253 protein-coding genes, 11 tRNA genes and 1 other annotated feature (2 of these 265 running past the window's edge) are annotated in these 226,691 nt (G+C 50.3%); of the genes, 190 read left to right on the top strand and 74 right to left on the bottom strand.

Annotated features, from left to right (window positions below; translation table 11 throughout):
• On the top strand, positions 1-360 hold the 3' end of the coding sequence (locus IPM09_01580; GenBank protein QQS22217.1) for a hypothetical protein. Its footprint begins 561 nt before the window's first position; the window shows 360 of its 921 coding nt (coding positions 562-921); the start codon falls outside the window, past its left edge; its stop codon occupies positions 358-360.
• Here IPM09_01580 and IPM09_01585 read toward each other — a convergent pair.
• Positions 344-859, bottom strand: a complete 516-nt coding sequence (locus tag IPM09_01585) for a TrmH family RNA methyltransferase (protein ID QQS22218.1) — start codon at positions 857-859, stop codon at positions 344-346. The two genes, IPM09_01580 and IPM09_01585, sit on opposite strands and share 17 nt — an antisense overlap.
• Positions 860-912: 53 nt before the next feature.
• Between IPM09_01585 and IPM09_01590 the strand changes: the two genes are divergently transcribed.
• Both IPM09_01590 and IPM09_01595 read left to right on the top strand, forming a co-directional pair.
• On the top strand, positions 913-2,535 hold the full coding sequence (locus IPM09_01590; protein QQS22219.1) for a type II/IV secretion system protein: 1,623 nt from the start codon (positions 913-915) through the stop codon (positions 2,533-2,535).
• 73 nt (positions 2,536-2,608) lie between these two features.
• Positions 2,609-2,998, top strand: a complete 390-nt coding sequence (locus IPM09_01595) for a hypothetical protein (GenBank protein ID QQS22220.1) — start codon at positions 2,609-2,611, stop codon at positions 2,996-2,998.
• 65 nt (positions 2,999-3,063) lie between these two features.
• Here IPM09_01595 and IPM09_01600 read toward each other — a convergent pair whose 3' ends face one another.
• Positions 3,064-4,197 (bottom strand): NADP-dependent malic enzyme, encoded by a 1,134-nt coding sequence (locus IPM09_01600; GenBank protein QQS22221.1) that lies wholly within the window; start codon positions 4,195-4,197, stop codon positions 3,064-3,066.
• Positions 4,198-4,235: 38 nt separating this feature from the next.
• Between IPM09_01600 and IPM09_01605 the strand changes: the two genes are divergently transcribed.
• Both IPM09_01605 and rplS read left to right on the top strand, forming a co-directional pair.
• Positions 4,236-4,490 carry a hypothetical protein gene (locus IPM09_01605; GenBank protein ID QQS22222.1) on the top strand — a complete coding sequence of 85 codons (255 nt, stop codon included), beginning with the start codon at positions 4,236-4,238 and terminating at the stop codon, positions 4,488-4,490.
• Positions 4,491-4,563: 73 nt separating this feature from the next.
• Entirely contained in the window at positions 4,564-5,088 is a 525-nt protein-coding gene (gene rplS / locus IPM09_01610; GenBank protein ID QQS22223.1) for a 50S ribosomal protein L19, read from the top strand.
• A gap of 110 nt (positions 5,089-5,198) precedes the next feature.
• Here rplS and IPM09_01615 read toward each other — a convergent pair whose 3' ends face one another.
• Both IPM09_01615 and IPM09_01620 read right to left on the bottom strand, forming a co-directional pair.
• Positions 5,199-6,035: a hypothetical protein gene (locus IPM09_01615; GenBank protein QQS22224.1), complete on the bottom strand. Its 837-nt coding sequence runs from the start codon at positions 6,033-6,035 to the stop codon at positions 5,199-5,201.
• A gap of 152 nt (positions 6,036-6,187) precedes the next feature.
• On the bottom strand, positions 6,188-6,460 hold the full coding sequence (locus tag IPM09_01620) for a hypothetical protein (protein QQS22225.1): 273 nt from the start codon (positions 6,458-6,460) through the stop codon (positions 6,188-6,190).
• 68 nt (positions 6,461-6,528) lie between these two features.
• On the opposite strand from IPM09_01620, the gene IPM09_01625 reads away from it, so the two are divergent.
• Together IPM09_01625 and IPM09_01630 are read left to right on the top strand one after the other, a co-directional pair.
• Complete coding sequence (locus tag IPM09_01625) at positions 6,529-7,518, top strand: IS30 family transposase (GenBank protein ID QQS22226.1); 990 nt, start codon at positions 6,529-6,531, stop codon at positions 7,516-7,518.
• A gap of 81 nt (positions 7,519-7,599) precedes the next feature.
• Positions 7,600-8,544, top strand: coding sequence for a ribonuclease HII (locus tag IPM09_01630; protein QQS22227.1), 945 nt, complete (start codon positions 7,600-7,602; stop codon positions 8,542-8,544).
• Here IPM09_01630 and IPM09_01635 read toward each other — a convergent pair.
• On the bottom strand, positions 8,518-11,049 hold the full coding sequence (locus tag IPM09_01635) for a M1 family metallopeptidase (GenBank protein ID QQS22228.1): 2,532 nt from the start codon (positions 11,047-11,049) through the stop codon (positions 8,518-8,520). The two genes, IPM09_01630 and IPM09_01635, sit on opposite strands and share 27 nt — an antisense overlap.
• A 19-nt stretch (positions 11,050-11,068) precedes the next feature.
• Between IPM09_01635 and IPM09_01640 the strand changes: the two genes are divergently transcribed.
• Positions 11,069-11,821: an HNH endonuclease gene (locus IPM09_01640; protein ID QQS22229.1), complete on the top strand. Its 753-nt coding sequence runs from the start codon at positions 11,069-11,071 to the stop codon at positions 11,819-11,821.
• A gap of 72 nt (positions 11,822-11,893) precedes the next feature.
• On the opposite strand, the gene IPM09_01645 is transcribed toward IPM09_01640, so the two are convergent.
• Positions 11,894-12,127 (bottom strand): hypothetical protein, encoded by a 234-nt coding sequence (locus tag IPM09_01645; GenBank protein QQS22230.1) that lies wholly within the window; start codon positions 12,125-12,127, stop codon positions 11,894-11,896.
• A gap of 123 nt (positions 12,128-12,250) precedes the next feature.
• Between IPM09_01645 and IPM09_01650 the strand changes: the two genes are divergently transcribed.
• Entirely contained in the window at positions 12,251-12,922 is a 672-nt protein-coding gene (locus tag IPM09_01650; protein QQS22231.1) for a queuosine precursor transporter, read from the top strand.
• Positions 12,923-12,993: 71 nt separating this feature from the next.
• Here IPM09_01650 and IPM09_01655 read toward each other — a convergent pair whose 3' ends face one another.
• Positions 12,994-13,596, bottom strand: a complete 603-nt coding sequence (locus IPM09_01655) for a hypothetical protein (GenBank protein QQS22232.1) — start codon at positions 13,594-13,596, stop codon at positions 12,994-12,996.
• Between the two features lie 189 nt (positions 13,597-13,785).
• On the opposite strand from IPM09_01655, the gene IPM09_01660 reads away from it, so the two are divergent.
• A complete protein-coding gene (locus IPM09_01660) occupies positions 13,786-14,031 on the top strand; it encodes a hypothetical protein (protein QQS22233.1) in 246 nt (81 codons plus the stop codon).
• 47 nt (positions 14,032-14,078) lie between these two features.
• On the opposite strand, the gene tgt is transcribed toward IPM09_01660, so the two are convergent.
• The gene (gene tgt, locus IPM09_01665; GenBank protein ID QQS22234.1) at positions 14,079-15,323 is read right to left on the bottom strand and encodes a tRNA guanosine(34) transglycosylase Tgt; all 1,245 of its coding nucleotides are present in this window, start codon (positions 15,321-15,323) and stop codon (positions 14,079-14,081) included.
• 85 nt (positions 15,324-15,408) lie between these two features.
• Between tgt and IPM09_01670 the strand changes: the two genes are divergently transcribed.
• The 3 genes from IPM09_01670 to IPM09_01680 all read left to right on the top strand — a co-directional run bounded on the left by IPM09_01670 (position 15,409) and on the right by IPM09_01680 (position 17,207).
• Positions 15,409-15,741: a hypothetical protein gene (locus IPM09_01670; protein QQS22235.1), complete on the top strand. Its 333-nt coding sequence runs from the start codon at positions 15,409-15,411 to the stop codon at positions 15,739-15,741.
• Positions 15,742-15,844: 103 nt separating this feature from the next.
• Positions 15,845-16,735 carry a hypothetical protein gene (locus IPM09_01675; protein ID QQS22236.1) on the top strand — a complete coding sequence of 297 codons (891 nt, stop codon included), beginning with the start codon at positions 15,845-15,847 and terminating at the stop codon, positions 16,733-16,735.
• Complete coding sequence (locus tag IPM09_01680) at positions 16,728-17,207, top strand: GNAT family N-acetyltransferase (protein QQS22237.1); 480 nt, start codon at positions 16,728-16,730, stop codon at positions 17,205-17,207. The genes IPM09_01675 and IPM09_01680 overlap by 8 nt, the downstream gene beginning before the upstream one ends.
• Here the strand turns inward: IPM09_01680 and queA are convergent.
• Complete coding sequence (gene queA, locus IPM09_01685; GenBank protein QQS22457.1) at positions 17,186-18,244, bottom strand: tRNA preQ1(34) S-adenosylmethionine ribosyltransferase-isomerase QueA; 1,059 nt, start codon at positions 18,242-18,244, stop codon at positions 17,186-17,188. The two genes, IPM09_01680 and queA, sit on opposite strands and share 22 nt — an antisense overlap.
• Positions 18,245-18,364: 120 nt before the next feature.
• Here queA and nusA point away from each other — a divergent pair, with 120 nt between their 5' ends.
• Positions 18,365-19,486 carry a transcription termination/antitermination protein NusA gene (gene nusA, locus IPM09_01690; GenBank protein ID QQS22238.1) on the top strand — a complete coding sequence of 374 codons (1,122 nt, stop codon included), beginning with the start codon at positions 18,365-18,367 and terminating at the stop codon, positions 19,484-19,486.
• Between the two features lie 77 nt (positions 19,487-19,563).
• Here the strand turns inward: nusA and IPM09_01695 are convergent, their stop codons facing one another.
• Positions 19,564-19,833 (bottom strand): hypothetical protein, encoded by a 270-nt coding sequence (locus tag IPM09_01695; protein QQS22239.1) that lies wholly within the window; start codon positions 19,831-19,833, stop codon positions 19,564-19,566.
• A 198-nt stretch (positions 19,834-20,031) separates the two neighbouring features.
• On the opposite strand from IPM09_01695, the gene IPM09_01700 reads away from it, so the two are divergent.
• A complete protein-coding gene (locus IPM09_01700; GenBank protein QQS22240.1) occupies positions 20,032-20,916 on the top strand; it encodes a transposase in 885 nt (294 codons plus the stop codon).
• 82 nt (positions 20,917-20,998) lie between these two features.
• Here IPM09_01700 and IPM09_01705 read toward each other — a convergent pair whose 3' ends face one another.
• Positions 20,999-21,745: a hypothetical protein gene (locus tag IPM09_01705; GenBank protein QQS22241.1), complete on the bottom strand. Its 747-nt coding sequence runs from the start codon at positions 21,743-21,745 to the stop codon at positions 20,999-21,001.
• A 135-nt stretch (positions 21,746-21,880) separates the two neighbouring features.
• On the opposite strand from IPM09_01705, the gene IPM09_01710 reads away from it, so the two are divergent.
• From IPM09_01710 to IPM09_01725, 4 genes are read left to right on the top strand one after another with little or no spacing between them, the layout of a single operon-like run.
• On the top strand, positions 21,881-24,346 hold the full coding sequence (locus tag IPM09_01710) for an ATP-dependent Clp protease ATP-binding subunit (protein QQS22242.1): 2,466 nt from the start codon (positions 21,881-21,883) through the stop codon (positions 24,344-24,346).
• Positions 24,318-25,325, top strand: coding sequence for a hypothetical protein (locus tag IPM09_01715; protein QQS22243.1), 1,008 nt, complete (start codon positions 24,318-24,320; stop codon positions 25,323-25,325). Before IPM09_01710 ends, IPM09_01715 begins: the two co-directional genes overlap by 29 nt.
• Positions 25,322-26,677: a DNA repair protein RadA gene (radA, locus tag IPM09_01720; protein QQS22458.1), complete on the top strand. Its 1,356-nt coding sequence runs from the start codon at positions 25,322-25,324 to the stop codon at positions 26,675-26,677. Before IPM09_01715 ends, radA begins: the two co-directional genes overlap by 4 nt.
• Positions 26,678-26,694: 17 nt before the next feature.
• Complete coding sequence (locus tag IPM09_01725; protein ID QQS22244.1) at positions 26,695-27,648, top strand: hypothetical protein; 954 nt, start codon at positions 26,695-26,697, stop codon at positions 27,646-27,648.
• Positions 27,649-27,656: 8 nt separating this feature from the next.
• Here the strand turns inward: IPM09_01725 and IPM09_01730 are convergent, their stop codons facing one another.
• On the bottom strand, positions 27,657-30,278 hold the full coding sequence (locus IPM09_01730) for a penicillin-binding protein (GenBank protein ID QQS22245.1): 2,622 nt from the start codon (positions 30,276-30,278) through the stop codon (positions 27,657-27,659).
• A gap of 116 nt (positions 30,279-30,394) precedes the next feature.
• On the opposite strand from IPM09_01730, the gene IPM09_01735 reads away from it, so the two are divergent.
• The 4 genes from IPM09_01735 to recG all read left to right on the top strand — a co-directional run bounded on the left by IPM09_01735 (position 30,395) and on the right by recG (position 35,192).
• Positions 30,395-31,603, top strand: coding sequence for a tyrosine--tRNA ligase (locus IPM09_01735; GenBank protein QQS22246.1), 1,209 nt, complete (start codon positions 30,395-30,397; stop codon positions 31,601-31,603).
• A gap of 106 nt (positions 31,604-31,709) precedes the next feature.
• Positions 31,710-32,471, top strand: a complete 762-nt coding sequence (locus IPM09_01740) for an HAD-IIB family hydrolase (protein ID QQS22247.1) — start codon at positions 31,710-31,712, stop codon at positions 32,469-32,471.
• Positions 32,472-32,505: 34 nt separating this feature from the next.
• Positions 32,506-33,153 carry a hypothetical protein gene (locus IPM09_01745; protein QQS22248.1) on the top strand — a complete coding sequence of 216 codons (648 nt, stop codon included), beginning with the start codon at positions 32,506-32,508 and terminating at the stop codon, positions 33,151-33,153.
• A gap of 5 nt (positions 33,154-33,158) precedes the next feature.
• The gene (gene recG / locus IPM09_01750) at positions 33,159-35,192 is read left to right on the top strand and encodes an ATP-dependent DNA helicase RecG (protein QQS22249.1); all 2,034 of its coding nucleotides are present in this window, start codon (positions 33,159-33,161) and stop codon (positions 35,190-35,192) included.
• Positions 35,193-35,253: 61 nt separating this feature from the next.
• Here the strand turns inward: recG and IPM09_01755 are convergent, their stop codons facing one another.
• On the bottom strand, positions 35,254-35,514 hold the full coding sequence (locus IPM09_01755) for a hypothetical protein (GenBank protein ID QQS22250.1): 261 nt from the start codon (positions 35,512-35,514) through the stop codon (positions 35,254-35,256).
• A 112-nt stretch (positions 35,515-35,626) separates the two neighbouring features.
• Between IPM09_01755 and IPM09_01760 the strand changes: the two genes are divergently transcribed.
• The 3 genes from IPM09_01760 to IPM09_01770 all read left to right on the top strand — a co-directional run bounded on the left by IPM09_01760 (position 35,627) and on the right by IPM09_01770 (position 37,677).
• Positions 35,627-36,445 (top strand): hypothetical protein, encoded by an 819-nt coding sequence (locus tag IPM09_01760; protein QQS22251.1) that lies wholly within the window; start codon positions 35,627-35,629, stop codon positions 36,443-36,445.
• Positions 36,446-36,991, top strand: a complete 546-nt coding sequence (rsmD, locus tag IPM09_01765) for a 16S rRNA (guanine(966)-N(2))-methyltransferase RsmD (GenBank protein QQS22252.1) — start codon at positions 36,446-36,448, stop codon at positions 36,989-36,991. It abuts the gene before it with no gap.
• Between the two features lie 80 nt (positions 36,992-37,071).
• Positions 37,072-37,677, top strand: coding sequence for a CDP-alcohol phosphatidyltransferase family protein (locus IPM09_01770; protein ID QQS22253.1), 606 nt, complete (start codon positions 37,072-37,074; stop codon positions 37,675-37,677).
• Positions 37,678-37,717: 40 nt separating this feature from the next.
• On the opposite strand, the gene IPM09_01775 is transcribed toward IPM09_01770, so the two are convergent.
• Positions 37,718-37,802 (bottom strand) — tRNA-Leu (locus IPM09_01775).
• A 93-nt stretch (positions 37,803-37,895) separates the two neighbouring features.
• Here IPM09_01775 and IPM09_01780 point away from each other — a divergent pair.
• Complete coding sequence (locus IPM09_01780) at positions 37,896-39,524, top strand: FAD-binding oxidoreductase (protein ID QQS22254.1); 1,629 nt, start codon at positions 37,896-37,898, stop codon at positions 39,522-39,524.
• Positions 39,525-39,731: 207 nt separating this feature from the next.
• The gene (locus IPM09_01785; protein ID QQS22255.1) at positions 39,732-40,193 is read left to right on the top strand and encodes a hypothetical protein; all 462 of its coding nucleotides are present in this window, start codon (positions 39,732-39,734) and stop codon (positions 40,191-40,193) included.
• Positions 40,194-40,388: 195 nt separating this feature from the next.
• Here IPM09_01785 and IPM09_01790 read toward each other — a convergent pair.
• Positions 40,389-40,475: transfer RNA gene (locus IPM09_01790), tRNA-Leu, on the bottom strand.
• 472 nt (positions 40,476-40,947) lie between these two features.
• Between IPM09_01790 and IPM09_01795 the strand changes: the two genes are divergently transcribed.
• The 10 genes from IPM09_01795 to rpoC all read left to right on the top strand — a co-directional run bounded on the left by IPM09_01795 (position 40,948) and on the right by rpoC (position 55,600).
• The gene (locus IPM09_01795) at positions 40,948-41,613 is read left to right on the top strand and encodes a hypothetical protein (GenBank protein QQS22256.1); all 666 of its coding nucleotides are present in this window, start codon (positions 40,948-40,950) and stop codon (positions 41,611-41,613) included.
• A gap of 189 nt (positions 41,614-41,802) precedes the next feature.
• Positions 41,803-42,420, top strand: coding sequence for a histidine phosphatase family protein (locus IPM09_01800; GenBank protein QQS22257.1), 618 nt, complete (start codon positions 41,803-41,805; stop codon positions 42,418-42,420).
• Entirely contained in the window at positions 42,413-42,946 is a 534-nt protein-coding gene (locus tag IPM09_01805) for a TrmH family RNA methyltransferase (GenBank protein QQS22459.1), read from the top strand. Before IPM09_01800 ends, IPM09_01805 begins: the two co-directional genes overlap by 8 nt.
• A gap of 56 nt (positions 42,947-43,002) precedes the next feature.
• Positions 43,003-44,343, top strand: coding sequence for a histidine--tRNA ligase (locus IPM09_01810; GenBank protein QQS22258.1), 1,341 nt, complete (start codon positions 43,003-43,005; stop codon positions 44,341-44,343).
• A gap of 51 nt (positions 44,344-44,394) precedes the next feature.
• Complete coding sequence (locus IPM09_01815; protein ID QQS22259.1) at positions 44,395-45,000, top strand: prepilin-type N-terminal cleavage/methylation domain-containing protein; 606 nt, start codon at positions 44,395-44,397, stop codon at positions 44,998-45,000.
• A 28-nt stretch (positions 45,001-45,028) separates the two neighbouring features.
• Positions 45,029-46,315: a trigger factor gene (tig, locus tag IPM09_01820; GenBank protein ID QQS22260.1), complete on the top strand. Its 1,287-nt coding sequence runs from the start codon at positions 45,029-45,031 to the stop codon at positions 46,313-46,315.
• A gap of 147 nt (positions 46,316-46,462) precedes the next feature.
• Positions 46,463-47,452, top strand: coding sequence for a hypothetical protein (locus IPM09_01825; protein QQS22261.1), 990 nt, complete (start codon positions 46,463-46,465; stop codon positions 47,450-47,452).
• 84 nt (positions 47,453-47,536) lie between these two features.
• Entirely contained in the window at positions 47,537-48,127 is a 591-nt protein-coding gene (locus IPM09_01830) for an ATP-dependent Clp protease proteolytic subunit (protein QQS22262.1), read from the top strand.
• 245 nt (positions 48,128-48,372) lie between these two features.
• The gene (locus IPM09_01835) at positions 48,373-51,735 is read left to right on the top strand and encodes a DNA-directed RNA polymerase subunit beta (GenBank protein QQS22263.1); all 3,363 of its coding nucleotides are present in this window, start codon (positions 48,373-48,375) and stop codon (positions 51,733-51,735) included.
• A gap of 1 nt (position 51,736) precedes the next feature.
• Entirely contained in the window at positions 51,737-55,600 is a 3,864-nt protein-coding gene (rpoC, locus tag IPM09_01840) for a DNA-directed RNA polymerase subunit beta' (protein ID QQS22264.1), read from the top strand.
• 69 nt (positions 55,601-55,669) lie between these two features.
• Here the strand turns inward: rpoC and IPM09_01845 are convergent, their stop codons facing one another.
• Entirely contained in the window at positions 55,670-56,668 is a 999-nt protein-coding gene (locus tag IPM09_01845) for a hypothetical protein (protein QQS22265.1), read from the bottom strand.
• Between the two features lie 270 nt (positions 56,669-56,938).
• On the opposite strand from IPM09_01845, the gene rpsL reads away from it, so the two are divergent.
• The 15 genes from rpsL to IPM09_01920 all read left to right on the top strand — a co-directional run bounded on the left by rpsL (position 56,939) and on the right by IPM09_01920 (position 77,284).
• Complete coding sequence (rpsL, locus tag IPM09_01850; GenBank protein ID QQS22266.1) at positions 56,939-57,352, top strand: 30S ribosomal protein S12; 414 nt, start codon at positions 56,939-56,941, stop codon at positions 57,350-57,352.
• Positions 57,353-57,355: 3 nt separating this feature from the next.
• Complete coding sequence (rpsG, locus tag IPM09_01855; protein QQS22267.1) at positions 57,356-57,835, top strand: 30S ribosomal protein S7; 480 nt, start codon at positions 57,356-57,358, stop codon at positions 57,833-57,835.
• A gap of 84 nt (positions 57,836-57,919) precedes the next feature.
• Positions 57,920-58,642, top strand: coding sequence for a hypothetical protein (locus IPM09_01860; GenBank protein QQS22268.1), 723 nt, complete (start codon positions 57,920-57,922; stop codon positions 58,640-58,642).
• Positions 58,643-58,689: 47 nt separating this feature from the next.
• The gene (locus tag IPM09_01865; protein QQS22269.1) at positions 58,690-59,688 is read left to right on the top strand and encodes a hypothetical protein; all 999 of its coding nucleotides are present in this window, start codon (positions 58,690-58,692) and stop codon (positions 59,686-59,688) included.
• Positions 59,689-59,690: 2 nt separating this feature from the next.
• Entirely contained in the window at positions 59,691-61,769 is a 2,079-nt protein-coding gene (locus IPM09_01870) for a hypothetical protein (protein QQS22270.1), read from the top strand.
• Positions 61,770-61,817: 48 nt separating this feature from the next.
• Entirely contained in the window at positions 61,818-63,533 is a 1,716-nt protein-coding gene (locus tag IPM09_01875) for a hypothetical protein (protein QQS22271.1), read from the top strand.
• A 115-nt stretch (positions 63,534-63,648) separates the two neighbouring features.
• Positions 63,649-65,736: an elongation factor G gene (fusA, locus tag IPM09_01880; GenBank protein QQS22272.1), complete on the top strand. Its 2,088-nt coding sequence runs from the start codon at positions 63,649-63,651 to the stop codon at positions 65,734-65,736.
• Positions 65,737-65,858: 122 nt separating this feature from the next.
• Positions 65,859-72,887, top strand: coding sequence for a hypothetical protein (locus IPM09_01885; protein ID QQS22273.1), 7,029 nt, complete (start codon positions 65,859-65,861; stop codon positions 72,885-72,887).
• Positions 72,888-72,900: 13 nt separating this feature from the next.
• The gene (locus IPM09_01890; GenBank protein ID QQS22274.1) at positions 72,901-73,212 is read left to right on the top strand and encodes a hypothetical protein; all 312 of its coding nucleotides are present in this window, start codon (positions 72,901-72,903) and stop codon (positions 73,210-73,212) included.
• A 141-nt stretch (positions 73,213-73,353) separates the two neighbouring features.
• A complete protein-coding gene (locus IPM09_01895) occupies positions 73,354-74,226 on the top strand; it encodes a hypothetical protein (protein QQS22275.1) in 873 nt (290 codons plus the stop codon).
• A 25-nt stretch (positions 74,227-74,251) separates the two neighbouring features.
• Positions 74,252-74,782, top strand: coding sequence for a hypothetical protein (locus IPM09_01900; protein QQS22276.1), 531 nt, complete (start codon positions 74,252-74,254; stop codon positions 74,780-74,782).
• 150 nt (positions 74,783-74,932) lie between these two features.
• A complete protein-coding gene (locus IPM09_01905) occupies positions 74,933-75,295 on the top strand; it encodes a transposase (protein ID QQS22277.1) in 363 nt (120 codons plus the stop codon).
• Between the two features lie 416 nt (positions 75,296-75,711).
• A complete protein-coding gene (locus tag IPM09_01910) occupies positions 75,712-75,891 on the top strand; it encodes a hypothetical protein (GenBank protein QQS22278.1) in 180 nt (59 codons plus the stop codon).
• 203 nt (positions 75,892-76,094) lie between these two features.
• Complete coding sequence (locus IPM09_01915) at positions 76,095-76,628, top strand: hypothetical protein (GenBank protein ID QQS22279.1); 534 nt, start codon at positions 76,095-76,097, stop codon at positions 76,626-76,628.
• A gap of 137 nt (positions 76,629-76,765) precedes the next feature.
• Entirely contained in the window at positions 76,766-77,284 is a 519-nt protein-coding gene (locus IPM09_01920) for a hypothetical protein (protein QQS22280.1), read from the top strand.
• A gap of 143 nt (positions 77,285-77,427) precedes the next feature.
• Here the strand turns inward: IPM09_01920 and IPM09_01925 are convergent, their stop codons facing one another.
• A complete protein-coding gene (locus IPM09_01925; GenBank protein ID QQS22281.1) occupies positions 77,428-77,649 on the bottom strand; it encodes a hypothetical protein in 222 nt (73 codons plus the stop codon).
• A 178-nt stretch (positions 77,650-77,827) separates the two neighbouring features.
• Here IPM09_01925 and IPM09_01930 point away from each other — a divergent pair, with 178 nt between their 5' ends.
• Positions 77,828-77,956: a hypothetical protein gene (locus IPM09_01930; GenBank protein ID QQS22282.1), complete on the top strand. Its 129-nt coding sequence runs from the start codon at positions 77,828-77,830 to the stop codon at positions 77,954-77,956.
• Positions 77,957-78,023: 67 nt separating this feature from the next.
• On the opposite strand, the gene IPM09_01935 is transcribed toward IPM09_01930, so the two are convergent.
• The gene (locus IPM09_01935) at positions 78,024-78,380 is read right to left on the bottom strand and encodes a hypothetical protein (protein QQS22283.1); all 357 of its coding nucleotides are present in this window, start codon (positions 78,378-78,380) and stop codon (positions 78,024-78,026) included.
• 155 nt (positions 78,381-78,535) lie between these two features.
• Between IPM09_01935 and IPM09_01940 the strand changes: the two genes are divergently transcribed.
• Positions 78,536-78,700, top strand: a complete 165-nt coding sequence (locus IPM09_01940) for a hypothetical protein (protein ID QQS22460.1) — start codon at positions 78,536-78,538, stop codon at positions 78,698-78,700.
• Between the two features lie 4 nt (positions 78,701-78,704).
• Here IPM09_01940 and IPM09_01945 read toward each other — a convergent pair whose 3' ends face one another.
• Both IPM09_01945 and IPM09_01950 read right to left on the bottom strand, forming a co-directional pair.
• On the bottom strand, positions 78,705-78,860 hold the full coding sequence (locus tag IPM09_01945) for a hypothetical protein (GenBank protein ID QQS22284.1): 156 nt from the start codon (positions 78,858-78,860) through the stop codon (positions 78,705-78,707).
• Between the two features lie 96 nt (positions 78,861-78,956).
• Positions 78,957-79,154: an NUDIX domain-containing protein gene (locus IPM09_01950; GenBank protein ID QQS22285.1), complete on the bottom strand. Its 198-nt coding sequence runs from the start codon at positions 79,152-79,154 to the stop codon at positions 78,957-78,959.
• Between the two features lie 252 nt (positions 79,155-79,406).
• Between IPM09_01950 and IPM09_01955 the strand changes: the two genes are divergently transcribed.
• Positions 79,407-80,273, top strand: a complete 867-nt coding sequence (locus IPM09_01955) for an IS1595 family transposase (protein QQS22286.1) — start codon at positions 79,407-79,409, stop codon at positions 80,271-80,273.
• Between the two features lie 48 nt (positions 80,274-80,321).
• On the opposite strand, the gene IPM09_01960 is transcribed toward IPM09_01955, so the two are convergent.
• Entirely contained in the window at positions 80,322-80,858 is a 537-nt protein-coding gene (locus IPM09_01960; GenBank protein QQS22287.1) for a hypothetical protein, read from the bottom strand.
• A gap of 288 nt (positions 80,859-81,146) precedes the next feature.
• Between IPM09_01960 and IPM09_01965 the strand changes: the two genes are divergently transcribed.
• Both IPM09_01965 and IPM09_01970 read left to right on the top strand, forming a co-directional pair.
• Positions 81,147-81,593: a DUF4065 domain-containing protein gene (locus tag IPM09_01965; protein QQS22288.1), complete on the top strand. Its 447-nt coding sequence runs from the start codon at positions 81,147-81,149 to the stop codon at positions 81,591-81,593.
• On the top strand, positions 81,583-82,056 hold the full coding sequence (locus IPM09_01970; protein QQS22289.1) for a hypothetical protein: 474 nt from the start codon (positions 81,583-81,585) through the stop codon (positions 82,054-82,056). Before IPM09_01965 ends, IPM09_01970 begins: the two co-directional genes overlap by 11 nt.
• Before the next feature lie 267 nt (positions 82,057-82,323).
• Here IPM09_01970 and IPM09_01975 read toward each other — a convergent pair whose 3' ends face one another.
• Complete coding sequence (locus IPM09_01975) at positions 82,324-82,872, bottom strand: hypothetical protein (protein ID QQS22290.1); 549 nt, start codon at positions 82,870-82,872, stop codon at positions 82,324-82,326.
• A 24-nt stretch (positions 82,873-82,896) separates the two neighbouring features.
• The gene (locus IPM09_01980; protein QQS22291.1) at positions 82,897-83,526 is read right to left on the bottom strand and encodes a hypothetical protein; all 630 of its coding nucleotides are present in this window, start codon (positions 83,524-83,526) and stop codon (positions 82,897-82,899) included.
• 112 nt (positions 83,527-83,638) lie between these two features.
• Here IPM09_01980 and IPM09_01985 point away from each other — a divergent pair, with 112 nt between their 5' ends.
• From IPM09_01985 to tuf, 10 genes are all read left to right on the top strand, one after another.
• Positions 83,639-84,634, top strand: a complete 996-nt coding sequence (locus IPM09_01985; GenBank protein QQS22292.1) for a DUF1864 family protein — start codon at positions 83,639-83,641, stop codon at positions 84,632-84,634.
• On the top strand, positions 84,627-85,715 hold the full coding sequence (locus tag IPM09_01990; protein ID QQS22293.1) for a hypothetical protein: 1,089 nt from the start codon (positions 84,627-84,629) through the stop codon (positions 85,713-85,715). The genes IPM09_01985 and IPM09_01990 overlap by 8 nt, the downstream gene beginning before the upstream one ends.
• Positions 85,708-86,376, top strand: a complete 669-nt coding sequence (locus IPM09_01995; GenBank protein QQS22294.1) for a class I SAM-dependent methyltransferase — start codon at positions 85,708-85,710, stop codon at positions 86,374-86,376. The genes IPM09_01990 and IPM09_01995 overlap by 8 nt, the downstream gene beginning before the upstream one ends.
• Positions 86,377-86,427: 51 nt before the next feature.
• Positions 86,428-86,943 (top strand): GrpB family protein, encoded by a 516-nt coding sequence (locus tag IPM09_02000; protein QQS22295.1) that lies wholly within the window; start codon positions 86,428-86,430, stop codon positions 86,941-86,943.
• Between the two features lie 40 nt (positions 86,944-86,983).
• Positions 86,984-87,520: a hypothetical protein gene (locus IPM09_02005; protein QQS22296.1), complete on the top strand. Its 537-nt coding sequence runs from the start codon at positions 86,984-86,986 to the stop codon at positions 87,518-87,520.
• A gap of 27 nt (positions 87,521-87,547) precedes the next feature.
• Positions 87,548-88,162 (top strand): hypothetical protein, encoded by a 615-nt coding sequence (locus IPM09_02010; GenBank protein ID QQS22297.1) that lies wholly within the window; start codon positions 87,548-87,550, stop codon positions 88,160-88,162.
• Positions 88,163-88,318: 156 nt separating this feature from the next.
• The gene (locus IPM09_02015; GenBank protein QQS22298.1) at positions 88,319-89,560 is read left to right on the top strand and encodes a DEAD/DEAH box helicase; all 1,242 of its coding nucleotides are present in this window, start codon (positions 88,319-88,321) and stop codon (positions 89,558-89,560) included.
• 76 nt (positions 89,561-89,636) lie between these two features.
• Entirely contained in the window at positions 89,637-89,990 is a 354-nt protein-coding gene (locus IPM09_02020; GenBank protein QQS22299.1) for a hypothetical protein, read from the top strand.
• A 193-nt stretch (positions 89,991-90,183) separates the two neighbouring features.
• Entirely contained in the window at positions 90,184-91,131 is a 948-nt protein-coding gene (locus IPM09_02025; GenBank protein ID QQS22300.1) for a hypothetical protein, read from the top strand.
• A 206-nt stretch (positions 91,132-91,337) separates the two neighbouring features.
• Positions 91,338-92,522, top strand: coding sequence for an elongation factor Tu (gene tuf / locus IPM09_02030; GenBank protein QQS22301.1), 1,185 nt, complete (start codon positions 91,338-91,340; stop codon positions 92,520-92,522).
• A 106-nt stretch (positions 92,523-92,628) separates the two neighbouring features.
• Here the strand turns inward: tuf and IPM09_02035 are convergent, their stop codons facing one another.
• Positions 92,629-93,018 (bottom strand): hypothetical protein, encoded by a 390-nt coding sequence (locus IPM09_02035; protein QQS22302.1) that lies wholly within the window; start codon positions 93,016-93,018, stop codon positions 92,629-92,631.
• 452 nt (positions 93,019-93,470) lie between these two features.
• On the opposite strand from IPM09_02035, the gene rpsJ reads away from it, so the two are divergent.
• The gene (gene rpsJ / locus IPM09_02040; GenBank protein QQS22303.1) at positions 93,471-93,800 is read left to right on the top strand and encodes a 30S ribosomal protein S10; all 330 of its coding nucleotides are present in this window, start codon (positions 93,471-93,473) and stop codon (positions 93,798-93,800) included.
• Between the two features lie 65 nt (positions 93,801-93,865).
• Here the strand turns inward: rpsJ and IPM09_02045 are convergent, their stop codons facing one another.
• Entirely contained in the window at positions 93,866-94,165 is a 300-nt protein-coding gene (locus IPM09_02045) for a hypothetical protein (protein QQS22304.1), read from the bottom strand.
• A 76-nt stretch (positions 94,166-94,241) separates the two neighbouring features.
• On the opposite strand from IPM09_02045, the gene IPM09_02050 reads away from it, so the two are divergent.
• Positions 94,242-94,565, top strand: coding sequence for a hypothetical protein (locus IPM09_02050; protein QQS22305.1), 324 nt, complete (start codon positions 94,242-94,244; stop codon positions 94,563-94,565).
• 53 nt (positions 94,566-94,618) lie between these two features.
• Here IPM09_02050 and IPM09_02055 read toward each other — a convergent pair whose 3' ends face one another.
• Together IPM09_02055 and IPM09_02060 are read right to left on the bottom strand one after the other, a co-directional pair.
• Entirely contained in the window at positions 94,619-95,014 is a 396-nt protein-coding gene (locus IPM09_02055; GenBank protein QQS22306.1) for a hypothetical protein, read from the bottom strand.
• Positions 94,987-95,334: a hypothetical protein gene (locus IPM09_02060; GenBank protein QQS22307.1), complete on the bottom strand. Its 348-nt coding sequence runs from the start codon at positions 95,332-95,334 to the stop codon at positions 94,987-94,989. Before IPM09_02060 ends, IPM09_02055 begins: the two co-directional genes overlap by 28 nt.
• 360 nt (positions 95,335-95,694) lie before the next feature.
• Between IPM09_02060 and rplC the strand changes: the two genes are divergently transcribed.
• The 38 genes from rplC (at position 95,695) to IPM09_02250 (ending at position 116,108) form a co-directional block, all read left to right on the top strand.
• Complete coding sequence (gene rplC / locus IPM09_02065) at positions 95,695-96,309, top strand: 50S ribosomal protein L3 (protein ID QQS22308.1); 615 nt, start codon at positions 95,695-95,697, stop codon at positions 96,307-96,309.
• Entirely contained in the window at positions 96,309-96,929 is a 621-nt protein-coding gene (gene rplD / locus IPM09_02070) for a 50S ribosomal protein L4 (protein ID QQS22309.1), read from the top strand. Before rplC ends, rplD begins: the two co-directional genes overlap by 1 nt.
• Entirely contained in the window at positions 96,929-97,105 is a 177-nt protein-coding gene (locus IPM09_02075) for a hypothetical protein (protein ID QQS22310.1), read from the top strand. The genes rplD and IPM09_02075 overlap by 1 nt, the downstream gene beginning before the upstream one ends.
• Positions 97,105-97,422, top strand: coding sequence for a 50S ribosomal protein L23 (locus IPM09_02080; GenBank protein QQS22311.1), 318 nt, complete (start codon positions 97,105-97,107; stop codon positions 97,420-97,422). The genes IPM09_02075 and IPM09_02080 overlap by 1 nt, the downstream gene beginning before the upstream one ends.
• Positions 97,422-97,688, top strand: coding sequence for a hypothetical protein (locus tag IPM09_02085; GenBank protein ID QQS22312.1), 267 nt, complete (start codon positions 97,422-97,424; stop codon positions 97,686-97,688). The genes IPM09_02080 and IPM09_02085 overlap by 1 nt, the downstream gene beginning before the upstream one ends.
• Complete coding sequence (gene rplB, locus IPM09_02090) at positions 97,688-98,527, top strand: 50S ribosomal protein L2 (GenBank protein ID QQS22313.1); 840 nt, start codon at positions 97,688-97,690, stop codon at positions 98,525-98,527. Before IPM09_02085 ends, rplB begins: the two co-directional genes overlap by 1 nt.
• A 6-nt stretch (positions 98,528-98,533) precedes the next feature.
• Positions 98,534-98,785, top strand: coding sequence for a hypothetical protein (locus IPM09_02095; protein QQS22314.1), 252 nt, complete (start codon positions 98,534-98,536; stop codon positions 98,783-98,785).
• Positions 98,785-99,048, top strand: coding sequence for a 30S ribosomal protein S19 (gene rpsS / locus IPM09_02100; GenBank protein ID QQS22315.1), 264 nt, complete (start codon positions 98,785-98,787; stop codon positions 99,046-99,048). The genes IPM09_02095 and rpsS overlap by 1 nt, the downstream gene beginning before the upstream one ends.
• 1 nt (position 99,049) lies before the next feature.
• On the top strand, positions 99,050-99,475 hold the full coding sequence (gene rplV / locus IPM09_02105; GenBank protein QQS22316.1) for a 50S ribosomal protein L22: 426 nt from the start codon (positions 99,050-99,052) through the stop codon (positions 99,473-99,475).
• A complete protein-coding gene (rpsC, locus tag IPM09_02110; GenBank protein ID QQS22317.1) occupies positions 99,475-100,113 on the top strand; it encodes a 30S ribosomal protein S3 in 639 nt (212 codons plus the stop codon). Before rplV ends, rpsC begins: the two co-directional genes overlap by 1 nt.
• Entirely contained in the window at positions 100,113-100,526 is a 414-nt protein-coding gene (gene rplP, locus IPM09_02115) for a 50S ribosomal protein L16 (GenBank protein ID QQS22318.1), read from the top strand. Before rpsC ends, rplP begins: the two co-directional genes overlap by 1 nt.
• 1 nt (position 100,527) lies before the next feature.
• Positions 100,528-100,767 (top strand): 50S ribosomal protein L29, encoded by a 240-nt coding sequence (rpmC, locus tag IPM09_02120; protein QQS22319.1) that lies wholly within the window; start codon positions 100,528-100,530, stop codon positions 100,765-100,767.
• A gap of 1 nt (position 100,768) precedes the next feature.
• On the top strand, positions 100,769-101,074 hold the full coding sequence (gene rpsQ / locus IPM09_02125) for a 30S ribosomal protein S17 (GenBank protein ID QQS22320.1): 306 nt from the start codon (positions 100,769-100,771) through the stop codon (positions 101,072-101,074).
• Positions 101,074-101,442: a 50S ribosomal protein L14 gene (gene rplN / locus IPM09_02130; protein QQS22321.1), complete on the top strand. Its 369-nt coding sequence runs from the start codon at positions 101,074-101,076 to the stop codon at positions 101,440-101,442. The genes rpsQ and rplN overlap by 1 nt, the downstream gene beginning before the upstream one ends.
• Position 101,443: 1 nt before the next feature.
• Positions 101,444-101,764 (top strand): 50S ribosomal protein L24, encoded by a 321-nt coding sequence (rplX, locus tag IPM09_02135; GenBank protein ID QQS22322.1) that lies wholly within the window; start codon positions 101,444-101,446, stop codon positions 101,762-101,764.
• 106 nt (positions 101,765-101,870) lie between these two features.
• On the top strand, positions 101,871-102,455 hold the full coding sequence (gene rplE / locus IPM09_02140) for a 50S ribosomal protein L5 (protein QQS22323.1): 585 nt from the start codon (positions 101,871-101,873) through the stop codon (positions 102,453-102,455).
• A gap of 115 nt (positions 102,456-102,570) precedes the next feature.
• Positions 102,571-102,840, top strand: coding sequence for a 30S ribosomal protein S14 (gene rpsN / locus IPM09_02145; GenBank protein ID QQS22324.1), 270 nt, complete (start codon positions 102,571-102,573; stop codon positions 102,838-102,840).
• 17 nt (positions 102,841-102,857) lie between these two features.
• Positions 102,858-103,259, top strand: coding sequence for a 30S ribosomal protein S8 (gene rpsH / locus IPM09_02150; protein QQS22325.1), 402 nt, complete (start codon positions 102,858-102,860; stop codon positions 103,257-103,259).
• A gap of 1 nt (position 103,260) precedes the next feature.
• The gene (locus IPM09_02155; protein ID QQS22326.1) at positions 103,261-103,563 is read left to right on the top strand and encodes a hypothetical protein; all 303 of its coding nucleotides are present in this window, start codon (positions 103,261-103,263) and stop codon (positions 103,561-103,563) included.
• 31 nt (positions 103,564-103,594) lie between these two features.
• Positions 103,595-104,131: a 50S ribosomal protein L6 gene (rplF, locus tag IPM09_02160; protein ID QQS22461.1), complete on the top strand. Its 537-nt coding sequence runs from the start codon at positions 103,595-103,597 to the stop codon at positions 104,129-104,131.
• A complete protein-coding gene (locus IPM09_02165; protein ID QQS22327.1) occupies positions 104,131-104,487 on the top strand; it encodes a 50S ribosomal protein L18 in 357 nt (118 codons plus the stop codon). The genes rplF and IPM09_02165 overlap by 1 nt, the downstream gene beginning before the upstream one ends.
• A 1-nt stretch (position 104,488) precedes the next feature.
• Positions 104,489-105,181 (top strand): 30S ribosomal protein S5, encoded by a 693-nt coding sequence (gene rpsE / locus IPM09_02170; protein QQS22328.1) that lies wholly within the window; start codon positions 104,489-104,491, stop codon positions 105,179-105,181.
• Positions 105,181-105,657, top strand: a complete 477-nt coding sequence (gene rplO / locus IPM09_02175) for a 50S ribosomal protein L15 (protein ID QQS22329.1) — start codon at positions 105,181-105,183, stop codon at positions 105,655-105,657. The genes rpsE and rplO overlap by 1 nt, the downstream gene beginning before the upstream one ends.
• A gap of 91 nt (positions 105,658-105,748) precedes the next feature.
• Entirely contained in the window at positions 105,749-106,036 is a 288-nt protein-coding gene (locus tag IPM09_02180) for a hypothetical protein (GenBank protein QQS22330.1), read from the top strand.
• A gap of 130 nt (positions 106,037-106,166) precedes the next feature.
• The gene (gene secY, locus IPM09_02185) at positions 106,167-107,576 is read left to right on the top strand and encodes a preprotein translocase subunit SecY (GenBank protein QQS22331.1); all 1,410 of its coding nucleotides are present in this window, start codon (positions 106,167-106,169) and stop codon (positions 107,574-107,576) included.
• A 162-nt stretch (positions 107,577-107,738) separates the two neighbouring features.
• On the top strand, positions 107,739-107,963 hold the full coding sequence (gene infA, locus IPM09_02190; protein ID QQS22332.1) for a translation initiation factor IF-1: 225 nt from the start codon (positions 107,739-107,741) through the stop codon (positions 107,961-107,963).
• Between the two features lie 73 nt (positions 107,964-108,036).
• Entirely contained in the window at positions 108,037-108,153 is a 117-nt protein-coding gene (gene rpmJ / locus IPM09_02195) for a 50S ribosomal protein L36 (protein ID QQS22462.1), read from the top strand.
• A gap of 2 nt (positions 108,154-108,155) precedes the next feature.
• Complete coding sequence (gene rpsM / locus IPM09_02200) at positions 108,156-108,542, top strand: 30S ribosomal protein S13 (protein ID QQS22333.1); 387 nt, start codon at positions 108,156-108,158, stop codon at positions 108,540-108,542.
• A gap of 15 nt (positions 108,543-108,557) precedes the next feature.
• The gene (gene rpsK / locus IPM09_02205) at positions 108,558-108,962 is read left to right on the top strand and encodes a 30S ribosomal protein S11 (protein ID QQS22334.1); all 405 of its coding nucleotides are present in this window, start codon (positions 108,558-108,560) and stop codon (positions 108,960-108,962) included.
• 1 nt (position 108,963) lies between these two features.
• Positions 108,964-109,581 (top strand): 30S ribosomal protein S4, encoded by a 618-nt coding sequence (rpsD, locus tag IPM09_02210; protein ID QQS22335.1) that lies wholly within the window; start codon positions 108,964-108,966, stop codon positions 109,579-109,581.
• 21 nt (positions 109,582-109,602) lie between these two features.
• Positions 109,603-110,526: a DNA-directed RNA polymerase subunit alpha gene (locus IPM09_02215; protein ID QQS22336.1), complete on the top strand. Its 924-nt coding sequence runs from the start codon at positions 109,603-109,605 to the stop codon at positions 110,524-110,526.
• A 3-nt stretch (positions 110,527-110,529) separates the two neighbouring features.
• The gene (gene rplQ / locus IPM09_02220; protein QQS22337.1) at positions 110,530-110,955 is read left to right on the top strand and encodes a 50S ribosomal protein L17; all 426 of its coding nucleotides are present in this window, start codon (positions 110,530-110,532) and stop codon (positions 110,953-110,955) included.
• Entirely contained in the window at positions 110,955-111,395 is a 441-nt protein-coding gene (gene rplM, locus IPM09_02225) for a 50S ribosomal protein L13 (protein ID QQS22338.1), read from the top strand. The genes rplQ and rplM overlap by 1 nt, the downstream gene beginning before the upstream one ends.
• Position 111,396: 1 nt before the next feature.
• Entirely contained in the window at positions 111,397-111,798 is a 402-nt protein-coding gene (gene rpsI, locus IPM09_02230) for a 30S ribosomal protein S9 (GenBank protein QQS22339.1), read from the top strand.
• A gap of 80 nt (positions 111,799-111,878) precedes the next feature.
• A complete protein-coding gene (locus tag IPM09_02235; protein ID QQS22340.1) occupies positions 111,879-112,952 on the top strand; it encodes a RelA/SpoT domain-containing protein in 1,074 nt (357 codons plus the stop codon).
• Between the two features lie 240 nt (positions 112,953-113,192).
• The gene (locus tag IPM09_02240) at positions 113,193-114,575 is read left to right on the top strand and encodes a hypothetical protein (GenBank protein QQS22341.1); all 1,383 of its coding nucleotides are present in this window, start codon (positions 113,193-113,195) and stop codon (positions 114,573-114,575) included.
• Positions 114,568-115,350: a hypothetical protein gene (locus IPM09_02245; protein QQS22342.1), complete on the top strand. Its 783-nt coding sequence runs from the start codon at positions 114,568-114,570 to the stop codon at positions 115,348-115,350. Before IPM09_02240 ends, IPM09_02245 begins: the two co-directional genes overlap by 8 nt.
• Before the next feature lie 53 nt (positions 115,351-115,403).
• Complete coding sequence (locus IPM09_02250; GenBank protein QQS22343.1) at positions 115,404-116,108, top strand: succinylglutamate desuccinylase/aspartoacylase family protein; 705 nt, start codon at positions 115,404-115,406, stop codon at positions 116,106-116,108.
• Here the strand turns inward: IPM09_02250 and IPM09_02255 are convergent.
• The 5 genes from IPM09_02255 to IPM09_02275 form a co-directional block, all read right to left on the bottom strand.
• Positions 116,105-117,052: a nucleoside hydrolase gene (locus IPM09_02255; protein ID QQS22344.1), complete on the bottom strand. Its 948-nt coding sequence runs from the start codon at positions 117,050-117,052 to the stop codon at positions 116,105-116,107. The two genes, IPM09_02250 and IPM09_02255, sit on opposite strands and share 4 nt — an antisense overlap.
• A 1-nt stretch (position 117,053) precedes the next feature.
• Positions 117,054-117,779, bottom strand: a complete 726-nt coding sequence (locus IPM09_02260) for a hypothetical protein (GenBank protein ID QQS22345.1) — start codon at positions 117,777-117,779, stop codon at positions 117,054-117,056.
• Positions 117,780-117,781: 2 nt separating this feature from the next.
• On the bottom strand, positions 117,782-119,299 hold the full coding sequence (locus tag IPM09_02265) for a hypothetical protein (protein ID QQS22346.1): 1,518 nt from the start codon (positions 119,297-119,299) through the stop codon (positions 117,782-117,784).
• Entirely contained in the window at positions 119,286-120,473 is a 1,188-nt protein-coding gene (locus tag IPM09_02270; GenBank protein ID QQS22347.1) for a histidine decarboxylase, read from the bottom strand. Before IPM09_02270 ends, IPM09_02265 begins: the two co-directional genes overlap by 14 nt.
• A 63-nt stretch (positions 120,474-120,536) precedes the next feature.
• Complete coding sequence (locus IPM09_02275; protein QQS22348.1) at positions 120,537-120,908, bottom strand: chorismate mutase; 372 nt, start codon at positions 120,906-120,908, stop codon at positions 120,537-120,539.
• A 162-nt stretch (positions 120,909-121,070) separates the two neighbouring features.
• Here IPM09_02275 and trpS point away from each other — a divergent pair, with 162 nt between their 5' ends.
• The 8 genes from trpS to IPM09_02315 all read left to right on the top strand — a co-directional run bounded on the left by trpS (position 121,071) and on the right by IPM09_02315 (position 125,899).
• On the top strand, positions 121,071-122,102 hold the full coding sequence (trpS, locus tag IPM09_02280; protein QQS22349.1) for a tryptophan--tRNA ligase: 1,032 nt from the start codon (positions 121,071-121,073) through the stop codon (positions 122,100-122,102).
• A complete protein-coding gene (locus tag IPM09_02285) occupies positions 122,102-123,280 on the top strand; it encodes an RluA family pseudouridine synthase (protein ID QQS22350.1) in 1,179 nt (392 codons plus the stop codon). Before trpS ends, IPM09_02285 begins: the two co-directional genes overlap by 1 nt.
• Positions 123,264-124,088 carry a hypothetical protein gene (locus tag IPM09_02290; GenBank protein ID QQS22351.1) on the top strand — a complete coding sequence of 275 codons (825 nt, stop codon included), beginning with the start codon at positions 123,264-123,266 and terminating at the stop codon, positions 124,086-124,088. The genes IPM09_02285 and IPM09_02290 overlap by 17 nt, the downstream gene beginning before the upstream one ends.
• A gap of 10 nt (positions 124,089-124,098) precedes the next feature.
• On the top strand, positions 124,099-124,755 hold the full coding sequence (locus tag IPM09_02295) for a tetratricopeptide repeat protein (GenBank protein ID QQS22352.1): 657 nt from the start codon (positions 124,099-124,101) through the stop codon (positions 124,753-124,755).
• A 1-nt stretch (position 124,756) separates the two neighbouring features.
• A complete protein-coding gene (locus tag IPM09_02300) occupies positions 124,757-125,203 on the top strand; it encodes an NUDIX hydrolase (GenBank protein ID QQS22353.1) in 447 nt (148 codons plus the stop codon).
• A gap of 134 nt (positions 125,204-125,337) precedes the next feature.
• Entirely contained in the window at positions 125,338-125,616 is a 279-nt protein-coding gene (locus IPM09_02305) for an HNH endonuclease (GenBank protein QQS22354.1), read from the top strand.
• A 7-nt stretch (positions 125,617-125,623) separates the two neighbouring features.
• Positions 125,624-125,700 (top strand) — tRNA-Thr (locus IPM09_02310).
• 114 nt (positions 125,701-125,814) lie between these two features.
• Positions 125,815-125,899 (top strand) — tRNA-Tyr (locus IPM09_02315).
• A 103-nt stretch (positions 125,900-126,002) separates the two neighbouring features.
• On the opposite strand, the gene IPM09_02320 is transcribed toward IPM09_02315, so the two are convergent.
• Both IPM09_02320 and purF read right to left on the bottom strand, forming a co-directional pair.
• Positions 126,003-126,911 (bottom strand): hypothetical protein, encoded by a 909-nt coding sequence (locus IPM09_02320; GenBank protein ID QQS22355.1) that lies wholly within the window; start codon positions 126,909-126,911, stop codon positions 126,003-126,005.
• 54 nt (positions 126,912-126,965) lie between these two features.
• Complete coding sequence (gene purF / locus IPM09_02325) at positions 126,966-128,414, bottom strand: amidophosphoribosyltransferase (protein QQS22356.1); 1,449 nt, start codon at positions 128,412-128,414, stop codon at positions 126,966-126,968.
• A gap of 43 nt (positions 128,415-128,457) precedes the next feature.
• On the opposite strand from purF, the gene IPM09_02330 reads away from it, so the two are divergent.
• Positions 128,458-128,997, top strand: a complete 540-nt coding sequence (locus tag IPM09_02330) for a hypothetical protein (protein ID QQS22357.1) — start codon at positions 128,458-128,460, stop codon at positions 128,995-128,997.
• A gap of 76 nt (positions 128,998-129,073) precedes the next feature.
• Here IPM09_02330 and IPM09_02335 read toward each other — a convergent pair.
• Together IPM09_02335 and IPM09_02340 are read right to left on the bottom strand one after the other, a co-directional pair.
• Positions 129,074-129,149: transfer RNA gene (locus tag IPM09_02335), tRNA-Thr, on the bottom strand.
• Between the two features lie 188 nt (positions 129,150-129,337).
• Positions 129,338-129,535: a hypothetical protein gene (locus IPM09_02340; GenBank protein QQS22358.1), complete on the bottom strand. Its 198-nt coding sequence runs from the start codon at positions 129,533-129,535 to the stop codon at positions 129,338-129,340.
• Between the two features lie 100 nt (positions 129,536-129,635).
• On the opposite strand from IPM09_02340, the gene IPM09_02345 reads away from it, so the two are divergent.
• Both IPM09_02345 and rpmG read left to right on the top strand, forming a co-directional pair.
• Entirely contained in the window at positions 129,636-130,130 is a 495-nt protein-coding gene (locus IPM09_02345) for a YajQ family cyclic di-GMP-binding protein (protein QQS22359.1), read from the top strand.
• Positions 130,131-130,292: 162 nt separating this feature from the next.
• Positions 130,293-130,502 (top strand): 50S ribosomal protein L33, encoded by a 210-nt coding sequence (gene rpmG, locus IPM09_02350; protein ID QQS22360.1) that lies wholly within the window; start codon positions 130,293-130,295, stop codon positions 130,500-130,502.
• A gap of 2 nt (positions 130,503-130,504) precedes the next feature.
• On the opposite strand, the gene IPM09_02355 is transcribed toward rpmG, so the two are convergent.
• Genes IPM09_02355 through IPM09_02370 form a run of 4 tightly spaced genes read right to left on the bottom strand, consistent with a single transcriptional unit; the run spans position 130,505 to position 135,522 of the window.
• Entirely contained in the window at positions 130,505-131,143 is a 639-nt protein-coding gene (locus tag IPM09_02355; protein QQS22361.1) for a hypothetical protein, read from the bottom strand.
• Between the two features lie 53 nt (positions 131,144-131,196).
• On the bottom strand, positions 131,197-133,146 hold the full coding sequence (locus IPM09_02360; GenBank protein QQS22362.1) for a glycoside hydrolase family 15 protein: 1,950 nt from the start codon (positions 133,144-133,146) through the stop codon (positions 131,197-131,199).
• Positions 133,139-134,368: an alpha-amylase gene (locus tag IPM09_02365; protein QQS22363.1), complete on the bottom strand. Its 1,230-nt coding sequence runs from the start codon at positions 134,366-134,368 to the stop codon at positions 133,139-133,141. The genes IPM09_02360 and IPM09_02365 overlap by 8 nt, the downstream gene beginning before the upstream one ends.
• Positions 134,365-135,522 carry a glycosyltransferase gene (locus IPM09_02370; GenBank protein QQS22364.1) on the bottom strand — a complete coding sequence of 386 codons (1,158 nt, stop codon included), beginning with the start codon at positions 135,520-135,522 and terminating at the stop codon, positions 134,365-134,367. Before IPM09_02370 ends, IPM09_02365 begins: the two co-directional genes overlap by 4 nt.
• 269 nt (positions 135,523-135,791) lie before the next feature.
• On the opposite strand from IPM09_02370, the gene IPM09_02375 reads away from it, so the two are divergent.
• A tRNA-Trp gene (locus IPM09_02375) sits at positions 135,792-135,867 on the top strand.
• A 236-nt stretch (positions 135,868-136,103) separates the two neighbouring features.
• Here the strand turns inward: IPM09_02375 and IPM09_02380 are convergent.
• Positions 136,104-137,693, bottom strand: a complete 1,590-nt coding sequence (locus IPM09_02380; protein QQS22365.1) for an isopeptide-forming domain-containing fimbrial protein — start codon at positions 137,691-137,693, stop codon at positions 136,104-136,106.
• Between the two features lie 178 nt (positions 137,694-137,871).
• Between IPM09_02380 and IPM09_02385 the strand changes: the two genes are divergently transcribed.
• The 3 genes from IPM09_02385 to IPM09_02395 are packed head-to-tail and all read left to right on the top strand — an operon-like array spanning position 137,872 to position 140,802.
• Complete coding sequence (locus IPM09_02385) at positions 137,872-138,444, top strand: hypothetical protein (protein QQS22366.1); 573 nt, start codon at positions 137,872-137,874, stop codon at positions 138,442-138,444.
• A 3-nt stretch (positions 138,445-138,447) separates the two neighbouring features.
• Complete coding sequence (locus IPM09_02390) at positions 138,448-139,146, top strand: M48 family metallopeptidase (protein ID QQS22367.1); 699 nt, start codon at positions 138,448-138,450, stop codon at positions 139,144-139,146.
• A gap of 39 nt (positions 139,147-139,185) precedes the next feature.
• The gene (locus tag IPM09_02395; GenBank protein QQS22368.1) at positions 139,186-140,802 is read left to right on the top strand and encodes a PAS domain S-box protein; all 1,617 of its coding nucleotides are present in this window, start codon (positions 139,186-139,188) and stop codon (positions 140,800-140,802) included.
• A 12-nt stretch (positions 140,803-140,814) separates the two neighbouring features.
• Here IPM09_02395 and IPM09_02400 read toward each other — a convergent pair whose 3' ends face one another.
• The gene (locus IPM09_02400; protein ID QQS22369.1) at positions 140,815-141,600 is read right to left on the bottom strand and encodes a hypothetical protein; all 786 of its coding nucleotides are present in this window, start codon (positions 141,598-141,600) and stop codon (positions 140,815-140,817) included.
• A gap of 138 nt (positions 141,601-141,738) precedes the next feature.
• On the opposite strand from IPM09_02400, the gene secE reads away from it, so the two are divergent.
• The 3 genes from secE to IPM09_02415 all read left to right on the top strand — a co-directional run bounded on the left by secE (position 141,739) and on the right by IPM09_02415 (position 143,376).
• Positions 141,739-142,104: a preprotein translocase subunit SecE gene (secE, locus tag IPM09_02405; GenBank protein QQS22370.1), complete on the top strand. Its 366-nt coding sequence runs from the start codon at positions 141,739-141,741 to the stop codon at positions 142,102-142,104.
• 6 nt (positions 142,105-142,110) lie between these two features.
• Positions 142,111-142,659, top strand: coding sequence for a transcription termination/antitermination factor NusG (gene nusG / locus IPM09_02410; protein QQS22371.1), 549 nt, complete (start codon positions 142,111-142,113; stop codon positions 142,657-142,659).
• A 117-nt stretch (positions 142,660-142,776) separates the two neighbouring features.
• On the top strand, positions 142,777-143,376 hold the full coding sequence (locus IPM09_02415) for a hypothetical protein (protein ID QQS22372.1): 600 nt from the start codon (positions 142,777-142,779) through the stop codon (positions 143,374-143,376).
• A 113-nt stretch (positions 143,377-143,489) separates the two neighbouring features.
• Here the strand turns inward: IPM09_02415 and IPM09_02420 are convergent, their stop codons facing one another.
• Positions 143,490-145,280: an ABC transporter ATP-binding protein gene (locus IPM09_02420; protein ID QQS22373.1), complete on the bottom strand. Its 1,791-nt coding sequence runs from the start codon at positions 145,278-145,280 to the stop codon at positions 143,490-143,492.
• A gap of 516 nt (positions 145,281-145,796) precedes the next feature.
• Here IPM09_02420 and IPM09_02425 point away from each other — a divergent pair.
• The 8 genes from IPM09_02425 (at position 145,797) to IPM09_02460 (ending at position 151,483) form a co-directional block, all read left to right on the top strand.
• Complete coding sequence (locus IPM09_02425) at positions 145,797-146,864, top strand: hypothetical protein (GenBank protein ID QQS22374.1); 1,068 nt, start codon at positions 145,797-145,799, stop codon at positions 146,862-146,864.
• Between the two features lie 110 nt (positions 146,865-146,974).
• Entirely contained in the window at positions 146,975-148,330 is a 1,356-nt protein-coding gene (locus IPM09_02430; protein ID QQS22375.1) for a hypothetical protein, read from the top strand.
• A 165-nt stretch (positions 148,331-148,495) separates the two neighbouring features.
• The gene (gene rplK, locus IPM09_02435) at positions 148,496-148,921 is read left to right on the top strand and encodes a 50S ribosomal protein L11 (GenBank protein QQS22376.1); all 426 of its coding nucleotides are present in this window, start codon (positions 148,496-148,498) and stop codon (positions 148,919-148,921) included.
• Positions 148,921-149,139 carry a hypothetical protein gene (locus IPM09_02440; GenBank protein QQS22377.1) on the top strand — a complete coding sequence of 73 codons (219 nt, stop codon included), beginning with the start codon at positions 148,921-148,923 and terminating at the stop codon, positions 149,137-149,139. Before rplK ends, IPM09_02440 begins: the two co-directional genes overlap by 1 nt.
• 154 nt (positions 149,140-149,293) lie before the next feature.
• Positions 149,294-149,584, top strand: coding sequence for a hypothetical protein (locus IPM09_02445; protein ID QQS22378.1), 291 nt, complete (start codon positions 149,294-149,296; stop codon positions 149,582-149,584).
• 118 nt (positions 149,585-149,702) lie between these two features.
• Positions 149,703-149,780, top strand: a tRNA-Pro gene (locus tag IPM09_02450).
• A 321-nt stretch (positions 149,781-150,101) separates the two neighbouring features.
• Positions 150,102-150,521 carry a hypothetical protein gene (locus IPM09_02455; protein ID QQS22379.1) on the top strand — a complete coding sequence of 140 codons (420 nt, stop codon included), beginning with the start codon at positions 150,102-150,104 and terminating at the stop codon, positions 150,519-150,521.
• Between the two features lie 62 nt (positions 150,522-150,583).
• Positions 150,584-151,483, top strand: coding sequence for a M15 family metallopeptidase (locus IPM09_02460; protein ID QQS22380.1), 900 nt, complete (start codon positions 150,584-150,586; stop codon positions 151,481-151,483).
• On the opposite strand, the gene IPM09_02465 is transcribed toward IPM09_02460, so the two are convergent.
• Positions 151,480-151,950: a hypothetical protein gene (locus IPM09_02465; GenBank protein ID QQS22381.1), complete on the bottom strand. Its 471-nt coding sequence runs from the start codon at positions 151,948-151,950 to the stop codon at positions 151,480-151,482. The two genes, IPM09_02460 and IPM09_02465, sit on opposite strands and share 4 nt — an antisense overlap.
• A 277-nt stretch (positions 151,951-152,227) precedes the next feature.
• Here IPM09_02465 and IPM09_02470 point away from each other — a divergent pair, with 277 nt between their 5' ends.
• The 4 genes from IPM09_02470 to rplA all read left to right on the top strand — a co-directional run bounded on the left by IPM09_02470 (position 152,228) and on the right by rplA (position 155,024).
• A complete protein-coding gene (locus IPM09_02470; GenBank protein QQS22382.1) occupies positions 152,228-152,467 on the top strand; it encodes a hypothetical protein in 240 nt (79 codons plus the stop codon).
• Between the two features lie 121 nt (positions 152,468-152,588).
• On the top strand, positions 152,589-152,879 hold the full coding sequence (locus tag IPM09_02475) for a hypothetical protein (protein ID QQS22383.1): 291 nt from the start codon (positions 152,589-152,591) through the stop codon (positions 152,877-152,879).
• A 154-nt stretch (positions 152,880-153,033) separates the two neighbouring features.
• Positions 153,034-153,873 carry a hypothetical protein gene (locus IPM09_02480; protein ID QQS22384.1) on the top strand — a complete coding sequence of 280 codons (840 nt, stop codon included), beginning with the start codon at positions 153,034-153,036 and terminating at the stop codon, positions 153,871-153,873.
• 146 nt (positions 153,874-154,019) lie between these two features.
• Positions 154,020-155,024 (top strand): 50S ribosomal protein L1, encoded by a 1,005-nt coding sequence (gene rplA / locus IPM09_02485; GenBank protein QQS22385.1) that lies wholly within the window; start codon positions 154,020-154,022, stop codon positions 155,022-155,024.
• Between the two features lie 107 nt (positions 155,025-155,131).
• Here rplA and IPM09_02490 read toward each other — a convergent pair whose 3' ends face one another.
• A complete protein-coding gene (locus IPM09_02490) occupies positions 155,132-155,608 on the bottom strand; it encodes a hypothetical protein (GenBank protein QQS22386.1) in 477 nt (158 codons plus the stop codon).
• 64 nt (positions 155,609-155,672) lie between these two features.
• On the opposite strand from IPM09_02490, the gene IPM09_02495 reads away from it, so the two are divergent.
• Positions 155,673-156,662, top strand: a complete 990-nt coding sequence (locus IPM09_02495) for an IS30 family transposase (GenBank protein ID QQS22387.1) — start codon at positions 155,673-155,675, stop codon at positions 156,660-156,662.
• Between the two features lie 83 nt (positions 156,663-156,745).
• On the opposite strand, the gene IPM09_02500 is transcribed toward IPM09_02495, so the two are convergent.
• Positions 156,746-157,627, bottom strand: a complete 882-nt coding sequence (locus tag IPM09_02500; protein ID QQS22388.1) for a hypothetical protein — start codon at positions 157,625-157,627, stop codon at positions 156,746-156,748.
• Positions 157,628-157,716: 89 nt separating this feature from the next.
• Between IPM09_02500 and IPM09_02505 the strand changes: the two genes are divergently transcribed.
• Together IPM09_02505 and IPM09_02510 are read left to right on the top strand one after the other, a co-directional pair.
• Entirely contained in the window at positions 157,717-158,172 is a 456-nt protein-coding gene (locus tag IPM09_02505) for a hypothetical protein (protein QQS22389.1), read from the top strand.
• A gap of 66 nt (positions 158,173-158,238) precedes the next feature.
• A complete protein-coding gene (locus tag IPM09_02510) occupies positions 158,239-159,204 on the top strand; it encodes a thymidylate synthase (GenBank protein QQS22390.1) in 966 nt (321 codons plus the stop codon).
• Here the strand turns inward: IPM09_02510 and IPM09_02515 are convergent.
• Positions 159,098-159,721 carry a dihydrofolate reductase gene (locus tag IPM09_02515; protein QQS22391.1) on the bottom strand — a complete coding sequence of 208 codons (624 nt, stop codon included), beginning with the start codon at positions 159,719-159,721 and terminating at the stop codon, positions 159,098-159,100. The two genes, IPM09_02510 and IPM09_02515, sit on opposite strands and share 107 nt — an antisense overlap.
• Before the next feature lie 144 nt (positions 159,722-159,865).
• Here IPM09_02515 and IPM09_02520 point away from each other — a divergent pair, with 144 nt between their 5' ends.
• Entirely contained in the window at positions 159,866-160,636 is a 771-nt protein-coding gene (locus IPM09_02520; protein ID QQS22392.1) for a deoxycytidine triphosphate deaminase, read from the top strand.
• Positions 160,623-161,309, top strand: a complete 687-nt coding sequence (gene tmk / locus IPM09_02525; protein QQS22393.1) for a dTMP kinase — start codon at positions 160,623-160,625, stop codon at positions 161,307-161,309. The genes IPM09_02520 and tmk overlap by 14 nt, the downstream gene beginning before the upstream one ends.
• Before the next feature lie 2 nt (positions 161,310-161,311).
• Here tmk and IPM09_02530 read toward each other — a convergent pair whose 3' ends face one another.
• Positions 161,312-162,364, bottom strand: a complete 1,053-nt coding sequence (locus IPM09_02530) for a hypothetical protein (protein ID QQS22394.1) — start codon at positions 162,362-162,364, stop codon at positions 161,312-161,314.
• An 81-nt stretch (positions 162,365-162,445) separates the two neighbouring features.
• Positions 162,446-162,564: a sequence feature (ribosomal protein L10 leader region), on the top strand.
• Positions 162,565-162,623: 59 nt separating this feature from the next.
• On the opposite strand from IPM09_02530, the gene IPM09_02535 reads away from it, so the two are divergent.
• From IPM09_02535 to IPM09_02565, 7 genes are all read left to right on the top strand, one after another.
• Positions 162,624-163,148: a 50S ribosomal protein L10 gene (locus tag IPM09_02535; GenBank protein QQS22395.1), complete on the top strand. Its 525-nt coding sequence runs from the start codon at positions 162,624-162,626 to the stop codon at positions 163,146-163,148.
• A gap of 103 nt (positions 163,149-163,251) precedes the next feature.
• Positions 163,252-163,632: a 50S ribosomal protein L7/L12 gene (gene rplL, locus IPM09_02540; GenBank protein ID QQS22396.1), complete on the top strand. Its 381-nt coding sequence runs from the start codon at positions 163,252-163,254 to the stop codon at positions 163,630-163,632.
• Between the two features lie 207 nt (positions 163,633-163,839).
• A complete protein-coding gene (locus IPM09_02545) occupies positions 163,840-164,487 on the top strand; it encodes a hypothetical protein (GenBank protein QQS22397.1) in 648 nt (215 codons plus the stop codon).
• Positions 164,488-164,722: 235 nt separating this feature from the next.
• Entirely contained in the window at positions 164,723-165,238 is a 516-nt protein-coding gene (locus IPM09_02550) for a hypothetical protein (GenBank protein QQS22398.1), read from the top strand.
• Between the two features lie 105 nt (positions 165,239-165,343).
• On the top strand, positions 165,344-165,508 hold the full coding sequence (locus IPM09_02555; protein ID QQS22399.1) for a hypothetical protein: 165 nt from the start codon (positions 165,344-165,346) through the stop codon (positions 165,506-165,508).
• A complete protein-coding gene (locus tag IPM09_02560; GenBank protein QQS22400.1) occupies positions 165,508-165,795 on the top strand; it encodes a hypothetical protein in 288 nt (95 codons plus the stop codon). Before IPM09_02555 ends, IPM09_02560 begins: the two co-directional genes overlap by 1 nt.
• 736 nt (positions 165,796-166,531) lie before the next feature.
• Complete coding sequence (locus IPM09_02565) at positions 166,532-167,182, top strand: AAA family ATPase (protein QQS22401.1); 651 nt, start codon at positions 166,532-166,534, stop codon at positions 167,180-167,182.
• Positions 167,183-167,200: 18 nt separating this feature from the next.
• Here IPM09_02565 and IPM09_02570 read toward each other — a convergent pair whose 3' ends face one another.
• Complete coding sequence (locus IPM09_02570; protein ID QQS22402.1) at positions 167,201-167,683, bottom strand: hypothetical protein; 483 nt, start codon at positions 167,681-167,683, stop codon at positions 167,201-167,203.
• A 115-nt stretch (positions 167,684-167,798) separates the two neighbouring features.
• Between IPM09_02570 and dnaX the strand changes: the two genes are divergently transcribed.
• From dnaX to recR, 5 genes are read left to right on the top strand one after another with little or no spacing between them, the layout of a single operon-like run.
• Positions 167,799-169,208, top strand: coding sequence for a DNA polymerase III subunit gamma/tau (dnaX, locus tag IPM09_02575; protein ID QQS22403.1), 1,410 nt, complete (start codon positions 167,799-167,801; stop codon positions 169,206-169,208).
• Entirely contained in the window at positions 169,208-170,560 is a 1,353-nt protein-coding gene (dnaB, locus tag IPM09_02580; protein QQS22404.1) for a replicative DNA helicase, read from the top strand. The genes dnaX and dnaB overlap by 1 nt, the downstream gene beginning before the upstream one ends.
• 30 nt (positions 170,561-170,590) lie before the next feature.
• Positions 170,591-172,054: a glycosyltransferase family 39 protein gene (locus IPM09_02585; GenBank protein QQS22405.1), complete on the top strand. Its 1,464-nt coding sequence runs from the start codon at positions 170,591-170,593 to the stop codon at positions 172,052-172,054.
• Between the two features lie 37 nt (positions 172,055-172,091).
• Entirely contained in the window at positions 172,092-172,382 is a 291-nt protein-coding gene (locus tag IPM09_02590) for a YbaB/EbfC family nucleoid-associated protein (GenBank protein QQS22406.1), read from the top strand.
• A gap of 20 nt (positions 172,383-172,402) precedes the next feature.
• Positions 172,403-173,017, top strand: coding sequence for a recombination protein RecR (gene recR, locus IPM09_02595; protein QQS22407.1), 615 nt, complete (start codon positions 172,403-172,405; stop codon positions 173,015-173,017).
• A gap of 49 nt (positions 173,018-173,066) precedes the next feature.
• On the opposite strand, the gene IPM09_02600 is transcribed toward recR, so the two are convergent.
• Positions 173,067-173,384 carry a hypothetical protein gene (locus IPM09_02600; protein ID QQS22408.1) on the bottom strand — a complete coding sequence of 106 codons (318 nt, stop codon included), beginning with the start codon at positions 173,382-173,384 and terminating at the stop codon, positions 173,067-173,069.
• Between the two features lie 83 nt (positions 173,385-173,467).
• On the opposite strand from IPM09_02600, the gene IPM09_02605 reads away from it, so the two are divergent.
• The 3 genes from IPM09_02605 to IPM09_02615 all read left to right on the top strand — a co-directional run bounded on the left by IPM09_02605 (position 173,468) and on the right by IPM09_02615 (position 177,208).
• The gene (locus IPM09_02605; protein QQS22409.1) at positions 173,468-174,457 is read left to right on the top strand and encodes an IS30 family transposase; all 990 of its coding nucleotides are present in this window, start codon (positions 173,468-173,470) and stop codon (positions 174,455-174,457) included.
• Between the two features lie 92 nt (positions 174,458-174,549).
• Positions 174,550-175,566 (top strand): DHH family phosphoesterase, encoded by a 1,017-nt coding sequence (locus IPM09_02610; protein QQS22410.1) that lies wholly within the window; start codon positions 174,550-174,552, stop codon positions 175,564-175,566.
• A 592-nt stretch (positions 175,567-176,158) separates the two neighbouring features.
• Entirely contained in the window at positions 176,159-177,208 is a 1,050-nt protein-coding gene (locus IPM09_02615; protein ID QQS22463.1) for a class I tRNA ligase family protein, read from the top strand.
• On the opposite strand, the gene IPM09_02620 is transcribed toward IPM09_02615, so the two are convergent.
• Entirely contained in the window at positions 177,205-178,341 is a 1,137-nt protein-coding gene (locus IPM09_02620) for an AI-2E family transporter (GenBank protein QQS22411.1), read from the bottom strand. The two genes, IPM09_02615 and IPM09_02620, sit on opposite strands and share 4 nt — an antisense overlap.
• A 48-nt stretch (positions 178,342-178,389) precedes the next feature.
• Entirely contained in the window at positions 178,390-178,575 is a 186-nt protein-coding gene (locus IPM09_02625) for a hypothetical protein (GenBank protein ID QQS22412.1), read from the bottom strand.
• A 55-nt stretch (positions 178,576-178,630) separates the two neighbouring features.
• Between IPM09_02625 and IPM09_02630 the strand changes: the two genes are divergently transcribed.
• Entirely contained in the window at positions 178,631-181,180 is a 2,550-nt protein-coding gene (locus IPM09_02630) for a cation-transporting P-type ATPase (protein ID QQS22413.1), read from the top strand.
• On the opposite strand, the gene IPM09_02635 is transcribed toward IPM09_02630, so the two are convergent.
• Genes IPM09_02635 through IPM09_02650 form a run of 4 tightly spaced genes read right to left on the bottom strand, consistent with a single transcriptional unit; the run spans position 181,168 to position 185,824 of the window.
• Entirely contained in the window at positions 181,168-183,222 is a 2,055-nt protein-coding gene (locus IPM09_02635) for a SulP family inorganic anion transporter (protein QQS22414.1), read from the bottom strand. The genes IPM09_02630 and IPM09_02635 overlap by 13 nt on opposite strands.
• Positions 183,223-183,253: 31 nt before the next feature.
• A complete protein-coding gene (locus IPM09_02640; protein QQS22415.1) occupies positions 183,254-184,747 on the bottom strand; it encodes a hypothetical protein in 1,494 nt (497 codons plus the stop codon).
• A gap of 59 nt (positions 184,748-184,806) precedes the next feature.
• Entirely contained in the window at positions 184,807-185,622 is an 816-nt protein-coding gene (locus IPM09_02645; protein ID QQS22416.1) for a DUF817 domain-containing protein, read from the bottom strand.
• The gene (locus tag IPM09_02650; protein QQS22417.1) at positions 185,609-185,824 is read right to left on the bottom strand and encodes a hypothetical protein; all 216 of its coding nucleotides are present in this window, start codon (positions 185,822-185,824) and stop codon (positions 185,609-185,611) included. Before IPM09_02650 ends, IPM09_02645 begins: the two co-directional genes overlap by 14 nt.
• Positions 185,825-185,943: 119 nt before the next feature.
• Between IPM09_02650 and IPM09_02655 the strand changes: the two genes are divergently transcribed.
• Positions 185,944-186,017, top strand: a tRNA-Gln gene (locus tag IPM09_02655).
• 162 nt (positions 186,018-186,179) lie between these two features.
• On the top strand, positions 186,180-186,758 hold the full coding sequence (locus IPM09_02660) for a prepilin-type N-terminal cleavage/methylation domain-containing protein (protein ID QQS22418.1): 579 nt from the start codon (positions 186,180-186,182) through the stop codon (positions 186,756-186,758).
• Here IPM09_02660 and IPM09_02665 read toward each other — a convergent pair.
• Together IPM09_02665 and IPM09_02670 are read right to left on the bottom strand one after the other, a co-directional pair.
• Positions 186,755-187,192 carry a DUF937 domain-containing protein gene (locus tag IPM09_02665; GenBank protein ID QQS22464.1) on the bottom strand — a complete coding sequence of 146 codons (438 nt, stop codon included), beginning with the start codon at positions 187,190-187,192 and terminating at the stop codon, positions 186,755-186,757. The two genes, IPM09_02660 and IPM09_02665, sit on opposite strands and share 4 nt — an antisense overlap.
• A 140-nt stretch (positions 187,193-187,332) precedes the next feature.
• Positions 187,333-187,722 carry a DUF4332 domain-containing protein gene (locus tag IPM09_02670; GenBank protein ID QQS22419.1) on the bottom strand — a complete coding sequence of 130 codons (390 nt, stop codon included), beginning with the start codon at positions 187,720-187,722 and terminating at the stop codon, positions 187,333-187,335.
• Between the two features lie 101 nt (positions 187,723-187,823).
• On the opposite strand from IPM09_02670, the gene IPM09_02675 reads away from it, so the two are divergent.
• From IPM09_02675 to IPM09_02710, 8 genes are all read left to right on the top strand, one after another.
• Entirely contained in the window at positions 187,824-190,256 is a 2,433-nt protein-coding gene (locus IPM09_02675; protein QQS22465.1) for a phosphoketolase family protein, read from the top strand.
• Between the two features lies 1 nt (position 190,257).
• Positions 190,258-191,439 carry an acetate/propionate family kinase gene (locus IPM09_02680; protein QQS22420.1) on the top strand — a complete coding sequence of 394 codons (1,182 nt, stop codon included), beginning with the start codon at positions 190,258-190,260 and terminating at the stop codon, positions 191,437-191,439.
• Positions 191,440-191,544: 105 nt separating this feature from the next.
• On the top strand, positions 191,545-191,880 hold the full coding sequence (locus tag IPM09_02685; GenBank protein ID QQS22421.1) for a hypothetical protein: 336 nt from the start codon (positions 191,545-191,547) through the stop codon (positions 191,878-191,880).
• 122 nt (positions 191,881-192,002) lie between these two features.
• Positions 192,003-193,394 carry a divalent metal cation transporter gene (locus tag IPM09_02690; GenBank protein QQS22422.1) on the top strand — a complete coding sequence of 464 codons (1,392 nt, stop codon included), beginning with the start codon at positions 192,003-192,005 and terminating at the stop codon, positions 193,392-193,394.
• 234 nt (positions 193,395-193,628) lie between these two features.
• Complete coding sequence (locus tag IPM09_02695; GenBank protein ID QQS22423.1) at positions 193,629-194,930, top strand: class I SAM-dependent RNA methyltransferase; 1,302 nt, start codon at positions 193,629-193,631, stop codon at positions 194,928-194,930.
• Between the two features lie 32 nt (positions 194,931-194,962).
• A complete protein-coding gene (locus IPM09_02700; GenBank protein QQS22424.1) occupies positions 194,963-196,585 on the top strand; it encodes a prepilin-type N-terminal cleavage/methylation domain-containing protein in 1,623 nt (540 codons plus the stop codon).
• A 19-nt stretch (positions 196,586-196,604) separates the two neighbouring features.
• Positions 196,605-197,447, top strand: a complete 843-nt coding sequence (locus tag IPM09_02705; protein ID QQS22425.1) for a hypothetical protein — start codon at positions 196,605-196,607, stop codon at positions 197,445-197,447.
• Between the two features lie 128 nt (positions 197,448-197,575).
• Positions 197,576-198,178, top strand: a complete 603-nt coding sequence (locus tag IPM09_02710) for a hypothetical protein (protein QQS22426.1) — start codon at positions 197,576-197,578, stop codon at positions 198,176-198,178.
• Here IPM09_02710 and IPM09_02715 read toward each other — a convergent pair whose 3' ends face one another.
• Positions 198,179-198,670 carry a hypothetical protein gene (locus tag IPM09_02715; protein ID QQS22427.1) on the bottom strand — a complete coding sequence of 164 codons (492 nt, stop codon included), beginning with the start codon at positions 198,668-198,670 and terminating at the stop codon, positions 198,179-198,181.
• Between the two features lie 319 nt (positions 198,671-198,989).
• Here IPM09_02715 and IPM09_02720 point away from each other — a divergent pair, with 319 nt between their 5' ends.
• From IPM09_02720 to IPM09_02745, 6 genes are all read left to right on the top strand, one after another.
• The gene (locus tag IPM09_02720) at positions 198,990-202,478 is read left to right on the top strand and encodes an ATP-dependent helicase (GenBank protein QQS22428.1); all 3,489 of its coding nucleotides are present in this window, start codon (positions 198,990-198,992) and stop codon (positions 202,476-202,478) included.
• Between the two features lie 511 nt (positions 202,479-202,989).
• Positions 202,990-203,056: transfer RNA gene (locus tag IPM09_02725), tRNA-OTHER, on the top strand.
• A gap of 3 nt (positions 203,057-203,059) precedes the next feature.
• Positions 203,060-203,132: transfer RNA gene (locus IPM09_02730), tRNA-OTHER, on the top strand.
• Between the two features lie 51 nt (positions 203,133-203,183).
• A tRNA-Arg gene (locus tag IPM09_02735) sits at positions 203,184-203,255 on the top strand.
• Between the two features lie 66 nt (positions 203,256-203,321).
• The gene (locus tag IPM09_02740; protein QQS22429.1) at positions 203,322-204,296 is read left to right on the top strand and encodes a tRNA-dihydrouridine synthase; all 975 of its coding nucleotides are present in this window, start codon (positions 203,322-203,324) and stop codon (positions 204,294-204,296) included.
• A 119-nt stretch (positions 204,297-204,415) separates the two neighbouring features.
• Positions 204,416-205,486, top strand: coding sequence for a glycosyltransferase family 2 protein (locus tag IPM09_02745; GenBank protein ID QQS22430.1), 1,071 nt, complete (start codon positions 204,416-204,418; stop codon positions 205,484-205,486).
• 23 nt (positions 205,487-205,509) lie between these two features.
• Here IPM09_02745 and atpC read toward each other — a convergent pair whose 3' ends face one another.
• Genes atpC through IPM09_02795 form a run of 10 tightly spaced genes read right to left on the bottom strand, consistent with a single transcriptional unit; the run spans position 205,510 to position 212,232 of the window.
• Positions 205,510-205,935, bottom strand: coding sequence for an ATP synthase F1 subunit epsilon (gene atpC, locus IPM09_02750; GenBank protein QQS22431.1), 426 nt, complete (start codon positions 205,933-205,935; stop codon positions 205,510-205,512).
• Positions 205,936-205,941: 6 nt separating this feature from the next.
• Positions 205,942-207,318, bottom strand: coding sequence for a F0F1 ATP synthase subunit beta (gene atpD / locus IPM09_02755; protein QQS22432.1), 1,377 nt, complete (start codon positions 207,316-207,318; stop codon positions 205,942-205,944).
• Entirely contained in the window at positions 207,311-207,589 is a 279-nt protein-coding gene (locus IPM09_02760; protein QQS22433.1) for a hypothetical protein, read from the bottom strand. Before IPM09_02760 ends, atpD begins: the two co-directional genes overlap by 8 nt.
• Complete coding sequence (gene atpG, locus IPM09_02765) at positions 207,589-208,455, bottom strand: ATP synthase F1 subunit gamma (GenBank protein ID QQS22434.1); 867 nt, start codon at positions 208,453-208,455, stop codon at positions 207,589-207,591. The genes IPM09_02760 and atpG overlap by 1 nt, the downstream gene beginning before the upstream one ends.
• Positions 208,455-209,990, bottom strand: coding sequence for a F0F1 ATP synthase subunit alpha (locus IPM09_02770; GenBank protein ID QQS22435.1), 1,536 nt, complete (start codon positions 209,988-209,990; stop codon positions 208,455-208,457). Before IPM09_02770 ends, atpG begins: the two co-directional genes overlap by 1 nt.
• 13 nt (positions 209,991-210,003) lie before the next feature.
• Positions 210,004-210,387, bottom strand: coding sequence for a F0F1 ATP synthase subunit delta (locus IPM09_02775; GenBank protein QQS22436.1), 384 nt, complete (start codon positions 210,385-210,387; stop codon positions 210,004-210,006).
• On the bottom strand, positions 210,388-210,927 hold the full coding sequence (atpF, locus tag IPM09_02780; protein QQS22437.1) for a F0F1 ATP synthase subunit B: 540 nt from the start codon (positions 210,925-210,927) through the stop codon (positions 210,388-210,390). It lies immediately after the preceding gene.
• A gap of 7 nt (positions 210,928-210,934) precedes the next feature.
• Positions 210,935-211,150 (bottom strand): ATP synthase F0 subunit C, encoded by a 216-nt coding sequence (locus IPM09_02785; protein QQS22438.1) that lies wholly within the window; start codon positions 211,148-211,150, stop codon positions 210,935-210,937.
• 47 nt (positions 211,151-211,197) lie between these two features.
• Positions 211,198-211,992: a F0F1 ATP synthase subunit A gene (locus IPM09_02790; protein QQS22439.1), complete on the bottom strand. Its 795-nt coding sequence runs from the start codon at positions 211,990-211,992 to the stop codon at positions 211,198-211,200.
• A gap of 6 nt (positions 211,993-211,998) precedes the next feature.
• Positions 211,999-212,232, bottom strand: coding sequence for a hypothetical protein (locus IPM09_02795; GenBank protein ID QQS22440.1), 234 nt, complete (start codon positions 212,230-212,232; stop codon positions 211,999-212,001).
• Between the two features lie 40 nt (positions 212,233-212,272).
• Here IPM09_02795 and IPM09_02800 point away from each other — a divergent pair, with 40 nt between their 5' ends.
• The gene (locus IPM09_02800) at positions 212,273-212,485 is read left to right on the top strand and encodes a hypothetical protein (GenBank protein ID QQS22441.1); all 213 of its coding nucleotides are present in this window, start codon (positions 212,273-212,275) and stop codon (positions 212,483-212,485) included.
• Positions 212,486-212,490: 5 nt separating this feature from the next.
• On the opposite strand, the gene IPM09_02805 is transcribed toward IPM09_02800, so the two are convergent.
• Positions 212,491-214,698, bottom strand: coding sequence for a ricin-type beta-trefoil lectin domain protein (locus IPM09_02805; GenBank protein ID QQS22442.1), 2,208 nt, complete (start codon positions 214,696-214,698; stop codon positions 212,491-212,493).
• Positions 214,699-214,783: 85 nt separating this feature from the next.
• On the opposite strand from IPM09_02805, the gene IPM09_02810 reads away from it, so the two are divergent.
• A complete protein-coding gene (locus IPM09_02810) occupies positions 214,784-215,059 on the top strand; it encodes an NrdH-redoxin (GenBank protein ID QQS22443.1) in 276 nt (91 codons plus the stop codon).
• 240 nt (positions 215,060-215,299) lie between these two features.
• Here the strand turns inward: IPM09_02810 and IPM09_02815 are convergent, their stop codons facing one another.
• Positions 215,300-216,931: an ABC-F family ATP-binding cassette domain-containing protein gene (locus IPM09_02815; protein ID QQS22444.1), complete on the bottom strand. Its 1,632-nt coding sequence runs from the start codon at positions 216,929-216,931 to the stop codon at positions 215,300-215,302.
• A 94-nt stretch (positions 216,932-217,025) separates the two neighbouring features.
• On the opposite strand from IPM09_02815, the gene IPM09_02820 reads away from it, so the two are divergent.
• From IPM09_02820 to IPM09_02850, 7 genes are all read left to right on the top strand, one after another.
• On the top strand, positions 217,026-217,391 hold the full coding sequence (locus IPM09_02820; GenBank protein QQS22445.1) for a hypothetical protein: 366 nt from the start codon (positions 217,026-217,028) through the stop codon (positions 217,389-217,391).
• A gap of 103 nt (positions 217,392-217,494) precedes the next feature.
• Positions 217,495-217,728, top strand: a complete 234-nt coding sequence (locus IPM09_02825; GenBank protein QQS22446.1) for a hypothetical protein — start codon at positions 217,495-217,497, stop codon at positions 217,726-217,728.
• Positions 217,729-217,867: 139 nt separating this feature from the next.
• The gene (locus IPM09_02830) at positions 217,868-218,158 is read left to right on the top strand and encodes a hypothetical protein (GenBank protein ID QQS22447.1); all 291 of its coding nucleotides are present in this window, start codon (positions 217,868-217,870) and stop codon (positions 218,156-218,158) included.
• A 201-nt stretch (positions 218,159-218,359) separates the two neighbouring features.
• Complete coding sequence (gene smpB, locus IPM09_02835) at positions 218,360-218,836, top strand: SsrA-binding protein (protein ID QQS22448.1); 477 nt, start codon at positions 218,360-218,362, stop codon at positions 218,834-218,836.
• 167 nt (positions 218,837-219,003) lie between these two features.
• The gene (locus tag IPM09_02840) at positions 219,004-219,213 is read left to right on the top strand and encodes a hypothetical protein (GenBank protein QQS21439.1); all 210 of its coding nucleotides are present in this window, start codon (positions 219,004-219,006) and stop codon (positions 219,211-219,213) included.
• 10 nt (positions 219,214-219,223) lie between these two features.
• Positions 219,224-219,481 (top strand): hypothetical protein, encoded by a 258-nt coding sequence (locus tag IPM09_02845; protein ID QQS21440.1) that lies wholly within the window; start codon positions 219,224-219,226, stop codon positions 219,479-219,481.
• Positions 219,482-219,553: 72 nt separating this feature from the next.
• On the top strand, positions 219,554-220,396 hold the full coding sequence (locus IPM09_02850) for an alpha/beta hydrolase (GenBank protein ID QQS21441.1): 843 nt from the start codon (positions 219,554-219,556) through the stop codon (positions 220,394-220,396).
• Here the strand turns inward: IPM09_02850 and IPM09_02855 are convergent, their stop codons facing one another.
• Positions 220,397-221,683: a glycosyltransferase gene (locus tag IPM09_02855; protein ID QQS21442.1), complete on the bottom strand. Its 1,287-nt coding sequence runs from the start codon at positions 221,681-221,683 to the stop codon at positions 220,397-220,399.
• A 40-nt stretch (positions 221,684-221,723) separates the two neighbouring features.
• Between IPM09_02855 and IPM09_02860 the strand changes: the two genes are divergently transcribed.
• Positions 221,724-222,824 (top strand): glycosyltransferase family 4 protein, encoded by a 1,101-nt coding sequence (locus IPM09_02860; protein ID QQS21443.1) that lies wholly within the window; start codon positions 221,724-221,726, stop codon positions 222,822-222,824.
• A gap of 39 nt (positions 222,825-222,863) precedes the next feature.
• Here IPM09_02860 and IPM09_02865 read toward each other — a convergent pair whose 3' ends face one another.
• Entirely contained in the window at positions 222,864-223,445 is a 582-nt protein-coding gene (locus tag IPM09_02865) for a CDP-alcohol phosphatidyltransferase family protein (protein QQS21444.1), read from the bottom strand.
• 170 nt (positions 223,446-223,615) lie between these two features.
• Between IPM09_02865 and IPM09_02870 the strand changes: the two genes are divergently transcribed.
• From IPM09_02870 to IPM09_02880, 3 genes are all read left to right on the top strand, one after another.
• A complete protein-coding gene (locus tag IPM09_02870; protein ID QQS21445.1) occupies positions 223,616-224,125 on the top strand; it encodes a hypothetical protein in 510 nt (169 codons plus the stop codon).
• Positions 224,122-224,316 (top strand): hypothetical protein, encoded by a 195-nt coding sequence (locus IPM09_02875; GenBank protein QQS21446.1) that lies wholly within the window; start codon positions 224,122-224,124, stop codon positions 224,314-224,316. The genes IPM09_02870 and IPM09_02875 overlap by 4 nt, the downstream gene beginning before the upstream one ends.
• A gap of 63 nt (positions 224,317-224,379) precedes the next feature.
• Positions 224,380-224,787 (top strand): two pore domain potassium channel family protein, encoded by a 408-nt coding sequence (locus IPM09_02880; GenBank protein QQS21447.1) that lies wholly within the window; start codon positions 224,380-224,382, stop codon positions 224,785-224,787.
• A gap of 2 nt (positions 224,788-224,789) precedes the next feature.
• Here the strand turns inward: IPM09_02880 and pyrH are convergent, their stop codons facing one another.
• Positions 224,790-225,497 carry a UMP kinase gene (gene pyrH / locus IPM09_02885; protein QQS21448.1) on the bottom strand — a complete coding sequence of 236 codons (708 nt, stop codon included), beginning with the start codon at positions 225,495-225,497 and terminating at the stop codon, positions 224,790-224,792.
• Positions 225,498-225,612: 115 nt separating this feature from the next.
• Between pyrH and IPM09_02890 the strand changes: the two genes are divergently transcribed.
• Together IPM09_02890 and IPM09_02895 are read left to right on the top strand one after the other, a co-directional pair.
• Positions 225,613-226,125 (top strand): hypothetical protein, encoded by a 513-nt coding sequence (locus tag IPM09_02890; protein ID QQS21449.1) that lies wholly within the window; start codon positions 225,613-225,615, stop codon positions 226,123-226,125.
• Positions 226,126-226,310: 185 nt separating this feature from the next.
• A protein-coding gene (locus IPM09_02895; protein QQS21450.1) for a hypothetical protein crosses the window boundary here: on the top strand, positions 226,311-226,691 show its 5' portion. The gene runs 156 nt beyond the window's last position; 381 of the gene's 537 nt are visible here — the first part of the coding sequence; the start codon lies at positions 226,311-226,313; its stop codon lies off the right edge, out of view.

Consider the following 226,691-nt stretch of genomic DNA (forward strand, 5'->3'; position numbering starts at 1 on the left):
GGTAGTGAAGCCATAGACGAGCCGAGTGATGCTGATTTATATGAATTTTTGGAGCTCGTAGCGAGTATCGTAGGTGATATACCGGAATCTTTCGGGGAGATGAAAGCAAGACAGCTCGCCGAGCTTCGTCAGGAATTTGAAGGGACGGAATATTACGATACAATCCTACGGGCCATCACAGTGATACGGCCTACTCAAGCCCTGTATGAAATTACCAAGCGAGAGCGTGATGGCATAGGCACAATCGCGCGAGCGCTCAAATCAGGCGATAAGCAGTTGCAACAGCTGGCATACGAACGGCTGGTTGAGATTATCGAATGGTTCGAGGAATCTCGAGCTCGGGCTACACTTGGTGGGTAAGCTGATAGAGGGCAATTCCTGCGGCGACACTCACATTGAATGACTCTTTTTGGCCCTGCATCGGAATTTCGATGACATCGTGGCACTGTGCTAGTAAGCTGGGAGTGATGCCATGTACTTCTTCGCCAATCAGCAGCGCAATCTTTTCGGGTGGTTGATAGTCACGAAGCATAATGGAGTTTTCGGATTGCTCGAGTGCCACGATCGTATATCCCGCCAGTTCTGGGCACGCTAGGTCTAGTGTGTCGTAGTGAACAAAGGGTACCAGCGTCTCAGCACCCAGTGCGGTTTTGTGAATCTGACGTGTTAGTTTCTCTACAATATGCGGCAGCCGTCCATCTAAAGGGTACGACCCTTGAGATTGAATGGGTAGCATGGGGTAGGGGGTATAGCCGCTAAGGATTATTTTTTTTACCCCAAACCCCTCGCATGTACGAAAAATCGATCCGACATTGTGGGTGCTACGAATATTATGAACAATGACGACAATCTCTGGCATGCACTCATTTTACCACTATAAAAACCACAAGCAGTTTGTTACACTAGTAAGTAATGAACGAAGAAGAAGTCCAACAGCGTCGTCGCGAGCAAGACGAAAATGCCACTAGGCAGCGTGCGGCCATACTTGGGCTGCAATACATTGATACGCGTGAGTTGGAGCAAAAACTAGCACTCGCAAGCGACGTATTGCCGATTGAAGTGATGCACCGCGATCGGATCGTGCCGCTGGTAAAGGGCGATGAGCAGACTTTGTGGCAGTTCGGTGTCACTGCGCAGACACCGCAGTCGACAATGCAAAGAATGACGAGTGAGTATAACCAGGCTGGTAAGGGCATTCAGTTTATGCTGATAAGTTTGAGTGGTTATAAAGCCCTCATGAATCGCTACGATCCACCCAAACAAGTAGTGTATCAAGACATCGCCATCGCCAAAGATGGTGACAGCGACACAATAAGCCAGGTGAGTCAGACGCTGAATTCGGTGAGCAGTGAAGAGATATTTGATTTTATTATTGACCAGGCAGACAAGCTTGGAGCTAGCGACATTCACATCGAAAACGAGCGCGACAACATCCGCGTGCGTATGCGTGTCGATGGTGCCCTGCACCCAGTAGCTCACCTTGATCGTGATCGCTACCGAGTCATTATGGGCGAACTTGCTAGCCGTGCTGGTATTAGCAGTGCGGCGGTAGAAAGCCAGTCGGGCCATATGCAGCGCGAGATTACGCGTGACGGCAGCACCCACCTATTGAATCTACGTGTCGAAACAGTCCCTACTATGTACGGGCAAGATGCAGTACTGCGCCTGTTTAATTTCGACGAAAGCCTGCTCAATCTTGATTTACTAGGTATTCCCGATAAACAACGCAAAGAGATCAATGAAATCATTAGCCATCCGCGCGGATTGGTGCTAATGGTTGGTCCAACCGGCAGCGGTAAATCCACAACACTCTATAGTATGCTCAATGCGCTCAATACACCTGACCGCAAGCTGATTACACTCGAAGACCCCATCGAATACGGCCTGACGGGCATTTCACAGATACCTATCAACACCACTGGCGGGCAGAGCTTTGCTGATGGGTTGCGTAGTGTACTACGCCTTGACCCCGACGTGGTGATGGTTGGCGAGATCCGTGATACCGACACCGCACGAACGGCGATCCAGGCATCGATTACTGGTCACCTGGTACTAAGCAGCTTCCACGCCAACAGCACTAGCGCGGCCTTTAGTCGTATGATCGATATGATTGGTGTGAACCCGATATTTAGTAGTGCTGTGCGCATGGTAATTGCACAGCGTTTAGTGCGACGGCTTGTCGATGAAACCAAGCAGGAGTACGAACCCGACCAGGCAACACGCGACTACGTGAAGCGTATACTCGACGGTATACCTGACGATATCGATCATCCTAATCTTGACAGCTTCAAGCTATGGAAACCTGTTGCCAGTGACGACGCGCCATTTGGCTACAAGGGTCGCGTGGTGATTATGGAACAAATGATTGTGACTGAAGAAATTCAGAAGTTTATTCGCGGTGACATAGACGATGTGCACCCGGAGGCGATCGAAAAAGTCGCTAAGAGTGAAGGTATGCTCACGCTCGAACAAGTAGGGGTGCTAGCGGCACTTCGTGGCGAAACGACACTCGACGAAGTCGCGAGAGTTATTTAATTCCGCTTGACAAATATAGTAAAATTTGATACAAATATACAAGATAGCAATCTCCCGACATTAAGGAGTAAAGATGATTGCGTTGTTCATTGTGCTGGCATCAGTTGTCGGCCTCGTTGCGTACACCGCCATCGGCGCCTACGCCATGGGCTGGGTCAAGCCCTACGCCAGGCTGATGTGCGATGACATCGGATGTCGTGGTGGTTATGGTTGCATGCACCATTACATCCCGCCCTGGACCGTTGTCGTCTGGTGGGTCATGGTGCCCGCCGTTATCGCCCAGCTCGTGGCAACCGATCGATGGCAGCGCTTCCGTCGCCTCGCTCGCGAGGAGCGCGCCGAGGCTCGATTGGAAGATGCGCGCCAGGCGCGGGACCGCACCGAGCGGCTCATCGCCCAGCTCGACGCCAGTCGCGCCGAGGCTCAGGCGTCCCTGCGGCGCATCCAGGACGTCGCCGCCTAGCACCACAAGGCCCCCGACTCGATACGAACAGTATCGGGCCAGGGGGCCTGCTTTATTTTACTTAACTAGCAGATAACATTAGCAATTGCCGGTACCAGTCGCTCATCAAATACACTTGGGATTACTTCATCTGCAGTAGGGTGCTCGACAAGGCTGGCGATTGCCTCGGCGGCGGCTAGCTTGTGCTGATCGGTGATTTGCTTCACGCCATTGTCGAGTGCACCGCGGAAGATACCGGGAAAAGCGATGGCATTATTTACTTGGTTAGGAAAGTCGCTCCGACCAGTAGCTACCACTGCCGCGCCGGCGGCCTTGGCGACACTTGGCATGATTTCAGGGGTGGGGTTTGCGAGTGCAAAGATAATTGGTTGGTCGGCCATCTTTTGCACCATTTCTTCGGTCAGCAGGCCTGGCTTACTTACCCCGATGAAGATATCCGCCCCAGTGATTGCATCGTCGAGTGAGCCGCTGTGGCTGCGGTCGATAAAATCGAGCAGCGCTTTCTTCTCGTCATTAAGATCAGTACGACTATCACCAACAATGCCTCTGCTGTCGACGGCGATGATGTTTTTAGCTCCATAGAGATTGAGAAGCTTCATGATTGCCGTACCTGCAGCACCTGCACCGATTGTGACAATCTTGCAATCTGCGAGAGTTTTGCCGGTAACTTCCATGGCGTTGATGAGCCCTGCGAGTACTACGACCGCCGTGCCGTGCTGATCGTCGTGAAATACTGGCACACCACACACGGCCTTTAGCCGCTCTTCCACCTCAAAGCATTTTGGTGCGGCGATATCTTCGAGGTTGATGGCGCCAAAGCTTGGGGCAATTGCCTTTATCGTCGCCACGATTTCGTCGGGCGTGTGCACGTCGAGGATGATCGGTACACTGTCAATGTCGGCAAATGTCTTGAATAGCATAGCTTTGCCCTCCATCACGGGCATACTGGCTCTCGGGCCCACGTCCCCAAGGCCTAGCACTGCCGAGCCGTCACTAATAACCGCAACCAGATTGTTGGTCCAGGTGTAGGTAGCTAGCTGCGATGGATCGGCCGCGATTGCACGGCTCACTTCGGCCACGCCTGGCGTATAGTAGCTACTGAGTTTCGCTCGGTCAAGCGGGCTTTCGTCGCGGAGTCTGGTGGTGATTTTGCCTTTATATTTGGCATGTAGTTCGAGGGCGAGTTGATTATAGTCCATATCGCCATTATACGCGAACAGGTGCTATAATAGATGGTATGAACGATGACCAGTTTACGAAATTGTTTAATTATATCGTGTCTGTCGACAAGAAACTCGACGGCGTTATAGAAAACATGGCGACTAAAGACGATATTCGCCGGCTCGAATCTGTCATCGATGGTTATGCTGCGAAACTCGATACGTATGCTCAGGAAATGGCAGCAATGGATCACAAAATCCACAGGCTTGAGCGCTATATTCAGGTACTTGCCGACAAAGCCGGGGTCGATCTCGACGCAATTCACGTCTAACCCTTTTCATACGCGCCAAACTATGCTATAGTTGATAGTCGAATTGTAATAATAAGTAATAAGTGAGTAACAGATGAGTTTTGCATTGATCCAAAAAGTGAACGACGAGCAGAAGAAAAAGCAAGTCGTCGATGTACGCAGCGGTGACACCGTGCGCGTACACCAGAAAATCAAAGAAGGCAACAAAATGCGCATTCAGATTTTTGAAGGCGTGGTCATTCGTACCGATAACAAAAGCCAACAGACGAGCCGCATCACGGTGCGCAAGGTTGCTAGTGGTGTAGGCGTAGAAAAGAGCTTCTTGCTCCATAGTCCGCTTGTCGAAAAAGTAGAGATTGTTCGCCGCAGCAAAGTTCGCCGCAACTTCCTAAGCTACCTGCGCCAGCGCAGTGGTAAGGGCGCACGCCTGACGGCCGTGCAGTTTGACCGTGAAGCCGTAAATGCTATCAAAGATGACCACGCTGAAGAAGACGAAAAGCTCATGAAAGAGCAAAAAGCTGCTGAAGCTGCTGCCAAGCAAGCTGAAAAAGAAGCCGAAGAAGCCGATCTGGCCGCTAAGCAGGCTGAAGTCGAAGCCCGTCACGCCGAAAACACTTAGTATCCAACTTAGATGCAAAAATAGCTCTCTAGCCAGGGAGCTATTTTGCTGCAAATTGAAACGCGGGCGCTCCAAGGATACGGTGTATCCGAGGAGCGCCCGCATGGGCACTACTTCTTTCCGGCCGGCTTCGGCGCCGCCGGCTTGGGTGCCGCTGGCTTGGGTGCGGCCGGCTTACCGACGGTGCCCGGGTTCGCGGCAGAGCCCGACCCGCCAAACGGCGTGGCCGGCTTGACGCCGTTTGCCTTGGCGTAGGTCGACGCCGACTTGGCGGAATCGACCTTGATGACGCCGCCCTTGCCAATGGTGGCAGTGGCATCATTCGTGGCCTTCGGCATCGGCATCGTGCGGTAGCCTGCCTTGGGGCTCTTCTGTGCCGTGGCGAAGTCGACGGGCGCCGTGGACGTCCCGTAGTACACCTTCGTCACGGTGTAGCTTTTGTACGCCGGCTGGCGCAGCCACTGGCCGCCGCCCACCTGCGTATACGGAACGTAGGCCCGTCCGTAGGAATCGATGCCGACCAGGCTACTGAGAGCCATGTACTGTAGTGGCGACAGGTCACCGCTCAGCATACCATACGTGAGCATGGCGTTGCCGCTCCGATAGCCCATGACACGGGCCATCATCCAGTAATATAGGAAGTTGGCGTCTTCGTCCTTCTTGACGAAGTGCTGTCCACCACCGACGTCGATGACGCAGACCGTGTCGTCGCCGGTGGCGTCGCTATACGTCTTGACCTCGTCGCCGTTCTTGGCGGCGTACTCGGCCAGCTGGGTAACCTCAGCCGGTTTCAACTCAGTGTAGCATTCGGTCGCATCCTGCTGGTCCAGCGACCAGCCGGGCTGCGACGACGTGCTGTTGTTGCCGCTACACGCGGCGGTGCCGGCCATCAGGCCGAGCGCGGCGAGCACAGTGATGAAAACGCGGGGGAATCGGAACCTGGACAATGTGACCACCCTCTCTGGGGAGTAGTGCGAGGAGCGGGGGAAGGTGCGGCTGCACTATCCCTTCCTCTACATTATAGCATAAATACCATAAAAATGCAATATACTCAATAAAATAAATTGGGGTAGCGGGTGCTCCGCTACCCCGTATGCGACTACGCGTCCTGAATGCCAGCCGGCACAAATGCACTGTCCTGGACACCTGGCAATTGGTTCTCCTCAACAATCAAGTTGAGGGTAGTCAGGAGAAGCTTATCGGAGTCGGCCAGACCGTACCCTGTGTAAATTGCTTCACCGAGCCGCTGTTTCATGTTGTCCACGAATGAGTCGAGCGTACCAGACATCCAGATACCCTGGACGCTGAGACGAGCGGGCGCTTCCCAAGCGTCGCTCATGGCTTCGACGACCAAAATCACTAGCTTGCTCATGATGCTCCTCGCGGGTAGGCCTCCATTCCGTTTTGAATCAGGACACCCGATGCTAGACAATACACACCATGAAGAAAGCATCAAAGGTAACGGATGCCGAGCGAAGCGAGATAGACATCCTCCATACCAAAGGCTATTCTGCACGGGCCATCGCCCGTGCATTGGGGCGCAGTCCCAATACCATTGCGACCGAGCTGCAACGCAATAGCCTCAAGGATGGGAGATACGTCGCTACCCACGCCAAACACAAAGCCTATGTACGGCGTAAGTATGCTCGCTACCAAGGCAAGAAGATTCAAGACAATGACGAGCTTCGCTCGTTCATCGTCCTGAAACTCTCTGAGCACTGGAATCCAGACGAGATAGCCGGCTATCTCAGAGCCAACTCAGCGCTTGGTATCTATGCCAGCAAGACGGCCATCTATGAATGGTTGCGCAGTGCCTGGGGACAACAGTACTGCCCGTTGCTGTACTCGAAGCGTTACCGCAAGAAACCACGCAGACAACTCAGGGCGGGTCACGTCATGATTCCCGACCGCACTTCCGTCACAGAGCGACCGCTGGTCGCTCTAGACCGAGCCGAGACCGGTCACTGTGAATACGACAGCGTCGTGAGCAGCAAGCACCCAGGGAGCGCCTCTGCACTCGCTGTCCTTACCGAACGGTCTTCACGACTGGTACGAGCGAAGCTCGTACCTAACCTGAAGCCAGAGCCGTACGCACACACCATCTCGCGACTCGCGAGTGGGCTGGGGGTTCGCAGTATGACGACCGATAACGGCATCGAGAACAGGCGCCACGCACTCGTCACTAATAAGACGGGCGCGCCCGTCTTCTTTACTGACCCCTATTCCTCTTGGCAAAAAGGCAGTGTCGAGAATGCCAACAAGATGCTGCGTCGCTACTTCCCGAAGGGCACCGACTTTGCTACAGTGACACAAACGGATGTTGACAATGCGCTAGCACGCATTAACAACAAGCCGAGGAAGATCCTCGGCTACAAAAGTTCATTACAAGTTGCAAAAGAGAAAGGATTAATTCTAGAGGGAGTGTCCTGATTGGGGGGTGAATTTAGGTAGGTACAAGTCAACTATATTATACCACGATACGAAAAATATACAATGGTATACACTGGTGATATGATACTTGGCATAGACGAAGTTGGGCGTGGGCCGTGGGCGGGACCTTTGGTGGTTGGGGCGGTGGTATTGGGTGGCGCTGAGATAGACGGGCTGGCCGACAGCAAGAAGCTCACGAAAAAGCGGCGCTATGAGTTGAATATACTCATACGTGAACAGGCTGCTGTAGTGGCGCTGGGGTGGGTGAGTGCCATAGAGCTCGATGAAATTGGTATGAGTGAAGCGCTTCGGCTTGCTACCAGGCGGGCGGTTGAGCAAATTAAAACACCGTATCACGAAATCATTATCGACGGTACAGTAAACCTACTGGAAGGCACGGGGAAGGCAGCCTATGTGACAACCCTGCCAAAGGCAGATGCCCTCGTGCCGAGTGTGTCTGCGGCAAGCATTGTGGCCAAGGTGGCACGTGACACCTATATGGCCGAGCAGGATGCGATTTATCCGGGCTATGGCTTTGCGAAGAATGCTGGCTATGGCGTGGCGGCGCACCGACAGGCTATCGAAAAACTTGGCGTGACACCGCTTCACCGACTCAGCTTTGCACCGCTTATGCACTATCGCCAAACTACGGCCGATACGCAGGGTATCGTACCTGCTCGTATAACTAAAACAACCAAAAGTATTGGCAACGCCAGCGAAACGGTCGTCTGCAACTACCTAGAAAGTCATAACTACGAGATTGTTGCGCGTAACTGGCGCACCAAATGGTGTGAAATCGATATTGTCGCCCATAAACACGGCACATTATATTTCGTAGAGGTGAAACATCGCAAAAATGACAAAGCAGGGGACGGACTGGCAGCGATTACGCCCAAAAAACTAAAGCAAATGACATTTGCTGCCAAACTGTATGCCGTGGCACATAGTGGCTCCAATCTGCAGCTGGCCGTCGCCAGTACGGCCGGTGAGCCACCGCAACTAGTTGAGTTTTTGAAACTTACATAGTGCGTCAATGACCACTGGTCGATCGCGGTCGATCAGTTCGACACGCGCCGTAAGATCGCGGATTCCCATAGTGATTGCGCGCTGCAGTGCGACATCTTTCATTGGGCTGAAAAACGCAATGTACTCGCTAAGCTGCTGGCGGGTGACGAGCGCGCCGGCGCTATACTGCGGGAACCTGTCGTAGCTTTTTTCGTCGGCGAAGTTTTTTATAATCCATGGCCATTGGCTACGCATCCACTGCCACGCGGTCTCGCGACTATGTCGGTTGCGTAGGAGGGAAATATACCAGCTTAGGGTATCTTGCAAGCGGATGGTTTTAGTATGAGTGAGCAGACCGATAAGCCGTGTGAGTGTAGCACTATCTTTCGATGAAGTGAGCGCACTGCAAATATCTTGCTGTAGCTCGGGGTTTATCGTCGTTGTATAAAGTTTGACGAGTGAGTCGATATCGGCAGGGCTGTGGTCGTGCCGTACCACAGTACCAATAACAAGCGAACGAAGTTCAGGGTCGATAGCATCGATAGGCGTAGAACGGTAGAGTGTGATGGCATGTTTTATAGCCTCGGCGTCTTCGCTGTAGAGCATACAACCGATAATTGTCGACCGGAGTTTGGTTGTGTTACTGGGTTCATCGGCAGTCATGTCCCAGCCTAATTGCTCGTAAAGCGGACGGGCAAGCATGCCGACAAAGTGCCGTAAGGCTTGCTCGGCTTGTTCGTCGGTCTCAACGAACTTCTTGAGCTCACCAATTGCCATTGACATAATATCCCACAAGTAGGCATCAGTTTCGTGGCGGTAAACATCAAGCAGTGGAATGAGTGTTGCGCTGCCAACAATGCCAGCTCGCGCAAGAAGTGTTTGCTCGTGGAGTAGCTGGATTTTACCGACTGGCGACAAGGTGCCGGCTCGTACTGCCGCGAGCAACTGGTCAAGGAGTGGCTGAGAATACTGGGTGATATAGTGCGTACTGTCCTCGGTGTTAAGCCGCAGTAGACCATCGGGCTTGTAAGGAATACTTACTGCTGCATCGGCAAAGATGGCGGGTAGCGCCGACGTGCTGGCGCCGAGCGGAATTGGCCACAGTCGTGATGAGGGTTCGTGTTCACCAATGAAAAACTGCGACTGCTGCAAAGTAAGGCTGCCGTGACTAGTCGACACCTTGACAACAGGGTAGCCTGGCTGCGACAGCCAGGTGTGCATGAGGTCGACGACTGGTTTGCTGCTCGTCCTCTCAAATGTCACCCATAGATCATCTGCCGACGTGTTGTTATAGCGATGGTCGGTAAAATACGCAGTTAGCCCGGAACGAAATGCATCGTCACCAATATAATCATGTACCATACGGATGAGCCGACTTCCCTTAGCATAGACAATCGCACCGTCAAATATCGTGCCAATTTCGTCTGGGTGGTTGATGTGGATCTGGACTGACTGTACGCCATCAATCGCATCGCGTCTGAGGGCAATCACACTTTCGTAGGTAGAAAAATCAAGCCAAGGCTGCCAGTCGGGGTGGGCTGCCTCGAGTGCAATATATTCCATGATATTCGCAAAACTTTCGTTGAGCCATAAGTCATTCCACCACTGCATGGTAACTAAATTACCAAACCATTGGTGACTGATTTCGTGGGCAATCGTTTTAGCAATATGTTGCTTTGTTTCGATACTCGTCTGTGCGGGAGGAGCCAGCAAATAATCTTGACGATAGGTAACAAGCCCCCAGTTTTCCATCGCAGCCGCACCACCGCCAAAGTCGGGAATTGCCAAGTGATCACATTTGGGTAGCGGATAGTTAACCCCAAAGTACGATTCATAAAAGTCGAGATGGGTGATTGCTTCCTGAAGTGCAAATTCTAAAGCTGTAAGTGGCTGTGCGCTCGTTGCCCATACCGATACGTCGATACCACGCGCTGAAGTGCCGTGGAGTGCATGAAGTTCGCCGATTGCAAACGCCAGTAGATAGGTGCTCATACGTGGCGACGTGGCGAAGCGGGTTGTTGTTTGGTCACCAGTTGTTTGCTCGCTGATTTTTGGCATATTGCCCAGCACCACCAGGCCTGTGTCGGTAGTGATGGCCACATCGAACGTGGCTTTTGCCGCTGGTTCATCGACACAAGGCAATACTTCGCGCGCCGCGTGGCTTTCAAGCTGTGTGGCGTACATGTGTTTGTCGATACCATCGTGTATGTAGGGTGAATAATACATGCCATGGGCGTGTTCGGTGGCGCTAAAATGGTAATCAATCTCAATGGTGTGATTACCCTTACCGTACGTGCCGTCAAGCCTCAGGCTATCGTCGTCACCGAAGATAAAGGTAACTGGTATACCGTCAACAGTTACCGTGTCAATACTCAGCGCTTTGCTATGAAGTTCTATGGCGCCACTGACCGATTTGCCCTGAATTTTGACACGAGCTGTAACCTGGTGTGTGCGAGGGTCGACGCTAAGTGACAGATTGTAATGAGCGGGAATAAATTCAGTGAGAAGGCGTTTGACAGATTGCATATGGTATATTGTATCAGAGATGAACTACGAATCTAAAGTCACGTCCGTGGTGGGGCATGACAGGTTGCGCCGTCGGCGCGTGCTTGGCTCGTGCTTGGTAGTCCTTGCGGTTGGGATGTTTTTCTATCAAAATCAACAGCCTGCTATAGCGCCAGACATATCAAAACCACCATCGGTGACTACAGGTCAGTCACAGTCTACAGCGGGCTTGCCGCTGGCTGCAACTGTGCTCGAAACACTGGCCGTCAAAGGACGGGCCCCAAAAACCGGTTATGTACGCGAAAAATTCGGTGATGGCTGGTTGCTCAATGGCAATTGCGACACGCGCAACATTATATTAAACCGCGACCTTGGCAATGTGGTGTTAGGCCAGGGCTGCAAGGTCATGAGTGGCGTGCTGGCCGACCCCTACACTGGATCTGTCGTTATATTCAGTCGCGGTGCCGACACCAGTGACGATGTGCAGATCGACCACGTGGTAGCTCTCAGTAATGCCTGGCAGACGGGTGCGCAGCTGCTCGAACCAAACAGGCTGGTAGAGTTTGCGAATGACCCGCTCGAGCTGTTGGCAGTAGACGGTAAAGCCAACCAAGCCAAGGGTGATGGCGATGCTGCCACCTGGCTACCAAGCAACAAAGCCTTCCGTTGTCAGTACGTCGCGCGGCAAATCGCCGTCAAGGCCAAGTATAATTTGTGGGTGACGCCACCTGAAAAGTCAGCGATGCAACAGGTGCTTAGCAACTGCCCATTACAAACTGTGCCTGCATCGTAGTCTGAAACTTTGCAGGGATACTATGGGCGTATAGTGAAAACCTCCTCTCGAGAGGAGGTGTGTGGAGTTGCGCTAACCAAGCTCAGGCTCTATCGCCCGAATAGTGAAGCCGATAGCGCGGCGGACTGCCAATTCGGCGCTGTCTCTGCCCTCTGAGCTCGGGAGGGATACCATCAGAATGGTCACTCCTTCGAACTCGCGCAAGCCCACCTTGACTTCGGGTAGCGCGAGTTCCACGACTCGATCGAATGCCAGGTTGGCTTCCGGCATCTTGGGGAAGATGTAGATGAGGTCAACGTTCGCCATGGCTATACTCCAAACGTTCGTGCGGGGATAAACCGCAAGGGTTGAATTATCATTACTATTATAACAAATTTCAATAAAAGAGTCAATAGACACATCTGTTAAAAGAGGTGTATAATACGATTCATGTGGTTTCGCAAAAAGCAAATTCATGTCTACGAGCTGTTGGTCGGGCTGTTTGTGATGACATTGATCGTCAGCAATATTGCGAGCGTCAAGATGATACAGGTCGGTCCACTAGTGTTCGACGCCGGTACAGTGTTATTTCCGCTCGCCTATATCATCGGCGACATTGTGACTGAAGTTTATGGCTACCGCAAAATGCGCTCGCTGTTGTATGTCGGTGTGGGCACGTTGCTGCTGACTAGCCTGACATTCTGGCTAGTGGGCGCGCTGCCAGCGCAGGCCGAGTGGCCCAACCAATCGTCGTACGACGCAATTCTAGGCGTGGTCTGGCGAATTGTCGGTGCAAGTATCGTTGCCATTCTTATTGGTGAACTGATGAATTCCTATGTGCTGGCGACGCTGAAGATCAGGACAAAGGGCAAAAAGCTGTGGCATAGGCTCGTTGGTAGTTCGGCTGTTGGCAGTCTTGTTGACACGACAGTATTTAGCTTACTAGCCTTTGCGGGCACAGTGTCTGGTAGTGCAATGTTGCAGCTCATCGCGACGGTATTTCTGATCAAAATCAGCACCGAAATTATCGTTTCGCCACTGACAATGCGTATCATCCACCACATCAAGCGGCATGAGAAACTGGATGCGTATGAGGTACCTGCGACGCACCTACTAAACTAAAAAAATGGTAATTTAAGAGCTCCTCTTCCATGGTTGAATTTCGCCATGGAAGAGGAGCTGTTGTGTAGGTACTAACCCTTGAGGTCGAATCCCAGCGCTTCAAGCACCTTGCGCTTCTCGGAGAGCGCACCGCCCAGGAGGTAGGCGCGCTGCTCTGGCGGCAGGCCATTGATGAATGCCTGAACCATTTCCCGTACCTCGTCGCCAATGTCGACCAGCAGGGTGTTGAGCCGCTCGCCGAGTGCGGCTTGTTCAGCATTCTTGCGCTTATGCTCCTGCTGTGCGGCACGACTTGTGCTGATCTGCTCAGCCGAGGCTTCCTCTGCTGGGAAAGCGAGGTTGTTGCTATACGTGCCGATACAGAGCAACCGGCGGCCAGGGCCAAGCTCGGTGATCAATTCGGATGGCGTACAGACAGTAGTGTCTATCACGGCCAGGTATGAAGCTGCGCCCATCGGGCGATGCTTGAATAAGTCGTAGGACGCGGGGCGCACCACATACCGACCATCAGATTGCAAAGCAACCTGTTCCGTAAGGGCAGCCAAAAAAGGCTCCCATGCGCGACGGCGAGAGATAAAGGCAGACAAATCCCTGGGGACCTCCCAGCCGGCGACGATAGCCGCGGCGTACCCAATAGCAAACGTATTGGCAAATGCAAACGAGCTTCCGTTCATTTCGAATCCCTTTCTCGGGTTCCAACAGATTATGTACATATTTTAATACTTTTTATTTATACTGTCAATAATTTAAACAAGGAAAGCACTTATTGGCAACGTACTAGCCCCTACGGCAGTGGCCATTGTTGACAGTGCATGATATGTAGCGTACAGTATGGTTATTCAATCGACAGGAAGGTGATTGGAATGGCCGAGTTCTTTCAACTTGTGCGAACCGTGCCCGACTTCAGCACTGGAAGCGCTAAGGTGGTAAGTAGCGGTCCAGTTGTGCTCGCGGTTGGAACCCGGGAATACTGTGAGCGGGAGCGGAGGATCTACGAGGCAGCAGATCGGGCGACTGCTGAGACGTTCTCTGGTACTATCACTGGAATCAGTGGTACGCTTGCACAGTATGAGATCTGCCCGATTCCGGTTCAGACCGAGCCGAAATAGTAAGTAAGCGACGAACACAGCCCGCTCAGCAATGAGCGGGCATTTTATTACAATGTCACGTCAGTCGGCAGTTTGTCGCCGTAATAGCGTGCAAGGAATTGCTTTTTGAAATCAAAGAAGCTGCCGTCGATCAGCGATGCACGGATTTGATCGACGGTACGCACCGCAAAGCGCTCGTTGTGGATACTGGCAAGGGTGGCGCCGAGGATTTCGTCGGATTTAAAGAGGTGATTGATATAGGCTTTTGTATAGTGCTGGCAGGCGTAGCAGTCGCAGTCGCTGTCGATCGGCGTAAAATCAGTCTTGTACTTGGAATTGGTGATGTTGATTCGGCCATCGTAGGTGTAGAGTGCGCCATTTCGTGCTTGGCGGGTTGGCGCTACACAATCAAAGGTATCGATACCATACTCTATGCCAAGAAACAGGTCGGCGGGCTGACTTCCCATACCGAGAAGATGGCGTGGTTTGCCCTCCGGCAGCGTTTCACAGACCCATGTGATGACGCTCGGAATTTCCCCTGGTTCAAATACGCCGCCGATGCCATAGCCGTCAAAATCGCGGCTGCCGAGGAATTCAGCAGATTTTCGTCGCAACACTTCATCGCGCGCACCCTGCACGACACCATAGAGTGCCTGGGGTAGTTCGTCGGCTTTGGCATGCTCAGCATTGAGCTCTTGGTGACGTGCAAGGCAGCGATCTGCCCATGCGTGAGTGCGCTCGACCGCTTCCACGAGGTAATCATGCGGCGCGAGCGGCGCGGGACATTCATCAAACGCCATATGAATATCGGCGCCGATGGCGTGCTGCAGCTCCATGCTACTTTCGGGTGTCATAAGTAATTTCTGGCCGTCGAGATGGCTGCGGAAGTGTGCACCCTTTTCGGTGATCTTGACTAGCTGTTCGGCAGATTTGACGGCATTTTTGGCATCGCCTTTTTGAGTATGCGCGACGGCATCGATACCTTTTTTGTAGGCCACGCCAAGGCTAAACACCTGGAACCCGCCACTATCGGTAAAGGTAGGGCCACTCCAGTTCATAAATTTGCCCAGGCCACCAGCGCGTTTTACGATATCGGTGCCCGGCCGTAGCATGAGGTGGTAGGTGTTAGCGAGCACGGCCTGGCCCCCAAGGTCAACGACTTGTTCAGGAGTGAGTGCCTTAACAGTGGCCTTAGTTCCGCCCACAATAAAGGCTGGCGTTTGAATATCGCCATGCGGGGTATGGATCACGCCAGCTCGAGCGAGTGTACCTTCGAGCCGATGGCTAATTTCAAATGTAAGTGCTTGACTCATCTTGCATTAGTATACCAGAGTTGCCTATATGCAGAATACATGGTATTATTTGTTCGACTTGTACCTTCGACAGTGAGGAGTGAGCATGCTCAACAACATAAAGGTGTGGTCTCGAGCGCACGCTGAAAAGCTGGCCCTGGCACTAGTAGTAGGTTTTGCGCTCTACGGCGCAATCAATACCTACACCGACGTGCAGGTGTGGCATCAGGACCCCCAGTGGCAGTCATTTTCGGACACCGCTGGTAGAGCGGTGTGGGGATTCTATCTGATGGTGTGGGTTGGTTATGTCGCCCCGCCGCTCCTGATAATGATGTTTCTGCTCGCAATTACCATGGTCGTCGTGGCCGTCGGTATCTTGCTTGAACCGCGAGGGCCGAAAGGCCGCGTGACGTCGACTTCGCCGATAGCGAAAGACTAAGCTGTTGGCATATCACCAGCTCGCCCCTGTATTCAGTGATACAGGGGCATTTTATACGCTTCTCATTATTGACAAATAATGTAAAGTATGATACAATAAAAGAATGAAAGCAATTGACTCATGCACACATGATTTCTATTACGATAATCGTGCGGTTAATGAGGCTCAAGCCCTTAGCAAAGAGATGGCCGATTACTATGAATACCTTCGGTATACGGCGCAGCCTGACGAAATTCACCTTACACTCACCGGTATCGACGGGCTTACGGTGGTTGATGAACAGACAAACACGCTTGTTAACGCAACAATACGTCAACTGCGCGCAGAGTATGCTGCCGACGGTACGCTTAGCTGTGTTGTGGTGATGCAAATGAACGAGAGTCTGTATGTTTATCGTCATAGCCCCGAAAAGGGCTGGACGCTGAATGGTGATGCCGGTGAGGACGAGGAAGCGCGGTTGACTCATGCTGATGTTGTGGGAGAACTCGCACGCTGGATCGATACGGATCGATGGCCAAAAGAAGCGCGCCACTACCTCGACAGAACAGAGCTCGATGCAAAGGAGCTAGTCTGCTTTATCGAAGACGTCCTATTACCACAGGCAACACGGTTCAGGAAAGAATTGATCTACACCGCATCGGACTATGGAGCTTTGTCGTCGACGCTTTGTGGCGACACGCGGGTGTGTCTGCGTTCCGTGACCGAAGGCCGGGTTCGCACTGGTGAGCCACAGGCAGACGAAGACTATGTGTATCTTGCCGTCGAGCAGCCCGCGCTGGAAAATGGTACGCCCGCTCAGGTGACGCAGGCGATTGTAAAAAGTGCGTTTGGCACTACATCAACTGAGTCGATTGTAGATGACGGCAGTGGTCGGCGCGTACAGCATATCGACCAACCAGACGCCTATTTTCTTACCATGAAGACAGGGTTGGGCGTGCTTCAGACACAAAAAACCATCGACACAATCCTCACAGGAGGCTCACTAAATGAGTAAGAGTCCTGAAGTAACAGATCTGACGATCAGCCGTGTGGCGGTCGAAAGTGATAATGTTTATGATGACCCACGGTTTACCGAACTAGCTCGGCTGTATGCACAGCTCCTTGATGCCTCATGGGACAAGACTAGTCTACCGCCTGAAGGTGAAGTCACATCGGTACTGCAAATGATGCGAGAATGCACCGATACCTTTGCTATAGAAGACCAGGGGATTGTACAGGGTGTCGCGGTAGTAGGCATAAATGAGACAACCTGGCTTGAGGTGCTAGTGGTCGACGCCGCAAGGCGTGACCAAGGAATTGGGCAGCGCGCACTGGTACTAATAGAGGAAGTCGTACGCGCGCAAGGCGCAAAAAGGATATTGCTGAGCCCTACACTTCGTGCGATACCTTTCTACGAACGAGCAGGGTACGGACCTATCGATGATTTAGATTGCTCGCTCATTTATCACAAAATACTTGACGAGTGATCGGTGTCGTCGATAATCAACATACTGTCGCCATAACTAAAGAAGCGATATTTTTCGGCTACGGCGTGTTCGTAGGCAGGTTTAAGCTTGTCCCAGCCAGCAAACGCTGCGGTAAGCATAAGTACGGTACTATCGGGCATATGAAAATTAGTCAGCAACCCGTCGATGACTTTAAATTTGTAGCCAGGGTACATGAAGATATCGGCTTCGCCAGATATGGCGACCGCGGGGCCGTGCAACATAGCCTCGTGCGCGTACTCAAGCGTACGTGTGACGGTAGTACCAAGCGCAATGACACGGTTGCTGGACTGTTTGGCGTGCTGAATGGCGGCAATTGTGGCGGCAGGTACTTCGAAGTATTCTTTGTGCATGGTGTGATCGGTAAGGTTGTCAACACGAATTGGCAAAAAAGTGCCGAGCCCGACGTGGAGCGTGGCGTATACTACCTCAACTCCCTTGTCGCGGAGTTTTTGTAGTGTCGTTTCGGTCATGTTGAGACTGGCGGTAGGGGCAGCCACACTACCTTGTTCGCGGGCGAATACTGTTTGGTAACGCTCGATGTCAGCTGTGGTGGCATCACGACGCATATAGGGTGGCAGAGGTACTGAACCATGAGCTTCGGCAATTTCCAAGAGGTCACGCTCGCTTTCGATGATCGCCATACCGTCACCTAGTAATTCCTTGACAAGAAGTTTATTGTCGCCGACTAGTAGCGTGTCACCTGGCTTGAGCTTGCGGCGATAGATCACTTTGTGGGTGTGCCAGTCGTCGATACGACCGTGTTTCTCTACGAGCACCAGCTCGCGCTCGCCGCCGCTTGGCTTGTGAGCAATGAGCCGCGCTTTGATGACCTTTGTGTCATTGATCACTAGTACGTCGCCAGCATTAAGGTAATCTACTATATCACCATAGAGTCTATCACTGACTGCGCCAGTCGTGCGATCAAGCACAAGTAACCGTGCTTCGCCGCGAACTTTTGGGGGTGCGGTAGCAATAAGTTTTTCGGGGATGTGGTAATGAAAATCACTGACTCGCATAACTGCACCAGTATAGCGTATTTCTTGACACCGGCCCATAGGTTTGCTACTATACGTAGGTACACATCCGGCCGGCAGGTCGGATATTTTCGTAGAAATTCTAAAGAAAGGATACTCGCTATGGAAGATCTCAACATTAAACAACTCACTCTTGCAGTGCGCACCATTGCCGAAGAAAAAAACTTGCCCGAAGAAACTGTGCTCAGCGTTATTGAGCAGGCGATTGCCGCTGCATGGCGTCGCGACAATGGCGAACGCGACCAAGAAGTTCGCGCTGAGCTCAATATCAACGACGGTACAGCGAAAGTATTTGTTGCTCGAGAAGTTGTAGAAGCTGTCGGTATCGACGCCCTCGAAATCAGCCTTGACGATGCAAAAAAGCTGAAGAAGGATGCTGCACTTGGCGATACCGTCGAAGAAATGCATGAAGTGACGCAGTTTGGTCGTGTAGCCGCACAAACTGCTAAACAGGTGGTACTCCAGCGTCTGCGCGAAGCAGAGCGTGAAGTGGTGCTGGCCGAGTTTGAAGACAAGATCGGCACTGTGGTCAATGGTGTTGTGCAGCGTGTTGAACCGCGCGTAGTCCGAGTAGAACTGGGCAAGGCAATTGGTATTTTGCCGCAAAGTGAGCAGATCCAGGGTGAATTCTACAGTGTGGGTAGCCGCATGAAAGTGTTTATCAAGGACATCGAGCGCGATAACCGTGGGCCACAGCTTATACTGAGCCGCGGCAATGAAGCGTTTGTTGAGTACTTATTCCGCCAAGAAGTACCCGAAATGGATACTGGTGCGGTCGAAATCAAGGGCATTGCCCGTGAGGCTGGTCGCCGTACTAAATTGGCTGTAGCCAGCACCGTACCCGGTGTCGACCCGGTCGGTACCTTTGTTGGTGGTCATGGGACGCGTGTCAACGCTGTCATGCACGAAATCGGTGAGCAGGAAAAAATTGACATCATTACCTACGACGAAAACATCGATAGTTACATTCGTAACGCTTTGAGCCCTGCCGAAGTGGTGAAGGTCGAGATCGACAAAGAAGCGAAGCGCGCTAAGGTATTTGTGAGCGAAGACCAGCAAAGTATTGCCATTGGCCGTGGCGGCCAAAATGTACGCCTAGCGGCGCGCCTTACTGGCTACGAACTTGACATCGAAACAGCTGTCGCCGCTAAGCCTGCCGACAAAAAGCCGAAGAAGAATATTGAAGACGGGTTGTTTGCCGCTATTGAAGAACAGGGAGAATAAGTACTAACGAAGAGCGCCCCGCACCACCTGGCTCCCGTAGGAGCTGGTAAGTGCGGGGCGATCCCCAGAGCGAGAGGTCAGGCGGCGGTGTTGAGTCGCACGTAGACCTCTGCGCCGATTCCGACGTCGTGGAAGGCGTCGGCCTCCCGGGCGGCCGCGGCGAGTCGCTTCTCCGCCTGCTCGAGCTTGTCGAGCAGGGCGTCGACGACCTTGTCGCCGCGCCCGGCGTGGGTGGCCCGGGCGACGGCGCTGGCGGCCGCGTCGACGGCGCGCTGGGCGGTCGCGACGTCGGCCTGGAGCTGGTTCCACCGGGTCAGGTTGTTCTTGGCCTTGTCGATGGTCGGCATCGAAACGGGGTACGACATTGGGTGCCTCTTTCTCTGGGGTGCATACTGCTCGGCAAGTCGCCTCGCAGCTTCAGTATTCATTATAGCACAACCACAATAAAATGTCAATAGCTACGTAATGGTTCACACCCTTGGCAACAAAAAGCAGGCCTCTCTACACTAGATAGCGTCAACTAATCTATGTAAGGAGAGCCTGCTATGAGCTATTCTAGCAGCCCCTATGCACCCCGTGCCAGACGAGACGCCGTCAACCGGGTGCTCCGCGGGGAGACACGAGTGGCAGTAGCGCGTAGTGTGGGTGTCCACCCTTCCACCATTGGTAAGTGGATGTGCAAACGAACAGCACTGCACTTAGATGGTCGTGAGTGTATCCCTACACTTCCATCCATTGCCCATACCCACCCTAACCAACTACAACCAGAGGTTGTGGCTGCCATTATTCACGAACGCGAACGGAGCGGAAGATGCGCTGAGCTCGTCTGGTATGAACTGCGCGACCAAGGTATTGCAGTGAGCCTCTCTAGCGTCAAACGGACCTTACGTCGTCATGGTCTCACACGCATTCAAAGCAAATGGAAACGGTACCGCCCACCTGTCCCGCGCCCCGAACCAGACACACCAGGCGCGCTTGTGCAGATGGATACCATCCATTTTATGCGACCAGATATGACGCGCTTCTACGTATTTACCCTCATCGATCTCTATTCCCGAGCGGTATATGCCGAGTATGCTCCTCGCTGCACGCAGCAAGCGAGTCTTGAGGTTGTTGCAAGGGCACAAGACTATCTCGGAATACCTTTTGCCATAGTACAGACCGACAACGGCGGTGAGTTTGCGGAAGCATTCCGTGCGCAACTCAGCATGTGGGGTATTGTGGTGCGACACACTCGGTTGCAGCGCCCTAACGACAATGCGCACATTGAGCGGTTTAACCGCACAATCCAGGACGAATGCCTTTCGCCATTCGTCGATGAACAAACCGTACCAGGCAAAGTAGCTTGGTATCTTATCTACTACAACTGGCACCGAAGACATCTTGGCATACATGGCAAGTTACCCGGGCAGATGTTGCCATGGCGCTGAACCTAGTACGTAGCTATTGAAATAATCTACTAAGTTCTACCTTAGAGGCTACGAAAGGAACAACAGGGTACACGTTGAGAGTTTACTTAGCGAAGTATTCTTCCCAAAAATCAAGATCAACGTAGTACTGATGCGGATCGGTTTTATTGATATATACCCTTGCCGGAGTGCCTACCTGAAGCCATTTATAATATGACCAAACTTTATCAGATGAGTACCGATCGAGCATGCCATCTTTTGACACGGTTGGCGCTACATGTATCGTTGTGAATACCGTGCCTTTGCCCACGTGACCGATTGTCGTGCCAACAACTGTTGCTTCGATCGCAGTACCGTTAGCGATGAGCTGTGAAATAGCGCGCGTACGTAACATGTTTTTGCGCCACGCAATGAAGCCGCCAATGATAACGCTAACACCAAAGATGAACGAAAAAACTAGTAGCAAAATATATAGCGGAAGAGCGATTTCGGGTGAGTAGCCTAGCTGTGGATTTGAGGGGTCGTAAAGCACAGTGTGGGATTTACCAATCTCTGCCTCATCGTTTCTCCGGTGTGAAGTGCTGTGCGTGAGTATGGAGTAGACTATGTCATTAACCTTGTACTCGCAAATGTAGCCACCGACAACCTGGGGGTTATATGCGTATTCAGTGACATGGCAAGTAGCTTGTGGCCACGTAAGGTGTTGTGGGCGAGGTTCCTGAGAAAAGGTAATCCATAGCAATAGACCTGCACTGACAAGAAACGTCGCTAGCCAAACCGCGCCGAATTGTTTGCGGGGCATGACGTAAGGATTGCGTGATAGGTATTTTAGTAAGGTATGCATAACCATAGTAAATCCTAACACATACCTCCAGTCAGATACAATAAAGACCGATCAGATGACTAGCACTCTCACTTGACGAGTGCCAACATGCCCTGTATAATCGAGCGTGTAAAGGGTGAAAAACCCTGACAGGAGGGCAGTATGCCAGACGATTTTGCAGATTTTATTTCACATCTTACCGAGAACGCTAAGCTGAGCGTGCAGCACGCTGATGCGATTGCTCGTGGTAATGGCAGTGCGTATATAGGTACAGAACACCTATTGCTTGGATTATTGGCGCAGGGGAGTAGCATGGGCGCAAAAGTATTGGCTGATGCAGGAGTTACGCTGCCGCGCGCTGAGCAGGCTCTAGGGCTTGAGCCGCAGCAGGTCGTCGTTAGTACGGGTGCGGTAGGGCTAAGTGAGACAGCTCTACTGACACTACGTATGGGGTGGGAAGTCGCGAAAGAGTACAACCAAGACTTCTTGGGCACTGAGCATATTCTATATAGTCTGCTTCGACAAAGTAATGCACGCGCCACTACTTTGTTAAGAGAATTAGGAGTGGACGTGGATGACGCTATGAGCGAAATTGAGAGCTATCTCGATCGTACGCGCGGCGAACATGGGGATGTTGCAACCGAGCCCAAGCAGCGCACTGTGCGTGGCGGCGCGCTAACTACATTTGGCATTGACCTAACATCAAAGGCCAGTGCGGGAGAGCTCGACCCGATGATAGGTCGCGCTAAAGAGTTAGAGCGCATGATTACTATTTTGAGTCGACGTACTAAAAATAACCCAGTATTGATTGGTGAACCTGGCGTCGGAAAAACAGCAATTGTAGAGGGCCTGGCGCAGCGAATCGTGCAAGAGCAGGTGCCCGATCATTTACTTGACCGTCGTGTGATTATGCTCGATATGGCAGCGATGATCGCCGGAACGAAATATCGTGGTGAGTTTGAAGACAGGCTAAAAAAAGTTATTAGCGAGATTAAGAAACAAGGTAACATTATCGTATTTATCGATGAGCTCCATTTGCTTGTGGGAGCCGGGGCAGCCGAGGGTAGTATGGACGCCGCCAATATCCTAAAGCCGGCGCTTGCACGAGGCGAACTGCATATGATCGGCGCTACGACACTTGACGAATATCGTAGGCACATAGAGAAAGATACGGCATTAGAGCGTCGTTTCCAAACGATTATCGTTAAGGAACCGACCACGAAAGACACAATTGCTATATTGAAAGGTTTGAAGGTTTACTACGAGAAGCACCATGGTGTCAGTATGAGTGACGATGTACTCGAAAGTGCTGTCTATATGAGTGATCGCTACATCGCCGATCGGTTTATGCCAGATAAAGCGATTGATGTGATTGATGAAGCAGCGGCGAGAGTGCGAGTTCGAGTAGGGCACCGCCCGAGTCGCCAACGTGAGCTCCTGAAAGAACTCAAAGGCCTCAATGAGAGAATGGATGATGCCGTGGCAAGCGAGGACTACGAGCGAGCAGCGCTCTATAAGCAGCGTGTCAGTCAGATTAATGCCAAGCTAGAGGCTGAGCGAGAAGCGATGGAAAGTAAGGTGCCAATTGCGCTGACCGAAGATGATATCGCCCATGCAATCGCAATCATGACACACGTGCCGGTCGAGAAGGTGCAAACCAGTGAAGCGCGTTTACTTAAATCGCTCGAGAAACACCTTGGCAAGTATATTATTGGTCAACAGGAAGCAGTAGAAAGGGTAGCGAAGGCAATTCGTCGTACCAGGAGCGGTATTGCCAGCCAGAAGCGTCCGATAGGTAGCTTTGTGTTTATGGGACCAACCGGAGTTGGCAAGACTGAGCTCGCGAGAGTGCTTGCACGAGAAGTGTTTGGCAGCGACGAGGCACTCATTAAAATCGATATGAGTGAATTTAGCGAACGCCACACCACCAGCCGTTTGGTCGGTGCTCCAGCGGGCTATGTTGGCTACGAAGATGGTGGTAAGCTTACTGACAAAGTACGTCGTCAGCCTTACAGTGTGGTGTTGTTCGACGAAATTGAAAAAGCTCACCCCGATGTGTTCCAACTACTACTGCAACTACTCGAAGACGGTCAACTCACAGACGCAAAAGGCCGGGTGGTGAGTTTTCGCAATACGATCATTATCCTTACCAGTAACCTAGGTGCTGATAAAATGATGAGAGAAAGTGCCCTTGGGTTCCAAGCAGATACGTCGAAGAAGCAAGTGAACGACCTACACCAGAGAAACGCTAGCTACGCGCGTGAAGCACTCGACAAATTCATGCGACCCGAGCTTATCAATCGCTTTGACGGTATTGTAACCTTCCGTGCTCTGACGCGACAAGAGGTGGGCAAAATATTCGATCTCCTTGTTGGTGAAATCCGTATGCGCTTAGTGCGCCAAGGGTTGGGGCTCGTAGTAAGGCCACATGCAAAATCCTACCTTATCAACAGGGGCTACAGTGCGAAGTTTGGTGCTCGCGCGCTGCGTCGTGTTATAGAGGATGAACTAGAGCATCTTATTGCCGAAGGAATCTTAGGCGGAAACTATGAAAAAGGCGCTATACTGGAAGTAAGTACGCGGGAAGGGGCACTCTATATTGAACAACGAATCGAAGCAACCACCTAAGTCGACCCACCAAGTGCGCCGTGCACTCATACTGTTGGTGGTAACATTGGCGATTAGTGCCTTTCTTATTCTTTACGGCCAGCGCGGCGTCGATATCGTACTTTCGCGCCTGTATCAGCCATCACCACAGATCGCGGATATTAACGCACGGCTTGCTATGACGCACCTCGGCACTGATTTGTTTTACGCTAGTGCACCGAAAATTGAAGATAAAACTCAGTTTAACGCTAGCTGCGAAACCGAGGAAAGGACAATAGCAATTCTTGGCTGCTATTTCCGACGGCATATTTATTTGTTTGACGTAAAGAATAAAGAATTAGATGGCACGCTCGAAGTGACGGCTGCACATGAAATGCTGCACGCGGCGTATGAACGGCTTAATTTCTTCGAACGGACACGAGTTAATAGTTTAATAGAGGCGGAATACGCTACACTGCAAGACAGCCCATCGCTGAAGCAAGTGATGGCGTACTATGCAAAATCAGAGCCGGGTGAGGAAATTAACGAACTTCACTCTTTGCTTGGTACGACAGTCGTGCACCTTTCGCCGGAGCTTGAAGCCTACTATTCACAATACTTTAAAGATCGTGCGAGTGTTGTCGCTCTCAATGCTAAATACAACGCTGTTTTTGACAGCTTGAGGAAAAAGTCCGATGAGCTGCAAAAACAATTGGTCGCACTGCGTGCTCCGCTCGAATCCGATCTTGACCAGTACGAGTCAGATCGTGAGCAAATAGAACTAGACATAGCGTCATTCAATGAACGTGCAAAGACAAATGGCTTTCCTTCGCAGTCTAGTTTCACAGTAGCTCGAAACTCGCTCATTATGCGAGTTGAAACTATGAATACTCGGCAGGCTGATATTAATCAGAGGGTAAAAGATTTCAATACCATTGTCGAGCAAATAAATGCGCTCGCAGTGCGTGCGAATGAGCTTAGTAGTAGCATTAATGGTGCCACGACCACGAAGGGGCTATAGTGGCGAAAACACGATCCTCATTTGTCTGCCAAAATTGCGGTGCAAGTTACCCAAAATGGGTAGGTAAATGTGAAAACTGTGGAGAATGGAATTCGCTTGTAGAGCAGGCTGTTCAGTCAACTGGTAACTCTGCGGTGGCCCGCGGTGCTTATAGTGGTAAGGTACTCGCGGCTCAGTCTATGAAATCAATTCGCGCTGAAGATGAAATTCGACGCATGAGTACAGGCATGGTCGACCTTGATATTGTACTCGGCGGCGGCGTATTACCCGGCGGAGTAATTCTACTGGCAGGCCAGCCCGGTATCGGTAAAAGCACTCTCCTTATGCAGGTTGCGGGGACGGTTGCGGCCAACTATCCTGTGCTCTATGCTAGTGGCGAGGAATCAGCGAGTCAGGTAAAATTACGCGCTACTCGACTTGGTGCCGATGTAGATGATGATCTCGCGTTTGTGGCGAGCACTAGTGCTGATGACATTGCTGCGACGATACGAAGCGGCAAATACAAGCTGGTTATTATCGATAGTATCCAGACGCTTAGCCTTGACGAAATTACAAGTGCTCCGGGCACTGTCAGCCAGATTACCAACTCTGCAAACGTTATCATACGCGCGGCCAAGGAAAGTAATGCCGCTGTCGTACTAGTGGGCCATGTTACAAAGGAGGGTAGTATCGCCGGGCCAAAGGTACTCGAGCACTTGGTCGATGTGGTACTGCAGTTTGAGGGTGATCGCTATGGTGGCTTTAAAGTAGTGCGTGCTATTAAGAATCGCTACGGCAGTACTAGTGAGGCCGCAATTTTCGAAATGGTAGATGACGGATTAAGAATTGTCGAGAACCCTTCAGCAGCGTTGCTCGCTGAACGTCATGACAGTGACGGCTCGGTAGTGCTAGCGACGCTCGAAGGAAACCGACCTATTCTAGTAGAAATTCAAGCACTTGTCAATTCGACGAATTTCGGGTATCCTAAGAGGACGGCGAGTGGGTTTGATATAAACCGCCTCAATCTACTCATCGCGGTGCTCGAGAAGCGCACCAAACTGAATTTATCTGACAAAGACATCTATATCAATGTCGTTGGTGGGTTACGGCTTCAGGACCCGGCGGCTGACCTTGCCATTGCAATGGCTATTGCCAGCGCGGCTGCTGGGCGAAAGCTCGATACTGGGCTGGTGGTTTTTGGCGAAGTAGGGCTTGGGGGAGAAATTCGTAGCGTCAGCCATGTCGATCGCCGCGTGGCCGAGGCGAAAAAATTGGGCTTTACTAAAGCCCTCGCACCCGAACAGGGTAAAAATACATTTATCAAACCAGTGAGTGACCTCCGTCATGCACTTATCGACTATCTGAAAAGCTAGTCAAAAAGGAAATTATTATGGAAACAAAAGATTTGGCTTTACTTGCAGTCACATTACTCATCTTGGGCGAAGTGTCTTACTTGCTGGCAAAGCTTCCAAAGACAAGTAACAAATTTAAAGGCCGCTCTGTGCTTGTCGATACGTCGGTATTAATGGACGGACGAATAGTATCAATTGCGGCGACCGGATTTATTGGGGGTACGCTTATCATACCTAGGAGTGTCGTTGGTGAGCTTCAGTTTCTTGCCGATAACGCTGATGCCGACAAACGTGCTCGGGCGCGTGCCGGGCTCGATGTTGTGACTGAACTTCAGAAAATGCCAGGTGTCGACGTGGAGTTACTGCAAGACGGCAGCAAGGCACAAGAAGGCGTCGACGAACGACTGTTAAAGCTTGCCAAACAATATACCGCAGCGATTTGTACCATTGACTACAACCTCAACAAGGTTGCGGCTGTTGAGAATATACAGGTACTCAATATCAATGAACTGGCGCAGAGTATGCGCATGAGCTACCTACCTGGCGAGCAAATGATGGTTGAACTTGCGCAAAAGGGCCAGGATTCACACCAGGGCGTGGGCTATTTGGCTGACGGCACTATGGTAGTTGTCGAGCAGGCTAGTGGTCAGATTGGCCAGCAGGTTCATGTCGAAGTGGTACGAAGCTTGCAAACCGCTGCTGGCCGTATGATGTTTGCGCGAAAAGTGTCTGCCAAGCCACCTGAAACGCGAGGTTCCAGCCCATTGTCGACGGCCAGACAGTCACCGCGTAAATCTCATGCCATCTCACGTCCTCAGAGCAACCGTGCTAGCCAACTATCGACCACGCATCAGCAAGATGAATCGCGACTCCGTACTCAGAATGTACGCAAAAGCACAACAGCTCCCGCAAAATCATATGCTCGCAGGCAGCGTCCGGTGCAAAGCGGGGCTCAACGAGAAGCGGCATTTGTTGAACTAGCGAATAAATAAACCGCTAGTTACTTGGGCGTATAGGACAGTTGGTTGCTCGGCGCACTGTAATAACCGGCGTCGGTTATTGTAGCACCGAGTGTACAACTTGTGGAAACGCTCGATAAATCAATGACGTTATCGCCGCTCACAGGTGTGATTGTAGATACAACTTGACTACCACAAGTGACAGTTAATGTTTGAAGATTGAATTTGCCGCCACTTGTTGTCGTGACGATTGCCGTGTGCTTTTTCTGATCAACAGAACTAATTGATGCCGTCGGCAGCGGATCGCCACAGGCGTGACTGTCATCATCCTTTGTCGGATCGTAGCCGTCGGGCGCCGATACAACAACCTGTTTAGTGAAGGGATCGTTGCTTTTTGTCACGCCTACTTCTATCTTGGCGCCGTCGGGAGTACAACTAGTAGCTTTCTTCTTTGATACTTTATCGAAAACCATCTTATCATTGGTTATGCCTGTCGATTTATTATAGTAGGACGGATAAACTTCACCACCAATACGCTGGATGCCGGCAGGTGCGCTAAACCACGACATATCGATTCCAGCCTCCTTATACTTTTGTAGAGTATAGGCCATTACTGGGTCTAGAACACGCGCAGGGATCGATGAATTGCCGTTGGCAAGCGGCGAGGTGTCGGGGTTGCCCAGCCATACACTCATAGAGATTTGCGGTGTATAGCCGACGGTCCAAATGTCCTTAGGTTTACGGTCTTTATCTGACGTACCGGTTTTGATTGCAATTTTATACCCAGCTGCTTCACTAATGGGGATAATTGTTCGACCGAAGAGCAAGTTGCGTGAGTTGCCGTCGCCGAGGATGTCACTTACCACGTAAGCTGCTTGAGGGTCAATCACTTGTTTCGTCTCACTTTTGTATTTTTTTAGTACTTCACCAGTACTACTGCGCACTTCTAAGATTGTGCTGGTAGGCATGTAGACGCCCATACGGCCGAGTGACGCAAGTGCATTGGTGTGATCAATCATGCGTGTACCACAACCACCAATTGCGCTTGACAGCCCAGCTTGGGCATCTGCACCTTGCGTGCAGTAATAGGTATTGCCGAGATCACGAATAGTTTTCCAAGCCGCATCTTTACCTACCACCGCCATCGCCTTAATGGCAGGGATGTTACGCGACATGTCGAGCGCTTTTCGGATATTGATATTGCCTTTGAAACCACCATCAGCATTATTGGGCTTCCAGTTATACTCAAAGGTAGTAGGGGTGTCTGCAAGAACCGAACCGCTGCCGAAGTTTAATTTACCCTCACCTTGATTCTGGAACAGCTGTGCGTAGACAAATGGCTTTATTGATGAGCCTGGCTGAATAAAGGCAACTGCTGCATTGTCTTGGCCGAAGCCCTCGTAGTTGTAGTCACGACTCCCTAAGAGCCCAATGATTTGGCCAGTTTTTACGTCTTCCACAACAGCCGCACCATTAGTGAAACCTGCATAGCCTGGCCAGTAAGAGCTAAACATAGCATTCATTTGCTCCTCAAGCTTGGCCTGTACATCGAGGTCGAGCGTGGTTTTGACGATAAGTCCGCCATTGCCGACGACTGTCTTGCCTAGAGATTTTTCGAGCTGTGAGCGAACCATCAGTACAAAGTGGGGCGCTTTGATGCCGGCTAACTGATCGGTCCGCGGTTGGACGGTATCAAGGATAGCTACCTTTTTCGCCTCGTCAGCCTGCACTTGCTTGATATAGCCCATCTCAACCATATTATCGAGTGTTTTGTGCTGGCGTGCCAACAATGCCTCATGTCCGTCGATATTGTATGGATCGTAAAGGCCTGGCTGATTGGGGATTGCGGCGAGCAAGGCCGCTTCTGCTAGTGTGAGGTCTTTAGCGGTTTTGCCAAAATAAGCTTGCGCCGCCGATTCAACACCATTACGCCGCCCTCCATAAGGCGATTCATTTAGATAGAGATTTATGATTTGTTCTTTGCTGTACATACGCTCTACTTCAATAGCCAAAATCATTTCTTTTATTTTGCGGGGGATACCTGCAAGACCACGTTGCTGAGCCTCTTCCTTGGGGAAAAAGACTTGCTTTACTAACTGCTGAGTAAGAGTGGAGCCACCTTGTGTACTATTGCCCTGCGCATTGCTAAGCACGGCTCGCACAAGTCCGGTAGGGCTGACGCCGCCGTGCTTATAAAAATCTTTGTCCTCGATAGCGACAGTTGCCTGTTTCATGTAGGGACTGATTTTGTCGCCATCAACAACGAGCGTGTAGTCGCCATCGCCCTTATCTTCCCATAAGAGCTTATCATTGCGGTCATAGTATCGTGTGACTGTAGTTTTTACACGCTGTGCAAGTGTGCCGGGGCGAATAGCATCGAGGTCTTTGCGATAGTAGGCGAATAGCGCAAGGCTAAGAAGCAGCAAAATGAGCAGGAATGCCGCAATACCTTTGAGGAGTGCGAACAAACCCTTCTTACTAAACCAGAACTGAGCGACACGTCGTGGATGCATACGATATACCAGCCGTTTGAGCGGATGTTTTGGGAGACTAGCAAGATACTCCGCTTTTTTGCGAGCCTTTACATCTTTCTTGCTGCGACGTTTAGATGCCAAGTTCGCATACACACTGACAGCTCGTGCCGGTTTTTTTGCTTTAACCACGTAACTCTCTTCCCATAAGCAATATTAGTTTTTATTATAGCACTCGCACGCCAGTGCGATAAAGTATATTTTGTGCTACTATTTGACCAGAAGAAACAAGAAAGGAGAGTTTCACTATGACGCTATCTGAAGAACTAGCGTGGCGTGGCTTTGTCAATCAAACGACATTTACCGATATCACTGAACTAGATAAAGAGACTCGGACTTTCTATTACGGTGTTGATCCAAGCGCATCGAGTATGCATATTGGTAACTTGGCGGGTGTGATGCTCGTCAAGCACCTTGTTAATTATGGATACAAGGCTATTGTACTAGTGGGTGGCGCAACTGGTATGATTGGCGACCCAAAACAAGACGTGGAACGTGACTTGAAAACACTGGAAGAAATTGACTTCAATAAAAAAGGCATTGCTGCTGACTTTCGGCGAGTTTTAGCCGACGGCTCATTTGATCTTGTCGATAACTATGACTGGTTTAAAGAGATTCATTACTTGGACTTTCTTAGAGACATTGGCAAACATTTCAGTATGACACAGCTTCTTAGTCGCGAATTTGTAAAAGCTCGTATAGGCGAAGATAGTAGTGGTATTAGCTATGCGGAATTTAGTTACGGGTTAATCCAGGGCTACGATTTTCTTCATTTGTATCGTACGAACAATGCTACTCTGCAAATAGGCGGTAGCGATCAATGGGGCAATATGGTTAGTGGCACCCAAATGATTAAAAGACTAGACGGTGCAGATACTCATGTTATGACCGTTCCGCTTATTATCGATAAATCGACCGGCAAGAAATTTGGCAAAAGTGAAGGTAACGCAGTTTGGCTCGACCCTGCCAAGACAAGTCCATACAAGTTTTACCAATTTTGGCTCAATTGCGACGACGCGACCAGTGAAACTCTCGTAAAAATTTACACCATGCTTGAGCGTGATTCTGTCGAGCGACTCATAGCTGCACATAGAAAGAGCCCGGGTTCTCGTGAGCTTCAACGCACCCTGGCACGTGAAGTGACCGATCTTGTGCATGGAAGAGACCGACGCGAGTCAGTCGAGAATGTGACTGAAAGTTTATTTGGTGCTCGCCCCGTAACAGAGCTAAGCAGCGAAGATTTGGATACACTTGCCGCTGAAATACCAACTGTTGCAGCTACTACGGTTGTTGGTGCACTTGTTGACGCAGGAGTTTGTGCAAGTAACGGTGAAGCCAAGCGACTTATTGCGGGCGGGGCTGTTGCAATAAATGGTCAAAAAATTACTGAAGACCAGGAAATAAAAGATTTGAGTTTAGTCAAAAAAGGTAAAAATAGTTTCGTCCTAGTGCGATAAAGGAGTATACAATGGCAGAGTCACTTATTGCGTACGACCCATGTGCATTCGATGCCGTAGAAGCGGCAAGGCAAACCGAAGACGTAAAAGAGCCATAAGGAGAAATATGAAAAAAGTTATTGCCTTTGATGTTGATGACACACTTGTCAAATCCAAAAACCCCATGACAACAGAGATGCGCGATTTAGTCGCAAAACTTCTGGCGCATTACGAAGTTGCCATTATTTCCGGTAGTCGGTTTGAAGTATTTGAAGTCAATATTATCGATCCGTTACGTGAGACATCGGCACACTTGCTTGACCACTTGCATATACTACCGACCTGCGGTACTCGCTACTATACACATGACTTAGAAGTAAACACGTGGGATATAGTGTATGCTGAAGACTTTACCGAAGAGGAGAAGAGACACATTATTGAAGTGTCAGAGCGGCTTGCAAAGGAATCTGGCCTATGGCCCGAGAAGCCATGGGGAGAGGTCATTGAAGATCGCCTAAGTCAAATTGCCATCTCGATGCTTGGGCAAAAAGCACCCGCAGAAGCAAAATACGAGTGGTATCAGGCGCACAACGAAGACGCAATTCGTTTGCGTAATGCGATAGCCGAAGCGCTACCGGGATATGAAGTACGTAACGGTGGCACAACAACCATTGACATTACTCCAATCGGCGTCGACAAGGCCTATGGTATGCAAAAGCTAATTGAACAACTAGGCGTTATGAAAGAAGAGGTGTTGTTTATTGGCGACCGACTCGAAAAGGGCGGTAATGACTATCCTGTCAAAGCTATGGGTGTGGAGTGTATCGATGTCGATGGCTATCAAAGCACGCCATATGTAGTGCGGGGCATCCTGGGTGTAACTGACTAGACAAATACACAAATATCTGATATAATAAATAGATATGAGTCGTGAACTGCAGCAGATTGCCGACAAGGCAACACCACTTGTTGAAGGTGCTATCCATAGCTACCTACAGCATAGTGGTGTAAATGCTAATCGTACCCTTCGCTCACAGGTGTGTGGGCTGGCCTCTGCGGTATTGGGTACACATCTGGCAGATGAATACGGGATTGAAACCGACCAATATATTGCGGTACTTCAAGCGTATCCGCGTACCGATGGCTACACGATGACCCATGTTTTGCTGCGCGAGCGACAGACGGGCGCCACTATTGACCCAAGCTACACACAGTTTTTAGGTCTTGTCGGCCTATCTCAGTATGTACTCGATGCCATGCCAGCGCTTGAGCGGTTTTGTCCTGCGAGCAAGATAGCAGTGATTGATAAGGGTGAGGAACTGACTTTTGGCATCCGCTACGCCGAATACGCGATTCGAGTGGCACCAAGCGTGCGTACAGAACTAGGTCGCACAGGTGTGACACTCATGCCGCCTATGGGTAGCTTGTTGCAGGCCACGGACCGCTATGTTCACCAGGTGTATGACAGTATTTGGACACCAGGGCTCTACCAGCCATATGCCAGGCTTGTAGACGAGGACGCAGAGCGGACTGTCACAACATGCCTTGCCCGTGCAAAGGCGCTATACTAGAGAGTGTGAATCTCCAGACAAATCTCGAGCAAATCAAAGGAGTCGGGCCAAAAACCGCTGAGCGATTGCACGTGGCGGGGTTAGTAAGCGTGGATGATTTGTTGACTTTTTTGCCGCGTCGACATGAAGATTACACTGGTGTCATCGCTATTGCCGACATTAAGCCTGGTAAAGCGACAATTAAAGCACGCTGCGAGAAAATAGAAACTCGTATGGTTCGGCGCGGACTCAAACTCACAAAAGCCGTGCTGTCTGATGCGAGCGGCAAGCTTAACGCAGTCTGGTTTAACCAACCATATCGAGTGCAGCAGTTATCGGCAACTGATGAAGAATTTTATTTCAGCGGCGAGTTCGAATACAACTATGGTCGTTATCAACTCACCAATCCTAGCGCCGAAATTGCCAAAGAACTGCCAGTGCAGGCTGAACGACTAGTGCCCGTGTATCGGTCGGTGCATGGACTCAAAAGCCAGCTTGTACGGAGTATCCTTGCCGAGCTACGTCCACTCATGACTGTGTTACCCGAGACATTGCCGCAAAGTGTCATGCAGTCCGAAACACTTATAAGTCGATCCGAGGCGATTAGTACGATGCATTTCCCCAAGCGTATTGAAGATGTCGCAGCGGCCCGTGAGCGGCTCGCATTTGAAGAGTTGTTCGAGCTGCTGCTAGCAAGTCAGCTCAATAAACTCGAGAATCAAAAACTCACAGGCTATCACATTCCGTTTGAAGTTGCCACGGTCAAAGCGTTTGTTGCATGCTTGCCATTTCAGCTGACCATAGCTCAAAAACGCGCGGCGTGGGATATTTTGCAAGACTTTGAAAAATCGACACCGATGAATCGCTTATTACAGGGAGATGTTGGTAGTGGCAAAACGGTGGTAGCGGGATTAGCGGCTCGCCAGGCGGCGAGTCATGGCTACCAGACGGCGTTTATGGCCCCAACAGAGATACTGGCGACTCAGCATGCCGAGACGCTCGATACATTGCTGAGCCCGTTCGGGGTGCGCGTAGGCCTACTAGTTGGAAGTGTGAAAGGCAAGGTGCGTAAGATTCTTTATCAGCAGATTGCCGACGGTGAAGTTGATGTTGTGGTGGGTACGCACGCACTTATTCAAGATACTGTCAGCTTCAAGCGGCTTGGCTTTGTAGTAATCGATGAGCAGCATCGGTTCGGCGTCGCCCAGCGCCAGAAGCTGCTTAGTAAATCTGGCGTGCTTCCACATCTTCTGGCGATGACTGCTACGCCTATCCCGCGGAGCCTTGCGCTGACTGTCTATGGCGAGCTTGATGTGAGTGTGCTGAATGAGCGACCAGCTAACAGGTTGCCGATCGTGACGAAGATCGTGTCTCCGGTATCTGCAAAAACAATCTATGGCCATATTGATCAAGAAATTACTAAGGGCAGACAGGTCTATGTAGTGTGCAGTCTGATCGACGACAACCCAGACAATGACACGAAAAGTGTGCAGGCTGAGTACAAGCGGCTCAAAAATAGCGTGTTTGGGCATCGGCAAATCGGTCTATTGCACGGCAAGATGAAGCCAAGCGAAAAGGATCAGACGATGCAGGACTTTAAAGCAAAAAAATACGATATTCTCGTCAGTACTACTGTGGTAGAAGTAGGGGTGGATGTTCCTAATGCTACTGTGATGATTATCGAAAACGCCGATCAGTTCGGTCTCAGCCAGTTGCATCAGCTACGCGGGCGAGTGGGACGAAGCGAACACCAGAGCTATTGCTACCTGATGATGAGCTCGACCAACAAGCCATCGCAGCGTCTGCGCGAGATCGAAAAAAGCAACGACGGGTTTCACCTTGCCGAAGTCGACATGGAACTGCGCGGCCCGGGTGAAATATATGGCAAAGCCCAGCATGGGGCGCTTAATTTGCAGATTGCGACACTCGCCGACACGCAGTTGATTGCTCGTGCCCAAAAAGCCGTGCGGCGGTTTATAGAAGACGGCGCTGCTATCGAACAATACTCGGCACTGGCGAGCCAGGTGCGCTACTACCAGCGACTAACTACCCTGAACTAACTACAGGTAAGCAAACAGCCCCCGGTGACCCGGAGGCTGAATGCCTGCGACGGGACGGGGGCTAGTAGGTGCCGACCTTTACGGTCGTTCCGACGTACATGTAGAAGTCGGAAAAACGGAACGCGATTGTCGTCCCACCCCTGGTCTTGATTTCGAAGACCACGTGGTTGGCGGGGTTCGCGTTTGTGAGCTTGTAGAGTTCATTTTCGAACTCGCGGACGACATCTCGCGGGACGGCGAGCGCATGGTCGGTCAGCTGCGCTTCGCGGTACCCGTGAAACTTTACGGTTGCGCCGTTCAGGAGATGGGTGAACTCGGGCATGGGTGCTCCTTTAGTGGTCAAGGTGCGTAGTGGTGAAACTATTCTGAATTATATTATATCAAAATACAGCGTATTTGTCAATACATCGGTGAAATCTGGTTGTGTTTCTGGTATGATAGACAAAATGTATAGTGGTACAACTTTTCGTAAACAATCCGGCGGGTTTATTGGGGTGCACCAAAAAATCGATAGGGTGGCGCGCCGCACATTGCAATCTATACCAGGTGTTGGCCCGGGGTTTCCGGCAATTAAAGACATATTGCATTTCGAAGGCAATAACGGCCCTGATGGCATAAAGCGTAAAAGCCCCAGCCAAGACGAGCCGTGGCACTACATTGACCCTACGAAGCCTGACGATCGGCAGCTTGTCGACATGATTGCAGACCACCACCATAACCTTGTGGAGGCACTGCGGACAGGCAATGAACAGCGGGCGGCGTTTGAAGCGGCGTGGATTGCTCATGCTATCGTCGACGGGCTGACGCCAGCGCACCACTATCCACTTGGCGACAAGATCGAAGAATTGTGGGGTAAGCCCAAAGAAGAGCGCCTAACGATCAAAGAAAAAAACTACATCAAAGGCGAGAGCGCTCGCGACACGCTCGGCAAAAACTGGCAATACTGGGGTGCAAAGGGAGTGTTTGTGACCCATGTGCTGTTTGAGTTTGGGGTGGCGACAAGTATTAAAACTACACGATTTACAAAACTCGGCATGTCGCCAGACTGGGTACGCCAGGCCGAAACGATGGGCCTGGAGCGACTGTTTTTGCGTTCGGTGCAGCGGATTTACGCGCTTGATATGTATCACAACTTCTGGCAGGAAGGCTGGACAGCGAAGCTAGCTAGGCAAGCGCGCACGCAGTTGGTGCCGGAAATTATACGCATTGTCACGTATGCTTGGTACAGCGCGTATAAAGAAGCGGGGTTATAAGTGTATATTCGGATAATTGCCGGCAAATATGGTGGCCGCAAAATCGATGCACCCGACAACAGCCGTACTCACCCTATGGGTGAACGCGTGCGCAATGCCATGTTTAATAGCCTGGGTAGCCGCATAGAAGGTGCAGAGGTACTCGATGCATTTGCTGGTACGGGAGCAGTAGGGCTTGAGGCAGTTAGCCGAGGTGCGAAGCACTGTACATTTATAGAACGCGATAAAATTGCGCAAAAAGTATTGGCAAAAAATGTGGTATTGCTAGGTACCGAAAATGACACGACAATTGTAAATAGATCTGTTGCTTCATGGATCAATGAAAATTTGGATGCTCGCTACGACATAATTTTCGCCGACCCGCCATACCACGACTTGCAGTTATCCACAGTCTCGTTACTTTTTGGGCTTCTCAAACCAAACGGGCTTATGGTATTATCCCATACAGGAAGAGGTGAGGGACCAAATCTGCTAAACGGAATTGTTGTGGTGGACAATCGTAGTTATGGATCTGCATACCTCACCTTCTTCCGCCGAGAATCATAGGACCAAACGGTCCTTTTTTGATTATGCTTTGACCTCTGTTTTGTCTGCGCTATACTAGCCAGGTATGACGAGTCGCCTTTTTGCGTGAATCCCCACTGGTTGTTGCCGCCCAACAGTCGCATGACACGTGGCGGGGGTTTGATGAGCGGCAAAAACGAGCTGCAGTCGCTGCCTCTGCAGTCACCTTTGGTCGTCTTGGTCTTCGGTTGGTTGTAGAGGCCGCGACTCGTACTGGTAGGTTGTCGCGCAAGCAGCGTTTTGTTGCTAATTTAGCGCTTGATATGGCAGATAGTATCGACGGCAAAATAGCGAGACATTTTGACGCTGTGACACCGTTCGGCAAAGTTGCCGACCCGCTGGCTGATAAGATTGATTTTGCTATTCAGGAATACGGTAGAGTTATGCGTGGTGAGCTGGATGCCCCGACCGCTGCCGTGCGTAGCGCCCGCGACCTTGCATCCACTCATGTGCGCCACGAACAAAGCTTACGAGCCGCCCGCGGCGAGATTGCCGATGCCGATACCGGTGCACGGCCATTGAACAAGTGGACGTCTGCTTTTCGTGCCGCTTCTTTGCGCGTAGATGATTTATTTCCTGGTAGTAGACTGGCGCAGGGAATGCAACATACGGCGACTGCCGCGCTCATTGCGTCGGGTTTATCAAATGTCAAAGAATATCGTCGATAAGTCAATACAAAAAGGCGAGCAAACGCTCGTCTTCTTGGGTTGGTGCGGATGACTGGACTTGAACCAGCACGCCCGAAGGCATATGCTCCTAAGGCATACGTGTATACCAATTTCACCACATCCGCACGGGGTGTGAATGTATTTTAACAGATATACTAAAAAAGTGAAACGTATCAACGCTTATGGTATACTAATGGTAATGAAAAAACGAGGGAATAATGAGTAAAATCGCTTCTTACCTTAGCGGTCACTTGGCGGGTGAAGTGTCAACGCGCAGCGATGTACGCGAAGCAATAAGTACAGACCTTGGTATTTTGAAACTAAAACCAGACATGGTTATTTACCCACGAAATACTAATGATATCCGAAAAGTTTGTCGATTTGCCTGGCAGTTAGCCGAAAAAGGCCACACTCTGCCTGTGACGGTGCGCGGTGCTGGCACCGATAGTACTGGGGCGGCACTGGGTAAGGGAGCTGCGGTCGTCATGACGGCTCACATGAACCGTATTTTTGAGTACGAGCCCAAGCAAAAACTCGTCCGTCTGCAACCAGGCGTGGCAGTTGGCGCTTTGCAACAGTCACTTGCACTACACGGAACTTCAATCATGCCGCTTGTAGGCTCACATGCGTTTGGTACGGTCGGCGGAGCAGTAGCCAATGCGGTCGCTGGGTTAATGGCCGGCAAATATGGCACGGTAGACAAAGCTGTCGATCAACTTGAAGTTGTGTTAGCAAGCGGTGATGTTATACAAACCGGCCGCATAAACAAACGCGAACTAAGCCGACGCAAAGGCATGCAAGGGTTTGTAGGTGATATTTACCGTGGAATCGACGCTATTATTGAAGAAAACACCGACCTGCTTGATACACTTCGCGCCAACGATGCGACCGGTTACAACACTATTGCTGATGTCAAGCAAAAAGATGGGAGCTTCGATCTGACACCATTGTTTATCGGTAGCCAAGGCACGCTCGGCATTATTACCGAAATGATTATGCGCGGCGAGTTCCGCAGCCTTCATATGGGCGTGGCAGCGATGGTGTTTGCAAGTAGCAATACTGCCCGCGATGCGCTAGACGAACTTTGTAGTATGACACCGGCGTTTGTAGAATACTTCGACGCCGAGCTGTTTGAAACGGCCGCTAAGTGTGGTCGCCAGTACGAATTTTACAAGCGTGCGCTTGATGAAATTAAGGCCCCTGCATCGGTAGTGATTGTCGGGTTTGACGAATTTAGCGACCGCGTTCGTGCAAAGCGGCTGAAAAAAGTTGTTAAAACATTTGCCAAGTATGAAGATGTCGTATTTTCAACCGCCGACGGTGATGAGGCGCAGGATATGCTCGCTGCACTCGACGTTACCTACTATACAGCCCTGCCTGGGGAGCAGAGTGAGGGGGCTCCAGGAATCTTTACTGGGTTCCACGTTCCTACAGAGCGACTCGAAGATTTTGCAAAGTCAGTTGATTTACTTGCTCAAAAGCATCATATAGCTCTGCCTCTGGCTGGGCATGTGTATACTAATACCTATGGGGTGTATCCGACGTTCGATCTTCACAAAGTGGGCGACAAGCAAACAGTGCTCAAGCTCCTCGACGCACTTACACAAACAGTATACTCACACGGTGGTACTATGGTGGCCGAAGGTGGCGAGGGCCGACTCAAGTCAAGGTTTATTTATAATCAACTCGACGCACGCATTGTAAAGCTGTATCAAGAAGTACGTAAAGTGTGTGACCCGCATGGCTATATGAATTCGGGGGTGAAAGAATCAATAGAGCTGCGGCATCTGGCCGAAATGATTCGTGACAGCCACGATGCCGGACAGTTCGCTCGTTTCGGGCTATAAATTGTTGCAAACTAAAAAGACGAGCTAAGGCTCATCTTAATAGTTTTGGTGCTCATAAGGTTATTGTTGTTGAATCAGATATGCTGAAAAAAGATTATATCAGCTGCTAAGTAATTACGACTCTTGCGTAGAACAGCTGAAACATCTCGTTACGAATGACCTAAAGGGGTTGCATAAGTTTAATAACTATGTTATAATCGATCCATTATGTCAAGAAGTGTTGCGGAAGTTACAGGTAAAATGCCATTCGCTGGAAAGTATATAGTTAAATATTTGTATCAAAAGGGTCGTGAAGCCTCTAGAAACGGTGAGTATACAGGTAAAATTACGAGTGCAACTGCTTTAGGTGCGCTTGCCGTCTTACACGCCGTGCAGCTTAAAATGGGAATAAGAGAGCTTGTATATGACGGCGGACAAAACCCCGCACTCGTTGGGGTTGATGCACTTTACACAGCTGCGAATGCCATGGTTACATACACGCAAGCCTATTTAGCCGCTAAAGTCGTTGCGACAGCGAAAGAGCCTGCGATGGTCACCCCTGAGGGTGTGACATCTCACGATGTCGACCAAGATAATAACCGACCAAATATCAAGTTAGGCGTTCCAAGCCCAATGGACTTTATCGTAACTGCGGGTGGTCAAGCTATCTTTCTTGCGACGCTGCACTAGCCCCCACTTGCCACACTTAAATTATATAAAAAGCCCGTAAACTCGCTACCTACCTAAAAATATGTCAGTGGTGTTAAAGACCTGATCCTTAACAGATGAGAAAAGTCCGATTTTTTGAATTTTACTACTTAAAGACAGGGAATAAATAAAAAAAACGAGCGCAAATGCGCTCAAATTTCCCGAAAAGTTCGTTTTTGGTGCGGATAAGAGGACTTGAACCTCCACGTACTTGCGTACACTAGCACCTGAAGCTAGCGCGTCTACCAATTCCGCCATATCCGCATATGTATAACACCTAAAGAGCGCGTGAATTTTTAGGGCTTGCGGCGCTAGCTTCTGAAGCTAGGTCACGTTCCGCGACCCCGCGAGCCAGCCTATCGAGCATAGCTCTCTGGTGACATCGCCTTGCGAACTGCCGACTGACAGTTCTCACGTCTACCAATTCCGCCATATCCGCATAGATAAAGGACACTACTTAACGCGATATTCCTACGCATTATACAACGCGCAGCGCGTCTACGACTATTTACGTTTCGCGCAGCCGTCATAGCTGCATACCAAACTATCATAGCAAATACCAGAGGTGGTGGCAAGAATAGCAAAAAACTTACACAAACATATTGACAAAAAACACAGCTTGTGCTATAATGAAATTATGCAGTCAGGAGTGGGGCACCCGCCCCGCCGAAGACCGCACCTGAATAATCCATCGCTACACAACCCGCCCCCCCGGTGGGGCAGAGAGAGGTTCATCATGAACCGTACCGCCAACTTCGTCGGGCTCAACAAGGCCGCCAAGGACGCCGCCATCAAGGAGGCCGTCGCCAAGGCCGAGGCCGGCTTCGCCGGCCGTCTGGCCTTCGAGGCCAGCACCAGGGCCAACCGCGCCCTCGTCGCCGACCAGGCCAAGCGGTCGTCCGCGCTGCGGACGATCCACGCCGGCCCGGCCCGGGCGCTGGTCGAGAAGGCCCTGGCGTTCTACGCCGAGGCGCCGCTGGCCGAACGTGGTGAGGTCTCGACGACCATCGTCGTGACCGACCCGGTGACGCGCAAGCGTCACGCCGTCCCGGTGCAGCTCCCCCAGCTCATCACCGTCGACCCACGCGAGTGGGCCCGCATGGAGGCGCTCGCTGCCCTCCAGGGGACGCCCGGCCTGGACGCCAAGGCGGTCGATTTCGCGCGCGGGCGGTTCGCCCGGGCGCTCGACCGCGGTGTCGAGCGGCTTGCGCTGCTCAACGGCGGCGTCGAGGTCCCCGACAAGGACCCGCTGCCCGAGCGCAAGCCGAAGGCCCAGGATGCCGCGCCGGTCGACAAGCCGGCCGAGCCCGCGAGCGACAAGGACTTCGACGCCAAGGTGGCGAAGTTCCTGAAGGAATCTCCGCAGCCGCGGAGCAAGCGGGCAGCCGCCCGCGCCTCCTGATCCCTCCTCTCACCTGAGCCCTTCGGGGCAAAGGTGAGATACAAGTAGCGGTGGAATCCCGGGGCGGCGACGAGTTAGTATGAGGTACCCAGTCCTCAGCAAACACCGTCGTCGCCCTGGGTAACACCCATCTTCCCGACAGTTCACCCCAGCAAGGGGTGTTTTTATTTGCTATAATAGCCTATACCAATGGCACACTTTTACCTAGTACGGCACGCTGAATCGGTTGCCAACACGCACCCCGAACGTGTGGGAGGTCGCTCGAATCACTCGCCACTAACCGAGCGCGGCAAAGCGCAGGCCAGGCAGCTCGGTAAATTTGTGCGCGAATACGACATTCAGTACGACAGAGTACTTAGTTCACCAGCAAAACGGACGCTTGCAACCGCAAAGTATGCCTTCAACCGCACGGGACGCGACATTATTGTGCTTAACAAACTACAAGAAATATCACAAGGTATCGCCGAAGGCATGCCGCGAGTTGAAGTCTACACCCCTGAGGTACTAGCAATGATCGAGAAAAAGGGGCGCGACTTTGCTATGCCAGGCGGCGAATCGACCCGACAAGTGGGAGCGCGTATGCTGAAGTGTTTGTCGCGGGTTGCCGACTGGGCGAGTGACGAAGTGCCGCATATGGTAGTGACCCACGGTACGGCAATCAAAAGCTTGGTGGCCGAGCTCGAGGACCGCTCGCAGCAGTGGATATATGCGGCTCCCATGCCAAATGCTTCGCTGACACACGTGGAAATACGCGGACTAGAGGGCGTAGTACATGACTACGCACGGGACACGCAGCGCGATGACTGAGCTTGCCGATACGCGTAATGTCGTCGACAACTACAAGGGAATGCCCCTAGACGATATTGTGACTGATCTTGACCGGCAGGATAGTGGACTCGAAATTGCCGTAGAAAATCTGGAGCGCGATTTCAACATGGGAACGATTGTCCGTACGGCGAACGCTTTTGGGGTGCGGCATGTGCATGTGATAGGCCGTCGCCAATGGAATAAGCGCGGCGCCATGATGACCGACAAATACCTGCATGTGCACCACTACGCCTCGGCCGAGGCGTTTATGGCAGCAATTGCAGCTAAACCACTAATCGCAGTGGACAACATTGAAGGATCGATACCGCTTAGCCAGGTAGCGCTGCCAATGTCATGCGTACTACTGTTTGGCGCCGAGGGGCCGGGGATTAGCGCTAAACTTGCTAGCCAAGCAAGCCAGATTGTGGCGATCGAACAATATGGTAGCACCCGTAGTATTAACGTGGGCGTGGCCGCGGGCATTGCTATGTACGCCTGGCTGCAACAGCATAGATTGCGAACATAGCTTTATATATGCCTATGCTTGCAACAAAAGCAAAATAGTGAGACAATATGTCTACTATGAGTTCACTCAGTAGTGATCCCTATAAAGGTGCCCGCGACTGGTACCCAGAAGACATGCGGCTTCGCAGTTACATATTTGCTGTATGGCATAAAATTGCTCGTAGCTATGGCTACGAAGTGTACGACACACCACTGCTTGAGCCTGTCGATGTGTATGCCGCCAAAAGTGGGCAGGAGCTTGTGAACGAACAGACCTATCAATTTGTCGACAGGGGTGAGCGACGGGTGGCAATTCGACCGGAAATGACACCAAGTGTTAGTCGCATGATAGCTGCGCGTCGCCAGGAAGTGGCGCTGCCGGCCCGGTGGTATAACATCGGTCGGTTCTTACGTTACGAACGACCACAAAGGGGCAGGGAGCGCGAGTTTTGGCAGCTTAACTGCGATATATTCGGCTGCGATGGCGTGGCGGCAGAAGCCGAAATCATCACAATGGGCAGCGAAATCATGAAAGCGTTTGGCGCCAAAGACGACATGTTCACTATTCGTATTAATAACCGAAGTATCATCGACTATATGATGGCGCATTACCTGGGGCTGGACACCGTGCAGGCGCAGCTGATGATGAAACTGTTTGATCGGAAAAACAAGATTGCACCCGAATCGTTTCGCGATCAAGCGATTGATATTTTTGGTCCCGAACAAGCTGCAGGTGGGCTGCAAAAAATAGCTCAGTTACTTGCCGCTCGAACGATGGCAGATCTACCCGAAAGTATCCGTGATAGCGAGCCGGTGCGCGATATTCAGGTGCTCTTTACCTACCTTGAGCGTGCCGGCATAAAAAACGCTGTCTTTGATATCACACTGATGCGCGGCCTGGACTACTACACTGGAACAGTGTTTGAGTTTTATGACACCCATCCCGAGAACAGTCGCTCATTGTTTGGCGGTGGTCGCTACGACGGTCTTGTGGGGCTATTTGGTGCCGAGCCGCTTAGTGCTGTAGGATTTGCTCCAGGGCTCACGATGATGCAGCTATTCCTTGATGCGCATGATTTGCTGCCAACATTTCACTCGACGACCGATATTTATATGGTTGTGATCGGCGAAACAATGCGTGGCGCTATGCGACTTGCCGATGAGCTACGTGCCGAAGGTGTCAATGTAGAACTCGACATCACTGATCGAAAACTTGATAAACAGCTAAAAACCGCAGCCAAGAAGGCTATTCCCTACATGCTATTTGTTGGTGAAAAGGAACTAGACAGCGAAGTATACCCGCTGAAAAATACCATCAGTGGCGAAGAAAAGCAGCTCAGCGTTGCTAGGATTGTCAGTACAATTCGAGACCATCGCCAGCGTGGTGAAGAAGAGTTCGACATCGCGTCGGAAGAGTAAGCTGCTTACGGCTATTGACCCTAGCAAGGGGATTTGCCATAGTAGAGCTATATGCGCATAGCTCAAAAAGGTTTCACACTTATCGAACTACTGGTGGTAATTGTAGTGATTGCGGTACTCGTGGCGGTGACCGCAACAATGTATCAGAATGCACAGGTGCAAGCACGCGACACGCAGATCAAAGATGCTGCCGATAAGTTTGCTGATGCGATAATGCTATGGAGCGCAAATCATAACGGAGCAATACCTAGCGGCGGCTCGGCAACCGCAGGCACTAATGGTCTAAATGCGCAGAGTGATAACTGTATTACTGGTACGATAGGGTGGCAAGGTTACCGCGTCATTGATATCGCTGCCACGTATCAGTGTACGATCGGAGATGTGATGGTCGCCTCAGGGTACCTACCAGCAGAAATGTTTGATAAGTTACCGATCAATACAATCGCACTATCACTATCAAACCGTCGCGTCTTTATGATTTATGGATGCCCGAGTAATACGTCATACAGAATCCTGATGTATACGCTCGAAGATCCAACAGCTGGGGACACCAGCAACTACAATCAGATACACACAAATTGCTCAACAAGCGCAGGTGACCTGACTAACTATCAAAACTATGGTATGCGTGCTGCAATTCTACTCAAGTTCGCCTAGTGGCGTATTAGTGGTACAATAAGTCTTTATGAAGACATCTGTAAAACACTTATCTGATACACGCGTTGTGGTGACTATCACTATTGGACAAGAAGAGTTAACTGCAGCCGAGCAGGTCGCGCTCAAAAAACTTGCTAAATCAACCAAAGTAGCTGGCTTTCGTAAAGGCCATGTGCCACTCGAGGTTGTGGCGAAGCATGTCGATCCCAATACTCTTGCACAGGAAACACTCGACAATGCGCTTAGTCGGTCGGTCGCCGAAGCGTTTCTTGGCCAAAACATTCAGGTACTCGAACGCCCAGCGGTAGAAGTGAAAAAATTTGTACCGGGTAGCGAGCTTGAATTTACAGCTGAAGCTGACGTATTGCCCCATGTGGTACTGGGAGACTACAAGAAACTAAAGCCTCTCAAGACTTCAATTGAAGTCGCGGATACACACATTGAAGAGGTAGTAGAGCGTATCCGTAAGGGACTCGCGACGAAAAAAACTACCAAACAAGCTGCTGTGCTTGGCGATGAAACCGTGATTGATTTTGTGGGCAAAAAAGACGACGTGGCATTCGATGGTGGTGCCGGCAATGATTATCCGCTGGTTCTTGGGAGCGGATCATTCATCCCGGGATTTGAAGATGCGCTTGTGGGGGCAAAGGCTGGAGAAAAGTTGGATATTCCACTAACATTCCCTAAAGACTACCAGGCAGAAGATTTGGCCGGTAAAAAGGTAGTCTTTAGTGTTACGGTAAAAAAAGTGAATAACATCGTGCTTCCCGAAGAAAATGACGAGTTTGCCGCTAAGGCCGGACCATTTACCAGTATGAAGGAGCTACGTACCGACATTCAATCGGAAATCACAGCCCAAAAAGAGCGTGAAGCTGCCGATGCAATGAAGGACGATTTGGTGAAGCAGTTGATTGCTAAAAGTAAGGTTGCAGTGCCTGTGGTGCTCAAAGACGATCAAATTCGATCGATTGAACAGGATCTGACACAGAATTTGATGTATCGCGGCATGACAATCGAGCAATACTTTGCACAGCAGGGCTATGCTGACCGCGATGCATGGGTCAAGGCCGAGGCGGATGAGCTGGCCGAAAACCGTATCAAAGCCGGACTTGTTCTTGCTGAGCTGAGTAAAGAACTCAAGATTGAAGCGACTGCAGATGAACTAGTCGCCCACCTTAATACCTACCGCCAGCAGTATGCCAACAACCCTGATATGGCTAAGCGGTTTGATGAGCCAGAAATACAGCGTGAAGTTGCAAACAGGCTCATTACCGAGAAAACTGTCGAGCAGCTAGTAGCGCTCAACAGTAAATAATCTCCCAGGACTTGTGTTAACTGAAACACTTCGCCAGTTTGCCTGGCGAAGTGTTTGCTATACACATTGCGAGATATTAAAAAACATGATAGAGTATCTTCCTAGAACTTGTACGCCAAGTGTACCTTCACGAGACAGGAGTTAAAAGTGCCAGAACAACTTCCCGTTGATGGGCAGTTACTGCGTCTACAAGGCATGGTTCAATACCTGGCGCAGCATGCCGTCAAGCCGAAAGCTGAGATGGGCGCGCGTACATGGGAGCTTGTACCCGTCGTTCCCTACAGGAGGGTCGATGGTGTAGTGGTCAGGCTAGGCCTCCGCTACACAGAGGCCGGGAACGATGTCGCAGCTGAACTACTAGTGGACAATCTGCTGGTTGAGTCTGCGATCATGATCAAGAATGGCCAGCTTGCAAACAGCTTCGGTAAGCCGCTCGGCTTTGGGTCCAGTGAAACCTACGACTTGATAAGCGCAGTTGAGCCAATGCTTGTCGCGATCCGTAAGTACCAGGTGAGCGAGAAGCAGCGGCGTGAAGATGCGCGACAACAGCGACTTGAGCGACTGATGATGCGCCTACGTACACCACGAAGGTGGTTGAACCGACATCGCCGGGACGTCGTACCTACCATGATGCTTGGTGCGCTTGTCATTGCGGCAGTAATCGGCTTTGTTGCGTTGGCAAACCATAATCCAACAGCTTCATTTGATGCGGCACACTACACCATCGACGGAGGTACGGTTAGTACTGACGGCGAAACAGTGCACCCAGTGTACTCTCAGCAACTTGCCGAAAGCAAGGTGCTTGAGAATGTTCCAAGGGGATCTGTGAGGGTGGTTGGCGGGCTACGTGAGGTGTCGCTGGCGTTTCGTCGCGATTCAAGTCGGTGCAGCACGGTCGGAATTGAAGGTGATGTACCGGCTGATACCAAGCTAGTGAGTTGGATGGACGTGCAAGCAGTCGGAGTGGCAGATCCGTCACGGGATTTCACCATTCGACTGCAACGATCGACGCGCGAAGTGGTTGCGTGCTTCACTGGCGACATCGCCACGTATGACAAGCTCATTACCACGAAGCGCTATGACCCACGAATCGTTTTCGATCTCGTGAGCGCGAGCGCTACAAGCAAGACTCCTTGATACCACACCCCGGCAATCAGCCGGGGCACTCTTTTATTAGCACTCTGCATTGACGAGTGCCAATAAGCGGCGTACAATAGTGCTATGACGAAAAACTACCTTGTACCCAATGTGATTGTAAAAACTCGCGATGGTGAGCGCGGCTACGATATCTATTCACGGCTGCTCGAAGATCGCATCATTTTCCTCGGTGAAGACGTGAACGAGCATACCGCAAATGTTGTGGTCGCACAGCTACTGCACCTTGCGAATGAAGATCCCACAAAAGATATCCACTTATACATCAATAGCCCAGGGGGTAGTGTGTATGATGGGCTGGCCATTTACGACACAATGAACCATATCGCGCCAGACGTTGCCACTTACGGCATTGGCCTGCAAGCAAGTATGGGGGCGCTTCTTCTGAGTAGTGGCGCTAAAGGCAAGCGTCATTTGCTGCCTAACGCGCGCGTCATGATTCACCAGCCGAGTAGCGGAACGCAAGGTAAGGTGACTGACCAAGAAATCAGTTTACGTGAAGCAATCGAACTGAAGGAGCGACTTGCGTCGATTATGGCAAAAAACACTGGTCAGAAGCTTGTTAAAGTCAAGGCTGATATGGAGCGCGATTTCTGGATGGGTGCTGAAGAAGCAAAAAAATACGGTGTTGTCGACACGGTACTTGCCGGTAAGTAAGTACCAATTTTCTTCACAATAAGAGCTTGACACAATGACCTTCGCCAACTACAATGAGACCTAATGAAGATTGTGTAACGTGGGTCATTAAACATACCGCGCCTCTGGCGTGGCGTTTTGGTATGTGTGAGACCCTGCGTTCAGTAAAGCTTCGGCGCCAAAGCACCTGCAAGGACAGTGGTTGACCCACCCCTGTCACTTGATAACACACTATACTAATCTAACTCCATGCGAGAGGGAGTATTATGCCAAAAGCGAAAGTTGCTAATAGCACCGCACCGCTGCAGCGCGTCTTTTTTACAAATGACGACACTGCGCTCGAAGTTCCAAATCTCATCGCTCACCAGAAAGAGTCGTGGAAAGACTTTGTTGAAACTGGTCTGAGCGAGATTTTTGCCGAACTCAACCCCATAGAAGACTATACAGGCCAAAAGCTTGAGCTGCGCTTTAAGGATTACGCATTTCAAGAGCCAAAGAACCCAGAGCAGTTTGCGAAAGAAAACAACCTCACTTTCGATGCGCCACTGCTTGTCAATGTGGAACTAACAAACAAAGTCACTGGTGAAGTAAAAGAGCAGGAAATCTACCTCGGTGATTACCCATGGATGACCGATCGCGCCACCTTTGTTATTAACGGTACAGAGCGTGTGGTTGTAAGTCAGCTGATTCGCAGCGCCGGTGTCTTTTTCACTGCCGAGCGCGGTCTTGGCAAGAATCTTTACAGTGCAAAACTTATTCCTGGTCGTGGTGCGTGGCTGGAATTTGAAACCGCCAGCAACGGCGCAATCTATGTCAAAATAGATCGCCGCCGCAAAATCGCCGTCACTACGCTGTTACGCGCTCTCGGCTACAGCAAAGTGAGCGAGATTAAGGAACTCTTTAAAGATATCGACACCGGTGAAACCAAATATATTGATGCAACGCTTGAAAAAGATCCTAGTCATGGCGTCAACGAGGCTTTGATTGAAGTCTACCGCCGCCTGCGCCCAGGTGATCTGGCGACAGTCGATAACGCGCGCCAAATGATCGAGCGCATGTTCTATGACTTTAAGCGCTTTGACTATAGTCGGGTTGGTCGTTACAAAATGAACCAGCGCCTTGGGCTGAATTTGCCAAATACAACTGAGAACAGGGTATTCCAGTTGTCCGACCTTGTGGCAATCATCCGCGAGATCATTCGTCTTAATAACACTCAAGAGCCAGGCGACGATATCGACGCCCTCAGCAACCGCCGCGTCAAACTAGTCGGCGAACTGGTGGCTCGTCAGTTCCGTGTCGGCATGCTTCGTATGCAGCGCAACGCTATGGACCGTATGAGCATGAGCGACATTACCACAGTAACGCCAAGCCAACTTATCAATGCGCGCCCCGTGGTTGCCGCTGTTCGTGAATTCTTTGCCAGCAGCCAGCTCTCGCAGCTGCTCGACGAAGTGAACCCACTTTCAGAACTCAGCCACAAACGACGCCTTAGCAGTATGGGCCCCGGTGGACTAAGCCGTGAACGAGCCGGCTTTGATGTGCGCGATGCTCACCCAACACACTATGGACGAATCTGTAGCGTGGAAACGCCTGAAGGTGCCAACATTGGGCTTGTACTCAACCTCGCTAGCTATGCGCGTGTCAACGAATACGGTTTCGTAGAAACTCCTTATTTGAAAGTGAGTAACGGCAAGGTGACAGACGAAGTTGTGTACCTCGACGCCAGCCACGAAGTCACTGAAGTGATTGCTGATGCCGGTGCCGAGCTCGACAAAAACGGCAAATTTGTTGCCGAACGCGTGAGCGCTCGTAAGTTCCTAAAGCCAGGGCAAGTCGATGTGACTGAAGTCACATACATGGACGCCGCACACAAACAAATTTTGGGAAGCACGGCTGCACTCGTGCCATTTATCGAGAAAAACCGTATTGACCGCTCGCTGACCGGTTCGAACATGCAGCGCCAGGCCGTACCGCTACTCACGCCAGAAGCGCCGATAGTTGGTACTGGTATTGAAGCCCAGGTCGCTCGCGACAGCAGTCAGTTGGTGGTTGCCGAAGCTGCCGGTGAAGTACTGCGTGCTGATGGCGACGCTGTTGAAGTGGAATACAAAGCAGGTAAAAAAGTTTATAGTCTGATCCACTTTGCGAAAAGCAACGACGATCGCTCGATCAACCAGAAAGTCCGCGTATCGCGCGGCGACAAAGTAAAGAAGGGCGACATACTCATCGAAGGCGCCAGCATTGCTCGCGGTGAAATCGCGCTCGGTAAAGATCTACTAGTTGCCTTCATGCCATGGGCCGGGTACAACATGGACGACGCGGTTGTTATTAGCCGCCGGCTTGTTGAAGACGATAGCCTGACGAGCATTAATATTAAGGACTACAATGTTGAAGTCCGCGAAACCAAGCTAGGTCCAGAAATCGTCACCCGTGACATTCCAAATGTCAGCGAGGAGAGCCTGCGTCATCTCGATGAAGACGGTATCGTGCAAGTAGGAAGTGAAGTATCGGCTGGCGATGTGCTTGTTGGTAAGATTACCCCTAAGGGTGAGCAAGAACTCAGTTCCGAAGAGCGCCTTTTGCGAGCCATCTTTGGAGAAAAGGCCAAAGACGTACGCGACACCAGCCAGCGTATGAACAACGCTGGTGGCGGTAAGGTTGTCGGTGTCAAGATCTTCAGCCGCGAGAACGGTCACGAGCTAAAGGCTGGCGTGCTAATGCAAATTCAGATATTTGTTGCTCAGCTACGCAAGATTAGTGTTGGTGACAAGCTCGCTGGTCGCCACGGTAACAAGGGTGTTGTGGCACGTATTTTGCCACAAGAGGACATGCCATACATGGCCGACGGAACGCCAGTCGACATCGTGCTCAATCCGCTTGGTGTGCCAAGCCGTATGAACCTTGGCCAGCTATTTGAAACTCACCTTGGCATGGCAGCACGAGCTCTCGGCTATCATGTGGCAACACCACCTTTTAACGGTGTGCCAAACACTGTTATCGAAAGTGAGCTAGTCAAAGCCGGCTTTACATCTGATGGTAAAAGTCAACTGTTCGATGGTCGCAGCGGTGAAGCGTTTGAAGAGCGAACCACAGTTGGTGTGATGCACATGATTAAACTCCACCACATGGTGAGCGACAAGATCCACGCCCGCAGCACTGGCCCTTACACCATGGTTACGCAACAGCCACTTGGCGGTAAAGCCCAAAATGGTGGTCAGCGCTTTGGTGAAATGGAAGTGTGGGCCCTCGAAGCATACGGTGCGGCCGCAACGCTGCAGGAAATGCTGACGATCAAGTCTGACGATGTTTATGGTCGCGCTAAAGCCTACGAGAGCATCATTAAAGACGATGTGATCACCGGGCCGAAACTTCCAGAAAGCTTCAACGTGCTTGTGAAAGAACTTCAAGGTCTTGGCCTACGGGTTGACCTGATGGATGATAGCGAAACAATCGATGCAGAAAGTGTTATCGAGCAAAGCGGGCCAGAAGATAAATCTGTGCCAGTACTTGATGACGAGCCAACTGAGTTTGTGCTCGATGAGGCCGATGACTTTGGTGATATCGATGAAGATGATGGCATGAGCATCCAGGACATTGACGAAATTGAAGAAATAAAGGAGGAGGCGTAATATGACACGTGTTGTAGCCACTACGGGCATCGCTGACTTCGATGCAGTGCGACTGGCGGTCGCAAGCCCAGAAGACATCTTGAAATGGAGTTATGGGGAAGTCACGAAGCCTGAGACAATTAACTATCGTACGCAAAAACCAGAGCGCGATGGCTTGTTCTGTGAACGAATTTTCGGTCCAGTCAAAGACATCAACCCGCATGACAACAAACTAAAGGGCGTGCGGTCGCGTGAAGCCGCTATCGACAAAAACGGTGAACTGGTCACCAAGGCGATTGTCCGCCGTGAGCGCATGGCTCATATTAACCTGGCTGCTCCTGTAGCGCACATTTGGTTTATGCGTGGTACACCGAGCGCTATGAGCCTGCTGCTTGGCATTACTGTTCGCAATCTCGAGCGTATCGCATACTTTGCAACCTACGTGATCTTGGCGGCCGACAATGAGAAGCGTGAACAAATGCTTGCTGATCTCGAGGCCGAAACTGAAGCAGCCCGCGTGGCGATAAAGATTCGGTACGAAAGGGAAGCTGGTGTCGAGGATGCCGATGTCAAGAAGCTTGCTGAAGCCCAAAGTCGTGAACTAGAGGAGTTGGAAGCTACTGCGGGTGTCAAGAAGGTACAGCTGGAAAGCCTTGTAAAGGGAGCCATGCTGAACGAAACCGACTATCGTAATCTTCCTGAAGAATATGAGGAGCTTGTAACTGTTGGGATGGGCGGAACAGCCCTTAAAGCTATGCTCGACGAAGTTGATCTCCCGATTCTTATTGCCGAGCTTCAGGCAGAAGTTGAAGGTGCTAAAGGTCAACGAGAGAAGAAGCTACTCAAGCGCTTGAAGGTTCTTGAAGGCATGCAAGCTGCTGGTATCAAACCAAGTAGTCTTTGCTTGACTGTTCTGCCAGTTATTCCTCCGGACTTGCGCCCGATGGTTCAGCTAACAGGTGGTCGTTTCGCGACTAGTGACCTTAATGACCTCTATCGTCGTGTCATCAACCGTAACAACCGCCTGAAGAAACTCATTGATCTCAACGCGCCAGAAGTGATCCGCCGTAACGAAATGCGCATGCTTCAAGAAGCTGTTGATAGCCTGATTGATAACTCTGCGGCTCGTGGTGGTCGTGCCGTCAATGCGACTGGTGGTCGCAGGAGGCTCAAGAGCATTAGCGATATGCTTAAAGGGAAGCAGGGGCGTTTCCGCCAGAACCTGCTTGGTAAGCGAGTTGACTATTCGGGTCGTAGTGTGATTGTGGTTGGTCCAAAGCTCAAAATCCATCAGTGTGGTCTGCCAAAGCAAATGGCACTTGAGTTGTTTAAGCCGTTTGTTATTAGCTGGTTGATTCGTGGTGAGTATGCGCACAACATTCGCAGCGCAACACGGCTTATCGAAGCTGGAGAAGCAGTTGTATGGGACGCGCTTGATGCGTGTATCGAAGGAAAGTATGTCCTACTCAACCGCGCACCGTCACTACACCGCCTGAGTATTCAGGCCTTCCAGCCAGTGCTTGTCGAGGGTAAGGCAATCCAGTTACATCCGCTTGTCGCTAGTGGTTTTAATGCCGACTACGACGGTGACCAGATGGCTGTTCACTTGCCTCTGAGTAAAGAAGCACAGGCCGAAGCGAAGGAGCTCATGAGCGCGGTTAATAACCTGCTCAAACCTGCCGACGGGAGCCCAGTGCTCAACATCAACCAGGATATCGTGCTTGGTAACTATTACCTAACATACAACAAGCCAAGTGCGCAAACGGCAACCGTGGCAGTCTTTGCCAACAGCCGCGACGCAGAGCTTGCCTATGATATGGGCAAACTGCAACTGCAAAGTCCAATTCGCGTCCGTGCGAAAGATGAAATTCGTACCACGACGCTTGGTCGCGTGTTCTTCAACGAGATTCTGCCTGCTGATTTTCCGTACAACGACAATGTACAGAACAAGAAAGAGCTCAAAAAAGTTCTGGCGCAAATCTTTGACAAGTATGGTGCTGAAGAAACTGCGCATACTGCCGACCGCATGAAAGGTCTTGCCTTCCGTTTTGCAACGACAAGTGCCGTATCGACCGGTATGCAAGACTACCTGAGCTTTGATGAGATTAGCGAGTTTATCGCCGAAGGTGACGCTAAGACTGCGCTTGTATCTGATCAGTACGATCAAGGACTGATCACCGATGATGAGCGCTATAGTCTAACGGTCGCGAATTGGCGCGGTGTTGACCGTAGGATTGAAGATTTCCTGCGCGTCGAGCTTGGTAAAATGGACACTAGTATCTCGACAATGGTTAACTCGGGCGCGCGCGGTAACATTACTAACGTCAAACTGGCAAGCGCCATGATTGGTATTCAGGTGGACGCTACCAACCGTGAGATTGAGCTACCAGTACGTAGCAACTTCAAACGTGGCCTTTCGAGCCTGGAGGCATTTGTGGCAACACGTGGTGCACGCAAGGGTCTGATTGACACTGCACTTAAGACGGCTGACTCGGGGTACCTCACTCGTCGTCTTGTTGATGTTAGCCAAGATGTCTTTACGGTTGAGGATCAAACCGGTGACGACGAAGGCTTTACGATTTATCGATCTGAATCAGAAATGACTATGATTGATTTTGGTAACCGCCTCTATGGTCGCTATACCGCTAAGGAAGTTCCTGGTCATGTAGGGAAAGACGAGCTGATTACTCGTGCCATTGCCAATGCGATCGAAGCTGACAGTGATGTGACTGAGGTAACTATCCAAAACGTGCTTTCAACCAACAACTTAAACGGCATTCCCCGCAAGAGCTATGGTCTTGACATGGCAACAAACGAGCTTGTAGACAACGCTCAGCCAGTCGGTGTTATCGCTGCACAATCAGTCGGTGAACCTGGCACACAGCTAACGCTCAATACCTTCCACAGTTCTGGCGTCGGTGGTTCGGACATCACTCAGGGTCTACCGCGTGTCGAAGAATTGTTTGAAGCGCGCACTCCAAAGGGTCAGGCCTATATGAGTGAAGTTACCGGACTTGTCGATGTATGGGAAGATGGCAAAAGGTATGTTGTTCAGGTGACCCCAGAAGCGGGACATGTCGAACGCATGCCGCTTGAGGGCCGTACGGTAGCAGTAAAGGCTGGGAGCAATGTCAAAGTTGGTGATGTGCTGGCCACAACTGAAGGTGAAGCGCATCCGCTCGTCGCGCCATTTGACGGTGTTGTTGAATTAGCTGAAGATACTCTAGTGATTGCCGCTAACGCTAGTGCTCCAGTACGCTACGAAATTCCCGGTAGCGCGCAGCTTGTTATTAAGGCTGGCGACCATGTGGAAGCTGGAGATCGCCTAACTGGTGGCTCACTGAACCTGCATGATCTTATGCGCCTTAAGGGTACTGAAGCTACCCAGCGCTATATCATCAATGAAGTACTACGTATATACGCCGCCCAGGGACAAGATGTGGCTGACAAGCACCTCGAGATCATCGTTCGCCAGATGTTCAGTCGTGTGCAAGTTGAGGATCCGGGCGATAGCACCTTTGTGATGGGTGATATCGTCAGCAAAGCAAGCGTAGTTGATGCCAACAAATCACTTGCAGCAGCCGGCAAGACGCTGGCGCAGTACACACAGCTTCTGCTCGGTATTACCAAGGTGTCGATTTGGAGTGATAGCTGGCTCTCCGCTGCTAGCTTCCAGGATACGACTCGTGTTCTGATCAATGCTGCTACTAGTGGACGCGCCGACAGGCTAAACGGCCTCAAAGAAAATGTGATCATCGGACGTAAGATTCCTGTTGGAACTGGTGCTCGAGGCTACGTGCCAGAAGCAGTCGATCTCGGTGATTTCGCGACCGATGAGACAGATGTTGTCGAAGAGATTTCGGCAGCAGTCGATCTGGAGTCGTAGCGTCAATCACACCAAACAATTACCCCGCCTGGTAGCGGGGTAATTTGTTGCAAGAAGAGTACGTAGCTGCTAAAGGCTTACTTTCTGAGTGGTTTTTCCATCAGCGCTGCTGCAATCGGTGCCGAAGTACGCCTTCTTAATGTCGCTCCCTGCGTAATCACTACATGGTATAAGGCCTTGTGTGCCTGTAAAATAGTGCCATACTTTGTCGGGCGTCTGGTAGAATAGACCTGCAAATCCGCCCATACCGATTTGACCGTCCATGACGCCGCTGACACCAATCTGAGCCGTCTGGTAGCCTTGAGTGCTACTCGCTTTGACAACGGGTATGCCATTAAACAATACCGTTGCATCGACGTCAGATTTGTTTGGGTAGATACCATAAAATGGTGACTGAGCTTTGGCCGTACTCACGTAGTCGCTCATATTTCCACAGCCAATTACGAATTGATGAGGACCAGCCGGGTTGTTATATGTTTTTGTATCTAAGAGTGAGCAAACGACGTCAGCCTCGGCATAGCGAATTGTAGAAGTTTCCATATCATCAACGGAGTTCAAAGTAGAGTCACTAAACCCCTTTTCTTTTAGTAGCTTGGTTATTTTTGCACGCATGACAGGGGCATCGTTTGCCGGTACTGATTGTGCGATTGATACAATCTTATTGCGATCAATGCCTGTGTAGAAATCATAGCCAGCAACTTTCAGGGGCTGGAGCATTGCGGTCGACTCATTTTCTACGGTACCCCGAAGTATTTCATTTACGGCATTTATTGTGTCAGCTGCAGTTAGTTTTTTTGAAGAAACAGGAGAGGTAGAGCTCGAGGTTGTTTGCGTCGGTATTGGCTGTTTCTCAAAATATTGCTTGTATAGTAGGAGCGTGGCGACACCACCTAGCGCTACTAGCAATAGCGCTAATACGACGACAAGTAGGGGTTTTGACCGTCGCTTCTTTTTCTCTATCACAAGCTCATTCTGGGTTTGAGCGATCAAATTCTCATTGTTCAAGTCTTGTATCGCATGATCATTATCGACCAACTGGGCTGATTGTGATGCCGGACGGTTGTTCATATTCCTCTCCTTATATTTGACAACTATACTTCTCATGTTTATTGTAGGTCTCTCTGAACTGTGAAGCAAGTGGCTCTAGACAGATTCTGCAAAATTTGTTACAATAACAAGCGAGTTTCCTCTTATTGTTTCCGGCTCAGTGTGTGAGGCGGTGGCAATTAAGACGCGCAACCCTGTGTTTGCTGCACGGGTGTCGTAAATGGCCTTATCAGCCACAATCTATAAACGAGAAAGCGTTAGACATAACGCGCTATAGCATAAGGAATACAAATGCCTACAATTAATCAGCTCGTGCGAAAACCTCGCCAGATTGCCGGGAAGAAGAGCAAATCACCGGCACTCGGGCGAATCCATAACGCACTGAAGGTTCGCTACTACGACCAAGACGCGCCGCTAAAACGCGGTGTTTGTGTCAAAGTCACGACCAAAACCCCGAAAAAACCAAACTCGGCGCTTCGTAAAGTTGCCCGCGTGCGCCTTACTAATGGTCACGAAGTTTGGGCTTACATTGGTGGCGAGGGGCATAACCTACAAGAGCATGCTGTTGTGCTTGTTCGCGGTGGTCGTGTGCCCGATCTACCAGGTGTCCGTTACCACATAGTTCGCGGTGCGCTCGACCTGCAGGGTGTCGCAAAGCGCAAACAAGGCCGTAGTAAGTACGGTGCCAAGAAGGCGGAGAAATAGTTTATGCCAAGAAAAGTCACTAAGAAACTACAACGCACCATTAAACCTGATCGCAAATACCAGAGCGTACTGGTGCAACGTCTCATTAACAAGAGTATGCTTGATGGCAAGAAGTTGGCCGCTGAGCGAATGGTGTATGCCGCGCTTGAGCAGGCTGCTAAGACGCTAAAGAGCGAAGAACCACTTGAAGTGTTTGAAAAAGCTCTGAGAAACATTAGCCCGAATTTTGAAGTTAAAAGCCGTCGTGTTGGTGGTGCTAACTATCAAATTCCTTTCCCCGTGCAAGGGCACCGTCAGCTCCACTATGCATTTAGCTGGTTAGTGCAGAGTGCTCGTGGCCGCAGCGGCATTCCCTATGAGAAGCGTCTCGCGCTCGAAATTGTCGATGCCTACAATGAAACCGGCGCTGCCTTCAAGAAAAAAGAAGATACTCACAAAATGGCCGAAGCCAACCGAGCATTTGCTCATTTTGCGCGCAGCTAGTTGCTCGCAGCAATCACTAAACCGCTCCACGCCTGGGGCGGTTTTAGGTTGCACTAAAGTGCACGGTCTGGCATAGTTGAATCAATGGGGGAAAAAGCACCGAAAAGTACAGATGGGTATGTATGCTCGGCGAAGAGCGCACGCCTACTTAGTCGTCTGGCGGACCATAGTGATTATGTTTATGTTGTAGGCAACCGTGTTGTCGTCGAGAAAATGATCGATACTCCCTACAACGAGCATGGAATTGTTGATACGCGCGAGCTGTTCCGCAGAGTGCTTGGGACGGTATCTACAGAATATTACTGGCAGGGGTCGTATGAGGGCCCACACCATATTATGTGGCCACGAGGGTGGTATAGACAAAAAACCGATGGTAAACAAATTGCAATGCAGTTTCGCAATAGCCCAACACTTCGTTTGTATTTACCCAGAGATCTGCATGACTTTACACATAAAATTACCGACCCACCTGTGCCACCGAGCAGAGATGTTATGGAACAATACATCCTCGAACAGTGCCAAGTGCAGAACCTTTACGATATTGTTCGTTTTCACGGGCTCCACGATCTTCATGGTATGGCGCATGACGACAAAGAAGCATATCGCCTAGAACGATTTCGTGAACGGCTGAGTGAAATGGAGGATGGTTACGTAGGAGTCATGCCAAGTCGCGAGTTTCTGGCGGCTCTTCCGCTACACACGGCACGACAAGTGGTTCGATCCCTCGCGCGAGTACAGGGGCTGTCAAACGATAAAGCATCGAGAAAAGCCTTTTTCAGCCCATCCCGCAGCCAACTTGTCGCGTAAATAAGGGGTTGCATATTTGTCAAATATGTATTTATATAAATAACAATATGATTGATAGACAGCCGTCTGATAAATTTAATACCACTCCTGATGAAGCTGAGTTGTTTGCTTCGCTCAATGAGCAGCTGAGCGACCCACTTGTCGAGAATATATACACACAGGCACGCAAGTTTTTGCAGGACGCGAACACAACCGCAACTACTAATGAAGAACTGGTCGCTATGATACGAAAACTTGACGGACAATGGCCATATATGAATACGCCCATGTGGGTATCTGGCACGCTACATACGGCAGATGTTATATCTGGCCAGTTCCGCGCTCGACAGGTAGTTGACTTGCCGGTAATCTCAAATGGTTTTATGTTTGCACCGGCTACGACTGTTGTTGACGGTGAAGTTGTGCAAGCGGGTCATCGAATTGGTCATTCTGTGCACGTAAGAGATGATACCGGCGCAATGTCATTTCCGGGCTTCGTGAGTCTGGATGAACTTGATCATTTAGAACTTCCATTCCCATCGGTCGAGCGTAGGCTGCAGCGATTCGCCTATGATTTTCCAGAGTATGCGGCCGACATTGATACAATTGCATTCCAGGCGCGTCGCGATGACCAAATTGTCAAAGATATCGAAGCTTTTTATTTTGATGCTGACGTCGACGATCCGCTCGATCTTGAGGCTGTTCGTGATGCGATGGTGTACTTAACCTACAAGGCCGAACTTGAGCCCAATTTGCCGTACTATGTGTCATTTGTCGGTCCCTTCATTGGGGTTGGAAGTAACGGCGAGCCATATCCGAACTCTCTGCAATATCCCCAGCAAGGTGTGATCTCAATCCACCAAATATTGCTTCGTCCTGGCGATGTAACGATAAAACAGACCAACGGTCGTCAGCGGCTCGTACCGTTTATCGAAGCGACGCTCCATAGCGCAACGCGAGATGGGACAGACAAACACCTTCTCATTCCCTGCGGGGGTATTCAATGGATTGAGTCTGCGCGCTATACTTCGCCGCATGTTGCGCTATTCCGAGGCAAGGAGCCGTAGCGATGGCTGAGACACACGACGGTTCAGCTGATTTTGAGCCAGTACATTATAGCGCGGTTGCCGAACATGACGAAGTACTCGAAACGCTGAGGCAGCGTATCCGCGATGTTGAGCGTATGCTCCGCGAGGATGAGTTACATGTCAGCGATGACCAGTTTACTCAGCTTACATTGGCTATCGAAAATGATTGGCCCTATAGCGCTTCGCCGGTGAAGTTGTTTGCAAAACTCCGGGCCCTCAGTGAGGGTGCTCCACTGCCGAATGCTATGCGCGACGCCTATGGCGAGTACTATATTCCTGACGGTTCAGCGCTCATGACAGCATGGGGCATGGAGTTTGTGCCACTCGACGATGCATCGGCCATGAGGGCGGTGTACATGTTTAGTCAGGTAGGTTCAAGTGCCGATAGTCCCCGTTACTATTGCTTTGACGAGGATATCTTTTCGCTACAATTTGCAGAAATTGCTCCCGCGTCTCTTACCTGGCAACTCGAACGGCTAATGCCCGAAGCTATCACTGCTATTAACGCAGCGATCGAGGAGGGGGCGAGCCTGACCGACAAGATACGTGGTATGGAACACCTTTCGTTGAAATTACAGCCTTCAGAGTTCGGTGACTATAATATTCTTGATAAACTCGCGATGTACATGAACGATCGTTTGGGGATCGACCACCGTATTATGCATAATCTTGAGCTTGAGGGGTCGTTTATAATCACTGGTCATGATGATGAGGGCGATGAAATACAGTTTCCCGCAACCCTGAAAGAACCGTTCCATACCCCTGGGTATATTGGCTCCGTGCAGTTGGCTCTCGCAAAACAGCTAGATGGCAATGAAGCATATGTACCCCTGTTAACATTGTATACCCACACCGAGACAGATGGTGATGATGACGATGATGTGCTGCTTGTGCCGGTGGCGACCCTGCGCTCGGCAGTTTGTGTTCGGCCTCGCCTGTCGCTTGCCCGCAGTCTAGCGGCTCGGGTTGGTCCTGAATCGCTCGCTATTGAAGTGGCTGAGTACGATGACGCTCAAATTACCGACATAGCACCAGCAAGGGGCACGACTCACTACGAAACGATCCGCTACCATCAGACTTTGCTCTACGGTGCCCGAGAATTTGCTAAACAAGCGGCAAGTGTATGCTACGAAACAGCCGAAGATGCCATAGAAGCTGCCGAGACAGTTCAGCAGGCAATCGTCGATATGTTCGGTGACGACTGGGAGGCTATGGAACAACATACCTATGTGGCGGATGGTATAGGTATATCGATACCAAACTATCTTCACGATGGCTACGAGAACACTGAACCGGGGATGCCGGGTGGTGCAATAATTTTCCGTCCCAACCCCGAACAAAATATTCGCGAAAACAGCCTTATGGAGCGGTACCATGTATCTTTGGAAGAGGTTGTTGCCTATGTGGACCAAGTCGAAGAGGGGGAAGGCGATGTATCGTATAGGGTGGGGATTGAAATGGCAGTAAAAGTGCTTGACCGTCCGATTATGTATCGGCAGGCTATCCCGGGTTCTCGCCGCATTGCTCGTGATGTCAGTGTGACGGAGTATATATATGTACCGCTTGACGATACGGCGAGTTTACTCAATATTGACCTACACGATATGGAGCAGTTTAGTGTTGCTATGAAACGGTTTAAGCGTAGGCTTGAGGATATGCCTGATCTTAAAAAATCATACAGGGCTCTTTTAAAGCTTCAGCAAGCACTATTCTATGAGCGAGACGATGGTGAGCTGACATCGCTTCACCGCGTGGAATTATTGCAGGTACTAGGAGAGCAGGGTGGCGGTGATGAGCATGCCGCAGGACTAATCGTTGATTCACTCAGCGATTTACTGGGCGCAAAACGCCGGGTTAGCGTTGTGGGCGAAGTCCGGTACGAGGGCAAAGAGACTCATGCTGGAGCATTTGATGCAATAACAGGCGTAATCACTGATATCGTTTCTTCTTATGCGGGTTCGCCAGTTGAAGAGCCAATGCTTGTGTTTACGCGGCTCGACCCCACTGGCCCGACTCGGCTCTATGTGCCAATCGCTAGTCTAAAAGAATTCCATTTCTAACCTGTCTATGCTTGCAAATAGCGCGATATATTTGACACAATATAAAGTATGAGTGAGTATACATCTGCCAATCCCGACGACGCAAATCACGCGGCCGAAGAGCTGCTTGGTAAACTCGAATTATTTCGATTTGACCCTCTACTTCAGAAATTATTTGACGAAATTGAGATTGCTCAGGAGTCGCTCCCTGGCTACGACAAGCGCGAAGCCAAAGACCAGGTAAAACGACTTAATGAGATGCTACGCAGTACGGGCTGGATTGGTACACCGGTGGAGGTGACCGGTAAGCTGCGCATTGCGCCGTGGTGCGATATCGACGAAGCCTATAGCGATCATGTAGGGTCGCAGGCACGGAAAGGGCGAGACGAGCTAGGTGAATATTTTGAAGTAGTCGGCCTCAACATGGTGTGTGCGCTTATCGAAATTGATACCGAAACCTATGACGACGCCGCAACCGGGCGTTTTGTCATGACACTGACCACGCCCGACGCCATGGTCGATGCCGAAGATGAAGTCGACGATGTTGACCTGGAAGAGCTGCTAAACTCTGCCGGCGAGTATTATTTCTACCGATCAGACATTGTCGAGCTATCGTTTCGCGAGCCGTCGACCGAGCAGACTGGTGTTATGCTGGCCAACCATTACCCAAAGATTTTGCAGCGCATCCACCACGACATACCAGAGGGTCAGCCAGCAGGCCACCACATGCTCGGCGCACTAAAGCGATTTGAACTGGAATACGATGTGCGCTACACCAATGAGTTTTTGCAGCATATTGTCGATTATATTTATGCCCGTATTTGCCCCGACAGTGGACAGTATCGTTTCACGCTCGATGGTCTCATTGGCACCGCTGCTGTCGAGACTGGTTTAGAGTGGGAGCATATGCCGGAGCGAACAAAGCTTTCGGGAGTGATCGTAGGCTTTGATATGGTATGGGCTAACGACGCCTACCGCATGGCATTTGTTGTCGCCGAAGAGGCGGTTGCCTATGACGGCGGTTTCGAGCTTCGGCTCATCCCCGTAGATAGTGTGATGAAGCTTGAATGCTTAAGGCCTAGTCGCAAACGGTTTGGTGAGCTTGCGGTGCACGCCTTTACATCGCCAGAAGAGGTGATGGACTATTGGCGTGAAGCAGAGAGTAACCCCAGGCCCCTACCTGAAATCGTCGCACAACCAGAAGTACCTGGGTCTAATGATGAAATATTTGCGGCCCTCACCGACGGTTTAGTCAGTGAAATGCATGCAATTGCATATCACGATAGTGTTCTTGGCGCAGACCTTGTGTCTATCCAGCCCGACATTGATATGATTGTGACTGATTTTGCCGACCATGTGCGCATGTCTGAGGAATGGGACATCGATACGCCACTAAGTGCTAGTGATTTAGCTGCTATTAGTAAACTTATGGATAAAACACTTTCGCGCTTAGAGGCTTTGCGTGTAGGCGATAGGGTCGTAGCGGGTGGGCGGGTGCTTATTCTCGACGAGAGCGAGCCTGGTGTTAGTGATGTAGTGGTGGTTGACGAAGGCACTTGCATTGTCGGTACGAGCGTCAATACGGTCATTTGCGACGTGCCAGAACTAGCATTTTATGATGAAGAATCCGGCACAACTCCGCGGAGTACGATTGGTGTCGGGATACTGCTTGAAAATTGCCAAATTATAGATGGCGACGAAATACATGACGCGCCGTTTCATTCAAAGCAGGTGATTGTAGTGCTTTCACCGTCGCAAGGCACCGATTTCTACCAGGTTGTATAACGGAATTAGCCGGTTTCGCTACTAGTCACCCCAGGGAGAATGTGCTATACTACACCCCAAGTGCTATTTTCTAATGGCAAAAATTGGTAGCTAACTAAATAATAAGGAACAACGAATGGCAACTCCAACCAATGTCCCACTCAAGGACTTTAGAAACGTCGGTATTATCGCGCATATTGATGCTGGCAAAACAACCACAACCGAAGGTATTTTGTACCGTACTGGCCTGAGCCACAAAATCGGTGCCGTGCACGAAGGTGAAACGACGACCGACTGGATGGAGCAAGAGCGTGAGCGCGGTATCACTATCACCAGTGCGGCCGTGACGTGTTTTTGGAAAGACCACAAAATCAACATCATTGACACTCCTGGTCACATTGACTTTACAGCTGAAGTAGAGCGTAGTTTGCGCGTGCTTGACGGTGCCGTGACAGTATTTGACGGCAAAATGGGCGTGGAAGCACAGAGTGAAACGGTGTGGCGCCAGGCCAACAAGTACGGTGTGCCGCGTATCTGTTTCATCAACAAAATCAACCAGACTGGTGGCGACTTTTACAAATCGCTCCAGAGTATTCACAATCGTCTCAGCAAAAATGCGCTACCTATCCATTTGCCAATTGGGTTTGAAAAAGACATCAATGGTGTTGTTGACCTTGTTGACATGAAAGCCTATACGTATGGTGACTTTACTGATCATGAGCTTGTGCAAGGTGAAGTTCCTGCCGATATGCTCGAAAAAGCTAAGAACGCGCGTAGTCTACTGGTTGAGGCCGCTGTCGAGGCCGACGACGCGCTGATGGAGAAGTTCTTCGAGCACGGTGAAGAAGCGATTAGCGTAGAGGAGTTAAAGGTTGCTTTGCGTAAGCGTGTGCTGGCAGGCGACTTTTATCTTGTTACGGGTGGCGATGGCCGCGGTGTCATTGTCGAAAAGGTGCTCGACCTCATGGTTGACTATTTGCCAAGTCCGCTTGATGTAGCTGAAATATGGGGCAAAAACCCTAAAACTGGCGACGAAGTGAGCCGCAAACCTGACGACAAAGAACCAATGGCTGCGCTGGCCTTTAAGCTCGCAACCGACCCATTTGTCGGTAAGCTGATTTTTGTGCGCGTGTATAGTGGTGTGTTGACGGCCGGTAGCTACGTGCTCAATACCACTACTGGCGAAAAAGAACGCATCGGGCGTATTGTCCGTATGCACGCCGACAAGCGTGAAGATGTCGACAAGGTTGGTGCTGGCGACATTGCCGCAGTCGTGGGGCTCAAAGGCACCTTCACTGGCCATACACTTTGCGACGTCGCTCACCCGATTGCGCTTGAAGCGATTACATTCCCTGAACCCCCAGTCAGTATTGCTGTCGAGCCAAAAACCAAAGCCGACCAAGAAAAAATGGGCATTGCCTTGCAACGCCTGGCCGAAGAAGACCCAACCTTCCGTGTGCATACCGACGACGAAACTGCTCAAACGATTATGAGCGGTATGGGCGAGCTTCACCTCGAAATTCTGATCGACCGCATGAAGCGCGAATTTAATGTTGAGGCCAATGTTGGTGAGCCGCAAGTCGCCTTCCGTGAAACCATCAAAGGTACCGCCGAAGTGCAGGGCAAGCACGCCAAGCAGTCTGGTGGACGTGGTCAGTATGGTGACGTATGGGTACGCTTTGAGCCAAATGAACCTGGCAAAGGCTTCGAATTTATCGACGCTATTAAGGGTGGTGTGGTGCCACAAGAATACCGCCCAGCCGTACAAAAGGGTATTCGTGAAACACTCGATGGCGGTGTGATTGCCGGCTATCCAGTGGTTGATGTCAAAGCAACGCTCTACGATGGTAGCTATCACGATGTTGACTCAAGCGAACTCGCCTTTAGCCTAGCTGGTAGCCTTGCTGCCCGCGCTGGTGTGAAGCAGGCCACTCCGATCATCCTTGAACCCGTCATGCATGTCGAAGTGACTACACCCGAAGAATTCATGGGTGATATCATCGGCGACCTCAATAGCCGTCGTGGCCGTATAGAAAGCATGGAAGACCTGATGGGCGGCGCCAAGCTGATTAAGGCGATTGTGCCACTTGCCAACATGTTTGGCTATACTGGAGACATCCGCAGTATGAGCCAAGGCCGCGCTGCCAGCACCATGGAGCTCGCGCACTACGAAGAAGTCCCGCCAAACGTGGCGCAGGAAATCATCGAAAAGCGCAGCAAGTAACGACCACTTGTCGACAGCTATGCAAGAACCCCTTTATCCACAAAGGGGTTCTTAGTTTGTGCTTAAATCTACTTGTTTTTCCTACCTGTCGCTCGTATGATAAAAGCAACAAGGGAGGTTATATGCGGGGATATGTTGGTGTATTTGGTCGGGGCAAAAAGGTTATTCAGCGCAGTGCGCTGTTTTTTCTTACCTTTATGCTTGTGTTTGGGCTTATTGAACCGGGTATTTACCGCGCCTATGCCGAAAGTAACTCCCAGAAAGTGTTTCGCACCGACTACAAGCTAGACCCACTTTTGTCACAAAACCCAGCCACAAGCACGGTGCTCACCGAAAGCGGAGGTACTGAGCTACAACGCCCACTTGCCGAAAACGCCAGGCAATACCGCTATGAAGATACCACCAAGCGAACAAGTAACACATCGACGTCCGTCAACAATGATGGTACAAAAACACTCCTGTATAGCCAAAAGCAGCTTAACTACAAACAGGGCAACAAATGGGAGAAAATAGATAACCAGCTTTCCGCAACCGAGAACATAGCGCCAGCGGCTAATTTGTGGCAAATCCTCACCAACACCGCACCTAAAGCAGATGCTCCGAGCGAGTACACAGGCAAGGCCGGACAGGCAGCTGTGGCCATGAAACGCTCCAATGAAGGCATTAGTATAGCCATCGCCAACAAGACCATCACCATGACTCCAGTGGGAGCGGCTGGGGCAAAACCAGAAAAAATTGATGACACATCGGTTTTATACCGCGACGTTTGGCCCGGGATCGATCTGCAGTATGAGCTTCGCGGCGAAGCCATCAAAGAAGCAATCATCATTAAATCAAAATCCGCAAAGACAAACTTCGAGTTTATGTTTGGCGGTGGGAGTTTGAAGCAACATCCAAAATATGAGGGCAAGTTAACTGTTGAGGGTCTGCCCGACAGTTATGTTCTTGGTGACCTGTCGGTTCAGCTTAATGACCGTGGAGTCATCAGCGAGCAGCCTATGACGCAAAAAATAGTGGATGGCAAGCTTGTTGTTTCGCTCGACGCAAAGTGGTATGCGGCGTTGCCAGAGTCATCATTTCCAATACGTATAGACCCTACGCTCGGACCAGTCAATGACCAGACTGACTGGATGTTTAAGTCAGATGGATACTCGTGCAACGGCTGGACATGCTGGATCAATACCGGCTCTATCTACGACAACGGTTGGAAAAGCTGGCGCACACTGTTCCAGTTTCCATACCCAGAGCTTGCAGGCAAGCGCATTGTTAATGCAAACATGCACGGTACGTTTCAGCCTAACGCCAATGGTGATACCAATGGTAGAAACATCTATATGGGCCATGCGACATGCATTGGATTTAACTGTACGGGTATTTACATTGGTAATGCATGGGCGGGGACTGATTTTGACATCAACTTCACCAATGAACTGAATAACACGGTTGCATCGGGCGACATGGGCGCGGTATGGAGTGTGTGGGGTGAAGAGGGCGCGTACAAGAGTTTCAAGCCATATCACTACATGACAGCAACCGTGGTGTATGACACGCCGACCCCAGTTGCTCCGGCTGTTTCACCTGCAAATGCACAAGTTGTTGTTGACACACAGCCAACACTTCGTGTTAACGCGGTTACAGATGCCGATGGCGATACAGTTCAATATTATTTCAGGGTAAGCACTAACCCCGACGCCGAAAGTGGAGCAGTCATCAATTCGGGATGGATTTCGTCCCCGCAATGGACAATACCCGATGGCGTACTACAAGACGGTACCACATACTACTGGCATGTGTACACTCTTGGTGCGACTCAGACAAATCCAAACTGGACGCGCAACTTTAAAGTAGATCTACGTACGGGCAAAGACAGCACTCAGAGCTATGACACAGTCGGTCCGGTGGGTATCGACCTTGCGACTGGAAATGCCACCATGGGCGTGGGCACTCACGGTATGAAGGCACTGGGTGGTACAATCGGCCTAAACCTTAGCTACAACACGCCAAACCGGGCAAAAAGGGGCTTAAGTGCCGAGTACTGGAATTTACCTGCAAACTATAGTTTTGCGAGTGGTGCGCCCAGCTCGGCTGCCACCGTGACAAGGCGTGACCAAAACATCGACAACAACTGGAGTAGTGGATCACCCACGCCGGCGATAACCAACGATTGGTTCTACGCGCGCTGGACGGGGCAGTTTGTGGCGCCGGTCACGGGTACGTACAATTTTGGCGGGTCCAATGATGACACAATGAGGGTGTGGGTAAATGGTGCCGAGCAATACAACCAGAATTGCTATAGTGGCATATGCTATGACACGACGAAAAGTATAAGCCTGAGCGCAGGGCAGGCGGTGCCGATCAAAGTTGAATACCTAGATGCCGTTGGTGCGGCCAATGCTAAATTGTATGTCAAAGGCGCGGTGCCGGAGCAGGTAGTGTCGTCAGACTGGCTCTATAGCGACGTGGTCAATTCTCCGCTCGGCTATGGTCTGACCGGTCGGTACTATACGGACAATGCCAATGCTCACGACTTCGATGCCGCAGCAGCTGATCCATTTCGTCTTATGATGCAGCGAGTTGATAGCAGTATGACTCTCAACTTTGGATTGAATGGGCCAGCACAAGGACTCCAGGCCGACAACTTTATGGCGCGCTGGACTGGCTACATAACCGTTCCCACTGCTGGTAGCTATACGCTCGGTGCTACTTCGGACGACGGTATCCGTATAAAAGTAAATACTGGCACCTGGCAAACGCCACTCGATAGTTTGGTTGACCATGCCGGTACCTACTGGGGTAGTGCGGTGTCACTGCCCGCCAACACGCCTATTCCGATCCAGGTCGACTGGTATGACCACGGTGGCGGTGCTCAGCTAAACCTACAGGTGCAGGGCAATGGCTATGCCGCACAGTCTGTGCCAGCTACCTGGCTCACGCCAGACGCCAATGTGCTCCCCGCACAGTGGAAGCTTGGTATTGATGCCGACGGCAATGTTGCCTACGAGCGGCTACGAGTAACTACGAACTCAGTGATTCTCGAAGATTCAACCGGCAGTACACATGAGTACGGCTACAAAAACGGCGGCTACACGCCCCCGGTCAACGAAGACGGCACGCTGAGCAAAAACGCCGACAACACCTATACCTTGGCCGACACCGACGGCCGAACGTATGTATTCAACGCCGACGGTACGCTGCAATCGGTATCGTCACCAACTGACGATCGTCAGCCTGCTGCGCTCAAATACACTTACGGCGGATCGCCATCACGACTGCTCAAAATCGAAGACGGTACCACCAGCGCCCGCTATGGGACGGTCATATACAAAGGTGTCAACGAAACCAACAATATATGCGACAAAAACGGCACCAACAATCCTTCGGCGCTGTTTGGTCTCATCAGTAGCTTTGCCGATGCACCAAGTGGTAAACTGTGTGCCTTCACTACCAGCGATGGCGACACGACAAACTTCTACTACGACAGTAGCGGTAACTTGGCACGCATTGTACAGCCAGGCGGGCAGGTGACCGACTATGCCTACGACCAGTATGGGCGTATTACCGACGTGCGCGATAGTGTCGCGGCCGATGCAATCGCGGCTGGTATCCGTGCTGTCGATAATAGTGTATTGACCACACTAACCTACGACACTCTTGGCCGTATTAGTTCGGTCAAAGCACCAGCTGCTACGGCAGCTGCTCAGCGGCTCGAGCATGCACTTGGCTATAAATTATCAAGCCAGCTACCTGTGAGTCGTTTCTACAACCTCACTACTGGCGATCACCGCGCCAGTATAGCGTCCAACCTGCCTGGCTACATACTCGAATTTACCCATGGCTACATATTCAAAGATAGCGGTACCAACCTCACCCCACTATATAGTTGCGTTGTTGGCACAAGCAATGAAATGGTGTCGCTCGACAGCAACTGTGAAGGAACGGGGATTTTGGGCAGGCTCGGCTACGCCTACGATCGTACCAAGCCGCAACCAGCAGGGACTGTGCCGCTGTATCGGTGCCGTGTCGGTGGTGAACACTTTACCTCTACTCAGAGCAACTGCGATGGCTATATATTCGAGTTCTTGCTAGGCTACCTGAGTATAGGATTTGACTACCAAGGTATTGCCGAACTACACATTGCCGGTGCCAGCGAACCGAGCGGCTATAGCAAGCGTATTCAGTATGACACCCTGCTACGCACCACTGCCGAAACCGACCTAACCGGCAAGTCTGTCAAAACCGAGTGGGATAGTGTGAAAGACCTTCAGCTCAGCAAGACCGACGCTACTGGAATGAAGAGCACAACAATCTACGACGTGCTCGACCGCGCAACTGATAGCTATGGCCCTGCGCCCAGCGCGTGGTTTGGAGCCGACAGGAAGCCTGTTGCCGCGCAGGTGAACAATGTGCCCCATACCAGCACGGGCTATGACGAGTCGGATGGTATGAAGGGCCCGGCGGTGTCGTGGTACGACGTAAAAGGCAAAACCCTGACCGGTGCGCCGCGTTACAATACGACGGGCTTCAGTAGCGACCTTTCACGGCTTTGGTACGACAACAACAACTTTGCATTACCAATTACTCCAGGAGTAGGGATGGATGGTGTAGGGCTACGGGCCACGGCTAAACTCATGACCCCACCCGCTACCGGTCAATACAAGCTATTAGTTTGCTACACAGATGCCATACGCGTGTTTGTCGATAACCAACTTCAGTTTAACCAGTGGGACAATCGCAATTCCACGGTTGTCTGTGGCTACTCGGGCTTATTCACCCTCACTGCCGGGACTGCGCCAAACCTCGTCATCGAAGCGGCCAAATATGGCTCTCGACTGGCATTTTCGATCAATCTGTATCGTGCAGATAACACCCTTGTCAGCACAGCGAGTGGCGTGAACGATCGCTGGTCGCCCCTCGGCATTACCGCCGGCTACAACCTTACCACTAGCACCACTGCCTACGACAGCCAGCTCGGCAATGTCACTAGTACCACCCAATATGCCAACCCTGCCTATGGAACAGTCGGCAGCACTACGCTCGACCCAACTGGGCTAAACTATGTGTCTCAGGCTACGTACGAAGCCCCAGGGGCGGGCTATCTGCGCCAGACGAGCAAAACACTGCCCGGTGGTGCCACGACCACCTATCAGCACTATGGTGGCACCGAAACAGCCGACAACCCCTGCACACCCGAAACCGACCCGGCACCACAAGCGGGTATGCCAAAAGGAAAGGTAGACCCCACCGGCCGCACTACCACCACTGTGTACAACCATTCGGGCGACGTAGTAGCTACACGCTACAATAGCGACCCGTGGACGTGTACCAGCTACGACACCCGCGGTCGCGTAACCCAAACAGTAGTGCCGTACATGAACAGCAAAAACGGCCGTACTATAGCTAACAACTATGCCGTCGGTGGCAATCCGCTTGTCACTAGCACTACCGACGACAGTGGTACTATATCGGTCGAAAACGACTTGCTCGGCCGCACCGTCAAATACACCGATGCAAAAAACAACGTCACCACGAACACGTACGACGATTTCGGCAAACTCACAAGCCGTACTAGCCCCATTGGCACCGAAAGCTACGAATACGACCAGTACGACCGGCTCGTGAAACAAAAACTCGACACCGTGACCATGGCGACCGTCACGTACGACGAATTTAGCCGCATTCAGTCCGTGCAGTACCCAGCAGGCATGAGCCTAAGTAGTATAACGCGCGACACGCTCGGTAGAGAAAACAGCAATACTTATACGCTGGCAAACGGCCAAACACTCACCGACCAAATAACTAGGTATACGAGTGGCGACATTCAAAACGGCACCGAACTGGGGGTTGGCAAATCCTACATCTACGACAAAGCCGGTCGCTTAACAAGTGCCACTATCGGCAGCAATACCTATAGCTACGGTTTTGGCGCCCAGCACGCTAGCTGTAGCCTGCCAGCTGGGTATGATGCAGGTAAAGACGGCAACCGCACCAGCATGACAGTCAACGGCCAAACCACTACGTATTGCTACAACAACGCCGATCAGCTGGTAAGCGGCAGCGACCCATCGCTCACAAATGTCCAGTACGACACCCACGGCAATACTACTAGCCTTGGTGACGCTACTCATAAAACAACCTTTGGCTACGACTCCACTGATCGTAACACAAGTATCGGAGGCAATGGCACCACTAGCTTCATCCGTGACGTCCAGAGCCGTATCGTCACACGCGAGCATAAAGACGGAGCGGGCACCACCACTAGCCTCGTCAACTATGGCTTCACTGGCAGTGGCGACACTCCCGACTTCCTCACCGACAATACTGGTACAGTGGTGCAAAAGTATCTGACACTCCCGGGTGACGTGTTAGTGACCATCAAACCCCAATCCACCAGTGCTGGTGCCACTACCTATAGCGTGCCTAATATCCATGGCGATGTGATGGCGACAGTCAACGCCGACGGAGCCCTTACCAGCACCTTCCTGACTGGCCCTTTCGGCGAAGTACTCCCCACCCAACCACAGACTACTACCACACGTGGCGGTGCGCTCACCACCCCAGAACCACTGCAACAACTCGCCCCATCGTCTACTCCAACCAACACTGCATCCGGCACCACCTACAGCTACGTCGGTCAACACGAGAAGATGACGGATATAGAAACCAGTGCTATAGTGGGTGGTATCACCCAAATGGGTGCGCGTGTTTACATACCAGTGCTAGGACGGTTTCTGAGTATTGACCCGGTAGATGGTGGTGTAGATAACAATTACAACTATCCAAATGATCCGGTGAATAACTTCGATTTGAGCGGAGAGGCGCAGCACGGTAAGCAGCAGGCGAAACCTAAAGTCTTATCGTATAGGGAACAGGAACTTTTAAATGGTCCAAAAACTAAAATTAACTCAAAAGAGTATCAAAAAGCTCTCGACAAAGTTAAATACAATGAAAAGATATCGGGCGTAAGGAAATCACGATGGTCAAACTCGAAACCATCAACTCCGACACTCAAACCAAGTGGAAAAACATCGACGCCTAAAGTCAATATATCTGCCAAGCCAACTACACGCCTTCCGATAATTTGGATGATCATAATGCCTAAGACGATCTATAATGGGTTGCTGTACGGGCCGGGTGGCGGAGCTCCCGTATAGAAAGGAATCAAATATGAAATTAAAGCAATGGTATGGAGTTCGATCGCTGGTATTCGATCCAGATAATGAGTTTTACGAGGAGCGCACGGTTATTGTTTTAGCAAATTCAAAAGATGGGGCATTAACGAAAGTAGCCAAGCATACGAACGAATACTGTAAATCGGTTGGACTTGAAGACTGTTTATACAGCGAGGTATTCAAATTAGTTGACAAAGATATTGGAGATTTAACAGAGGTGTATTCATGTATGCGGTATAGCGATTTTACTCCTAAGCAATATGTGAACAAGTTTTTAGCTACCGGGGATGAGGTTAATTTAGAGTAAAATGATGGTGTTAATGCCTCATTCTGAGGACAAGGTATTTACATAAATATTCGAATTTGGAGAGATAAGTTCAGGATATAATATTTCCATTACACCTTGACAATTAATTCACCCGATTTCTTCGCTGATCCATGAGGCACAGTGACGCAGAAATACCTCAGCCTTGCCGGTGGTATACGCGTCACCATCAAACCACAAAGCACTAGTGCTGGTGCTACCACCTACAGCCTCAGTAACCTGCATGGTGATACCATGGCAACAGTGAATGCCGATGGTACCCCAACCATCATCACCCCCACCGGCCCCTTCGGTGAACAACTAGCAAATCATACCGCACCCACCAACGCCACACCTGGCACCAGCAACGACTACCTCGGTACTCATGCTAAAGCCACCGAAACAGACTACCTGACTCGTCCTATCCAAATGGGAGCCAGAGTCTATATACCAGAACTAGGCAGGTTTATGCAGATGGACCCGGTGGAGGGAGGAACGCTGAATGATTATGTGTATGCACAGGATCCGGTGAATCAAACCGATACAACTGGTGAGTTCTTGGCAAATCTAATTCGGATTGCAGTCGTCGCACTGTTTAAGCTTGTACCAAAGCAAGCAGTAAAGCAAACAGCGAAGAAAGCAACGAAGGCTGTCGTAAAACAAGAAGTAAAAACGATTGCGAAGCAGGTTACAAGGCAAGAAATAAAGAATATTGCCAGCACAACACCAAAGCAAATGTCGTACAACGCGCAGAAAACAGTCGACTTCCTAAAGAATAATGACTTTAAGTTTTCAGCGCAATTCACTAAAGGAGGCGGCCAGTGGTTAAACGATGGTCGAGCAGGCTCGCAGCTACTACCAAAAGAGTATCTTGGTAAGCCAATAAATTATACAGAGTGGGATGTCCAGCCAATGTTGCAAAATGGCTTGCGCGGCTCGGAGCGTATAATTAGAGGCAGCGATGGGTCAATATGGCACACCGCCGACCACTATAAGACGATAATAAGAATTGAGTGAGAGTATAAAAATGAATATTGAGAATATGAAAATGCTTATTACTAAATCAGGAGCGGAACTTCAAACCGGCCTCACAGACGATGAAATAAATGAGATAGAGCGCGTTTTCGGTGCTCCCATGCCCGCCGACTTTAAAGAAATGCTTCACCACTTCCTACCGATTGGTAATATGTTCTACGACTGGCAAAAGCCACAGAACGTGCACGATGATTTTTATCGAGATTTAGAAAATGTGATACGTTTCGATATTTCTAATAATAACTTTTGGTGCCCACTATTTGGCGACAAACCGCAAAGTATAGATGAATCGGTTGCTAAGGCTATGGCAGCGATACACAATGCGCCACCGCTTTTTCCAATATACTCACACCGATGCGCTGCACGTAGCGCATCTCGAGATAAGTCAGTTGTAATATCACTATACCAATTCACTGACTCGGCAGTATACGGAGTAGGTATAGAGGATTATTTGATGCGCGAATTCGGCAATCAAGACAACGTATCAATGATTGAAAACGTACATGTACCGTTTTGGTCGGAGTGCTTAGAGCTTTAAGATTGGGGCAGGTTACAGTAAAGGAGTTGAGGCCTGGTCTTGACATTCTGACACACGAAATTTCTGATTTCTTTCCAGGGTCAGGCCCCGACATAATGGAGGAGCCAGGGTTTATCCCCGGAGATTCGGAAATAGTATATAGTATAGTTTATGCCCAATAAAAATACAGTTAAGATTTTTGTCGCAAATACCTATTATCACGTATATAGCCGTGGTTGGAATCTGAATAAAATATTTCGAGATGAGAGTGATTACAAATACTTCGAATTACTATTGATGCGCGCGTTCGCCCCCGAGGCTGTCGCAGATGAACGAGGGCGGCTATATCGCAACTTTTATAACGACGCGCGCCTTAATGCCTACTGTCTCATGGGAAACCATTTCCACCTCCTTGTACATATCTACGACGAGTCAGGACTGAGCAGGGCAATGAAAAGCATCCTCACTTCGTATTCCATGTATTTCAACAAAAAGTACAAACAACGCGGCAAGCCTGTTCGAGTCTACGTATAAAGCCGTACCCATCATCGAAGATGGCCAATTGATGCACATCACACGATATATCCACCTAAACCACCATCGTTTTCACGAATGGTCACACTCAAGCTACGCGGATTATGTAAATAATAGGTGTCGCAGCTGGATAGATATCCGACCACTCCTAGAACTATTTATTTCACCAGATCACTACAGGGATTTTGTCGATAATTATGAATCACTCCAGCGAGAACGCGATACGATAAAGCGAGAACTAGCAGATAGTTAATTGTATAATTTATAACATATAATCGTATCTTCCAGGGATAAACCCTTGAAGAAACGCTTGAAGCATTTCTGTCGCGGCCATGCTACAGCCAGTGACAAAAGACTCTGGTACCGCACTAAAGGTCGGTGAGGCTGTTGTGCGAACTATGCAGATAATGGCCCCCATGGGCGCGACATCGAGAGGGAACACAAAGTCGACTAGCACAACAAAGGCGACGCAAACAACAAAGGTCTCAACACCGCAGACACAAATTGCGATTAACAAAGCAGTTGGAGCTGCAGCAGAGACGCAAGTGGCAAAACAATTACAGACGGCCTATGGCAGTTCAAGCGTTTTATCATAACCGTCTTACTATACTTCGTTGGGCTATAGATATCCAGATTTCCAGGTGTATCCACAAAACGCACTACCGTTTAATGTTGAAGTAAAGAGTGGCAATGCTATGTATGGTGGGTTGCAATACCAGAAGGATCGAGAGATATTCGACATGTATGGTATTGAGACTCAGGTCATATATGTTAATAATATAACCTGGAGATAATATAAGTGAAAAAGAAATACATAAGCGTTACCAAACTGAAGCTTGAGAAGCTATTTGGCAAGGGAAACATACAAACTGTGGGCCTAGACACGACTACAGAAAAGAGGAACGCTGTAAAAAAAAGACCTCAACCTTCATATAGTTACAAGCTTGATGATGTATCATGGCACCAGATGTCAGATCACTTGACGGGTCTTGAGGGAGTGCATATTGCTTTGATGCTCTGTGCTCTGGTCGAAAAAGATGCATACAAAAGAGAAGAAATAGTGCGGACGGTGTCTGAATGCAGTATGACTCCACTCGAGCAGCTGTCTATACTATCGGACAACAAGCTTTTTTCAAACGACTTTAAACAACCCTATCGACAGTGGTTGGAGAAGCACTATGACAGCCTATACCTACCATCACTTGAAGACGGCACTCTACATCTTTCAAGGAGTCCCCGAGCTAGTGCACCTTACAATATATCTGACTCGTGGGAAAATGTTAATGTGGTAAAAAAATTTATAACTAGACATCTGAATACTGACGCTTCCTGATGCGCATGAGCCCACCGATGATGAGAGCATAGCGCAGCGAGGTGGGTATCCGTGGAGAAATAAGCAGAACCTAATGATGCCGGGCCCATTGAATAAATATGCATAGGATGCAATATTAACAAGGAGAATATTGAACCATGGTGACTGAAAACGATTTGCAAAAGATAAGAAGTAGCGGCCTCGGAGTGTATTGTACTAGTAGTGGATCTGAGTCGTATATCTACTATGAAGAGCGTAATCTAGGAAAGTTAGCCGATATGGGACGAGCGGAGTTGCTGGATGCGCAGGCGAAGGTGTTTCACCATTATCTCTGGGGCCCTGATGGTCATAGCGGCCTCTCTGCTCGCTTTAAAAACCATCTTTCTGGCGACTATGGTAAAGATATTTCTCTTGTGCTCTTGCGGTTCAATGTCAACCCTCTGCCAAATTGGCCGGCTATGAAAGATGTCGATAATTACCGACCAAGCGAAAAATCTATCGGTGCGTGGATTACTATCGATGACGAATACTTTTCGCTACCTGACGATGCTGCAAAAGAGCGATTTGTCCGCGATAGAATACTCGATAGGCTAGAGACAATAAGCAAGCGCTTTAAAGCACGTAAGCTAGATGCAGACATCGACCGTCTGATCGATGATGTCAAGAAGATATTCTAGGCTGTAAGAGCCAGAGCCTGAGACTTATGAAGTGACCCTGGGCATAAAGGCCTGGGTATAAAGGCCTGGCCCTGGAAAAGAATATTGGTATAAAGGCCTGGCCCTGGAAAAGAATATTTAGTACATAATATTGCTGTCGTACCTTAACGACCCACTCCCCCGACTTCCTCACCAACCCCACGGGTACCATCACCCAAAAATACCTCAGCCTTGCCGGTGGTATACGCGTCACCATCAAACCACAAAGCACTAGTGCTGGTGCTACCACCTACAGCCTCAGTAACCTGCATGGTGATACCATGGCAACAGTGAATGCCGATGGTACCCCAACCATCATCACCCCCACCGGCCCCTTCGGTGAACAACTAGCAAATCATACCGCACCCACCAACGCCACACCTGGCACCAGCAACGACTACCTCGGTACTCATGCTAAAGCCACCGAAACAGACTACCTGACTCGTCCTATCCAAATGGGAGCCAGAGTCTATATACCAGAACTAGGCAGATTCATGCAGATGGATCCGGTGGAGGGAGGAACACATGTTTGGCTATACTGGCGACATCCGCAGTATGAGCCAAGGCCGCGCTGCCAGCACCATGGAGCTCGCGCACTACGAAGAAGTCCCGCCAAACGTGGCGCAGGAAATCATCGAAAAGCGTTCGAAATAGCTTGAGCCATGCGTACAAACTAATACACCCCGATCTCTCGGGGTGTATTACTCCTGAGAAATCGGGGCTAGAACGAGCCGGCGAAGCCGGCTTTGTCGAACATCATCTCTTCGATGATGCCAACTTCCTGCCAGTCAAACGCGCCATCGCGGGCGCAGAGCCGCAGCGCTTCACCCACCCGCCACACGGCTTCCAGGACGGCGAAATAGTAAAAGTTGTTGCGCTCGTGATCCTTGACTGTTCTGACGACCGCCATGTAGTCGATGGCGTCCCAGCGCATTTCATAGGTAACGCGCGTGCCATCGCTCGCGAGGACGGTGAGAAACAACGAGTTTCCTGTTCCGGGGTGTGCACACATCTCCACCTGGCCGGTGCCAACACTCTGTATGAGGCTACGCGGTGTGACAGTGGTACGAGCAGACATGTTGTCTCCTATCTCTCTGCTTTATAATAAAATATCATTATATTATAATTTTGTCAACTAATACTATCACTTACAGCTCACTTAACTTGCATGTTGGCACAATACTAGCCGTCAATCCCGATAGAACACTAACCGTTATCGTTCACCCTATCCAAATGGGAGCCAGAGTCTATATACCAGTACTGGGCAGATTCATGCAGATGGATCCAGTGGAGGGAGGAATAGCAAATAACTATGTGTATGTGACTGATCCTATAAACCAATTAGACCTGAATGGGAAGTGGAGTATAGGCGGACTGTTTAAGAGTGCTGTCTCGTAATTTACTATTCGTCGATGAATACCTGTTTGTCGAGTGGTGGGTTTGTAAGCATCTGCTTTACGAACTTCGGTAGCACTTTGACATCAGATAGTTCGTCTAGTAAAAACCACCGACATTCTTCGACGGCACCGTTCTTGTCGTGGTCGATATGCGCTGCCATACCCTCTGGGGTTTGCCGGTTGTCGTCGGCGATAGAGGTGCGCCAGAATGTCTCGAGAGAAACCTTGTCTTTTTCGGGCTCGCGGAACTCCCGTACCTATAGTAGAGAATCAACATGAACGCTGTAGCCAGTTTCTTCGGTAACCTCACGTTTTACACTGTCTTTTACCGATTCGTCCTCAAACTCCCAGCCTCCCCCGGGTGGGTACCAAAAGTTTGCATCTTTGTTGCGGGCGAGCAGTATCTTATTGCTGTCTATAATGAGCGCGCGGATGATTACTCTTAGCTTAGTCATGCAGGCTATTGTAGCAAAATTGTGTATCACTATGAATATCGTTGATTCTGGTAGCGAAAGGTGGATATACCCTCTGAGCAAGTAGACAGTATTCGGTTTGATGAAAATCACGCCTGATGATATGATATACAAGATTGACGAGTCAGCTTTCTACACCAAGTTATGATGACTCCAAGGGTGGACTACAAATAGCCTAAAGGCGAGGTACGTAATGGTGTGCGACTTTGCAGAAGGTCTATTTAGTGTATCTCGATGCAAGATAAGCACCAATCCTTATCAAAATACACAGTCCAACAATTTAACAAAGAATATCCAGACGACACAGCGTGTTTGCGTGCAGTGCTGAAAAATCGCTACGCCGAAACATGCCCTCGTTGCGGCACTATCGGGGTAAAATGGCATCCGATTACTGGACGCAAGGGATTCGTCTGTTCTGAATGCGACAGCCATGTTTATCCGCTCGCAGGAACGATATTCGAAAACTCAACCACAAGTCTGTGGAGCTGGTTTTATGTGATCTATCTATTCTCAGTCGCTCGAAATGGCATATCGGCAAGAGAAGTAGAACGCCAACTTGGCGTCACTTATAAAACAGCATGGCGCATGTGCAGACAAATACGTTTACTCATGCAAGATAAAACCCCAATGCTCGAAGGAACTGTTGAAGTAGATGAAACCTACATCGGTGGTAGACATCGCAGGAAGTATGGTTTTTCAAAAAAAGCACCCGTATTCGGAGCTATTGAGAGAGGTGGATATGTTAAAACAGTCCATGTTAAAAGTACTGGAGCAAGAGTTCTCTTGCCGCAAATCTATTCAAAGGTGAAAACAAAAACAAGTGTTTATAGTGACGACTATCGTGCATATAAAAAGCTTGCGTGGTTTGGCTATGAGCACGCTTCCGTAAATCACTCTAGATGGCAATGGGCCGATGGTGATGTTTGCACTAACACAATTGAAGGATACTGGAGCCACCTTAAACGCTCCATTCGCGGAACTCACTGTTGGGTATCGAAAAAACACCTACAATTATATCTAGACGAACATTCGTTTCGATACAATCACCGAAGCGAGGTTATTTTCCCGTACTTGATTCAACGGGTTTGGACGCTTTCTTGATAAGTTTTTTGAATAATTCTTTGCTCATACGACCACTGTACATTGTCCTTATTTGGATGCAATATCGTTATATATAGCCTCTGCATCAAAATAATTTTTATTTTTATCTACACCACCTTTTGCTGACTTGATACGAATTAGCATGTCACCAAACCTACTACAAATATATGAGTAGCGGTTTAAGTCTTCTTCAGCGCATAAATCTTTGCTCATATCTTGAATGGTTCCTGTATCAAATGCTTCGGGTGCTATGTATTCTTTGTACTTCTCTTGCATACAGGTCTTCTTAGTGTAGAAGTCTTTGTCGCCATCACCGTCTACGTCTTTATAGATCCCGCAAACAGATTCAATTGACGCCGATCTAGTGAAGCTCATATCCTTGGTGTCTACCGTTGTGACCCACTTATAGAAGTCCAAGTACTTGTGCTTTGGCTTTTTAGGCTTTTCTTTTACTTGAGATACTTTGGATTTATCTTCGATGGACGCATCCGATTTCGGTAATAAAACACTCGCCACTACCAACATCGCTATAAGGTAAATGCATATTGCAAGACCTATAAAAAACCACTTCAGTATTTTCTTCATAATATACCCCCCATGTTTGAAAATTTCTAATAAAAAAGGACAACCGTTGCAGGTTGTCTAGACTTTTCAAAGCAGGGTATACCCAACTTCTATCAACGGTTGCCCATTTCCGAAGTCGGGGTAATAAATAACCCTGCTGCATTGAAAAATCTAGACAGGGTTATTATAACATACCCCTAGATATGATAGAATTGATTGAAGTTAGTATAGGCTCACGGTAAAGGTCTACCGACCTTGTTATTAAGTAATCGCTATAGTGCTTATGCTATAGTATTGATAGGTATACATATGAGTAAACATTCTATATATAATGTAGCCAGGTATATAGTAAGTAGCTATATGGGTGATGATTTGACCTCCCTAAAGCTTCAAAAGCTTACTTATTATTGTCAGGCATGGTCATTGGCATGGGACGGGTCTCCTCTTTTTGATGAAGATTTTCAAGCATGGTCAAATGGCCCTGTTTGTGTAGATCTGTATAAAAAACATGCGAAAACATTCGAAATAGCAAAAGACTTTCTTTCTGAAAGCGAGGTTGATAACTTTACTGATTCCCAGAAAGAGACAATGAACTCAGTCATCAACTACTACGGCCAGAAGAAGGCCTATGAGCTGAGTTCACTTACGCATAATGAGCTACCTTGGATAAAAGCTCGCGGAGACACACCCCAGGGCTACCCATCAAATACTATTATCGAAAAAGAGATTATGCAGGAATACTACGGTGGGCTATAGGGGTAATGATAGATCACGTAAAACACCGAAATCACAAAACAACATAGCCTCAAAAATACCAAAGATAGCAAGCTTAAGCTATCTCGACAATACTGGATATGATAAGAAAAACCCTTCGTGGAGATTCAGCATTTGTAACAATGATAATCACGAGTGGTCTCCTCATGGCACTAGCATAAAGGGTATGATATATACATATCTTATCGCCAAGGAGAACCAGACTTGGGGAGAGATTAAAAAAGAAACGCACGATGACGGTAAAACGAAGAACCATTTCATAGATATTCAACGGATTGACCCAAATGCACAAAAAATTCTTCAGGATAGGAATTTGATTGAAGATAGAATCTTCTCGCTGAGAATTGACAACAAAAAAAGATTGTTTGGTTACCTTAGAGATGATGGAGTTTTCGACATCATTTGGTTTGATCCAAATCATTCGATTTGTAAAATGAAGAAATAAAAAATCTACTTGCTCAGAGGGTATATCCACCTAGCGAAATGATTGACTAATTCAGAGTAGTATTATATAACAGAATAATAATCTGGGAGTACATATGCGAATTGCAGTGTTTAGTGACAGTATCAATATCCCCCCAAAGGAAAGTATCAATGTGCACACATATGATCTACTTTTGGCATTGTCACAGCACACAGACTGCACTCCAACTCTTGTTGTCTGCGATCGGGGTTGGCTAGATCGCAGCTTGCTTGCTCATTGTACTGACTGCTAAGACGATAGCCAGGTACCGAATTCATCCCACAGCACGGCCTCTTCCTCGCTGAAACCAACTGTTGAGTCCTCTGAGATACTTTTGCCGTCCTTGCGAAGAGAAAATATCTGAGTAATGAATGGGCCGCGCGGTTCACCAGCGGGCTCTGCTAAAATTGATCCGACCGTATCATGAGTAAATACATGCTCGCCTTGATCATCGATATAGACGATTGTGTCACGGAGAATAACGGTCCGATCAGTTTTATGAGCCATCAAAGTCAAGATGTCATCCATTGTGAACCACTCGACCATATTTCGCATGTATGGTCCGGGAAACCCATTGAGGCTTGGGATAATCCATGATGCGTCATTGACAAATAGTGGCCTGCCGAGTTGCGCGTATGCGTCTCTTGCTTTTCGCACAGTGATAGCGACAGCGTCGTCTCCCTGTATTTCATCAAGCGACAGTTTTTGTTGCCGAACCTCAATATCATACTTACCTAGAAATACTTTCGCATTCTCATATTTACCCATATTACCGGTGATGTACGTGATAGATTTCATTGTGCTCCTCAGATTATGCTCTCATTATACATGACGGAATCGCTCATCCTCGTGTGGTTCGCGTGGAGTGTAGCGAGCATCGCGTGCAAACGTATAGATACTATCTCGCAGTGCTCTCGTACCACCAGAATTATTGATGCGATGGGTCGCATGCTCAATAATAGCCTCGATCCCGCGGTCACGTTCAGCGTCCATGACAGTGATGAACTCCTCGAACGACATGGACTTGTCGCCCTCTTCTCGATCCCGCTGACGAAATCGATCATAGAGCGCCTCGATAGGTGTTTCAATGAGAAGAATCGATTGCTCGTGACGAATCGGTGCCCCATACTCCCGTAGACGCTCGGTGATATAACTAATGCCATCATAACTGCGGTTTCCTGATATGACGATGTCGTCATAATACCACCCTCGATCAGCATCTATCGTCAGCTGCGTCATGGTCGTATCAGCGATAAGGTCGTCAAACACAGTGCTGCCGTAGTCATGCTCCATCCGCTTCGCCCATGCGCCAAGTGGCATGTGCGGCGCGTCTAGATGGTGCGCTTGTCTCACGAGGGCGCTCGTCTCGATATGTAGTAGATTGAAATCATTTACTAATATCTTCGATATTTCGGACTTGCCAGATGCATGATAACCGGTAACAAACAGCATAATCTCTCCTTGATGTTGTTTGGTGTAGAGTACCACAAAAAAATATATTTGACAATAATCATACTTCAAGTTATAATGCACCACAATACCAATCAATGGAGTCCTATATAAGATGACTTTTCAGAGAGTACGTGAGCTTGATCCGCTCGGAATTGACCGGGAGCTTCGAGACCTTCCGGCTCTTAATGGATCAGCTGACATTGGCGCCATCGGCACAATTGTCGACGGTGTTGTCGCCCGTCTCGATACGACAACTTACGACAAGGATTCAGCGACGGCAGCAATGCGGGACCTCGACTTTCTTCTCAGTTCCAGTCTCCGGCACGGAGCTGATTTAGTAGTTGAAGGCGGCAGGATCGAGTCAGTCCTGCTCGGTTTAGGGAAAATTGCTTGCATGATCCCCCGAGGTACCGTATCGACATACGCGCTTGCCAATCCTCGAGGCGAGCGAGAACGGTCATTTACAGGTTCACCCGAAGAGCGCTTGTTTATCGAGTCTGTACGAAGCGGAGCAGAAAGTGTCGAGTCTAGCCTCGAGACATACGTCAACGAAGGAAAAATTGCTGGTCTTGCCGCGATGGAGAGTAGTATCGCTGACATGATTACCTCTATCATCGACGTGAAGCGCGGCGTGTCACCTGCGTACTTCAGTGGTCAGCTCAGGCCGTATTTCGAGCCACTGACGATAGGTGGTAAGTTGTATGCAGGTTCGGGTGGTGCGCAACTTCAATTTATCGCAGTCGACTACCTGCTATGGGGCGTGGATTGTGACAATCCATTCTATCAGAATTACTTCGCCGACAATGTCCGCTATCTCAGTCCCGAACAACGTGCGTATCTCAAACTAGGTATCCACAAAAACGACGGCAAAAGCATTTTACGGTCAGCTATCGAAGATAACGACGGTCAGCTGTCTAAGCAGGCGATACGTGTTCTGCAATGTCTCAAAAAGTTTCGCTACCCGCATCGCAAGCTTGCACGTGATAACTTCAAGATCCGCCCTGACGGTAGCGTGGGTAGTGGCGTCTATACGACTGACATCCTTGATGTATTGCTCAATGAGACAATTGGAGCGATAGAGAAACTCGAAGGAATCGCGCATGAGTAAGGACGTTGCAACATTTGCAGCAGGCACGATCCATAATCCATGTACTGTTTCGAAAACACCTCAAATGGTGCCGTCACGTCGGATGATGATCAAGTATCCGGCTCGACTAGAAGCGATGGCGCTGGATCCAGCAAAAATCGCAACCAATGATTCGCTTGTCTACACTGCGGGACAAATCGACGTTTGCGTCGGCCTCTACAAAACTGTCACAGTTACGATAGACGAGACGAAACCGTCAGAGCTCATCATAACACCTACGACAGGCCGCCGGACACTTGTCCTTCACGCTGCTCGCATGATGCAAAAGGCACTCGATATCCGCGGTCAGCTCACTGTTGACGTCAAAGACGAGGCAGGGCTGAGGCACTGTGGGCTTGGCTCGAGTAGTGGTACGATTGCTAGTGTGGCAAGCGCGATCAATGAACTGTACGGTCATCCAATCGCCGCACACGATTTGAGTCTCTATTGCGCGCAAAATCATGGTGAAGAGATCGATGGAAGTGATGATACGCTCACGGCTGTCCAATGTATCGGTGGATCGGTCGTATGTGGCAATTATGAGGGCGGTATTATCGTCCTTGCGGGCGAAGCAACACCGATAGCGCAGGTAAAAATTCCGACTGACTATAGTATCGTCATTGGTGTGCCAAATGATTTTGATCATCCTGACTCGCTCGACTTGATGCAGCGTGAGGAGGACAACATGAAGGCGTTTATCACCACTGGCGAAGCGTACGGTCCACAAATTGCGTACCGCCTGGTTCATGATGTGCTTCCCGCGCTTGCGCTTGGAAATTTTGCTCCGTGCAAGTCGCTCGTATTCGACTATCGTTGGGATATGGGAAGCATACGAAATTGCTCATTTGTCCTACCGCGCATCAATGATATTGCCGAAGCCCTGAGGCCTTTGCAGGAAGACTCAGCGGTCATAATGCTGTCACTTTCATCCGTCGGACCTGGATTCTTTGCGATCACAACCGATCCAGTGCGAATCCGGACTCTATTTGAAGCGCAACATATGACAACAATTGAAACGGTCGTTCACAACGGCACCTATAAGATAGGAGATATCGATGGTTAAGCAGACACAGGGTGAGAAGAGTTTTTGGAATGATGCGGACATGGCGGCGTATTTCGCCGCAAAACCTGCGGATCCACGAATCCGGGATTTCGTCGCGACGCATTATGCGCATCCAAGCGGCCAATCCGCACTCGACTTGGGATGTGGCGGCGGTCGTCATAGTGAATTTCTTGCTGAGGCGGGGTTCGACGTCGTCAGCGTCGATCCAAACGAAGGGATGCGTCGTGCCACACGGATACGCCTCGCTTCAAAGGGACTTACTGCGACGATACGCGAAGGCGAGATTCTCGCTATTCCTTCGCCTGATGAACAGTTCGATCTCGTCGTGACAACAGGTGTACTCCATCAGGCAAATACGTCAGCCGAGTATGAGCACGCGCTCAGTGAACTGCACCGAGTGATGAAACGAGGAGCGTTTGTGTGCCTAAATATCTTTACGAATGCCGCTTGGGATCCGACGTACCAAACAGTAAGCAGGGACGGGTATTCGGTGATGACTGCAGAGGATTTACCCATGACGCTATGGCCGCGTAATCATTTTCTTGAGCGTATGGAATGGCGTGGTTTTGCACTAGTTTCGGATTATCCCGAAGAAGTGCGCGAAGAAAACACCGGGAATAGGGCTGTTTACCGTGCAAACTTTCAGAAACGACAAATATAAAGTATTTGTGCGCGAGCACGGTGTTATACTAAGGAAAAAGGGGAGTAAGCTATGGCACTAGCACGCGGAACCATGCGCTTAGAAAGTTATAAAGAGGCCTGGGTGGAACGGTTTGAAGATGAAGCCGATCGGCTGCGAGCAATATTCGGCGACAGGGCGCCAATTGAACATATCGGCAGCACAGCAATCCCGGGTATGATGGCTAAGCCGATCATTGACATGATGGTGGGAGTTGAAAGCCTCGACGTTGTGAGCCAAGCTATGGTAGCAAAGCTCGAGAATATGGGCTACCGCTCCATGCCCGATCGGGTTACTCAGGACGAAATATTCATGCCGAAAGGTCCTGATAGTCGCAGGACGCACTATTTGCACATTGTACCGCGGAGTAATAGACGCTGGCACAATACCGTACTGTTTCGAAATTATCTACGCGCGCATCCGGCGGCTAGGGAAGAATATGCTGACCTGAAGCGAAAGCTTGCAATCCAGTATCCTGATGATCGCGCTAGCTATACCGACGCAAAGACCGGTTTTGTTGCCGATATCTTGCGCCGAGCTACACAGTAGTTGTTTAGGATAGGTGAGATGCAGTATAGTAGTATTCCTTATGTCAACTAATAAAGAACCGGCTTTGCCTCCCGATATATGCGGTTTTATTGACACTTTTGCGCGGTATGAGCCCGACGATAAAAATGAATTATCGCCTGTAATAGCAGTGGAGATTGATTTTATCACCCAGTTCGCAGCCGTATTTAATCACTACGCGCGCCCACAAAGATCAGATGGTACCAATGATGGTTTTCGTGAGCTGTTTTCAACCGACGAAGTTCGTAACTTACTCGATAATCGGCCAGTCGAGCTGGCGCGCCAGTTAGCGCGGCTATCGTTTGAAATGATAGCGCAGTACGAGCAATCAAGGGGTGAAAGTATCTCGCGAGACGAATTACACCTCTACCTTGAGGTGGCGGAGCGTTGGAATGTGCGCATAGCCGATATGTGCGACGATGAAGACATATATTTTCGCGAACTAAACCAAAGGCTGGCAGTGCTCAGAGCGCATTACGGAGAAATAGGCAATAAAAAGGCAGTGAATGCAATAGGCCGCTATATCTGGCCATACGTATTCTCTCGTTTTTCTGAATAGTAGTAGCATAGTGCTATACTTTTCAGTATGAAGTGGTCTGCAGTATTGTCGGTGTTTGAGAAAATGCCAAGCTATATGGCAACATGGCTCCTCATTGTCATGTCACAGGCCGGTCTTGTGCTCAGTATAGTGCTCACCAAAGATACCCGCTGGTTTACCTGGCACTTGAGCCGACTGGGTGAGGGCGGTCAGGTGGCATCGGCTATTTTTAACTTCACCATGGGTATGTCGGCAGTCATTCTAGTAATTATTGCCACTCGTCTTGTGAGCGATATGCGGCAGACACGATGGCATCATGGTGGTATTACGCTGCGAAACGTATTGATTGGGATCGCGTTTTGCTGGATAGGTGTCGCGTGCTTCCCATTTGACAGATACGCGGTAATCCATAACGTGTTTGGTTACGGACAATTCCTTCTCGTTAGTGTGGTAATGCTGAGATTGCGGCATATCTGCCCGCGATTTTCCAGCCGTACTTACATAATAGGCGTGGCAAGTGTTGTAGGGGTATCGCTATTGCTTGCCAGTTTTCACTTACTACATATTGGTTCAGTGCTGATGGCTGAACTGCTAGGACAATTCACACTGTTTTCGTGGTTGCTTTCTCTGACGCACGATGTCAATCCAAGAAAACATGCGTAAGGCTATTGCATTTCTATTTTGGTTGTGCTATAATATAAACGTTACATTCGATAGAATGCCGAGCCGGCTCTACCGCTACACTCCAAAGTGGGCACCAGAATCAATCTCGTTATTCGCCTGACTGTAGATTGATACTATCTCACTAAAGGAGGCTCTATGCCCTATATCAACAGAGGGAAACAACATGCTCGACCGAGCTATAATGGCACACCGCGACCAGGTGGTACGCGTGGACGCAATCGACCGAGGCCGCAGACTGGTGGCCGTGGTCAAAAACGTGGTAAAAGCAGCGTGATTCACCCCAGCAAATACATTAACAAAGCGGTTCAGCCAGCCGACGAGGTGGCGTATGACGCGCAGCATAGTTTTGCAGATTTTGCCTTTGGCCCAGAGCTCGCGGCCAACATCGCCAGTAAAGGTTACGTGACGCCAAGCCCAATTCAAGACCAAGCGATCAAGCCAATTCTAAACGGGCAAGATGTGATTGGGCTTGCCAACACCGGGACCGGCAAAACCGCCGCCTTTTTGCTGCCAATTATTGAACATCTGCGCGGGGTAGCCCTGCGCCCCAGTGTACTGGTAGTGACGCCAACTCGGGAGCTTGCCCAGCAGATTGACGCTGAATTTCGAATTTTTGCAAGAGGCATGAACCTGTACTCTACACTAGTAGTCGGTGGAATGAATATTGATCGTCAAATTCGTGACCTACGCCGTCGCCCGCACATCGTCATTGGTACGCCAGGCCGAATGATCGACTTACTTGATAGGCGTGAGCTGCACTGTCAGAATATGGGCGTGCTGGTACTGGATGAAGCTGACCGCATGCTTGATATGGGCTTTTTGCCCAACATCCGCCGGATTGTCGCGGAAATGCCTCGCCAGCGCCAAACGCTATTTTTTAGCGCTACTATTACGCCTGAAATTCAGGCACTGACATCTCAGTTTTTGGATAACCCCGTGACAATTAGTGTGCGTACGTCTGAAACGAGCGACCACGTCGAGCAAGATGTGGTTGAATATCGCGGTGCTGATGATAAGTATGACCAGCTCGTGGCGCTGCTACGCAAAGACCACTACGACAAAGTACTGGTGTTTTGTGGCAAAAAGTTTGGCGCCCAGCGCCTAGCCGACAAACTAAACAAAACAGAACTATCGGCAGCAGCAATTCATGGTAACAAATCGCAGAGTCAGCGTCAGCGAGCGCTTGATGCCTTTAAATCAGGCAAAGTTGCGGTACTGGTAGCGACCGATGTCGCGGCCCGTGGCCTTGACATTCCCAATGTTAGCCACGTCATTAACTACGACACACCCCAGGTGTACGAAGACTACATTCACCGCATTGGCCGGACTGGTCGTGGTGGGGCCAAGGGCCACGCCCACACCTTTGTTGAAGTCTAGACCATAGACTCGCTACATTACATATATTGTGCTATAATGATAGAAATGCACCACCCACCAATCGATAGGATAAGTGATGGACGCTCGCTCTTTCATGATGTGGTACAACATTGCGCTGGCTACTTTCTGGCTGGTGATCGCCTTTGGCGCGATGGGCACGCGTCGCGACGCGGCCGAAGCGTTTCACGTCGCCCGGCATACGGCCGATGACGCCCAGCTCGTAGGCACGCCGGTCTATACGCGGTTGAAGTTGGCTCGGCTCACCAAGGCCACTAGCTTTGGTATCGCCGCACTCAGCGCGGCAGCTGCGGTGGCTTGGTACGTGCAGCCGCACCAGTGGTCGACGCTCGTCGTCGGTCTATTGCAGGGGACTCTTGCCACCTACTACCTGGTGCAGCTGGCGCGCTTCAGGCGCCTCAGCAAGCAGTAAAAGCCCTTTTTTGCCCCCAGTAATCGCTGGGGGCGCTTCAATAGCTAAAGTTCCAAGTCTATAGTATGAAGTGAGCGCTATAGTTGCAGCCAAAAAACTTGCTATGAATAAAGATTAATAGAGACCTTTGCCTGTGTATGAGTAATCATAGTACTTGCCGATACCCGTTGGGCGTGTGTATAATCATAAGATAATGGATATCGGTGTTTTACACCTCCCTCGTGCGAGTGGTCATGTACTGCCGGCGACTCGTCGCATAGCTGAAGAGATACATAATCTAGGGCACCGACCAGTGTTGATTAACTATCGACGTGTTGGAATCGATATGACCGGTGACATGCTGCGCCTGCACGAGATTGACAAAGATGGCGTGATTGGCGAAGTGCTACAACCCGATGTGGTGATATGCCGTATTGGTCGCTACCACGAGGCAGGAGCCCAAGTCGTGCGTGCGTTTGAATTTTCGGGTACACCTGTTACCGCTCCGGCTAGTGCCATCCTAACAAGTAAAGATAAAATCGCGACCAAACTAGCACTCCATCACCATAGTCTTGCTTCTCCGCGAAGTTACGCTCTACCTGGGCGACTACCGGGTCAGATAAAACCACTGCTCACTCGGGTTGAACCGTTGGCGAAACAGCCGCTAATTGTAAAAAAATCTCTTGGCTCGCACGGGAGGGGAGTGATGTTGGCAGATACCCGCAAATCAGCTGCATCTGTAGTCGAGGGCATGGGTGAGGAACCGCTGCTGATCGAGGAGTTTATCGAGCCGACGCCAGGAGAATTCCATAGCGATAAGCGACTCTTTGTCGTGGGTAAACATGTGGTTGCTGCAATGAGACGTACTGCACGTAGCAGCGAGGAGGATGATGAGTTTAGGGCCAATCTTTCGCTTGGCGGAATGGGCGAGAAATACCTGCCATCAGAAGATGAGGTTGGGGGCGCCCTCCGAGCTGCCGCCTGTATCGGCCTGGCAATTGCAGGAGTCGATACGATGACATCTTCCAGGGGTGAGTTATACATCGAAGTGAATGATAACCCAGAGCTTGGTATCGAGCAGATTAGCGGTATCAATATCGCGCGCCTGATGGTGGCTCACGCGGTTTGGCTTGCAGAAAATACACACCACCCATTGTCTTAGGGTGTACATATTGAGCAGACCAGAGTACGCCATTCCTGACTGTACTGGGGCAATGTTGAAGGATGGGTGTTTACAAGGTGGTCGCTTTACCCTATAATTAAACCCATACGCACGGGCGCGGATTATTGTGTGATGAACAGTGTTCACTACATCCATGAGCTCGCGTACCAAGCAATAACCAATCAATAATAGGAGATTTATCATCCATGGCAGACTTCGACCGAAGCAAGCCCCACGTGAACGTCGGCACAATGGGCCACGTTGACCACGGTAAAACAACTCTTACGGCAGCTATTACGAGCGTGCTGGCAAAGCGCCTTCCAAGCGCTACCAACAAACCAGTTGCCTATGACCAAATTGACAATGCACCTGAAGAGAAGGCTCGTGGTATCACCATCGCTAGCTCTCACCAGGAATACGAGTCAGAGAAGCGTCACTACGCGCATGTTGACATGCCAGGTCACGCCGACTATGTGAAGAACATGATCACTGGTGCCGCACAAATCGACGGCGCGATCCTTGTGGTTGCTGCCAATGACGGCCCATTACCACAGACCCGCGAGCACGTATTGCTAGCTCACCAGGTCAATGTGCCAAAGATTGTTGTATTCCTCAACAAAATGGACCTAGCTGATCCAGAGCTTGTCGAGCTTGTTGAAATGGACGTTCGCGAACTACTCACCAAGAACGGCTACGACGGCGACAACGCTCCGATTATCAAGGGTTCTGCTACCAAGGCCCTCGAAGGCGATTCTGCTTCCGAGGATGCAATCATGGAACTTGTCAAAGCTCTTGACGACTACATCGACGAGCCAAAGCGTGAACTCGACAAACCATTCCTCATGCCTATCGAGGACGTATTCTCGATCAAGGGCCGTGGTACAGTTGCGACTGGTCGTATTGAACAGGGTGTCATTAAGCTTAACGATGCAGTTGAAATTGTTGGTATTAAGCCAACCCAGAACTCAGTTGTCACTGGTATCGAAGCTTTCAAAAAGAACCTCGACCAAGGCCAAGCTGGCGACAACGCTGGGTTGTTGCTCCGCGGTATTGAGCGCGAACAAATCGAGCGCGGTCAGGTAGTGGTCAAGCCAGGTAGCCTGACACCACACACTGAATTTGACGCCGAAGTCTACATTTTGAAGAAGGAAGAAGGTGGCCGCCACACACCATTCAGCAAGGGTTACAAGCCGCAGTTCTACTTCCGCACCACAGACGTGACGGGTGAAGTTGAACTGCCTGCTGACAAAGAAATGGTTATGCCAGGCGACACTGTTACCTTTAAGGTAAAACTGCTTGCTCCAATTGCTATGGAGCAGGGTCTCAACTTTGCTATCCGCGAAGGTGGTCGCACAGTTGGTGCTGGTGTCGTGACAAAGATCAATAAGTAGTTCTTGTTGCTACCCATAAAACACCTCGGATACCCGAGGTGTTTTGCATTTGACAACTACTATAAAGAGCAGTAGCCCCTGAGCCAATGGAGGCGAGGAAATAGACTTATGGTAGGCTGACGCGCTCAGCAACCACGACAATACGCTGATGGGGATCACGGTAAGCGGGGTTGCGGTCATTATAGGGCAAGTCTTGGCTTGTATCATATTCACCCACCCAAGCCACTGCACAGGTCCAGCCTTCCTGGTAGTTCACGTAGTCGCGCAGCACTGCTTCAAGCATGCGCTGCATCTCGGTTGTCGACCAATCGCGCGAAAGTTCTTCGTACGTATAGGTTCTGCCACCGTTAGCAATGGCTTCCATCATGCCCATACCAATGGTGTTGAGGTGATGCGCTGCGACAGCTCGCTCGAAAGTTATTTCATCTTCAGCTTCTGCAGTCGCTTGAGTCGCACCTGCGTCTAATAAGCGTGGGAAAACATCAATTTGCTTCATACTACCCCTAAGATTATGTTGTTTATGTGTATAGGTGGTCTCGCACCCCAATAACGTATACATAACCGTAATACCACGGCCACACTACGGCTGTCAATAGCAGCGGTTCTTAAACGTAGCTAGTTATGCTATACTAGCGACGAACTCATGAACGAAAGGTGGTGAAGATAATGAACGCAGCGGAAAGCTATATCACGCTTGACTGCCGCGACGGGCAGCATAGTGCCTGTCAAGGCGGCGGATGCGCCTGCAAGTGTCACCAGAAGTGAGTCGCACCCCTCGGCCTTTCATAGGCCGGGGGATAGTTATGGCTAGTAACTTTACAGATAGACAAGAAGCGCGTATAATAGCGCCATATCATTAATCGCCCAGGAGAACTCGCCGAGACGCTGAGCCACTATGGCCACGAATCCAGGAGAGGTTACTGGGCACCCAACAAAGGAGCTGCTACTATGGCAGAGAGTAAAGCACAGCCAGAAGGCTTACGTATTCGTATTCGCCTAAAGGCCTACGATCACAAAGTAATCGATCAGTCAGCAAAACAAATTATAGAAACAGCCTTGCGCACCGGTGCTAGCATCGCCGGCCCCGTGCCATTGCCAACACGCCGTAGCACCTACACGGTTGTGAAAAGCCCGCACGTGTACAAAATGGGTGGTGAAGCGTTTGAAATGCGCGTTCACAAGCGTCTTATTGACATTACCAATGCGACGCCAAAAACGATCGACAGCTTACAGAATCTCAGCCTGCCTAGTGGCGTAGACGCTGAAATCCGCATGTAACTACGCACCGTTGCAATAAAATACACCCGACCAGGGTGTATTTTATTTTAGCTAACTGTTAGGTACTATCGCTTAGCGCTCAGCGTCATTTCACTGACAGCGGCGTTTGATGCGTCGATTTGGTCGTAAATTCGCTGCACTTTATCGTTGATGGAAACTACCCATAAGCCAAGTGCAAGCACAAGCACTGCCAGGATCGTCCAGTACAGTGTTTGGTGGGTAATGCGAAACGTGAAAAAAGGCTCCGTAGCGCGCGCGGGAGCAAATGATCGCATTGGAGCTGCTTTTGACTTTGACGAAGTAGATGCAGGCTTGTGAGCTACCTTTGCTGCCGATTTCTTAACCGTTTTCTTTTTTGTAACCATATAATTCCTCTTTTACTAGTGCTTATTATGCCCGTGCTAAGCTAAAAATACAACACGCTTATGCTATAATTCTACCATGACTTCTCCGCGTAGCAAACAACGTACCTATGCCCGTAATCGCTTAGTAAGCCGTCGTGGCTACCTGAAATCTACCGAAAGCGACGGCCAATACCTTTTGAAGCTAGTGCTGGTGGTGCTACTGGGCACGTTTTGGCTAAAATTCGGGCAGCCCATGACATTTGGTACTATCCCACTCGCCGGCATACCTGTCGGAATGCTATTTGGACTATTGGTGGTGCGAAAATTTGAAAAGTATCAGGCCGACCGCAAAATTTGGTACCTCGTGCTCATCATAGTCACGATCATATGCTACTTCATGCCGGCGGGAGTGGTAATTTAAAACCCGCCACCCTAAGGCCCGATAAATCGGGAGGGTGACGGGAAAGCGAGCGATTAGTCGCCGTTGTGTTTGGTGATGTCTACAATTGGACGGGTTGTCGGCTGCCAGCGCTTTGGTTCCGTCTTGTCAGGGGCCAGACTGATCCAGGCACCCTTGGCGGCGTCGAACACGCCTACCACTCGCGTGACCAGCTGACCGCCACGCACCTTCATATCGAGGGCAATATGACGAGCTTGCTCGCCAACCATCTGCGTCGCCTCCTCGAAGTGAAACCGTAGTTCACGGTCACCCATGGTGACGACAAGCGATTTCACACCGTTTTGGTCTTCGTCGATCCGAGTGTGTGCTTCGATAGTCGGCAGCACGCGCTGCGACACCCAGTCCATCACCCCACCGACCCAGTTGGAAAGCATGTGCGCCATTAGTTCAGCACCAGCCAGTGTCCGCATATGTTGAGCGATTGGATTTGCAGTGTACCCGACTTATATCCAGCTTGGGGCCGGAGTGCACGCACACTAACTGTAGCGTTACGCCAACGTCGTGGCCGTGCTAGGTCCTTCAGCGTCGATGCAGCACCGACAGAGTAACTCGTCGCATTAGCACGTATGATGCGATCAGGCCTGGTTGGGTCTTTGATCTCAACATAGATACAGCCACTCCTGGCATCCGGTGCAAGGTGTGGCTGGTGCTCAAACGGCGGCACATAGCGCATAAATCGCGCCTTGGTACTGACTGTGACGAAACCATGCTCAAGCAGATTGTTCAACATAACTGCTCCTTATTCTGGAAATGAACGAGTCGGAAGACTTGCTGCAAGTACTCTACTAGTGATTTACTACCCACGTCAACCATAGGTAGTATAAGCGTATAACTTGGCAATTGAAATTAGCCTGCTACACGCTCTACGGTCAGTACTCAAGAACATGTAGTGAGCGGCAAAGTGATCTTCTGTAGTATACTCGCCGCTGCAAATTACTGGTAACCTTGACTAACAGTGGCAGTGTGTGCTACGATAACTTGGTAACTTATTACGTAATAACAACTCGTTCTCGGTGAATTGGCAAGTCTTATACGAGGGATACTGCCAGCCACTGGGGATTTTAAATGGGAAAATGGGAGCAAAAGGGCTATGAAAGCACTTCTCGGTACCAAAATTGGTATGACCCAGATCATCGGCGAAGATGGTGTTACTATTCCTGTAACACTTATTCAAGCCGGCCCTTGTACTGTGACTCAGGTGAAGTCTGTCGAAACCGACGGCTACAACGCAGTGCAAGTGGCATATGGTCAGGGTAAGAACCTGAGCAAGGCCGTGGCTGGTCATGTAAAACCAGCCGGTGTAACACCCGAAGAAATTCGGGAATTTCGTGTTGACGACCTAGGTGAAATCAAGGTCGGAGACGCATGGGATATTAGCGAGTTCGCACTCGGCGATAGCGTCGATGCAACCGGTATCAGCAAAGGTAAAGGCTGGGCCGGCACCATCAAGCGTCACAACTTCAAACGACACCGCAAAACACACGGTGGTAAAGGTAACACGCGCAAGGTTGGTAGCATCGGTAGCATGTACCCACAAAAAATCTTTAAAGCTAAACGAATGGCAGGCCAAATGGGCGGCGACCAAGTAACGGTGAAAAACCTACAGGTTGCCTACATCTCTGTCGCCGACAACCTAGTCGGTGTCAAAGGTGCTGTGCCAGGCCCCAAAAAGGGCTTAATCGTACTAAACGGAGGTACTAAGTAATGGCTACTGCAGAACAAAAGCCAGCAAAAGTCACCTTGCCAAAAAGCGTCTTTGCAGTTGACGTGCCCAGTCACGAGCTGTTAAAGCTCGCGTACGACGCATTCCTCGCAAACAGTCGCAAGGCAAGTGCTACTACCAAGACTCGCGGTGAAGTGAGTGGTGGTGGTAAAAAACCATGGAAGCAAAAGGGCACTGGCCGCGCACGCTTCGGCAGCAGCCGCAACCCAATTTGGCGCCATGGTGGTGTCGTGTTTGGGCCAAGCGGCAACGAAAACTACAAACTCAAGCTATCGAAAACAAGCAAGCTCGTGGCGGTGCGTCAAGCACTAACTCTTGCCAATCAGGCCAAGAAGATCACTGTCACCGATGTGAAGACTACCGGCAAAACTGCCGAAGTAGCCGCCTTTATCGCTGCACAGAAGTTCGACGCAGATGCCAAGGTGCTTCTTGTTGTCGACGAAAAGACTCCAGCCCTGATGCGCGCGACGAACAACCTGCAAAATGTGCTGTTAGTCCGCGCAACCTACCTGAGTGTTTATTACGTACTCAATGCCGATCAAATTGTCATGACCCCAGCTGCCGTAAAAGCCGTCGAAGCATGGTTGGGAGGTAACAAATAATGTTTGACCGATTAAAAACCACAGATTTTCAGCGCATACTTAAGGGTAGGCGCGATAATCAACTAGAACAGGCCGCTCAGGCTGCAGAAGCTGATGCAACACTCCTTCCCGAAGTAGCAGCCATGCTTGCTGCTGCATTGCGTAATGACAAAACTCCATCTGGAGGTAACAACTAATGAAAACTATTCTCGTAACCCCTAGGGCTACCGAAAAAGCCTATCGCCTTGTTACCGCACAGAACACCTATGTGTTCAATGTGCCGACAAGCGCCAATAAACAACAAATCGTCGACGCTGTGCAGGCACAGTACGACGGCGTGAAAGTCGCTAGCGTCAAAACTGTGCTGCAGAGCGGCAAATCCGTCCGCTTCAGCCGCGGCAAACGCCGCTACCCAGGTACCATCACTCGCCAAGACACAAAGAAGGCCTATGTCACACTGAGTGAAGGCAAGATCAAGGTGTTCGAGCAAGATGCAGAGAAGGAGAAGAAATAATGCGTAGTCCAGAAATTGGCACATTTAACTCTAAACCTGAAATCGAACAAGAGCCAGTATCAAAGATATCGATGTCTCGAGAAGATATTGCTGCATATGTAAGGACAGCATATGCTAAAGATTTGGATAACGTTGATATTATCGAGACAATTTACCTAGAGTTAGAAGAAAGGCTAGACGTAGCATCCTTTGCTGTAGCACAAGATGTGATATTCAATCTAATGGTTTACTGTGCAGGCAATAAACGTTTCGAGGAGATTGTCTAATGGCCATCCAAAGCTACAACCCAACTACTCCTGCCCGTCGCGGCATGACAAGCCAAGACACGAGCGACATCACCACGCGTAAGCCGCTGAAGAGCCTTGTCAAAAGCAAGAAAATGGTTGCCGGTCGCAACAACACCGGTCGCATCACTGTCCGCCATCGTGGCGGTGGGGTGCGCAGGCATTACCGATTGCTCAATCATCGTTTGTCGAGTGGGCTCACGCTAACTGTCGAGCAAATCGAGTACGACCCTAACCGTAGTGCTCGCATCGCTCGCGCTAAAGATCAGCATGGCCTGTACCACTACATCTTGGCTGATACCAACATGCAGCAGGGTACCGTGATTAAGACCGGTGCTGAAGCGCCAGTTGAAACCAGTAACCGCATGCCACTCAGTAATATACCGGTTGGCGCGCAGATTTATGCGATCGAAATCAACCCAGGCAAGGGTGCTCAAATGGTACGTGCAGCTGGTGCAAAAGCACAGCTCATGGCCAAAGAAGGCGACTACGCCATGGTACGTATGCCAAGTGGCGAGGTCCGCAAATTCCGCCTAGAATGCGAAGCAACACTTGGTGTTGTTGGCAACGTGCAGCACCAGAACATCAAAGTTGGTAGCGCCGGGCGCAAACGCCGCAAGGGTATCCGCCCAACCGTTCGTGGTGTCGTACAAAACGCCGCAGATCACCCACACGGTGGTGGTGACGGTGGTCGCCACGGTACCGGTAAAGCACCTCGTACTCCATGGGGTCAGCTCACACTTGGTTATCGTACCCGTACCCGCAAATCAACCGACAAGATGATTGTCCGCAGTCGTCACGAAGCTAAGAGGAAGAAGTAGGGTATTATGTCAGCTGATATATTACGTTTTACAGATCCAGCTTTGCTTCCAGGAAAAGTTCCATTCACCGACAATATGAAAGCCGCATATGATGACCTCAAGGGTGATAAAGCTTACCGATCACATCCCGATCTTGTAGCTAGGTCTCTTCAGCGACTTGGTGCAGCTACCTATGGCGCAATCGAAGCAGGAAGAGATGCAATGGCTGCCGAACGACGCGCATTCGGTTTAGAAAATGATAATAAGGAGAGTAACTAATGAGTCGATCACTCAAAAAAGGCCCATTCGTCGACGCGAAGCTTGCCCGTAAAGTGGCGGCTCTGAAAGTTGGCGACCGCACGGTTACCAAGACCTGGGCCCGCAGCAGTACAATCACACCAGACATGGTAGGGTTTACGTTTGCGGTACACAACGGTCGCGTGCATGTACCAGTACTAGTGAGCGAGAACATGGTAGGCCACAAGCTCGGTGAGTTTAGCCCTACCCGCAAGTTCCGCAAGCATGGCGGTAAGGAGAAGTAGTATGGCAGAAGTAACTCTACAAAAAGTACGCGCCCATATAAAAGGCGTCGACCAGACTCCCCGCAAGGTGAGCTTGATCGCGAGCCTGGTGCGTGGCCGTAGTGTCGCAGACGCTATGGTTATCCTTGAGCACACGCCAAAGCGTGCTGCACTGGTTGTCAAAAAGGCGATTGCGAGCGCTGCTGCCAATGCCACCAACAACCACAATCTTGACAGTAAAACACTGCAGATCGCTACGCTGAGCGTGACTGCTGGCCCACGCATGAAGCGTTTCAAGCCTGCAAGCCGCGGCCGTGCGCTGCCATTCCAGAAGCGCAGTAGCCATATACTAGTAGAAGTAAGCGGTACCGAAAAGGTGCGCAAGAAGTCTGCTGAAAAGACGGCAGAAGCTGCTGAATTGCCAGCTAAGAAAGAGGAGAAGAACTAATGGGACAAAAAGTTAACCCAATTAGCTTCCGTCTACAAGTCCACAAGAACTGGACATCGCGCTGGTTCGCAAGCAAAAAAGATTTTGCCAGGTGGCTTGCAGAGGATATTCGCGTTCGCGAGCTAATTGAAAAGAAGTTTGAAAGTCGTCCGACTATCAACAAAATCGAGATTGAGCGCAGCGCCAACCTCATTACTGTTACCATCCACACTGCTAAAGCCGGTGTAGTGATTGGTCGTGGCGGTGCCGGTGTTGCAGAGCTGAAGAAAGATATCGAAAAGCTAGCGAGTCTACCTGTGCGTATTAATATTGAAGAAGTAAAACGACCAGAACTCGCCGCCAAGCTTGTAGCTGAAAATATCGCTCGTCAGCTGGAGCGCCGCGCTAACTTCCGCCGTGCTATTAAAATGGCCGCACAAAGCACAATGAACGCCGGTGCTAAGGGTATTCGTATCCAGGTAGCTGGGCGACTCAACAATGCCGAAATGGCTCGCCGCGAAAAAGTGATCGAAGGTTCAGTGCCGTTGCATACGCTGCGCGCTGATATTGACTTCCATACTGCTCGCGCAAACTGCCCAGGTGTTGGAATTGTCGGTGTGAAGGTATGGATTTATAAGGGCGAAAGGAGCACACGCTAATGCTGCTACCAAAAAAAGTTGCCCATCGTAAAGTCCGTATCGGCAAAAACGAAGGCGTCGCTACTCGCGGTCACTACGTTGCCTTTGGCGACTATGGCCTACAAAGCCTCGAAAACGAACGCATTACTAGCCGCCAGATCGAATCAAGCCGTCAGGCGATGACCCGCTACATTAAGCGCGGTGGTAAAATCTGGATCCGCATTTTCCCACATACTCCTGTGACCAAAAAACCACTTGGGCTCAAAATGGGCGGCGGCAAGGGCCAGCCAGAATACTATGTTGCCAAGGTAAAGGCCGGCACCGTGCTATTTGAAATGAAAGGTGTCACCGAAGATATCGCTCGCGAAGCGATGCGTCTCGCCGGACACAAACTTCCAGTGAGAACCCGATTTGTAAAGAGGGAGGAGGCATAAGATGGCTGAAGTAAAGAAAACAGCGAAAAAGCCTGCTGCAAAGAAGGCAGTCGAAGTAAAATCAGCTGCCGACATGCAGAAACTCCTCACCGAAAAGCAGAAAGATTTGATGGAAAGCCGTCGCTCACACGCAAGTGGCGAGCTGGTAAACCCACGAGTGCTCAGCACTCTACGTAAAGAAATTGCGCGCCTTCACACAGCTATCCGAGCCGATGAACGACGCGAAAAGGAGAGTAAATAATATGGCCAAGACATTGACCGGTATTGTGACCTCAGACGTCGCAGACAAAACCATCACCGTCACCGTTACTAGCCGTGAGACTCATCCTATCTATGGCAAGCAGTACACTGTTAGTCGTAAATATGTTGCTCACGACGAGAAAAATACTGCTGGCAAGGGCGACAAAGTGACGATTGTTGAGACACGTCCGATTAGTAAACGCAAAGCATTTGAACTCCAGGAAATCCTAGAGAGGTCTAAGGGATCAATCCAAGTGAAAAATGACACCGAAGAAGTTCTTCCTGAAGCCGAGGAGGACAAAGCATAATGATCCAGCAAGAAACCAGGTTAAAAGTCTGCGACAACAGTGGTGCCAAGGAAGTTCTGTGCATCAAAGTTCTCGGTGGCTCTAGGCGGCGCTATGCTCGGGTTGGTGATATCATCACCGTGAGCGTCAAAGACGCTAGTCCTACAGGGAACGTAAAGAAAAAAGCCGTGGTAAAAGCCGTGGTAGTACGAACTCGTGACCAGATTCGCCGTAAAGACGGCAGCACAATCTGTTTTGACGACAATGCCGTTGTGATTATAAATGACGACAAAACGCCAAAAGCTACTCGTGTGTTTGGCCCTGTGCCACGCGAACTGCGCGATATGGGCTATGCCAAAATCATCAGCCTTGCGCCGGAGGTACTCTAATATGGCTCAGCGTATTCGCAAAGATGATTTCGTAAAAATTACCAGTGGTACCGACAAAGGCACAACTGGCAAAGTGCTCGCTGTATTCCCAAGCAAAAACACCGCGCTTGTCGACGGTGTCGGCAAGGGTACACGGCACGTTAAGCCAAATCAGCTCAACCCACGCGGTGGCAAGAAAGACATTCATGTCGGCATTGCTCTGCACAAACTGGCACTTGTCACCGATGAAAAATCGGGCAAAACCAGCCGAATTGGCTACAAAGTAACCGATGGCGTAAAGGCTCGTGTAGCCCGCCAGCAGAAAAATAAGGAGATTAAATAATGCGATTTTTCGAAAAGAGCAGCCAGTCCCGAGCGATTTACTCGCTCGCACTGCGCGATGAGAAAAACGCTTGCGTTTGTCTCATGATAGTTAAGGAGATTAAATAATGGCAGAATCCAAAAAAGCCGCCGTTTACACTCCTCGCTTGAAAGCCTTGTACAAGAATCAGTACGTCAAGGAACTACAGGCCGAATTGAAGCTCGACAATGTACATGAAGTACCGAGTCTTGAGAAGATTGTGGTAAGCGTAGGAACCGGTAAAAGCAAAGACGACAAGCGCATGCTTGAAGCAGTCAAGAATACCCTGACAAAAGTAACTGGCCAGGCGCCTGTTGAGCGACTTGCCAAAAAATCAATTGCAAGTTTCAAAATCCGCGCCGGCATGGGTGCCCCTGTGGGAATCAATGTAACACTGCGCGGCGCTCGGATGTACGAGTTCCTTGATCGTTTTGTTAACATTGCGCTGCCACGCGTACGCGACTTCCATGGTGTCGGCGTAAAGTTCGACCGCGGCGGCAACTACAACCTTGGCATTACCGACCAGAGCATTTTCCCAGAGCTGACATTTGAAGAAACACAGATTGTTCACGGAATGCAGGTGACATTTACCATCAACAATGGTGACAAAGTAAAGAGCCGTGCATTGCTAGAAAAATTCGGTCTACCTTTTGAAAAAGAAGGGGGCAGGTAATATGAAGACTGTATTTGAAAAGAGCAGCCAGCCCCGAGCGATTTACTCGCTCGCACTGCGCGATGAGAAAAACGCTTGCGTTTGTCTCATAACTGATAAAGAAGGAGGACGCTAAATGGCCAAGAAATCTATGATTGCTCGCGACAAAAAGCGTCAGAAGCTAATTGCCAAGTTTGCCGCGAAACGCGCTGAACTAAAAGAGCTTGGCGACCTTGACGGTTTGCAAAAGCTGCCAAAGAACAGCAGCCCAACCCGCTGGAAAAATCGCGATGTACTAAGCGGCCGCCCACGTGGCTACATGCGCAGGTTTGGCCTGAGCCGCATCAACTTCCGCGAAAAAGCAGTCAAGGGTGAAATCCCCGGTATAACCAAGAGTAGCTGGTAAGGAAAGGAGTAAAAGAAATGAGTTTACAATCTACTGACCCAATCGCTGACCTCCTGACCCGCATTCGCAATGCAGCTATGGTTGGCAAAACTGAAGTACGCGTCCCAACAAGCAAGCTCAAGCAAGTTGTTGCTGAGCAGCTAGTAAAGAACAATTACCTGGCAGATGCCAAGGTAGAAGATGGCAAGCCACGCGGTACATTGGTTGTCACCATCAACAAACCTGGCGAAAACTGTAACATTACCGAAATTGCACGTGTCAGCAAGCCTGGCCGCCGTGTATACGCTAGCGCAGCCGAAATCCCCAAAGTGAAATCTGGCCGCGGTATCGTACTGGTGAGCACCAGCAAAGGTGTTATGACTGGTGGCGAAGCCGTCCGCAACAAGCTGGGCGGAGAAGTGCTATTAAAGGTTTACTAGTATGGCAAATAAGGAAGCTACGGCCCAACTAACGGGTGATCAGCACATAGATGACACCCACCTCGAGTATCAGGACGATACCGCAAGAGCGAATGAGCTAGCTATAGAACTTGGTAGAATAGCAAACGAACTTGGTGAGATTTTTGGTATGCTTAGTAATCCTGCGCGTGTAACCCGCGATGCTGCCCATGCAGTGGATAGACAACTTGCGACTAATCGTCAGGCTGTGCTCAATAGGCAGCATAGCGCAACAATAGCCCCCGAGCCTCGTCTCGATGTGAGAAAACGACCAACAATCCGTTAGTAAAAATGATTAAGAAAGGAAAGATATGAGTCTGAGTCGAATCGGAAAACTACCAATCGCGATTCCGTCCGGTGTGACAATCACGGTTGATTCGGGCGATGTAACTGTCGAAGGCCCCAAGGGCAAACTAATACAGTTTATCACTCCCGCTGCCGCCGTAGCAGTAGAAGACGGCCAAGTAAAAGTAAGTCCCAAGGACGAAAGCCAAGAAGCACGTGCTCAGCACGGGCTTATGCGCGCGCTGATCAACAACATGGTGATTGGTGTTACCAAAGGCTACGAGAAGCGCCTAGAAGTAAAGGGCGTGGGCTTTAGGGTATCGAGCAGCAACAACGAGCTAACTATGAGCCTCGGGTTTAGCCACGAAGTGAAATTTAAGGCACCCGAAGGTGTAAATGTCAGCAATGACAAAATGGTGATTGTTGTTAGTGGTATCGACAAGCAAAAAGTCGGCCAAGTGGCGGCTGAAATCCGCGCACTGAAAAAGCCAGAGCCATACAAGGGCAAAGGTATCATGTACGTCGACGAACAAGTGCTCCGCAAAGCAGGAAAGGCTGGTAAGAAGTAATGAGTAATTCACTTGCAAAGAAACTCCTTGGGCGCAGCCTGCGTAAAGCACGTGTGCGCAGCAAGGTTAGCGGCAGCGCTGAGCGACCACGCCTGAGTGTTACCCTCAGTAACACACATGTTTCAGCACAGATTATCGATGACGTGAAACAACACACGCTCGCAAGTGCAACGACCGTCGGTACGAAAGCTACTGGCACTATGACCGAAAAGTCTGCACTTGTAGGCGCAGAAATCGCCAAAAAGGCTAAGAAAGTTAAAGTAACCGCAGTGGTATTTGATCGCAATGGCCGCCAGTACGCTGGCCGACTAAAAGCGCTTGCAGACGCCGCTCGCAAGGAAGGATTGGAGTTCTAGTATGGCCGAAAACGCCCCAGAACAAACCACACCTCGCGCCGACGCGCCTAGGGGACGTCAGCAAGGTCGAGGTGGTCGTCGCGATGACCGACGCAATGCTGCCCCAGAGGCACCAAAAGAATTTGAAGAAGTAGTGATAAACATCGACCGCGTGGCCCGTGTAGTAAGTGGTGGACGCCGCTTTCGCTTTAAAGCCCTCGTCGTGGTGGGTAATCGCAAAAACAAAGTCGGTGTTGGTGTTTCAAAAGGCGCCGATGTACAGGCAGCAATAGCAAAAGCAACCGATGTTGCAAAAAAGCACTTGGTTACAGTGCCCGTGGCAAATGAGACCATCCCCCACGAAACTGAAGTAAAGCTCAGTGGTGCACGCGTATTGCTAAAGCCTGCTGCCCCCGGTACTGGTATTATTGCCGGTGGCGTGGTACGCGCAGTTGTTGGTACTACTGGCATCCGTAATCTTGTCAGCAAGAGCCTGGGCAGCACGAACAAAGTCAACATCGCGTATGCAACTGTCGAAGCACTTGGCGGGCTTGTACCGCGTGAGAAGTGGCTGGGTGCCGAGAAGAAAACTGAAAAAGCTGCTAAACCTGCCGCCAAAGTCGAGAAAGTTGAAGCAGCAGTAACTGCACCAGCAAAAGCTACTGCCAAAAAGCCTGTTGCTAAAAAAGCGCCTGCGAAAAAGGAGACAAAGTAATGAAGTACAATGAGCTCCAAGTTGGCGCCAACCGTACCCGCAAGCGCGTTGGTCGCGGTATTTCAGCCGGTGGCGGTAAAACTGCTGGGCGTGGTACTAAGGGCCAGAACGCCCGTACTGGTAAGAAACTTCACAGCATGTTCCAGGGCGGCCAAAACGGGATTGTAAGTGCAGTACCAAAGAGTCGTGGCTTTAAAAGTAAGCGTGTTGCCGCACAGGTAGTCTACCTTGACCGTCTGAACGATCTTAAGGGTAGTGTCGACAACTTCAAACTCTACGAAGCTGGCCTCATCGCGACGCCATTCCACACCGTCAAGGTGATTGCACGTGGTGAGTTATCAGCAAAGCTGACCCTGAAAACTCAGGGCGCAAGCAAAAGTGTCGTGGAAGCTATCGTCAAAGCAGGTGGTTCGTTTGAAAAAGTCGCTACGCCAGTGCAAAAGTCTACGAAAGAAGCTGAAGCCAGCGACAAATAGTACCGTGTTGCAAGTAATGAAATAGCATCGTTGATACGGTGCTATTTTTGTGATATAGTATCACAATCCAGCTCCAGAAAAGGAGAGCACATTGGGAAGCTACCCGACTGATGCTAACCCGACGGTTGCACAGTGGCTTGACTACAACCAGCCGATGTTTAAATGGCTTAGGTCCGGACACGTCACGCCACCGCCCGCGAGCGGTTATGTATCCCTGGTTGATGTTGACGACCACGCTCGCAAGGCGGGCATGGGCACACAGGAGTACTTTGATGAGCTTGTCGCATATGTCGGAGATCTTGGCAAAGTGCGCCTTAAGCTTAGTCATTCGTACATGGATGAAGCATTCCATGTGATTCTCGTTGAAAAAGCCGGGTAGCTGACAGTCTCCCCGCATCCTTATGGTCGAGACACCCCGTCTCCCGCAAGGGTGGCGGGGTGTTTTCATAAGACCTGTGCTATAATTAGTAAGATTTTAGATTCAACTAAACAGGGAAGATTTGACTACTATGAATTGGCGTACCGTTTTTCGCTCACTTAAAAACCGCGATATGCAAAAACGACTGGGGATTGTACTCGGACTAATTGTTGCTTTTCGCTTTTTGGCGCATATACCCGTGCCACTGGCTGAGCCGACACAGCTCAAAGATATCATCGATAAGGTAGTGGGTAGTAGTGACTTTGGTGGCTTTTTGAACCTCATGAGCGGTGGGGCGCTCAGCCAGATGTCTATTGTGCTAGTGGGCATGAGCCCATTTATTACCGCCAGTATCATCACCCAGCTACTCACCAAAGCAATTCCCAAGCTAGAAGAACTCCACAAAGATGGTGAATCCGGCCGACGCAAAATTAACCAATGGACACGCATCATCAGCGTGCCGCTCGCGATTATACAGTCGATTGCCTTCATATATATACTGCGTCAAGGTGTGTTAAGCGGCGGAACAGCAAGCGCCGTCAGCTCGAGCCCTATCGAATGGGTAGTCGCAGTGGCAGCCATGACTGCCGGGTCGGTATTACTTATGTGGCTGGGCGAACTGATTACCGAGCAAGGCATTGGAAATGGTATTTCACTGGTCATTTTCGCCGGCATTGTGAGCCAGTTACCGAATACATTTAGTACTATTATCACGTCACTTTTTGATACGACTGCCGGGCAACTAAGCGTGTTCGGCTGGTTCAACCTGCCCGTTAACCCAACAAGTTTCTGGGTAGTCCTGGGGATTGCGGCGCTTGGCCTAGCTGTGCTGTATCTGCTCGTAAAAATCAATGAAGCCCAGCGCATCATTACCGTGAACTACGCCAAGCGCGTGAGCGGCAATAGTGCCTATGGCGGCGTAAAGAGTATTTTGCCAGTCAAGCTGATTGCTGCCGGCGTGATCCCCGTCATATTTGCGGTAGCATTTCTTAGCCTACCGGCATTTGTTGGCCAGGTGATCAAAGCAACGGGTAATAGCGCTAACCTTACACTGGCAGATAACCTTATCAAGTGGTTCCAGGCCCCCACAGCCAGTAGTTTCGTCAATGGTGACTGGGGAATTGCTATTTACCCAGTCGCCTACTTCTTGCTTGTGATTCTGTTTACCTATTTTTATACTGGTATTGTGTTCAATAGCAACGAGATTGCCGAAAACTTGCAAAAACAAGGTGGCTTCATAGAGGGCGTACGGCCAGGACTACAGACCGAGAAGTATTTGGGCCAGACTGTCAATCGGCTGATATTGTTCGGATCATTCGCGCTTGGCTTTATTGCTGTAATGCCGTTTATTGTCGACTACGTGTTCGCTCAGCTGGGTATAAATGCCGCGAACATATCGATAGGTGGCACTGGGCTGCTGATTGTGGTGACGGTCGGCCTCGAGACGCTGCGTCAGGTCAATTCACGCGCACTGATGGTGACATACGACGACTACAAATAGCCTCCTCTACACCCGATAGTCGGTATTCAACAATGGTTGACGAGGCTATGATTTCAGGTACAATGAGTACATATTCGTGAATACGCAGCGGAAAACCGCTAATCTCTTTTAAATGTGTTTACATTTGCCTCCGTGTAGTCTATAATAAAACGCTGTATATCTATGGCGAGCACTAAGGAAGTTATTAAACTGAAAGGTAAGGTGGTGGAAGCACTGCCTAATACTCAGTTTAAGGTGGAATTAGAGAATGGCCTAAGTATCATCGCTCATATCAGCGGCAAGATGCGCAAGCATTACATCCGTCTGGTGCCAGGCGATAACGTGGAAGTCGAGTTGACCCCTTACGATCTCACGAAGGGCAGAATCGTTTTCCGCGCAAGAGATTAATAACGTAGAAGTTGAAACGATATCATTCAATTTCTCACTAATGCAGGTTTTTCCTGAAGGAGTTTGTACGCTCATGAAAGTTCGTGCGAGTGTCAAAAAGATCAGCCCAGATGACCAGCTGGTCCGCCGTAAAGGGCGTCTCCGTGTCATCAACAAGAAAAAACCTAAGAACAAGCAAAGGCAGGGTTAAGCATGGCTCGAATTTCTGGGGTAGTCATACCCGCAGAGAAGCAGGTGCGGGTGGCGCTGACGTATATTTACGGCATCGGCCCCAAGCACTCTTCGACCATCCTTGCGGCGGCAAAAGTTGAGCCGACCACTCGGGTGAAAGATCTCACCGAGGCTGAAGAACAACGCATTCGCGACGTTATCGACAAAGATTTCGTCACCGAAGGCGATCTCCAACGCCTGGTGCAAAACAATATCAAACGCCTCAAGGACATTGGTGCCTATCGTGGCCTACGGCATAAATCTGGGCTTCCAACGCGCGGCCAGCGAACTCGTACGAATGCACGAACTCGCAAGGGTAAAGCAGTCGCAGTCGGTGGAGCACAGCCTAAAGCAGCAAGTAAGACCTAGGAGAAAGGACTAGATATGGCAGAAGCAATAACTGGCAAACCAGCCAGTAATAAGAAGAAACAGCGCCGATCAGTCCCGACTGGTCAGCTACACATCCAAGCAACATTTAACAATACTATCGTGACTTTCGCTGATGGCAAAGGCAACGCGCTTGCAACTAGTAGTGCCGGTGCCTGCGGTTTCCGCGGCAGCAAAAAAGGTACTGCCTATGCAGCACAAGTCGCTGCCGAGAAAGCAGCCGAAGCTACGAAGAGCGGCTATGGTATTGGTGCAGTTGATGTATTTGTGAAGGGTGTCGGACTTGGACGAGATGCAGCTATTCGTGCACTCGGCAACTTCGACATTACTGTCAATAGCATTAAAGACGTGACAGGCGTACCGCATGGTGGTGTCCGCCCACGTAAGGCAAGGAGGGCATAATATGGCACGTGATACGAGTCCTATTGTCAAACAGAGCCGCCGCGAAGGCGTCGCTCTCCACCCTAAAGCACACAAAATCATGGCCCGCAAGAGTGGCATTCCCGGCCAGCATGCCGGTGGCCGCCAGGGGAAAGCAAGCATGTATGCTACTCAGCTACGTGAAAAGCAAAAAGTACGCCGTATGTATGGACTGCTTGAAAAGCAATTTGCCAAACTAATGGATGAGGCATCGCGCAAGCAAGGTCTTGCGGGCCAGAACCTTCTACAGTTTCTCGAGCTTCGCCTCGATAATGCCGTATACCGTGCAGGCTTTGCTACCAGTCGACGTGGCGCAAGGCAGCTTGTGAGCCACGGGCACTTCACACTCAATGGTCGGCGTGTTGACATTCCGTCAATCCGCGTAAAGGCCGGTGATGTGATCGCCGTTCGTCCAAAAAGCGTAAAATCTGGTTATTTCACCCAGATCAACGACGTATATGCCAATACCAGCCAAGTACCACTAAGCTGGATCAAGGGTGACGTCAAAAAACTTGTTATCGAAATAACCGGTTTGCCAAAGCGCGAAGAAGCTGAAGCAGACATTAATGATCAGCTAATTGTTGAGTACTACTCACGCTAAAAGGGTAAGGAGATATACCAAATGTCTAAAGTAATACACAATCCGGCACTTGCAAAGGTTGTCGATAACAGTACCAATTCTACGACGTTCGTTATCGAACCACTCCACGCCGGCTATGGCAACACACTTGGCAATAGCCTGAGGCGAGTACTGCTTAGTAGTATTCGTGGTGGATCAGTTGTCGCCTTCCGTATCGAAGGAGCAACTCATGAATTCACAACTGTCCCAGGGGTTAAAGAGGATGTTGTTGACATCATGCTCAACCTGAAGGGTGTCAATGTTGTTGTTCATGGTGACGAACCAGTAGAACTACGCCTAGAGAAAAAAGGTGCCGGCGAGATTACGGCTGCCGATATTAAAACCACTGCCGACGTGGAGGTTATTAACCCAGAGCAAGTTATTTGCACTGTCGATGACCCGAAGAAATCGCTCGTTATCGATCTTGTGGTCGAAGCAGGCCGCGGCTACCAGGATATCGAGACTTCGAGCAAAAACCGTCTTCATAGCGATATGATTGCGCTTGATGCAATGTTTAGCCCAGTTTCTCGCGTAAGGTTCAAGGTTGATCCAACTCGTGTTGGCCAAGAGACAAACCTCGACCGACTCGAACTGACCGTTGAAACAGACGGCTCTGTTTCCCCACGCGATGCCTTTGAAGAAGCAAATGCTATTTTGGTTAACCAGTATACTGCTCTTGCCGGCACAACAACTGTTGAGTCCGCACCTGCCCTTGGTACCGAAAATGAAGAAGACATAAGCGAACTCAACACACCAATTGAAGAGCTGAATCTCAGCGCTCGTACTGCAAACGCGCTCATTAACAATGATATCCGCACGGTCCATGACCTTGTAACTCTTAGCGAGCAAGACCTCCGCGAACTAAAAGGCTTTGGAAGCAAGGCTCTCGACGAAGTGAAGGACAAGCTAGCGGAGTTGGAGCTATAGCCTATGCATCGACACGGATATAAAGGACGCAAGTTTGGTCGCGAACGCGATCAGCGACGAGCACTAGTAAAGGGCTTGGCGACTAGTTTTGTCATGGAAGAGCGCATTGAAACGACGCTTCCAAAAGCCAAAGAGCTCGTTCGTTATATTGAAAAACTCATCACCAAAGCGAAGCGTGGCGACCTCGCTGGCAGGCGCCAAGTGATTGCTGGCCTCGACACACAAGTTGCCGCTTTCAAACTGGTTGATGCAATTGCACCACAGCTTGCCGGCCGTACGAGTGGACATGTGCGTGTTGCTCGCACGCGGCTACGTGTTGGCGACGGCGCTCAGATGGCGAGTGTGGAATTTGTCGACGATTTAAAACCAGCCGTAAAGGTTGAAAAACCTGCCGCCAAAAAACCGGCAACAAAAAAGGAGGCTAAGTAATGGCGGTCTCTAAAACTTACGTACATAAACCAGCTGATGTTACGCGGCGCTGGATTTTGATTGACGCCAAAGATGCGCCACTTGGCCGCGTTGCCACCCAAATCGCAAAGTACTTGATTGGTAAATACAAGCCAACCTACACACCACATGTTGATGCGGGTGACTATGTAGTAGTGATCAATGCTGCTGAGGTGCCTGTCACAGGCGCTAAAGAAACCGACAAGATCTACTACCGCCACTCAGGCTTTCCAGGCGGCATTAAAGATGCGCAACTTAAGGATGTTCGCGAACGATTCCCAGAACGAATTATCGAAAAAGCTGTACGTGGCATGTTGCCAAAGAACAAGCTTTCTCCGGAGCGCATGGCCCGCCTGAAGGTGTTTGCTGGTAGTGATCATGCTCACACTGCACAAAAACCAGAGAAAGTTGAGATAAAGTAATATGGCGACAACCAAAAATTACGACTACGGCCTCGGACGGCGCAAGAGCGCCACAGCACGCGCACGTTTGGTAAAAGGCAAGGGCGCCGTCACGATTAATGACAAGCCCGCCGCCGACTACCTAGGGCAAAACAAAACTCTTCTTGCTGAGATCACCGACCCGCTGGCAATAGTTGGCAAACAGCAAGAATTTGATGTGACTGTACGTGTAAGCGGTGGTGGCCTGTCAGGTCAAGTCGACGCTATTAAAATGGCAATCGCCAAAGCTATCACGGTTGGTCATAGTGACCTCCGTAGCACGCTCAAAAAGGCCGAGTTCCTGCGCCGCGATCCACGCGAAAAAGAACGCAAGAAGTACGGCCTACGCAGCGCCCGAAAGCGCGAGCAATACTCAAAGCGCTAACACAAATCATACTGTGCCGCACAATGAATCTCCGATCGACTCGCGAGATTCATTGTTTTGCGGAGTGTTATAATACCACTATGGCATTCCCACCAGTCCCCGACTACTCAAAAACCACCGCGAACAGAGCAGGTCGCGCCTTAGCAAGCGGAAAGCTTACCGGCAAAGACTATAGAGACGCTGCCGAGATAGTCAATGCGTGGAGGATATGTCACGCATATCCGCTTAATACGTTCAACGCAACACTTCGCAAGAAGACGACGAAATATAGAGGTGCAATCGTAGCGCAACGACTCAAACGACTCCCTACAATCATTGATAAGCTTCAGCGGCAACCCAACATGGACTTAACTCGCATGCAGGACATCGGCGGCGTGCGAGCAATTGTTAATAATCTGAACGAGCTCGCAGAGTTACGACATGATTATGAAGAAAAGGGCCGCTTTTCTCATGAGCTATTTGACGTAGACGACTATATCGGGAGCCCAAAACAGGATGGCTACCGAGGAGTCCACCTGATATACAAATACAATAACTCTCTGGCGCGCAATAGTAAGGGCAACCCATCACAGTACAAGGGGCTTTTTATTGAGGTACAACTTCGGACTTTATTGCAGCATGAGTGGGCGACTGCGGTCGAGGCAGTGAGCGTAATGCTCGGCCAGCACCTCAAGACGCAACGCGGAAATCGCTCGTGGCTGGAGTTTTTTGAATATATGTCCTCTATCTTTGCGATTATTGAGAAGTCGCCAGTTCTTAATAAGCACAAAAACCTTACTACTCAACAGATTACAGACCAAGCGGCACAAGCAATCAGCGACCTCCACGTGATTGATGCGCTGGGTGGGTGGAAGCGTGCAGCACAGTTGATCGACACACACCATGTTGACAAACACTACAACCTCATTGTACTTAACACGAAGGATAAAACTGTCCGGGTGAGACCGTATACCCGCAATAACCTGGTGGCTGCGTCCAAAGAGTACTCGCGCCTTGAGGAAGAAGCGCTGATTAACCCCGACCTCGACATTGTGCTCGTGGCAGCGGGTGGTATAAAAGAGCTAAAAAAAGCGTATCCAAACTATTTTCTCGATATTGAAAACTTTATCGAAAAAGTCAAAGACGTTGTCAAAGTTTCAAGGCGTGAGGTATAATACCATCAATGACCAGCTCAGATTTTCTCAAGAAGTTAAAGAAAGCCTACACGCTTAACAAAAAAGCGAGTTAGTTGACCGAGACTCGGTGCCGAGTCGCCCCACGCGTAGATGATTGCATGCCAAGGTTAGTTGACATGTGTTTAGTGTGTGCAGACGATTATTCGATATGCGGTAATGCCTATGCTTGCATTTGTATGCCGGCCTATACGACAATGGTAGCAAACGAATAGGAGAGGTATGTCAGAAACGGGCCATTTCAAGGACGCTGGGCTGGATCGCTTGGCTAGAGACGGGAATAATGTTGCTCAATTTGCGAGTTACGATGAAACTGGGAACCCCCGCTACAGTCGTGTTGTAGGGCTTTCCCCAAACTATCAATTTAGCTCACTGGAAGAGGCAGTTGACTACCTGCTCGCCAACACCACTGAGCACTCGCTCAATGTTCGTAGCTTTGCTCCCAATGATGCCAAGAGCAAACCTTTTGATTACGAACTAAAAACTAGTGAAGCGGTACTTGCCAGTCTACGCGCACGCCAAGCCGAGGGGCTCCACACAATTATCAATGAAACTGTCAGTATTCATGACGGCGGGGTGTCGGGTGTCGTTCATGGCGATGTTGTTGAGTTTGCGCCCCACGACACGCCACGCTGCGTCGAGAAGCCAGGAACCGTCGTGCTGAGCCGCAAAATGGGCCGAAGTGTCATTTACCTTGTCTATGGCATTGTGCCGAAGTTTCCCAGTAGCCCGGAAATCCGACAAGAATTTAGTATTCATCCCCTACGCCATGGATTTCGTAATGAGCATACAATCGTATGGGAAACTGAACATCTAGATGCCTATCCGGAGCGTGCAGACACACAATGGCCTAATCGATTTAGTGATATGCTAGGCGATAAAACATTTGGATTGATAGTGGCGAATCAAATTGGCTTACGAGTACCCCGCACGACAGTATTCAATCGCACCGTGGCACCATTTACGTTCGGCGATCCGACCGGCAGCCCCGAGCCCTGGATCCGCACAGCCCCCAACCACCAAACTCCAGGTAAATACACGACTGAAAGGGGATGGCTTGACCCATTCATGCTAATGCAGCGCGAAGATCCGACTGGTAAAAATATTGCCTCGATTTTGCGCCAAGATGGTGTCGATGCCAAATTTAGCGGCGCTTGTGCTATGGGCTCAGATGGTGAGCTGATTATTGAAGGCAAGCAGGGTTTTGGTGATAGATTTATGGTTGGTGAAGATAAAATGAACGATATACCGCCAGAAGTGCAAATGGCAATCGAGGACACCTACTATCAAGCCCAGCGCTCGCTAGGCCCCGTGCGTTTTGAATGGGTGTACGACGGTAAGCGCACATGGGTCGTGCAACTTCACCGCGGCGTAAGTGTTTCAAGCGGAACTACTATTTACCCTGAGGTTAGTGGTAGTACAGTTCGCTATATCGGCTATGATACGAGTCGGGGGCTAGAGAGCCTACGCGAAATGATTGGTAGCTCCGAGCCCGGGACAGGCATAATGCTGATCGGTGACGTCGGTATTACCAGCCACTTCGGCGACGTGCTACGAAAGGCACGCATACCGTCGAAATTATTACGTAAGGTAACTGATGCCTAACCACATTGATACTGTACTGCGCTCAACACTGGCAGAATGCACCGTTTCATGGTCAGAAGCCAAAACCAGCCCGCTTGACGCCTACGTGGACTTTCAGTGTCGACTTGGAAGCCTGGCGACGCGGTATGAAGACTATATTAGTACCGCGATTACAAGTGGTGGGTACCGACGTGATTCTACGCTCAAGTATCGTGAAGTTGTTGCAAAAAACACCGACTACGCGCTGATGATTGCCGATGAGTTCCATCGTAGAGGGCTTACTGATGCTGAGCTTACGCTTGATGCTGTTGCTCTAGGCAAAGTCGCCGGCTGGAAACAAAGCGATTTTTTGACATTCTTTTTAACCGCAATGGCGCGTCCCGTCGTACCTGGCCTTAGCTCACCAGAGTATCGCCACTTACTCGACATATATAATCACCCGCAGACCTACGACAAAGCAACCTTTGACGATGAGTCACTTAGGAATGATGTACGCCTACCACACTACCAGGCATTCGCTACAGAATATTGGCAGCGCACAAAAGTACTCGATGTTGCACCAATCGATAGATCAATCCGCGTAGCTGACTGGAACCAGTCGCTAGGCAGTCAAGCAGAAGAGCATTTTGCGCGACTTATCGGCATTCGCGTCGCCACGCCACAAATTATTACGTCGAGCTGTGATTTTAGCTTGCTAGACTTACCTCATGATCTTTCTACGAGTGTAAAAGAGTTACGGGAACTCGGCGCCCATATCATTGCTCCGCCCGAAGCTTCAAAACTGGTATTAACATAAATTTTCATTACTATAATTTATCCAGGGTGCCCATAAGGTGCTACACTATCTTTATGAAAATACTCATATTGGCCGCTACACATGGCAATGAACTCTTAGGACCCAAGCTTATTGAATACATGTTACGTAAACACCCGAGTCTCTTTGAGTATATTGAGTTTATCGTTGCAAACCCTCGCGCGCTTGCAAAACGTATTAGGTATACCGAATCAGACTTGAACCGTAGTTATGGGCTAGGAACTGATACTTATGAGCAGCGACGTGCAAATGACATCGAGGCGCATATCAAAGCCACGCAACCAGATATTGTTCTTGATATGCACACAACCGCCTGCGTACAGCCGCCGATTATGATCGTAGGTAACATAACCAATGCTACTGTTCGAGCATACTTAAGAAACTGTCACATCTCTACCGTATTACAAGTAAAGCCGCTACACGATATCGCGACTATTACACCAAGCATTGTTGCGTACGAGATTATGAACCGTGATGTAACGACCAATGTTTTAGAGCAAATTTGCGAAGATTTAAATAAATTTTTGAATAACAAAGTCGAAAAAAAAGTCATTAATCTTTACCGTATGTCCGATAAAATTTATAAACGAGACATTACTGCAGCGCAGGCAAAAACATTTAAAAATTTCGAGATGAATGAATTGGGATTTATCCCAATTATGACAGGGAATAATTCATACAAAAAACAAACCGATTACCTAGGATTTAAATCAGCCGAACCGATCGATCTGGTTCTCTAACATCTAATTTCTGGATAAAGATCTGCGGTATTTTTTAGGGCAGAAAGAAGCGCCCATTCAAATCGCTCACGGTGGATCGACGTAACCACAGTAATATTTGGGTGACGCTCGCTATATTTTCGTCGATCTGCTACTGACATCCCAAATGTATGCTCACCCTTTGTCTCGATAACTATGTCCATCTTCACCGTCTTAAATGCTTTTTGATCCAAAAAATAAAAAGCGGCCAATGCATCATAAACAAGTGCGGCTTTCACTTTCTCATGCTTTGAAATGCCAGCGATAAAATGTCGCATCATTTTATGTAGGTTAGCATATAGTGCTTTGCCCTTGAGTGAATCAAAAAGATCAAGCTGGATTTTAATTACGTTACATGGATCAAGAGGAACTAATACCTTTGGACAATCGCTTCGTATTACAATATCTGCCGCCTCCGGGTCAACAAAAAAATTAAATTCAGCCACTCGATTTTTATTGCCAGGTGATTCAATCGCGCCACCCATAATAACTAGCTCTTTTATATTATTTTCAATACCTGGGTTTGATTTTAGTAGTTGAGCAACATTTGTTAATGGGCCGATAGTTAAGATACTAACCTCACCTGGATAGAGATTTAGATAGTGCTTCATTATAGACACTGCATCCTTGGACAGTGTATAGATAGTATTACTAACGTCTAAACCATCAATCCCGCTATCGCCATGAACTTCAGCGGTGACTAACTTACGCCTAAGCGGCTTATCGGCACCCGAATGAATCGATATTTTTGAACCAACGAGGTCAAGTACTGCCTGCGCATTACGTGTTACCTTTTCGATCGTAGCGTTACCAGCAACTGTTGTGATAGTTAATATATCAAATTGATTTGAACAGATCAGCAAGAGCATGGCAAGGGCATCGTCGTGGCCGGCATCAGTATCAATAATAATTTTTTGCTTTCCCATGCTACTCCTTTTCCTTCAGTATATCAGCAAATAATTCTTCTACTGTATCGGCATAAAAATATTCTTTTTGCGATCTACCGTGCGCACCAATCAAGCACCCAAGTGCGCCTCTTTGCACCGCAGGCTCAATATCTACAGAGGGTTTATCACCAATAACAAGGGTTTTGTTAAGTGGTATCTTCATTTTTTTTGTAATAATTTCGAATATTCTTCCATCTCGCGTGGCCTTCGGCGGGTGGGCATCGCTTTCATATCCAATCAACATGGCAAAATCATCTATTTTATAGTTTGACGCAAGTAATATTCGTCCACTTAACGATGTTGGGCTGCTTGTGAGCGCTACAGTCTTAATATGTTTTTTCGCTAGCGCTCTTATAAGGTCTGAAACATGATGTTGATCGCTAAAATATCCTTTAGGATCCAGCTGCGTCATATGCTGATGAAGAATTGTGAAATTTGGAATCAACGGTTTCTGGCGGGGTAGGTATATGCTGATGTCGCCGGTAAATAGTGCTTGCTCAGCCCCAACCCCATGCTGACGGAACTGATTTGCAACCTTTTCAGCTTTCGGTATTGAAATGTGAAAGTACTCTGCAATTGCTCGTTCGACTGCAAGCCCATATTGTTTATAGAAGTCTTTTCCAGTTGCACGAACAAGTGTGTCATCAACATCGCATATGATGAGCTCTACGTCTTTAAAAGCATTGGAATGATATTGGTGCCCCACGCTTATCCGCCCGCAACATTGTTTGTTGCCGTCACATACTCTTTCATCTTTGCAGTGGCCGCTCCTGTATGGATAATCTCTAGGGCCTCACGTGTAGCCGCTCGTAGATAATCAGCATTCACACGCCGCGTATCTGCATGTAGGGCATCGACACGATCTAGATATTTTCTTGTAAATATACCAAGACCGGCGGTCATAGCTAAATACATTGCTTTCGCCTCATCCCTGCCAGCAAGTGCATCTCGATTCGCGGCAAGGATAGCATCGACTTCATTTGGAACCATAAGACCATGCATTGTCATCACCGACAGTTGCCCTTCGGTAAAAAAGTCTGTCGGCCTTATCTCAAAAGTTCCTGCAAGTTCGCCGCCTCGCATAAACGCTGCCACTGTCGCATAGGGTGGTGGAGCAACCTCATCGATCGCCACACTTTCACGTGCTTCAGGAGAATGGTAGTACGATTTTGGATCAAACATGTCAGGGTGAGCAACCTCTCGATCCGTTCCAAAGAATGCCACACTATTATCGTACGTTTGAAATTTGCGTTTTGAGAGTATCTCAAGCGCCGAGATCACAGTGGCGGGATGGATTTTCTCGTTTACGCCGATGAAGCCATTAGCAACTGTCTCAGGCGTTAGTGTATATGCGAGAGGACCAATGATATGGTTGATGGTTTCACCTTTAAGTCGATGTGAAAGTGTATGAAGCGTTCTCGTGTTGTGGCAACTCGACATCATTAGTCCCACTTCATCCAGAAGTTTTTGAAATGCTTCGGGATTATGAAAATCCGAGCGTGCACCAAGCGCCTCGACAGCAGACTGACCTGCTACTTTTGAGGTGTTTGGGTATGAGTGATGTTTGTGCGTTGCTCCATCGACTGCCAAGATTGCAGAAGACAATGTTGATAAACTAAAAAGTTTGGAGGTTTTACCAGTACGGCCATATCCTTTATCGCCACCCATACCGCCGAGAGCAATAACAGGTCGTTGGCTCTCTGTTCGTACAACCGTGTCTAAATCAACTGTTGCGGCAACAACTCCAGCTATTTCTTCGGGAAGAAGACCGACGTACCCTTCTTTGGAAGACATGCCACTTAAAAGACTCGTTGCTTGCATGAGCTGCGTCTCACGTACATCTGACCGCCGAGTGGTACTAGAGGGAATCCAAAGCGGATATGCCGGTACTGGCGCATATTCTAATATTGATGAACGCACTGCTCTATTGAGCGACATGACGACAAAGGCAATGAGGCTATATGCTTCTTCGAAAGTAAGCTCGCCGCCATGCTTTAATTTTGCATCAATCCCATAGAATCCTGCCTCATAAAGCGGCGCAAGTTCATAGCTTTTTACTGCTTTTACTCGCTTGTCGAGACGTGAAAAGTAATCAGCACTTTGTGCAAGCTTATTAAGTGAGCTTGAGCAATCGATTTCCTCTTTATACCCCAGACCGTCAGTAATTTCTTGCTGGTAAGGGTAACCACTTAGATGAATCGTCGGGATGTTTCTATTTGCTTTCATTGCTAGTTTTCCTTTCATTAGTTCTTTTGTGCCGAATAGTATTTTGCGAATGTTTGATATCTTGGATGAATGAGTTGAGTTGTTCTTTTGTTACGCCCGGCATACAAATCACGTGGCTAACACCTCCGTAGGTAGCCAGTTGCCATTTATGAATAATCTCCTTAGGCGGCTGCTTTATCACTACAGTAAATGCAGCTTCATTTTTCCACGCTGGCCAGCCGATACAACGGAGTTCGGTATGTAAATAACGTGCTAATTCCATCGAATTGATCGCTCGTTTGCGCAGGCCATCGGTTCCAAGTTTTTTAATGGTGTACCAAAGCATGATTGGAGTATGGCCATTTCGTGATCCGGAAATTGTCGAATCTGGCGTGCCGGTATACAGTGCGCTACGAACCACCTTGTCGCGATAACTTTTACGCGTAATCACCACTCCGCTCGGCATCGGGCATCCGATAAATTTGTGTCCGCTGATACTGATCGCATCTGCACCGTCAGCAAAATCAAACGGATGATGGGGAATTGCAAAGGCTGTATAGACGCCTGCCAGCGCTGCATCACAGTGCACAAATGATGCATCATCAAAGCCGAGGTCATCGAGGATGTGCTGAATAATGTACACATTGTCCTTTGCCTCGGACATTGTCGTTCCAATCGTCGCGACGACAATCACCTGAGTAGCGCCGGATTTTATTATATTTTTCTTGAGACTGCTATAGTCCATCTCGCCCGACTCTTCAGATGCGACCGCAATTCCTTGCATGCCGAGTATACCGATATTCTTCGGTATACTATAGTGAGCGCTATTACTATAAAATACCGGCGCTTCAGGATATAGTTCGCGGGCAACATAAAGCGAATACAAATTTCCTTCGGTACCACCATTTGTAACATAACCCCATCGATCAGATTTGGGAGCATGAAACAAATCAGCAAAAAAATCGACAACTTCACGTTCTAGTCGTTTGGAATGATTTGCATGGAGCGGACTCACATACGGATCGCCAACATTATTGAGTAAATATTGGAAGAACGGTAGTAGCTCAGAATAATCGAAATCGACCGAACCCGGAAATCCTATAAAATATGGATAATCCTTGCGGATCTCCGCCATAAATGCTGTCAAAGTATGGTGATCGGCACGGTTCAATTGGCTTTCTTTTCGCTTAATCACATAATACCTCTCTTATCACAATATCCCCATCGGTTGACGGGGAGCAATAAATAGCACTCACAACTACCAACCAGTACTCTTTGGGCTATTATGCCTGGGAATAGTATAATAAGAAATCTTGTCTTCCGGTTCGGACTCGGGCTGATTGCTTTGGGCACGGTGTTGCATATTCCGTGCCAGTCTCATAAGATCCAAAAAAATGTCCAACAGGTCCTCATTACTAATTGGACCTTCGTTTTCGGCCATAATATGCTCAAGTACCTCGTTCTCACGCCGAATATTAAAGATAGGTCTTTTCTCTGCTAATTTCAAAGCGCCAGCCGCAAGCGCTAGTTGCATACGACGGTTGAGCAGCTTTACGAGCTCAGAGTCAACCTTGTCAATCTCTTCGCGTACTGCAAGAATATCTGCCGCACCCTTCGCAACTTCTGTCATAGACTTATACTCCCAATATAATACTGAGTACATGCTACCACTTCCTTTAGTCTGTATGCAAGAGCCATCACCATGAACAGCATAGTAATATGCACAACGACGACTGCTCGTAATCCAGGAGGGCATTTGTTATGATAGGAAAGACGAGGAGGCATGCGCTTTATGAGGAAAACAATACTGACTGGTATTAGAGCGAATAACGATTTGCATATAGGTAACTATTTTGGCGCTATGTTGCCGATTGTTGATATGGCTAAAACTCGTTCAAGCGAATACGATGTAAACTTTTTTATTCCTGATCTTCATAGTTTCACCACACCAATCGACCACTCGCAGTTGTTCGATAGCATCATGAACAACGCACGTATTTATACAGCCGCCGGGCTACCGCTCGACAACGAGAATATTCACATTTACCGCCAAAGCTATGTGCCAGCTCATAGCGAGCTGACTATTATCCTGAACAATTTCGTGGGCATGGGTGAGATGGAGCGCATGACCCAATACAAAGATAAAAGTGCAAAGCTCGGTAGCGACCGAGTGAGCGTAGGGCTATTTGACTATCCCGTGCTGATGGCAAGCGACATTCTGCTTTACAACGCAAAGTATGTGCCGGTCGGCGATGACCAAACCCAGCACTTAGAAATTACACGAGATATTGCCGAGCGCATGAATAACAAATTCAATACAGAGCTTTTCGCGATACCCGAGCCCGTTGTCAAACAGCACGAGTTTTTTGGCAAAGACCAGGGATTGCGCATTAAGGACCTATTAGACCCAAGTAAGAAAATGAGCAAAAGTGACGAAACTGGCAAGGGTGTGGTGTTCCTTAGTGACGAGCCCGAGCTAGCCCACAAAAAAATCATGAGTGCAGCAACAGATGATAAGGCAAATATCCAGTATGACAAAGTAAATCAGCCTGGCATTGCAAACCTTATCGACATTTTGGCGCTACTGCGCGGCGTCAGACCCGCCGATGTTGAGGCAGAGTTTAAGGGTAGTCAGCGCTATGGCGACTTCAAACAGGTTGTGGCCGACGAAATGGCAGCGTTTTTACGTGATTTCCAGCAGCGACTCGCTAGTGTTGACGACGCGGCGATTATTGCCAAACTCGAAGCGAGCGAACGCGCAATGAATGAGATTGCAAACCAAACGCTCCTGCGCGTACAAAAGGCAGTTGGTCTGAGAAAGTAATGAAGGTTACAGCAAGTGACTTACTAGCCATTCTGCGTCGTTTTTCGATCGCAGCTGATAATAATGTACCGCGTGAAATTGATCAGATTAAGCAAAGCCACCCCAGCCCGATCAATCAGCTCGTCCAGTTTCGGTTTAAACGAAATTTCTTTTTTGCCTTGTTTGACGATACCGCCGCAGACAACGGCCACTACATCGTGCAGCAAATCCAACGCATCGATAGTAATACCGACGGCGTGTTACTCGAAAACCCTACCAGCAATATTACTACTTATGGCCTACCGTTTAAAGGCAAAGACGTCTATTTGTTCCAGACAGTGTCGGGCAAAAAGCGACTCGATATTCTACTAAGCGAGCGCCACCCCGAGCTCAGTCGCAGCACCTGGCAAAAACACATAAAGGCCGGTAGTGTCAGTGTGAATGGCGCACCAGCAAAAAACGTTCGTCAGGAAGTAGCAGATGCTGACCATATTGCGATTACTCTGCCTGAGATGCCAGACTATAGTCGTTATGAATTGCCCGTCATATACATGGATGATGATGTGCTTGTTGTCAACAAACCAGCCAGAGTACTCACCCATAGCAAGGGTGCGCTCAATGACGAATTTACCGTGGCCGAATTCTTTCGCCGCTTCACAACAGTCGGCCTCGATACCAACCGTCCAGGTATTGTGCATCGGCTCGACCGCGACACCAGTGGCGTTATTATTGGCGCACGTACACCTGAAGCATTTGCGCTGCTCAAAGCTCAGTTTTCGGAACGTAAAGCGAAAAAGACGTATATTGCAGTAGTGGAGGGAATACCCAAACAAGCCTCAGCGATGATTGATATTCCGATTGCCCGTAATCCGTCAGCACCCAGTACCTTTCGGGCTGACAGTAAAGGGAAGCCAGCTCAAACTGAATATACCGTACTCGACACTCGAAACGGGCGATCGCTGGTCGAACTTACACCTCGTACTGGCCGCACCCACCAGCTGAGAGTCCACTTACAGTACGTTGGAACGCCTATTGTTGGCGATCGAGTGTATGGGAAGGCAGCCGAACGTCTATACCTTCATGCCTACCGGCTGGAAGTAACGATCGGCCACGGTAGTCGCCAAAGCTTTATTGCACCCATCCCACAAGCTTTTGAGACAGTATTTCCCGAGGTATCGAACCATGTCGCTCCCCTATAATCCCAGGACTGAGCTTACTATTATTCAACTGCGCAAATACTTACCCCACGGTGTCTTATTGTCTGGCGAGCAGGGAGTTGGGCTTGAACAGGCAGCTCTCGACATCGCAGATAGACAGCTAGCCGAGGTCATTCGTCCAACAACGTCGGAGGGAGTGGTTGATGGCGCTAAGGGCGTCATTCGTATCGAACAAATACGTTCACTTTATGAAGCAACAAGAGGTAAGTCAAAACATAGACGCATATATATCATTACGAAGGCAGAGACAATGGGAGAGCCAGCTCAGAATGCATTGTTAAAACTACTTGAAGAGCCGACTTTGCACGCACATTTTATCTTGACATCTCATCATCCAATGAAGCTGCTACCGACAATCCTCTCGAGGCTGCAAAAGGTACGCATAGATACGCTCGAAGGTGATCAATCAAAGCAACTTCTGATGGAGCGTGGCATAACTGACAGTACACTAATGCAACAACTACTATTCTTAGCGAACGGTAGGCCAGCTCTGCTTGATGAGCTAGCAAGCAATACTAAACTGCGTAGCGAAAGAATCAAATACATGTCCGATGCTCGTACCTTCTTGCAGGGAACGGTAGCAGACAGGCTACGCATCCTACACGAGTACGGAGGCGACCGCACCCAATCACTACAGCTTATCGAGTCAGCACTTGCAATCATTAAGCACAGTCTGCATCAGAAACCATCAGTATCTCAGCTGCAACTAGCCAACTCTTTGGTGTCAGCATATGATAGTATCGCCGCGAATGGTTCAGCCAAGCTGAACTTAATGCTGATCGTGGTATAATAGGTATCATATGTTCGGTTTACTCCTCGTGATGGCATTCGGTGTATGGGCAATCTGGCGTCAACAGACAATAGATGAGGCCGCCGCCGATTTGCCGCAGAAGATATCAAGCAAAATTGATAAGCTATGGGATATCGCTCAAGAATCACTACGTGATCGTAAATATTTGCGCGCAGAGAAAGCGCTTCTTACTATACTACGCGTCGATGAAAAAAATGCTACTGCATATAATCGATTAGGTATTCTGTACGCCAAGCAACAGGCGTATAGCGACGCAATCGAGTGCTTTGAGATTGCACAGAGTCTTGAGCCAAGTGCCAGTAGTCTGCACAATGTTGGGCTGATCTATTTCGAAACCGCTCATTATGAAAAGGCCGCTCTTGCGTTTGAGCAAGCGCTTAGTATGGAAGATACCCTCGCTTCACGCCATATCGCCTATGCTAAAGTGCAAGAAAAACTAGGTCATAGCAGTAAAATGATCGAATCGCTTGAGAAAGCTGTTGCAATCGAGCCAAGTGTGCAAAGTTATCATATTCTCGCCGATGCGTATAGCAGGGTTGGCGAAGAAGAGAAGGCGCAGGATTTGCGTGAGCAGATCGCAAAAGCTGTCAACTCTAAAACTCCTCCCGCCAAGACCGTCCAGCAAGTCCGCAAGGTTCAGATGTAATATGGGCCAGTACGGTGTATACCCCGATGCTTTTTATCGCGTGTCTGTAAAAGCGGTTATTCGCAATGACAGTGGTCATGTGCTGTGTGTAACGGAGACAGAGCGAGATTTATGGGAGCTTCCTGGTGGTGGGCTAGACCACGGTGAAACAATCCAGCAGGGCCTCTCCCGCGAGTTAGCCGAGGAGATTGGCTATATTGGTACGTTTACTTATAGCTATGCAGATATCTCAACGCTTTACGATCCAGGCGGCGAGCGCTGCATCATGAATATTGTCTTTGATGTCATACTAGACAGCCCAGACTCTATCCAACCGGGCAAGGACGTTTTCCAGATGGAATACAAAGACCCAAAGCAGTTCCGAAGCGTTAATTACAGGAGTGGACAATTAATCTATAAACATGTTATCGATCGTAACTTCTCAGTTAGATTTGATCAGTCAGAGTAGTCATGAGTGCGAATTGCAATAATTGTAATAGCATCCTAGGTAAATCAAGTAGTAAATATTGTTCGAATAAGTGTCAGAAAGACTACGAATATAATGCGTATATTACAGCGTGGAAAAGAGGCAAGACATCAGGAGTGAGAGGCGTAAATACGATAAACTTTTTTCAGCACGTAGTTCGCTATCTATGGAATAAATATGCAGGGAAATGTGCGCGATGTAGTTGGTCTCAAGTAAATCCAGTTACCAAGAGACCGCCCCTTGAGATTGACCACATCGATGGAAATTCGATGAATAATATCGAACGTAATTTAATATTGCTTTGCCCGAATTGTCATGCAATAACTCCCACTCATAAAAACTTGAATTTGAGGTTTGGTAGACATTGGCGCAGAACTAGGAATATGCTACAATAACCGATGTGCCGCTTTAGCTCAGTTGGTTAGAGCACCTCTTTTGTAAAGAGGGGGTCCTGGGTTCGAATCCCTGAAGCGGCTCCATGATGCGTGCACAAAAACGGTTGTGCCCGCATTTGGAAAGAACAGATAGTCTCGAGCGACGCGCTCGCTCGCACCGCTCGGTGAGAAAACTGAGTTCACCTATTCCACATATTTGCCGGAGTCGTCTAGCGGCAATGACAAGAGACTGTAAATCTCTCGGCGCAAGCCTTCGTAGGTTCGAGTCCTACCTCCGGTACCAAAGAAATATTCCTAGATTGACCTCTAGGAATATTTCTTTTAAGCAAAGCGACAGCCACATCGCGATGGACATCATGTTTGTATTGGATGACTAGAAAGTACTGCTAGGCGTCCTTTGCGCTATAAGAAAATTCCCGAGCAACCAGACGATTGATGATATACTGCCAGCCATTAGCAAGGTTTAGCGCATTATTCATAGCTGGAACATAATGGCCGCGCAACTCTGAGTCGTATTCATTTTCACTCACATCACCGGCAATCGCACGCTCTAGTAGTGTTGTATAGCGATTGTTGCCACTAACAAGAGCATCGTGGCTCTCTACCAGTGCTGTATCTCCAATGGTATCTGCGAGATACGAGCGCGTAGCTGCCTGTAAGTGTGAGCGCCAGCCACGATCAACACGGTAACTATTGTCGACGAGCGATATAATGTCGAGCGCTCGACGCCCAACCGTGCTCGGAAATTCATAGGCACGCTGCAGCGAAGCAAGATCAAACTCACTGCAGAGGGCTTTAGCAAACTTAAACGATTTGTGAGCAATTGCATGACGTGCACCCGCAATAATTGCCTCGCTGCCCATTGGTGGGCTCGCAAGATAGCTCGCTATATCGCCACGTACCCATCGATTATTGTGTTCTGCAATCGATCGTAGGTGTGAGCCTATCATGTCGTCGATTGCATAATCGTCAATTTGTGCATAGTTTCTATGGTGTGGGGAAGCGTGCACTTCAAATACAGTGTGGTGTTGGCCAGACACTTCGCGCACGCAGCGTGACACCGTGGCAAGCGCTTCAACCGCCGCAGCGGCGTCATACAACACGAAGACATCGATATCACTACGCAAATTCTCATTACCAAGTGCCACTGATCCATAAATCATGCCCGCCAAAAGTGAGGGGTGCTGGTCGGCGCCGAACAGCGCAGCCAGCAGTTCGCTTGCAGCTTCGCTGTGCGCACCAGGTTTTGGAAGGTGCCCACGTGACACCGCTTCGGTAGAATAGATTACTCCCATGTGGGCTAGTATATAACGAAAATTGCCCGGCACAAATCATAAGAGTAATGATACTTAGTCAGTGTACTCTAAGCTGATCGGCGTACGAATGTTCTTTGCCAAATCGCCAATCGGAATAGGATAGTCACCCAAAAACGGCGAAAGATTGAATGCTTCAGCATTTTGGCCTGTCGCTGACACCATAGTAGACACCGATAAAAACCCAAGGTAGTCAGCGCCAAATGCCAGCCGCATTTGCTCGACAGTCAGATTTGCAGCCATAAGCTCACGCTGGTCAGGCGTATCGGTACCATAGAAGTCCGGGTAGCGGATGGGGGGCGAAGCAATAAGAATAGTCACCGAGCGCGCACCGAGTGAGCGGGCCAGCTGGACAAGCCGAGGCAGCGTGTTGCCGCGCACAATCGAATCATCAACTAGCACAATGTCGCGGCCACTAATACGTTCACCGTTCATCGTGTGTTTGATTTGCAGGCTACTACGACGGGACTCCTGACTGGGTTGCATAAATGTCCGGCCGACATAGCGATTTTTGATAATCGCCATTTCATGCGTGATGTGTGTTTGTTCAGATAAGCCCTCGGCGGCAAACACCGACGTATCTGGTACCGGTACGATCAATGGGTGCGATAGTGTACTGAGATGATCCCCGTGAAGTGTTGCCAGCTGGTGACCGAAACGTCGACGAACTTCGCTGACGCGCTCACCAAGCATCACGCTATCCGGCCGGGCAAAATATACCAGTTCGAACATATCAAAATGCGGTGTTGGTTCGCGAAGTTGCGCCGAGAAGATAATCAAGCCATTGCGCGCAACCACTAGTTCGCCCGGCTGCACAGAGCGCAGGTGTTCGGCGCCAATCGTATCGAGTGCACAGGTTTCACTTGCCGCCACAACACCGCCGTCAAAGGTACCAAGCTCGAGCGGGCGCACGCCGTGTGCATCACGAAACGTGTACATCATGTCATCGTGAATACCGGTACAAGCATACGCACCATCGACATGACTAATGATATCCCGCACCGACTCCTCAATATTACCACCACTATCGGCGATACCAAGAAACGTCGCCTTGCCGAGTTTACCCGAGTCGTTATATTGGTTTACCCTATATCCACGCCTACGTAACATATCGTCGAGGTATGACGTGTCTGGTAGGTTACCGTTATGCGACTGAGCATCGCCGGTGTCGGAGTTGACAATGGGTGAGGGATGATCGTTCTTGTCGCCATTTGTCGAATAGCGATTATGGCCAGTTGCGACTGAACCCGTGAGCCCCAGCAGGTCGTCTTTTCGAAACACATCACGTACCATACCGAGCCGTCGTACCGCGTGCACACCACCCGTGCTGGCATTGGTTGCGATACCCGATGCCTCTACCCCACGATGCTGCAAAGCAAACAATGCCTGATAGGCAATTTTTGCAGCCTCGTCGCCGTAGTTAGCGACAGAGACGCCGACTACAGCGCATCTTTCCCGTAGCCTATCGTGACTGATGTGAGACATAGCTAATTGTTATAATACCAGTTCAATTGCTACAATAGTAGCCATGAGAAACCCAGCATCTGAGCATCTCCCCGATGCCATACGCGAGGAACTACTGCAATCCGGAATAGTTTCAGGAGATTTTATACTCGCGTCAGGAATACGCGCAGCAAAGAAATTTGATTTCGATCTAATTCCAACGAACAGTGACCTATTTGAAATTGTAGTATCTGGCCTCGCACGATGCATCCGCAATCAATTTAGCAGCTTTGATGCAATAGTAACCATTGCAAATGGCGCGACAAGACTTGGAGACCCAATTGCTCACCAACTTAACGTGAGCCATACCCCGACCACCTATCATGTTGATGAGCTGGGCCAAAAACAGTTTGTCGTCCCTCAGCTAAGCACAGAGCGTCACTGTATCATTGTTGACGATGTATTCACGAAGGGCACAAACGCTACCAAAGTAGCCAGTCGACTTGCTGCTCGTGGCTGTGCTATTGGCGGCGTGGGTGTCATACTTGATCGCTCAAATGTTGCATCGCCAGCGATATGTCATGACTCGCCTGTAGTGAGCCTCATCAAGCAACAGCTATTATAAGTAAACCGTTGCCCAGGCCTACCCAAGTTCTACTACAACCACAGAATTAACCAATAAGTACTATTTGAAATAAAAATGGAGCCACGACTGGGATTTGAACCCAGGACCCCGTCCTTACCATGGACGTGCTCTACCAACTGAGCTATCGCGGCGTATGATAAATTGTAAGGCTTGCTTGCAGATAGTCAGTTGGTAGAGCGCTGCATAAGTATATCTACTCGACAGTCGTCTCGGACAGCAACTAAGCTATCGCGGCATAACCCTTAGAAGTATAGCAAACTGTCGCAATATATTAAAGTGCGGCCGTATTCCGTCAGGAATGACCGCACACCGACAAGGCCTAGTGATCAGTGAATACACGACCGACCCAGTAGTTAGCAACTCGGCGAGAGTTGTCAATTTCGTCGACGACTCGTCGTCGCAAATCACCATCCGGCACAATCCACATAGCCGTTTCCTCGGCAAGGATAGCGAAAGTGGTGATCACGCCACTTAGCACCCGGTATGGGCGCGTATCCCGTACCTGTACTTCTGTCATGGCCTGCTCCCTTCGAGTAGAGTAGATTATACCACATGAAGTTTAGCAATACAGCCCACGTATACACTGCCGACTGGTCACCTCGTGTATACTGTAGTGTATGGCAACATTTAGTTTTGATATAGAAAGCACGTACGATAAGGCTGAGATGAATAACGTCGAGCAGTTAGTGACGAAAGAAATTGCTAACCGCTATGATTTCAAGGGGACACCCGCCGCGATCGAATGGCTAGCAGATAAAAAGGGCTTTAAGGTCATAGGCAGTAACGAGTGGCAACTCGAAGCTGTCATTGATATGATAGGCAAGCAGCTTGCCAAGCGTGGCATGACTAGTAAAGTGCTTGATGTCAGCGGCAAAGTTACCGAAGCAAACTTGCGCGCCTGGAAAGATGTACCGTTTCGCGACGGACTGAGCCAAGACTATGCCAAAAAAATCACAAAATTACTCAAAGAATCTCATCCAAAAGTAAAAACGCAAATCCAGGGCGACACCCTACGCTGCACCTGTAGTAGCAAAGACGAGCTACAGCTAGTTATGCAAACATTACGGTCGAAAGATTTCGACTTTCCTCTTGTTTTTACAAATTATCGATAACATGATATTATAGGGCAACTAGCCAATACCCTGCCCACAACCCCCTACTAGCGGCGCTCCAGTACATGGATGGAGCGCCTTTCAACTTCTCGCTTGAAAATTATGCGACAATCTGCTAAAATTGACTATTGAATTATATTATCAACTCTTCAGAGGAACAGTATGGCAAAGAAAACGAATACTAAGCGTAAGATTATTGCACTCGTCAGCGAGCTCACCGGTCATCGCACCTATGTGACCCGCAAGAACACGCAGAATACTCCGGACAAACTGGAGCTGAATAAGTACGATCCAAAAGCTCGCAAACACGCCAAGTACGTCGAAACCAAAAAGTCACTTGGCCGCAACGAAGTCAAGCCACGCAAGGGCTAATACTACTCGTCAGACGAGTCAATACTCTCTGCGAGCCAAATTGCATTGGATACTATGCGCTCAAGTAGCGGTGCGCGAGGATGTTCGTTCTCTATGTAGCCATAAAGTGTATTGTTTTCGATCTCAACACTCATACCACCAAAGTGCACCGCAATCACCTCTGCGATTTGCGGCGTAATGATACTCTCTACGTCTACAAGACTACCCGGCATGCAATACACATTGTAGTTACTAATAAACTGATGCGGGTAAGAGGCCGTGGCACCTACCTCAACATGTCGTAACTGCTCGTAAGAAGCAGCGAAAGCATCCTCGCGCGATAGGTGACCGATATATAGGTGTGGAACATCTTTTTTACTATGAAGATCAACCGCACAGATGAGCCAATGACAGCGCTGTTGGTGGTGCGACTTAGTAGTTATCACATCATTACGTGAAACGAGGACGACATCATAGCCGTGAACACTACCTACGCAGTAGTTATCGTCGCGGTGAGTAGCCGATACGGTATGACCACGCACAAGGCGATGCTCGTCATCGCGCTGATCAACAGAACCGAAATAGACAAGGCCAAGTGTGTCAGCAAATCGCCGGACAGCGCGGGACGTTATTTGGGATCGAACAATATGACGCGGTGTCATGTGCCTGAAAGCACGTTTTATTCTTAGGATACGACGATTGCGGACGGTCACGGTTATTTCTCCGTGACCGTATCGAGCAAGGTCGACACATACTCTGCCTGACTCCAGTTGAGCGGTGCAACTGAAAGTTCATCGCGAGTGATAGGATCGATTTGCTCAGATAAGACACCGGTTGCCCACATATGATCGCGTACCCATTTTACTATGTTCTCCAGACGATCGAGATGCCCAACCTCAAGGTAATACTGCGCTAGCCAAAGCGTCGTTACGAACCACCAGTTACCAAGCGAGCTGTCATTGCTCCGCCGATAACTATCGTGTTCATAGCGCGGAATCCCAGGGTTGCTTTCGCTCACCGAAAACCACTGTTCTGCTGTCGCGATAGATGCCATCACCTCGTCGCTATCGACGGCAAAGAGACCAAACATAAACGCACCAAATATACTTGACATATCGATCGTTTCGTCGACGGTCACTTCACCATCTGCTGTGACAGTTAGGCCTTTGTAGAAGCATTTTTTGTCATTGTTGTACAGAAGCCGGTGCGCAGCCTGACGAATATCGTCAGCTGCCGCCCGCCACTTTACAGCATTGTCGCTGTCGTGACGAATTTCCGCGAGATCGGCAGCCGCCAGCAAAGCAGCATACGTGACCGCGGTGGTATAGGTACTTGTTATATACATTTCTTCCCATAAGTCATACGTCGGCTTCGGTAAGCCCGTGCGATGATCTGTATAGCTTGCCAAAAAATTGGCCATTGGTACGACCATAGGCTCATAAAACTCTTTTAGTGTTACTTCGTCATTTTGCGTATGGTAAAACTGGCTAAACACAAACAAAACCAGTGCTGTTTCGTCTTGCTGGATTGGTGGTGACACTTCACCGTGATCGTGAAGATAGGGGTGCCAACTACTGCCGAGTGCCCCGTCGGCACGGTATTTATGCATCAGATACCCGCCAGCTGTCAGCGCACGCCGACAAAACTCGAAGAATCGATACGGCTCGTCTTTGTAGCCCATGCGGATGAGCGGCCAGAGTACGAACGCACCATCGCGTGGCCAGCAGTACGCATAAGCGTCGCGCCAATAATTTAGCATCGACGTGTCAGTGCTCGCGATGACCGCACCGCGTTTGTCGATGTGCGATTTCATGATCATCACGCTTTTAATAAACGTATCGCGATGAGCGGAATCTATTTTATCTGCAATGATTTTTGCTGGTTTGAGCCAATCATGCCACCACTTCACAGTCACGTCGAGCCGTTTGTGAATACCCTGGCTAGTAAGCTGCTTATGAATATAAAGTGCCTCACGAGTAGAGGTGCCGCAGGCAATCCAGTAGTGTAACCTTGTCGAGCTATGAGGATTGAGCTGAAATTTAAAACGCAGGGTCGAGTCAACTCGTCCATGCTCGACCGCAGACATGCTTAGTTCGCCATCCTCGGCATCTTTATAAGTGCCCTCACGCCCCTCAATGTCGAACAAACCGATAGAATACTGATCAAACGCCCTACCGTTATCGTCTTGACCGGCAATAATAAAAGCTCGTCTGCCCCTGTAGTGTAAGATAGCATTTGCGTCAGGCAGATACTGGGCAGAATCGGTATTGCTGCGACCGTCACCAATCACAAATGCCTGGTGCATAAAGAGCCGGACATCTCGCGCAGCGGGAGAAAGATTAATCACATGAACATTGCGCATAAACGCGCTAAACTCAGCATCAACCGTGTCATCAAATTCAAGCATGATGCCAAAATCACGGTTTTTGGCAATAATGTGACCAACTAATGCTTCGTGCGGATAACTAAAATCGAATTCCCAGCGCGTGTCATCATCGAGCCACGAAACCGCTCCATCAACCCAGACACCTATGTGGTGTCGGAGCGACTGGCCAGCAGCATGATTTTCGAGTCCAACATAGGGATAGTAAAAATCATGAACGAGACCGTACTTATTGATACCAACATGAAGCTCACCGTTGCTGAGTACTATCGGCCTAGCCACCAAAGCCTCCCGGGCGATGGTGCTCCATCACGCGGTAGCGTACATCTCGAAGCGCATTCATGAAATACAAAAAGGCTTCGTATGGCGAGTCGTAGGGACTAAAGTACGCATGCACGTCACCATCGCTAAACCACTTAGTACACATGTAGTAAGCGTGGTCGCTCGTCGTCAGTCGTCGCCAATCCGCGATGAGATCAGTATCATTACTACGAAGAATATCACCCTCGAGCGCGTAGAGGTGGTGCATGGCTTCATGCTGCATACTATTGCCAAGCCAGGCAGTTAAATCACGCTCGGTATCGGCCCAAGTCACCGTATTCGGCACACTGACATCATCTGCAGGCTCAAAGACATCACACGCTTCGCTCACTGTGTAAAAAGTATTAGCATCGTTGGCTAGCCATTGACGTACGAACTCTTTAAAGAAGTCAAATATACCGGTATCGGCCCACTGGTGCTCGCCAAATGTCTCATAGTCCATAAAGAGATTAATAATTTCACCCTCATCACCAAGTGCACTATTCGTCCACTCGTTAAACGTATCGGCTTTAAGCGGAAATTGCTCCCAGTCTTGATTACTAAAGCGAAAGGCTAGGTCATCGCTCAGACGATAGTTCTTCATAAGTAACCGGATGTTTTTTGTGCCGGCTGGTCGATACACATAGTTTGGGCTACGCCAACCGAGTACCGGATCCCAACCCTCTGCCAAGATACCTTTGTAGCCATAGTTGTCGGCCCACTTAGCTAATTCATCGTTATATGCTAGCTCGGTGTTACGGAACACACCGGTCTCGACACCAAAGAGTTCGCGAACTTTCTGGCGATGTATGTCAACCTGACGCTCAAATTCGCTATGGGTATAGAAAAAGGCGAGTGAGTGATAGTAGGTTTCCGAAACAATTTCGACGCGTCCACTTGCTACTAGCCCCTTAAAGCTTTCAAGTACGTCAGGTGCCCATTGTTCAGCTTGCTCGATAAACGTACCTGTGATGCTAAGTGAGACCTTAAACTGTGGGTGCGTATCGAGCAGCTCTTTGAGTAGCTTATTCATCGGTCGATACGATTTTTCGGCTACCTTTTCAAAAATAACTTTGTTGTCTCGGTGCGTCTCGCTAGTACCCATGAAATACTCATGGTTTACAGCCGTGTCAAACACAGTATAGTCACGCACGCGCCAGGGCTGATGTACGTGCAGATAGAGGACAACGCCACGACCTATCATGCTGTTGCACCCACCTTCATGCGGCGATAGAGAGCCATGCATTTACGGGCAACATCGTTCCACGACAATTTGGCATATTCGTTTTTGACATCTGTTTTCAATGACTGCTTAAGGGCGGGCGAGGTGGCGATACCAACCAGCTGATCAGCAAGCTTGTCGATATCCCAAAAATCATAGCGAAAAATACTATTCAGAACCTCACCAACACCAGACTGTTTGCTGATAATCAGAGCGGTATCGTGGTGTGCAGCCTCGAGTGCCGTCAAGCCAAACGGCTCGCTAACACTGCTCATGACAAATATATCAGCAACATTGTAGGCGTCACGCCACTGCTTACCACGTACAAATCCCGTAAAGAATACTCTGTCAGCAACTCCAAGGTCAGCAGAAAGCTGTATGAGTTCATCGCGCTGCTCGCCATCGCCAGCCAACACCAAGGCAAGTTTGTCATATTTCTCGCAAGCCCTCGCAAACCCACGCACAAGGTTAACAAGCCCTTTTTGGACAGTGAAGCGAGTAACAGTCGATATAACCGTGTGACCCTCGGCACGAAGTGCCTCTAGGTAGCGATAGGTGCGCCCATCGTAGTCATAATTACCCATTGTTGTTACATCGATAGCATTGTGAATAACTTCAATTTTATCAGCTGGGATACCATACTTATGAACAATGATGCTCTTTGTAATGTTGCTGACGGCGATTACTCGGTCGGCCATCATGAGACCTTGATATTCAATTTCATGTACAATCGGATTGCCGCCGCCAAATGTACCAGCACGATCAAACTCGGTAGCGTGAACATGAACGACCAGTGGGGCGTCGGTAAGTTGTTTAGCGCGCATACCTGCTTCTATTGTCAACCAGTCATGAGCATGAATGGCATCAGGGTTGCCGTTCTTTTTTACGAAACGCTCGACAAATGCAACATAGCGCTTTTGGACACCGCGCATCGACTGAAGATCGTTTGCATGAACTTTACCGAGATCGGGCTGATCAACATATTTGGTGTCGTAGGCGCCCATTATACCAAACTTATGAATAGGATTGAGGCTCGTCGCCGAATGAATAGTCATGTATTCGGTATCAGGGTGGTGTGCAGAATAGGGAAGAACAAAGTCGATTTTGGCACCATGTTGCGCCAGTGCTTTGCTCATATGGTAGCATGCGACTCCAAGACCCCCACTGTTGTGCGGAGGAAGTTCCCACCCTAGCATTAATATGTTCATTTTACTTCACACGAACGATAGTCCGCCCTGTCCCCTCGTGGTGTTATAGGTCATTTCCTGTCTATTATAGCGATTGGCTTATGCTTTTTGCAACAGATTATGTGAAAAATATCACAAGCGGTATAAGGTTTTCCACAGTTTTATGATTTTCAGCCGTGGCGGTAATGTACCACATCTGGTATAATTAGCGTTTGTACAGGGGTGTAGCTCAATTGGTAGAGTAGCGGTCTCCAAAACCGTTGGTCGTAGGTTCGAGTCCTATCACCCCTGCCACGAAATAAGCCAGGCATTTGCTTGGCTTATTTCGTGGTCGAGATATTAGTCGAAGCTACGACCAACGAAGTTGGTTGGAGGTGAGAAATGCCAGTGGCATTTCGCAAGGACGTCAGCCGGAACAAGCTGTGCTTGTTACCGCGCTGCGTCGGGGTCGCGGAACGTGACCGAGTCCTATCACCCCTGCCATAGAAATAACCGGCTTTGATGCCGGTTATTTCTTGTATTAAAGCCTACTAGCGTATTGCACGGCGACTTGAAGCATAGTAAGTCGCTGCACCAATAATACTACTGAGGCCGACGCCCCCACCTAGCACGTCGGCAAGGCCGGTATGAGGAAGCTCGACAGGCTCGTCTGCCTTGGGGTTCGGTGTAGACGCTTCACACTTGCTCATATCTGTCGTGTGTTTGGTTTCATCGTAGTGATTCTTTGGCAGTGTTTTCTTTTCTTTGGTCGCAATGACACACACGTAGATATCCCCACACTTGGTGATATCGGTTGTCATATGACTTTCGTCATAGTCGCTGCGGTCAATAGTGATGATTTTGTTCGTGCTAGTGTCACAAACCGTGATGTTTTCTTTCGTGGTTGTAGTGGCGTCGTCACAATCATCTGGGCTGCCGGGTACAGTTGGCGTATCGACACACACGGTATTTTTGTGGGTGCCACTAGCATACTTCGCATACTTTGCGGTAAGAATGAACGACATACTTTCGCCAACTTTTAGTTCAGTAATGGTGTAGGTCCAGTTATTGTCCTTTACCATACCTTCACTGGAACTTAGTAGCGTCACTTCTTTTGGCGCTTTGTCGGTGACAACAGAATTCTTTAGCGCGACATTACCGGTGTTGGTAACTTTAATCTCGTACGTGAAAGTTTCGCCTACTTTTACCACTGCTGTTTTGCTGCCATTGACAGTCTTTTCGATACTAATTTTGGGCTTGTCTTCGGTACAAAGCGGACTGTCTTTTGGTAAGTTTTCTTTGCCTGGTACAGCACAGGGTTCGACGGTGACAGTGACAAACTTGGCACACGCATCGCTCGAAACATTGCCGAGACTCGTCAGTGCGATCGCCTGAAGTTTGTAGGTACCTGGCGTCGACAGAGTCATCGTAACCGTACTTGTCGATTGGCCAGTGGCACCCGGAACACCAGCGATGGTGTTGCCCGCCGGACCGTAGGCATAGTAGTGAATCGCGCTGATCGTGGCACCACCACTTGCAGAAGCGCTGCCGGTAAGGCGGAAGGTCGTACGGTTAATTGTGTCAACCGTCAGACTATTACACGTTGCGACTGGGACTTCAACCGGTGTCGCTACTAGCGCGTTACCACAAGAGTACATAACAGCAGCAACAAATTTACCATTGGCATCGAACCATATATGAACGGCAATCGCATCAACACCTGCGGCGTAGTTGGTACCGGTGTAGCGCTCGTAGTAGGTATGACCATTGATATTGACCGCCCAACTACCACTACTGTATTGACGACCAACACTAATCGCTTTGCGTGCAACGACCTTGCCGCCATAATATACATCACCCGCCTTGGTGACGTATCCTTGCTTTTGTGTGCGACCATTGATCATACCTGCGCTAATGCCGTAGTGGTTATATAGAGCGGGCAGGTCACCAGTCTTGTTGGCTGCATATTTTGCAGCTAACTCATCTGAGGTAATAGCACCACAGTAAATAATCGAGTTATTATCACAGTCGCGGGCAGAAGGGTTGAGGGCATTTATTGAGTCGCCCGCAATCAGCGCATAGCCCGTAAATGACACAACTGCCGCTACTACACCTACTAGCAATGATTTTAGTTTGTTCATGGGGCACCTCCTCGCGCAAAAAACAGGTTATTCTCTTTTGTTTATACCAATGTATTTACAATTTGTCAATAAGCTATAATAATATATAACTCTTATGCTTACATGGTTAGCCTTATAGGAATGATGTAATTTACGCCTTTACGACCAAAAACAACTAAGAAATTGCTATACTTAGGGTATGCAATCGTTACGACTGGCGCGTCCGCACGCGATTATGATGGTAGGTATCCCAGGCTGCGGTAAAAGCTTCTTTGCTAGCAAATTTGCCAACATGTTCCACGCGCCCTATGTAGATAGCCTCGCACTCGAGGCATTGGCGAAAGATAGCGAGGCAGCGGGCAAGCTTATTTCGCTTGTCATGGGAGAGTTATCAAAAACGGGACAAACATTTATATTTGAAGGAAACAGCGATAGTCGAGTACGCCGAACAGAATTTGCCAAATGGGCCAGGTCAAAGGGTTTTCAGCCACTTCTTGTATGGGTACAGACCGACAAAGTGACTTCTCTGAACCGCACACTAAAAAATGGTATGCTTGACCGTGATGAATTTGCCGACTATGTACGTGATTTTAGCCCGCCACACCCCGACGAAAAGCCACTTGTTATCAGCGGCAAACACACCTTCAACAGCCAGCTCAAGGTAGTGTTGGCGCAGCTTAGCCGTGAGAATCGCCCAGAGGCTACTCAACCAGTAGTACTAGCCGCTGCTGTGCCTCCAAGATCCACGACACGTCCAAGTATCGTGAGATAATGTATGGCAAGTTTTGTCGACGCAGAATTTGGTGAAATCACTATTCGACGCGTGGCCCATGCTCGATATGTGCGCATAAAGGTACGTACTGATGGTCGGTTTGAAGCAACCGCACCACTACTAACTCCGACGCTTTTCATCAAAAAGATGGTAACTGATTCCCGCGCCAAGCTGCGCAACCTCGCAGCGCATACTAGTATTATGCACCCCTACGTCGATGGCCAGCAGATAGGAAAGGAGCATGCTATCGCCGTTATCCCCACAACTATGGTTACCAGTGCGCAGGTAAGTACTCTAAGGAACCGGATCATCGTCAAACTACCCCCAAACTCCACGCTTGCTGACAAATCGATCCAGCAGTCCCTTCGAGTCGCCGTGGCCAAAATCTTACGCAAAGAAGCACGCGAGTATTTACCAAGTAGACTGTCGGCGCTTGCGAGTACTCACGGCTTTCGCTACGCAAGACTTCGCTTTAGTCATAGTGGCGGTCGCTGGGGTAGCTGCACTAGTCAGGGCACCATTAGCCTCAACATCGCGCTCATGAAGCTACCCGACACACTGATTGACTATGTTCTCATCCACGAACTTTGTCACACCAGACACATGAACCATAGCCCCGCCTTCTGGCAAGCTGTTGAAACAATCGACCCGCTCTACAAAACCCATCGTAAGCTCCTCAAAAAACACACACCGATTATATAGTCTTGTGGCAATAGCCATATGCGGTATAATATAGCTATTATGAAAAAACGGGCGGGGCTCAATGTCAATCAGCGGACTGCGGCGATCGTTCGTCTAGCGGGACTTGTCTTGCCGGTTATGTTGCTGCTGTATGGGCTTCTTATCCAGACAGGGGTGATTGTTTCGCCACACTACGCCGGCGACTGGGTATTTCTTGCTATCGCCATATCCTGGCTAGGCTTGAGTATATTTCAGTTTCTAGTGCTACCTAAATCTAGGCGTATGTCTGCCATCAGATTAATCCTCTTCCACATTCTTGCCGCACTCTATTTATTGTTTGTATCGGGATTCAATATGCCGTTTACCGTCGGGTGGATTGTACTGCTACTAGCCTCATTTGCCTACTTTTCGTCTGATGGTCTGTATCTTAGTGTATTTGGGCTATTTGCGACCGCTCTCGCCGACATACTGCTCCATATTGACAACCCAGACTATATTATCCAAAACATACTCTACTTTGTCGGCACACTCGCAGTAGGTCATATCGCGGGCTCGATTAGTAAGGCGCAAGAAATCGACCGCGAAGAACTAACCCGCAGCCAGGCGGAGGAGCTGCTACAGCGTGATCGTATGATCACTATTGTCAATAACCTCGCCGACGCGATACTCAGCACCGATAAAAATGGCGTGATACAGGTCTACAACGCAGCATGCCTAAACCTCATTGATACCAACACCAGCCTCGAGGGACAGAAGATCGACGCTATTTTGCCGCTTATCGACAAAGACAATGCGCCGTTCAAGTTTACCCGTGAGCTGAAAGCCGCTTCGACAGTGCAAAATAGAGATGACTTGAGTCTCAAGATCGCGGGCGAGCTTATACACCTCAGTGTCATCTACTCACCAATTCGTGGCGTCGATAGTCATGGTTCTGACGGTTCTGACGGCTACATTGTTATTCTACGCGACATCACCAAGCAAAAATCACTTGAAGAAGAGCGCGACGAGTTCATTAGCGTCGTCAGTCATGAGCTGCGCACACCAATTACCATTGCCGAGGGCACACTGAGCAACCTGCAGATTATGATGGATCGGAGCGATATCCCCACGACTACGCTCCAAGACAATGTGAAAGTTGCACATGACCAAGTACTGTTTCTTGCCAAAATGGTGAACGACCTGAGTACACTAAGCCGTGCCGAGCGTGGTGTCGCCGATGCCCCAGAGGCTATCGATGTGAGCGCACTCATCCACGACCTCTACAACGAGTATGCGCCGCAAGCCGAGGCCAAGGGATTACACTTCAACCTAGACCTTTCGCCACAGCTTGGCGAAGTAGTAGCGAGCCGCCTATATTTAAAAGAGCTGCTACAAAACTTTGTCACCAACGCAATTAAATATACCAAAGAGGGTGAGGTGGTTGTCAGAGTGAAAAAGCACGATGACACGCTTGACTTCAGAGTATCTGATACCGGAATCGGCATGAGCAAGAGTGACCAAGCACATGTGTTCGAAAAGTTTTGGCGTAGCGAAGATTACCGCACCCGGGAGACGGGTGGTACGGGTCTCGGCTTGTATGTTGCAAGAAAGCTTGCAAAGAAACTCGGTGTTACTATTGAAATGACCTCTCGACTCAACCACGGGTCGACGTTTGGGTTTAGTATGTCACGTCGCTAGGACGATGACCGTTTACTTTATCTCAATGGCCTCAAGGTACTGGGCTACAAGGGTCTGAGTGATACGCATATACCGTTCGATACCTGTGGCATCTTCTGTGTAGAGTGGTCGATAATGTACTCGATCACGATGATACACGTCACGGCGCCGGTCTGCTGGATCTGGTATATACGTGCCGCTCTCATCGTATAATGAACGAGTCCCATTGATCTCTCGATAGGTAACACCGCCATTTGGCAACCTCTCTCTTTCATCCTCAGACCATTCCGCAGAATAAATGTCTGGCTCCGAAGCAAAAAACTGCGGCTCATGGGGGTCGCCATGAGCAAGCGTTTCGTAAAGGTATCCGTCAGTAGGGAGCAATACGTGCAGCATACTGTCGTGTGGCCTACCGTACGCATCAAGCTGCTTCGGCTGGGTAAATCGACAGCCGAGAAACATCCCAAAATCAGAGCCAGCTTGTGATGCAGAAAAACGATATGGTACTTCTTCGCCATCCCTATTGATCACTATGCTCTCCCGAGTTACATCACACCCCGCCTGCTCATAAAGAACGCGTACGGCCTCTTCAAGCCCAAGCATTGCCAGCGCGAGACGGCGATTTGGCGTATCTCTTGTCTCTATCGCTGTCTGCCACACATTGCATTTCTCGAGCATTACTCGCTCCTCGTCTGTCAACGGATGCTGGAGGAGTTCATCAGTCTCAAGGCTCAAAAATGCGCGTAACCGAGCAATCGCCCTTTCGCGCTGCTCAAAATCAATTCCATTTGCTAGTGTCTCGTGGGTATTCTTTGTCATACGGCTAGTGTACCCGACAAAACTCAGGACATGCAACCATGAGAACTATCTGTTTATTATTGACAAAGCTCTCGAGGTGACATATACTACTCTTGACAGTCTGCAACAAGCAGACTTATTAAATTGGGAGAAGTGCCCGTGGCAAAAGCTAACAACACAAAAGACACTACCAAGATCACTCGCATCTCTGCAAATGACTCCGGTTCGAAGTCAAAAAAAACCGTCAAAGCGCCAAAATCCAAGCCAGACTCTAAGCACAAGAGCGAGCAGGCAACAGGCAGAAGGCCTGTTTTGACACAGCTGCCCGTGAAAAATCCGCTCAGCCCAATTACTCGCTATGTTAAAGGAGCGTGGTACGAGCTTCGTCAAGTCCGCTGGCCGGACAGGCGTAGTACCTGGGGTATGACCGGCGCGCTGATCGCCTTTACCGTATTCTTCTTGGTCGTTATCATACTGCTTGACGCAGGGTTCCAACAATTATTTAAGCTAATCATAGGGAAGTAACCATACATGGCACAGAAAAATCGTTACGACAGTACCCGTCAGTGGTACGCAATCCACACTTACAGCGGCTACGAAGAAAAAGTTGCCGATAGTATAAAAACTCGCATTCAGGCAGTTGATATGGCCGACAAGATCTTTGACGCCATGGTGCCAAAGGAAAAGCAAATACAGATCAAAAACGGCAAGCGCAAGGTTGTCGAAGCAAAGATTTTCCAAGGCTATGTTCTGGTAGAAATGAAGCTTACGGACGAAACATGGTATATTGTACGAAACACCCCAGGCGTCACCGGTTTTGTGGGTAGTGGCACCGAGCCAACACCTGTGAGCGATGGTGAGATCGCCAAAATCAAGAAACGTATGGGCGTCGAAGACCCCAAGCATCAGATTGATTTCCAGCCAGGAGAAGTTGTCAATATCACCGACGGTCCATTCAAGGGCTTTGATGGCGCGGTGAGCGAAATTGATACCGCCAAGGGCAAGCTAAAGGTGATGGTCAGCATGTTTGGCCGTGATACCCCTGTTGAGCTCGACGCGTTGCAGGTCAAAAAAGTATAGTCCAGTGTTTTTCACAAGCCGCCACCTACTGTGTGGCGGCTTTTTGTATTATTGACTTTCTCTCGCCAGGTGCTATAGTATATTTTGTTCTATCCCGCACTAGCGAAAGGGAACACCATGGCACCTGCCACGAACCCAAACAGCATCCGAGTTGAGATGCTGAGGGCTGGTATCGCCGAGGCGCAACGCCTGCGCGATAAAGCGCTCAGCGACAACCGAACCTGGCTGTTCTTCAATCGGCGCGCGCAAGAGATGCAAGCCGAGCTGGATGTGCTTGAAACGCCCAAGACGGCGCAGCCATCCTTGGAGGAGCTGCTCACTGCGCTATATGGCTCTACCGTTCCTCTTGCCGAACCCACCGACTGGGACGAGACATTCGAGCGGCTGTATGGCAGCGCCAGCGCCGCTTTTGAGCGCTTTCTCGACACGGCTGGTAAGCGCATGATGGAATTGACAGAGCAGCTTAACAGCCTTGGTGAAGTTGCCGCCGACAAGGCGACCGATGCCGCCGGGGCCGCACAGGAAGTGTTCGGTGACGACATCGACGACCTGGCAAAGGCTCTCGAACAACTGCAGGCCACGGCCACCAGCCAGGCCGAGCGAGCGCTCGATGGTGCCTTGGCCCGCTTGGCAGGTATCGCCAGTGGTCTGGCCGAGACGCGCGAGGCCTATCGTCAGCGCCGGGCTGAGCGCCAAGCTGGCAACCCCACGTCCTGAGCCAACATGGCGGCATTGTGTAGTAACCCTACGCAATGCCGCCTTTTTTCATTATCTAAAAAACACCCCCATGTATCACATGGAGGTGTCACAGGAACGAGTCCCAACACTACTTAAGCAACATGCTCACTGCCAACCTCAAGCGCATTCATGCGCCGATAGGTGTCGCTGGCGACAAGCAACTCGTCGTGACTTCCACTAGCGCTAATTGCGCCTTGCTCCATCACCACGATCTGATCGGCATTCCGCACTGTGCTAAGGCGGTGGGCAATGATAAACACCGTACACACTCGCCTAGCAATCAATTGGTCAAGCGTCTCTTGCACCTCGGCTTGGCTCATCGCATCGAGTGCGCTGGTAGCTTCGTCAAGAATGAGAATCGCTGGCTTCATGATCAGTGCCCGGGCAATCGCTAGGCGCTGCCGCTGGCCGCCACTCAGTGTCAAACCGTCTTCGCCAATGCGCGTGTCGTAACCACCGGGTAGCGCCTCAATAAACGCGTGAGCGCCGGCCGCTTTCGCAGCCGTCACTACTTCATCAAGTGAGGCATCCGGACGCGCGATGCGAATGTTGTCGGCAACCGACCGGTTAAACAGCTCGATTCGTTGGTTCACGGTGGCGATCATTTCGTTGCGATACCGGCCGTAGTCGATATTGCGTAGATCAATGCCATCGATCGTAACGCTGCCATCAAGCGGATCATGCTCGCGACCGAGCAATCTCATGAGTGTACTTTTGCCACTACCACTTTCACCGACAAGCGCGAGTGACGTAAACGCCGGTACATTCAGCGACAGGCTACAGATGGTTGGAGTATCTGCCTGGTAGGCAAACGTCACCCGCTTAAACGACACCGCACCTTTCATGACGCGTGGCCATTGGGGCGCAAGGGTGTTTTGCACTGTTGGCGCCGTATTCATGAACTGTAATAGTTCACGTAGTGCCTCTTGACCACGACTTAGCACGCGCTGAAAATCGCTAAGGCGCCAAAAGTTACTATACGAGCGTTCCATCCAGGTAGCGGCCAGCACTAGCGAACCGAGCTCAGGCGTGCCACCACTTTGCAGCGTAACCACGCCCATAAGGGCATACAGGGCACCGCGGCTTAGTAGCAATACATCGTCTTGGACCGACAAACGCTTACTCCACGCACGGTGGCGGGGGTATTCGTCGTGCCAAAACGACCGCAGCAGTTCTTCGTTGTAGTCGGCGAAGTGCTCCTCCATACCGAGCGACCGAATGGTTTGCCAGTTCTTGGTGAGCTCGCTGCCGTTATCTTCTACCTGTCGCATACGAGTTTGAAATTCCTCGCGGTGCGGTCGCATGTGACGCTCGCTGCGGTAGAGTACCAGTCCGTAGACAAGCATTGTCGCCACACCAAGCACACCGAACTGCCAACCGATAAAGAACATGAAGATGGTCGTAAAACTGATGCGCAGCAACACCGGTATAGTGTTAAACAGCGCTTCATCAAACAGCTCCTGGAACCGCGTGACGTTTTTGCCAACCATCGACTCTTTTTCGCCTGTGCTATGACGTGTGTGCCAATCGGCACTTTGGCGGAGGAGTAGCCGGTTGCCATACCCCCACCAAACACGCCAACACCCCCAGAACACATCGTTGCGATGCAGTCCCATGCGATTAGCAAATAGCTGTCCCAGTTTGTAAAGTACGACGATGCTCACCGCGTAGGCGAACACACGGCCCAACCAGGCATCCTGACGACTGGTCAATTCGTTCATGATATACATCACGGGCAGAGCTTGGAGGACTTGAAACACTTCAGTCAGAAGCATCCAGGCAAACGTGCGCATGATAGCACGACGAACAACCGGTAACTCAGGGGCAATGGTAGGATCGGCTGCCATGGCGCGCAGTATTTGGCGCAAATGTGTAAGCAGCATAAACAAGCCTCCTTGTGTGAGTAGGGTTAGAGTAATGTTGGAGTGATCACCTGCGGGATTGCCGCAAACGACCACCTATGAGTTAAAGCTACTATCAATCTTGAAAATATCTTGATATCGCCTGATATGACAGTAGGCGGGAGATGTTTGCAAGATAGAACGTACCTTACAAACAGGTATTACACTGCGCCCACTGTACCGAACATAATTGTCGCCATTACGAATTGTCCTTTCCATTAGAATTGATTGAAAATGCGCCATATCCCGCGTGGTGCGAGCCCCCAGCTTTATGGGGCGCCTGGCATAACTTGCATTACATCCTGTAGTTACAGGGGTAATAACAACCGAATTTTGTATACGATTCTCCCGTGCCTATGATTTTGTTAGTGGCATTCGCTAGAGAACGTCGATGTTTTCCCCTATAAAACTACACGTGTTTGTGTGCAAGATATAACGCTCTTTCCATACTAGCACACTTTTTTACTTTTGTCAATAGGTAGAGTATAATCGAACCACATGCATCACTTCGACGCCCATGATCGCGCCACTATGGTGGCAGCCCGCAGCCAAATCCGTGACGCAATGAAGCCTATTGCGGCTGATATCGCCCACGGAGTGCCATCATTCGAGGGATTTGTTCTTTTCCAGCAAGATGTTTACCACACCGATAGCGCTGGCGCGCTGACACAAGTCAATAACCCCTATATACCTGCAGAGCGACTCAAGTTCCAGCAAGAACATATCGCCAATCGTCGCGTCGACCTACAGGTCTCAACACTCGGTCAAACATTCACAAATGGAGCGTATAGGCTGGAAGAAAGTGCTATGAACCCCAACCACCTCGTGGCAGGCATCCATATTCCAGAGCAGATAGGCAGTCGTGCTGCAAGTGTATTTCAACTCGCATTTACCAAATCACTCAGCTCTCCAGCCCCTGATCAACTTGCTGCAATAGAGCAGTACTGGCGGCACATTGAGCCTCAGATCCTGCCATATCTGACCAAACTACATCACTATGCCTCTCGTTACCCAAACTGTTCTGTTAGCGACGCGCTCTTGCTTGACACCCCTACCACCCCAAATGCCTTTGTTGTTGCCTGGGATACCTCTGGTTCACGTCAAATTGCACATACACGCTACCCACAACTGCGTGATCACCTCACCCGGTCTGGCGCAATCTACCACCAGTTCGTCAAAGACTATGGTGGCCGCTTACTGCGCCCAACTGGCGACGGTCAGGCGTTTGCCTTTGAAATTCCGTCGCCACAATACGATAGGCTCTCAGACGCCTCTATCGCTAAATTCGCTTATCGCACTGTAGTACCAGCAATCAAACACATCCTATCTGCGACAAATAGTAGTCCGGCTGTACGTTTTGCGATTGGACTAGGCCGCATCGAGCACACCACCTTCGACACCAGTAGTCCAGTACTATGGGAACTTGCCGATACCCTCGACAGCCTACCGCGTAATGAGCTAGTAGTCGGTTTCACCCCGCGCGTACTACAGTGCCTCGGCGTCACCGCGCAGGAACTCGACCGGCTTACATCTGAACATATTCAAGCGCGTATTATTTTGCCGTAGCACAATAGCTTAGCACAGTCATTGATTATTTATATATTATATGATATAATTATAATGATGCACGCGGTTTTCGCGTGTAGTTCCCCAACAATCCGAAAGCGAGGTATGGAATGCGAGTTCGCATTCTGGCACTCCTGGCCACCCTGATGGTCGTCCTGTTCGTCCTGCCGTCGGCGGCACACGCCGCCGATTACTGGTCCGGCCCAGCGTCGGCCATCAAAGCCGGTAAGCATGTCGTGGCCGACCCGAACCTCAAGCTCATCAGTGACGCCGATAAGGCTGCGCGTGAGCAGCAGGTAGTGGCGTCGGGACGCGCCATCTTCGCCGTCGTCATCGACGAGGCGCAGGTGAGCACCGACAAGTCCACCTGGCTCAGCGCCTTCCACAGCGCCGTCGGCAAAGACGGTCTGTACATAGTGCTCAGCAACAGGGGCGCGCTAGACGCTCGCGGCTTCAGCACGCCGAATGCGGTTACTAACGCTGCTCACCAGCTGGCCGTCAACACCGGTCAGAAGGTGCAGGCCAAAACCATCTCCGACGTCAACGGCGCCCTGAACGACATGATCGCTCAGGCCACTGCGCTGGACTGGACCGTGATCAAGACCACGACTACGACATCCGGCGCGTCGACCACATCGTCTTCCGGCAGCTCCCCATGGGGCTGGATCCTCGGCATTGCCGGGGTGCTCGGACTTGGTGGTGTGGTGGCATGGTTCATCGCCCGCGCCAAGCGCAAGCAGCGCGAGACAGAGGCAGCAGCTGAGAATGCTCGCTGTGAGGCGGAGCGCAGGTCTGCAGCGCCCACCTGGCCAGTACCGTCAAGCGCCCCACAGGATGCGCCCGGGCCGTGGTCTTCCACGCCGTCCGCCAGCAGCCAGCCCACGCGCTTGGTCACGGTGGACAGCTTCCAAGACCGCGTAAACCATGGCGACGACGTGAAGTTCCGACCGCGCTCCGGCTCGGGCGGCGAGACCATCGTCTACAACGCGTCGCCGACACACCGGTGCAACCACTACTACGGTGGCGGTCAGTGGGGCCCAGCCGGGTACTACAGTGACCCGTTCTGGACGTACATGGCCTGGAACCAGTTCGTGTGGCTGTATGGGGTCAACCCGTACTACCCGCACTACTGGGACAACGGCGGACACGATTACGACCGCAGCTATGCCGATGGGTCGCGCCATGCCGATTCGTCCCGGACCTCGTCCGGCTCAAACGTCACCACCGGTGGCGAAACTGAGCCGGTTGAGACCGAGAACGACTGGAGCTCCAGCTCTAGTGGGACTTCCACTGGGCAGGAAACTACGCCAGTCGAAACCGGCTCAAGTTGGGGCAGTAGTACCCCGTCGGCGCCCGACCCGACACCGAGCTACTCCGCGCCAGACCCATCCCCCAGCTACTCGGCACCAGTGGAAACAGGGTCAAGTTGGGGAAGCTCCGACTCCGGCAGCAGCTCGAGCTGGTAGCCTACCTACTATGCGGAGAGCGCCGCGCCTACCCACAGCGGTAGCGCGCGGAGCTCCCCGCTTTTCATTTTGCTTGATTTTTGCATCATTCTACGCTATAATCGCATTGTTACGCACTAAATATGCTTCACCTTATATTTAGTAATCAAAAGGGAACTATTCACTATGGCAAAACAAGTTATTGGTAACTTGAAACTACGCATACCCGCAGGCCGCGCCACCGCTGGTCCTCCAGTTGGTTCAACTCTTGGTCAGTGGGGGCTCAACATGATGGATTTCATCAATCCATTCAATGAAGCAACCAAGGGCGACATGGGCAAAGACGTAATTGTACACATAAAAGTGTATGAAGACCGTACCTTCACCTGGAAAAGCCTCGGTCAGCCAGTCGATGACATGATCCGTGCTGCCATTGGCATACAGAAGGGCAGTGGCAAGCCGCATGCCGAAAAAGTTGGCAAAATCACTCGCGCGCAGCTCGAGGAAATTGCCAAGGCAAAGATGGACCAGCTCAACGCTATCGATATGGATGGCGCCGTGAAAGTTATCGCCGGCACTGCACGCAGTATGGGCGTCGAGGTAATCAACTAGTGAGCGTCGTCGCAGGCTGGCAGGACATGTCGCCGGGTACACACCACCCTCAAGCACGCGTTACAATGCTCGAGAACTATTTAGCCGAACATAGCGACAGCCTTGATCCGCTCGAAATCAAACGCCTTCAGGATCACCTCGCGCGCGCTACCGAAGCGCTCAGTACGCTTGATAGCGAGCGTGAAAGATACCTTGAGGGACTCCCACATACTGACTAGAATAAGCAGCCTCACCACCATAAACACCCCGTATGCGTATGGGGTGTTTATTTGATCGTGCCTTATACTGGCTATGTTTGACACGCATAGTTGGTATGTAGTACAATTCACAGACTCGTCGCATACTCTTGCGGCACGTACCAAAGGGAGACATATGTCCCAGCCCAGTGTGAAAAAGCTCCGCCTGGCCCTAGACGGGCTCGAGGCAACGATGGCCGATCCGCTCTCGACGAGCGAACAGGTCAACGCGGCAGAAGCCGCAGTCACCCAACTGTTCGGCGACCTCGAGGTGTTGCTGGACGAGGCTCGCACACGTTTTACTGAGCTAATGGCTCAGGGTGCAGGCGATGAGCCCAGCAGCCGACTGGAGCGTCTACGCGCCTACCTGCATCAGTTGTTTGCAGTCGACGAACCTCTCGTCGTCTCGTCAAACGACGTCGGATAGGTCGCATACCCCCGCACACACCCACATCGGGTGAGCGCGGGGGATTTCCATTTTGGTACGAAACAAAATAAAGAGGGTAGCTACATCATGAAATAGGGGTATAATACTGTTCAGGTATCGGGGTGTGGCGCAGTCAGGCAAGCGCGCACCGTTCGGGACGGTGAGGTCGTGTGTTCAAATCACATCACCCCGACCAAGTTATCGATTTTGAATACTTGATTGCTGTGCCATTTTGTGATATAGTACTACAAACGCGCGATCGCGCGTGTACCTACAATCGAAAGGGGCACCAATGCCCAGCAACGCTCAGAGCTTCAGCAAATCCCTGAAACAATCAGGGCAGCGCATCAGTACCCGACGTCTCGTCACGAGCATGTTCTCGATGACCATAGGGTTGGGTGTGCGCACCACCAGTGCTCTGCGTGGAAGCGACGTGAACTACGTGAACAACAGCCGCCCGCTGACGCCCAGACGCCGCCTCGCCAATGGTGCGGCGCTGGCTTTCACCGCCAGCGCCATGGCAGCAAATGCCTACTGGCTCTTGCAGCGACGTGACCCGGGGGTTGCGGCCAAAGCTGGTCCGGAGTACGCCGACACTTCCACTCTCGTGGGGAATGTTGTCGGCTCCATGCTGACGCTTGGCCTTGGTGCTCGAGCGCTGACCAAGGGCACGTCCCTAGTCCGCAAATACCCGACCTCACGGGTCGGTACGGCCATCACGACCATCGGTATGGTCAGTGCAGTAGACCTTGGTGTCGAAAGCGGCCGCGAGCTCTACCGGCGCCGCGAGACAATCATGCCGGGTATCAAGACTCTGTGGAGCAACTTGGTTCCCGCCCAACCACAACTGTCGAACAAGGACATCGACAGGCTGCTCATGGAGTACTACAGCCGCAACGCGGCTCAAAACCCTGGCCCCCAGGATGCCAAGTTCTAGGGCCCCACTCCCCCCGTTCCGGACTTCGGAACGGGGGATTCAATTTCAGGTATACTAAACACATGTCGCATCGCGCACACAAGCACCAACAGTTTTCGTTTACACGGCGCCACTGGCCAGTATTGTTCGTGCTACCGCTTTTCGCCGCCGTATGTCTGCTTTTCTTGGCTTACAGCCATAATCAGCAGGTGAAGGCTGTCGCAAAACTCGAATCTGATCAAAGAGTTGCTTTTGCAAAAATTGATGCACAGGTGAAAGCAACACTTCAAAAACGAATTGATGATGCACATAGGGCAGAAGCCGAGGCAATCGCCCGCGCTAAAGCAGATGCAGCTACTCGTGCTGCGCAAACGACACCCAAAGTACCGCTGTCATCAACAGCCAGCGCTACAAACTGCGCGATTAAAAATCCCGATTCGCTTCAGGTAGTGATCAACAAAAAGCATTGCTTTTCACCGCTTGAATGGTCGCCCCCTGACCTCATTGATGCCGGTGGAGCCCTGCTACGCGCCGAAGCCAGCCAACAATTCCAAGCGATGTCAGCGGCAGCTGCGGCGGCGGGACAAGGATTTGGTGTCAGCAGTAGTTATCGATCATACACCACCCAAATCACCACTTACAATTACTGGGTGAGCATTAGCGGCAGCGTGCAGGCCGATACGTATAGCGCACGCCCAGGCTATAGTGAGCATCAGTCGGGCCTCGCTATCGACGTCAAGGCTGGCAGCTGCGCTCTCAGCTGTTTCAATGGCAGCTCGCAGTACTATTGGCTCGCTGAGTATGCAGCTGACTATGGCTTTATCCAGCGCTATCCAGAGGGGCTCACAAGTATCACCGGCTACGAACCCGAGCCCTGGCACTGGCGCTACGTCGGCACGGCTGTCGCAAAAGATATGAAAACAAAGGGTATTCAGACACTTGAGCAGTACTACGGCATCACTGGCGGCGACTACGCAGGCTAGTTGATGCGCTCCACAACAACAGGCTCAACACCATGCGCATCGAGCACATCTATCAGTGGCGATGAGCAAACATACAGCACCACGCGGCGCCCCAGCCTGTCAATCTGCTGGACACGCAATCTTCCGGGGCAACCCATAGTCAACTTTTCGCATACTGACTGACTCGTCGCTATCTCGACATCCAATTCATCGAGCTGCTCAGCCACAAGTTTCAAGTAGTCACCATGTCGTTCCGTCGCCACGATGCGAGCATCTGCCTCACTGATGCCACTAGCGTCAGATAGTCGTTCAACTATAAGATCTAGTGTTGCAGGGTTGAGTGCCAGGTCAGTCTCGGTCTTTTTTGCCGCCTCTAGGCCATCAGCGTGCTCAATAAGACGACGTACTGGGCCGCAGTCACATGCTTCGGGTACTGGATATTCACCAACAAACTTCATTGTACTGCCATAGTACTGCCCTGGGCCCACCAATGTCTAGCATAACCAATAAATAATACTACGATTATCGTCTTGACCATGATTAGCTGGCCTAGCGTACAATGAATATAGGTTATGGTTGTACTTGCACCCTGTGCATTTCCACAACCAAGCCATATATGCACACGTAGTTCGGTCAATCTGATTGCACTACCGTTATCACGACTTCAGACATACGCTGTTCTCGCTAGTAAAGTGGGGCAGGTCAGCGGTCTTGTCGTTCATACTCCACCACTTACAAACACGTAATATCATAGGAGAGTATGCTATGAACAATCACATTTACAGTCCTGTTTCCGTCACCGGCGTAGGGTTTGGCCGCGATATGCAGCCAATTCCAAAGCGTATGGAATGGGCCGGGCGCACGTACAACTTTGTTGACCGTGGCATCCGCGCTACCATCCGTCGTGGTGAGAATATCTGGAGTACCGTCACGATCAGTGATGGCAGCCAGAGCTTCTGCTTGCGGCAGAGCGGCACCAGCTGGACACTACTTAGCGTCAGCTAGCGCCGTACAGGACGAAGAATCACCCCCGAGTAGTCGGAGGTGTTTTTCGTATGGCTATGGTAAAATATTAAAAATTATAGTATAATTATTCTACTCGCTCAACGACAACGAAGGGAACTTCATGGAACAGCGAAGCAAACTGATCGGCGGCGCAGCCATCGGCGGAGCAGTACTCCTTGGCACGGCGCTCCTGATGCGAGCCCACTCGCGCAGGCGGCTGCACCAGCGCTACGACGCCGGGGTGATGAGCCAGCTCGGTGGTGACCCTGATGATTATCAGGGCCTTGCCGACGAGCTCACTGGCCGCACAGCAAGTGAACCACCCAACCAGGCTGCGGCCTGGAGGCGCGCACGCAAACAGTTGCGGCGCATGCCCAAGTGGATGCGCAAAGTCGGCCCCGACCGGCCATAGCGCATCCGCTCGCGCCCAGTTCTGCACTACTGCAGAACTGGGCGTTTTAAATTGTGTATGTGGTCGGTTGATGTTGTTTTTCTACAGATCTATGGTATAATATTGATAAAGCTTCATACTCGTGAAGTGTTCCTTGAAACGAAAAGAGGTTGACATGGCGACTCCGGTGGCTCAAATCGATACCGTGCGTGAATGGCCAGCCGACATGGCTGGGCAGCGCGTCGGATGGATTGCCGTCTGGAAGAGGGACGGGCTTGTGTTTGTTCGTTTTGCGTCAGCAAAGGTTTGCACACAGGGAGCACGCTGGATAAGCGTCACATACCCTGGCAACGAGCCGTTCGATCAGTGGGATGGCCTTACGGACGCGGTGCACTATCAGACCGCTTGGAAGCTTGGCAAGCCATTCGAGATCCATCTTCCCCAGAATTTCGTGGACGTAAGTCTAAATGGCCAGCTGATCAATTACTTCGGCGACACACCTGACGACAAGATTGCTTGGGTGAATAGCCCGGCCGAACTACTGGCCACGCTGCGCGAGAAGCTGGCACTTTGCGGTGCGTCTGAGTTGTTTGACCGCATCTACTACAACTACAACACCTTGTTGGCACACCCGCGCTTCTGGCGTGGTCGCGGCCTCGACAGTCATGATCATGCACTCAGCATGCTATTGGCTGATCCGCTGAGTCACGGCGCGACACTCGAACAAATCGAGCTCATCTCCGGTATTCTTGACTGGATCGAAGAGATGACGAATTGCGCAGAGCAGGTTGATAAGGCTATCGGACTGGGTTGGGTCAAAGATGGCAACTACAGGACGAAGCGCAACAAGCAGGTGCTCCTGGAGCTCGCTGATCGAGCCAGAGGTACGCAGATCCCGCTGCTTGTCATTAATGATCGGCCGGACGAATATAGGCCGCAGCTACTCGAGCACATGCTCGAGAACGCCCGAAACGCGCTCGACGCCATGCGTGCGATCTACGAGCACGAGGAGTAGACTTCATAGCTGCTCTAGCCCCTCTTCGGAGGGGCACTTTCATGCCTAGACAAATGTGCGGAAACAATCTATAATACAGCTATTACAAATCAATGACGGGAGGCGACAAACTCGCCGCTACTACCGCAGAAAGGGTTTAACCACCTATGGCTAAAAAAGCCGAACTATTAGAAGAAGCTGCAAAGCTAAAGATTGAAGTGCCAGCAAAAGCAACGATTGCCGATATCGAAAAACTTATTGAAGGCGCTAAGCCTGAAAAGCGTGAAAAAGTCGAGAAAGAGATTGTAGCCGAGCGTGAGGCCGTGGTCGCAAAGGCGGGTAAGCGCAGCGAAAAAGCTCTCAAAGAGTCTGAAGAAAAAGCCGACAAAGAAGCCCGCAAAGAAGTTGGCGATACCACTCCTCAAAATGCTGATGCCGCCGAGCACCACAAAAAGGGTCCGGCACCCAAAATCCGTCCGCTTGTCGAGCGCCGCGGTAAGAAATTCCAGGCAGTAGCCAAACTAGTTGACCGTAGCAAAGTCTATTCACTGACTGAAGCGATGGAGCTAGCCGAAAAGACTAATCCGAGCAAATTCGATGCAAGTGTCGAGGTGCATGTACGCTTAGGTGTTGACCCGCGCCAGGCCGACCAGAACGTCCGCGCGACGGTGGGCTTACCGCACGGGACCGGCAAGACCATCCGCGTTGCCGTGTTCGCTCCAGAAGCCGACGCTGCTGCTGCCAAAAAAGCCGGTGCCGACATCGCCGGTGACGAAGAATTCGCTAAGCAGCTTGAGAAAGAAGAGCTGAACTTTGACGTACTAATCGCAACCCCTGCCTACATGCCAAAACTCGGCAAATATGCCCGTTTGCTTGGTCCACGCGGCCTGATGCCAAACCCCAAGAGCGGTACCGTGGCAACCGATGTTGCAAAAGCCGTCACCGAAGCCAAAGCCGGCAAGGTAGAATACCGTGTCGATAAGCAAGCAACAATCCACCTAAGCATCGGCAAAGTGTCGTTTGGTGCCAAAAAGCTCGAAGAAAACGCCGCGGCGTTCTTTGCCAGCCTGCAAGCCCAAAAACCAAGCAGCCTCAAGGGCATCTACGTGAAATCGACCACCATCGCCACCACCATGGGCCCTGGTATAAAGATCGAAAATCAGGCAAGCTAAATTAGTAGAAATTCTCTGCGCAAACTCACATTAAACTGAAGTATAGGAGTGAAAAGTAAACGGCGTCTTACGACGCCGTTTTGTTTACTGAGAGATTATGTTCAGGCCTAGTGAGCAACGCTTGACATGCCGGTGCCAGCATAGTAGTCATAGGCCTTAAATACGAAGTTACTATTCAAGCAACCAGCTGCCGAATAAGTAGAGTAGTCCGAACTATACGTACATAAGATTGCCCAAGTCTGCCTTCCAACAATACCATCCTTTGTGAGCAAAACGGTCTGCCATGTGTCCTTTATGGTAACTGAGCTGTGAGCTTGAATGTTGGTAATAGCACTCTGTGTCTTTGACCCAAACTTACCATCAACAACCAGAGGAGTACGCGTCCCGAGGATATTGCTATTATTCGCATAAACTTGGTTTGAAAGAGCCTGAATATACTTAACACATGTCTGCACCGTTAGGTTATAGCTATAAACATTGTCAGCACACGCTGCGCTTGCAGTCTGCGCATTGGCAACGCTTGTCACCCCAACCGCGCCAATTAGCGCGAACATAGCACCGAACACTCTTATAGATTTTTTCATCACACCTCCTTTACTCCTCCATTCCGTTTTGAATCAGGACACCCGATGCTAGACAATACACACCATGAAGAAAGCATCAAAGGTAACGGATGCCGAGCGAAGCGAGATAGACATCCTCCATACCAAAGGCTATTCTGCACGGGCCATCGCCCGTGCATTGGGGCGCAGTCCCAATACCATTGCGACCGAGCTGCAACGCAATAGCCTCAAGGATGGGAGATACGTCGCTACCCACGCCAAACACAAAGCCTATGTACGGCGTAAGTATGCTCGCTACCAAGGCAAGAAGATTCAAGACAATGACGAGCTTCGCTCGTTCATCGTCCTGAAACTCTCTGAGCACTGGAATCCAGACGAGATAGCCGGCTATCTCAGAGCCAACTCAGCGCTTGGTATCTATGCCAGCAAGACGGCCATCTATGAATGGTTGCGCAGTGCCTGGGGACAACAGTACTGCCCGTTGCTGTACTCGAAGCGTTACCGCAAGAAACCACGCAGACAACTCAGGGCGGGTCACGTCATGATTCCCGACCGCACTTCCGTCACAGAGCGACCGCTGGTCGCTCTAGACCGAGCCGAGACCGGTCACTGTGAATACGACAGCGTCGTGAGCAGCAAGCACCCAGGGAGCGCCTCTGCACTCGCTGTCCTTACCGAACGGTCTTCACGACTGGTACGAGCGAAGCTCGTACCTAACCTGAAGCCAGAGCCGTACGCACACACCATCTCGCGACTCGCGAGTGGGCTGGGGGTTCGCAGTATGACGACCGATAACGGCATCGAGAACAGGCGCCACGCACTCGTCACTAATAAGACGGGCGCGCCCGTCTTCTTTACTGACCCCTATTCCTCTTGGCAAAAAGGCAGTGTCGAGAATGCCAACAAGATGCTGCGTCGCTACTTCCCGAAGGGCACCGACTTTGCTACAGTGACACAAACGGATGTTGACAATGCGCTAGCACGCATTAACAACAAGCCGAGGAAGATCCTCGGCTACAAAAGTTCATTACAAGTTGCAAAAGAGAAAGGATTAATTCTAGAGGGAGTGTCCTGATTGGGGGGTGAATTTAGGACTACTAGTATAACCTTGTTATACAGCACGCTGGGTGGAGCTGTCAATGAATGTAGAAAGCCAGGCTAACCGATTGATTTTCGTACCAGCCATATGTCGACTAACTCGCGCGCAAAGTGAGCGATATCTTTCCGTAGCCGTATCAATTCCTCGCGCTCATCGTCATCAAGGAAAACACGCGAGGAGTGCGGTGCATTCCATTCCTTTTCAACACCTTTATGCGATACACTTGTCAAATACAGGTGACTATCTGATCGCCCCGTGTAGGTGGTACGATTCCCGATATATACCCGCTCACACGGGATTTCTTTATTGCCAATACGCTTATCAAGAAATAGGGCACTAGTTGCTTGAAAGCCGACTCTGCCCAATGCCGCAATTGCGTTGCTGATTGAGTAACCGGTAGCGACGTATTCTGTGATAATCAGAGCTTTATCCTCGTGCGATAGAGCAGTAAAGTCGGGTACTCGCAATTCATCTATCCTTCCACTAACGAATAGGCGGCGCGCTGGCGGGAGATCGTGCATGACTCTCACGATATTGATTGCTTGTCCTATAATCAAAGCGGGGATTCGCCCACTTGTATCTTCACCAACGATTGCAGTATATGTATCGGCATCGTCAAGCACAGCGAGCGCCGATGAGATAATAATCTCGCGCAGCTCAAGTGAACGGAGTATTGAGTTGTACTCGTAAGGGTCGGTTATTAGCCATGGATAGATATCCTGGCAAGCAGGACCAACAATCATCGGCTTATCTTGGTTACGATAAGTCTCATCAAATACACCGCGTTGCAACAAACGATTGCGCTCATAGCTATCAGTAATAATTACATGATGATCTTCCGGTACTGCCGGTGGCTGACAGGCCAATAACTCATCTTCCCATGGTAACTTAGAGGACGAATCGCTACCTAGGGCGTAATTCTCACGACTATTTCCAGTCATTATAATTTCATTATACCATATAATATAATCTATGTCAATATATTTATGGTAAATTATATTCACTGCTGTCTATTTGCTATCATAAGCGTATGAGGAAACCACGGTTAAGCACCGGCCCAATCGTTCGCACCAGGGAAATGGAGCGCAAATATAAGAATCATCGCAAGCTACTGGAAAAAAGTAATTGCGATTTTTGCGATTTCACACCTGTTTCCAAACAGGTACGGCGTGAGTTCGCACACTTCTGGCTCGTCGATAATATTTTTCCCTACGCACTATGGGATGGCTGTAGGGTACTCGAACATTTATTGCTTGTGCCGAAACGTCATGTTATCTCACTAAGCGAACTAACCGCTATCGAAAGCGCCGAGTATGTGCAAATTATCAGCAACCTAGAAGATAGTGGCTACGCAGTCTATGCTCGACCCGCAGTATCGTCGGCAAAATCCGTGCCGCATCAGCACACGCACTTCATACACATTGACAACATTAAGATTAAGACCCTTTACTATAACTATTCTCCCCACATGTTGTACTTTACATAACTTTACTAGTCATACGTGTTGATTTGCCTCATACTAATTGGCATACGAAAGCAAGGAGGACCACGTATGACGAAGCATTCCTATGAGACACAGTATCTTGATTTACTACGCAACATTCGCGACAATGGCGATGACACAACCGACCGTACCGGCGTGGGCACGCGCGGTATTATGGGGGCACAAATGCGCTATGATCTGCGCGATGGATTTCCATTACTACAAACGAAGCGAGTGCCACTTGGCGTAGTGGCAACAGAACTGTGCTGGATGCTGCAGGGACGAAGAGATTTGCGCTACCTCGTGGAGCGCAACTGTAACATTTGGAACGAATGGCCCTATGTCAACTATATGCGCGCTACCAGTCAAGCCCTGCCACCCCAAGACTCAGATGAGTGGAAGGGCAGCATGGCCGACTACATTGAGCGCGTCAAAACAGATGACGAGTTTTCTGAAGAATTCGGCGATCTTGGTCCGGTCTATGGCTACCAGTGGCGCCACTGGCCAGATGGATCGTTCAATGGTATCGATCAGCTCGGCAGTGTGCAGGAGCAAATAAAACGAGGTTCTGATTCGCGTCGGCTCATCGTATCGGCTTGGAACCCTGCCGATATTGAAGAAATGGCAGTAGCCGGGCTGCCCCCGTGCCATATGATGTACCAGTTTAAGCGCTGGCCCGATGGCTCACTCGACATGGGGCTCTACCAGCGCAGCGCCGACATGTTCCTGGGTGTGCCGTTCAATATGGCGCAGTACGCGCTACTGCTCACCATGATGGCCGAAGTAACCGGCACCACACCGCGCTATTTTACGCATAGCTTTGGTGACGCGCATATTTATACCAATCACTTTGATCAAGTTGAAGAACAGTTGTCGCGTGAGCCGCTACTCGCAACTCGTTTATTAAGTGGGGCACCGCGCATTGAACTTAGCCCCTACGCCGACGCAAAAGATGTCGCTGATTTCGAGCCTTCAGACGTGACGGTGGATAAGTATTTTCCAATGAAGGCGATAAAGGCTCCTGTAGCGATATAGTCGCTGGAGCAATCCGCTGATAGGTGACAAAATCCATAGGGTAGGCATTCAGCCCACGGCGAACAGGAAAGTACTCACGCTCGGTTTCGGCCCATTCGTCTGCTGGCAGCGCGGGGAAATGGGCATCACAATCTGGGAAATCCGCCGCGATCTCTGTCGCGTACAAGGTGTCGGTAAAGGGAAGCGCCGCGATATACATCATTTGTCCGCCAATCACGATTGCCCGACGCTGCTGGTGCTCGGCGAGTTCGTAGGCCTGGCTGGGTGTTTCTACTACCGTCACACTCGGGCTATGCGAGAGGCGACGAGAACTAACAACAATATTTGTGCGCACATTGCTCGTGAGCGGAGCATCGAGTGATTCAAACGTTTTGCGCCCCATGATCAACGCCTTGCCAGACGTGAGGTTACGAAATCGCCGCATATCGGCAGACATTGTGCCATACGGCCACGGCAGGTGGTTGTGGCTACCAATTTCTCTACTACACCCATAGGCAACAATCATTTCGTGTGTCATAGCGTATGCTATCATACTACCATCTTGAAAAATATGACAGATTACTGATGTAAAATTGTACGCCACGCTTGCGGTATAGCAAAACCATGAGTAGAATTAAACTAAGTGGGCGGCCTGGTAGCAGGGCCGCTTTTTGGAGGGAATATGCCACAGGTGAGGATAGAACAGGGCAGAGTAGTGCCGCAGGGAGGGGTATTTAGCGACCTTGAAATTCAAGCCGGGCTTGAAGTCGGGCATATTATTTGCGAGCCAGCACCCAGTGCTATTAATGGATCAAGTATCGATGTTAGCCTGGGCTATTACTTCTACCATGCCAAGGGAAACGAGGGTGGCGACAACTTGTTTAACCCGTTTGACGAAGCGGATGTGCGACGCTACTATGGCGACTACTACGAAGCGAAGCCGTGGGCAGCTGTACGACGAAAAATCGGCAATAGCAGTGTAGCTTCAATCGAGCACCTAGCCAACATTCCCGATGATCACCCAGTTATTGTGCTTCGGCCCAACGAACGAATCCTCGCTCATACGCACGAATTTATTGGCATATTGCCGCCAGGCACCACAAGCATGCAAGCCCGTAGCACTACAGGACGCATAGGAGTCAGCGCCTGCTACTGTGCTGGCTGGGGGGACCCTGGCTATGTGAACCGCTGGACGATGGAAGTCCATAACCTTAACGAAAACGAGCATGTGGTACTACCTGTAGGCTACAAACTCGCGCAAATCGTGTTTAGTAGCACCGGCCCTGTCGGTACTGAATATGCTCTAGCTAGTGGCAATTATCAAGACATCCCGAGTATCGATCTCGCTGCCATTAAAGCCGCGTGGCATCCCTCACAAATGCTGCCAAAAGCATATAAGTCAGGATTTATATTACCAACGCCAGCGAAAGGACTGTCTAATGGCTTCAAGTAATAAAGAATTCGGTAAATATTTTGTCATTGAAGGCAACGACGGCACTGGCAAATCAACCCAAGCTGAGCTGCTCGGCCAGTACCTGCAGAACCAACTCGGCATCGAAACCTTCGTGACGCATGAACCGGGCGGCGTGCCGATTGCCGATGCACTGCGCGAAATAATCAAAAATGGCGAACTGGAGCGCGATGCCGATACCAACATCCTCATGTTTACCGCCGCACGGCACGAGATTTGGAAACGTGCTCGCCAATCTCTTCAACTCGGGCACTATGTTATCAGTGCGCGAAATTATTATTCGACTATCGCCTACCAAGCAATTGCTGAACGAACAGGTAGTTTCTTGCAAGCTATGGAAAAAGCCGACGAAATCGTGGCTCTCACACGTCAATATACCGATGATCTCTATATGACACCAGATGGACTCGTCGTCCTCCAGATGCCGACGTTCACAAGGCGCCTGAATATTGGCAGCCGCGGCAGAGTAGACACGCCCGACACGTTTGAGTCACGTGGTGACGAATTTCAACACCGAGTCGACGATGGGTATGATTATGTTGCCGAGAAATTCAACGCTGTCCGAATCGACACAGTAGGTAGAGACAATCGTCAAAAAACAATCGAAGAAGTGCATATCGAGATACGCAAAGCATTTGGCTTTGACGCGAAATAGATTTAGTGTTTTTCTAGGCCAGCGATAAGAGATGCGTAGACCGTATCGCGAGCATCTTTATCGGGGATTTTAAGCAGTACTTTGGCATTTTCTTGCCCTATGAGCGCTACGTCGTAGTCGGCGAGAGCGGCGGCGACCGCCTTTGCGCCAACAATTGGGTGGAAATCGGCCGAACGCTCGTGGTAATTCAACCGATCTTTGTAATCATAGCTGCGCAAATAATAGCTAACGCTCAGCGGCTGCGCATTGATGAAGAGCTCTTCGCCACTAGGGAGCGTAACAAGCTGAAGGTTCGACTGCACGTCAACGAGTTCAACATCATCTGCGAGCAATACCACCGTAGCCTTACGTATAAGTTCGAACCTATTACCAGGAGTATTAACCTCAGCTGCGACACGTTTTTGTACTAAAACACCCGTGTCATCTAAGAACTGCCAGCTGCCAAAATCGCCGCCTTCGGGGTTTCGCCAGCCTATGACAGCCCGACCAGCCTTCTGGAGATCCATTAGCTGCTGCTGCACCTGTGTGTCGAGCTCGGCAAGTTGCGCCTGGCTGAATGGCAGTGTTAATTTATGAGTTTCAACACTTGTCATTTCAGGGTACTCAGCTATCAGCGCTACAAGTTCAGCAAACGATGCCACACCAGCGCGTGCATCTTGGATAGTCTCTAGCATAGCAGCTGATGGCCTACGGGCGTGAACTGCTGCATATAGCCGTTCGTAACCAACACTATTATGGCTGCACCGAATGGTAATTTGTTTTTCGATTTCATCAACAATTTTCGTAAAGTAAGGTTCTGGCACACCCGCTGCCTGACACATGCTAAGTACCCGCGCCCTAAGGCTAATCTTTGCTGCTTCAGTATAAAGCGCACCCCCAGCTAGCTTGACAGCGTATGGGTCGAGTGGCGTCGGCAAATAATTAACAGCATCGTCGTTAGTATCTGGCATATCCCACGCTAGCGTGACCGGCTGATTAAGTACGTCGATATCGCTACTAGGCGCCTGGGCTGCTTCGGTGTATTCACAGCCCAACATTTTTATTACTCTTTTCATTCGGTGACATATTATAGCACAGTTCGCAAGTTTATTCTTGAACTGATAAATGATATTGAAAATAATGAGGCTAGCTGCTATACTCCATTGTAGACATTACCAAAGACAGTAGCGGGCCAGTGTGCCGATAAGAATGCTACCGAGGGAATTACACTTTTTCCATGGTCTTTGGTGAGCGCCAAAGATTTTTTGTTGCTCACCATATGTCGAAACTTAACAATGTGGTCGAATACCAAATCAAAGTAAAGGAACTCTATCTATGGCTATTAGCAAAGATAAGAAACAAGCTTTGGTCGGTGAACTAAGCGAGCTATTCGCAAACGCAAAAGGCACGGCTGTTGCAAAGTACCAGGGTATCAGCGTCGCTGATCTGCAGGCACTGCGCAAAAGCGCCCGCGAGGCTGGTGTGACAATTAAAGTTGTCAAGAACCGCCTAGTGCGCGTTGCAATGGGCGACAATGCTACCTACAAAGGCGCATCTACCGATGCACTTGTGGGTCAGCTGCTCTACGCATTTAGCGATAGCGATGAAGTCATGCCAGCAAAGGTGCTGAACGACTTTGCCAAAACCCATCCCGAGCTCAGTCTTGTGGCGGGCTTCAGTGGCGAAGGCGTCACGCAGTCTGCTGCCGATGTCACCGCGCTTGCTGGCTTGCCAAGCAAGAACCAGCTTATCGCCGAAGTGGTGGCGCAATTGCTTTCACCAGTTCACGATGTCACCAATGCACTCTCTGGCAACCTCCATGCGTTGCTCGACGGTGTCGAAGCCAAAGCTGCAGCGTAAGCTGCAAACATCATTCACCCCCTAAAGCCGGTACCCGTACCGTTGCCTACGGCGGGCTGGACAATTCATCAATCGATAACTATCCCATGAAAGGACACTTGACATGGCAGACGTAAAGAAACTTGCAGAAGAGCTTACAAAGCTTACTGTACTTGAAGTAAACGAACTAAAGAACGTCCTCAAAGACGAATACGGCATTGAGCCAGCTGCTGCTGCAGTTGCTGTTGCTGCCGGCCCAGCTGCTGACGCTGGCGCTGCAGCTGCAGACGAAAAAACTGAATTCACCGTCAACCTGAAAGACGGTGGGGCACAAAAAGTTGCCGTCATCAAAGCAGTTAAAGAAATCACCGGCCTTGGCCTTGGTGAGGCAAAAGCACTAGTCGACAACGTACCAAGTGTTATTCTTGAAAAAGCCAGCAAAGACGACGCCGAAAACGCCAAGAAGCTTCTTGAAGAAGCTGGCGCAGCTGTCGAGCTCGCGTAGTAAGTTATACCACCCCCTAAAGCCGATGCTACGCATCGTTGTACTTTACGGGGCGACCACATTTGTTGATGCAATAGCCACTCTGTAGTGATACGGGGTGGTTTTGTATTGTGGGGTAGTCTCAGGTAGGTCAAAATGCTTGACTTTTTATGATTGTCGTGCTATAATGGTATATAGTAAGCCATAATCCATCTAGTAAGGAGCACCGTGGCTCGTACCAGCACAGCCCGTCGTCCGCAGTCGCCGAAGAGCATCGCTGTCGTCCGCCATCGTGCGGCCGCCAACCGCGCCGCGTTCATGGCGAAGATCGTGGTGTTCGACGAGCACGGCAACCTTGTCGAAGACAGCTCACACCCGAAGGCGGGTGTGAAGTACGACAAGTGGCGCAAGCAGGGCCGGGCAGAGAAGCGCGCCCGGCGCCAGGACCAGATGGCCGTCTTCACCCTCGCTGAGGGCGTGGCGGACACGGTCGACTGGCGCCCGCCGCGGGCGTATCGCAACTCGCTCACTTCCCGTGAGCGGTTCCGCATCGCCAAGTGGGAGCGCGAAGCGCGCCGCCGCGAGGCAGAGTGGTGTCGGCAGGACGCCGAGATGCTCGCCGCCATGGACAAGGCGATGGCCTTTGTCGAAGACAAGGAGCCCATCGCCCCAGTCGCCCCCGAGCGCAACTTCGGCCTGGCAATGCGCCAGCGAGCCGAGCACGAACGGCATGCATGGACACCCCGGCCCGACAGGCCGCGAGTCGTGCTGCCGCCGCACCTGCGGGTGCCGGAGGACGAAGAGCGCCGCGTCACCGGCTACCGCGGTGGGCGAACTCGCCACCAGCAGGCTCGGCTCACCTCGGGCGCCTTCTAGGCGCCACTACGGCCCGACCGTTCCTTTCCCTACAGGGATTGGAGCGGCCGGGTCGTTTCATTTGTGGCATAGCAAACTTACACAGAACATGGTCTAGCCACATATAAAAATTACAACGACTTTTATTTTACCTCATATTACCGTGTGGAAAATTTCGGGGTTGACACCACGCCTCGCACGCGGTATATAATGAGGGTATTACTACACAAAACAGACAAGGATTGCGAGAACTAATATGTCTGAATTACCAGAAAAACAAGTCAAGCGGCTCAAGTCGCTCATTCAGGAAGCAGAAACCAACCTAGCGGCCGCTAAAGAGCTGCTGATTAGTATTATCGGCGATGATGGAACCGTGGTCACGCCTACCAGTAGCCGCGAAGAAGTCAGTGGTAAAGTGATCGAAGGCGTGTTTGACGGCCAGGTCATGATCGGCCCAGACGGCAAAAGCTACCCCGTGCCCGCCAACTACGCAAGCAAGAGTAAGCTGGTTGAAGGTGACATACTGAAGCTCACCATCGCCGACGATGGCGGCTTTATTTACAAGCAAATCGGTCCGATCCCACGCAAGCAAGTGATTGGTACACTCGTTCAACACGACGGTGCCTACTATGTCGAAGCGAGCGGCCGCGAGTACCACATTCTGCTTGCCAGCGTGACCTATTTCCGTATCAATATTGGCGACCAAGTCACCATCATCATTCCCGAAGACAACCCAGACGCTACCTGGGCAGCTGTCGAAGCAGCACTCTAGCCGCACGTCGCATCACACATTTGGCACACCTGCTGTATTTGCATGTGTGTCTTTTTGTGGTATAAATAGTATTTAAGGGTTGTTCTTTCGAGTAGAGGAGTCGTCATGGCATTGCTCATTCTTATCCTCATAGCTGGTGGATACCTTCTGGCTGCGGGCACATTCGCCAGTGCCGGGCTTGAGCGCTGGGCGACCATAGCGTTCTACACCGGCGTCGCCATGGTCTTTGCCGGTGCGTACCTGCTGATTGCCAACTGGATGGTGCTCTGATGGTCATTCAGCGCTTGCGGCGTGCTGTACGCTGGCTGATCGGTGCGCTAAACGACACACTGATGGCCGTGCTGTTCATCGGTGTTACCGTTCCGCTCGCGCTGATTGGCACGGCAAGCGCATTCGGCACAGCTATCGGTCTTGGACTCACCGTGCTTGGCGATGAGCGCGGGCCGCGTGTGGCATTTGGCTCACTGGCTGTTCTTGCTTGCTGCCTGGTGATTCTGGCCGGCCAGGACTACCTATACAAGAACAAGTCAAAACTGTCAGAAGAATCCCTATTCTGACCACTAACTGCGCAGACTAAGCCTGCGCAGTATTTCATTGTAAAACCACCCACAACATAGTCATCGGAATTCTCTTTACTGCCCACCCCCTTTAATACATGAGGTAAATGGCTAAGTTTATTAGCCCTGTCGGCGATTAGGCAGCCGCACTTTGATTCCCAGCGATCAACGACTAAAGACACGGAACGTCCTCTTTTTTATTATGGGCTATGGCCGTCTAGGCAGAGGCTACTATTGATGGCGCGGGTGATTGTCCACGGTAAGGAATCTATGGGGATTAATTCAGGTAACCTACATTGACAATAACTAAATATTCTGCTTTAATGATAATGATCGTCCTTGCTTGACCCAATCTATCACTGTGAGGAGAAGTATATGCTCGTAGTAAACTTGGTCAACCATCCGTTGTCTTGGCTCATCCTGATTGCGCTTATTGTCGTCATAGGGGGCGCCGAGACAATCGAGGCCGCTAGCCTTGAACCGAGGAATCGGTTATCACCATCACGCTGATCGCATATAGCTTCATTGTCAGTGCTTTCTGGGGATTCATCTTCTCCACTCACTGGCAATGGCTGGAAGCCATGGCATCCTGGACGTTCTTCTAGTGCCACCGAAAAAAGGCTCGCCGAGATAGCTTCATAGGAGCATCTCAGGCTAAGCTATTTCGGTGGCCTTTTTCGTATTGTAAAATCTACGCCGAAGCGAAGCATGCGGTTAGGCTATACTGACAAGTAGAATGGCAGAATTTATCAATACTATTGGAGCCATGGGTAGTGGTAAAACACTCGAAGCCATGCGCATGCGCTACAACTTGGCGCGGAGACATTTTGGCGTTATTGCTTGCAAATCGCCAGTCGATACCAAAGCCGAAAAACGCATCGAAACACGGTTTAAAGGCAAAATCCAAGAAGATGTCGACTTTTTGCTCGAACCTGGCAACAATGCCGTAGAGCGTATGCACGCCTACGCCCAGCTGTTACATCCGCAAGCAACCCGCCTAGCGCTACTGTGCGACGAGGCGCAGTTCATTACACCCGAGCAGGCAGAACAGTTTCGCGACCTTGTTGACGAATATGGCGTGTCAGTGTACACCTATGGCATTGAGACGGATTTCCAGCGCCGCTTCTTCCCGGGCTCACTGCGCCTTAGGGAACTCGCCGACGAAAATGTATGGCTAACGAGCATTTGCGATGGCTACCTGCCTGGGGAGTGTGGCAGTGCGGCGCGGTTTAATACCCGCCTCATAAATGGCAATTTTACTTTCGTAGGTGAACAAACTGCTATCGACGAAGAGGGAACCTTACAAACTGAGCGACCCGTCACGACGTACCGAGCCCTGTGTGGCGCCTGCTATCATTTGGCCGAGCTAGAATCGAATAGCAAATAAGTACACACGAGGCGGGTCTCAAGTGCGCGGATACAGCCCACCCTCGGGAGGAAGGTCTTGGATAATAGCTTCGCCATTTGCAACTTTCGACTGTAAGGCTTTTAAATTCGCTTCTGCGATCAGCGCGCGCTGTTCGGCTTCGGCTGTTGCGCGGCGCCTATTGGCTACATCTACAGCTGACATACCGACAAATTCGCAGCTTGCGCAGACCGTTAGACCCGCTATTTTACGTATATTCTGGAGTGCTTCAGCTCTGGTATCATATCCCCATGCACGTCTCTCTTTGTCTGATCGTACATCTACGCCAAGTTCGGTGAGTTTTGGACAGGTTAAGATAGGCTTTACCCCCGTAGATTTAAGGACAGTATCGCCGGACTTGAATGCTTTTGTAGAAATATTAAGCGTTTCGTCACCGCGCATTACTTCCATCCACTCAACATACTGCACTCGTTTTAGTGAACAGTTATCGAAATTACTCGTTCCGCTTCGTTTTCTCCACATAATTATCATATTATACATAATAGTTACATAATTAGCTAAATCATGTATTTGCATACTCATTTGTAAGCCAATTCAACAACAGTATTTCCTGGCTCAAAACGATATAATAGAAGCAATGGGGCAGGCGTTATATCGAAAGTACCGCAGTAAATCGCTCGACGAAATCGTCGGGCAGTCGCACATTACCGACATTTTACGCCGGGCTATTGCTGCCGACCGTGTAGCGCACGCATATTTGTTTACCGGGCCAAAAGGCGTGGGTAAAACCAGTATCGCTCGTATTCTGGCGCATGAAATAAACCAACTGCCTTACACCGACGAATCGACCCACCTCGACATTATAGAAATCGATGCCGCCAGCAATAATGGCGTCGATGATATTCGTGACCTACGCGAAAAAGTACAAATCGCCCCCACCAGCGCGCGTAAGAAAATCTATATTATCGACGAAGTACACATGCTCAGTAAGCAAGCTTTCAATGCACTCCTCAAAACGCTTGAGGAGCCGCCAGAGCATGTTGTATTTATTCTCGCCACCACAGATGCCGATAAACTGCCTCCCACCATTATTAGCCGCGTGCAGCGGTTTAATTTCCGTGCCGCTACCGAGAGCGATGCCGCAAAGAATTTACGCAGGATCGCTGATGCCGAACAGATTGCCATTGATGACGAAGCAATTGCACTCATTGCTCATCATGGAAACGGCAGTTTTCGTGATAGTGTGAGCATACTCGATCAACTACAGAGTCTCAGTGACGACACAATTAGCCGCGAACTTGTTGAAGGCGTACTGGGACTTGCCGATGCCGACACGGTAGAACGACTGCTCGAGGCATCTCAGACCGGTGATCTCGCAGCCGTCGTGCGCCTTGTTGATGATAGTGAAGCGCGTGGTACTCCCGCGGGCGTGCTCACCGAACAACTGATTCGCACTATTCGCACCCGTGTCGTTACCCATCCACAGCTACTACCACTCCTCGATAAATTACTCGATGTATCGCGCAGTGCTTGGCCGCATATGAAGTTACTGGTTGCACTGGCTGGCTCGGTCCGGGCTACCAAAACGAGCACAACGGCCGCTGCGCCACCAAAGCCGCAGATCCAACCAGCCGAAAAGCCACAAGAAGTAGCGCCAGAGCCCACCCCTCCGTTGGTCAAAAAAAATGTGACTGCCGCTGCCGTCGAGCCTGTAGCATCAACAACCACAACTACAATTACTTCAGATGAAATGGACTTTCCTCTGACTGATTTTCTAGCGGCGATGCGCAAACAATCAATCGGCGCTGCAACCTTACTCGCTCGCTGCGGGTATAGCTACTCGAAAAATCACCTCACGATCTATGCTGGCAAACCCTTCACGAAAAAACAAATCGAAAAATCGCTTGTTCAGATTGCCGCTTCCTTACAGGAGGTCGGCATAGAAGACGCCGATATTGCTATTCTTGCCAAAACCAAACCCGCTCGTGATAGTAAAACGGCTGCCGTACTTGCTATTATGGGCGGAGGAGAAGAAGTAGTACTATAATGGCCGAGAAGAAGCAAACCCCTGCAGGTAAGATCCCGCCCCAGTCACTCGATGCTGAAATGAGTTTGCTCGGAGCTGTGTTGATTGATGAAGAAGTCCTTGCCGATATTAGCGAAGTTGTCACCGCCAAGGATTTTTATGATAAGCGGCATATGACTGTTTACGCTGCAATGATGCGTCTCTATGAGCACCACAAACCCGTCGACCTACTGACTCTTTCAGAAGAACTAAAGAAGAAAGATGAGCTCGGGGAGGTAGGTGGCAGCGCTTATTTGACCGAACTAACCAACTACGTCCCTACCGCGGCAAATGCCCGTGCCTATGCCGAACTCGTACAGCAAAAAGCCGTACGGCGTCGCTTGATTCGCGCCAGTGCACAGATTGGTGAAATGGGCTTCGACGAGGAAACAACCACTCAAGAGCTGCTTGAAAAGGCTGAAGCGGAACTTTTTAGCGTCAGCGACCAATCGCTCAAGCAAGACCTCGTGAGTATCGAAAGTATTCTGACTGAAAGTTTTGATCGTATCGAGGAATTACACCGCAATAAAGGCGCTTTGCGCGGCATTCGCACTGGGTACCGCGATCTCGACAACATGACGGCCGGCTTGCAGCGCAGCGACCTCATTATTATCGCCGCCCGCCCTGCGATGGGTAAGACGACGCTCGTCACCAACCTGGCGTATAATGTCGCTACGATCGCAAAGCTGCCAGTGTTATTCTTTAGCCTCGAGATGAGTAAGGAACAGCTCATCGACCGTATGTTAGCCGATGCCAGCGGTGTCGATAGTTGGAATATCCGCACTGGCAACCTAAGTGACGAAGATTTTAGCAAGATTAGTGAAGCCATGGGTGAAATGGCTGAAGCGCCGATTTTTATCGATGATACACCAGGACTCAGTGTGCTCGAAATGCGCACCAAGGCTCGCCGTGCGGCGCATGATCAACCGCTCGGACTCATTGTGGTTGACTACTTGCAGCTGATGCAGTCTACCGGTGACTACAAAGGCAACCGTGTGCAAGAGGTGAGCGAAATCAGCCGCGGTCTCAAGCTGATCGCCCGCGAACTGAATGTGCCGCTGATTGCACTCAGCCAGCTAAGCCGCTTGGTAGAAAGCCGTAACCCACCCATCCCGCAGCTATCAGACCTGCGAGAGTCGGGAAGCATTGAGCAAGATGCCGATCTTGTCAGCTTTATCTACCGCCCAGGCTACTACGAGCCAGATAACCCTGACATGCAAAACATTACCGATCTTATTATTGCGAAACACCGCAACGGACCCGTCGGCAAGGTTCAGCTGTACTTCCACCCAGAGCGCCTACGCTTCATGTCGCTCGACAAACGCCGTGAATAGATAGCCGTTATGCTATAATACCTATTAGTTATGCTGAAGCATGTCACTGACTATATGTTATACCGATGGCGGTATCTTATCGGCTATGCCGTGATGGTGGCGGCTATTGGCGCCGTGTTTTACTTGGTCGGCCTGCATGTGCCTGGCGCCCTACGCCAAGCCGAGCTCGACTCGGCGATAAAGAGCGGTAGCTTGTCTATGGAAACACTCGAACCAAGTATGGTCATTGACTTGCCATATCATATTCTCCAGCGAGTAATATTTATTCTTTTCGGCGTATCAATCGTGACTATCAAGCTACCATCCATTATCATTGCTACCTTGACAACAATCGGAATTTTCTTGTTAGTGCGCACCTGGTTTCGTCGCAACGTGGCCATCATCGCAACCATCACCGCGGCAACATCGACTCAGTTCCTATTCTTACTTCAAGATGGAACACCTCATATTATGTATAGTTTCGTCACAATATGGTTATTATTTGCCTCCACCTACGTCACACGCAACAAGGCATTCAGCACGCTATGGAAGGTTATGACCGGGGTACTCATGGCGACAGCTCTTTATACGCCACTTGGGATCTATCTGGTTATCGCAATCCTCACGACGGCGTTCTTTCATCCACACATACGCTATACTATTCTGCGTTTTTCGCGTCCAAGGCTATGGATTGGGATTTTTCTGGCACTCGTTTCACTGACGCCCCTTATCTACGCAGCAATCATCGATCGAAATGTCTTGTTCACACTAATCGGTCTGCCGGTAGGTGAAATCCACTTGATGAGGAATCTTACCGAAGTTGTCCTCGACTTGTTTGGTTATACCGCACAATCTACAACCTATTTTCTCCGCCCTGCTTATTCACTTGGGCTTTTTCTACTTATACTAGTTGGCGTATATAAACTTATTACGTATAAATATACAGCTCGAAGCTATATCGCCCTGATACTAGGTCTCGTCATGGCGCCGCTCGTTCTGCTAAATCCAGAGCGCTTGTATGACCTCTTCCCGCTCGCTTGCCTCATGATCGCGCTCGGTGTGGCGACGCTCATCACTGATTGGTATAAGCTTTTTCCGCGTAATCCCTATGCCCGTATTGCGGGACTAGTGCCGCTTGGCGTATTGATTGTTGGTATCGTCTACTCAGGAGTTATCCGTTTTACGGGTAACTACCTGTATAATGGCGCAATTTTGTCGCACTACAGCACCGATGTACGTCATTTACGTCATGCTCTAGCCGCAAACCAAGCTTCGCCGACGACGACAAAGCTCGTTGTCGCCAAAGAGGAGGTGGCGTTTTATGCCCTTATGGCTCATTACGACAAGCGTTTTACTGTGACGCAAATTGGTAATCCTGTTTCTGCGCCAGTCACTATACTCAGTCACAATGCCTACCGCCTCGCTAAGCCAACTACCGAACCGACGCAAATTGTTAGCAACCGCATGACAGAGAATAGTGATCGGTTCTACATCTATAAAACTGCCTCGAAATAAGGTATAATACGTCCCAACATATTACGGAGGAAAACCCATGGCACTGGATCAAATGAAAATGCTAAATGATTTGCGTAAGGCACAAAAAGCACTGGCAAATGAAATTGTCGAAGTTGAAGCTGGCGACGGTGCAGTTGTCGTGCAAATTACTGGTGAGTTGAAAGTAAAAAGCATCAAAATCGACCCAGCGTATGTCGACCTAGATGATATTCACGAACTCGAGCACTGGCTCGAAATCGCCATTCGCGACGGCATGGCAAAAGCCCAAGAAATCGCTGCAGAAAAAATGAAGCCGCTAATGGGCGGCCTGGGCAAACTTGGCCTATAGGGCCAGTGGCACCTGACTTCATGAGTCAATTACTACCGAAAGCATTATTGTCGGTGATCGACGAACTGGGACGCTTACCTGGTGTCGGCGCACGAACTGCCGAGCGCTATGCGTATTTTCTATTGCGCAGTGAGCCGCGTACATCTGAACGACTGGCGCAAACGATCGCCGGGCTTCACGCTGGAGTGAGAACGTGCCCGGTAACATTTGCGCTCATCGACCCAGACCAAGAGGTGTCGCCGCTCTACACAAATGCCGACCGCAATAAGCAGCTGGTGGCAGTAGTAGAAGAACCGCTCGACATTGTTGCACTTGAGAGAACCGGTCAATACAAAGGAACCTACCATGTTCTCGGGGGGGCGATTAGCCCAATTGACGGTGTTGGCCCCGAACAACTGCATGTCGCCGAGTTAGTTGCTCGACTAAAAGCCGATAATGTAGAAGAGGTGATTATTGCCACAAATGCCAGCGTCGAGGGTGAGTCGACCGCACTCTATATTCAGCGTCAAATAAAAGAAGCTAACATCGATACCAAACTCTCGCGCCTAGCCCGTGGGATCCCGGTAGGTGTTGACCTTGAATACGCCGACCAGATTACGCTTGGTCACGCGCTTGAAGGAAGACGGACATTATAAGAAAAACCCCGCACGTCCTAGCTGGTAGGATATGCGGGGTATGGGAAGGCTAGTCAACTCGCGGCGAAGCGGTGCGAGTCTTATAGGCACCCATCCAGCCTCGAATGTTCTCTTCGGCGAGCTGGAGTAGCAGGTCTCGAATGAAAAACTCATAGTCGCTCGCCGGGTACTCGCGCTCGTGCCCCTTGTCGGTCGCACGGGCTTGCTCGAGTGCCCACCTGAAAGCCGGGGTGTGTCGTTTCTCATGATTCGTCTCGAGCTCGCCGTATGCCCACGCGATAGTGAACCGTGGCGGACGCGAGCTCCATGTCGACACCAATGGTCGACCTGAGCGACCACGCTGTCGCTGTCTTCCAGGACGTGCCATGTTAGCCCTCCTTCGACTCGTTCTGCTCTATTCACCTCCATTCCGTTTTGAATCAGGACACCCGATGCTAGACAATACACACCATGAAGAAAGCATCAAAGGTAACGGATGCCGAGCGAAGCGAGATAGACATCCTCCATACCAAAGGCTATTCTGCACGGGCCATCGCCCGTGCATTGGGGCGCAGTCCCAATACCATTGCGACCGAGCTGCAACGCAATAGCCTCAAGGATGGGAGATACGTCGCTACCCACGCCAAACACAAAGCCTATGTACGGCGTAAGTATGCTCGCTACCAAGGCAAGAAGATTCAAGACAATGACGAGCTTCGCTCGTTCATCGTCCTGAAACTCTCTGAGCACTGGAATCCAGACGAGATAGCCGGCTATCTCAGAGCCAACTCAGCGCTTGGTATCTATGCCAGCAAGACGGCCATCTATGAATGGTTGCGCAGTGCCTGGGGACAACAGTACTGCCCGTTGCTGTACTCGAAGCGTTACCGCAAGAAACCACGCAGACAACTCAGGGCGGGTCACGTCATGATTCCCGACCGCACTTCCGTCACAGAGCGACCGCTGGTCGCTCTAGACCGAGCCGAGACCGGTCACTGTGAATACGACAGCGTCGTGAGCAGCAAGCACCCAGGGAGCGCCTCTGCACTCGCTGTCCTTACCGAACGGTCTTCACGACTGGTACGAGCGAAGCTCGTACCTAACCTGAAGCCAGAGCCGTACGCACACACCATCTCGCGACTCGCGAGTGGGCTGGGGGTTCGCAGTATGACGACCGATAACGGCATCGAGAACAGGCGCCACGCACTCGTCACTAATAAGACGGGCGCGCCCGTCTTCTTTACTGACCCCTATTCCTCTTGGCAAAAAGGCAGTGTCGAGAATGCCAACAAGATGCTGCGTCGCTACTTCCCGAAGGGCACCGACTTTGCTACAGTGACACAAACGGATGTTGACAATGCGCTAGCACGCATTAACAACAAGCCGAGGAAGATCCTCGGCTACAAAAGTTCATTACAAGTTGCAAAAGAGAAAGGATTAATTCTAGAGGGAGTGTCCTGATTGGGGGGTGAATTTAGGTCAAACCTAATCCTTATATTATACTCCTATTATGCTATTTAGTCAAGTTGAACAGATGTGGTATACTAATGCTAATGTACGAAAAAGTGCTTTCAACCTTTGCTCAAGCCTCGCATATTATTGTCATTCAGGGCGAAAACCCCGACGGTGATAGCCTAGGTAGTTCTCTAGCACTTGAAGAACTGCTCGCCGAGCAAGGTAAAACCATCACATTGTACTGCGCAACCGATATGCCTAAATACCTACGTTATATACAGGGATGGGATAGAGTTGTCAGCAACTTTGCCTTCGACGCAGATTGTGCAGTTATTGTCGATACTGCGGCTGAGGCCCTGATCGAAAAAGCACTCGCGACACCTGGCGTACGGCACTTCCTTGAATCGCATCCGGTTATCGTACTCGACCATCATGGCGAGAGTGATGAAGACAACAGCATGAATGACCTTTCCTTCAAACATGAGTTTGTCATGTCACCAAGTGCCGCCTCAACTGGTGAGATGATAGCCGAGCTTGCGAGCATAGCCGGCTGGGCTGTAACACCGATGGCTGCCGAGCAGCTCTATATCTCTATCGCTTCCGATACCCTCGGCATGACAACACAATCGGCCACGGCGGCAACATTTCAGGCCGTGGCGGCCCTCGTTGCTGCGGGCGCAGCTCCCTCTGAGATCGAGTTACGCCGCCGTGAGTATATGAAAAAACCTGCCGATATATTGGCGTATAAGGCGCAGTTGATTGAGCGGATTGAGTACCATTTAGATGGCAAATTGGCGACAGTGCACATCCCCTGGGAAGATATAGCTGAATATAGTGATCGCTATAATCCGAGCGTACTGGTGCTTGATGAGATGCGTCTTGTTGATGGTGTCGAAGTTGCCTGCGCTATTAAAACCTACCCAGACGGCAAGCTGACAGGGAAGTTGCGGTGCAATACACCAGTTGCGAGCCAAATTGCTGGTTACTTTGGTGGTGGTGGCCATAGCTATGCAGCCGGCTACAAAATCCATGAAGACTACGACAAAAGCATGCGAGAACTACTTGATGCAACCGATAAAGCACTAAAGGAATACCATGGCTCTCAAGCTTCATAACACGCTCACCGGTCATACTGATGACTTCGTGCCATTATCCGAGAATAAAGTAACGCTCTATACCTGCGGCCCTACCGTCTATGACCTTCCGCATGTCGGCAACTGGACATCATTCGTTTACTGGGATATTCTCGTTCGTACACTACTAGCCGAGGGCTACACGGTCGAGCGCGTCATGAACATTACCGATGTTGGCCACCTTGTGAGTGATGCGGATGACGGCGAAGACAAGCTTGAAAAGGGCGCACGTCGGGAAGGCAAAACCGCCTGGGAAATTGCAGAATTTTATGCCGAAGATTTCATGAATGGTATGGAGCAGCTGGGCATGGTCATGCCCGAACACCTCGTCAAAGCGACCGATTTCATCCCGCAACAACTCGACCTCGTACGCGTACTGAAAGAAAAAGGCTATACATACCAGACTACCGACGGCATCTACTTTGATACTAGCAAGTTTCCAACCTATGCCGACTTCGCTCGACTCGACCTTGAGGCCCAAAAAGCGGGCGCTCGCGTGGAAGTGAACAATGAAAAACGCCAACCCTGGGACTTTGCGCTATGGAAATTTACACCAGCGGGTGAAAAACGAGATATGCAGTGGCAAACACCCGATGACTTGTTGGAGTTGCCGCCATATGTGCCAACATCCGGCCATGAGCCGCATACTATCCAGGCAAATGGGATCGAGCGGGTGGTGCGAGAATCCGAGCATCAAGAAGAAATTGCTCAGAAGCAATTTTTCGCAGATGCTGAATCACAGCGACAGGACCCGCGAACCAGCGCAGCTACGTGGCAAGCCACAGGCGAAGCCGATGACGCAAGCGGGGAACATAGCAATAAAGTAATGGGCTTCCCGGGCTGGCACCTTGAGTGCTCGGCGATGGCGATGAACATTTTGGGGTCAACCATCGACATTCATACCGGTGGCATCGACCATATACCAGTCCACCACACCAACGAAATTGCCCAGAGCGAAGCGGCCAGTGGGCAAAAATTCGCCAACTACTGGCTCCATAACAACCATCTCAAGATCGATGGTGGTAAGGTAAGCAAAAGCCTTGGCAATGGCTACACGCTTCATGATCTAGCCGACCGCGGCTTTGATGCCATGGATCTGCGCATGTTCATACTGCAAAGCCAATTTACCAACGAAGGTAACTTCACGTTCGATAACCTAGCGGCTGCAAAAAACCGGCTGAGCAATTGGCGTAGCTACGCGGCGCTGCGACACCAAACCCACGACAGACTCGATGACGACACAACGAAACGCAGTGACGACGGTACGGTTTCGCTGGTCGCTGGGGGCGATGCCCTGCGCGAAGCACTTGCGAATAACCTCAATACGCCAGAGGCACTGAAGATTATTGATGCCTCATTTGCTCGCCTCGACACTATCCCACTGGAGCGGATACACCAGCATGGGCTGATTAGTTTTATCGAGGCTATCGACGAACTACTCGGTCTTCAGCTCGCCGCTCATTCACCTGATATCGATGACAAAACTAAACGGCTTATATTGGAGCGCCGACATGCCCGAGATAACCATGATTGGCAAACGTCAGATCGACTACGTGATGAGTTACTAAAGGAAGGTATCGCTATACGCGACACGCCATACGACACTATTTGGCTCTACTCCTAGGCCTCTTCGCCCGAAAGTTTTTTAACAAGTTTAGCCAAAGGTTTTTCGTTTTCTTTGCGCTCTTCGTGGTTATTTGCTAGATACTCTTCCACCAATACTTTTAGGCAGCCGGCGATGGGAATACTGATGATTCCACCGGCAATACCAAACACGTATAGCCCTATTGTAACCGCTACTAGTACTGCAAGAGGGGAGAGTTCAATGCGACGAGCCTGAATAGTGGGTGAGATGAAATTGTTCTCGACTTGCTGATAAATCATGAAATACACTGCGAAAATAATTCCTGCCGGCACACTATTGAGAAGTAGTAGCAGCGAAACTATCGCACCGGCGATTGTTGCGCCGAACATCGGGATAAGCGCGAGCGTGAACGTGATAGCAATAGTCGGTAATGCAAGGTTAGCCGGCACTTCTGGAAAGAATAAGCTGAGAATAAATACTGTCGCCCCAGCACACAGCGCATCGATACCAGTGACCGTCAGTTGCCCGGTGACATAGCCCGATACAACACTATGCATGCGACTTACAAGGTGCTTGTGATACTTCACTTTTCGTTCGTTCCGGTACAGTCCCCATAACTTCTGTAGCCAAGTTGGCCCCTCAACTAGCATAAGGAAAGTAAGCACGAGTACAAGCAGAGTAGCCGCGAATAATGACATCGCAGAACCAAGCCCAGATATGAAGTTTCTTCCAAACCCAGCCGCCCAACGCGTGGAGTCGGCCTGGATTGACTTGACGGCTTGATCAACTTGCGGCTGTATATGATATTTATCGATGAGCGCACCGAGACCATCCCACTGTTCCGACATTGTCTTAACGAGACTAGGAGCCGAATCGATAAATTTGGCAGTTTGCTGCACGATAGGCGGCACAACAAGAAAAACAACTGCAGCTAGAAGTGCTACAACAACTGTAAAGGCGATCGCTGTGCTAAGGGTTCGACTACGGTCTGGCAATCGACGCGCCAGCCGACTAACAGGGCCATCAAGCGCAAGAGCAAGAAAAAGTGCGACACCGAGAATTGTTAGAGCTGTTCTTGCGCTATACAGCGCTAAAATCACGAAGGCAAATCCAATGACTACAAGCCAAAAACGTACGAACGTCTTTGTATCAATCTCAATGCGTACTTTCATGTCGTGTATTATAATCCAAAATCACTTGATGCGATAGATACTCTACGTTTATTGTGATCCAAGCACAGCGATAATCGCCATCAATACTAATATAGTGCCAGCAAGCGCCGACACGGCGACCGTCATACGATTGGGATAGTAGTCAACCTTTACCGAAGAGGGAGACTTTTTTTTAGTAACGACATTTTTGCGAGACTTTTGCTTTGCGGACGGTAGCTTTTTTTGATTAACCATAAGCATAGTATACGAGTGGCAGCCCAAAGACGCAAGCGATGCTATAATACTACTAATGGTTTACTACACGCAGACAGTCGACGAGACACTTCATGGTCTTGATAGTAATATTGCAGGCTTGTCCGCAATTGAAGCGGAAGAGCGACTGGCACACTACGGCCCCAATAGCATTCGTGTGCGAAGTGAGCCATGGTGGGTGAAGGCCATCGAGCCGTTTCGTTCGGTCTTTATGGCAGTGCTTGTTGTTGCCATTGTCATCAGCCTACTTCACCACGCTATTGTCGACGCAATCATCATTGGGCTTATCATCACGGTGAGTGCTGGGATTTATTATGTCCAACGCTTTTCAACCGAGCGAGTGCTACGCTCACTACAAAAACATCGTGCTATTTATGTCAGTGTGCGCCGCAAATCCGAAACACGCCTGCTTGAAGCCTCAGCATTAGTACCGGGCGATATTATATATCTGGAAGAGGGAGACAAAGTCCCGGCCGATGCACGACTCATGGAGGTTGCGTCGCTGCGTGTCGATGAGTCGCAACTTACAGGGGAGTCACTTCCGATTAGCAAAGAAACCGTCGCTCTTCACGGCGAAAAAGAGGTGTACGAGCAATCGAATATGATATTCCAGGGCTCATTCGTTGTCGGCGGGTCGGCGACAGCCATCGTGACGACCACAGGAAATGACACCGAATTCGGAAAAATCGCCGATCTTTCAAGCGAGGTAGGTGTCGATAGCCCGGTGCGCAAGAAGATAGATGGGCTTATCACAAAACTAATTGGCATCGTTGCTGCTGTTGCTATTGTTGCATTCGCTCTTTCACTTTACAGGGGCATTGAAGTCACCGAAGCACTGCGCTTTGTGATAGCACTGAGTGTGAGCGCTGTGCCGGAAGGTCTGCCGATTGCTATCACGGTAATTCTCGTTCTTGGTATGCGTCGAATGGCCGCTAGACGAGCGCTCGTACGCACCATGGGCGCTATCGAATCGATCGGTACCATCACGACTATCGCCACCGACAAAACCGGCACTCTCACAAAAAATAAACTAACTGTACGGGAGTTGTGGCATCCAAGCGGAAGTCATGACAGAGTCGCTAGAACTCTAGCAGCTGCAACAATACCTCCGCGTCATAGCACAACCGTTCACGATCCACTCGACATAGCCTTTCAAGAGTACATTGCAGCTCATCACGAAAACGCTAGCCCTACACCCAATCACGTCTACGAGTTTGAGCACGAACTATCGATGAGCGGTACACTCCATCATCATGGCTCAGCCTACATGCTTTCGGTAAAAGGCGCACCTGAACGAATTCTCGAAAAGAGTGATTTGACCGAAAACGAGCGAGAGAAGGCCATCATACAGCTCCATCATATGACAGGCATGGGCTACCGTGTGCTTGCCCTTGCGCACACCCAACTAAGTCATAATCTCTCATCGCTACATAGCCTCCCTAATAAGCACCGCCTGACATTCGATGGTTTTGTAGCTGTAGCTGATGTGCTACGTCCAGAAGCGCGCACGGCCATCGCTACCGCCCAGCGAGCCGGTATTACTATCCGTATGATTACGGGCGACCATTTTGAAACAGCCTTTCATATTGCTAAACAACTCGGACTAATTTCAGGGAGAGATCAAGTATTCGACAGCCGCCGCATGTCACATATGTCTGACGACGAGCTTTCATTAGAGCTCGATAATGTGCGCGTATTCTCGCGAGTGGCGCCAGAGCACAAACACCGTATACTAGCAATTCTAAAGCGCGATAACATCACCGCTATGACTGGTGATGGTGTTAATGACGTACCGGCACTGACAAACGCGCACGTGGGAATCGCAATGGGTTCTGGCGCACAAATCGCAAAAGACGCAGGGGATATTATCTTGCTCGATAACAACTTTCGCTCAATCATCACTGCCGTACGTGAAGGAAGAATAGTCTATGCTAATATCAAGCGAATGGTCGTGTACTTGTTGGCGACAAGCCTTGGTGAAGTTGTTGTTTCTATCGGTTCGCTCTTGATCGGTTTACCGCTTCCCCTAGCACCAGTCCAAATTCTCTGGATAAACCTCGTCACCGACACCTGCATGGTAATTCCTCTTGGACTAGAGCCTGGTGAGCGTCATACTATGACGTCGCCACCTCGTCCAGCCGCCGCTCCGCTCCTCACTCGGTTTATGATCGGGAGAATTCTGGTAGCTGCTGGTATTATGGCGATACTAACACTTTATCTTTATAGTACCTACGCCGCCAACCAGGGGCATGACTACGCCCGAACAATTGCCTTTAGTGCACTCGTCACAATGCAGTGGGCAAACGCTTTTGTGGCCCGTAGCGACCGCGAACCACTATGGCAGCGCCTCGCAAAGCCAAATCCAGCATTCTACGTTGGTCTGATCGCTGCCGTATCGATGCAAACAATCGCAGTGTTTGGTCCACTCAGCAGCCTACTGCACGTTACCACTATCGCTCTTGGCGACCTCGCTTACGTGTCACTGGTCTCTTTTATCATCCCAATCATCGTACTCGAAATGTATAAATGGCTCGGAAGGCAATACGCTCATAAAGCCGCTTCCAGCACCATCAACTACGATCGATGAGTACGCTGGTAGTCATGGAGCAATACAATATCAGACATGTCCTTACGCCGACCTAGGTGTTTTTTTATTTCAACCAATGCCTCGACCGACATACATCGCACCCCATCAATCATCTGGGCATCGCTCGACAATTTTTTGAATGACTTTCCCATCCATGTATGCATTAAATTATAGCCATCACGAGACAAAATCCGTTTGCCATTATCTTGTGTGTATTGCTGCCAACGCTTTTCATCTCGAAACTTCGCATATGTGTCATCGCTCACTACAAGATCTATGTCAGATGTATTGCGGAGGTGAAGCGCATCAAGCACTGCTCCTCCAATGACAACATAGCTATCTGGGGGAAGATTGAGTGCCTTTACTCGCTCTATCACCGAGTGACGATGATGAGTGTGCCCAGTAATAGCAGCGTTTAGAGTTGAGAAGAGATTCTCCTCCCCAACAAGATCGGTCATGCCATAGTCATCAAACTGCTCATAAAGATTGGGCGAAACGTGGGCGAAGCCTAGTTTAATACCATCAGCGCCAAATTGACGATAAAGTTGTTTGATTTGTTCAACTGCGGTGTAGTCAATGCTGTCGATCGCCCCCGCGTCAACTACGACATAGTGTACAGGCTCCTTGGCTTCATCAACAGCGCGGCGAAGCTGCGAACAAAAATACATTACATTTTCAAAGAATAACGAGTTTTCGAAACTATACACTAATAGTCCGCGCGGGTGATTATCTTCATGATCATGGTTAGTAATTCTCTGCTGAGCCCAGCTAGAAAGTCTACCGTCACGCAGCAAAATCTCGTCACGCGGGCGGTACTGGCGGCTTAAACGTTCCATCAGCGATACAATCACAGCTATCAATATACCCTGTAATACTCCGAATAATGCCGTCACCACAAGGGCGATCATAGCCACAAAGAATTCAATTCTATGCATTGTCCAAATATAGCGCAGCTCCTGAAGTCGAATAAGCCGCAGCCCAATCATACACACCACTGCCGATAATGCAGCTTGCGGAACATAGCCAAATAAGTCACCGCCAAATAGTAGCACTGCACCGACAAGTACACCCATCAGTATGTTAACAAGCTGCGTGTGCCCTCCAGCCAGGTCGCTCGCAATACTTCTAGGTGGGCTGCCATTAATAGCAAAGCCGTGACTCATCGCCGAAGCAAGATTGGCTGAGCCGAGCGCAAACAAGTCTTGATTGAGTCGCAACCTGTCATCATGTTCGGCCGCCAAACTACGGATCACTGCCGAACTCTGCGCCAGTACTACTAGGGCAATCGACAGTGCAGCGGGAAGTAGCGAAACAACTGTCCCGATATTCAGCTCGGGTATTCCAAGAGCGGGCAGGCCGCGGGGAAGTGCGCCGACAAGCTTCACGCCATAATCGGCAATATGAAATCCCCATGCAAACACGCCGGCTAACAACAACCCGCCTAGTTCTCCCGGAATCTTGGTTGCGCGCGTCAGTACAATAATGCCAACCACGAGTATCGATACGGTTACTGTCATGCCGTTCATCGAGCCTAGATTACTAAAAACCGCACTAACATGTGCCCATAGATCACCCTTAGCACTAATTCCGAGCATTTCTGGCAGTTTGGTGACGATAAGCTGAACACCGACTCCTGCCAAAAATCCGACCATCACAGGGCGAGATATAAGATCGGCGAGAAACCCTAGCTTGAAGGCGGCCATCATGAAAAGCAGCACTGCAGTCAAAATACTGATGAGCGTCACAGCACCCGCATACTCTGCCGTTCCCGATTGCGCCACTAGCACGGCACCTCCGGCAATCAAGGCAGCTGTCGCCGAATCAGCACCAACCACCAGGCGGCGCGTGCTGGCGAGCAGCCCAAATACAATCGGCGCAAAAAGCGCACTATAAAGACCGGTGACTGCCGGTAAACCTACGATTACCGCGAACCCAAGTGATTCAGGAATAGCAATTGCCGTTACCAGCAGCGCCGCGATGATGTCTGATTTAAGATATTTCTTTTTGTAACTAAAAATACTAGGGGTTAGGCTAAGCCGCATATGCCTATAGTAGTGCGCCAGAGAAGGGCTGTCAATCTACCACACCGTACGAGCGCACGTAGTCAATAACTTTTTGAGCAGTAATCGGTCGACCAAATGCGGCTACCAGTCCACGAATGTCCTCCCCGGCTCGCTCGCCAAGCGTCACAATACTCGGTTCCTTCACCCCAGTGCTAAGGTCACGCTGCGGCATACCAGCACTTGCAAACAGACCGTTACACAAACAGGCGGCTTCACCGATTTTTTTCCGTGCAAATGGCCCGCGAAAACGATTTGACATTTTGCCTATATCATCGGCAGGGCAACGCCAGTCAAGTTCATCATCTGGCGTCGCATAGGGGGTACGCAACACGCTAATATCGCAGACTCGCTCACGACCTTTGTATACTTCTGGATCAGATAGTGTCCCTTCGACTTCAGCAACTTCAAACGGATAGCCCGTCGGCGAAACACCTTTATCACTGCGCACTTGCAGCCGACCAAGCAGGGCACTCATGACAACTTTACCGCGCTCAAGTGACGAGAGCCCGGACTCTTGACTCGCCGCAAATAAACTACCAATCTGCACACCAGCGCCGTCAAGCTGTGCGACATTCCCATACTCACTGGCGGCACCGCCAGCCATAATGACCGGCACACCCAGCTGCAAAAAGTCTTCGTAGGGGTCTTCCGGTATACTGTCAGGCATGTTGTGGCCACCGGCAATACGACGTTCATACACAATTGCTGCCGCGCCGTTGTCAACATAATGCTGTGCACCGGCAACCGTGCCGGCAATTGCCCAGAATTCTGGCTTTGACGCCGGTGAACCACCATAAGGAGCAGGATCAAAACCTATGGTTGCTTGCTGCCAGCGACTGCCCTCGGGGGCATAATCAACCGCAATGGGGTAATCAACCCGATTACCCGCATACAGCGTGTCAATGACGGCGGGGATATCGGCTTTGACGCCCGCACCACGCGCCGTATAGTCAGCCCCACCGAGCATCGCACCATAGAGTGCTGCAGGCATCGGCAGGGGAATTTTGCCGAGGCCATTCATACCAATAAACCCATTACCCTGGGCTAGTCGCCGGGCTGTCACCACCTGTTCAAATGCATCGAGCACTGTGAGCATTTCGACAAGCGGCACACCAGCGGCAAGGTCGATGCGATTTTCAAGCACATATTTTGGCACTGGCCGATAGTGCTTGCCAAGTTTCCCTCGTACTCTTTCTAACCTGCCAGCTTCGCGGTAAAACTTGTCAAACGCATAACTGACCATTGCCTGATTGGGGAATGACGCCAGCGAAGTGCGCACGTGACCACCAAGGTCGCCGTCTTGCAGCACGCGGGCAATCCGGGTTGCACCGCCCGTTTCTGACAGAGTAGCAAACTCGCCCGCCTTAGCGACAGCACCCGCCAGGTATTTACTGGAAATATCAACCCCCATACCACCGAGGACGATAATCGGTCGTCTTAAACCTTCCGCACGCTCGCGTCGATTACGTTCCTGTGTGATGATTGATTCGCCTGTTGCTGCCATAGTGTCTCCGCCGATTTAGTAGTAATGTCCATTGTAGCGTTTTATACCAAGAAGACAAATTAGCTGCGGCGGGTGCGAAGATAGTTTAAACAATCGATCATAATGAAACTTATAATCATAAGTAACAGCCACGCGCCAAGTTTATCGAAGCTGACAATATGCCAAATCTGTGACTGGCTAGGATAGAGCCATGTGTGAGTATAGGTGCCAATATTTTCTGCGATCCATATAAAAAATGCGATAAGCAGGAAACCGATAAGTATCGGCATGCTATGTTCACGAAGATTCAGCGTGTAGTAAACGCGGGTGCGCCAAAACAATACACCGATTGCCGCAAAGAGGAGTATTCTCACGTCGGGCAAATAGTGATGACTAAAGAAGTTGCCATAAATCACTATTCCCAGCAAGATCGTCCAAACCCGGGGCGGGTAGTGAGTAAAGCGCAGTGATAGTACGCGCCACGCCCGCGCTATATAGCTACCAACAGCCGCATACATAAATCCACTAAATAACGGCACGGTACCAAGTCGTATCGTGTTTTCTTCAGGGTAAGACCATGATCCGATACCACTACTTGTCTTGAACAGCTCCATCGCAAGTCCCACAAGATGAAAAATTAGTATTGTCACCACTTCACGCGGCTGTTCAAGCCGGAATAGCAACATGCTAGCCTGAATGAGGAGGGCGATGACGAACAGCCAATCATAGCGAGCAAGGTAGGGGAGCTCGACATAATTCGTGACGATAATAGCACTAAGAAGCAGCCCGCCAAACAGTGCCGCCCACGCCTGGCGAATGATAAAGGTCAGCAAAACCCCGCCAGGAAGCTGGCGAACATAAGCGATGAATTGTTGCTTACGGCTAATCGTCGTCATCAACGTCAAAGTCAAAGAGCGCGAACCCGTACGCAACCGCCGTCGCAACAAGCAGGTAGAACCCAACCCTTTCGGTAATAAGTCCCGTCATCACCAACACCGCTGCCACGAGCGCAAGCGCCAGTCCTGACCATATCATCACTGTGCGCAGTACGTTACCGGTTTTCTGGACTGCTTGCTCGTGTACTCGTCTTTTTGGCATATACCTCTCCTTACGCTATATAGTGCTAGCATATGTCATCTGCTTGCCTGTTGCAAGCAGCGCACGCAACACTCCAATCGACTATGTGATATGATATACTATCGTATGTCACCACCTAATGGGGTGTCGTCTAGAGGTAGGACAACGGGTTTTGGTCCCGTCAGCGGGGGTTCGAGTCCCTCCACCCCAGCCATGAAAATTCTCGGAGATGCAATGCTCCGAGAATTTTCTTTAATCGGAACAAAGCCGAAAAAGTGATAGGGCTTAGGCAGGCGAGAGGCAACCACCTAAGACTGTCTACACTGCGTATTACTCTACACATACACCAACAAGTCGAGCATGCTATACTAGCCCTATGACAAAACGCTTACGTGGTTTTACCCTTGCTGAGCTGGCTATCGTTATTGTTGTGATTGGAATTTTAGCAGCAATCGTCGTCGTGAATTATAGCGGTGCCCAAGATCGAGCTAAAAATGCTCAGACACTGAACGCAGTCGACCAATGGCTAAAAGCGCTCGAAATGTATCGAGCACGCAATGGCGCATTCCCTAATATATCGAGTTGCCTTGGTGCTAATTATGGATACAATATTGACGGCACAGGAGCATCGGGCATTGGTCAGTGTCGTCAGGACAACGTCACGACAGGCGTTGTTGATAACGCAGCGTTTGATAGCTTGCTATCGAAGTATTTATCTGGAAACCCAACACCCGCGATGATAACTACCATTGTGACTAACCCGACGTACTGGTATCGGGGTGCTTATTATTATGTGACCGGTGGTAATTCACGAATCGACTTTACGCTTACCGCAGCAGCCGGGAGTTGCCCAGCAAAAATTGGCGGTGATATAGCACTGTCAAATGGAGGCTATACCGGAACAAATGGTAACCTACTCTGTGCCTATATCATTGGTCCGACCACAGGCTACTAGTGTTTGGTAAATAATCCGCCTAGCAGGTCGTCGACAACATTGCCATCGCCGTTTTTGTCGAGCATCGCCGTCGCGATCGACATTAGCGGATTGCCATTTTTCGCTGTTTGGTTTTTCAAAAGATCCGATACGCCACCGGCATCGAGCCCTGCCGTCGTTTTCTTCTTAGCAAGAGCTGCCATAATAAGCGGTGCGGCAAACGAAAGGATGTTAGCGACTGTCGCCGCGTCGATACCGGTTTTTTGCGCCACCGTTTCAGCCGCGACCGACGTTTTGTCACCAAATACATGACCTAAAATATTGCCGCCATCTGGATTGCTGCTACCGCCACCAAAAAGACTCTCGATACTTTCAAGCAGGGAGCCGCTATGATCTTTTGTAAGAGCAGTATCGAGCGATGCTGCCCCATCTGGCGTCGAGCTATTGTGAGCCATTTGGCCAATAATGACCGGTAGACCTATGCTGATAACTTTTTCAACTGTGATTGATCCGTACCGGTCGACGTGCCGATCTTACCGGCGACATCACCTTTGACTATACTGGTCACGAGTGATTGTAGGTCCATAGCATCTCCTTAGTGGCGAATTACTTTTTGTAGGCGTTTTGCTTGAGCAATATACTGCTGCAGTTCATCGATCGATGGCGCCGTTCGTGGTGACTGCGCTCGAAGCGCTTCATGTAGCGCTTCTGGACGACGATAGGCAAGTTTTGGAATGGTCGTAACACCCGCGTGATAAAGTAAGTGAGCATGAGCCGGGGCAATGTCGCAAATCCGGCATAAGTCCGCTTGGTGTACGTACTGCTCAATTTCAGCCAGCCCGAGACAGGTTTCGTCTGCCAGCTTAAGCCGGCCCAGCGGAGTTGCACCGACTTCGAGTAATTGCTTCGCAGTGTGAATACCTACGGCATGAAACGCAGTTACTCGTTTTGGCGTCATGCCTTTCATTTCAGTAATCTGTGTCATACGCGAGGTACACCTCCTTTATGCGCTGTCTGTCCTATATTATACGCCTGGTCCTCAAACATAGATACAGTTTAGCCACGAAAGTGATTATTTCACTGCTTATGGTTATGGTGTATACTACGGATTGTATGAACAATAACGAAAAACACTCTATGGGTCAGTACTTACGCGCGGTCAATTATTTGACAGCAGCGCAAATTTTTTTAGCAGATAACCACCTCATGACGCGTCCGATTACGTTTGATGACGTTAAAAGTCGCTTGCTGGGGCACTGGGGGAGTGGGCCGGGTATCAATTTTGCCTATGCACACCTCAGTCGTTTTGCTAAAAAATATGACCACGATATGATGTTTGTACTCGGCCCGGGACACGGTTTTCCGGCGCTGCAGGCCAATTTGTTTCTTGAAGGCACTTTAACCTTAGCTGACCCTACACTCCAGGTGAATCTCGACGGTATTCGTAGGCTATGCAGAGGTTTTAGCTGGCCGTACGGCTACCCCAGCCACTCTAACCCCGAAACTCCTGGTGTCATACTGGAGGGTGGCGAACTCGGCTACTCACTGAGTACAAGTTATGGCGCCATCCTCGACAACCCTGGGCTCATAGTCGCTTGCCTTGTTGGTGATGGAGAAGCTGAAACCGGACCCACGGCAGGTGCCTGGCACCTAAATAAGCTTGTCAATCCACGCAAAGACGGCGTAGTACTGCCGATCTTGCATCTCAATGGCTACAAAATCAGTCAACCGACAATTTTCGGACGCATGAGTAACTACGAACTCATGACACTTTTTAGCGGCTACGGGTACGAGCCTCGCATTGTTGACACAACAAACTGTACAGAGGGAGAAGCACATGACCGCATGGCTGAGACACTCGACTGGGCACAGCAAATTATCGAAGAGATAAAAGCGACGACTGACACCGTTAGTCCTCGCATGCCGATGATTATCATGCGCACCCTAAAGGGCTGGACAGGTGTCAAGAACCTACCCAATGGCGACAAGATCGAAGGCAACTGCCTCGCACACCAAGTTGTCCTCAACGAGGCCAAGACCGACCCCGAGGAGCTAAAACTTCTCAACGAGTGGCTGGGTGGCTACAAATTCGACGAACTCTTTAGCGAAGAAAAGGGCTTTGGTGATTTTGTCAGCGATATTCTGCCTGATACGCTTGAAAAGCGCATGGGGATGAGCCGTCATGCTCACGGTGGACCTGCCGTATACAAACCGCTTAGCTTGCCACCAGTAGAGCAGTTTGCCGAGGACGCTACCGTACCCGGAACGATGGGTAGCAGCAGCATGCGCCGCAGTGGATTGTATCTCGAAGAAGTTTTTCGTCGCAACGCCGACAGTAAAAACTTCCGCTTTATGAGCCCTGATGAAACCTACTCTAATAAACTTGATGATATCTTCAAAGCTACCAGCCGAAGTTGGCAATGGCCAATCACGAGCTGGGACAAAGACCTCTCTCAGGATGGGCGAGTGATGGAAATGTTGTCAGAGCACAATATGCAGGGCCTTATGCAGGGCTATGTACTCACAGGCCGCCATGCTATGTTTGCTAGCTATGAAGCCTTTTTACAGGTGGTGAGCAGTATGGTCGACCAGTACGCCAAATTCCTCACACAAAGCCGTGGCGTCGAGTGGCGTGGTACCATTCCAAGTATAAACTACATTCTAACAAGTAGCGGGTGGCGCCAAGACCACAACGGATTCAGTCACCAGAACCCCGGGTTTATCGACGACTTACTACGTCGTCAGAGTAACTTTTCAGATGTCTACTTCCCAGCAGACGGCAACTGTACGCTTGTAGTACTCGAAAAGATGCTCACCAGTGTGCGCCAAATCAATGCAGTTGTTGCTGGTAAGACTGTTGAGCCACGCTGGCTCACTGTCGACAAGGCCCGACAGCAAATTGATCAAGGTCTCATGATCTGGGACTTCGCGAGTGATGACAACCCCGACCTAATTATGGCAGCAGCAGGTGATTACCCTACCAAAGAAACAATGGCAGCAATCGATATCATCAAATCCGAAAGGCCAGATGTACGCATTCGCTGTGTGAATGTTAGTAGCCTTACAACCATGGGCTTCGGCACACTCAACAATACTGCCGATCAAAAGTTTTTCGACCACATATTTACCGAAAACAAGCCAGTCATTTTCAACTTTCACGGCTACCCGCAAACTGTTAAAAGCGTGCTATTTAACTACGCTGTCGACAGTACTCGATTTGATGTGCGCGGCTATAAAGAAATCGGGAGCACCACCACCCCCTTTGATATGCATGTCCGCAACGAGACCAGCCGTTATGACCTCGTGATTGCCGCCTTTAGACAGCTCGGTCACGATGGCGTAATCCCCTTCGAAGAGGCCGAGCATTTAGCAGCTCAGTATAAAGCAAAAATTGATAAAAATACTGAATACATCAAAGCCAATGGTATTGACCTACCTGAATTGGATGCTTGGGTGTGGCCGCCTGCACGTAACCTTGAGCGTGCTCAGGAGGAAGAGTGGCACGGTCAGACGAACTAGCATGGCGCTGATTTTGGTAGCAAATCCAGGTAGTTCATCACGCAAATATGCTCTCTACGATGATGGGCCGGACTTACGTGGTACCATGCACTTTGAGATTGAAGATGATCGACTCATCTGTACGCTAATAGAAGCAGGTGAAGGTGAGCGCCGACTCGATCTCGACTTTGACAAGCTGAGTGATGCAGCGACGCATGTTGAGCAACTCTTTGCACGTGAAGGCCTGCTCAAGGACGATGAACGTATAACACACATAGGCTTGCGCATCGTGGCACCAAGCAGCTACTTCATGCGTGACCATATCGTTACAGACGAAGTCGTCAATAAGCTTGAGCAGCTCTACGAGCTGGCACCGCTGCACATCGCCGCTTCACTAGGCGAGCTCAAATTTCTGCGTCAATCACTGCCTCAGGCGACAATCGTCGGCGTGTCCGACAGTGCATTTCACGCCACCAAACCACCCTATGCCTGGAACTATGGTATCGATATCCATGATAGCGACCGGCTCGATATCAAACGATTCGGCTATCACGGTATATCGGTAGCAAGCGCCGTTGATGCGCTATGGAACAAAGGCAAGCTGCCGCCAAAAGTGGTTGTCTGCCACCTTGGTAGTGGTTCCAGCATCACCGGCGTATTCCACGGCAGGAGCATCGACACCACCATGGGCTACACGCCCCTCGAAGGCTTGCTGATGGCAACACGTAGCGGCAGTATCGACGCTGGCGCACTGCGCGCCCTGAAAAAGGGCCTAGAAATGAATGACGATCAGCTCGAAGATTACTTGCATACCAAATCCGGCCTGTTGGGCATTGCGGGGAGCGGCGATATTCGCAGCCTAATTGACAGAGAAGCCGACGGTGACCACATGGCGCACCTCGCATTGACCACTCTTGTTCACACCATTCACAAAGCTATCGGCAGTATGGTGGTCGCTATGAACGGCTGCGACTTGCTGGTATTTACTGGTACCGTAGGGGAACGCTCAACCGTGCTGCGCAAACGCATCGTCGCGCACCTTGAATTCATGGATTTTGCACTTGATGGTGAGCTCAACGAAGCCTGCACGTCACCAGATACGATGACCACCATCAGCCAAGCAGCCAAATCACGCCCCATCTTGGTCATTCCCGCCAACGAATCGCTGGAAATTGCCAGGCGCGTTGCCAAAACTACTGCATAACCGGCACATTTTTTGATAGCAACCATGTTGCTTTTTTATGCATTTCGTGCTGTAATTGTACTGATGATACCGAACATCGGTATCCGTACCTGAGAGGAGGCGGCCATGACCGCCCTGACCACGAAATCGCTCGCCGCGTTGCTTGCAGAGCGAGCCGAGCTCGTCGCACGCTGCGAAGGGCTGATCAAAGCGATTAGCATACGTCCAGGCTCCTTCACCTACATGAAAGATTCCACTGACGCTAGCAAGGCGTTGGTCCTGGACGCACTCGAACAGACCATCGCTCGCATCGACCGCGAGATCGCCAGTCTCGGTGACATCCAGGACACACCATCACCGCAAGATGCGCGAGAGTGGACCCAACCAGAGACAGCGTCTGCAGCAACACACCAGCTGTCCTGCGGCTGCGCCAATGAGTTGTGCACTCGCCTTAACGCATAGCACACACCGCCCAACCCCACCAGCGGGGAAGGGCGGCTTTTCATATGCACGACACATATTGCGCTACGTCCCCCTCGGAGTGTGCTACAATACGTGCTAGATTAGCGTAAACGGAACACACCATGACAAACCCCTACACCTGGCTTCATGACCTTGTCGGCGATCATCAACAACACGCCCGAGCTGCGCAGCACGAAAAGAACCTTCAGCACGCCCAAAAGCACTATGGCAAATTCGGCCGTTTCATCCGCGTGCTCGGCCCGGGTGTCGTCACTGGCGCTGCCGACGACGATCCGAGCGGAATCGCTACCTATAGCCAGGCTGGGGCTGTCTTTGGTTACGGGCTGCTGTGGCTGTTCCCAATCATGTATCCGCTGCTACTCGCGGTGCAGGAAAGCTGTGCGCGCATTGGGGCGGTGACTGGTGACGGCCTGGCAGCTATTTTAAAACGCCATTATAGCAGAAAGGTACTTTTAATTGCCGTTCTGCTTGTTGTGGTTGCGAACACAGTCAATATCGGTGCCGATCTAGCTGCAATGGCCGCGACAACCCAGCTGTTACTGCCGAGCATACCACTTGGTTTTTTTGCTATCTTCTTTGCTATCGTCTGCGTAATCATGCAGGTGACCGTCCCCTACAAACAATATGCCAAAATTCTTAAATGGCTGGCGATTGCACTGTTCGCTTACCCAGTAACCGCGTTTCTGGTCGGACAGCCATGGGGCGAAGTATTAACCCGAACTGTGTGGCCGCAAGTAACAATCGACAAAGAGACTATCTATATCATGGTTGGTATCCTTGGCACGACCATTAGCCCCTATTTGTTTTTTTGGAATACAAGCGAGGTTGTGGAGGGCGAGGTTGAAACGCATCGAATTGCCACCTCATCCGGCAAGGGCGTTCCTCGCATTAGCAAGGCATTTATTCGCAGCATTCGCATCGACAACGTAGTCGGCATGTCACTCGCGTCAATCTCGGCTTGGTTCATTGTCATCGCTTGCGCCTCAGTGCTCCATGCCAATGGTATTACCAAAATCGACACTGCCGCTGACGCTGCGGCGGCACTTGAGCCACTCGTCCAAGGCTTTCCTAACGCAGGGCTAGTCGCAAAACTACTGTTTTCTGTTGGTATCATCGGCATCGGCCTTCTTGCAGTACCAGTACTAGCAGGGTCTTCGTCATATGCAATTAGCGAAGCACTCGGCCTGCGTGAAGGGTACTACCGTAAATTTAGCAAAGCACATGGTTTTTACGGCATTATTGCACTCGCCACAGTTGCAGGTCTCATTATTAACTTCATCGGCATCGATCCTATTCAGGCGCTCATATTTACTGCAGTATTCAATGCAGTTGCTAGTGTGCCGCTGCTATATATGATCTGGCGTGTCGGCAATAACCGCGATGTAATGGGCGAGTACAAGAACGGTAAGTGGAGTAACATCGGTGTGGTTACCGCGTTTTTGTTGATGGCAGCAGCAAGCTTTGTATTATTCTATTCTACTCTGCCACGCTAAATATGATTGTGTCATGGTTATGATAATTTTGACAGACGAGCAAACGCCATCGTAACCTACAAGTACACCATTTCAACATGTGACAAATTCACTAGACAAGTACAAGTGTTTCCGTTTGCATGGGTCTGTAACTGCTAGGTAAGTGTTTTCGCTGCACACAGCTTCTAGCACACCACACATAAGTGTACATGGTACCATGCGATAGCATAGTACTATTGTGATACAATACTTGAGATGAAAAACGTGCGACATGCCACCCTATCGCTCGATAAAGTAGTCGGTGGCGGACAAACCATCGGCACGCTTGCAGATGGCCGTAAAGCACTGGTGTGGGGCGGACTACCCGGTGAAGAGGTCGAGATACAGATCACGAAGAAAAAGTCCCGTTTCGTAGAGGGGGTTGTCGCACAAGTGCTCGCAGCATCGGACGAGCGCATCGAGCCGCTTGATCCCACCAGCTACCTCAGCACAAGCCCGTGGCAGATTATGGATTTTGCAGCGGAACAACACTACAAGGCCGCGCTCATCGAAGAAGCATTTGAACTTCACGACATCGTACTGCCCAACCCAATCGAAGTCTATACAGATGGTCAAACAGTGCATTATCGCAACAAAGTTGAATTTAGTTGGTTTGGTGATACGGGTGAGCAAGGTGATATTCTGAATCTCGCTTTTTTCCATAGAGGCAGTAAGGGAAAGATCGTAGTGGATGACTGCTCACTGCTGCCGCCCCCAGTAATGCAACTTGCGCGCATAATTCGCGACAGCTTGCAGGCTCGTGGTGCAAGCGCAAGGCAGCTTAAAACACTCCTTATTCGCTGCGATCAGCAAGGAAATTGCGCCTGGCAGCTTTATGTCAAAGATCCAGACTTTGATTTTATCGATGCAACAACTGCGAACGCACTACCTGCGCTGGGCGGTGAAATTATATATAGCGACCCCAAAAGTCCTGCGAGTCGCATTACTCGGCGACTAGCGTCATTTGGGGCACCAGTTCTTAATGACAGTATTTTTGGTAATCATTTTCAATACTCTCCAGAAAGCTTTTTCCAGGTCAATCTCCCTGTCTACAAAGAGGCGCTAAAGGACATGATGGACTGGATAACTGATGGGCGACTTGTCGACCTTTATAGCGGGGTCGGAAGTATTGGTCTAAGTATCACCAAAGGTAGCGTTGACCTAGTGGAGATCGACGAACATGCCGTAAAAGAAATGAGGGTCAATATAGCGTCTCAACAACGCTCAGCAACAGCCCGCGCGATACTAGCTCCAAGCGAAAAAGCGCTTGCGTACATCACCTCTGACGCAGTCATCGTCGTTGACCCGCCTCGAGCTGGATTACACCGCGACGTTATTGACCGCCTGCTTGAAGTACGACCAGATTGCATTATTTATTTAAGCTGCAACCCAGTAACACAAGCTCGTGATATTGCTTTGCTATCTTGTGTTTACGGTATCCGCTACCACAGAGGCTACAATTTTTTTCCTCGAACTCCACATATCGAACATCTTATCATTTTATACAAAAAACACTAGCATTATTGTATATATGTTTGTATAATGACCCTATGAAGTACGGTGCTCGTAGGGGTTTTACGCTAGTTGAAGTGTCGGTAGTAATTGCGCTACTCTCTGTCCTGGCATCAGTAACAGTCGTATCGTTCTCGCAAGCACAGCGCCAAGCGCGTGACAAAAGCCGTGAAGCAAACGCACAAATTATCGCTGGAGCATTAGAGAAATATTATGTCGCCAATGGCGAATATCCCGGCTGCAACAGAATTTCCCTCGATGCCGCTACTGTTACGTCGCAATACCTAATTGGCGTCGACAAGTCTGTATTGCGCATGCCACAAGACACCGCACCCGACGACAACTCCATTACTTGCGGTGAGGCGACACTAGCGACCAATGACATCTACGCTTATGTTGGAGAAACAAGTTCGACATGTAGCACCGGAACTTCCTGCCTAGAGTTCACTCTAAAGTGGCGACAAGAGGCCGATAACCAAACACGTTCAATCAGCAGCGAACACAAAGCTGTCATAGCCTCCTCGGGGGCAATAACCGTGTCTGCTTCGCCGACTGGCACTACGACCGGTGCCGCCTCATGGACAAGCATCCCCAATGCGCTGTCCTATACATTGCAAATCAGTACAAATGCTACCTTCACTGCGCCTACTTCATCGACCTACACAACAACAAATGGTACTTTCACTGGACTAAGCCAGGGAACAACCTATTGGGTACGCGCCAGAGCCAATTCGGCCAGTTCAACGGGAGATTGGTCAAATACCGCAACCCTGACTACCAATGCTATCGTCGCACCTACTATCAGCGTTTCTGCTCAATCTGCGACTCAAGTCGGCATATCGTGGGGAACGGTGGCGGGAGCATCTGGTTATAATTTGCAATACTCTGCCAACAATACAACCTGGTCGACTCTCGTAAACAGCACAGCAACAAATTCCTACACACATACGGGACTTAACCAGGGCGTACGCCTCTATTACAGAGTGCAGGCGATTGTTGCTAGTGTCCCTGGCAACTGGGCAGTGGCAAACGTTGTCACGCCTATTAATGCCCCGGCAGCCTTCACAACAACTCTTTCTAAACCATCGTGGAACTGGTGGACAATAGGGGCTGACCAGGCAATATGTCCTGCCGGCACCACCAGGTCGTGGGATTGGTACTACTATTCAAACATTCGCGGATCTCAGTTTTGGGCGAGCGGTACCGCATACAATTTTGTCGGCTTTAACGCAATGTGGGACGAATCAGTCAGCGTGAACGCATTTGCTCGCTGCTATACAGCAGAAACAACTAGTGGCTTTACGCAGGGTAGCCCTAATCAAGCATTCTCTATGCCATCAACATACACCTATATTGAAACTGGTAGTCCTTACCAGCCGCTATGGCGAAGTACTCACTGGGTTGCCTGGTGCCCTTCGTATACTACTAGCTGGAACTTTCATGTCTGGACTTCGCCTGCAGTTGGCATCGACTTCTGGACAACAGTGAATGATGGTTGGTATGACAAAGAGAATATTGCATGGGGGGATGGTAATAGCTGGCTGCAGTCACACTGCTATGGACCATGGGGGGATCTTGTGATTGAACGAAGTGCCAGCTATGGCAACGGTTGCATGCCACCGAATCCTGTAGCGATATGTTATTCACGATCACCGTACTAATAATTGGAGGCTCAGTCTGATGAAGAAAAAAATTCTTGTTACCGTAGCGTCAGTGCTTTTGGTCATATTGCTTGCGGCATTCACTTATTATTTACTCAGTACTTTCGTAAAACGACCTTCCAATAAAACAATCTCCACTCCAGAGCTAACGGAAGTGAAGAGCTTTGACGAGATCGCCAAACAGTACGGCCGACTTTCTACTAAGCTACCTGCCTACAGTCCTTTGGCCGGCAGCTATTCGACACTATCGTCATATTCCTATACACCCCAAGGGGCAACTTATAGCGTAACGGTAAATCTCCCATTTGTCGGTGGGTTTGAGCATAAAAATAAACAGTCCGAGGACCTCACCGATGTAACAAAAATAACGACTGAACTATTGGTCTCGAAGGGGTTCAAGGAAACTAATTATCCGGGTCGGTCGGCGAAGCTCTTTGACAGTAAAAATGTTATATGTCTTGTTGGCTCGGCTGCTAAAACCAAGGAAAACGCTGCCTATTCTGCCCTCTACTGTTCGCAAAAAAATGAACGTGGCGTGCTAGAAACTGAGTCCAAAGAAGTAAAGAAACTTATTGAACTTATCAAGGACTCTCCGTCTCCACTTGATAACTCACCAACGATTAGCAGATATACTGTCACAGAAAACGAGAAAAAATTTACCACGCTTATGTTTGTGTACAGTGGCAAACTGCCGTCACGTGCGTATTTTGCATCTGTCAACGATAAAACGTATTATTTAGGCTCAGCACTCCACAGCTCGTACGATAATGATACTCCCAGCGAATTACCTGTTGGGGTTCTAAAGGCCGCAAACGATACAGCACTCTATGGTGATTTCATAAAACGTCAGTTTAGACTCTGATACCTATGTCTTCTAGGTGGAAAAAGCATAACTTACGCTGCTACGATAATAATTATGCTCACGCCTGGGGTGGTTTTACTCTATTAGAGATTGCTTTCATAACTGCAGTTTTAGCGGTCCTGTTCACCATGGCAGTGGCTACTTTTAACCGGGTTCAGTCGGGGTCTCGCGATAATAAGCGCGATCTTGATATGCATATTCTATATAGTGAACTCGAAAAGTACTATGAATCTCACGGGGAATACCCTGCTGGCTGCCCGGATACTGACTCTTCCGTTCTTGCCGGACAATGCTGGTTACTATCGACTAATGCGATGGCAGCGCCGTCGCTTGACTCGAGTACGTCATTATCAAGTCTGCAGACTATTCTACCTGGAATTGGCGACGACTGGGGCGACCCACGTTTTCCAGTCAATAGCGATGGGTCTCCAGTAGCAAGTCCCGGCGATATAAAACCTTTCATGTTACGCGACACATCAAACGACGATGGAAGGTACTTTTACCTGGGCTCAAGTAGTACCGGCGATGTCAGCACAAGCCGACCATCCTATTTCAGCCTACATTGTACTTTTCTCTTACCGGCTTCGAGTATAATCCCTAGTAATTATATGGCAGGTTATTTCAGCGAGGTAGATACAAAATGGCACCTGTTTCATGGTCTGCACGGTGAAAAGTGGCAAATCGAAAACTGCACCGAAGGCGTGGAGTATATTATTGATACAACAATCTGACTAGCTAGTCTTGATCCGACGATAGGTAAATTTGGCGGCCGCACGCCAGCCACCACGCGCATCACTATCGGCCTTGCGGATAGTACCATCAATTATTTCACTTACAAGAAAAAGGGCAGGAGAATAGGGCGCAAGCGTGCGATAAAACATAATATCTGATTCATGCACGTCTTTACGACCCGGAAACACAGTGCGAAATTTTTCGCGGCCAATATCGTCGAAATAAGTAGGCCTGCCTTTTGGCGGAAGGTACATTTCAGGCCTCAGATTCATGCGCGCAGCGATTTTTTTGACGTCACCAAGCAACAGACGCGCCGGACCGTAAATATAGCAGTAAAGTTGCTTCTTGGTCGATAAAAACACTGTCGCTTTGGCAGAATGCCCGACATCGACCCCACGTACAATGACTTTTTCGATGTCCAGCTGCACACCAAATTGGCTTTTCGCCAGCCGCTCGAGTGCGAAATCATCAAATATATCGCCGTTATCCATAGCAAAAAGTATATCATACCATAGAATAGCTGTCGAAAGTAACGGGGGTGGATTTCAAAATCGTAAATATGACTATTGACAATTTGTTTGATTTGATATATAATGATATTTATACTGTTCGTCGGTCGGGCGCCCGACACATGGCCTGGGCCACCGACGAACAGCGCACCTTGAGGAGAGTCGCGGTACCCGCGCGTAAGGGTATCGCAACCATTGCGAAAGGCACGACGCCTGCCGCGACTCTCCTCCCTCACACCCCGACGGAAGTAATTCTGTCGGTAAACCCTGCGGCAGTGGTGCTCCGCAGGTGGTCACGCAGGTGACCGATAGCGCACCTACACGCAGTATCCGCAGCTGCGTGGCGCCCAATGTGCAATCGATGGCGTTTCGTGCGGCCCTCGGCGCCCGGTATATCCAAGTAGCCACTCGCTACGTTCCGGGCCCCGAGGGGCTCACTTTTCCCGCCCGAAAGCGGGTTATTTTATTTTCTCTGTATAATAGAGAGGTGGCTGAATTCGAAAAAAGATATAAGCAGCTGAACAAAGCGCAGCGCGAAGCGGTGGATAGTATTGAAGGTCCGCTCTTAGTTATTGCTGGCCCCGGCACAGGTAAGACTGAGTTACTAAGTATGCGCGCCGCCAACATATTACAAAAGACCGACACGCTGCCCCAAAATATACTTTGTCTCACATTTACCGATAGTGGTGCTGCTGCTATGCGCCAGCGACTGGCTAGTATTATTGGCCCCGATGCCTATAAAGTCGCTATCCATACTTTCCATAGTTTTGGGAGTGAAGTTATCAACCAGAATAGCGAATACTTTTACCATGGTGCCGCATTTAAGCCGGCCGATGAGCTGACGAGTCATGAGATACTGACTGGGATTTTTGACGAGCTCGACTATACCAACCCGCTCACCAGTAAAATGAATGGGGAATACACCTATCTTAGCGACGCCAAAACGGTTATTAGCGAGCTAAAGCGTAATGGTTTGACGAGCGATGAACTACTGACCATCATCGCCTCCAACGACATCGTTCTCGACAGTGTTGAAAAAGAACTGAGTAGGATATTTTCTGAGCGGCCAAGCACCACCATGCTCCCACTCTTAGTGCCGCTTGCAAAAAAGGTCGCAGAACTCGCGCCACAACCTATCCCATCGGCCTATACGCCACTCTCAAATACCTTGTCGCTCAGTATGGCGCATGCGTTCGACCACGCCGTCGCAGCAAATAGTACGAAACCCCTTACCGCGTGGCGCGATGAATGGCTGGAAAAAAATGACCAGGGTAGCTTCGTGTTCAAAGATCGCAAACGCCACGCCAAGCTGCGAGCCCTAAGCCACATTTACTATGCTTATCTGACGCGCATGGAGCAAGCCGGACTATACGATTTCGATGACATGGTACTGGGCGTTATTCACGGACTCGAAACGCAGGCAGACCTTGCATACAACTTGCAAGAAAAGTACCACTATATTATGGTGGATGAGTTTCAAGACACCAACCTTGCGCAGCTCCGTGTGCTGTTCGCGCTCACCAACAGTCCACTCTATGAGGGCAAGCCGAATATCATGGCAGTCGGTGATGATGACCAAGCAATTTATAGTTTTCAGGGCGCCGAAGTCAACAATATTCATCGTTTCCGTAGTCAATATCCGGGTATGCGCCTGGTAGTGCTAACCGACAATTACCGGTCGGCAAAACCAATCTTACTCCACGCACGTGAGGTGATAATACAAGGCGAAGATCGACTCGAATCAACCATGAGCGATCTCGGCCTGGTAAAAGAGCTCGTCGCCCTCACCACGCCCAAAGCGCCCAAAGTTCAGCTGATGCCATTTGCTTCCCAAGTTGAAGAGTACAGCTGGATTGCTAGGGATATCGCCAATCACATTGAGAGTGGTCAACCGGCCTCAACTATCGCCATACTAGCGCGCCGCCACAGCGAGCTCGTAGCTATGCTGCCGTATTTATATGCTAATAATATCACTGTCAACTATGAACGCCGCGATGACGTCCTTTCGATGGACGTCGTGATAGCGCTCGAACTTATCGCTTCGATTGCAGTGCACCTGTTCGACCGGGATATCGAAGCAGCCGATAGCCTATTGCCCGAACTGTTGGCTCATCCGGCATTTTTATGTGACCCTGAAGCGGTCTGGCGCATAAGTTTAGTAAGCCATCGCAATCATTTGTCGTGGCTCGAAAGCATGGCAACAACACCTGAGTTTGCGCCCTTACAACAATGGCTTGTTTCGCTTGCGCTCGCCGTACCACACACCCCGCTTGAGCAATTTCTCGACATGCTTCTTGGCATGCCGGCCGACTCAACAAAAGACGATGTCGTTTCGTATCGGTCGCCCCTTTATGAGCACTACTTCAGTGCCGAACAACTTGCTATTAATCCCGAAGCTTACCTTGTAGCGCTTGACGCACTTCGTACTATTCGCGCCCACTTACGCGACTTTAAACCAAATAGCCCGCTTCACGTCCGTGACTTTTTGGAGTACACGACGATGTATCGACAGATAGGAACAGGCATAACAAGCCTGCGTAGGCAGGCCGACGAGATTGCCGGCTCAGTGCATTTGATGACCGTTCACAAAGCCAAGGGGCTGGAGTTCGATTCGGTATATATCGCCGGAGCCCATGACGGCGCCTGGGGCGAGCGGGTTCGTAGTCGTAGCCGACTGATTGGCTATCCCGAAAATCTTCAATTAGCTCCTGCCGGAAACACCTACAGCGAACGTCTACGACTATTCTATGTCGCGATGACCCGCGCCAAGCAACAGCTATCGATAAGCCACCCGACCGTCGCCGAAAATGGCAGTACACTGCTGCCGGCTAGTTTTTTGACCGGTACTTCGCTGACAGCTATTGAGCAGCTGTCAATTCCGTCGTCGACCGAGCAAAACGCGCAAGCCCTGGTAGCATGGCACGATTACTATACACGCGCGACGACCGACTCCATGCAGCTACTACTTGCGCCGCTACTAGAAACCTACAAGCTGTCGGCAACGCACTTGAATAACTTCATCGATCTATCCCGCGGCGGCCCTGGAACCTTCTTGCTCAACAATCTTTTGCGGTTCCCGCAGGCCAAAAGCGCCAATGCAGCGTACGGCACTGCAATCCACACCACTCTTCAGCGAGCACATGCTCATTTGTCGGCAACCGGCAGGCGAAAACCAATCGAAGATGTCCTGGGCGATTTCGTAAAAGAAATGACAAATCAGCATCTCGACAGCAGCGACACAGAGCTGTTCATACAAAAAGGCCAAGACAGTCTGAGTGCTTTTTTGTCGCAGTATTATAACAGCTTCACCCCGTCGCAGCGCACAGAACTCGGCTTTGGCAATCAGTCAGTTGTGTGCGACGGCGTGCGCCTGACAGGTTCACTCGACCTAGTCGAGATTATCGATCAAAACATTACGGTCACTGACTACAAAACCGGCAAACCCAGCACTAGCTGGAAGGGGAGCACTGACTACGAAAAAATAAAGCTACATAAATATAAGCAACAACTCATGTTTTACCAACTTCTCGTCGGGCATTCGCGCGACTATAGCAAGTATTCCTACCTAAAAGGCATCTTGCAATTCGTCGAACCAGACCGAAGTGGGACTATCTATACCCTTGACGTGGTGGCAACCGAAGCAGAGTTGCATGTATTTCGTCAGTTACTGAAGGCAGTTTGGCACTGTATACAAAACCTCACCCTTCCCGACATTAGTCAGTTTGAGCCGACCTACAAAGGCATACTACAGTTTGAGAAATATCTTATTGACAATTATTCCAATAACTGATATTATACTTATATTCTGACCAGCCGATAAAGGGGTGAGGGCTTTGTTCAAGTCGGATAAAGACAAGGAGCGCGAAGCGCGTGAGCGCGCAGGCGCCAAGACCTGCCCCAAATGTGGTGGCAGAGGTGGCTTCGGCCCAGGTGGCTGTGGCGCGATAAGCCACGGACACTGCACAGTGTGCAATTGCACCGGCAGGGTCAATAAGTAGACCTCGCTCGCTGCCGACGCGGCGGGCATTCGCCCTCAGTTCGGTGTTGGCCCACCATGCTGAGGGCAGAGAGGTGCTCCTTCAAGGAGCTGGCACACTGGGCAGGGGATGAGACCTACTGCCGTGGAACTTTGGTGCCGCTTTAGTGAGGTCGAGCTCTCTCCGGCCGACAGACGCGCATTCCTCCAGCGCGCCTGTCGGCCTCTTTTTATTGGTTGTGCTTGCATTACACCACCCCTCATGCTAGGATACGACAGCGGTCTTGTTCGGTGTGTCTACCAGACAGACAGGCAGGACCGACCAGGAGAGGTAGTTTAACGACTAAGAACGGCGCACCGCGCAAACCCGGGTTTGAATCCCGGCCTCTCCCCCCCGAGCCGTTAGTGTAGCAGGGCATACTCTGGAGAACCCCAGAGAAGCGGAGTGTTCGAATCCTCCCGGCTCGACCGCGGTCGCACCACTTGACCACCAAATCGGTGGTGCGACCCGCAAAACCAGCCTCATTAGCTCAGTGGCAGAGCGCTCACGTTCTAAGTGAGAGGTCACAGGTTCGAACCCTGTATGAGGCTCCGCTTCTGGCTGTCAGTTTCGACTGATAGCCAGGAGCCGCTTTTAATATTCGCTATACTAATTATATGCAGACCTTTTGGCACAGACTCCCTACACCCTTTTTCATCCTTGCGCCCATGGAGGCGGTGACCGATGTTGTGTTTCGTCATGTCGTCGCCCAAGCTGGCCGGCCCGACGTCTTTTTCACGGAATTTACCAATGCCACTGGCTGGCACAGGGCGGGTGACAAAGCTATTGGCGGGCGACTTATCAAAACAAGCGACGAACACCCAATTGTCGCGCAGCTATGGGGGAGCGACCCGGGGGCGATGGCTGCACTTGGCATCCATTGTGCGCACCTCGGCTATGATGGTATCGACATTAACATGGGCTGCCCCGATCAATCTGCCGTTAAGGCCGGTGGCGGAGCTGGCATGATTCGCACGCCAGAAAAGGCCTACGAAATGATTGCAGCAGCCAAACAGTCAGGGCTGCCCGTCAGTGTCAAAACACGGCTTGGCTATAGCAGCGTCGATGAGTGGCGTGATTGGCTCGGTGGCCTACTCTGCCAAGACATAGCCGTGCTTACTGTACATCTACGCACCAAAAAAGAAATGAGCAAAGTGCCCGCGCATTTTGAACTTATCCCCGAAATTATTGCTTTGCGCGACAGGCTTGCTCCTCAAACGCTCATCGTGATCAACGGCGACGTCCGCGACCGCAAGCATGGCCTGGAATTTGCAACACAGCATGGCGTCGACGGCGTCATGATTGGTCGCGGTGTGTTCGCAAATCCTTTTTGTTTCCAAATGCTACATGGCGATGCAAGCGGCCATGAGCGCAGTGAGCTTATTAGTCTACTACTATTTCATCTTGACGAATATGACCGCTATCACGAGCAAACGGGCCGGCCATTCGAAACCCTCAAGCGCTTTTTCAAAATCTATATCCGCGATTTTGACGGTGCGAGTGATCTGCGCGACCAACTAATGCATTGTAAAACTACGCAAGACGTTCGTGCTTTACTAGAAAAGATCGATGTAATACTATCACATACGTAGCCCGGTGACCTATCAAAAGATAGAGTTCGCCAGGAGTATCCACACCCCGATCTTCCTGCCATCGCGCGCAGGGAAGGTCGGGGTACTTCTTTTGTATATATTCATGCTATCATAACAGAGTGAAGCAGCCACTTGTTAGTATTATTGTGCCAGTGTTCAATGCAGCCCCACATCTGGAGCAGTGTGTTGAAAGTATCCTCATGCAAACATACCCTCACCTTGAGCTCCTGCTTATTGACGATGGCTCAACCGATGGCTCGAGCAACCTATGCGACCAGTTGGCGACCCATGACGCACGTATTCAGGTGCTGCACGGTGCCAACAAGGGCCAAACTTATGCACGCACTGCTGGCCTGAAGCTTTCCAAGGGCGCCTATGTTCATTTTGTCGATGCCGACGACTGGCTATCGCCAAATATGACCAAGATCATGGTTGGGTATGCCGAAAAACATCAAGCGGATATCGTTACTTGCGGCGCAGCGTTCCACTATGCCAAGCATCATGTACCAGTCGGACAGCGTGTCCCGCTTGGTGTCTATAACAAAGCACGCTTAAAAAAAGAGCTCTACCCAAAAATGCTCTATAGTGGACAATTTTTCTATTTTGGAATCTACGCGGCGATGTGGAATAAACTTTTTCGCCGCGAAATTATAGAACCAAATATTTTAGCCGTTGACGAAACAATCAAAATCGGTGAAGATGGCGTGGCGACGTATGGAGCGTTTCTTGATGCGAAAAAGGTAGTTGTGATTGAAGATCACCTTTATCAATACCGCGACAACAACGACTCGCTGACGCGCAGATATTGTAAGGAGCAATTTGATAATGCGCTACTGCTCATTCGAGAGCTGCGATTACTAAGCGACCGCAAGGGAGTGTATGATCTAAACCCGCAGATTGACTACTACTTTATGTACAACGTACGGAGCATCTTGCTCGAGGAGTTCTACTATCGTCATAGGAAGCCACTCGGTAGGCGCCTTCAGTATTTACGAAAGATAGTTGCACACCCCGATGTTGCTACAATCGCCAGGCATATCAATCTTGACCACGGATTTAACGCTGTACAAACCCGCTTTTTCAAATTGCTACGTAGTGGCGACTTTACTCCACTTATTGCAGCCACTATGCGCGAGGCTTACTATATGCGTAGTCGCAAGCTGCTTCGTAAAGCACTTGGTCGGTATTGATCCAAAAATCGTTTGATATGATGCTACATTCGGCGTTTACGTCGATGTAGGTCGGCAACCTTGAGCCGGACAGCATGACGATCGACTAACTGGTGGGCCTTCTCGAGTTCAACTTGGTCTGTGGCTTCATCGCGAAGCTTTAAGGCGCGGTCAAGTGCAGCTTTGCTCTCAGCCTCAACAATGTCATCACCATGCTCAGCCTCATCAACTAGTACCCGTACATGGTTGTTGCCAACTTCAATCACACCGCCACTAATCGCAAAGTACTCAAGTTGCTCATTGCTGTGGTGTTTGTCGCGACGGACACATATGACACCGGTCTTGGCCACACTTACGAGCGGCTCGTGGTCGGGAAAAACAGCAATCTCACCATCAACAGTTGGCAAGATAACTTCGTATACCTTTTCGTTGATCTTGCTTCCTGAAAGAGTAATGAGTTCGAAATCCATGTGTTGCTAGTCCTTCTTCTCGCTTAAGGGGCCTGGAGCCATGTAGAACCAGTTTTCTGGCTTGCTATCGTATTTGCCATTCAAAATGTCTTTGACATCTTTTACGGTATCAGCAACCTTTATGTAGGCACCTTCGTTACCTGTAAACTGAGTGGCCACGAAAAATGGCTGAGCAAGGAAACGCTGCAAACGACGAGCACGGGCCACGGTTTGCTTCTGGTCATCACTAAGCTCTTCCATACCAAGGATGGCGATGATATCTTGCAATTCCTTATATTGCTGCAGTACTCGCTGGGCTTCGCGCGCAACCTGGTAGTGCTCCTCGCCGACGATTTCCGGATCGAGAATGGTACTGTTGCTATCAAGTGGATCAACCGCCGGATAAATACCAATTTCTGTCAGGGCACGGTTAAGCACAATCGTCGAGTCAAGGTGGGCAAATGTGGTTGCTGGGGCTGGGTCGGTCAGGTCGTCGGCCGGCACGTAAACGGCCTGGACGCTCGTGATCGAACCCTTTTTTGTGCTCGTAATGCGCTCTTGGAGTGCACCCATTTCCTGCTGCAAGTTCGGCTGATAGCCCACCGCACTTGGCAGGCGTCCAAGCAGAGCAGAAACCTCAGCACCGGCCTGTGTGAAGCGAAAGATGTTGTCGATAAATAGCAACACATCCTTACCGTCATCGCGAAACGCTTCTGCCATAGCAAGACCAGAGAGCGCCACGCGCAGACGTGCCCCTGGTGGTTCGTTCATCTGGCCAAACACGAGGCTCGTTTTGTCCAGCACGCCCGCTTCTTTCATTTCGTAGTAAAGGTCATTGCCTTCACGTGTGCGCTCACCAACACCAGCAAACACCGAGTTACCAGAGTGGAATTTAGCAATATTGTTAATCAACTCCTGAATCAGCACGGTCTTACCAACACCAGCACCACCAAAGAGACCTACCTTGCCACCCTTAGCGATCGGCGCAATCAGGTCAATAACCTTGATGCCGGTTTCAAGGATCTCGGTTTTATTGGTTTGCTCACTCAGCGCTGGTGGCTCGCGGTGGATACTCGCAGTTTTACCTTTTGGCGCCGGCTTGCCGTCAATCGGCTCACCAACAACATTGAACATGCGTCCTTGGGTTTCCGGACCAACTGGCACATTGATTGGCGCACCGGTCGCTTCAACTGCCTGCCCACGCTTTAGACCATCGGTACTTGAAAGCGCCACAGCGCGAACTGTTTGTTCATCGAGATGCTGCGCGACTTCAAGCGTTAGTATGCGGCCTTCGTGCTCGATGCGTAAAGCATCGTAAATCGCAGGGAGGCCACCGCTCGCAAACTCAATGTCCACCACTACACCCACAATTTGTATAATTTTTCCGGTCTGTACTTTAGTCATCACTTACTCCTTGTTCTTTGTCGTTGATTGGGCCGCCTTCATTCTCCATATCGTTTTGCGCTGTCTTGTCAGTTCTCTCAAGTGCGGCTTTTTGCTGAGCGAGTGCCCCCACTGCAGCGGCTACTCGTGCAAGCGTTTCTTGCCGCAGCTCGTAAGCCACACTCTCAAGAAGATAGGGCGGAATAATGCCAGGCGTTAGGGTGACCCTACAGCTACGCCTCTCTTCCTCATACAACTCAAATGTTGTTTTGCCTTTGTCTACGTGATACATTATTTCATCGCCTCCACACCCGCACTAATTTCACTCAGCTCCTGGGTAATTGCGCCCTGACGGGCTTTGTTCATCGCTAGCGTCAGATCGTCTACTAGGTCGGTTGCATTGTCGGTTGCATTTTTCATCGCTAACATACGCATACTATGCTCACTGGCGCGCGCATCAAGGAGCGCCTGGAAAAGTCGCGAACCCACTAGCCGATAAGCCACATCATCGAGCACGCGCTCGACCGACGGCTCGTACTCGGCATCGCGCACAAATTCGCTCACTTCCGTTTCGACAAATCCAGCAGGGAAGAGCCTTATCACATCAGCGGTTTGCGTAATGCTGCTGACGAATTTGGTATAAATAACATCAACCGCATCAACTTTTCTCGTCTCGAATGCATCTTTTGCTGTGTTGAGAATTGCATGAAATTGTGAACCCTCAGGGTGATCTGGTAAATCTTCGTAGGTCCCAACCACTTCCGTGTGCTTAATTCTCGTGACAAAGCTTGCTGCTTTGCGACCTACAGCGACTGTGTAGTTCTTCACACCGTCTTTGTCATCAGAGCGCAAATTCTGTACATAGGCTTTGAGAACATTGGCATTGTATGCGCCAGCCAAGCCCTTATCACTCGCAATCACGATGATCATGCGAGACTTCACTGGTCGAGCAGTAAACCATCTATGGCCATTGGTTGCCCCCTGGCTCGACAAATAACTCAGCAGCTCGTTGGCCGCATGGGCATAGGGCGCGCTGCCCTTAGTTGCATCTTGCGCACGACGCATTTTACTCGCTGCGACCATTTGCATAGCCTTGGTAATCTGCTTAGTGGACTTCACCGAGCGGATACGCGATTTTAGCTGCTGCGTCGAGGCCATTAGCCTTCAAATCCCTTCGCCACTAGTTTCGCGGTCTTGGTAATCAGTTTGCCAGCCGCACTGTCGTTTCCGAGCTTGTCGGTACCTTTTGTCAGTTCTTGCATAGCTTTTTTGTCATCGGCCCACAGGCGGGTCAGCAAGGCTTTTTGAGCATCCTTGATCTTGCTTGACGGCACTTCGTCAAATAAACCTTCGCTCACCGCAAACACACTAGCCGCTTGTTCCCACACGCTCATCGGCTGGTACTGTGGTTGTTTCAAAAGCTCGGTGAGGCGCTGACCGCGCTCAATTTGCGCCTTGGTGGCTTCGTCGAGGTCGCTCCCAAACTGCGCAAAACTGGCAAGCTCGCGGAACTGGCTCAGACCTAGCTTCAAATGACCCGATACGCTTTTTACAGTTTTGGTCTGGGCATCACCACCCACACGACTCACGCTAAGCCCCGCGCTAATAGCTGGCCGAATACCCTGGTAAAATAGATCAGTTTCCATGAAAATCTGCCCATCGGTAATGGAAATCACATTCGTAGGAATATAGGCTGAAATGTCACCGGCTTGAGTCTCGATAATCGGCAGGGCAGTCAGTGAACCGCCACCCAGGTCGTCACTCAGCTTGCTGCTGCGCTCAAGGAGGCGCGAGTGTAGATAGAACACATCACCCGGAAACGCTTCACGGCCCGGTGGACGGCGAAGAAGAAGTGACATTTGGCGATAGGCGACAGCGTGCTTCGTGAGGTCATCATAAATCATCAGCGCATGTTCGCCCTTATCGCGGAAGTATTCACCCATAGCAGTACCGGCATACGGTGCCAGGTATAGTAGTGAGGCTGGGTCGCTAGGACTGGTCGCCACTACAATAGTTTGCTCCATCACACCTTCTTCTTTAAGACGCTCTACTAGCCTAGCAACTTTGCTGAGTTTCTGGCCAACAGCAACATACACGTTCACCACACCGGTTTTCTGGCGTGCCTGGTTGATCATAGTATCAATGGTAATAGCAGTCTTGCCAGTCTGACGATCGCCAATAATCAGCTCACGCTGACCGCGACCAATAGGGAACATGGAATCAATAGCCATAATACCGGTCATGAGCGGTTCGTGCACGTGCTTGCGCCCGAGTACACCCACCGCTTCGCGCTCTACACGACCACGCGCTTTAGTGGTAAGTGGCCTGCCGCCGTCGAGCACTTCACCAAGCGGATTAACCACGCGGCCCAGTAGATCTTCGCCAACCGGCACGCTGAGCACTTCACCCTTAAGTTTTACGCTGTCACCGGCGGCCACACCTTGGTCGCTACCTAAAAGTACAGCACCGATTTCATCTTCCATGAGGTTCAGCGCAAATGCTTCGACGACACCGGTTTTAGTCTCGATTTGAAGCACTTCACTGTAGCCAGCGTTTGTGAGCCCGTGCACCCATGCCACACCGTCACCCACACGGGTCACAATACCTACTTGTTCCATATTGCCATCAAGGTCTAGCTTCGCAATCGCATCACGTAGGCCCTTGGATAGTTCTGTTACTGCTATATCAGCCATCCGTTTGTCCTTCCTATATCTTAGCCCGGCTAAGCGCCAGGAGTTTATGCTTTATAGTTGCGTCGAGTTTCAACCCAGGCGTTTCGACAAGTACGCCGCCAATAACTGAAGGGTCAACTTTCTCGCGGATATATAATGTATTGGCTGCAATCAATGCCTCAACCCGCTGACGCAGCTCGCTGTCGAGCGGGCGAGCAGTTGTAACCGACGCAATGACCGTACCGCGGCGAGCGAGCGTGTCTTCAATTGCTCGCACCACTAGGGTACACTCACGAATCCGGCCAGACTCGACCAGGTAGCCAGCGACATGTAGCAGGGCCTGGTCGAGTGAACGACCTGCTAGCATTTCATCAGCCACGTAGGCGGCCAGTTTACTGCGAGAAAGCTTGTCAGCCATTTACTTTGTCGCCTCGAGTGCTTTAGCGATGACTTTTTCGTCAATCGCCGGTGTTATCGCACCAGTCACTACTTTTTGCGTCGCCAGCGCCACGAGCTCGATCGTCTCATTGTGAAGCGCCTTCTTGGCAGCAATGACATCTTTCGCGAGCGACTCACGTGCCATCGTGACAATGTGCTCGGCCTGCTGCTTGCCCTTTGTCTCGGCATCAGCGACCATACTTGAGGCTTCGTCTTTCGCTGTCGCAACGATCTCACGTGCTTCCACGCGTGCTTCTGTCAGCAATTTGTCGATCTTTGCTTGAGTTTTGGCCGCGTTTTTCTCGGCCTCAACAGCTGCCCGAGTGCTCTCTTCAATCATTGCTTGGCGTTTATCAATCGTGCGAATGAAAACTGGGTACACCCATTTCCCAAGCGCAAATGTCAAAAGCCCAAACGCAACAATTTGAAAAATCAGTAGTGTCCCATCAATGCCAAGTGCAGTAACGACGCTCTCTTCTGGAGCCTCCGTTGTACTTGCAAATGTTGTCAGGATATTCATGCGCGTACTATGCCTTTGCGATAAATGCCACAATGATACCAATGATTGCGAGTGAGTCAGCAAACACGATCGCAGTGATCATGAGTGTGCGGATATCACTCAATTTTTCTGGGTTACGACCAAATGCGCTAAGCGCACCAGAACCAATCAACCCAATGCCGATTGCCGCGCCAAATGCAGGCAATGCGTAGGTTAGCCCAAATGCAAGTTCTTTTAGCTCCATAGTGTTCTCCTTTTATCCTTATTGCTTATCTTTTACACCTATTATCATCAGTCCATTGCTCCAACAGGTATTGGGGCAGAGGAGTGATCGGGTGATGTATGACCGCCGTGGCTCATAGTAGCGAGCGCAGCGAAAATAAGGGTTAACATGTAGAATACATACGCCTGGATAAAGCCTATAAACAGCTCGAACGCCATAAACAATGGCAAACTGAGACTTGCAAAATAGCCGCTCAGTGCACCGACAATCATCAGCAGCACCTCACCTGCGAATGCGTTGCCGAACAGTCGAAAACTGAGCGCAAGTAGACGAGATGCTTCGCCAACAATTTCAAGTAGCCCCTCGAATGAACCAATCGGATCTTTGAGTGGGTTGATGAGGTAGCGACCAATATTTTTGAAAAAACCGTGATGTTTGATTGCATACACTTGTACGGCTGTCATGGTGACAAACGCCAGCGCGGTTGTAAAATTAAGGTCAGTCGGCAAGCCGCGCAGCAATTCATGTCCATTGAGCTTTACCGAGCCGACACCAGGAATGATACTAACCCAGTAGGTACAGAGTACCGTGAAAAAGATAGTGAGCGCTAGCGGCGCAATGCTTGCGGCAATTTTTTTGTCGGGAATAATGGTATAGATATTGCCATACATACCTTCAAACACCCATTGTACAAAGCCGGTGAAACGATTAGATTTTCCTGCCTTCACCTGGAGTGCCGCTGCGATGAGAATAGCTAGCATGAGAACCACGCCAAGCCCACCGAGTATCATGGTATTGGTGATAGGAAGAGGACCGACATGAAAAAGTGTCGAAGCGGGCAAGTGAATAGGGGGAATTTCCATATCGTGCTATACGTCCTTTGCTAGCTGTTGCTTTATTAGCAGCCCGGCGATGAGCGCACCAATCGTAGCCCCGATGAGCAAGCCATACGGCTTGGTGTGCCAAGTGTCGTCTGCCAAGTTACCGAGTAGTATTAGGCTGATGGTGGGCACGAACATGCGCCACGTTGTATCAGCGATGGTCAATATCAAAACGCTCGCAGGTAGAACGGGCTTGTTCCCCTCGTTTGTATTGTTACTCATGTACTAGTATAGTATAGCAGAAGAAAGAGAGCTCGACTAGATGCCTAGGCGCAACAAACCAAAATATGTTTTATATCGTCGCGACCAGCCAGCCGCAGAAAAAAATAAAGTACGCTACGCCACCAAACAAGCTGCTGAGCGGGGCGCCGCAGAAACAATAAAATACCAGCCCGACCTACAATTCAGCGTTTACCAATCACCCATTGATGGCGGTTGGTACTTAACTAGCCAGCGCGAAACGAATAATAAGTAACTCCTCTAGAAGTTCTCGGCGGTGTTTCGGTTAAGGCTCGAAAGAGTTGGCACCAGCACACGACTCGTAGTGCCATTGCCGAGCTGTCCCCACTGGTTGTTGCCCCAGGCATATATACGACCACTTGCTGTTATGACAACTGTTGTCCCATACGAGCTCATCACAGAAACCGCTGGTGTATTAGTGTCAAACACCCCACTTCTTCTTACGCCCGCATTATTACCTTCGTTTTGTGTGTTCGTGCCCAGCTGACCATAGTCATTGTTCCCAGCCATATATAGCCCACCATCGCTGCCAATGGCGTATAGATTGACCGTACCGACACTACCAATGCCAAAACCTGTGGCCGTCACACCGTTCGGCATGCCAAACTTCGCACATGTCGGTACATATTTGGCAGGCGTACCAGTACCAAATGCTCCAAAGCCATTGTACCCAGCACTAAACAACTCGCCGCTGTCAGTTAAAAAGCTGAGCGATAGCCAGTCTCCAGCGGCATCCATGGGCCGCTTACCACTAAAACAGGTGTCATCCATTCTGGAAATCCAAGGGGAGTCCATCATGATATTTTGGTTACCGCTAGAATAATTGTTTGGATATAACTTAATTGTCGTTCCATTGGCCCCTTCATTCTCCAATGACTTACCGGCAGCTACTCCACCCTGTAGGGTCATGATATTGTAATAGCGCACCGCACCTCCAAACACTCCCCAGTATTGTTGAGCATTTGTACTACAGGCATTCAACTGAATATTATAGCCGTCGGCATTGGTATTCTCGAGACAACGGCTTGACGCCACATTTTGAATTCGACTATCAGTAAGTACGCGCCATTGCTGCGAAGTACCTTGGCTGCATGCATTCAGTATTACAGTTGTGCCGTCGCCAGCATTGTTGTCGATACATTTGCCACTTTGAGGATGGTATATCTCCATCGAAGTATTACCCGTTTGACCCCACACACTCCATCCCGACGAGTAAATTTGGTTGTCGTCAGCCATCACCCATACGGTAAGTCCATCTGTTACAACTTTTGTGGCACGGCGTGAATTGCTGTTTCCAAAATCACCATATTGAAGTGGTGTTGATGAAGATGTATGGCCGTTTGCGACACCACGTGCCAATTGACCTTCGCGATTTTCGCCCCATACATATACCCGTCCGCCCTGCATACGCAGCGCAACAAGTGACCCGTCAACAACAATATTGTCACTAGGCAGGGTATTTGGATTGGATGTATCAGGTGTGGGCAGCGCCACGCGCTGGGGAGTCGACTGGTTACTACACCCTGAGATCGTATAATTGTAGCCTAGGAGCCCATTGGCACAGGCACCCGCCGCATATACATTGCCATCTGTCGTAATAACAAACGTAGCCGAGGAGTGGCTGACTACCTTACGTGCAGTCTTACCCCCTGGCAAAATAAACAGTGTCGGGGTAGAGACGGGCGATGTAAACGTTCCGTTTCCAAGCTGCCCGTAGTTATTAATACCCGCCCCGTACGCATTGCCGTCCGCGGTTATCCCAAATAAAGTACCGCCCATACCAGATGAATGAGCAGAGATAGAGGCAAAAGGACTTGTCGTTGGCGCATTGAAGCGCACCGGGTTCAAGGCCGTACTTGTACTGCCATTGCCCAGCTGCCCATAGTTATTTATTCCACTCGACCAGATTTGTCCGTCCTTACCGAGCGCTGAGATATAGACACCATCGCCACTACCACCCATCACAACATTGTCTGTATCAATCGTCGACTTTGAAGTTTGATTGAGTTCGGCAGTGTATGTCTTCCATACTGCATTGGTACTAGTACGAAGTAGTTCTACCTTACCGGTTGCCTGAAGCTTCACGCCGTTATCGGTTGCCGAAACTGGCGAATCAACCGTGTAGGTACTCCGAAAAGTGCTGGTTTGTATTACATAGCACTTCGCTTGCCCCGCACAGCCAACACCCCCCGCACAGGTCGTGTCGGGGTGAAGCTCCGTTCCCGTCCACAGAGCGCTAAGGCCACTAGCATTCAGACAATCCTGCGCATGCGCTAAACCTGACTCAGCTGCGTCTTTGGCAAGCTGCTGGTAGTATTGGTTGTCGAGTGCCACACTGGTGCTGGTCACGCTCGAGATCGTCGCCACAAGTACCATAAACAAAATCACCGTCGCTATGACAATGGTGGGGAGTGCAAACCCCCGTGCAGCCATCCGGTGCTGTATCATGCATGTAGTGTAGCAAAAAACAGAAGCGATTTGCAATCCCAGCCTCTCTTACGCTATACTAGTAGCAAAGAGAAGAGAGGAAACTATGGCAGATACAGCAGCAAAAGTTATTATTTATAGCACCCCGTGGTGCGCGTTTTGCAAAACTGAGAAGCAATACCTTGAACACCTGGGCGTGGCATTTACAAGTAAAGACATCGAGGAAGATGCTGGCGCATACGATGAGCTAATGGCCAAAGTTGACCATCAAAGCACCGGTGTTCCCGTCACAGATATCGATGGCGTCATTATCCGCGGCTTTGATCGGAAACGGATCGACGAAGTATTAAAAGAAAAAGGCCTGGTCGCACCCCAGGCCTAGCGGCACTAGCTGTGGGCACGCTAGCAGTAGTGTGCCAAAAGGAGTAGTGGGGCAATAAATACCCTCTTTGCCCATGAGCAAAGAGGGTTGCCTGATGTACGTGACTACTTGTTGGTGGGGCAGTTGGGATTCCAGCAGCGCTCACCAGGCTTCAGCGTCATTCCGCAACGCGGACACGTCGAACCGGCCATTTCATCACCTCCTTAGGTATGACTATTATACCACCTTTGCTGCTGAATTTTATCCTCCGATATTGACAACTGTCCCGCTAATTTTACTACGGAAGTAATTGTCGTGACTCACATACAGAATTGCGCCGCTGTAGCGTTCCAGCGCCAGTTCCAGCTCCTCTATACTCGGAAGGTCAAGGTGGTTAGTCGGCTCGTCGAGGATGAGCAGCTGTGGATCGTTCGCGAGCATGCTTATTAGCTGAAAGCGGGCCTTCTGCCCACCGCTCAGCCGCTCAAGCGCGATGCCACCATCATTTTCAGTGAATAGGTAATCGCCCATGAGCTGGCGAATTTTCGTCTCGCCAATAGCCAACCCTCGGTCGAGATACATGCGTTCAATTGCATCGTGCAGTGGCAGCAACAAGTAAGTAGGAGCGATCTCCTGCTCATATATCCCGACGCGCACGTGCGGATCAAGCGTCAATAAGCCATCAAACATCATGATATCGGCGCCAAGTAACGCTTTAATGAGTGTCGTTTTACCGGCGCCGTTGCGACCGCGAAGCTCCACGGCTTCACCCTCACGTAGATCAATATTCACACCACTAAACAGTGGTGTGTCGCCATAGCCAAGGGCCACATCGCGTGCTTCTACCAGCTTGCGCTGGCTGCGCATATCGCCGTCTTTTAGCGACAAGCGAATGTTGCGAGCTTTGTATTTGTCGTACCGACCGGCTACTTTGTAGTCCAGTTGCTCTACACTGTCGCGGTCAATCCAAAACGTCGGCTTTTCTACCTTTTCAAGCTCGTTCAGCTCCACTTCCGCCTGCTGCTCACGGCGCTTAAACTGCTTTATAGTATCGGGGTCGCGCGCCTTTTCTTTGAGGCGGCGGAATTGTACCACTTTGTCGCGCAGATTGCGCTTACGTCGCTCCACTAGCTCGTACTCGGTCATGGCAGTGCCGGTACTATGAGCATTTTGTTTTAGGTAGGCATCGTAGTTACCTTTGTAGCTGACAGCTATACCGTCTTTTAGCTCAACAATTCGATCAACACACTTCAGCACGTCTCGGTCGTGCGTGATGATCAGCATCGCCTCGCTGGCGCGGCCCACCCAGTCAATAAACTGCTGTTTGGCCACGTAGTCCATGTGGTTGGTCGGCTCGTCGAGCAGGGCAAGATCGGCGTCGCTGTGCATCACTTTCACTACTTCAATCAGGCGCTTCTGGCCACCGCTGAGTGTCGATAGTGGGCGGGACTCAACCCCAGAGAGCTGAAAGTTTTTGAGTTCTTCGGCCACCAGTTCTTCAAGCTGATAAAAACCACGTCGACCGTAGCGATCAAGCGCCTCAGTGTACTGATGGATTTTTGCTAAATCATCGCCCATTGTCGCGGGCAGGGTAGTAATAGCGTGGCGCAGCTCGGCATACTCTGGTACTCCTTGCAAAATATATTCCATCACGCTCATCTGGCCCGCGTGGTGCTCCTGGGCTGTCGCCACGACAGTAACACCGCGCCGAAACACCACCTCGCCGGTGTAGTCGGTATCAATACCAGCCACAATGCAAAACAGTGTCGACTTGCCCACGCCGTTGCGGCCCACTACACCGACTTTTTCCTTGGCATCAATCGAAAGTCTAACCCCTGTCATCAACTGCTTGGGGCCAAATGATTTTTCGGTGACCAGTATGTCGGCGATCATCATACCAGTATAGCACGACCTCTGTTTGTGTTGACAGATATAAATAGACGTGCTATAAAATAGTTGACCTATCCATACGAGATTGGAGCACATCATGGCTGTCGACCTGAAAACCCGCGAAGCCCGCCTGGCACGGCTCAATGACATCCTGGGCCTCAGGGAAAAGACTGAGGCGCTGGCCGCCGAAGCCGACCATCACTACACCAATGGTGGCAACCGAACGGCGAGCGCACGCTTCAAAGTCAAGCTCCCGAGCCCCCAGGATCGCGCATTCGTCGCGAGCTTCAGTTCGAACGAGTTGGCCGCTGCGATCAAAGCAGTTGCCAAAGCAAACCTGGATGACTCCAGGCCTCGTCGAGGATTTATGTCCCACCACACTTTCTGTTACAGTGGAGACATCAAACTTCCTGGTATCCTCCAAAGTGTCTGGTTCACTCTGGCGGTGACTCCCGGAGACTAATACCACCCCCGCGGGGCTGCTCCGGATCTGTTCCGTGGTAGCAGCCCCGCAGAAGGGGTGGTTTTACATTGGAATTGTTTATTTAATAAAATAGTTGTATAATATGTATGTTCATGCAGTTCGGATTCGACACCTTGGAGAGACCATGTGTGATGCCAACGGCTCAGACGTCACCGAGAAGCAGAATGCCGTGCATGGTGGGCATGGCGTCGAGACGCTCAGCAATCACCGCGCACGCCGCTTGCGACAGTGGCGTAGCTACGCCATCAGAACGGTGCTGATTGTCGGTTTCGTGGCGGCGCTGTGGTATGCCGCCACCCAACCACACCTGCACTAGGCCACATTCCGGCCACTCACCCCGACAAAAGGGAGATGGGTGGCCATTTTTCATGGTTGTACATCATTCGTATTGACAAAATGTAAATTATCGTGTATAAATAATATGTCGGCCACCCATCTAGTCCAAGGAGGACACCATGGCCAGCAGCGACACGACCACTGACGTGCAGGACGCCACCACCGAGACGACGGCCCCCGAGGCCTTCACCGTCCAGGTGAGCGGGCACGGCATCCAGTTCAGCTGGACGCCCCAGGGCGAGCACGCGCAGGAACACCTGCGCGAACTGGGCGAGAGCGGCCGCAGCGAGTTCGAGCAGCTGCTCGCCGGGATGCTCGGCGGGCTGGAAGAGGACCTGATGCTCGCACTCTGCGAGCAGGCCAACCCCCTCATCTCGCTGCTGAGGGAGCTGTTGGGGCCGCACGCCTAACCCACACCCGCCAGGCGACTACGGAAGCTGCACCCCGCGTGCACACCGTAGCCGCCTGGCGGCAACACATTCTATCAGCACCACACACCCCAAGCAGGGGTTGTTTTTTATCTCAAAAATCTCAAGGGTCGTACCCTTGAGATTTTTTAAGATTCGGGTGGAGTGCGTGTGTGCTGTGTGTTTTATTGCTACAATACTTTTATGGGCAAAAAGCAGAAAACGTCATCGTCATCAGCGCCGATCGTCAACCGTCGGGCGCGGTTTGACTATGAACTAGGCGATGAAATTGTGGCCGGGCTGGTGCTGAGCGGCCCCGAAACCCGGGCCGCACGTGATGGGCATATTCAGCTCAAAGGCTCGTTTGTGTCAATCCGCAGCGACGAATTATGGCTCAACAATGCCAGCTTTAGCCTGAAGCTCAACGAACGCGGCAAGCCAGGTGCTCGAACAGTGGATACCGAGCCGCGCAAGCTGCTTGCCAGCCGCAAACAGATCACCCAACTACAGGCCCGCAAAAAGGACGGTATGTCGATCGTACCTACCAAGCTGCTCAACAAAGGCCGCTTTATCAAGCTCGTCATTGCTCTCGGCAAGGGTAAGAAAAACTACTACAAGCGCGAAACCCTAAAGCGCCGCGACCAGGAGCGCGATGCCAGAAGCGCGATAAAGCACCGTTGATATCCCTGTATTTAAGCGATCTTTTGCTACTTTTATCGCAAAAAAGTAGTGTTTTTCCTTCTTTTTGAATAAAAAGAACTATTTTATATTTGTAATTGCCTGATAATCAAATATATGTTAATATATGTTCAGCTACATCCGTAGTGCACCCGATCAAAGGAGCTATCATGAAGGTTATCAGCGGCATCCTGGCGGCCATCGGGCTGCTGGCAGCGGTGTTCGCCGTCCCGCTCGGCGTCATCATTGGCGCCACCCACGGGGGGCTGACCAGTGGAGGTATCGTCACCGGACTTGTCTGGTGGGCGGCGCTCGAGATGGGCGGATTGCTCATCTTCTTCGTCTTCGGTGGCCTGACGGCTGTCAAATCACTGGAGTAAGGAGAGACGAGTGGCTACCTACGCCGATCTGCGCGCACTTCGCGAACAAACGTTTGCGCACTGTGTAGAGGTCACGGAAGCAATCAATCAGGCTTTCAGCACCGGTTCTTCCTACTGGTCTGATGGGCTTAGTCATGCTGGAACCACGCTCAATAGCCTTGTCCAAGCAGTGCGGCTGCTCGATGACGAGCTGGCAAGTATGAAACCCCAGGACGCACCAGCGCCGAAGGATGAGTTATACAACGGGGTTATCCTCCTCGAGGGCTAGCCCATCCGCACCGCCCCGAGCCTTGGCAACCTGCCAAGGCTCGGGGCACTTTTCGTTTGCTATACTAGCTATATGCGTCATGAACTGACTATCGGCACCCAGCACTTTGTGTATTGGATTCATCATCCAGCGGCTACCAAAACCATCGTCATGATCCATGGTTTTACTGGCAATCACAAGGGGTTTCAGTATATCGTTCCACTCCTCCCAGATTTTCGCTGCATCGTGCTCGACCTACCCGGCTTTGGCGAGAGTAGCCTACCGGATCGTGAGAACTGGACTATTGATGCTATTGCACGGCTCGCCAACGATTTTGTACACTCACTTGACCTCAAAGAGCCACCCTATATATTTGGACATAGCATGGGTGGACTAGTGGTGAGTAGCATGCTCCACCAGGCGCCTGATTTGTATGATCAGCGCGGTGTGTTGCTGAGCCCCGTACCTACAGCTATCCGTCGTAACGATAGCCGACGCGCCGGCGCTATTTTGGGCGCATTGCAATACGGACTCGGCTACCGCTTACCAAAAGCAGGTGAGCGAGTGGTTAAAAGCAAAACGATCGCACGCATCGCCACTAAACTGATCATGACCACCACTGATCGTGAGCTACGGCGGGCAATTCATGGCCATCACTTCGATAACTTAGACTACATTAGTAGTATTGAGTTTTATAGCAAATTACACCATGACATCAATCGCCGTGGGTCAATCGACTTTGCCAGCAGTTTACGAAAGCGTGAGCTACTGCTTGTCCTTGGAGCCGACGACAATGTTGCGCCCCTAAAAGAGCAAGAGAAATTCATTGCAGCTATTAAGCCCCTTGTAGTTGAGATTATTCCCGGTGTCGGTCACCTAGCACACTACGAACAGCCCGCGCGCGTAGCACACGCTATCGCGCAATTCCTCACCTAGCTACTGTTCATCGTATTCGTCGGGGTCGGCTTCACGCCAGTTGCGCAGGTAGTCGGCCAAGTAGCTCTCACGCAAACGGTCGCGCCAACCTGTGGGGCGGGCGGCAACTTCTTTGCGTTTGGATTTGATAGTGCGCGTGTAGAGTGCTTCAAATTGCTTGAGCGTATGGCGCAGATCGTGTGTGCGAGCAATACGGAGCGACTCTTTGCTAAACTTTGCTCGCAACTTACGATCACGCAAAATTGCAATAATACCATCGGCCATCTGATCATCGTCATCAAGATCAAACAAATAGCCGTTCTTGCCATCATGACATAGCTCGGCTAGCGCACCCGCGTCGACAGCTACAACCGGCTGACCACATGCCATTGCTTCCAGCGTGGCGATACTTTGCAGCTCGGCAGGCGAGGGAATGGCATACAGCGTACCCACATGCTCAAGTGCCAGCTTGTCTTCATCTGACACGCGTCCAGTGAACGTCACATGGTCGGCAATGCCATACTCATCGGCTAAATCAATCAACACATCAAGATCAACACCAGACCCCACAATAAGCAGATGTGCGTCAACCGCCTCTAGTACGGTCTTAAACGCGGTCACAAGCACCGACAGGTGTTTTTCGGCATCGACCCGCCCGATATAGGTCACAATCGGACGATCAGTAGGCAGATCGTATTTGCCATAGATACGCGCATCGGGTGTAGCGGGCCCATACTCGTCGAGATTAACGCCGTTGCTAATGATCTCAATCGGTCGCGATACTTTTTCGGCACGCCCACCAAACGATTCCAGGCCGCTCGCCGTTGGGCTTGTGATCACGTCGGCGCGCGAGTGAAAACGCAACCCATACTCTGAGAGCATGTAGTTGATGGGTCGCGACAGTACGGCAGCCTTTTTGAGATTGTCCATCAAGTTCTCGGCCATCGCATGACTAGTGGTCACGACCGGAATATCTGCCCGTCGGCCAAAAAACATCGCCGCTTGACCAATCCAGAGCAGCATCTGAATATGAATGATATCAGGCTCAAACTCCTGGATAATCTTGCGCACCTCTAGCTGCGGCGTTGGACTGATGCGGAAATTCTGATAGAAGGGAAATATCGTTGAGCGAACACGGTAAATTGTGTAGTTGCCATCCACTTCAACCGACTTCTTACCATCCTGGCTGGGAGCAATCACGACTACCTCGTGGCCACGTGATGCCATGCCTTGCGCCAAATTACGACTAAATGTTGCCACCCCGTTAATCACCGGCCAATGCAAATCACTCGCAATAAGAATTTTCATGTGACTCATTATAGCACCTGTTCTTTGCTATACTAGCCGTATGAAGCTGATCTACGATGCCCGCTGGCTACCCCTTGACGGCAAGTTCGACGGTGTTGGTCGCTACAGTCAAGAGCTTGGTGCGGCACTGGCCACGCAGCCAGACGTTGATGTTACCTGGCTCGTACACGACGAGCGACAGCTTGAGCTACTGCCCGAGCGACCACATGTCATAGGTAATAAACCCGATGATATATGGGGTGAGCTACGCCACTTGTCGTCCACACTAGAAACAGCTAACCCTGACATTGTTTATTCGCCGTTCTTTTTGGCAGCGCTCGCGCGCGGGAAGTACCGACTCATTGTCACAATCCATGACACCATCTACTACCACTACCGCACACCGCCCCATTGGCTGCCGTGGTATGTCCGCGCAGCCTGGTGGCTGTTTCATGCCAGCAAAACGCCGATGCGCTGGCTCTTAAACCGCGCTGACGCCGTAGCGACAGTAAGCGACACTGCAAAGCAGGAAATTCTTGACTGGAAGCTCACCAAGCGGCCAGTCGTAGCAGTTAAAAATGCCGTATCTGACAAGTTTCAGGCCGATACATCGCGCCACACCTCACGCGCAGCGTCGAACATTGTCGTACACCATGGTGCGGTTACGCAGTATAAAAATGTCGAACTTATCATCGACGCGCTACCGCTGGTGCCTGACGTAGCGTTTCACATGCTCGGCCGAGTACCAGCCGCTCGTATGCGCAACCTCACTGCGCGTATACAAAGCAGGGGAGTCACCGAACGCGTTACAATTCACAATGGTGTCAGTGACGAAGAATTACTCGCCATGCTCGGCACCTGCCGCTGTCTCATAAGCCCTAGCCGTATCGAAGGCTTTGGCCTGCCGGTTATCGAGGCCCAGCTGCGTGGCGCACCTGTCATTTGTGCCGACACTCCCATTTACCATGAGGTAGGTGGTGATAGCGTGCTTTATGTCGGTACTGATGATATCGAAGCTTGCGCTAATGCTATACGGCAGCTCGCCGACCCACACCTTAGTGAACGACTAGTCGAGGCAGGAACACGGAACGCTCATACCTTTTCATGGGACAAAAGCGCCGCTCAAGCGTTGGCGATCTGCCAGTCACTTCGGCAGATATAAAGTACCGGAAGTGGCGAGTACCACTTCCGGGTGGGCCAATCATCGAGGTGATTGGTATTGTTCTGCTTGAGTGCGTGTCTCTGGGCGCGAGGTTGCGCGGCTCCATTTGAGAGCGAGCGCCGGAACAGCACACGCACCGAGGGCAATCAGCGTGAGAGTAAGCACGTCGGCTAGGGCAGCGAGCTGCACCAACACCGTGACAAGCGTCAGGGTAAACCACCACCCAAACACAACGTCAGTGATTTCCGCCGCCCGCGGCCACCCGAGTCGTATAAATGACTGAACGAGCACGATAAACACCAGGCTCACTCCCATGAATATCCCCGCGATCAACAGCCAGTGCGGAACGGCGGCAACGAGAGCCACCATACCACCAATGCTCAGCGCGCTATCAGGGATGTTGTCGAGCAAGTGCGGGTCGATGCGCCGCCAGGGTAGACGCCGTACATCCTCAGAGCTATACGGCCATCGTCGTGCAGCGATGCCGTCAAGCATGTCGGTCACGATCGCCACACAGTACATAATGAGTGCCGCTAGCCATAGGTGCTGCAGTATCGCGACCACTACGGTGCCCGCAAGCAGCAGGCGGCAGAGCGTCAGCAGATCGGCAAAGTACTTCATGGCAATAGCTCCTTGTCTCTTGTCTACGTCACGAAAATTATCTGTATTATATCACTTCATAATTGTTATCGCAAATCAATCGTTATCCATGTTTGTGTTTTATGAATAAAGATAGTATAATATTGCATGATAGGGTGCCGCTGGCGCTCTCGTACCAGAGGAGTGTCCTCATGAACCGTACTCACAGCCCCTTCGCATGGCTGATCGGCCTACTAGCCGCCAGCTTCATCGTGTCAGGTGTGGCGACCGTCATCGCCTCCCCCAGTGGCATCAGCGTGCTCATCATACTTTGCACTGGTTTTGCATGCGTGCTAGTGTGGGCGGTAAGTCTCGATTACTACCGCAAACCTCGCCTACACACATCAATCATGACAGACTTGTGGGTGATTCGCAGAAACCCAACACTTCACAAGAACTTCACGCTGAGCGATCTGGCCGAGAGCGGCAATGACGTCGCCTACATGACCCTCAAGTCCGGTGCGTCGTATCGACTCGGGCCGGTGAGCACCCTGACTGACTTCACGGCACGCGTGGGTGACCTCGTGACCATCAAGCGCACGGGTGGCATTGTGACTGGTAACTGGAGGGCCGAGGTCATCTCGGTCGTGCCGGCCGAGCTGCTGCCGCTGGCAAAAGGAACGCCCGCGCCCAGCCAAGCTCCACCCAAGGCCGCATCGTGATCTGGGTTATTGTCGGCCTGCTGGCAATCGTCGTTGGCGTCGTCCTCACCACGCACGGCTTCACCATGCACATGCTCGGCTCGGGCGGCGGAGATACGTTCTCCGACCTCGGCATGGGCAAGTGGGTCATGGTACTCGGGGTTGTCATTGCGGCAACCGGAGCATGGCTCACCCTTGCTCACGTCGGCTAACCGACACTGGCGTCTGCGCGTTCACGCGTGCAGGCGCCGTTTTCATTTTGCTATAGTAGAGGTATGTCGACACTATTTGACCACATCGCCATATGGCTGCTCGATCTCGTCAGCAGTACCAGGCGTGTCGCAGGGCTTTACCTCGCCAATTTCATATTTTGTACGCTCGTGTATATGTTTGCCGAACATGTGAGTTTGTTCGACGCTATGTGGTGGTGCATTGTCACGTGGTTTACAGTAGGATACGGAGATAATATCCCGCACACAATAGAAGGTAAGTTATTTACGATGTATGCCATTATTACGTCGCATGCACTCATTGTGCTGATTACTGCTAACTTTGTGATAATGCTGGGCCGCTACCGCAATAAACGTCATGCCCACCGTTATGACTTTTGCAAAAAACACCGTGAAGCTCTGTCCGAATCAGTCACGTGTGAGGAATGTAACTCTCCGCTATCATTTTTCTAGCGCTAGAGTGTAATCAGTGTGCCAACTTGTTCGCCGGCCGCTGCTCGCGCTATATTGCCTTCGGTGAGCAGCGCACAAATAATCACTGGTTTTTTGTCTTCCATCGCAAGCCCAATAGCAGCCTTGTCCATAACAGCGATGTTGGGGTTGCTCAGTGCTTCTTGGTAGCTAATTTTGTCGAATTTTCGCGCAGATGAGTCTTTGGCAGGGTCGGCGTTGTACACACCATCGACTTTGGTCGTTTTTATAACGACATCGCACTTCATTTCGAGTGCTAAGCTCAGCGCCGCGGTATCAGTAGTGAGGAATGGTCGGCCAATACCACCACCGACTATCACCACACGACCCTTGCCAAGATGGTGCTCAGCGCGGCGATACGTGTAGCGATCAATAAATTGTTCGACTGGTACACTACTCAGCGCCACGGTCGGCACATGCATAGCGTTAAAGATATCACTTACCACCACGGCGTTCATAATCGTCGCGAGCATACCGGTGTTATGCGCTGTCACTTCGCCAATGCCGTGGCCCGCCAGCTGTGCCCCGCGAGCGTAGTTACCACCACCGACCATTACCACTACCTGCGTGCCATTTGTTAGCAGGGGACGGATTTGCTCGGCAATCCATTTTACCCGCTCGGCATCCACGCCACCCTGTAGATTACCCTGTAATTGTTCACCTGAAAGTTTGAGGAGAATACGCTTATACATAGTCCCAGTATAGCACTTGTAATAAGCATTTATCGTAATGACATTGCCTTTGCATAGTTTTTATTGTATAATGGTATTAGTTCTTCGACAACCAAGTGAACGGGAGTTGTGTCTTATGTCCAAGTTCCTTCGAGTTTTATCTGCCCTCCTGGCTACAGCCAGTCTGGCTGCATGTAGCGACTCGCAGTCACGGTCGCCGCGAGTTGACATCGCGACTGGACAAACCAGCACTACCATCACACGTGTCGTGCTGATCGACGGCACCCCTTGTGCCGTCATCGACACCGCCTACTCGGCTGCCGTCGGCTGCGACTGGAACAGCCGCGAAGCCACCACGGGTACAACACCCGAAGGTAGCGGTACGACAAAGGTAACGCTGGTGGTCCTTTCAAACGGTGTGCGCTGTGCCGTCATGGACACCACCGCCAAGGCGCTGGACTGTGGCTGGGGCGCCAAGCACGGCGCTCCGTCGTACGAGCCGAAAGGCGAGCGAGGTATTCGCGTCGACACCTTCCAGTTGGGAGGCGTGACCTGTGCTGTTATGGACGGAGTGGGCGACAAGGCCGGTACCAAAGCGCTCTCGTGCGGTAGCCCCGCCGAGACCCCTACGGTCAAAACCACTCCCTGACAGCATGTCAAGAACCACATTGGCGAGGGGACAATCCCTCGCCAATGTGGCAAACATATTTTTATGCCCGTTTACGGGTGTTTTTTATATTCCAATTAGTTGCATTATTTTTAAATAAATGATATAATTTTACATTAAGCCACGTGACTTGTCACGCTACGAACCTACCATAAAGGAGTGCAGCCATGCTTGACTACTTGCCTTGGTTCATCGATATGTCGAACCTCGAATACTGGGCCGTCGGCATCGTGGTGGCCGTATCGATTGTCACATCGATTGTTTGCCTCTTCTGGCTCGGCTATCTGGTCTTCGAGGCCGGCTACTACGACGACAGCCTGCTGTGGCTAAAGCGGTTGCTCGCACTCATCGCGACGATCATCGCCATCTTCATGGTGCTTTCGGGTATCAAGTCGTACGGGCTGGCATCAGATCAATACGACTATCAAGGCGCGTACCTTGACTCATCAGTGAGTACGGTGAGCAGCCTGGCGATTGTTGTCCGTCAGCCTGGTGAAGGCGCAACGGTGCTGAAAGACGGGCGTGGACCGATTGAGGTTACGGTCGCC

It is taken from the genome of Candidatus Saccharibacteria bacterium, from assembly GCA_016700015.1.
Taxonomy (GTDB): domain Bacteria; phylum Patescibacteriota; class Saccharimonadia; order Saccharimonadales; family Saccharimonadaceae; genus Saccharimonas.

What these genes read in the sequence shown, in the direction of transcription:
- IPM09_01585 (QQS22218.1), bottom strand. Translation starts at nt 859, where the DNA reads ATGCCAGAGATTGTCGTCATTGTTCATAATATTCGTAGCACCCACAAT.
- IPM09_01590 (QQS22219.1), top strand. Translation starts at nt 913, where the DNA reads ATGAACGAAGAAGAAGTCCAACAGCGTCGTCGCGAGCAAGACGAAAAT.
- IPM09_01595 (QQS22220.1), top strand. Translation starts at nt 2,609, where the DNA reads ATGATTGCGTTGTTCATTGTGCTGGCATCAGTTGTCGGCCTCGTTGCG.
- IPM09_01600 (QQS22221.1), bottom strand. Translation starts at nt 4,197, where the DNA reads ATGGACTATAATCAACTCGCCCTCGAACTACATGCCAAATATAAAGGC.
- IPM09_01605 (QQS22222.1), top strand. Translation starts at nt 4,236, where the DNA reads ATGAACGATGACCAGTTTACGAAATTGTTTAATTATATCGTGTCTGTC.
- rplS (QQS22223.1), top strand. Translation starts at nt 4,564, where the DNA reads ATGAGTTTTGCATTGATCCAAAAAGTGAACGACGAGCAGAAGAAAAAG.
- IPM09_01620 (QQS22225.1), bottom strand. Translation starts at nt 6,460, where the DNA reads ATGAGCAAGCTAGTGATTTTGGTCGTCGAAGCCATGAGCGACGCTTGG.
- IPM09_01625 (QQS22226.1), top strand. Translation starts at nt 6,529, where the DNA reads ATGAAGAAAGCATCAAAGGTAACGGATGCCGAGCGAAGCGAGATAGAC.
- IPM09_01630 (QQS22227.1), top strand. Translation starts at nt 7,600, where the DNA reads ATGATACTTGGCATAGACGAAGTTGGGCGTGGGCCGTGGGCGGGACCT.
- IPM09_01635 (QQS22228.1), bottom strand. Translation starts at nt 11,049, where the DNA reads ATGCAATCTGTCAAACGCCTTCTCACTGAATTTATTCCCGCTCATTAC.
- IPM09_01640 (QQS22229.1), top strand. Translation starts at nt 11,069, where the DNA reads ATGAACTACGAATCTAAAGTCACGTCCGTGGTGGGGCATGACAGGTTG.
- IPM09_01645 (QQS22230.1), bottom strand. Translation starts at nt 12,127, where the DNA reads ATGGCGAACGTTGACCTCATCTACATCTTCCCCAAGATGCCGGAAGCC.
- IPM09_01650 (QQS22231.1), top strand. Translation starts at nt 12,251, where the DNA reads ATGTGGTTTCGCAAAAAGCAAATTCATGTCTACGAGCTGTTGGTCGGG.
- IPM09_01655 (QQS22232.1), bottom strand. Translation starts at nt 13,596, where the DNA reads ATGAACGGAAGCTCGTTTGCATTTGCCAATACGTTTGCTATTGGGTAC.
- IPM09_01660 (QQS22233.1), top strand. Translation starts at nt 13,786, where the DNA reads ATGGCCGAGTTCTTTCAACTTGTGCGAACCGTGCCCGACTTCAGCACT.
- tgt (QQS22234.1), bottom strand. Translation starts at nt 15,323, where the DNA reads ATGAGTCAAGCACTTACATTTGAAATTAGCCATCGGCTCGAAGGTACA.
- IPM09_01670 (QQS22235.1), top strand. Translation starts at nt 15,409, where the DNA reads ATGCTCAACAACATAAAGGTGTGGTCTCGAGCGCACGCTGAAAAGCTG.
- IPM09_01675 (QQS22236.1), top strand. Translation starts at nt 15,845, where the DNA reads ATGAAAGCAATTGACTCATGCACACATGATTTCTATTACGATAATCGT.
- IPM09_01680 (QQS22237.1), top strand. Translation starts at nt 16,728, where the DNA reads ATGAGTAAGAGTCCTGAAGTAACAGATCTGACGATCAGCCGTGTGGCG.
- queA (QQS22457.1), bottom strand. Translation starts at nt 18,244, where the DNA reads ATGCGAGTCAGTGATTTTCATTACCACATCCCCGAAAAACTTATTGCT.
- nusA (QQS22238.1), top strand. Translation starts at nt 18,365, where the DNA reads ATGGAAGATCTCAACATTAAACAACTCACTCTTGCAGTGCGCACCATT.
- IPM09_01695 (QQS22239.1), bottom strand. Translation starts at nt 19,833, where the DNA reads ATGCCGACCATCGACAAGGCCAAGAACAACCTGACCCGGTGGAACCAG.
- IPM09_01700 (QQS22240.1), top strand. Translation starts at nt 20,032, where the DNA reads ATGAGCTATTCTAGCAGCCCCTATGCACCCCGTGCCAGACGAGACGCC.
- IPM09_01705 (QQS22241.1), bottom strand. Translation starts at nt 21,745, where the DNA reads ATGGTTATGCATACCTTACTAAAATACCTATCACGCAATCCTTACGTC.
- IPM09_01710 (QQS22242.1), top strand. Translation starts at nt 21,881, where the DNA reads ATGCCAGACGATTTTGCAGATTTTATTTCACATCTTACCGAGAACGCT.
- IPM09_01725 (QQS22244.1), top strand. Translation starts at nt 26,695, where the DNA reads ATGGAAACAAAAGATTTGGCTTTACTTGCAGTCACATTACTCATCTTG.
- IPM09_01735 (QQS22246.1), top strand. Translation starts at nt 30,395, where the DNA reads ATGACGCTATCTGAAGAACTAGCGTGGCGTGGCTTTGTCAATCAAACG.
- IPM09_01740 (QQS22247.1), top strand. Translation starts at nt 31,710, where the DNA reads ATGAAAAAAGTTATTGCCTTTGATGTTGATGACACACTTGTCAAATCC.
- IPM09_01745 (QQS22248.1), top strand. Translation starts at nt 32,506, where the DNA reads ATGAGTCGTGAACTGCAGCAGATTGCCGACAAGGCAACACCACTTGTT.
- IPM09_01755 (QQS22250.1), bottom strand. Translation starts at nt 35,514, where the DNA reads ATGCCCGAGTTCACCCATCTCCTGAACGGCGCAACCGTAAAGTTTCAC.
- IPM09_01760 (QQS22251.1), top strand. Translation starts at nt 35,627, where the DNA reads ATGATAGACAAAATGTATAGTGGTACAACTTTTCGTAAACAATCCGGC.
- IPM09_01780 (QQS22254.1), top strand. Translation starts at nt 37,896, where the DNA reads ATGAGTAAAATCGCTTCTTACCTTAGCGGTCACTTGGCGGGTGAAGTG.
- IPM09_01785 (QQS22255.1), top strand. Translation starts at nt 39,732, where the DNA reads ATGTCAAGAAGTGTTGCGGAAGTTACAGGTAAAATGCCATTCGCTGGA.
- IPM09_01795 (QQS22256.1), top strand. Translation starts at nt 40,948, where the DNA reads ATGAACCGTACCGCCAACTTCGTCGGGCTCAACAAGGCCGCCAAGGAC.
- IPM09_01800 (QQS22257.1), top strand. Translation starts at nt 41,803, where the DNA reads ATGGCACACTTTTACCTAGTACGGCACGCTGAATCGGTTGCCAACACG.
- IPM09_01805 (QQS22459.1), top strand. Translation starts at nt 42,413, where the DNA reads ATGACTGAGCTTGCCGATACGCGTAATGTCGTCGACAACTACAAGGGA.
- IPM09_01810 (QQS22258.1), top strand. Translation starts at nt 43,003, where the DNA reads ATGAGTTCACTCAGTAGTGATCCCTATAAAGGTGCCCGCGACTGGTAC.
- IPM09_01815 (QQS22259.1), top strand. Translation starts at nt 44,395, where the DNA reads ATGCGCATAGCTCAAAAAGGTTTCACACTTATCGAACTACTGGTGGTA.
- tig (QQS22260.1), top strand. Translation starts at nt 45,029, where the DNA reads ATGAAGACATCTGTAAAACACTTATCTGATACACGCGTTGTGGTGACT.
- IPM09_01830 (QQS22262.1), top strand. Translation starts at nt 47,537, where the DNA reads ATGACGAAAAACTACCTTGTACCCAATGTGATTGTAAAAACTCGCGAT.
- IPM09_01835 (QQS22263.1), top strand. Translation starts at nt 48,373, where the DNA reads ATGCCAAAAGCGAAAGTTGCTAATAGCACCGCACCGCTGCAGCGCGTC.
- rpoC (QQS22264.1), top strand. Translation starts at nt 51,737, where the DNA reads ATGACACGTGTTGTAGCCACTACGGGCATCGCTGACTTCGATGCAGTG.
- IPM09_01845 (QQS22265.1), bottom strand. Translation starts at nt 56,668, where the DNA reads ATGAACAACCGTCCGGCATCACAATCAGCCCAGTTGGTCGATAATGAT.
- rpsL (QQS22266.1), top strand. Translation starts at nt 56,939, where the DNA reads ATGCCTACAATTAATCAGCTCGTGCGAAAACCTCGCCAGATTGCCGGG.
- rpsG (QQS22267.1), top strand. Translation starts at nt 57,356, where the DNA reads ATGCCAAGAAAAGTCACTAAGAAACTACAACGCACCATTAAACCTGAT.
- IPM09_01860 (QQS22268.1), top strand. Translation starts at nt 57,920, where the DNA reads ATGGGGGAAAAAGCACCGAAAAGTACAGATGGGTATGTATGCTCGGCG.
- IPM09_01865 (QQS22269.1), top strand. Translation starts at nt 58,690, where the DNA reads ATGATTGATAGACAGCCGTCTGATAAATTTAATACCACTCCTGATGAA.
- IPM09_01870 (QQS22270.1), top strand. Translation starts at nt 59,691, where the DNA reads ATGGCTGAGACACACGACGGTTCAGCTGATTTTGAGCCAGTACATTAT.
- IPM09_01875 (QQS22271.1), top strand. Translation starts at nt 61,818, where the DNA reads ATGAGTGAGTATACATCTGCCAATCCCGACGACGCAAATCACGCGGCC.
- fusA (QQS22272.1), top strand. Translation starts at nt 63,649, where the DNA reads ATGGCAACTCCAACCAATGTCCCACTCAAGGACTTTAGAAACGTCGGT.
- IPM09_01885 (QQS22273.1), top strand. Translation starts at nt 65,859, where the DNA reads ATGCGGGGATATGTTGGTGTATTTGGTCGGGGCAAAAAGGTTATTCAG.
- IPM09_01890 (QQS22274.1), top strand. Translation starts at nt 72,901, where the DNA reads ATGAAATTAAAGCAATGGTATGGAGTTCGATCGCTGGTATTCGATCCA.
- IPM09_01900 (QQS22276.1), top strand. Translation starts at nt 74,252, where the DNA reads ATGAAAATGCTTATTACTAAATCAGGAGCGGAACTTCAAACCGGCCTC.
- IPM09_01905 (QQS22277.1), top strand. Translation starts at nt 74,933, where the DNA reads ATGCCCAATAAAAATACAGTTAAGATTTTTGTCGCAAATACCTATTAT.
- IPM09_01910 (QQS22278.1), top strand. Translation starts at nt 75,712, where the DNA reads ATGGGCGCGACATCGAGAGGGAACACAAAGTCGACTAGCACAACAAAG.
- IPM09_01920 (QQS22280.1), top strand. Translation starts at nt 76,766, where the DNA reads ATGGTGACTGAAAACGATTTGCAAAAGATAAGAAGTAGCGGCCTCGGA.
- IPM09_01930 (QQS22282.1), top strand. Translation starts at nt 77,828, where the DNA reads ATGTTTGGCTATACTGGCGACATCCGCAGTATGAGCCAAGGCCGCGCT.
- IPM09_01935 (QQS22283.1), bottom strand. Translation starts at nt 78,380, where the DNA reads ATGTCTGCTCGTACCACTGTCACACCGCGTAGCCTCATACAGAGTGTT.
- IPM09_01940 (QQS22460.1), top strand. Translation starts at nt 78,536, where the DNA reads ATGGGAGCCAGAGTCTATATACCAGTACTGGGCAGATTCATGCAGATG.
- IPM09_01945 (QQS22284.1), bottom strand. Translation starts at nt 78,860, where the DNA reads ATGGCAGCGCATATCGACCACGACAAGAACGGTGCCGTCGAAGAATGT.
- IPM09_01950 (QQS22285.1), bottom strand. Translation starts at nt 79,154, where the DNA reads ATGACTAAGCTAAGAGTAATCATCCGCGCGCTCATTATAGACAGCAAT.
- IPM09_01955 (QQS22286.1), top strand. Translation starts at nt 79,407, where the DNA reads ATGCAAGATAAGCACCAATCCTTATCAAAATACACAGTCCAACAATTT.
- IPM09_01960 (QQS22287.1), bottom strand. Translation starts at nt 80,858, where the DNA reads ATGAAGAAAATACTGAAGTGGTTTTTTATAGGTCTTGCAATATGCATT.
- IPM09_01965 (QQS22288.1), top strand. Translation starts at nt 81,147, where the DNA reads ATGAGTAAACATTCTATATATAATGTAGCCAGGTATATAGTAAGTAGC.
- IPM09_01975 (QQS22290.1), bottom strand. Translation starts at nt 82,872, where the DNA reads ATGAAATCTATCACGTACATCACCGGTAATATGGGTAAATATGAGAAT.
- IPM09_01980 (QQS22291.1), bottom strand. Translation starts at nt 83,526, where the DNA reads ATGCTGTTTGTTACCGGTTATCATGCATCTGGCAAGTCCGAAATATCG.
- IPM09_01985 (QQS22292.1), top strand. Translation starts at nt 83,639, where the DNA reads ATGACTTTTCAGAGAGTACGTGAGCTTGATCCGCTCGGAATTGACCGG.
- IPM09_01990 (QQS22293.1), top strand. Translation starts at nt 84,627, where the DNA reads ATGAGTAAGGACGTTGCAACATTTGCAGCAGGCACGATCCATAATCCA.
- IPM09_01995 (QQS22294.1), top strand. Translation starts at nt 85,708, where the DNA reads ATGGTTAAGCAGACACAGGGTGAGAAGAGTTTTTGGAATGATGCGGAC.
- IPM09_02000 (QQS22295.1), top strand. Translation starts at nt 86,428, where the DNA reads ATGGCACTAGCACGCGGAACCATGCGCTTAGAAAGTTATAAAGAGGCC.
- IPM09_02005 (QQS22296.1), top strand. Translation starts at nt 86,984, where the DNA reads ATGTCAACTAATAAAGAACCGGCTTTGCCTCCCGATATATGCGGTTTT.
- IPM09_02010 (QQS22297.1), top strand. Translation starts at nt 87,548, where the DNA reads ATGAAGTGGTCTGCAGTATTGTCGGTGTTTGAGAAAATGCCAAGCTAT.
- IPM09_02015 (QQS22298.1), top strand. Translation starts at nt 88,319, where the DNA reads ATGCCCTATATCAACAGAGGGAAACAACATGCTCGACCGAGCTATAAT.
- IPM09_02020 (QQS22299.1), top strand. Translation starts at nt 89,637, where the DNA reads ATGGACGCTCGCTCTTTCATGATGTGGTACAACATTGCGCTGGCTACT.
- IPM09_02025 (QQS22300.1), top strand. Translation starts at nt 90,184, where the DNA reads ATGGATATCGGTGTTTTACACCTCCCTCGTGCGAGTGGTCATGTACTG.
- tuf (QQS22301.1), top strand. Translation starts at nt 91,338, where the DNA reads ATGGCAGACTTCGACCGAAGCAAGCCCCACGTGAACGTCGGCACAATG.
- IPM09_02035 (QQS22302.1), bottom strand. Translation starts at nt 93,018, where the DNA reads ATGAAGCAAATTGATGTTTTCCCACGCTTATTAGACGCAGGTGCGACT.
- rpsJ (QQS22303.1), top strand. Translation starts at nt 93,471, where the DNA reads ATGGCAGAGAGTAAAGCACAGCCAGAAGGCTTACGTATTCGTATTCGC.
- IPM09_02045 (QQS22304.1), bottom strand. Translation starts at nt 94,165, where the DNA reads ATGGTTACAAAAAAGAAAACGGTTAAGAAATCGGCAGCAAAGGTAGCT.
- IPM09_02050 (QQS22305.1), top strand. Translation starts at nt 94,242, where the DNA reads ATGACTTCTCCGCGTAGCAAACAACGTACCTATGCCCGTAATCGCTTA.
- IPM09_02055 (QQS22306.1), bottom strand. Translation starts at nt 95,014, where the DNA reads ATGCGGACACTGGCTGGTGCTGAACTAATGGCGCACATGCTTTCCAAC.
- IPM09_02060 (QQS22307.1), bottom strand. Translation starts at nt 95,334, where the DNA reads ATGTTGAACAATCTGCTTGAGCATGGTTTCGTCACAGTCAGTACCAAG.
- rplC (QQS22308.1), top strand. Translation starts at nt 95,695, where the DNA reads ATGAAAGCACTTCTCGGTACCAAAATTGGTATGACCCAGATCATCGGC.
- rplD (QQS22309.1), top strand. Translation starts at nt 96,309, where the DNA reads ATGGCTACTGCAGAACAAAAGCCAGCAAAAGTCACCTTGCCAAAAAGC.
- IPM09_02075 (QQS22310.1), top strand. Translation starts at nt 96,929, where the DNA reads ATGTTTGACCGATTAAAAACCACAGATTTTCAGCGCATACTTAAGGGT.
- IPM09_02080 (QQS22311.1), top strand. Translation starts at nt 97,105, where the DNA reads ATGAAAACTATTCTCGTAACCCCTAGGGCTACCGAAAAAGCCTATCGC.
- IPM09_02085 (QQS22312.1), top strand. Translation starts at nt 97,422, where the DNA reads ATGCGTAGTCCAGAAATTGGCACATTTAACTCTAAACCTGAAATCGAA.
- rplB (QQS22313.1), top strand. Translation starts at nt 97,688, where the DNA reads ATGGCCATCCAAAGCTACAACCCAACTACTCCTGCCCGTCGCGGCATG.
- IPM09_02095 (QQS22314.1), top strand. Translation starts at nt 98,534, where the DNA reads ATGTCAGCTGATATATTACGTTTTACAGATCCAGCTTTGCTTCCAGGA.
- rpsS (QQS22315.1), top strand. Translation starts at nt 98,785, where the DNA reads ATGAGTCGATCACTCAAAAAAGGCCCATTCGTCGACGCGAAGCTTGCC.
- rplV (QQS22316.1), top strand. Translation starts at nt 99,050, where the DNA reads ATGGCAGAAGTAACTCTACAAAAAGTACGCGCCCATATAAAAGGCGTC.
- rpsC (QQS22317.1), top strand. Translation starts at nt 99,475, where the DNA reads ATGGGACAAAAAGTTAACCCAATTAGCTTCCGTCTACAAGTCCACAAG.
- rplP (QQS22318.1), top strand. Translation starts at nt 100,113, where the DNA reads ATGCTGCTACCAAAAAAAGTTGCCCATCGTAAAGTCCGTATCGGCAAA.
- rpmC (QQS22319.1), top strand. Translation starts at nt 100,528, where the DNA reads ATGGCTGAAGTAAAGAAAACAGCGAAAAAGCCTGCTGCAAAGAAGGCA.
- rpsQ (QQS22320.1), top strand. Translation starts at nt 100,769, where the DNA reads ATGGCCAAGACATTGACCGGTATTGTGACCTCAGACGTCGCAGACAAA.
- rplN (QQS22321.1), top strand. Translation starts at nt 101,074, where the DNA reads ATGATCCAGCAAGAAACCAGGTTAAAAGTCTGCGACAACAGTGGTGCC.
- rplX (QQS22322.1), top strand. Translation starts at nt 101,444, where the DNA reads ATGGCTCAGCGTATTCGCAAAGATGATTTCGTAAAAATTACCAGTGGT.
- rplE (QQS22323.1), top strand. Translation starts at nt 101,871, where the DNA reads ATGGCAGAATCCAAAAAAGCCGCCGTTTACACTCCTCGCTTGAAAGCC.
- rpsN (QQS22324.1), top strand. Translation starts at nt 102,571, where the DNA reads ATGGCCAAGAAATCTATGATTGCTCGCGACAAAAAGCGTCAGAAGCTA.
- rpsH (QQS22325.1), top strand. Translation starts at nt 102,858, where the DNA reads ATGAGTTTACAATCTACTGACCCAATCGCTGACCTCCTGACCCGCATT.
- IPM09_02155 (QQS22326.1), top strand. Translation starts at nt 103,261, where the DNA reads ATGGCAAATAAGGAAGCTACGGCCCAACTAACGGGTGATCAGCACATA.
- IPM09_02165 (QQS22327.1), top strand. Translation starts at nt 104,131, where the DNA reads ATGAGTAATTCACTTGCAAAGAAACTCCTTGGGCGCAGCCTGCGTAAA.
- rpsE (QQS22328.1), top strand. Translation starts at nt 104,489, where the DNA reads ATGGCCGAAAACGCCCCAGAACAAACCACACCTCGCGCCGACGCGCCT.
- rplO (QQS22329.1), top strand. Translation starts at nt 105,181, where the DNA reads ATGAAGTACAATGAGCTCCAAGTTGGCGCCAACCGTACCCGCAAGCGC.
- secY (QQS22331.1), top strand. Translation starts at nt 106,167, where the DNA reads ATGAATTGGCGTACCGTTTTTCGCTCACTTAAAAACCGCGATATGCAA.
- infA (QQS22332.1), top strand. Translation starts at nt 107,739, where the DNA reads ATGGCGAGCACTAAGGAAGTTATTAAACTGAAAGGTAAGGTGGTGGAA.
- rpmJ (QQS22462.1), top strand. Translation starts at nt 108,037, where the DNA reads ATGAAAGTTCGTGCGAGTGTCAAAAAGATCAGCCCAGATGACCAGCTG.
- rpsM (QQS22333.1), top strand. Translation starts at nt 108,156, where the DNA reads ATGGCTCGAATTTCTGGGGTAGTCATACCCGCAGAGAAGCAGGTGCGG.
- rpsK (QQS22334.1), top strand. Translation starts at nt 108,558, where the DNA reads ATGGCAGAAGCAATAACTGGCAAACCAGCCAGTAATAAGAAGAAACAG.
- rpsD (QQS22335.1), top strand. Translation starts at nt 108,964, where the DNA reads ATGGCACGTGATACGAGTCCTATTGTCAAACAGAGCCGCCGCGAAGGC.
- IPM09_02215 (QQS22336.1), top strand. Translation starts at nt 109,603, where the DNA reads ATGTCTAAAGTAATACACAATCCGGCACTTGCAAAGGTTGTCGATAAC.
- rplQ (QQS22337.1), top strand. Translation starts at nt 110,530, where the DNA reads ATGCATCGACACGGATATAAAGGACGCAAGTTTGGTCGCGAACGCGAT.
- rplM (QQS22338.1), top strand. Translation starts at nt 110,955, where the DNA reads ATGGCGGTCTCTAAAACTTACGTACATAAACCAGCTGATGTTACGCGG.
- rpsI (QQS22339.1), top strand. Translation starts at nt 111,397, where the DNA reads ATGGCGACAACCAAAAATTACGACTACGGCCTCGGACGGCGCAAGAGC.
- IPM09_02235 (QQS22340.1), top strand. Translation starts at nt 111,879, where the DNA reads ATGGCATTCCCACCAGTCCCCGACTACTCAAAAACCACCGCGAACAGA.
- IPM09_02240 (QQS22341.1), top strand. Translation starts at nt 113,193, where the DNA reads ATGTCAGAAACGGGCCATTTCAAGGACGCTGGGCTGGATCGCTTGGCT.
- IPM09_02245 (QQS22342.1), top strand. Translation starts at nt 114,568, where the DNA reads ATGCCTAACCACATTGATACTGTACTGCGCTCAACACTGGCAGAATGC.
- IPM09_02250 (QQS22343.1), top strand. Translation starts at nt 115,404, where the DNA reads ATGAAAATACTCATATTGGCCGCTACACATGGCAATGAACTCTTAGGA.
- IPM09_02255 (QQS22344.1), bottom strand. Translation starts at nt 117,052, where the DNA reads ATGGGAAAGCAAAAAATTATTATTGATACTGATGCCGGCCACGACGAT.
- IPM09_02265 (QQS22346.1), bottom strand. Translation starts at nt 119,299, where the DNA reads ATGAAAGCAAATAGAAACATCCCGACGATTCATCTAAGTGGTTACCCT.
- IPM09_02275 (QQS22348.1), bottom strand. Translation starts at nt 120,908, where the DNA reads ATGACAGAAGTTGCGAAGGGTGCGGCAGATATTCTTGCAGTACGCGAA.
- trpS (QQS22349.1), top strand. Translation starts at nt 121,071, where the DNA reads ATGAGGAAAACAATACTGACTGGTATTAGAGCGAATAACGATTTGCAT.
- IPM09_02285 (QQS22350.1), top strand. Translation starts at nt 122,102, where the DNA reads ATGAAGGTTACAGCAAGTGACTTACTAGCCATTCTGCGTCGTTTTTCG.
- IPM09_02290 (QQS22351.1), top strand. Translation starts at nt 123,264, where the DNA reads ATGTCGCTCCCCTATAATCCCAGGACTGAGCTTACTATTATTCAACTG.
- IPM09_02295 (QQS22352.1), top strand. Translation starts at nt 124,099, where the DNA reads ATGTTCGGTTTACTCCTCGTGATGGCATTCGGTGTATGGGCAATCTGG.
- IPM09_02300 (QQS22353.1), top strand. Translation starts at nt 124,757, where the DNA reads ATGGGCCAGTACGGTGTATACCCCGATGCTTTTTATCGCGTGTCTGTA.
- IPM09_02320 (QQS22355.1), bottom strand. Translation starts at nt 126,911, where the DNA reads ATGGGAGTAATCTATTCTACCGAAGCGGTGTCACGTGGGCACCTTCCA.
- purF (QQS22356.1), bottom strand. Translation starts at nt 128,414, where the DNA reads ATGTCTCACATCAGTCACGATAGGCTACGGGAAAGATGCGCTGTAGTC.
- IPM09_02330 (QQS22357.1), top strand. Translation starts at nt 128,458, where the DNA reads ATGAGAAACCCAGCATCTGAGCATCTCCCCGATGCCATACGCGAGGAA.
- IPM09_02340 (QQS22358.1), bottom strand. Translation starts at nt 129,535, where the DNA reads ATGACAGAAGTACAGGTACGGGATACGCGCCCATACCGGGTGCTAAGT.
- IPM09_02345 (QQS22359.1), top strand. Translation starts at nt 129,636, where the DNA reads ATGGCAACATTTAGTTTTGATATAGAAAGCACGTACGATAAGGCTGAG.
- rpmG (QQS22360.1), top strand. Translation starts at nt 130,293, where the DNA reads ATGGCAAAGAAAACGAATACTAAGCGTAAGATTATTGCACTCGTCAGC.
- IPM09_02355 (QQS22361.1), bottom strand. Translation starts at nt 131,143, where the DNA reads ATGACACCGCGTCATATTGTTCGATCCCAAATAACGTCCCGCGCTGTC.
- IPM09_02365 (QQS22363.1), bottom strand. Translation starts at nt 134,368, where the DNA reads ATGATAGGTCGTGGCGTTGTCCTCTATCTGCACGTACATCAGCCCTGG.
- IPM09_02370 (QQS22364.1), bottom strand. Translation starts at nt 135,522, where the DNA reads ATGAGCAAAGCACTGGCGCAACATGGTGCCAAAATCGACTTTGTTCTT.
- IPM09_02380 (QQS22365.1), bottom strand. Translation starts at nt 137,693, where the DNA reads ATGAACAAACTAAAATCATTGCTAGTAGGTGTAGTAGCGGCAGTTGTG.
- IPM09_02385 (QQS22366.1), top strand. Translation starts at nt 137,872, where the DNA reads ATGCAATCGTTACGACTGGCGCGTCCGCACGCGATTATGATGGTAGGT.
- IPM09_02390 (QQS22367.1), top strand. Translation starts at nt 138,448, where the DNA reads ATGGCAAGTTTTGTCGACGCAGAATTTGGTGAAATCACTATTCGACGC.
- IPM09_02395 (QQS22368.1), top strand. Translation starts at nt 139,186, where the DNA reads ATGAAAAAACGGGCGGGGCTCAATGTCAATCAGCGGACTGCGGCGATC.
- IPM09_02400 (QQS22369.1), bottom strand. Translation starts at nt 141,600, where the DNA reads ATGACAAAGAATACCCACGAGACACTAGCAAATGGAATTGATTTTGAG.
- nusG (QQS22371.1), top strand. Translation starts at nt 142,111, where the DNA reads ATGGCACAGAAAAATCGTTACGACAGTACCCGTCAGTGGTACGCAATC.
- IPM09_02415 (QQS22372.1), top strand. Translation starts at nt 142,777, where the DNA reads ATGGCACCTGCCACGAACCCAAACAGCATCCGAGTTGAGATGCTGAGG.
- IPM09_02420 (QQS22373.1), bottom strand. Translation starts at nt 145,280, where the DNA reads ATGCTGCTTACACATTTGCGCCAAATACTGCGCGCCATGGCAGCCGAT.
- IPM09_02425 (QQS22374.1), top strand. Translation starts at nt 145,797, where the DNA reads ATGCATCACTTCGACGCCCATGATCGCGCCACTATGGTGGCAGCCCGC.
- IPM09_02430 (QQS22375.1), top strand. Translation starts at nt 146,975, where the DNA reads ATGCGAGTTCGCATTCTGGCACTCCTGGCCACCCTGATGGTCGTCCTG.
- rplK (QQS22376.1), top strand. Translation starts at nt 148,496, where the DNA reads ATGGCAAAACAAGTTATTGGTAACTTGAAACTACGCATACCCGCAGGC.
- IPM09_02445 (QQS22378.1), top strand. Translation starts at nt 149,294, where the DNA reads ATGTCCCAGCCCAGTGTGAAAAAGCTCCGCCTGGCCCTAGACGGGCTC.
- IPM09_02455 (QQS22379.1), top strand. Translation starts at nt 150,102, where the DNA reads ATGGCAGCAAATGCCTACTGGCTCTTGCAGCGACGTGACCCGGGGGTT.
- IPM09_02460 (QQS22380.1), top strand. Translation starts at nt 150,584, where the DNA reads ATGTCGCATCGCGCACACAAGCACCAACAGTTTTCGTTTACACGGCGC.
- IPM09_02470 (QQS22382.1), top strand. Translation starts at nt 152,228, where the DNA reads ATGAACAATCACATTTACAGTCCTGTTTCCGTCACCGGCGTAGGGTTT.
- IPM09_02475 (QQS22383.1), top strand. Translation starts at nt 152,589, where the DNA reads ATGGAACAGCGAAGCAAACTGATCGGCGGCGCAGCCATCGGCGGAGCA.
- IPM09_02480 (QQS22384.1), top strand. Translation starts at nt 153,034, where the DNA reads ATGGCGACTCCGGTGGCTCAAATCGATACCGTGCGTGAATGGCCAGCC.
- rplA (QQS22385.1), top strand. Translation starts at nt 154,020, where the DNA reads ATGGCTAAAAAAGCCGAACTATTAGAAGAAGCTGCAAAGCTAAAGATT.
- IPM09_02490 (QQS22386.1), bottom strand. Translation starts at nt 155,608, where the DNA reads ATGAAAAAATCTATAAGAGTGTTCGGTGCTATGTTCGCGCTAATTGGC.
- IPM09_02495 (QQS22387.1), top strand. Translation starts at nt 155,673, where the DNA reads ATGAAGAAAGCATCAAAGGTAACGGATGCCGAGCGAAGCGAGATAGAC.
- IPM09_02500 (QQS22388.1), bottom strand. Translation starts at nt 157,627, where the DNA reads ATGACTGGAAATAGTCGTGAGAATTACGCCCTAGGTAGCGATTCGTCC.
- IPM09_02505 (QQS22389.1), top strand. Translation starts at nt 157,717, where the DNA reads ATGAGGAAACCACGGTTAAGCACCGGCCCAATCGTTCGCACCAGGGAA.
- IPM09_02510 (QQS22390.1), top strand. Translation starts at nt 158,239, where the DNA reads ATGACGAAGCATTCCTATGAGACACAGTATCTTGATTTACTACGCAAC.
- IPM09_02515 (QQS22391.1), bottom strand. Translation starts at nt 159,721, where the DNA reads ATGACACACGAAATGATTGTTGCCTATGGGTGTAGTAGAGAAATTGGT.
- IPM09_02520 (QQS22392.1), top strand. Translation starts at nt 159,866, where the DNA reads ATGCCACAGGTGAGGATAGAACAGGGCAGAGTAGTGCCGCAGGGAGGG.
- tmk (QQS22393.1), top strand. Translation starts at nt 160,623, where the DNA reads ATGGCTTCAAGTAATAAAGAATTCGGTAAATATTTTGTCATTGAAGGC.
- IPM09_02530 (QQS22394.1), bottom strand. Translation starts at nt 162,364, where the DNA reads ATGAAAAGAGTAATAAAAATGTTGGGCTGTGAATACACCGAAGCAGCC.
- IPM09_02535 (QQS22395.1), top strand. Translation starts at nt 162,624, where the DNA reads ATGGCTATTAGCAAAGATAAGAAACAAGCTTTGGTCGGTGAACTAAGC.
- rplL (QQS22396.1), top strand. Translation starts at nt 163,252, where the DNA reads ATGGCAGACGTAAAGAAACTTGCAGAAGAGCTTACAAAGCTTACTGTA.
- IPM09_02550 (QQS22398.1), top strand. Translation starts at nt 164,723, where the DNA reads ATGTCTGAATTACCAGAAAAACAAGTCAAGCGGCTCAAGTCGCTCATT.
- IPM09_02555 (QQS22399.1), top strand. Translation starts at nt 165,344, where the DNA reads ATGGCATTGCTCATTCTTATCCTCATAGCTGGTGGATACCTTCTGGCT.
- IPM09_02560 (QQS22400.1), top strand. Translation starts at nt 165,508, where the DNA reads ATGGTCATTCAGCGCTTGCGGCGTGCTGTACGCTGGCTGATCGGTGCG.
- IPM09_02565 (QQS22401.1), top strand. Translation starts at nt 166,532, where the DNA reads ATGGCAGAATTTATCAATACTATTGGAGCCATGGGTAGTGGTAAAACA.
- IPM09_02570 (QQS22402.1), bottom strand. Translation starts at nt 167,683, where the DNA reads ATGTGGAGAAAACGAAGCGGAACGAGTAATTTCGATAACTGTTCACTA.
- dnaX (QQS22403.1), top strand. Translation starts at nt 167,799, where the DNA reads ATGGGGCAGGCGTTATATCGAAAGTACCGCAGTAAATCGCTCGACGAA.
- dnaB (QQS22404.1), top strand. Translation starts at nt 169,208, where the DNA reads ATGGCCGAGAAGAAGCAAACCCCTGCAGGTAAGATCCCGCCCCAGTCA.
- IPM09_02585 (QQS22405.1), top strand. Translation starts at nt 170,591, where the DNA reads ATGCTGAAGCATGTCACTGACTATATGTTATACCGATGGCGGTATCTT.
- IPM09_02590 (QQS22406.1), top strand. Translation starts at nt 172,092, where the DNA reads ATGGCACTGGATCAAATGAAAATGCTAAATGATTTGCGTAAGGCACAA.
- recR (QQS22407.1), top strand. Translation starts at nt 172,403, where the DNA reads ATGAGTCAATTACTACCGAAAGCATTATTGTCGGTGATCGACGAACTG.
- IPM09_02600 (QQS22408.1), bottom strand. Translation starts at nt 173,384, where the DNA reads ATGGCACGTCCTGGAAGACAGCGACAGCGTGGTCGCTCAGGTCGACCA.
- IPM09_02605 (QQS22409.1), top strand. Translation starts at nt 173,468, where the DNA reads ATGAAGAAAGCATCAAAGGTAACGGATGCCGAGCGAAGCGAGATAGAC.
- IPM09_02610 (QQS22410.1), top strand. Translation starts at nt 174,550, where the DNA reads ATGTACGAAAAAGTGCTTTCAACCTTTGCTCAAGCCTCGCATATTATT.
- IPM09_02615 (QQS22463.1), top strand. Translation starts at nt 176,159, where the DNA reads ATGCAGTGGCAAACACCCGATGACTTGTTGGAGTTGCCGCCATATGTG.
- IPM09_02620 (QQS22411.1), bottom strand. Translation starts at nt 178,341, where the DNA reads ATGAAAGTACGCATTGAGATTGATACAAAGACGTTCGTACGTTTTTGG.
- IPM09_02625 (QQS22412.1), bottom strand. Translation starts at nt 178,575, where the DNA reads ATGGTTAATCAAAAAAAGCTACCGTCCGCAAAGCAAAAGTCTCGCAAA.
- IPM09_02630 (QQS22413.1), top strand. Translation starts at nt 178,631, where the DNA reads ATGGTTTACTACACGCAGACAGTCGACGAGACACTTCATGGTCTTGAT.
- IPM09_02635 (QQS22414.1), bottom strand. Translation starts at nt 183,222, where the DNA reads ATGCGGCTTAGCCTAACCCCTAGTATTTTTAGTTACAAAAAGAAATAT.
- IPM09_02640 (QQS22415.1), bottom strand. Translation starts at nt 184,747, where the DNA reads ATGGCAGCAACAGGCGAATCAATCATCACACAGGAACGTAATCGACGC.
- IPM09_02645 (QQS22416.1), bottom strand. Translation starts at nt 185,622, where the DNA reads ATGACGACGATTAGCCGTAAGCAACAATTCATCGCTTATGTTCGCCAG.
- IPM09_02650 (QQS22417.1), bottom strand. Translation starts at nt 185,824, where the DNA reads ATGCCAAAAAGACGAGTACACGAGCAAGCAGTCCAGAAAACCGGTAAC.
- IPM09_02660 (QQS22418.1), top strand. Translation starts at nt 186,180, where the DNA reads ATGACAAAACGCTTACGTGGTTTTACCCTTGCTGAGCTGGCTATCGTT.
- IPM09_02665 (QQS22464.1), bottom strand. Translation starts at nt 187,192, where the DNA reads ATGGCTCACAATAGCTCGACGCCAGATGGGGCAGCATCGCTCGATACT.
- IPM09_02670 (QQS22419.1), bottom strand. Translation starts at nt 187,722, where the DNA reads ATGACACAGATTACTGAAATGAAAGGCATGACGCCAAAACGAGTAACT.
- IPM09_02675 (QQS22465.1), top strand. Translation starts at nt 187,824, where the DNA reads ATGGTTATGGTGTATACTACGGATTGTATGAACAATAACGAAAAACAC.
- IPM09_02680 (QQS22420.1), top strand. Translation starts at nt 190,258, where the DNA reads ATGGCGCTGATTTTGGTAGCAAATCCAGGTAGTTCATCACGCAAATAT.
- IPM09_02685 (QQS22421.1), top strand. Translation starts at nt 191,545, where the DNA reads ATGACCGCCCTGACCACGAAATCGCTCGCCGCGTTGCTTGCAGAGCGA.
- IPM09_02690 (QQS22422.1), top strand. Translation starts at nt 192,003, where the DNA reads ATGACAAACCCCTACACCTGGCTTCATGACCTTGTCGGCGATCATCAA.
- IPM09_02695 (QQS22423.1), top strand. Translation starts at nt 193,629, where the DNA reads ATGAAAAACGTGCGACATGCCACCCTATCGCTCGATAAAGTAGTCGGT.
- IPM09_02700 (QQS22424.1), top strand. Translation starts at nt 194,963, where the DNA reads ATGAAGTACGGTGCTCGTAGGGGTTTTACGCTAGTTGAAGTGTCGGTA.
- IPM09_02705 (QQS22425.1), top strand. Translation starts at nt 196,605, where the DNA reads ATGAAGAAAAAAATTCTTGTTACCGTAGCGTCAGTGCTTTTGGTCATA.
- IPM09_02710 (QQS22426.1), top strand. Translation starts at nt 197,576, where the DNA reads ATGGCAGTGGCTACTTTTAACCGGGTTCAGTCGGGGTCTCGCGATAAT.
- IPM09_02715 (QQS22427.1), bottom strand. Translation starts at nt 198,670, where the DNA reads ATGGATAACGGCGATATATTTGATGATTTCGCACTCGAGCGGCTGGCG.
- IPM09_02740 (QQS22429.1), top strand. Translation starts at nt 203,322, where the DNA reads ATGCAGACCTTTTGGCACAGACTCCCTACACCCTTTTTCATCCTTGCG.
- atpC (QQS22431.1), bottom strand. Translation starts at nt 205,935, where the DNA reads ATGGATTTCGAACTCATTACTCTTTCAGGAAGCAAGATCAACGAAAAG.
- atpD (QQS22432.1), bottom strand. Translation starts at nt 207,318, where the DNA reads ATGACTAAAGTACAGACCGGAAAAATTATACAAATTGTGGGTGTAGTG.
- IPM09_02760 (QQS22433.1), bottom strand. Translation starts at nt 207,589, where the DNA reads ATGTATCACGTAGACAAAGGCAAAACAACATTTGAGTTGTATGAGGAA.
- atpG (QQS22434.1), bottom strand. Translation starts at nt 208,455, where the DNA reads ATGGCCTCGACGCAGCAGCTAAAATCGCGTATCCGCTCGGTGAAGTCC.
- IPM09_02770 (QQS22435.1), bottom strand. Translation starts at nt 209,990, where the DNA reads ATGGCTGATATAGCAGTAACAGAACTATCCAAGGGCCTACGTGATGCG.
- IPM09_02775 (QQS22436.1), bottom strand. Translation starts at nt 210,387, where the DNA reads ATGGCTGACAAGCTTTCTCGCAGTAAACTGGCCGCCTACGTGGCTGAT.
- atpF (QQS22437.1), bottom strand. Translation starts at nt 210,927, where the DNA reads ATGAATATCCTGACAACATTTGCAAGTACAACGGAGGCTCCAGAAGAG.
- IPM09_02785 (QQS22438.1), bottom strand. Translation starts at nt 211,150, where the DNA reads ATGGAGCTAAAAGAACTTGCATTTGGGCTAACCTACGCATTGCCTGCA.
- IPM09_02790 (QQS22439.1), bottom strand. Translation starts at nt 211,992, where the DNA reads ATGGAAATTCCCCCTATTCACTTGCCCGCTTCGACACTTTTTCATGTC.
- IPM09_02795 (QQS22440.1), bottom strand. Translation starts at nt 212,232, where the DNA reads ATGAGTAACAATACAAACGAGGGGAACAAGCCCGTTCTACCTGCGAGC.
- IPM09_02800 (QQS22441.1), top strand. Translation starts at nt 212,273, where the DNA reads ATGCCTAGGCGCAACAAACCAAAATATGTTTTATATCGTCGCGACCAG.
- IPM09_02805 (QQS22442.1), bottom strand. Translation starts at nt 214,698, where the DNA reads ATGATACAGCACCGGATGGCTGCACGGGGGTTTGCACTCCCCACCATT.
- IPM09_02810 (QQS22443.1), top strand. Translation starts at nt 214,784, where the DNA reads ATGGCAGATACAGCAGCAAAAGTTATTATTTATAGCACCCCGTGGTGC.
- IPM09_02815 (QQS22444.1), bottom strand. Translation starts at nt 216,931, where the DNA reads ATGATCGCCGACATACTGGTCACCGAAAAATCATTTGGCCCCAAGCAG.
- IPM09_02820 (QQS22445.1), top strand. Translation starts at nt 217,026, where the DNA reads ATGGCTGTCGACCTGAAAACCCGCGAAGCCCGCCTGGCACGGCTCAAT.
- IPM09_02825 (QQS22446.1), top strand. Translation starts at nt 217,495, where the DNA reads ATGTATGTTCATGCAGTTCGGATTCGACACCTTGGAGAGACCATGTGT.
- IPM09_02830 (QQS22447.1), top strand. Translation starts at nt 217,868, where the DNA reads ATGGCCAGCAGCGACACGACCACTGACGTGCAGGACGCCACCACCGAG.
- smpB (QQS22448.1), top strand. Translation starts at nt 218,360, where the DNA reads ATGGGCAAAAAGCAGAAAACGTCATCGTCATCAGCGCCGATCGTCAAC.
- IPM09_02840 (QQS21439.1), top strand. Translation starts at nt 219,004, where the DNA reads ATGAAGGTTATCAGCGGCATCCTGGCGGCCATCGGGCTGCTGGCAGCG.
- IPM09_02850 (QQS21441.1), top strand. Translation starts at nt 219,554, where the DNA reads ATGCGTCATGAACTGACTATCGGCACCCAGCACTTTGTGTATTGGATT.
- IPM09_02855 (QQS21442.1), bottom strand. Translation starts at nt 221,683, where the DNA reads ATGAAAATTCTTATTGCGAGTGATTTGCATTGGCCGGTGATTAACGGG.
- IPM09_02860 (QQS21443.1), top strand. Translation starts at nt 221,724, where the DNA reads ATGAAGCTGATCTACGATGCCCGCTGGCTACCCCTTGACGGCAAGTTC.
- IPM09_02865 (QQS21444.1), bottom strand. Translation starts at nt 223,445, where the DNA reads ATGAAGTACTTTGCCGATCTGCTGACGCTCTGCCGCCTGCTGCTTGCG.
- IPM09_02870 (QQS21445.1), top strand. Translation starts at nt 223,616, where the DNA reads ATGAACCGTACTCACAGCCCCTTCGCATGGCTGATCGGCCTACTAGCC.
- IPM09_02880 (QQS21447.1), top strand. Translation starts at nt 224,380, where the DNA reads ATGTCGACACTATTTGACCACATCGCCATATGGCTGCTCGATCTCGTC.
- pyrH (QQS21448.1), bottom strand. Translation starts at nt 225,497, where the DNA reads ATGTATAAGCGTATTCTCCTCAAACTTTCAGGTGAACAATTACAGGGT.
- IPM09_02890 (QQS21449.1), top strand. Translation starts at nt 225,613, where the DNA reads ATGTCCAAGTTCCTTCGAGTTTTATCTGCCCTCCTGGCTACAGCCAGT.